195 protein-coding genes, 2 tRNA genes and 8 pseudogenes (2 of these 205 cut by a window edge) are annotated in these 230054 nt (G+C 72.7%); 104 read left to right on the top strand and 101 right to left on the bottom strand.

The features are described 5' to 3' along the window. The 10 genes from MOV08_RS08765 to MOV08_RS08720 form a co-directional block, all read left to right on the top strand. Positions 1–406, top strand: the 3' end of a protein-coding gene (locus tag MOV08_RS08765; RefSeq protein WP_275306929.1) for an ABC transporter permease. The gene continues 524 nt to the left of window position 1, outside the view; only the last 406 of its 930 coding nucleotides appear in the window; the start codon falls outside the window, past its left edge; its stop codon occupies positions 404–406. 4 nt (positions 407–410) lie between these two features. After that, entirely contained in the window at positions 411–1202 is a 792-nt protein-coding gene (locus tag MOV08_RS08760) for an ABC transporter ATP-binding protein (protein WP_052287383.1), read from the top strand. A gap of 484 nt (positions 1203–1686) precedes the next feature. Next, positions 1687–2553, top strand: coding sequence for a squalene synthase HpnC (hpnC, locus tag MOV08_RS08755; RefSeq protein ID WP_275311734.1), 867 nt, complete (start codon positions 1687–1689; stop codon positions 2551–2553). 26 nt (positions 2554–2579) lie between these two features. Beyond that, the gene (gene hpnD / locus MOV08_RS08750) at positions 2580–3506 is read left to right on the top strand and encodes a presqualene diphosphate synthase HpnD (protein WP_420834284.1); all 927 of its coding nucleotides are present in this window, start codon (positions 2580–2582) and stop codon (positions 3504–3506) included. Positions 3507–3606: 100 nt separating this feature from the next. After that, positions 3607–5076, top strand: coding sequence for a hydroxysqualene dehydroxylase HpnE (gene hpnE / locus MOV08_RS08745; protein ID WP_275306927.1), 1470 nt, complete (start codon positions 3607–3609; stop codon positions 5074–5076). Next, positions 5073–6188: a polyprenyl synthetase family protein gene (locus tag MOV08_RS08740; RefSeq protein ID WP_039630794.1), complete on the top strand. Its 1116-nt coding sequence runs from the start codon at positions 5073–5075 to the stop codon at positions 6186–6188. The genes hpnE and MOV08_RS08740 overlap by 4 nt, the downstream gene beginning before the upstream one ends. A 106-nt stretch (positions 6189–6294) precedes the next feature. Further along, positions 6295–8394, top strand: a complete 2100-nt coding sequence (gene shc, locus MOV08_RS08735; RefSeq protein WP_275306926.1) for a squalene--hopene cyclase — start codon at positions 6295–6297, stop codon at positions 8392–8394. Continuing rightward, positions 8394–9050, top strand: coding sequence for a phosphorylase family protein (locus MOV08_RS08730; RefSeq protein WP_039630790.1), 657 nt, complete (start codon positions 8394–8396; stop codon positions 9048–9050). The genes shc and MOV08_RS08730 overlap by 1 nt, the downstream gene beginning before the upstream one ends. A 5-nt stretch (positions 9051–9055) precedes the next feature. Then, complete coding sequence (hpnH, locus tag MOV08_RS08725) at positions 9056–10081, top strand: adenosyl-hopene transferase HpnH (RefSeq protein WP_275306925.1); 1026 nt, start codon at positions 9056–9058, stop codon at positions 10079–10081. Between the two features lie 93 nt (positions 10082–10174). Further along, positions 10175–11557, top strand: coding sequence for an aspartate aminotransferase family protein (locus tag MOV08_RS08720; RefSeq protein WP_275306924.1), 1383 nt, complete (start codon positions 10175–10177; stop codon positions 11555–11557). Positions 11558–11606: 49 nt separating this feature from the next. Here MOV08_RS08720 and MOV08_RS08715 read toward each other — a convergent pair whose 3' ends face one another. Further along, positions 11607–12416, bottom strand: coding sequence for a tyrosine-protein phosphatase (locus MOV08_RS08715; protein ID WP_275306923.1), 810 nt, complete (start codon positions 12414–12416; stop codon positions 11607–11609). Positions 12417–12691: 275 nt separating this feature from the next. Between MOV08_RS08715 and MOV08_RS08710 the strand changes: the two genes are divergently transcribed. Continuing rightward, positions 12692–13492, top strand: a complete 801-nt coding sequence (locus MOV08_RS08710) for an SGNH/GDSL hydrolase family protein (RefSeq protein ID WP_039630782.1) — start codon at positions 12692–12694, stop codon at positions 13490–13492. Positions 13493–13591: 99 nt separating this feature from the next. Here the strand turns inward: MOV08_RS08710 and MOV08_RS08705 are convergent, their stop codons facing one another. Then, entirely contained in the window at positions 13592–14053 is a 462-nt protein-coding gene (locus MOV08_RS08705) for an ATP-binding protein (protein WP_239009988.1), read from the bottom strand. Between the two features lie 136 nt (positions 14054–14189). Here MOV08_RS08705 and MOV08_RS08700 point away from each other — a divergent pair, with 136 nt between their 5' ends. From MOV08_RS08700 to MOV08_RS08690, 3 genes are read left to right on the top strand one after another with little or no spacing between them, the layout of a single operon-like run. Next, a complete protein-coding gene (locus MOV08_RS08700; RefSeq protein WP_067345080.1) occupies positions 14190–15056 on the top strand; it encodes a helix-turn-helix domain-containing protein in 867 nt (288 codons plus the stop codon). Positions 15057–15063: 7 nt separating this feature from the next. Further along, entirely contained in the window at positions 15064–15327 is a 264-nt protein-coding gene (locus tag MOV08_RS08695; RefSeq protein WP_039630776.1) for a DUF397 domain-containing protein, read from the top strand. 10 nt (positions 15328–15337) lie between these two features. Continuing rightward, a complete protein-coding gene (locus tag MOV08_RS08690) occupies positions 15338–16240 on the top strand; it encodes an SAM-dependent methyltransferase (protein ID WP_275306922.1) in 903 nt (300 codons plus the stop codon). A gap of 178 nt (positions 16241–16418) precedes the next feature. Here MOV08_RS08690 and MOV08_RS08685 read toward each other — a convergent pair whose 3' ends face one another. Continuing rightward, positions 16419–17399, bottom strand: a complete 981-nt coding sequence (locus tag MOV08_RS08685; RefSeq protein WP_275306921.1) for a carbohydrate kinase family protein — start codon at positions 17397–17399, stop codon at positions 16419–16421. Between the two features lie 494 nt (positions 17400–17893). Between MOV08_RS08685 and MOV08_RS08680 the strand changes: the two genes are divergently transcribed. The 7 genes from MOV08_RS08680 to MOV08_RS08650 all read left to right on the top strand — a co-directional run bounded on the left by MOV08_RS08680 (position 17894) and on the right by MOV08_RS08650 (position 25313). Continuing rightward, on the top strand, positions 17894–19300 hold the full coding sequence (locus MOV08_RS08680; RefSeq protein WP_275306920.1) for an NAD(P)/FAD-dependent oxidoreductase: 1407 nt from the start codon (positions 17894–17896) through the stop codon (positions 19298–19300). A gap of 331 nt (positions 19301–19631) precedes the next feature. Further along, positions 19632–20810, top strand: a complete 1179-nt coding sequence (locus MOV08_RS08675) for an MBL fold metallo-hydrolase (protein WP_052286608.1) — start codon at positions 19632–19634, stop codon at positions 20808–20810. 402 nt (positions 20811–21212) lie between these two features. Next, on the top strand, positions 21213–23210 hold the full coding sequence (locus MOV08_RS08670) for a sensor histidine kinase (protein ID WP_275306919.1): 1998 nt from the start codon (positions 21213–21215) through the stop codon (positions 23208–23210). Beyond that, on the top strand, positions 23200–23649 hold the full coding sequence (locus MOV08_RS08665) for a roadblock/LC7 domain-containing protein (protein ID WP_039630769.1): 450 nt from the start codon (positions 23200–23202) through the stop codon (positions 23647–23649). Before MOV08_RS08670 ends, MOV08_RS08665 begins: the two co-directional genes overlap by 11 nt. After that, the gene (locus MOV08_RS08660; protein WP_078875578.1) at positions 23646–24056 is read left to right on the top strand and encodes a DUF742 domain-containing protein; all 411 of its coding nucleotides are present in this window, start codon (positions 23646–23648) and stop codon (positions 24054–24056) included. The genes MOV08_RS08665 and MOV08_RS08660 overlap by 4 nt, the downstream gene beginning before the upstream one ends. Continuing rightward, a complete protein-coding gene (locus MOV08_RS08655) occupies positions 24034–24657 on the top strand; it encodes a GTP-binding protein (RefSeq protein WP_039630767.1) in 624 nt (207 codons plus the stop codon). The genes MOV08_RS08660 and MOV08_RS08655 overlap by 23 nt, the downstream gene beginning before the upstream one ends. Continuing rightward, the gene (locus MOV08_RS08650) at positions 24654–25313 is read left to right on the top strand and encodes a GAF domain-containing protein (RefSeq protein ID WP_239009986.1); all 660 of its coding nucleotides are present in this window, start codon (positions 24654–24656) and stop codon (positions 25311–25313) included. The genes MOV08_RS08655 and MOV08_RS08650 overlap by 4 nt, the downstream gene beginning before the upstream one ends. A gap of 106 nt (positions 25314–25419) precedes the next feature. Here the strand turns inward: MOV08_RS08650 and MOV08_RS08645 are convergent, their stop codons facing one another. Both MOV08_RS08645 and MOV08_RS08640 read right to left on the bottom strand, forming a co-directional pair. Next, positions 25420–26670 (bottom strand): acyl-CoA dehydrogenase family protein, encoded by a 1251-nt coding sequence (locus MOV08_RS08645; RefSeq protein WP_275306918.1) that lies wholly within the window; start codon positions 26668–26670, stop codon positions 25420–25422. 275 nt (positions 26671–26945) lie between these two features. Continuing rightward, the gene (locus MOV08_RS08640; RefSeq protein WP_275306917.1) at positions 26946–30170 is read right to left on the bottom strand and encodes an amidohydrolase family protein; all 3225 of its coding nucleotides are present in this window, start codon (positions 30168–30170) and stop codon (positions 26946–26948) included. Between the two features lie 168 nt (positions 30171–30338). Between MOV08_RS08640 and MOV08_RS08635 the strand changes: the two genes are divergently transcribed. Beyond that, a complete protein-coding gene (locus tag MOV08_RS08635) occupies positions 30339–31253 on the top strand; it encodes an alpha/beta fold hydrolase (RefSeq protein ID WP_275306916.1) in 915 nt (304 codons plus the stop codon). 20 nt (positions 31254–31273) lie between these two features. On the opposite strand, the gene MOV08_RS08630 is transcribed toward MOV08_RS08635, so the two are convergent. The 3 genes from MOV08_RS08630 to MOV08_RS08620 all read right to left on the bottom strand — a co-directional run bounded on the left by MOV08_RS08630 (position 31274) and on the right by MOV08_RS08620 (position 33357). Further along, positions 31274–32176 carry a transketolase family protein gene (locus MOV08_RS08630; protein WP_275306915.1) on the bottom strand — a complete coding sequence of 301 codons (903 nt, stop codon included), beginning with the start codon at positions 32174–32176 and terminating at the stop codon, positions 31274–31276. A 45-nt stretch (positions 32177–32221) separates the two neighbouring features. Continuing rightward, positions 32222–32980: a thiamine pyrophosphate-dependent enzyme gene (locus MOV08_RS08625; protein WP_039630757.1), complete on the bottom strand. Its 759-nt coding sequence runs from the start codon at positions 32978–32980 to the stop codon at positions 32222–32224. Positions 32981–33063: 83 nt separating this feature from the next. Continuing rightward, positions 33064–33357: a YiaA/YiaB family inner membrane protein gene (locus MOV08_RS08620; protein ID WP_203232530.1), complete on the bottom strand. Its 294-nt coding sequence runs from the start codon at positions 33355–33357 to the stop codon at positions 33064–33066. 174 nt (positions 33358–33531) lie between these two features. Between MOV08_RS08620 and MOV08_RS08615 the strand changes: the two genes are divergently transcribed. Next, positions 33532–33605: transfer RNA gene (locus MOV08_RS08615), tRNA-Pro, on the top strand. A gap of 187 nt (positions 33606–33792) precedes the next feature. On the opposite strand, the gene MOV08_RS08610 is transcribed toward MOV08_RS08615, so the two are convergent. Continuing rightward, complete coding sequence (locus MOV08_RS08610; protein ID WP_275306914.1) at positions 33793–33948, bottom strand: hypothetical protein; 156 nt, start codon at positions 33946–33948, stop codon at positions 33793–33795. Between the two features lie 301 nt (positions 33949–34249). On the opposite strand from MOV08_RS08610, the gene MOV08_RS08605 reads away from it, so the two are divergent. From MOV08_RS08605 to MOV08_RS08585, 5 genes are all read left to right on the top strand, one after another. Further along, positions 34250–34756: a helix-turn-helix domain-containing protein gene (locus MOV08_RS08605; RefSeq protein ID WP_039630751.1), complete on the top strand. Its 507-nt coding sequence runs from the start codon at positions 34250–34252 to the stop codon at positions 34754–34756. Between the two features lie 61 nt (positions 34757–34817). Next, positions 34818–35390 (top strand): hypothetical protein, encoded by a 573-nt coding sequence (locus tag MOV08_RS08600; protein ID WP_078876186.1) that lies wholly within the window; start codon positions 34818–34820, stop codon positions 35388–35390. Next, positions 35383–36603: an MAB_1171c family putative transporter gene (locus tag MOV08_RS08595; protein WP_275306913.1), complete on the top strand. Its 1221-nt coding sequence runs from the start codon at positions 35383–35385 to the stop codon at positions 36601–36603. Before MOV08_RS08600 ends, MOV08_RS08595 begins: the two co-directional genes overlap by 8 nt. A gap of 141 nt (positions 36604–36744) precedes the next feature. After that, on the top strand, positions 36745–37968 hold the full coding sequence (locus MOV08_RS08590) for a cytochrome P450 family protein (protein ID WP_275306912.1): 1224 nt from the start codon (positions 36745–36747) through the stop codon (positions 37966–37968). A gap of 291 nt (positions 37969–38259) precedes the next feature. Beyond that, complete coding sequence (locus MOV08_RS08585) at positions 38260–39228, top strand: D-alanyl-D-alanine carboxypeptidase family protein (RefSeq protein WP_239009985.1); 969 nt, start codon at positions 38260–38262, stop codon at positions 39226–39228. 66 nt (positions 39229–39294) lie between these two features. Here MOV08_RS08585 and MOV08_RS08580 read toward each other — a convergent pair whose 3' ends face one another. After that, complete coding sequence (locus MOV08_RS08580) at positions 39295–39846, bottom strand: DUF309 domain-containing protein (RefSeq protein WP_275306911.1); 552 nt, start codon at positions 39844–39846, stop codon at positions 39295–39297. Between the two features lie 157 nt (positions 39847–40003). Further along, positions 40004–40333 carry a DUF427 domain-containing protein gene (locus MOV08_RS08575; protein ID WP_039630743.1) on the bottom strand — a complete coding sequence of 110 codons (330 nt, stop codon included), beginning with the start codon at positions 40331–40333 and terminating at the stop codon, positions 40004–40006. 124 nt (positions 40334–40457) lie between these two features. Between MOV08_RS08575 and MOV08_RS08570 the strand changes: the two genes are divergently transcribed. Next, on the top strand, positions 40458–41738 hold the full coding sequence (locus MOV08_RS08570) for a serine hydrolase domain-containing protein (protein WP_275306910.1): 1281 nt from the start codon (positions 40458–40460) through the stop codon (positions 41736–41738). Between the two features lie 39 nt (positions 41739–41777). On the opposite strand, the gene MOV08_RS08565 is transcribed toward MOV08_RS08570, so the two are convergent. The 5 genes and pseudogenes from MOV08_RS08565 to MOV08_RS08545 all read right to left on the bottom strand — a co-directional run bounded on the left by MOV08_RS08565 (position 41778) and on the right by MOV08_RS08545 (position 46361). Continuing rightward, positions 41778–42581: a GNAT family N-acetyltransferase gene (locus MOV08_RS08565; protein ID WP_275311733.1), complete on the bottom strand. Its 804-nt coding sequence runs from the start codon at positions 42579–42581 to the stop codon at positions 41778–41780. Positions 42582–42712: 131 nt separating this feature from the next. Further along, positions 42713–43177: a thioesterase family protein gene (locus MOV08_RS08560; RefSeq protein WP_275311732.1), complete on the bottom strand. Its 465-nt coding sequence runs from the start codon at positions 43175–43177 to the stop codon at positions 42713–42715. Positions 43178–43261: 84 nt separating this feature from the next. Beyond that, positions 43262–44212, bottom strand: a pseudogene (locus MOV08_RS08555) (3-hydroxyacyl-CoA dehydrogenase NAD-binding domain-containing protein); the annotation flags it as partial. Between the two features lie 55 nt (positions 44213–44267). After that, on the bottom strand, positions 44268–45164 hold the full coding sequence (locus tag MOV08_RS08550; RefSeq protein WP_275306909.1) for a beta-keto acid cleavage family enzyme: 897 nt from the start codon (positions 45162–45164) through the stop codon (positions 44268–44270). Positions 45165–45464: 300 nt separating this feature from the next. After that, a complete protein-coding gene (locus tag MOV08_RS08545) occupies positions 45465–46361 on the bottom strand; it encodes a TetR/AcrR family transcriptional regulator (protein ID WP_275306908.1) in 897 nt (298 codons plus the stop codon). A 204-nt stretch (positions 46362–46565) separates the two neighbouring features. On the opposite strand from MOV08_RS08545, the gene MOV08_RS08540 reads away from it, so the two are divergent. From MOV08_RS08540 to MOV08_RS08520, 5 genes are all read left to right on the top strand, one after another. Then, complete coding sequence (locus MOV08_RS08540) at positions 46566–48629, top strand: SpoIIE family protein phosphatase (RefSeq protein WP_275306907.1); 2064 nt, start codon at positions 46566–46568, stop codon at positions 48627–48629. A 78-nt stretch (positions 48630–48707) separates the two neighbouring features. Then, a complete protein-coding gene (locus MOV08_RS08535) occupies positions 48708–50090 on the top strand; it encodes a type I glutamate--ammonia ligase (RefSeq protein WP_275306906.1) in 1383 nt (460 codons plus the stop codon). Beyond that, positions 50090–51280, top strand: coding sequence for an amidohydrolase family protein (locus MOV08_RS08530; protein ID WP_275311731.1), 1191 nt, complete (start codon positions 50090–50092; stop codon positions 51278–51280). The genes MOV08_RS08535 and MOV08_RS08530 overlap by 1 nt, the downstream gene beginning before the upstream one ends. Positions 51281–51338: 58 nt before the next feature. Next, positions 51339–52646, top strand: coding sequence for an MFS transporter (locus MOV08_RS08525; RefSeq protein ID WP_039630730.1), 1308 nt, complete (start codon positions 51339–51341; stop codon positions 52644–52646). A gap of 524 nt (positions 52647–53170) precedes the next feature. Then, positions 53171–54577 carry an NADP-dependent succinic semialdehyde dehydrogenase gene (locus MOV08_RS08520; RefSeq protein WP_275306905.1) on the top strand — a complete coding sequence of 469 codons (1407 nt, stop codon included), beginning with the start codon at positions 53171–53173 and terminating at the stop codon, positions 54575–54577. A 25-nt stretch (positions 54578–54602) separates the two neighbouring features. Here the strand turns inward: MOV08_RS08520 and MOV08_RS08515 are convergent, their stop codons facing one another. From MOV08_RS08515 to MOV08_RS08490, 6 genes are all read right to left on the bottom strand, one after another. Next, a complete protein-coding gene (locus MOV08_RS08515; protein WP_275306904.1) occupies positions 54603–56186 on the bottom strand; it encodes a caspase family protein in 1584 nt (527 codons plus the stop codon). Between the two features lie 125 nt (positions 56187–56311). Further along, on the bottom strand, positions 56312–58459 hold the full coding sequence (locus tag MOV08_RS08510) for a SpoIIE family protein phosphatase (protein WP_275306903.1): 2148 nt from the start codon (positions 58457–58459) through the stop codon (positions 56312–56314). A 154-nt stretch (positions 58460–58613) separates the two neighbouring features. Next, a complete protein-coding gene (locus tag MOV08_RS08505; RefSeq protein ID WP_239009984.1) occupies positions 58614–58865 on the bottom strand; it encodes a DUF1990 family protein in 252 nt (83 codons plus the stop codon). A 111-nt stretch (positions 58866–58976) separates the two neighbouring features. After that, positions 58977–59318, bottom strand: a complete 342-nt coding sequence (locus MOV08_RS08500) for a DUF1990 family protein (RefSeq protein ID WP_275306902.1) — start codon at positions 59316–59318, stop codon at positions 58977–58979. Continuing rightward, the gene (locus tag MOV08_RS08495; protein ID WP_275306901.1) at positions 59315–60109 is read right to left on the bottom strand and encodes a crotonase/enoyl-CoA hydratase family protein; all 795 of its coding nucleotides are present in this window, start codon (positions 60107–60109) and stop codon (positions 59315–59317) included. Before MOV08_RS08495 ends, MOV08_RS08500 begins: the two co-directional genes overlap by 4 nt. Beyond that, positions 60109–61758 (bottom strand): acyl-CoA dehydrogenase family protein, encoded by a 1650-nt coding sequence (locus MOV08_RS08490; RefSeq protein ID WP_275306900.1) that lies wholly within the window; start codon positions 61756–61758, stop codon positions 60109–60111. Before MOV08_RS08490 ends, MOV08_RS08495 begins: the two co-directional genes overlap by 1 nt. A gap of 153 nt (positions 61759–61911) precedes the next feature. Here MOV08_RS08490 and MOV08_RS08485 point away from each other — a divergent pair, with 153 nt between their 5' ends. Then, the gene (locus MOV08_RS08485; RefSeq protein ID WP_039630719.1) at positions 61912–62670 is read left to right on the top strand and encodes a PaaX family transcriptional regulator C-terminal domain-containing protein; all 759 of its coding nucleotides are present in this window, start codon (positions 61912–61914) and stop codon (positions 62668–62670) included. A 706-nt stretch (positions 62671–63376) separates the two neighbouring features. Beyond that, positions 63377–64114 (top strand): LysM peptidoglycan-binding domain-containing protein, encoded by a 738-nt coding sequence (locus tag MOV08_RS08480; RefSeq protein WP_275306899.1) that lies wholly within the window; start codon positions 63377–63379, stop codon positions 64112–64114. Between the two features lie 198 nt (positions 64115–64312). Here MOV08_RS08480 and MOV08_RS08475 read toward each other — a convergent pair whose 3' ends face one another. Both MOV08_RS08475 and MOV08_RS08470 read right to left on the bottom strand, forming a co-directional pair. Next, complete coding sequence (locus tag MOV08_RS08475) at positions 64313–65746, bottom strand: amino acid permease (protein ID WP_275306898.1); 1434 nt, start codon at positions 65744–65746, stop codon at positions 64313–64315. Between the two features lie 82 nt (positions 65747–65828). Beyond that, entirely contained in the window at positions 65829–67004 is a 1176-nt protein-coding gene (locus MOV08_RS08470; RefSeq protein ID WP_275306897.1) for a lactonase family protein, read from the bottom strand. A 256-nt stretch (positions 67005–67260) separates the two neighbouring features. Between MOV08_RS08470 and MOV08_RS08465 the strand changes: the two genes are divergently transcribed. Beyond that, entirely contained in the window at positions 67261–68349 is a 1089-nt protein-coding gene (locus MOV08_RS08465; RefSeq protein ID WP_275311730.1) for a tetratricopeptide repeat protein, read from the top strand. Here the strand turns inward: MOV08_RS08465 and MOV08_RS08460 are convergent. Next, positions 68243–69667 (bottom strand): lipase maturation factor family protein, encoded by a 1425-nt coding sequence (locus MOV08_RS08460; RefSeq protein WP_275306896.1) that lies wholly within the window; start codon positions 69665–69667, stop codon positions 68243–68245. The genes MOV08_RS08465 and MOV08_RS08460 overlap by 107 nt on opposite strands. Before the next feature lie 423 nt (positions 69668–70090). Here MOV08_RS08460 and MOV08_RS08455 point away from each other — a divergent pair, with 423 nt between their 5' ends. Next, positions 70091–70261 carry a hypothetical protein gene (locus MOV08_RS08455; RefSeq protein ID WP_159030818.1) on the top strand — a complete coding sequence of 57 codons (171 nt, stop codon included), beginning with the start codon at positions 70091–70093 and terminating at the stop codon, positions 70259–70261. Positions 70262–70536: 275 nt separating this feature from the next. On the opposite strand, the gene MOV08_RS08450 is transcribed toward MOV08_RS08455, so the two are convergent. After that, positions 70537–71112 (bottom strand): TIGR03086 family metal-binding protein, encoded by a 576-nt coding sequence (locus MOV08_RS08450; protein WP_039630712.1) that lies wholly within the window; start codon positions 71110–71112, stop codon positions 70537–70539. A 162-nt stretch (positions 71113–71274) separates the two neighbouring features. On the opposite strand from MOV08_RS08450, the gene MOV08_RS08445 reads away from it, so the two are divergent. Then, a complete protein-coding gene (locus tag MOV08_RS08445; RefSeq protein WP_275306895.1) occupies positions 71275–72837 on the top strand; it encodes an AMP-binding protein in 1563 nt (520 codons plus the stop codon). A 49-nt stretch (positions 72838–72886) separates the two neighbouring features. Continuing rightward, positions 72887–73858 carry a glycoside hydrolase family 88 protein gene (locus tag MOV08_RS08440; RefSeq protein WP_275306894.1) on the top strand — a complete coding sequence of 324 codons (972 nt, stop codon included), beginning with the start codon at positions 72887–72889 and terminating at the stop codon, positions 73856–73858. Here MOV08_RS08440 and MOV08_RS43815 read toward each other — a convergent pair. After that, positions 73840–73986 (bottom strand): annotated as a pseudogene (locus tag MOV08_RS43815) (triose-phosphate isomerase); the annotation flags it as partial. The gene MOV08_RS08440 and the pseudogene MOV08_RS43815 overlap by 19 nt on opposite strands. Positions 73987–74239: 253 nt before the next feature. Between MOV08_RS43815 and MOV08_RS08430 the strand changes: the two are divergent. Then, complete coding sequence (locus MOV08_RS08430) at positions 74240–76327, top strand: restriction endonuclease (protein WP_275306893.1); 2088 nt, start codon at positions 74240–74242, stop codon at positions 76325–76327. A gap of 37 nt (positions 76328–76364) precedes the next feature. Here MOV08_RS08430 and MOV08_RS08425 read toward each other — a convergent pair whose 3' ends face one another. Then, entirely contained in the window at positions 76365–77156 is a 792-nt protein-coding gene (locus tag MOV08_RS08425) for an alpha/beta fold hydrolase (protein WP_275306892.1), read from the bottom strand. A gap of 337 nt (positions 77157–77493) precedes the next feature. Here MOV08_RS08425 and MOV08_RS08420 point away from each other — a divergent pair, with 337 nt between their 5' ends. From MOV08_RS08420 to MOV08_RS08410, 3 genes are all read left to right on the top strand, one after another. After that, complete coding sequence (locus tag MOV08_RS08420; RefSeq protein WP_275306891.1) at positions 77494–78753, top strand: CapA family protein; 1260 nt, start codon at positions 77494–77496, stop codon at positions 78751–78753. Positions 78754–78760: 7 nt separating this feature from the next. Continuing rightward, positions 78761–78889 carry a hypothetical protein gene (locus MOV08_RS08415; RefSeq protein WP_275306890.1) on the top strand — a complete coding sequence of 43 codons (129 nt, stop codon included), beginning with the start codon at positions 78761–78763 and terminating at the stop codon, positions 78887–78889. Positions 78890–79040: 151 nt separating this feature from the next. Next, a tRNA-Asn gene (locus MOV08_RS08410) sits at positions 79041–79101 on the top strand. Positions 79102–79250: 149 nt separating this feature from the next. Here MOV08_RS08410 and MOV08_RS08405 read toward each other — a convergent pair. Both MOV08_RS08405 and MOV08_RS08400 read right to left on the bottom strand, forming a co-directional pair. Continuing rightward, a complete protein-coding gene (locus MOV08_RS08405; protein WP_073448766.1) occupies positions 79251–79451 on the bottom strand; it encodes a 7(1) septoil knot domain-containing protein in 201 nt (66 codons plus the stop codon). Between the two features lie 168 nt (positions 79452–79619). Then, a complete protein-coding gene (locus MOV08_RS08400) occupies positions 79620–79778 on the bottom strand; it encodes a hypothetical protein (RefSeq protein WP_275306889.1) in 159 nt (52 codons plus the stop codon). 681 nt (positions 79779–80459) lie between these two features. On the opposite strand from MOV08_RS08400, the gene MOV08_RS44390 reads away from it, so the two are divergent. Next, on the top strand, positions 80460–80768 hold the full coding sequence (locus tag MOV08_RS44390; RefSeq protein ID WP_476718401.1) for a hypothetical protein: 309 nt from the start codon (positions 80460–80462) through the stop codon (positions 80766–80768). Positions 80769–80806: 38 nt separating this feature from the next. Here MOV08_RS44390 and MOV08_RS08395 read toward each other — a convergent pair whose 3' ends face one another. After that, entirely contained in the window at positions 80807–80983 is a 177-nt protein-coding gene (locus tag MOV08_RS08395) for a hypothetical protein (protein ID WP_203232529.1), read from the bottom strand. A 273-nt stretch (positions 80984–81256) separates the two neighbouring features. Between MOV08_RS08395 and MOV08_RS08390 the strand changes: the two genes are divergently transcribed. The 7 genes from MOV08_RS08390 (at position 81257) to MOV08_RS08360 (ending at position 88940) form a co-directional block, all read left to right on the top strand. Next, entirely contained in the window at positions 81257–81595 is a 339-nt protein-coding gene (locus MOV08_RS08390) for a hypothetical protein (protein ID WP_275306888.1), read from the top strand. 935 nt (positions 81596–82530) lie between these two features. Continuing rightward, positions 82531–83151 carry a TetR/AcrR family transcriptional regulator gene (locus MOV08_RS08385; RefSeq protein ID WP_039630696.1) on the top strand — a complete coding sequence of 207 codons (621 nt, stop codon included), beginning with the start codon at positions 82531–82533 and terminating at the stop codon, positions 83149–83151. A 180-nt stretch (positions 83152–83331) separates the two neighbouring features. Then, a complete protein-coding gene (locus MOV08_RS08380) occupies positions 83332–84585 on the top strand; it encodes a cytochrome P450 (protein WP_275311729.1) in 1254 nt (417 codons plus the stop codon). A 53-nt stretch (positions 84586–84638) separates the two neighbouring features. Then, positions 84639–84833, top strand: coding sequence for a ferredoxin (locus MOV08_RS08375; RefSeq protein WP_039640322.1), 195 nt, complete (start codon positions 84639–84641; stop codon positions 84831–84833). Then, positions 84830–86107: an NAD(P)/FAD-dependent oxidoreductase gene (locus MOV08_RS08370; protein WP_275306887.1), complete on the top strand. Its 1278-nt coding sequence runs from the start codon at positions 84830–84832 to the stop codon at positions 86105–86107. The genes MOV08_RS08375 and MOV08_RS08370 overlap by 4 nt, the downstream gene beginning before the upstream one ends. Positions 86108–86168: 61 nt before the next feature. Then, positions 86169–88646, top strand: coding sequence for an excinuclease ABC subunit UvrA (uvrA, locus tag MOV08_RS08365; protein WP_275306886.1), 2478 nt, complete (start codon positions 86169–86171; stop codon positions 88644–88646). A gap of 81 nt (positions 88647–88727) precedes the next feature. Beyond that, positions 88728–88940 carry an EF-hand domain-containing protein gene (locus tag MOV08_RS08360; protein ID WP_039630690.1) on the top strand — a complete coding sequence of 71 codons (213 nt, stop codon included), beginning with the start codon at positions 88728–88730 and terminating at the stop codon, positions 88938–88940. A gap of 49 nt (positions 88941–88989) precedes the next feature. On the opposite strand, the gene MOV08_RS08355 is transcribed toward MOV08_RS08360, so the two are convergent. Further along, complete coding sequence (locus tag MOV08_RS08355) at positions 88990–91404, bottom strand: GH92 family glycosyl hydrolase (RefSeq protein WP_275306885.1); 2415 nt, start codon at positions 91402–91404, stop codon at positions 88990–88992. Positions 91405–91518: 114 nt separating this feature from the next. Here MOV08_RS08355 and MOV08_RS08350 point away from each other — a divergent pair, with 114 nt between their 5' ends. Next, complete coding sequence (locus tag MOV08_RS08350; protein ID WP_275306884.1) at positions 91519–92403, top strand: hypothetical protein; 885 nt, start codon at positions 91519–91521, stop codon at positions 92401–92403. A gap of 30 nt (positions 92404–92433) precedes the next feature. On the opposite strand, the gene MOV08_RS08345 is transcribed toward MOV08_RS08350, so the two are convergent. Next, positions 92434–93636, bottom strand: coding sequence for an MFS transporter (locus MOV08_RS08345; RefSeq protein WP_275306883.1), 1203 nt, complete (start codon positions 93634–93636; stop codon positions 92434–92436). A gap of 84 nt (positions 93637–93720) precedes the next feature. Between MOV08_RS08345 and MOV08_RS08340 the strand changes: the two genes are divergently transcribed. Then, positions 93721–94770 (top strand): ArsR/SmtB family transcription factor, encoded by a 1050-nt coding sequence (locus tag MOV08_RS08340; protein WP_275306882.1) that lies wholly within the window; start codon positions 93721–93723, stop codon positions 94768–94770. Here MOV08_RS08340 and MOV08_RS08335 read toward each other — a convergent pair. The 4 genes from MOV08_RS08335 to MOV08_RS08320 all read right to left on the bottom strand — a co-directional run bounded on the left by MOV08_RS08335 (position 94697) and on the right by MOV08_RS08320 (position 97810). Continuing rightward, positions 94697–96136, bottom strand: a complete 1440-nt coding sequence (locus MOV08_RS08335) for an amino acid permease (RefSeq protein ID WP_275306881.1) — start codon at positions 96134–96136, stop codon at positions 94697–94699. The two genes, MOV08_RS08340 and MOV08_RS08335, sit on opposite strands and share 74 nt — an antisense overlap. Before the next feature lie 120 nt (positions 96137–96256). Further along, positions 96257–96472 carry a dodecin gene (locus tag MOV08_RS08330; protein WP_039630682.1) on the bottom strand — a complete coding sequence of 72 codons (216 nt, stop codon included), beginning with the start codon at positions 96470–96472 and terminating at the stop codon, positions 96257–96259. 90 nt (positions 96473–96562) lie between these two features. Beyond that, positions 96563–97024 (bottom strand): universal stress protein, encoded by a 462-nt coding sequence (locus tag MOV08_RS08325; RefSeq protein ID WP_039630679.1) that lies wholly within the window; start codon positions 97022–97024, stop codon positions 96563–96565. Between the two features lie 36 nt (positions 97025–97060). Continuing rightward, positions 97061–97810 carry a PAS domain-containing protein gene (locus MOV08_RS08320; protein ID WP_052286600.1) on the bottom strand — a complete coding sequence of 250 codons (750 nt, stop codon included), beginning with the start codon at positions 97808–97810 and terminating at the stop codon, positions 97061–97063. 146 nt (positions 97811–97956) lie between these two features. Here MOV08_RS08320 and MOV08_RS08315 point away from each other — a divergent pair, with 146 nt between their 5' ends. Further along, the gene (locus MOV08_RS08315; RefSeq protein WP_275306880.1) at positions 97957–101145 is read left to right on the top strand and encodes a cytochrome P450; all 3189 of its coding nucleotides are present in this window, start codon (positions 97957–97959) and stop codon (positions 101143–101145) included. Positions 101146–101216: 71 nt separating this feature from the next. Here MOV08_RS08315 and MOV08_RS08310 read toward each other — a convergent pair whose 3' ends face one another. Beyond that, positions 101217–101777, bottom strand: coding sequence for a DUF2165 domain-containing protein (locus MOV08_RS08310; protein WP_275306879.1), 561 nt, complete (start codon positions 101775–101777; stop codon positions 101217–101219). Positions 101778–101905: 128 nt separating this feature from the next. On the opposite strand from MOV08_RS08310, the gene MOV08_RS08305 reads away from it, so the two are divergent. Beyond that, positions 101906–102967 (top strand): phosphatidylinositol-specific phospholipase C domain-containing protein, encoded by a 1062-nt coding sequence (locus tag MOV08_RS08305; RefSeq protein WP_275306878.1) that lies wholly within the window; start codon positions 101906–101908, stop codon positions 102965–102967. 5 nt (positions 102968–102972) lie between these two features. Here MOV08_RS08305 and MOV08_RS08300 read toward each other — a convergent pair whose 3' ends face one another. The 7 genes from MOV08_RS08300 to MOV08_RS08270 all read right to left on the bottom strand — a co-directional run bounded on the left by MOV08_RS08300 (position 102973) and on the right by MOV08_RS08270 (position 111027). Continuing rightward, positions 102973–104037, bottom strand: coding sequence for a trypsin-like serine peptidase (locus MOV08_RS08300; RefSeq protein WP_275306877.1), 1065 nt, complete (start codon positions 104035–104037; stop codon positions 102973–102975). Positions 104038–104169: 132 nt separating this feature from the next. Continuing rightward, complete coding sequence (locus tag MOV08_RS08295; protein ID WP_039630675.1) at positions 104170–105102, bottom strand: phosphatidylinositol-specific phospholipase C; 933 nt, start codon at positions 105100–105102, stop codon at positions 104170–104172. A 127-nt stretch (positions 105103–105229) separates the two neighbouring features. Beyond that, positions 105230–106192, bottom strand: coding sequence for an L-histidine N(alpha)-methyltransferase (gene egtD, locus MOV08_RS08290; RefSeq protein WP_039630673.1), 963 nt, complete (start codon positions 106190–106192; stop codon positions 105230–105232). Further along, positions 106189–106944, bottom strand: a complete 756-nt coding sequence (gene egtC / locus MOV08_RS08285; RefSeq protein WP_039630672.1) for an ergothioneine biosynthesis protein EgtC — start codon at positions 106942–106944, stop codon at positions 106189–106191. Before egtC ends, egtD begins: the two co-directional genes overlap by 4 nt. Continuing rightward, a complete protein-coding gene (egtB, locus tag MOV08_RS08280; RefSeq protein ID WP_275306876.1) occupies positions 106944–108269 on the bottom strand; it encodes an ergothioneine biosynthesis protein EgtB in 1326 nt (441 codons plus the stop codon). Before egtB ends, egtC begins: the two co-directional genes overlap by 1 nt. Further along, positions 108266–109594, bottom strand: coding sequence for an ergothioneine biosynthesis glutamate--cysteine ligase EgtA (gene egtA, locus MOV08_RS08275; protein ID WP_275306875.1), 1329 nt, complete (start codon positions 109592–109594; stop codon positions 108266–108268). Before egtA ends, egtB begins: the two co-directional genes overlap by 4 nt. Positions 109595–109815: 221 nt before the next feature. Then, positions 109816–111027, bottom strand: a complete 1212-nt coding sequence (locus MOV08_RS08270) for a pyridoxal phosphate-dependent aminotransferase (RefSeq protein WP_039630668.1) — start codon at positions 111025–111027, stop codon at positions 109816–109818. 116 nt (positions 111028–111143) lie between these two features. Between MOV08_RS08270 and MOV08_RS08265 the strand changes: the two genes are divergently transcribed. Next, entirely contained in the window at positions 111144–111788 is a 645-nt protein-coding gene (locus tag MOV08_RS08265) for a winged helix-turn-helix transcriptional regulator (protein ID WP_039630666.1), read from the top strand. Positions 111789–112156: 368 nt separating this feature from the next. Next, positions 112157–113230 (top strand): glycosyl hydrolase family 18 protein, encoded by a 1074-nt coding sequence (locus MOV08_RS08260; RefSeq protein WP_275306874.1) that lies wholly within the window; start codon positions 112157–112159, stop codon positions 113228–113230. Here the strand turns inward: MOV08_RS08260 and MOV08_RS08255 are convergent. After that, on the bottom strand, positions 113168–114064 hold the full coding sequence (locus tag MOV08_RS08255) for a helix-turn-helix transcriptional regulator (protein WP_039630664.1): 897 nt from the start codon (positions 114062–114064) through the stop codon (positions 113168–113170). The genes MOV08_RS08260 and MOV08_RS08255 overlap by 63 nt on opposite strands. Positions 114065–114276: 212 nt before the next feature. Here MOV08_RS08255 and MOV08_RS08250 point away from each other — a divergent pair, with 212 nt between their 5' ends. From MOV08_RS08250 to MOV08_RS08240, 3 genes are read left to right on the top strand one after another with little or no spacing between them, the layout of a single operon-like run. Beyond that, entirely contained in the window at positions 114277–115275 is a 999-nt protein-coding gene (locus MOV08_RS08250; protein ID WP_039630662.1) for an NADPH:quinone oxidoreductase family protein, read from the top strand. Continuing rightward, positions 115272–116537, top strand: coding sequence for an acyl-CoA dehydrogenase family protein (locus MOV08_RS08245; RefSeq protein WP_275306873.1), 1266 nt, complete (start codon positions 115272–115274; stop codon positions 116535–116537). Before MOV08_RS08250 ends, MOV08_RS08245 begins: the two co-directional genes overlap by 4 nt. Further along, positions 116534–117679: an acyl-CoA dehydrogenase family protein gene (locus tag MOV08_RS08240; protein ID WP_275306872.1), complete on the top strand. Its 1146-nt coding sequence runs from the start codon at positions 116534–116536 to the stop codon at positions 117677–117679. The genes MOV08_RS08245 and MOV08_RS08240 overlap by 4 nt, the downstream gene beginning before the upstream one ends. A 43-nt stretch (positions 117680–117722) precedes the next feature. Here MOV08_RS08240 and MOV08_RS08235 read toward each other — a convergent pair whose 3' ends face one another. Further along, positions 117723–118484, bottom strand: coding sequence for a hypothetical protein (locus MOV08_RS08235; protein WP_275306871.1), 762 nt, complete (start codon positions 118482–118484; stop codon positions 117723–117725). A gap of 280 nt (positions 118485–118764) precedes the next feature. Between MOV08_RS08235 and MOV08_RS08230 the strand changes: the two genes are divergently transcribed. After that, a complete protein-coding gene (locus MOV08_RS08230; protein ID WP_039630654.1) occupies positions 118765–120120 on the top strand; it encodes a hypothetical protein in 1356 nt (451 codons plus the stop codon). A gap of 37 nt (positions 120121–120157) precedes the next feature. Here the strand turns inward: MOV08_RS08230 and MOV08_RS08225 are convergent, their stop codons facing one another. After that, positions 120158–120688: a cell wall hydrolase gene (locus MOV08_RS08225; RefSeq protein WP_275306870.1), complete on the bottom strand. Its 531-nt coding sequence runs from the start codon at positions 120686–120688 to the stop codon at positions 120158–120160. Between the two features lie 187 nt (positions 120689–120875). Between MOV08_RS08225 and MOV08_RS08220 the strand changes: the two genes are divergently transcribed. Next, positions 120876–122105 (top strand): S1 family peptidase, encoded by a 1230-nt coding sequence (locus tag MOV08_RS08220; RefSeq protein ID WP_275306869.1) that lies wholly within the window; start codon positions 120876–120878, stop codon positions 122103–122105. Between the two features lie 454 nt (positions 122106–122559). Here the strand turns inward: MOV08_RS08220 and cspE are convergent, their stop codons facing one another. Continuing rightward, on the bottom strand, positions 122560–122769 hold the full coding sequence (gene cspE / locus MOV08_RS08215) for a transcription antiterminator/RNA stability regulator CspE (protein WP_039630650.1): 210 nt from the start codon (positions 122767–122769) through the stop codon (positions 122560–122562). Between the two features lie 446 nt (positions 122770–123215). Continuing rightward, the gene (locus MOV08_RS08210) at positions 123216–123437 is read right to left on the bottom strand and encodes a hypothetical protein (protein WP_039630648.1); all 222 of its coding nucleotides are present in this window, start codon (positions 123435–123437) and stop codon (positions 123216–123218) included. Positions 123438–123654: 217 nt separating this feature from the next. On the opposite strand from MOV08_RS08210, the gene MOV08_RS08205 reads away from it, so the two are divergent. Beyond that, positions 123655–124656: a DNA-directed RNA polymerase subunit alpha gene (locus tag MOV08_RS08205; protein ID WP_275306868.1), complete on the top strand. Its 1002-nt coding sequence runs from the start codon at positions 123655–123657 to the stop codon at positions 124654–124656. Positions 124657–124854: 198 nt separating this feature from the next. On the opposite strand, the gene MOV08_RS08200 is transcribed toward MOV08_RS08205, so the two are convergent. Together MOV08_RS08200 and MOV08_RS08195 are read right to left on the bottom strand one after the other, a co-directional pair. After that, the gene (locus tag MOV08_RS08200; protein ID WP_275306867.1) at positions 124855–125076 is read right to left on the bottom strand and encodes a hypothetical protein; all 222 of its coding nucleotides are present in this window, start codon (positions 125074–125076) and stop codon (positions 124855–124857) included. Positions 125077–125528: 452 nt separating this feature from the next. Further along, positions 125529–126358, bottom strand: a protein-coding gene (locus MOV08_RS08195; protein ID WP_275311728.1) for an IS5 family transposase whose coding sequence is annotated in 2 segments (ribosomal slippage) — positions 125529–126022 and positions 126022–126358 — 831 coding nt in all. Because the reading frame shifts where the segments join, the coding sequence is not laid out codon by codon here. A 119-nt stretch (positions 126359–126477) separates the two neighbouring features. On the opposite strand from MOV08_RS08195, the pseudogene MOV08_RS08190 reads away from it, so the two are divergent. Next, positions 126478–127468: pseudogene (locus tag MOV08_RS08190) on the top strand (IS5 family transposase). Positions 127469–127635: 167 nt separating this feature from the next. Here MOV08_RS08190 and MOV08_RS08185 read toward each other — a convergent pair. Next, the gene (locus tag MOV08_RS08185; protein ID WP_039630642.1) at positions 127636–128166 is read right to left on the bottom strand and encodes a hypothetical protein; all 531 of its coding nucleotides are present in this window, start codon (positions 128164–128166) and stop codon (positions 127636–127638) included. 108 nt (positions 128167–128274) lie between these two features. Continuing rightward, entirely contained in the window at positions 128275–128616 is a 342-nt protein-coding gene (locus MOV08_RS08180; protein ID WP_039630641.1) for a hypothetical protein, read from the bottom strand. Positions 128617–129084: 468 nt separating this feature from the next. Here MOV08_RS08180 and MOV08_RS08175 point away from each other — a divergent pair, with 468 nt between their 5' ends. The 7 genes from MOV08_RS08175 to MOV08_RS08145 all read left to right on the top strand — a co-directional run bounded on the left by MOV08_RS08175 (position 129085) and on the right by MOV08_RS08145 (position 135556). Continuing rightward, on the top strand, positions 129085–129540 hold the full coding sequence (locus tag MOV08_RS08175) for a hypothetical protein (protein ID WP_275306866.1): 456 nt from the start codon (positions 129085–129087) through the stop codon (positions 129538–129540). Positions 129541–129844: 304 nt separating this feature from the next. Further along, complete coding sequence (locus MOV08_RS08170; RefSeq protein WP_275306865.1) at positions 129845–131440, top strand: ABC transporter substrate-binding protein; 1596 nt, start codon at positions 129845–129847, stop codon at positions 131438–131440. A 38-nt stretch (positions 131441–131478) separates the two neighbouring features. Then, positions 131479–132435 (top strand): ABC transporter permease, encoded by a 957-nt coding sequence (locus MOV08_RS08165; protein WP_420834283.1) that lies wholly within the window; start codon positions 131479–131481, stop codon positions 132433–132435. Next, a complete protein-coding gene (locus MOV08_RS08160; RefSeq protein ID WP_275306864.1) occupies positions 132428–133297 on the top strand; it encodes an ABC transporter permease in 870 nt (289 codons plus the stop codon). Before MOV08_RS08165 ends, MOV08_RS08160 begins: the two co-directional genes overlap by 8 nt. Continuing rightward, complete coding sequence (locus MOV08_RS08155) at positions 133294–134376, top strand: ABC transporter ATP-binding protein (protein ID WP_275306863.1); 1083 nt, start codon at positions 133294–133296, stop codon at positions 134374–134376. Before MOV08_RS08160 ends, MOV08_RS08155 begins: the two co-directional genes overlap by 4 nt. Continuing rightward, a complete protein-coding gene (locus MOV08_RS08150; RefSeq protein ID WP_275306862.1) occupies positions 134360–135040 on the top strand; it encodes an ABC transporter ATP-binding protein in 681 nt (226 codons plus the stop codon). Before MOV08_RS08155 ends, MOV08_RS08150 begins: the two co-directional genes overlap by 17 nt. Positions 135041–135094: 54 nt before the next feature. Next, a complete protein-coding gene (locus MOV08_RS08145) occupies positions 135095–135556 on the top strand; it encodes an acyl-CoA thioesterase (RefSeq protein WP_275306861.1) in 462 nt (153 codons plus the stop codon). Positions 135557–135715: 159 nt separating this feature from the next. Here the strand turns inward: MOV08_RS08145 and MOV08_RS08140 are convergent, their stop codons facing one another. Then, positions 135716–136513, bottom strand: a complete 798-nt coding sequence (locus tag MOV08_RS08140; protein WP_039630630.1) for a DeoR/GlpR family DNA-binding transcription regulator — start codon at positions 136511–136513, stop codon at positions 135716–135718. 290 nt (positions 136514–136803) lie between these two features. Here MOV08_RS08140 and MOV08_RS08135 point away from each other — a divergent pair, with 290 nt between their 5' ends. From MOV08_RS08135 to MOV08_RS08115, 5 genes are read left to right on the top strand one after another with little or no spacing between them, the layout of a single operon-like run. Further along, a complete protein-coding gene (locus tag MOV08_RS08135; RefSeq protein WP_039630629.1) occupies positions 136804–138111 on the top strand; it encodes an MFS transporter in 1308 nt (435 codons plus the stop codon). A gap of 13 nt (positions 138112–138124) precedes the next feature. Continuing rightward, entirely contained in the window at positions 138125–139708 is a 1584-nt protein-coding gene (locus MOV08_RS08130; RefSeq protein WP_275306860.1) for an FGGY-family carbohydrate kinase, read from the top strand. Continuing rightward, positions 139701–141230 (top strand): FGGY-family carbohydrate kinase, encoded by a 1530-nt coding sequence (locus MOV08_RS08125; RefSeq protein ID WP_275306859.1) that lies wholly within the window; start codon positions 139701–139703, stop codon positions 141228–141230. Before MOV08_RS08130 ends, MOV08_RS08125 begins: the two co-directional genes overlap by 8 nt. Continuing rightward, on the top strand, positions 141227–141853 hold the full coding sequence (locus MOV08_RS08120; protein ID WP_039630625.1) for a histidine phosphatase family protein: 627 nt from the start codon (positions 141227–141229) through the stop codon (positions 141851–141853). The genes MOV08_RS08125 and MOV08_RS08120 overlap by 4 nt, the downstream gene beginning before the upstream one ends. Positions 141854–141905: 52 nt before the next feature. Then, positions 141906–142931, top strand: a complete 1026-nt coding sequence (locus MOV08_RS08115; RefSeq protein WP_275306858.1) for a 2-hydroxyacid dehydrogenase — start codon at positions 141906–141908, stop codon at positions 142929–142931. Positions 142932–143000: 69 nt separating this feature from the next. On the opposite strand, the gene lysX is transcribed toward MOV08_RS08115, so the two are convergent. Together lysX and MOV08_RS08105 are read right to left on the bottom strand one after the other, a co-directional pair. Next, entirely contained in the window at positions 143001–146315 is a 3315-nt protein-coding gene (lysX, locus tag MOV08_RS08110) for a bifunctional lysylphosphatidylglycerol synthetase/lysine--tRNA ligase LysX (protein WP_275306857.1), read from the bottom strand. 160 nt (positions 146316–146475) lie between these two features. Next, positions 146476–147234 (bottom strand): Ig-like domain-containing protein, encoded by a 759-nt coding sequence (locus tag MOV08_RS08105; protein ID WP_275306856.1) that lies wholly within the window; start codon positions 147232–147234, stop codon positions 146476–146478. 402 nt (positions 147235–147636) lie between these two features. Between MOV08_RS08105 and MOV08_RS08100 the strand changes: the two genes are divergently transcribed. Continuing rightward, positions 147637–147831 carry a hypothetical protein gene (locus tag MOV08_RS08100; RefSeq protein ID WP_039630619.1) on the top strand — a complete coding sequence of 65 codons (195 nt, stop codon included), beginning with the start codon at positions 147637–147639 and terminating at the stop codon, positions 147829–147831. 397 nt (positions 147832–148228) lie between these two features. Here the strand turns inward: MOV08_RS08100 and MOV08_RS08095 are convergent, their stop codons facing one another. The 6 genes from MOV08_RS08095 to MOV08_RS08070 all read right to left on the bottom strand — a co-directional run bounded on the left by MOV08_RS08095 (position 148229) and on the right by MOV08_RS08070 (position 156426). Continuing rightward, the gene (locus tag MOV08_RS08095) at positions 148229–149449 is read right to left on the bottom strand and encodes a phosphodiester glycosidase family protein (protein ID WP_275311727.1); all 1221 of its coding nucleotides are present in this window, start codon (positions 149447–149449) and stop codon (positions 148229–148231) included. A 240-nt stretch (positions 149450–149689) separates the two neighbouring features. Beyond that, entirely contained in the window at positions 149690–150415 is a 726-nt protein-coding gene (locus MOV08_RS08090) for an N-acetylmuramoyl-L-alanine amidase (protein WP_039630617.1), read from the bottom strand. Between the two features lie 276 nt (positions 150416–150691). Continuing rightward, positions 150692–152107 (bottom strand): family 2B encapsulin nanocompartment shell protein, encoded by a 1416-nt coding sequence (locus MOV08_RS08085; RefSeq protein WP_275306855.1) that lies wholly within the window; start codon positions 152105–152107, stop codon positions 150692–150694. A 143-nt stretch (positions 152108–152250) separates the two neighbouring features. Next, entirely contained in the window at positions 152251–153663 is a 1413-nt protein-coding gene (locus MOV08_RS08080) for a family 2B encapsulin nanocompartment shell protein (RefSeq protein WP_275306854.1), read from the bottom strand. A 210-nt stretch (positions 153664–153873) separates the two neighbouring features. Beyond that, positions 153874–155304, bottom strand: a complete 1431-nt coding sequence (gene xylB, locus MOV08_RS08075; protein WP_039630613.1) for a xylulokinase — start codon at positions 155302–155304, stop codon at positions 153874–153876. 153 nt (positions 155305–155457) lie between these two features. Continuing rightward, a complete protein-coding gene (locus tag MOV08_RS08070; protein ID WP_275306853.1) occupies positions 155458–156426 on the bottom strand; it encodes an acetylxylan esterase in 969 nt (322 codons plus the stop codon). Between the two features lie 189 nt (positions 156427–156615). On the opposite strand from MOV08_RS08070, the gene MOV08_RS08065 reads away from it, so the two are divergent. After that, positions 156616–157464, top strand: coding sequence for a hypothetical protein (locus MOV08_RS08065; protein WP_275306852.1), 849 nt, complete (start codon positions 156616–156618; stop codon positions 157462–157464). 40 nt (positions 157465–157504) lie between these two features. Here MOV08_RS08065 and MOV08_RS08060 read toward each other — a convergent pair whose 3' ends face one another. From MOV08_RS08060 to MOV08_RS08030, 7 genes are all read right to left on the bottom strand, one after another. Beyond that, the gene (locus MOV08_RS08060) at positions 157505–158341 is read right to left on the bottom strand and encodes an amino acid ABC transporter ATP-binding protein (RefSeq protein ID WP_275306851.1); all 837 of its coding nucleotides are present in this window, start codon (positions 158339–158341) and stop codon (positions 157505–157507) included. Positions 158342–158399: 58 nt separating this feature from the next. After that, the gene (locus tag MOV08_RS08055; protein ID WP_039630606.1) at positions 158400–159191 is read right to left on the bottom strand and encodes an amino acid ABC transporter permease; all 792 of its coding nucleotides are present in this window, start codon (positions 159189–159191) and stop codon (positions 158400–158402) included. After that, complete coding sequence (locus tag MOV08_RS08050) at positions 159191–159970, bottom strand: basic amino acid ABC transporter substrate-binding protein (protein ID WP_039630604.1); 780 nt, start codon at positions 159968–159970, stop codon at positions 159191–159193. Before MOV08_RS08050 ends, MOV08_RS08055 begins: the two co-directional genes overlap by 1 nt. 202 nt (positions 159971–160172) lie before the next feature. Continuing rightward, positions 160173–161099 (bottom strand): homocysteine S-methyltransferase, encoded by a 927-nt coding sequence (gene mmuM, locus MOV08_RS08045; RefSeq protein ID WP_275306850.1) that lies wholly within the window; start codon positions 161097–161099, stop codon positions 160173–160175. 24 nt (positions 161100–161123) lie between these two features. Next, complete coding sequence (locus MOV08_RS08040) at positions 161124–161996, bottom strand: YceI family protein (protein WP_039630602.1); 873 nt, start codon at positions 161994–161996, stop codon at positions 161124–161126. 175 nt (positions 161997–162171) lie between these two features. Then, positions 162172–163596: an SWF or SNF family helicase gene (locus tag MOV08_RS08035; protein WP_420834143.1), complete on the bottom strand. Its 1425-nt coding sequence runs from the start codon at positions 163594–163596 to the stop codon at positions 162172–162174. After that, on the bottom strand, positions 163596–166688 hold the full coding sequence (locus MOV08_RS08030; RefSeq protein ID WP_275306849.1) for a DEAD/DEAH box helicase: 3093 nt from the start codon (positions 166686–166688) through the stop codon (positions 163596–163598). The genes MOV08_RS08035 and MOV08_RS08030 overlap by 1 nt, the downstream gene beginning before the upstream one ends. A gap of 148 nt (positions 166689–166836) precedes the next feature. Here MOV08_RS08030 and MOV08_RS08025 point away from each other — a divergent pair, with 148 nt between their 5' ends. Next, positions 166837–167019 carry a hypothetical protein gene (locus tag MOV08_RS08025; RefSeq protein ID WP_039630600.1) on the top strand — a complete coding sequence of 61 codons (183 nt, stop codon included), beginning with the start codon at positions 166837–166839 and terminating at the stop codon, positions 167017–167019. A 53-nt stretch (positions 167020–167072) separates the two neighbouring features. On the opposite strand, the gene MOV08_RS08020 is transcribed toward MOV08_RS08025, so the two are convergent. Continuing rightward, positions 167073–167858 (bottom strand): hypothetical protein, encoded by a 786-nt coding sequence (locus MOV08_RS08020; protein ID WP_275306848.1) that lies wholly within the window; start codon positions 167856–167858, stop codon positions 167073–167075. A 136-nt stretch (positions 167859–167994) separates the two neighbouring features. Further along, positions 167995–168315: a hypothetical protein gene (locus MOV08_RS08015; RefSeq protein WP_275306847.1), complete on the bottom strand. Its 321-nt coding sequence runs from the start codon at positions 168313–168315 to the stop codon at positions 167995–167997. A 92-nt stretch (positions 168316–168407) separates the two neighbouring features. Here MOV08_RS08015 and MOV08_RS08010 point away from each other — a divergent pair, with 92 nt between their 5' ends. Then, positions 168408–169325: an oxygenase MpaB family protein gene (locus MOV08_RS08010; protein WP_275306846.1), complete on the top strand. Its 918-nt coding sequence runs from the start codon at positions 168408–168410 to the stop codon at positions 169323–169325. A gap of 58 nt (positions 169326–169383) precedes the next feature. On the opposite strand, the gene MOV08_RS08005 is transcribed toward MOV08_RS08010, so the two are convergent. After that, positions 169384–169995, bottom strand: a complete 612-nt coding sequence (locus MOV08_RS08005) for a class I SAM-dependent methyltransferase (protein WP_275306845.1) — start codon at positions 169993–169995, stop codon at positions 169384–169386. Next, positions 169992–171488, bottom strand: a complete 1497-nt coding sequence (locus MOV08_RS08000; protein ID WP_275306844.1) for a purine-cytosine permease family protein — start codon at positions 171486–171488, stop codon at positions 169992–169994. The genes MOV08_RS08005 and MOV08_RS08000 overlap by 4 nt, the downstream gene beginning before the upstream one ends. 259 nt (positions 171489–171747) lie before the next feature. Here MOV08_RS08000 and MOV08_RS07995 point away from each other — a divergent pair, with 259 nt between their 5' ends. After that, a complete protein-coding gene (locus tag MOV08_RS07995) occupies positions 171748–172362 on the top strand; it encodes a GTP-binding protein (RefSeq protein WP_039630592.1) in 615 nt (204 codons plus the stop codon). Positions 172363–172407: 45 nt separating this feature from the next. Here MOV08_RS07995 and MOV08_RS07990 read toward each other — a convergent pair whose 3' ends face one another. Further along, positions 172408–172836, bottom strand: a complete 429-nt coding sequence (locus MOV08_RS07990) for a PPOX class F420-dependent oxidoreductase (protein WP_039630590.1) — start codon at positions 172834–172836, stop codon at positions 172408–172410. A 166-nt stretch (positions 172837–173002) separates the two neighbouring features. On the opposite strand from MOV08_RS07990, the gene MOV08_RS07985 reads away from it, so the two are divergent. Both MOV08_RS07985 and MOV08_RS07980 read left to right on the top strand, forming a co-directional pair. Next, positions 173003–173410, top strand: coding sequence for a roadblock/LC7 domain-containing protein (locus MOV08_RS07985; protein WP_039630588.1), 408 nt, complete (start codon positions 173003–173005; stop codon positions 173408–173410). Positions 173411–173493: 83 nt separating this feature from the next. Next, entirely contained in the window at positions 173494–174396 is a 903-nt protein-coding gene (locus tag MOV08_RS07980; protein WP_239009980.1) for a DUF6397 family protein, read from the top strand. Between the two features lie 72 nt (positions 174397–174468). Here the strand turns inward: MOV08_RS07980 and MOV08_RS07975 are convergent, their stop codons facing one another. Genes MOV08_RS07975 through MOV08_RS07965 form a run of 3 tightly spaced genes read right to left on the bottom strand, consistent with a single transcriptional unit; the run spans position 174469 to position 178194 of the window. Then, on the bottom strand, positions 174469–174714 hold the full coding sequence (locus tag MOV08_RS07975) for a hypothetical protein (RefSeq protein ID WP_275306843.1): 246 nt from the start codon (positions 174712–174714) through the stop codon (positions 174469–174471). A 44-nt stretch (positions 174715–174758) separates the two neighbouring features. Next, positions 174759–175628 (bottom strand): acyl-CoA thioesterase, encoded by an 870-nt coding sequence (locus MOV08_RS07970; protein ID WP_275306842.1) that lies wholly within the window; start codon positions 175626–175628, stop codon positions 174759–174761. Positions 175629–175680: 52 nt separating this feature from the next. Then, positions 175681–178194: a DEAD/DEAH box helicase gene (locus tag MOV08_RS07965; protein WP_039630581.1), complete on the bottom strand. Its 2514-nt coding sequence runs from the start codon at positions 178192–178194 to the stop codon at positions 175681–175683. 271 nt (positions 178195–178465) lie between these two features. Here MOV08_RS07965 and MOV08_RS07960 point away from each other — a divergent pair, with 271 nt between their 5' ends. Continuing rightward, positions 178466–179257: a metal-dependent hydrolase gene (locus MOV08_RS07960; protein ID WP_039630579.1), complete on the top strand. Its 792-nt coding sequence runs from the start codon at positions 178466–178468 to the stop codon at positions 179255–179257. Positions 179258–179349: 92 nt separating this feature from the next. Here MOV08_RS07960 and MOV08_RS07955 read toward each other — a convergent pair whose 3' ends face one another. Both MOV08_RS07955 and MOV08_RS07950 read right to left on the bottom strand, forming a co-directional pair. Beyond that, positions 179350–181134: an ABC transporter ATP-binding protein gene (locus MOV08_RS07955; protein WP_039630577.1), complete on the bottom strand. Its 1785-nt coding sequence runs from the start codon at positions 181132–181134 to the stop codon at positions 179350–179352. Further along, on the bottom strand, positions 181131–182996 hold the full coding sequence (locus MOV08_RS07950; RefSeq protein WP_275306841.1) for an ABC transporter transmembrane domain-containing protein: 1866 nt from the start codon (positions 182994–182996) through the stop codon (positions 181131–181133). Before MOV08_RS07950 ends, MOV08_RS07955 begins: the two co-directional genes overlap by 4 nt. 314 nt (positions 182997–183310) lie before the next feature. On the opposite strand from MOV08_RS07950, the gene MOV08_RS07945 reads away from it, so the two are divergent. Both MOV08_RS07945 and MOV08_RS07940 read left to right on the top strand, forming a co-directional pair. Then, positions 183311–184081, top strand: a complete 771-nt coding sequence (locus MOV08_RS07945) for a hypothetical protein (RefSeq protein ID WP_275306840.1) — start codon at positions 183311–183313, stop codon at positions 184079–184081. Between the two features lie 216 nt (positions 184082–184297). Then, the gene (locus MOV08_RS07940) at positions 184298–185632 is read left to right on the top strand and encodes a cation:dicarboxylate symporter family transporter (RefSeq protein WP_420834282.1); all 1335 of its coding nucleotides are present in this window, start codon (positions 184298–184300) and stop codon (positions 185630–185632) included. Between the two features lie 135 nt (positions 185633–185767). Here MOV08_RS07940 and MOV08_RS07935 read toward each other — a convergent pair whose 3' ends face one another. Beyond that, positions 185768–187201, bottom strand: coding sequence for a Gfo/Idh/MocA family protein (locus MOV08_RS07935; RefSeq protein WP_275306838.1), 1434 nt, complete (start codon positions 187199–187201; stop codon positions 185768–185770). 394 nt (positions 187202–187595) lie between these two features. On the opposite strand from MOV08_RS07935, the gene MOV08_RS07930 reads away from it, so the two are divergent. Then, positions 187596–188951 (top strand): alpha-amylase, encoded by a 1356-nt coding sequence (locus MOV08_RS07930; RefSeq protein WP_275311725.1) that lies wholly within the window; start codon positions 187596–187598, stop codon positions 188949–188951. Between the two features lie 13 nt (positions 188952–188964). On the opposite strand, the gene MOV08_RS07925 is transcribed toward MOV08_RS07930, so the two are convergent. Next, on the bottom strand, positions 188965–191910 hold the full coding sequence (locus MOV08_RS07925) for an FAD-binding and (Fe-S)-binding domain-containing protein (RefSeq protein WP_275311724.1): 2946 nt from the start codon (positions 191908–191910) through the stop codon (positions 188965–188967). Positions 191911–191963: 53 nt separating this feature from the next. Beyond that, the gene (locus MOV08_RS07920) at positions 191964–192428 is read right to left on the bottom strand and encodes a MarR family winged helix-turn-helix transcriptional regulator (protein ID WP_039630575.1); all 465 of its coding nucleotides are present in this window, start codon (positions 192426–192428) and stop codon (positions 191964–191966) included. A gap of 132 nt (positions 192429–192560) precedes the next feature. Here MOV08_RS07920 and MOV08_RS07915 point away from each other — a divergent pair, with 132 nt between their 5' ends. After that, positions 192561–194411 (top strand): ABC transporter ATP-binding protein, encoded by a 1851-nt coding sequence (locus MOV08_RS07915; RefSeq protein ID WP_275306837.1) that lies wholly within the window; start codon positions 192561–192563, stop codon positions 194409–194411. Positions 194412–194483: 72 nt separating this feature from the next. Here MOV08_RS07915 and MOV08_RS07910 read toward each other — a convergent pair whose 3' ends face one another. The 4 genes from MOV08_RS07910 to MOV08_RS07895 form a co-directional block, all read right to left on the bottom strand. Continuing rightward, positions 194484–195662 (bottom strand): SGNH/GDSL hydrolase family protein, encoded by a 1179-nt coding sequence (locus MOV08_RS07910; protein ID WP_275306836.1) that lies wholly within the window; start codon positions 195660–195662, stop codon positions 194484–194486. Between the two features lie 147 nt (positions 195663–195809). After that, a complete protein-coding gene (locus tag MOV08_RS07905; RefSeq protein WP_275306835.1) occupies positions 195810–196460 on the bottom strand; it encodes a LutC/YkgG family protein in 651 nt (216 codons plus the stop codon). Further along, entirely contained in the window at positions 196457–197950 is a 1494-nt protein-coding gene (locus MOV08_RS07900; RefSeq protein WP_275306834.1) for a lactate utilization protein B, read from the bottom strand. Before MOV08_RS07900 ends, MOV08_RS07905 begins: the two co-directional genes overlap by 4 nt. Further along, on the bottom strand, positions 197947–198747 hold the full coding sequence (locus MOV08_RS07895) for a (Fe-S)-binding protein (protein WP_275306833.1): 801 nt from the start codon (positions 198745–198747) through the stop codon (positions 197947–197949). Before MOV08_RS07895 ends, MOV08_RS07900 begins: the two co-directional genes overlap by 4 nt. A gap of 230 nt (positions 198748–198977) precedes the next feature. Here MOV08_RS07895 and MOV08_RS07890 point away from each other — a divergent pair, with 230 nt between their 5' ends. The 3 genes from MOV08_RS07890 to MOV08_RS07880 all read left to right on the top strand — a co-directional run bounded on the left by MOV08_RS07890 (position 198978) and on the right by MOV08_RS07880 (position 202627). After that, positions 198978–200306, top strand: a complete 1329-nt coding sequence (locus MOV08_RS07890; RefSeq protein ID WP_039630565.1) for an MFS transporter — start codon at positions 198978–198980, stop codon at positions 200304–200306. A 299-nt stretch (positions 200307–200605) separates the two neighbouring features. Then, entirely contained in the window at positions 200606–201376 is a 771-nt protein-coding gene (locus MOV08_RS07885; RefSeq protein ID WP_275306832.1) for a GntR family transcriptional regulator, read from the top strand. A gap of 81 nt (positions 201377–201457) precedes the next feature. Next, complete coding sequence (locus tag MOV08_RS07880; RefSeq protein WP_275306831.1) at positions 201458–202627, top strand: adenosine deaminase; 1170 nt, start codon at positions 201458–201460, stop codon at positions 202625–202627. A 113-nt stretch (positions 202628–202740) separates the two neighbouring features. Here MOV08_RS07880 and MOV08_RS07875 read toward each other — a convergent pair. The 5 genes and pseudogenes from MOV08_RS07875 to MOV08_RS07855 form a co-directional block, all read right to left on the bottom strand. Beyond that, positions 202741–203229 (bottom strand): annotated as a pseudogene (locus tag MOV08_RS07875) (NAD(P)-binding protein); the annotation flags it as partial. 82 nt (positions 203230–203311) lie between these two features. Beyond that, entirely contained in the window at positions 203312–204517 is a 1206-nt protein-coding gene (locus MOV08_RS07870; protein WP_275306830.1) for an LLM class flavin-dependent oxidoreductase, read from the bottom strand. A 1-nt stretch (position 204518) separates the two neighbouring features. Next, entirely contained in the window at positions 204519–205595 is a 1077-nt protein-coding gene (locus MOV08_RS07865; RefSeq protein WP_275306829.1) for an ABC transporter substrate-binding protein, read from the bottom strand. A gap of 146 nt (positions 205596–205741) precedes the next feature. After that, positions 205742–206650, bottom strand: a complete 909-nt coding sequence (locus tag MOV08_RS07860) for an ABC transporter ATP-binding protein (protein WP_420834142.1) — start codon at positions 206648–206650, stop codon at positions 205742–205744. Continuing rightward, the gene (locus MOV08_RS07855; protein ID WP_275306828.1) at positions 206623–207495 is read right to left on the bottom strand and encodes an ABC transporter permease; all 873 of its coding nucleotides are present in this window, start codon (positions 207493–207495) and stop codon (positions 206623–206625) included. Before MOV08_RS07855 ends, MOV08_RS07860 begins: the two co-directional genes overlap by 28 nt. Positions 207496–207997: 502 nt before the next feature. Here MOV08_RS07855 and MOV08_RS07850 point away from each other — a divergent pair. Together MOV08_RS07850 and MOV08_RS07845 are read left to right on the top strand one after the other, a co-directional pair. Next, positions 207998–208420: a YjbQ family protein gene (locus MOV08_RS07850; protein ID WP_275306827.1), complete on the top strand. Its 423-nt coding sequence runs from the start codon at positions 207998–208000 to the stop codon at positions 208418–208420. A 382-nt stretch (positions 208421–208802) separates the two neighbouring features. Next, a pseudogene (locus tag MOV08_RS07845) lies at positions 208803–209372 on the top strand (IS256 family transposase); the annotation flags it as partial. On the opposite strand, the gene MOV08_RS07840 reads toward MOV08_RS07845, so the two are convergent. Continuing rightward, positions 209373–210190, bottom strand: a protein-coding gene (locus tag MOV08_RS07840) for an IS5 family transposase (protein ID WP_420834141.1) whose coding sequence is annotated in 2 segments (ribosomal slippage) — positions 209373–209839 and positions 209839–210190 — 819 coding nt in all. Because the reading frame shifts where the segments join, the coding sequence is not laid out codon by codon here. A 61-nt stretch (positions 210191–210251) separates the two neighbouring features. Here MOV08_RS07840 and MOV08_RS07835 point away from each other — a divergent pair. Next, positions 210252–210916: pseudogene (locus tag MOV08_RS07835) on the top strand (IS256 family transposase); the annotation flags it as partial. Between the two features lie 69 nt (positions 210917–210985). On the opposite strand, the gene MOV08_RS07830 reads toward MOV08_RS07835, so the two are convergent. Together MOV08_RS07830 and MOV08_RS07825 are read right to left on the bottom strand one after the other, a co-directional pair. Then, the gene (locus MOV08_RS07830) at positions 210986–212413 is read right to left on the bottom strand and encodes a lytic murein transglycosylase (RefSeq protein WP_275306826.1); all 1428 of its coding nucleotides are present in this window, start codon (positions 212411–212413) and stop codon (positions 210986–210988) included. 451 nt (positions 212414–212864) lie between these two features. Continuing rightward, positions 212865–215837, bottom strand: coding sequence for an FG-GAP-like repeat-containing protein (locus MOV08_RS07825; RefSeq protein WP_275306825.1), 2973 nt, complete (start codon positions 215835–215837; stop codon positions 212865–212867). 614 nt (positions 215838–216451) lie between these two features. Here MOV08_RS07825 and MOV08_RS07820 point away from each other — a divergent pair. The 3 genes and pseudogenes from MOV08_RS07820 (at position 216452) to MOV08_RS07810 (ending at position 220854) form a co-directional block, all read left to right on the top strand. Then, entirely contained in the window at positions 216452–217522 is a 1071-nt protein-coding gene (locus MOV08_RS07820; protein WP_275306824.1) for a hypothetical protein, read from the top strand. Positions 217523–217977: 455 nt separating this feature from the next. Continuing rightward, positions 217978–219370, top strand: a pseudogene (locus tag MOV08_RS07815) (IS1380 family transposase). A gap of 1070 nt (positions 219371–220440) precedes the next feature. Next, positions 220441–220854: a hypothetical protein gene (locus tag MOV08_RS07810; RefSeq protein WP_275306823.1), complete on the top strand. Its 414-nt coding sequence runs from the start codon at positions 220441–220443 to the stop codon at positions 220852–220854. A gap of 31 nt (positions 220855–220885) precedes the next feature. Here MOV08_RS07810 and MOV08_RS07805 read toward each other — a convergent pair whose 3' ends face one another. Beyond that, positions 220886–221824, bottom strand: a complete 939-nt coding sequence (locus tag MOV08_RS07805; protein ID WP_275306822.1) for a hypothetical protein — start codon at positions 221822–221824, stop codon at positions 220886–220888. Positions 221825–222227: 403 nt separating this feature from the next. On the opposite strand from MOV08_RS07805, the gene MOV08_RS07800 reads away from it, so the two are divergent. The 6 genes from MOV08_RS07800 (at position 222228) to MOV08_RS07775 (ending at position 227671) form a co-directional block, all read left to right on the top strand. Then, on the top strand, positions 222228–222986 hold the full coding sequence (locus MOV08_RS07800; protein ID WP_275306821.1) for an SGNH/GDSL hydrolase family protein: 759 nt from the start codon (positions 222228–222230) through the stop codon (positions 222984–222986). Between the two features lie 43 nt (positions 222987–223029). Next, positions 223030–224292, top strand: coding sequence for an acyltransferase family protein (locus MOV08_RS07795; RefSeq protein WP_420834140.1), 1263 nt, complete (start codon positions 223030–223032; stop codon positions 224290–224292). Positions 224293–224339: 47 nt separating this feature from the next. Then, positions 224340–224939, top strand: a complete 600-nt coding sequence (locus MOV08_RS07790; RefSeq protein WP_275306820.1) for a GerMN domain-containing protein — start codon at positions 224340–224342, stop codon at positions 224937–224939. A gap of 94 nt (positions 224940–225033) precedes the next feature. Further along, positions 225034–225726 carry a response regulator transcription factor gene (locus MOV08_RS07785; protein ID WP_275306819.1) on the top strand — a complete coding sequence of 231 codons (693 nt, stop codon included), beginning with the start codon at positions 225034–225036 and terminating at the stop codon, positions 225724–225726. Then, positions 225723–227159, top strand: a complete 1437-nt coding sequence (locus MOV08_RS07780; protein ID WP_275306818.1) for a sensor histidine kinase — start codon at positions 225723–225725, stop codon at positions 227157–227159. The genes MOV08_RS07785 and MOV08_RS07780 overlap by 4 nt, the downstream gene beginning before the upstream one ends. Next, entirely contained in the window at positions 227159–227671 is a 513-nt protein-coding gene (locus tag MOV08_RS07775; RefSeq protein WP_275311720.1) for a GerMN domain-containing protein, read from the top strand. Before MOV08_RS07780 ends, MOV08_RS07775 begins: the two co-directional genes overlap by 1 nt. Positions 227672–227709: 38 nt before the next feature. Here MOV08_RS07775 and MOV08_RS07770 read toward each other — a convergent pair whose 3' ends face one another. The 5 genes and pseudogenes from MOV08_RS07770 to MOV08_RS07750 all read right to left on the bottom strand — a co-directional run. Next, the gene (locus MOV08_RS07770; protein ID WP_275306817.1) at positions 227710–227964 is read right to left on the bottom strand and encodes a PLD nuclease N-terminal domain-containing protein; all 255 of its coding nucleotides are present in this window, start codon (positions 227962–227964) and stop codon (positions 227710–227712) included. A gap of 175 nt (positions 227965–228139) precedes the next feature. Further along, positions 228140–228496, bottom strand: coding sequence for a hypothetical protein (locus tag MOV08_RS07765; RefSeq protein ID WP_275306816.1), 357 nt, complete (start codon positions 228494–228496; stop codon positions 228140–228142). Between the two features lie 38 nt (positions 228497–228534). Then, positions 228535–228579, bottom strand: a pseudogene (locus MOV08_RS07760) (hypothetical protein); the annotation flags it as partial. Between the two features lie 307 nt (positions 228580–228886). Continuing rightward, positions 228887–229753, bottom strand: a complete 867-nt coding sequence (locus tag MOV08_RS07755) for a ketopantoate reductase family protein (RefSeq protein WP_275311719.1) — start codon at positions 229751–229753, stop codon at positions 228887–228889. 67 nt (positions 229754–229820) lie between these two features. Then, on the bottom strand, positions 229821–230054 hold the 3' end of the coding sequence (locus MOV08_RS07750) for a beta-ketoacyl-ACP synthase III (protein ID WP_275306815.1). It continues 711 nt past the right edge of the window; only the last 234 of its 945 coding nucleotides appear in the window; the start codon falls outside the window, past its right edge — the gene reads right to left on this strand; the stop codon is at positions 229821–229823.

Raw genomic sequence — 230054 nt, 5'->3', positions numbered from 1 at the left:
CCAGGTGCCCACCTGGTCCTGGCTGCTGGTGCTGCCCGCGCTGCTGCTGCAGTTCGTGTTCAACACCGGCCTGGCGATGGTCATGGCACGGCTCGGCAGCAAGACGCCGGACCTGGCGCAGCTGATGCCCTTCATCATGCGGACGTGGATGTACGCGTCCGGCGTGATGTTCAGCATCAGCGTGATCCTCAAGGGCAAGCACGTCCCGCACTGGGTCGAGGTGCTGCTCTACTCCAACCCCGCCGCGGTCTACATCGACCTGATCCGGTTCGCGCTGATCGACAGCTTCAAGGCGAGCCAGCTCCCGCCGCACGTGTGGGCGTTCGCGCTCGGCTGGGCGGTGCTGGCCGGCGTCGCGGGCTTTGTGTACTTCTGGAAGGCTGAGGAGCGGTACGGACGTGGCTGAGCAGATGGACGGCGTCCCGTCGACGACGGCGACGCAGGAGCGGATCCCGACCGTGATCGCGGACGAGCTGCACATCGTCTACCGGGTCTACGGCACCGGTGCGGGCAAGGGCAGCGCGACCGCGGCACTGAGCCGCATCATCCGGCGCCGGCCGTCGGTGGGCGTGCGCGAGGTGCACGCGGTCAAGGGCGTCTCCTTCACCGCCTACCGCGGCGAGTCGATCGGCCTGATCGGTTCGAACGGCTCCGGCAAGTCGACCCTCCTCAAGGCCGTCGCCGGACTGCTGCCCGCCGAGCGCGGCAAGGTCTACACCCACGGCCAGCCCTCGCTGCTGGGCGTGAACGCGGCGCTGATGAACGACCTCACCGGCGAGAGGAACGTCATCCTGGGCGGTCTGGCGATGGGCATGTCCCGCGAGCAGGTCCGCTCCCGCTACGACGACATCGTCGACTTCTCCGGCATCAACGAGAAGGGCGACTTCATCTCGCTGCCGATGCGCACCTATTCGTCCGGTATGGCGGCCCGACTGCGGTTCTCGATCGCGGCGGCCAAGGACCACGACGTGCTGCTGATCGACGAGGCGCTGGCCACCGGCGACCGGGCCTTCCAGAAGCGCTCCGAGGCCCGCATCCGCGAGCTGCGCAAGGAAGCGGGTACGGTCTTCCTGGTCAGCCACAACAACAACTCGATCCGGGACACCTGCGACCGTGTGCTGTGGCTGGAGCGGGGCGAGCTGCTGATGGACGGCCCGACGGACGAGGTCATCAAGGCGTACGAGAAGGAGACGGGCAAATAGCCCATCCTTCGCAGGAGGCCCTCGCGAGTCCGGTTCGCGGGGGCCTTCGATGGTGAAGGGATGGTCAACTCGGCGGGGCACGGGAACAGTTGGCCCGTGTGCGACGTTGACCAGAACGTTGCCCGAGGCTTCCGAGCCCGCCCGGATGTGCGTGCGATGTACGGCGTAAGCTGTACGCGTACTGAAACAGCACAAGTGGTGCAAGTCGGGCAATCTTCACCCGAGCGAGCGACGGAAGCTCGTTCGGAGTGCGCCTCCCTCTCTCGACTACGCTCGGGCGGGAGGTGCCCGCACGCTGCGGCGTGTCCGAAATGGGATGTTTTGTCCGGCGGTGTAGAACGGGAGACGTGACGGCAATGGCTACTGGTTCGCTCCGGCTCCACAACGCGCCGGGAAGCCCCCGGTGAGCCGACGAGACGAGCAGGCGCGTCGCGCCTTCCCCCGGAAGGTGGCGGTGGGTGGCGGGAAGGACCACACACGCACCGTGCTCGATCAGGCCGCGCACGAGAATTTCCCGGTCGCCCCGTTCTTCCTGCCCCGCGCCTGGCGCGCCGACCTGATGGCCCTCTACGGCTTCGCCCGCCTCGTCGACGACATCGGCGACGGCGACCTGGCGCCCGGTGGCGGCGACGCCGTCCTCCTCGGGCTGGACCGCGTCCAGTGCGACGACCGCCCGGCGCTGCTCGACGCCCTGGAGGCGGACCTGCACCGGGTCTTCAGCGACCGGGCGCCCGGCCCCAAGCACCCGCTGATGCGCCGGCTCGGCCCGACCGTCCGCCGCTGCGCGCTCACCCCCGAGCCCTTCCTCGGCCTCATCGAGGCCAACCGCCAGGACCAGCGGATCAGCCGCTACGGCACCTACGACGACCTCGCCGCCTACTGCGAGCTGTCCGCCAACCCCGTCGGCCGGCTCGTCCTCGGCGTCACCGGCACCTCCAGCCCCGAGCGCATCCGGCTCTCCGACGCCATCTGCACCGCGCTGCAGCTCGTCGAGCACATCCAGGACGTGGCCGAGGACCTCGGCCGGGACCGGATCTACCTGCCCGCCGAGGACATGAAGCGATTCGGCGTCACCGAGGCCGACCTGGCCGCGCCGACCGGGGGCGCCCCGGTGCGCGCACTGATCGCCTTCGAGGCGGAACGCGCAGGTGAGCTGCTGGACGAGGGCGCGCCCCTGGTGGGCAGCGTGCACGGCAGGCTCAAGCTGTTGCTGGCCGGCTTCGTCGCCGGTGGGCGCGCCGCGCTCCAGGCGGTCGCGGCCGCCGATCACGACGTACTCCCTGGACCGCCCAAACCGACCAAGCTCAGCCTGCTGCGCGAGGTCGGGGCGACACTGCGACGAGAGGGGTGAGTCGGACCGTGGAGGCAACCGCACAGATGTCCGCGCCGGTGCTCGCTGCGTACCGCTACTGCGAAACGGTCACCGGGCAGCAGGCGCGCAATTTCGCCTATGGGATCCGGCTGCTGCCGGCCGACAAGCGGCAGGCCATGTCGGCGCTGTACGCCTTCTCCCGCCGGGTGGACGACATCGGCGACGGCGCCCTGCCCCCCGACGCCAAGGGCCGGCGCCTGGAGGACACCCGCGCCCTGCTCGCCCGGATCAAGGACGGCCGGATCGCCGAGGACGACACCGACCCGGTGGCCGTGGCGCTCGCCGACACCGCCCGGCGCTTCCCCGTCCCGCTCGGCGCGCTCGACGAGCTGATCGACGGGGTGCTGGCGGACGTCCGCGGCGAGACCTACGAGACCTGGGACGAGCTCAAGGTCTACTGCCGCTGCGTCGCCGGGGCGATCGGCCGGCTCTCACTCGGTGTGTTCGGCACCGTACCCGGCGCATTCGACGCCGAACGCGCCCCGGAGTACGCCGATACGCTCGGGCTCGCACTGCAACTGACCAATATCCTCAGGGACGTTCGCGAGGACGCGGGCAACGGGCGGACGTACCTTCCGGCCGAGGATCTCGCCAAGTTCGGCTGCTCGGCGGGGTTTCACGGCCCGGTGCCGCCGCCCGGTGCGGACTTCGCGGGCCTGGTGCAGTTCGAGGTCCGGCGGGCCCGCGCGCTGTTCGCCGAGGGCTTCCGGCTGTTGCCCATGCTCGACCGGCGCAGCGGCGCGTGCGTGGCGGCGATGGCCGGTATCTACCACCGGCTGCTGTCCCGGATCGCCGACGACCCCGAGGCGGTGCTCCGCGGCCGGGTCTCGCTGCCCGGCCGGGAGAAGGCGTTCGTCGCGGTACGCGGGCTCTCCGGGCTCGACGCCCGGGCGATCGGCCGCCGGCAGGCCGTGAGCAGGAGGCGTGGATGAGCCGTCGGACCGCGTACACCGATCACGGTCCGGCGTCGGCGCGGCGGGCAACCCTTCGTCGGACGGAGGCGTCCATGACAGGCGTAAGGGGGGAGATCACATGACAGCAGGGACCACGCTGCCCGGGCACGACTCCGCCCGTCCCTCCGGCCGTCCCGAAGGGGCGGCCGCGGTGGTCATCGGGGGCGGACTCGCGGGCACCACCGCCGCGCTGGCCCTGGCCGACGCGGGACTGCGGGTCACGCTGGTCGAGGGCCGGCCGCGGCTCGGCGGCCTGGTCTTCTCCTTCCGCCGCGACTCCGCCGTCGGCCCGTTGACCGTCGACAACGGCCAGCACGTCTACCTCCGCTGCTGCACCGCCTACGGCGACCACCTCGAACGGCTCGGCGCGGAACGCCTGGCGCCCCTCCAGGACCGGATGGACGTACCGGTCCTCGACCCCGCCGGTGCCGGAGGCCGGATGCGGCTCGGCCGGCTGCGGCGCACCGCCCTGCCCGTCCCGCTCCACCTGGCGAAGAGCCTGGCGCTCTACCCGCACCTCTCACCCGTCGAGCGCGCCGGAGTGGTCCGCGCCACCCTCGCCCTCGGCCGCCTGGACCCGGCAGACCCCGCGCTGGACGCCGTCGACTTCGGCAGCTGGCTGCGCCGCCACGGGCAGTCCCCGCGCGCCGTCGAAGCGCTGTGGGACCTGGTCGGCATCGCCACCCTCAACGCCTCCGCCGGTGACGCCTCGCTGGGGCTGGCCGCCAAGGTCTTCAAGACCGGGCTGCTCTCCGCCCCCGGCGCCGCCGACATCGGCTGGGCCCGGGTGCCGCTCGGCGAAGTGCACGACACCCGCGCCGCCGACGCGCTGCGCAAGGCCGGCGTCCGGATCGCCCTGCGCACCCGGGCCGCCGCCGTCACCCGCGACGGCGGCGGCTGGCAGGTCGCGGTGGAGAACGGCCCGCACGGCCGGGAGACGCTCACCGCGGACACCGTCGTCCTGGCCGTACCGCAGCGCGAGGCGCACGCCCTGCTGCCCGGGGACGCGCTGCCCGCCAAGGACCGACTGCTGGACATCGGCACCGCGCCGATCCTCAACGTCCACGTCCTCTACGACCGCCGGGTGGTGCGCCGCCCGTTCTTCGCGGCGGTCGGCACCCCGGTCCAGTGGGTCTTCGACCGCACCGGCGCCTCCGGGCTGTCCCGTACGCCCGGCCACGCACGCAGCCAGTACCTGGCCCTCTCGCAGTCGGCCGCGCAGGAGGAGATCGACCAGCCGGTCGCCAAGCTCCGCGCCCGCTACCTCCCCGAGCTGGAACGGCTGCTGCCGGCCGCCCGGGGCGCCCGGATCCTCGATTTCTTCGTCACCCGCGAGCGCACCGCGACCTTCGCACCCGCACCGGGCGTCGGCCGGCTCCGCCCGGCCGCCCGCACCCAAGTCCCCGGCCTGTTCCTGGCCGGTGCGTGGACCGCCACCGGGTGGCCCGCGACCATGGAGAGCGCCGTCCGCAGCGGCACCGCCGCCGCCCGTGCAGCACTCACCGAACTCGGCGTCCCCCAGGGCCAGTTGCCTCAGGAGGCGGCATGACCGCGCATACGGGCGCTGGCACGAGCACAAGCATCGGAAACAGAGGAGAAACCGTGGCTTCCCCGGCTATCGACACCGCGAGCGTCACCGCGCTGCTGGAGCGCGGGCGGACACTCGCCACTCCCGTGCTGCGTGCCGCCGTGGCCAGGCTCGCCCCTCCCATGGACACCGTCGCCGCCTACCACTTCGGGTGGATCGACGCGGACGGCAAGCCCAGTGCCGGTGACGGCGGCAAGGCGGTGCGGCCCGCGCTCGCCCTGCTGTCCGCCGAGGTCGCCGGTGCCGCCCCCGCGGTCGGCGTGCCCGGTGCGGTCGCCGTCGAGCTGGTGCACAACTTCTCGCTGCTGCACGACGACCTGATGGACGGCGACGAACAGCGCCGGCACCGCGACACCGTGTGGAAGGTGCACGGCCCCGCCCAGGCCATCCTGGTCGGCGACGCGCTGTTCGCGCTGGCCAACGAAATACTGCTGGAGCTCGGCACGGTCGACGCCGGCCGCGCCACCCGCCGACTGACCCTGGCCACCCGCAAGCTGATCGACGGTCAGGCCCAGGACATCTCCTACGAGCACCGCGAGCGGGTCACCGTCGAGGAGTGCCTGGAGATGGAGGGCAACAAGACCGGCGCCCTGCTCGCCTGCGCGGTCTCCATCGGTGCGGTCCTCGGCGGCGCCGACGACCACACCGCCGACATCCTGGAGAAGTACGGCTACCACCTCGGCCTCGCCTTCCAGGCCGTGGACGACCTGCTGGGCATCTGGGGCGACCCGGAGGCCACCGGCAAGCAGACCTGGAGCGACCTGCGGCAGCGCAAGAAGTCGCTGCCGGTCGTGGCCGCGCTCGCCGCCGGCGGGCCCGCCTCCGAGCGGCTCGCCGAGATCCTGGCCGCGGACGCCAAGAAGAGCGAGACCGAGATCGCCGACTTCACCGAGGAAGAATTCGCCTCCCGCGCGGCGTTGATCGAGGAGGCCGGCGGCCGCGGGTGGACCTCCGAGGAGGCCCGCCGGCAGCACGCCACCGCGATCGCCGCCCTGGACGAGATCGACATGCCGGAACGGGTCCGCGCGCAGCTGGTTGCGCTCGCGGACTTCGTCGTCGTACGAGAGAGATGATGACCATCAACACGAACTAGATCGCAGTCGCCGGCCGGCGCCGTTTCGGCGCCGGCCGACGGAATCCCTGAGCACGCATTGACAGTTCACTGCAGAAGGGGAAGCCATGACAGCGACGACCGACGGCAGCACCGGGGCGCTCCCGCCCCGGAGCTCCTCGGCCACCGATGCCGCCGCCGAGACCGCACAGGCCGGCCCGGACGGCAGACCGGGCACCGCCGTGCTCCAGGACACGGCGGACGCCGCGCGGGAAGCGACCACCCGCGCCACCGACTACCTGCTCTCCCTCCAGGACCCCGCCGGCTGGTGGAAGGGCGACCTCGAGACCAACGTCACGATGGACGCCGAGGACCTGCTGCTCCGTCAGTTCCTGGGCATCCAGGACCCCGAGATCACCGAGGCCGCCGCTCGTCACATCCGCGGCGAGCAGTGCGAGGACGGCACCTGGGCCACCTTCCACGGCGGCCCCGGCGAGCTCTCCGCCACCATCGAGGCGTACGTGGCGCTGCGGCTGGCCGGCGACGAGCCGGACGCCCCGCACATGGCCGACGCCTCCGGCTGGATCCGCGAGCACGGCGGCATCGCCGCCTCCCGGGTCTTCACCCGGATCTGGCTGGCCCTCTTCGGCTGGTGGAAGTGGGACGACCTGCCCGAACTCCCCCCGGAGTTGATCTACTTCCCGAAGTGGTTCCCGCTCAGCATCTACGCCTTCGGCTGCTGGGCCCGGCAGACCATCGTCCCGCTGACCGTCGTCTCGGCCAAACGCCCGGTCCGCCCGGCGCCGTTCGCCCTCGACGAGCTGCACGCGGACCCCCGCAACCCCAACCCGCCGCGGCCGTTGGCCCCCGCCGTGAGCTGGGACGGCCTCTTCCAACGCCTGGACAAGGCGCTGCACCTCTACCACAAGGTCGCCCTGCGCCGGCCGCGTGCCGCCGCGATGCGGTCGGCCGCCCGCTGGATCGTCGAACGGCAGGAGAACGACGGCTGCTGGGGCGGCATCCAGCCCCCCGCCGTCTACTCCGTCATCGCCCTGCACCTGCTCGGCTACGACCTCGGCCACCCGGTGCTGCGGGCCGGCCTGGAGTCCCTGGACCGGTTCGCGGTGTGGCGCGAGGACGGTCCCCCTGGGCCCGACGGCCCGGGTGGGGGTCCCCCCGGCGAAGCCAGGGGGAGTGCCCCCACCCGGATGATCGAGGCGTGCCAGTCCCCGGTCTGGGACACCTGCCTGGCCACCATCGCGCTGGCCGACGCCGGGGTGCCCGCCGACCACCCGCAGCTGGTCCGGGCCGCCGACTGGATGCTCGGCGAGCAGATCGACCGGCCCGGCGACTGGTCCGTGCGACGCCCCGAACTCCCCTCCGGGGGCTGGGCGTTCGAGTTCCACAACGACAACTACCCGGACATCGACGACACCGCCGAGGTGGTCCTGGCACTGCGCCGGGTCCGGCATCCCGAACCGGAGCGGGTCGAGGCCGCCATCGACCGCGCGGTGCGGTGGAACGTCGGGATGCAGTCGAAGAACGGCGCCTGGGGCGCGTTCGACGCCGACAACACCAGCCCGTTCCCCAACCGGCTGCCGTTCTGCGACTTCGGCGAGGTCGTCGACCCGCCCTCGGCCGACGTCACCGCCCATGTCGTCGAGATGCTCGCCGAGGTCGGCCGGGCGCACGACCCGCGGACCCGCCGCGGCCTCGCCTGGCTGCTGGCCGAACAGGAGCCCGACGGCGCGTGGTTCGGGCGCTGGGGCACCAACTACGTCTACGGCACCGGGTCGGTGCTGCCGGCCCTGGCCGCCGCCGGGATCCCCGCCTCGCACCCCGCCGTCCGACGGGCCGTCAGCTGGCTGGAGCGGGTGCAGAACGACGACGGCGGCTGGGGCGAGGACCAGCGCTCGTACCACGACAAGGAGCACTGGGCCGGGCGCGGCGCCTCCACCGCCTCGCAGACCGCCTGGGCGCTGATGGCGCTGCTCGCGGCCGGCGAGCGGGACGGCGAGGCGGTGCGCCGCGGGGTGCGCTGGCTGGTGGAGACCCAACTGCCGGACGGCTCCTGGGACGAGCCGTACTTCACCGGCACCGGCTTCCCGTGGGACTTCTCCATCAACTACCACCTCTACCGCCAGGTCTTCCCCCTGACCGCCCTCGGCCGCTACGTCCACGGCGGACCGGCCGCCGGCGGAACCGCCGGGGCACCGGTGGGGGACTGATGCCGAGACGGCCCCCGCCGGACGCGGATCCGCCGCTGCTGGTCGCCTGTGCGCTCGGCATCGAACGGTTCGCGCTGCGGGGCGGTGACCGCGGGGCGACGGGTCACCCGGCGGTCACCCTCCGCACCGGCATGGGCCCCCAGGCAGCGGAGCGCGCCGTCGCCGTCGCGCTGGGTGCGGGCTCGGCCACCGCCGGCTCGGCCGTCGTGGCCAGCGGATTCTGCGCCGGGCTGGTCCCCGGGATGCGGCCCGGCGACGTGATCGTCGCCGAGGCGACCCGGGACCACCGGCCCGGCGTCCCCGACGTGCCCTGCCCGGACAACGGCCTCCTGGTGCGCGCCCTGCGGGAGCGCGGCCTGCGGGTGCACCGCGGACTGCTGCGCGGCTCCGACCACGTCGTACGGGGCGTAGAGCGGGCCGCACTGCACGCCGAGGGGGCGATCGCGGTGGACATGGAGTCCGCCGCGACGCTCCGGACGGCGGTGCGCTGCGGCAGCCGCGCGGTTGCGGCCGTCCGGGTGGTCGTGGACGCTCCGGAACATGAACTCGTGCGCATCGGGACGGTACGCGGTGGAATATCTGCCTTCCGGGTGCTGCGCTCGGTCTTTCCTGTTTTCTTTGAATGGCACCGTTCTTTGCTGCTCCCCAGGAGGTGAGCCAGATGGCCATGCCGCTCCGTCAATCCATCCGGGTCGGGACCTATCTGTTTGAACAGAAAGTGCTGCGCAGGCGGGAGAAGTTTCCGCTGATTGTCGAGCTGGAACCGCTCTTCGCCTGCAATCTCAAGTGCGAGGGATGCGGGAAGATCCAGCATCCGGCCGGGGTGCTCAAACAGCGGATGCCGGTGGCCCAGGCGGTGGGCGCGGTGCTGGAATCCGGCGCCCCGATGGTTTCCATCGCCGGCGGCGAACCTTTGATGCACCCTCAGATCGACGAGATCGTCCGACAGCTGGTGGCTCGCCGGAAGTACGTCTTCCTGTGCACCAACGCGATGCTGCTGCGCAAGAAGATGGACGAGTTCACGCCCTCGCCCTATTTCGCCTTCGCGGTACACATCGACGGAATGCGGGAACGACACGACGAATCCGTCGCGAAGGAGGGCGTATTCGACGAGGCGGTGGCGGCCATCAAGGAGGCCAAGCGGCGCGGCTTCCGGGTCACCACCAACTCCACCTTCTTCAACACCGACACCCCGCAGACCATCATCGAGGTCCTCAACTTCCTCAACGACGACCTGAAGGTCGACGAGATGATGCTCTCGCCCGCCTACGCCTACGAGAAGGCCCCCGACCAGGAGCACTTCCTGGGCGTGGAGCAGACCCGGGAGCTGTTCCGGAAGGCGTTCGCCGGCGGCAACCGCCAGCGGTGGCGGCTCAACCACAGCCCGCTCTTCCTGGACTTCCTGGAGGGCAGGGCCGACTTCCCGTGCACGGCCTGGGCGATCCCCAACTACTCGCTCTTCGGCTGGCAGCGCCCCTGCTACCTGATGAGCGACGGCTACGTCCCGACCTACCGCGAGCTGATCGAGAAGACCGACTGGGAGAAGTACGGCCGGGGCAAGGACCCGCGGTGCGCCAACTGCATGGCGCACTGCGGCTACGAGCCCACCGCCGTCCTGGCCACCATGGGCTCCCTGAAGGAGTCCCTCCGGGCGGCCAGGGAGACCGTCGGCGGGAACCGCGGCTGACGCGACGAGTGGAGAGCCGGCGGCACCGGGCGTCCCGGTGCCGCCGGCCCGGCTTTGGGCGGCCCGGCCCGCCGCCCGTAAGGAGAACACCTCGTGACCGGATTCGACCTGACCGAGCTGCTCGCCGAGCGCGGCGCCGAGCGCTACGAACTCCACAGCCGCCACCTTAACCACCAGCTCCCGCGGATGCTGCACACCATCGGCTTCGACAAGTTCTACGAACGGGCCGAGGGCGCCTACTTCTACGACGCCGACGGCCGGGACTACCTCGACATGCTCGCCGGCTTCGGTGTGATGGGCCTGGGCCGGCACCATCCGGTCGTCCGCCGGGCCCTGCACGACGTGCTCGACGCCCAGCTCGCCGACCTCACCCGCTTCGACTGCCCGCCGCTGCCCGGGCTGCTCGCCGAGAAGCTGCTGCGCCACACGCCCCATCTGGACCGGGTCTTCTTCGGCAACAGCGGCACCGAGGCCGTCGAGACCGCCCTGAAGTTCGCCCGCTGCGCCACCGGCCGCCCGCGCATCCTCTACTGCACCCACGCCTTCCACGGCCTGACCACCGGCTCGCTCTCGGTCAACGGCGAGGACGGCTTCCGCGACGGCTTCGCCCCGCTCCTGCCAGACACCGCCATCGAGCTGGGCGACCTGGCGGCGCTGGAGCGGGAGCTGGGCCGCGGCGACGTGGCGGGCTTCGTCGTCGAACCCGTCCAGGGCAAGGGCGTCACCGCCGCCCCGCCCGGATTCCTGCGCGCCGCCCAGGAGTTGCTGCACCGCCACAAGGCCCTGCTGATCGTCGACGAGGTGCAGACCGGCCTCGGCCGCACCGGCGACTTCTTCGCCTACCAGCACGAGGAGGGCGTGGAACCGGACCTGGTCTGCGTCGCCAAGGCGCTCTCCGGCGGTTACGTCCCGGTCGGCGCCACCCTGGGCAAGGAGTGGATCTTCAAGAAGGTCTACTCGTCCATGGACCGGGTGCTCGTGCACTCCGCCAGTTTCGGCGCCAACGCCCAGGCAATGGCGGCCGGTCTGGCGGTGCTCTCGGTGATGGAGGACGAGGGGATCGTCGCCAACGCCCGGCGGACCGGTGATCTGCTGCGCTCCCGACTGGCCGCGCTGACCGACCGGTACGAGCTGCTGCACGAGGTGCGCGGCCGGGGCCTGATGGTCGGCATCGAGTTCGGCCGCCCCAAGTCCCTGGGCCTGCGCAGCCGTTGGACGATGCTGCAGGCCGCCCGCAAGGGGCTGTTCGCGCAGATGGTCGTGGTGCCGCTGCTCCAGCGCCACCGCATCCTCACCCAGGTCTCCGGCGATCACCTGGAGGTCATCAAGCTGATTCCGCCGCTGATCATCGGGGAACGGGAAGTGGACCGGTTCGTCGAGGCGTTCACGGCCGTCATGGACGACGCCCACAGCGGCGGCGGCCTGATGTGGGACTTCGGGCGGACACTGGTCAAACAGGCGGTCGCCAACCGCTGACCCGGACCTGGCCGGGTGGGTCACCGAACCGTGACCCACCCCCGGGGCGTCAGTCCGCCAGCAACTGGTCGCGCAGCCGCTCGCGGGTGGCCGGCGAGAGCTTCAGCCCGTCGGCGAGGTAGGACTCGGTCGAGCCCCAGACCTCCTCGATCGCGTCGAACGCGGCGGTGAGGTAGTCGAGGTGCGCGCCGAACAGCGGCGAGAGCAGCTCCATGACCTCCGGCGACATCCCGGCCGCCGAGCTGTCCGAGCGGTGGACCTTGTAGCGCCCGGCCGGCTCGTTGGACTTGAGGTAGTCCGCCACGATGGCGTCCCGCTCCACGCCGACCGCGAGCAGGGTGACCGCGATGGACAGGCCCGCACGGTCCTTGCCGGCCGCGCAGTGCATCAGCGCCGGCACGCTGTCCTCGGCGAGCGCGTGCAGCACCCGGCTGTGGTCCTCGGTGCGGGTGGTGATGATCTCGCGGTAGGTGTTCGCCATGCGGCCCGCGGCCTTGCCGTCGCCGAGCACGACCCGCAGCTGCTCCAGCTCGCTGTCCCGCACCATCGTCCAGAACTCCGCGCCGTCGGCGGGATCGGTGAGCGGGATGTTGACGTTCTGCACGCCGGGGAGGGTGACGTCCGGGCCCTCCAGCTTGATGTCGGCCGCGTTGCGGAAGTCGAAGATGGTGTGTAGCCCGAGTCCGGCGAGGAACGCGGCATCCTCTGCGGTGGCGTGCGCCAGGTGGCCGCTGCGGAAGAGCCGCCCGTGCCGGATGCGACGCCCGTCCACGGTCGGCAGTCCGCCCACGTCACGGAAGTTGCGGACCTCCGCGAGCTCCGGCGGGGACTGGGGGACCTGCGGCGTCTGCTGCGTCACGGGCGCTCCTCGGGATCGGTCGCCGACGCTGCTCGTCGACGAGGCGGGGGCTTCTTCGACGATACGACATTGCTGCAATAGGCAATCAGGTGGCAGCGCCGTGCAACACCGGCGCAACGGCGCGCATCATCCCCCATGTGTGGCGCCCTGACAGCACTTCGTGATCGATCATTATTCCAACTTGAGAAGAATTTGACCTGGTGGCATTAATCACCTCGCGTCAACCCCTGGTTACGGTGGCGTAGGTCACTTCTCAAGGTGAAGTATGTCCTGACGTGGCAGACGATTCGAAGAACATCAGCAACAGCGCGAACAGCGCCATCGGGTCGTACGCAGCCGTCGGGGACAGCTTTACTGAGGGAGTCGGAGATCCCGGTCCGGACGGGGCGTACATCGGCTGGGCGGACCGGCTCGCGGTCCTCCTCGCCGACCAGCGGGACGAGGGGGACTTCCGCTATGCGAACCTTGCCGTGCGCGGACGGCTCTTGGACCGGATCATCGAGGAACAGGTGCCCCGGGCGCAGCAGCTCGCCCCCGAGCTGGTGACGTTCTGTGCCGGCGGCAACGACATCCTGCGGCCGGGCTCGGACCCGGACGCGGTGGCCGAGCGTTACGAGGCGGCCGTGGCGGCGCTGCGCGAGACGGTCCCGACGGTGCTGCTGTGCACCGGTTTCGACACCCGGGGCGTCCCGGTCCTCAAGCATCTGCGCGGCAAGATCGCCACGTACACCGCCCATGTGCGGGCCATCGCCGATCGGCATGACTGCCCGGTGCTCGACCTGTGGTCGCTGAAGTCCGTCCAGGACCGGCGGGCCTGGAGCGAGGACCGGCTGCACCTGTCCGCCGACGGCCACACCCGGGTGGCGCTGCGCGCCGCGCAGGTGCTGGGGCTCGCGGTGCCGGCCGACCCGGACCAGCCGTGGCCGCCGGAGACGGAGCGGACCGCGGCCGAGGCGCGGCGGGACAACGTCCACTGGGCGCGCGAGCACCTGGTGCCGTGGATCGGCCGCCGGCTGCGCGGCGTCTCCTCCGGGGACGACGTCGAGCCCAAGCGCCCCGATCTGCTGCCGCTGTAGGTTTTTCCCCATACAAGGCCCCGTGCCCGCCTCGCGGCGGCGCGGGGCCTTGGGGTCTGTCCGACGGGTCGGGGGCGGGCAGACCCTACGGGACAACCCTCAGTGCGCCGCCGTCCGGTACGGCAGGTCCGCCCAGACCACCTGGCCCCGGCCGCTGTCGTCGGGCCGGGTGCCCCAGCTCTCGGAGAGCGCACACACCAACAGCAGCCCGCGCCCGCCCTCTTGGTCGAGGGTGCCGGGCCGGGCGTGCGGAGCGGAGACGCAGGGGCCGCCCTCGTCGGCGATCTCTATGCGTATGTGTGCGCCGACGAGGGTGATCTCACAACCGACCTTCTCGCTGTCGGTGTGCCGCACCGCGTTGGTGAACAGCTCGGTGACCACCAACTCCACGTCGTCGCGGACCTGTTGAGCGGCGCCCCACTCGCGCAGCAGCGTGCTGACGCGCTTGCGCGCCTCGGGCACGGACGTGCGCCGCGCCGGCAAGTGGAACGCGTCCTGCGGGCTCTGGGCGAGGAAGCCGCCGCATCGCCCTAACGACGGAGCGTTTTTGTAGGAAGCCACGACATAACTATGTGCGATGTTGCTCACCGTTGGCAAGGATCAGTCTGTAATTTGCAGAATTGAAAGTGCAGTCTGTTCGAGCTGATGACGGCATGACACACTGCTGAACACTGAAGCTGGTTGGAGGGGATGGGACGTGGCGGACCCACGGTCTGCAGGTGCACCGACCGTCCTGCGGGTGGTGCTCGGCAAGCGACTGCAGGATCTGCGGGAGAAGGCGGGACTCTCCTTCGAGCGCGCCGCCGCCGCGCTGGACGTGACGCACGCCACGATACGGCGCATGGAGAAGGCCGAGGTCGGCCTCAAGATCCCCTACGTCGAGAAGCTGCTGGCGACCTACGGCGTCACCGACCGCAAAGAGATCGACGGCTTCGTCTCGCTGGCCCGCGAGGCCAACCGCCCCGGCTGGTGGCACCGCTTCCGCGACATCCTCCCCGAGTGGTTCAGCGCCTTCGTCAGCCTGGAGAGCGAAGCCAACCTCATCCGCTCCTACCAACCGCACTACGTCCCCGGCCTGTTGCAGACCGAGGACTACGCCGCCGCCGTGCTGCGCGCCGGCATGCCGCACGCCGCCCCCGCCGACATCGACCGCATCGTGGCCCTGCGCATGGAGCGCCAGGCACTGCTGACCCGTGAGAACGCCCCGATGCTGTGGTCGGTCATGGACGAGACCGTGCTGCGGCGGCCCATCGGCGGACCCAAGGTGATGCGCGACCAGATCACCCGGCTGATGGAGGCCACCTCGATGCCGAACGTCCGGCTCCAGGTGATGCCCTTCGCTGCGGGCCCGCACCCCGCCATGTACGGGCCGTTCCACATCTTCCGCTTCCCGATCCCGGAGCTCCCGGACATCGCGTACGCGGAAAGCCTCGTCGGAGCCGTGTACTTCGACCAGCGCAACGACGTCTCGCAGTTCCTGGAGGCCCTGGACCGGATGTGTGCGCAGGCCGCGCCGGCACACACCACCGAGGCCATTCTGGGTGGCTTTCGCAAGGAGATCTGAACCCCCCATGGATCGCATACGTATCTACAACGGCATGCCCGCCAATGAACTGGGCACCGACGGCTGGTCCAAGCCGTGGAGCGGCGGAAACGGCGGCGAGTGCGTCGAGGCCATGCGCCTGCGGGACGGCCGGGTCGCGCTGCGCCAGTCCACCGACCCGGACGGCCCCGCGCTGATCTACACCCACCGCGAGATGGTCAGTTTCATCGAGGGCGCGAAGGCCGGCCACGCCGACTTCCTGCTCTCCGCGGCGCCGTGTCCGGCGCACTGAGGGAGGAGCCATGAGCGACCAGCACAGCCCTCTCGAGGCGGACGCCGGCGTTCCGGAGATCGGTCCGTACCCCCCGGGGCCGGACCACCTCGGCTTCGCCGCCGACGAGATCGACACCAGCCGGCCGCACCCGGCCCGGATGTACGACTACTTCCTCGGTGGCTGGGACAACTACGAGGTCGACCGGGTCGCCGGCGACCGGGTCATCGAACTGCACCCGCAGGTGCGCGACAGCGTCCGCGCCAACGGGGCCTTCCGCCGGCGCGCGGTGCGCGCGGTGGTGGCGTCCGGCATCCGCCAGTTCCTCGTCCTCGGCATCGGCATCCCCACCTCGCCCAACGCCCACGAGGTGGCCCGGGAGACCGCCCCCGAGACCCGGGTGGTCTACGTGGACAGCGACCCGATCGTCGCCACCCACGCCCGGGCCCGGCTCGCCAACGCCCCGGGCACCGCCTTCGCGCTCGGCGACATCCGCGACCCCAAGGCCGTCCTGGACGACCCGGCGGTCCGTGAGCTGATCGACTTCGACCGGCCGGTGGGGCTGCTGGTCGGCGGCGTGATGGACTTCCTCGGGGACGACGACAACCCCGCCGCGCTGCTCGCCGCGTTCGGCGCGGCGATGCCGGCCGGCAGTCACCTGGTGCTTTCGCACAGCACGTACGAACCGTACGAGGGCTATGCCGAGGGCCGGGTCGACGAGGCGGCCCGGGCGCACGTGGAGGAGGTCTACAAGAGCGCCACCACCCCGCTCGCGCTGCGCACCAAGGACGAGATCGCCGCCCTCCTCGGGCCGTTCACCCCACTGGAGCCGGGCGTCGTGCGGGTGCCGCTGTGGCGACCGGACGGCGCCGTCCCCGGTCCGGTGGAACTCAACAACACCATCTTCTACGGGGTGGTGGGCCGCAAGGACTGAAGCGGCGCGGCCCCGGACGGCACGGAAGGGCGTCGGTTCGAGCCTCGGGCCCGCGGCCGGGAGCCAGGTCGTGTCCGCAAAGTCCCGCCTGCCGTTCGGCGCACGGCACGCCGAGAGCACGCACCGAACACCGCCCGCCCCGCCCTCCGGGCGAACGACGGGACCTTGCGGACACGCCCTAGGCGCCGGTCGCGGAGACCTCGGCCTCGGGTTCGGGTTCGACCTCAGGCTCGGGTTCGACCTCAGGCTCAGGCTCGGGTTCGGGCTCGACCTCGGCGGCGGGCACCGGGGCCTGCGGGGGCGGGGCGAGGGCGGCCCTGAGGTCGTCCGGCCCGGCGAGGGCGGTGTGGGTGCCCGCCGCCGTGCAGGCGTGCGCACCCGCCACCGCACCGAGCCTGGCGCACTCCTCCAGGTCCCGGCCGGACATCCTGCCGTAGAGGAAACCGCAGGTGAAGGCGTCGCCGGCGCCGTTACTGTCCACGACCGGGGCGGGCGGCACGGCGGCCGGCACCAGGCGTGGGGTGCGGTCCTCGGGCGTGAGCAGATAGGCGCCGCCCGCGCCGGCGGTGGCGATCACCGCCTGGGCCCGTCCCTCGCGGAGGATCTCCCGCATGATCGAGCTGATCCGCTCGCCGGCCCCGGCCGTGCTGAGGAAGACCAGGTCCGAGCGGAACGCGAAGTCGCGGTGGTGCTCGGTCAGGCCGTCCCAGTCGTGCAGGTCCGTGGAGACCGGGACGCCCAGCGCCTCGATGTCCTCGTAGAGGTGACGGGCGAAGTGGCTGATCGTGAGGTGGACGTGCCGGGTGCGGCGCAGGAGCGGAAGGTAGTGCTCGGGCGACATCCGGAGATCGAGCGGGTCGCGGGCGTCGTAGAAGGACATCCGGCGGCCGTCGGGCGAGACGAGGTTGACCGCCCGGCGGGTGCCGTGCGGGGAGATCAGCGGGTGGAAGTCGACGCCGCTGCCGGCCAACCGCTCGCGGACCAGGGCGCCCGGCGGATCGTCGCCGAGGAAGTCCACGAATCCGGTGGTGAGTCCCAGCGCCGCGCAGCCGAGCGCGACACCGGTACCGGTGTGCCCGGCCCATTCGCTGATGGGCGGCACCGCATGGCTGTCGGCGGACGGTACGGGCAGCGCGCCGACCCGCACGATGGTGTCCACGCCCGATCCGCCGACGACGAGTACGTCATATGGCTCAGATACCTGCTGGAAGGTCACAAGCGTCCCTGAATCCCTTGCTGGTGAGACGAGTCCCGTGCTGGTGGGAGCGGCCGCGGCCGCGGTGCGCCCGCCGTCGGGAGTCTAGACGCACACTCGCCTCATATCGGGATGTTAGGGACTGGTGTGACGCGCGGGGGAAGGGGCGCCCCCGAGGCCACCGCGCAGGTCCGCAGGGCGCTGGTGAGCGGGCGACGGCCCCGGTCGCGCGCCCCCGACGGCCCGTCAGCCCGACCCCCGTCGGACGTCGGATGCCCTCCCCTTCGACTCACCAGGAGAGTGAGGTGAAGGGGGAGTTGTACGGTCAGCTCATCGAATCGGTCGGGGTGGGCAACGGGCCGTTGACACCGACGCGGAGGGCGCTGAGGCTGAGGCGCAGCAGTGATCGGGTCCGGCACCGGGGGCGACGGCCGGCCGTCGGGGAGAATGGGGCACGCATGGCGGAGCACACCGGGCGCGGGCGGACCGCGATAGTGATCGGCGGCGGACTCGCCGGGATGCTCGCCGTCACCGCCCTCCGCGGCCACGTCGAGACGATCACGGTCGTCGAACGGGACCGCTACCCGGCCGACCGCACCTTCCGCAAGGGCGTCCCGCAAGCCCGCCACCTGCACCTTCTCCTCAGCGGCGGACAGCGCGCGGTGGACCGGCTGCTGCCCGGCACGGTCGCCGCGCTCACCGCGGCCGGGGCCCGCAGACTGTATCTGCCGCGCGATCTGCTCACCCGTACACCCACCGGGTGGCAGCGCCGCTTCGACGAGCGCCGGCATCCCACGCTGAGCGTCACCCGACCGGTCCTGGACGCCGTGGTCCGCGAGCGGGTGCTGCGCGGCGACGCCGGCCCGGCGACCCGCGTCGAGGTCCTGGAGGCGACCGAGGCCGTCGGCCTCGCCGGCGACGCCCGGCGGGTCACCGGCGTCACGGTTCGCAGCCGCGACGGCGACCGCTCCGCCGGGACGGCCCGGGTGCTCCCCGCCGACCTGGTCGTGGACGCCTCCGGGCGGGGCTCCCGCACGCCCCGGTGGTGTGCGGAACTGGGCGGCCGGGCGCCGCAGGAGGAGACCGTCGACTCCGGTCTCGCCTACGCCACCCGGATGTACCGCCCCCTCGACCAGGACGGCGCACCCGAGTTCGGCGTCAACGTCCCCGGATGGCCCGAGTGCCCGCGGGGCGCCGCCTACGTCCCCGTGGAGGGCGGCAACTGGCTGCTGACCCTGTCCGGAGTGCGCGGCCACCACCCGCCCACGGACGAGACGGAGTTCGCCGCCTTCAGCGCCACCATCGGCGACCCCTACGTCCACGAACTGCTGGCCCGCGCCGAACCGGTCTCGCCGGTGCACGGCTTCCGCGACACCTGCAACCGCCGCCGGCACTACGAGCGCCCCGGTGCCGCCCCGGACGGCCTCCTGGTCCTCGGGGACGCCACCTGCACCTTCAACCCGGTCTACGGCCAGGGCATGTCGGTGGCCGCGCTCGGCGCACTGGCCGTGCGGGACACCCTCGACGCCGCCGGCGGCCTCGGGCCCGGCGTCCTCGCCCGGGCACAGCGGGCGATCGGCCGGGCCGCGGAACCGGCCTGGATGACCGCGGTCGGCGCGGACCGCCCCTATGTCGGCGGGGCCGCCACCACGGCGGGCCTCGGCGAGCGACTGACGACGTGGTACCTCGGCCGGCTCGCCGCCCGCGCCGCCATCGACCGGGTCGTCGGCGCCGCCTTCCGGGACGTCTTCTGCCTCACCGCCCCGCCCTCCCGCCTGATGACCCCGCACGTCCTGCTGCGCACCGTCCTCCTGCCGCGCCGCCCGGGCCTGCCGCACCCACCGGACGCGGTGGAGGCGGCGTGACAACGGGTCAGCGGACCCGGTGGGCGGCCCCGCGCGGCGCCGCCCAGCGGGTCCGCTGACCCGCCTTCCCTTCACCCGAACGGGTGTCTTGGACTGGCGCTCCCGGCCATCCCGTCGTAGGCACGTCTGTGCATCCGTCGTGCCGGGCCGGGAATGCATCGGCCGGCCGGGCCGTTTGCCCGGGGGAGTGCCGGCGCCGGAGCCGGAGTGCCGGCGCCGGAGCCGGAGTGCCGGCGCCGGAGCCGGGGTCCCGCAGGGTGGCCCGGCGGTGCCGGAACCCGGCGTTCGCGCGGTCCGTTCACTTCGCGACTGCCCCGACCATGGAGGTGCCGTGACCGCATCCCGACCCCGCCCCACGCGCCTGACCGCGCTGCGCCCCGCGAGCTTCGGCGCCGAGCCGACGGGGGAGCGGTTGGCGAGGATGCGCAGATCGCCGCAGTTCGTGGACGGTCAGTTCCGCAACCCGGCCCCCACCCGACAGCTGCTGCGCGGTGCCGCGCTGCCGATGGCGCGCACACAGCTCCATCGCGAGGGGCGGCTGCGGCGGGCGCCGGTCGGACGGATCCCGGTGCACCGCCCGACCGCCGAGGACTGGGGCCGCCCGCCCGCCTCCGGGCTGCGGCTGACCTGGACGGGACACTCCAGCGTGCTCGCCGAGATCGACGGGCGGCGGGTGCTCTTCGACCCGGTCTGGGGCGAGCGCTGCTCACCGTTCGGCTGGGCCGGGCCCAAGCGGCTGCATCCGGTGCCGATGGAGCTGGCGGAGCTGCCGCCGGTCGACGTCGTGGTGATCTCGCACGATCACTACGACCACCTCGACATGCCCACCATCAAGGGGCTGGCCGACTCCGGCGCGGTCTTCGTCGTGCCGCTCGGGATCGGCGCCGACCTGGAGTTCTGGGGCGTACCCGCGGCGCGGATCACCGAGCTGGACTGGCACGAGTCGACCCGGGTCGGCGGGCTCACCCTCACCGCCACGCCGGCCCAGCACTTCTGCGGTCGCGGTCTGCGCGGCCCCCAGCACACCCTGTGGGCCTCTTGGGTGGTCGCCGGTCCCGAGCACCGCGTCTACCACAGCGGCGACACCGGATACTTCTCCGGTTTCGCCGAGATCGGCGCGGCGCACGGTCCGTTCGACGCGACGATGATCCAGATAGGCGCGTACTCGGACTTCTGGCCGGACATCCACATGACCCCGGAGGAGGGCATGCGGGCCCACCGCGACCTGCAACAGGGCGACCCGTCCGTCGGTGTGATGGTGCCGATCCACTGGGGGACGTTCAACCTCGCCCCGCATCCCTGGGCCGAGCCGGGGGAGCGGACCCTGTACGCCGGTCACAGGGCGGGTGCCGGTGTGGTGACTCCGGTGCCCGGCAAGCCGTTCGAGCCGGCCGACCCGCCGGCCCCGTATCCGTGGTGGCGGGCGGTCGCCGTGCCGCCCGCGCACGGCTGGCCGGCATGGCCGCCGGTGCCCTCGGCCGACCGGCAGGAGCTGGTGGCCGAGCGGTAGCCGTCGCCGCGGCACCGGCGTTGCGCGGACCTCGCGCCGGTGCCGCACCCGAGACCTCCGCAAGGTCGGTGTCGGCGTCAAGTGGGTACAGTGCTGCCCCCCTCGCGCGCAGTGCGTCAGGGTGGGCAGGGGTGGCCGGGGGCGGGCCGTCGTGGTGGGGCCGGTCCTTGGGGGAACTCCCGTGGTGAGGCGGGGGTCGTGGTGCGGTTGAGGCGAGTGTTCCCTTCCTCAACAGCCCTTTTCTGTACGGGAGTTCGGATCTTTTCGCACTTCCGTACGGAGGGTGCCTCCTCAGGGAGGTGGCGTGGGGTAGCGAAACCCCGAAGGGGGTCCGAACCCCACCCCCGCAACAACTAGCGTGCGTGCTCCGTGAACTGCCAACGGCCGATCCGGAGGGCGCCCATGCCTACCGCTACCCCGCAGAGGACCGAGACGTCCCCGGAGACTCCCAGGTCCCGTGGGGGACGGCACGGCCGGGCGGCCTTCCCGGAGCCGGTGTCCGACGCGGCCATACGGTCCCGCCTGATCCGGCTCGCCGCCGTCCCCGCCCTGCTCTCGGGCGTCGTCTGCGCGGGCGTCGCCGCGTTCGTGGTGCGCAGCGGCGGCGCCCGGCTCACCGGCCGCGAGTGGGCGGTGCTGGCCGGCGGCCTCGCCGTGGTCTGCGCCATCGTCCTGCTCGGCGGCCTGGCGGGCAGCGCCGAGGCGCGCGGTCTGGCGCGCCGCTGCGGGCAGCTGCGCCAGGTGTGCGCCCGCGCCCAGACCGACCTCACCGACCTCCTGGACCGGGTGCGCAACGACGAATGGCTGCGGCCCCCCGACGACCGGGAGCCGCTGGCGGAGCCCGGCGGCGACGCCCTGGGCCGGCTCGCCCACGAGGTCGCCGCCACCGGCCGGGCCGCCGAGGCCGCGCTCATCGAGGCGGTGGGCATCGTCCGCAGCGACGCCACCGGCAACCAGCAGAAGCTGGAGGTCTTCGTCAACCTCGCCCGGCGCCTGCAGTCCCTGGTCCACCGCCAGATCCTGACCCTGGACGAGATGGAGCACCAGGTCGAGGACCCGGACCTGCTCAAGGGCCTGTTCGTCATCGACCACCTGGCCACCCGGATCCGCCGGCACGCCGAGAACCTCGCCGTCCTCGGCGGCGCCATCACCCGCCGCCAGTGGACCCGCCCGATCACCCTGACCGAGGTCGTCCGCTCCTCCACCGCCGAGGTCGAGCAGTACACCCGGATCAAGCTGGTGTCGCCCTTCGAGGGCACCCTGCGCGGGCACGCCGTCGCCGACGTCGTGCACCTGCTCGCCGAACTCGTCGAGAACGCCACCGAGTTCTCCGATCCGGAGACGCCGGTCACGGTGCGGGCCCGGCACGTCACCGCGGGGCTCGCCGTCGAGGTCGAGGACCGCGGCCTGGGCATGTCGCCCGAGGAACAGGAGCAGATGAACCGGCTGCTGGCCGACCCCGAGCGGATCGACCTCACCGAGCTCCTGGACGACGGCCGGATCGGCCTCTACGTGGTCTCCTCGCTCGCCCAGCGGCACGGCCTCCTGGTGCGGCTCCAGAGCAGCATCTACGGCGGTGTGCAGGCCGTCGTGATCGTCCCGCCGGAGCTGCTGGGCGCCAACTCGGCCGAGACCCGCGAGGAGTTCCCGGACGGCATGGAGGACGAGGACGAGGAACCCGACCCGGGTCCCGGGCGCGGCCAACGGCCCTACGGCGACCGGTTCGACGACGTCCCCGACCGTCGGGAGGCCGCCGCCGGCCCGGCCCCGTCCGACGTCGGCGCCCCCGCTCCGGCGTCGCCCGCCGCCGACACCGACACCGACGCCCTCGCCGCCGCGGTCGGTGTCCTCCCCACCGGCACCGGCACCGGCACCGACGCCCGTCCCACCCGCCGGCGCATCGTCCGCACCCCGGCCTCGGCCACCGCCGCCAGCGTCGAGGCCGCCGCCAACGCCCCGCAGCACAGCTCCGGCGCACCCGACGGCCCGACCGGGGCCCCGCTCGGCGGCGGGCACCCCGCCGACCCGGGGCCGGTCGTCCTGCCGCCCCCGCCGCCGCCCGCCGACGACGTCGCCCGCCCCAGGCTGCCGCGCCGCATCAAACAGGCCCACATCGCCCCCCAGTTGCGCGACGCGCCGCCACCGCCGCCGCACCGCACCGGCCCCGACCGCCTCCACGACCCCAACCTGATGGCCGCCTACCAGCGCGGCTTCAGCCGCGGTGACCCCAGCTACGCGGCCGGCCTCGCCGCCGCCGGCCACCTCGCCCCCGCTCCTGCCACCACCCCGGGCCAGGACGGCACCCCCGGCAGCCCCGGAGACCCCGAACTGCTCCTTGCCCCTGATCACGACGCCCCGATGGCCCGCCCCCGAGGAGACGACCCCCACCATGGTGAGTGAAGTGCGCGCGCAGGCGCCCGCGGAGTTCCGCGGCAATCAGCACACCGACCTTTCCTGGCTGCTGACCGGACTCGTCCAACGGGTACCGCACACCCGCAGCGCCGTCCTGCTCTCCGCCGACGGCCTGGTCAAGGCATCCCACGGCTTCGAACCGGACGTCGCCGACCACATGGCGGCGCTCTCCTCCGGCCTGTACTCGCTCGCCCGCAGCGCCGGTTCCCGCTTCGGGGAGGGCAGCGACATCCTCCAGGTTGTCGTCGAGATGGAGCAGACCTTCCTCTTCGTCGCCGCCGCCGGGTCCGGCGCGTGCCTGGCCGTCCTCGCCTCCCGCGAGGCCGACGCCGGCGTGCTCGGCTACGAGATGGGGATGCTGGTCAAGAGCGTCCGGCCGTACCTGGCGACGCCCCCGCGCCACCAGGCCCCGGCGGGTGGCCGTTGACCGTTGCCCTGCCCCGCCGGCAGCGGTCGCCCGGCCCGGACGCACCGTGGGTCGACGACGTGGCGGGCCGGCTGGTCCGTCCGTACACCGTCAGCAGGGGCCGCACCCGCCCCACGGCGCACTTCGATCTGATGACCATGGTGCGGGCGACCGGACGGCGACCGGCCGGCCTCCAAGGGCCGGACTACGACCGGGTGTTGGGGCTGTGCTACCGCCCCGTCCCGGTCGCCGAGGTCGCCGCGCACGTCCGGCTGCCCGCCGTGGTCACCAAGGTGCTCCTCGCCGACCTCGTCGACTGCGGAGCGCTCACCGCGCGAACCCCCTCGGCCGTCTCGGCCGGGCCCGCCCCCCGTACCGACCGTGCCCTGCTGGAGGCGGTGCTGCATGGACTGCGTCAACGACTCTGATCCCCGGCTCCCCGGGGACCCCGAGGCCGACTCCTTCCCCACCGCGGTGAAGGTCCTGGTCGCGGGCGGGTTCGGCGTCGGCAAGACCACCTTCGTCGGCGCGGTCAGCGAGATCGCACCGCTCAGTACCGAGGAGCTCATCACCCAGATCAGCGTCGGCACCGACGACCTGTCAGGCGTCGCGGACAAGACGACCACGACCGTCGCCATGGACTTCGGCCGGATCACCCTCGGCCCGGAGCACGTCCTCTACCTCTTCGGCACGCCCGGGCAGCACCGCTTCTGGTTCCTGTGGGAGGAACTGTCCCACGGTGCGCTCGGCGCGGTGGTGCTCGCCGACACCCGGCGGCTGGACCAGTGCTTCGCCGCGGTCGACTTCTTCGAGGGGCGCGGCATCCAGTTCGTCGTCGCGGTCAACGAGTTCGACGGCGGCCACCACTACGGGCCCGAGGAGGTACGGGCCGCCCTGGATCTCGCCCCGGAGATCCCGGTCGTGCTCTGCGACGCCCGCCAGTGCGCCTCCGGCACCCAGGTGCTGCTGTCCCTCGTCGCCCACCTCCTCTCCTCACCTGTCCTCACCTCCACCCCGGAGCCGTCATGAACGTCCCCTCCGCACGCTTCCCGTTCCCCTCGCGCTATCCGTCCTGGCGCTATCCCTCGTCCGAACTACCCCACCTCACGGACGACTTGACGCGCCGGCTGCTGATCACCCCGGAGGACCACGAGGCGCCGGCCCGGGTGGCCCGGCTGCGCGAGCTGGGCATCGGCAAGAACCCGCTGCCCGCGTTCGACCAGTTCGCGCGCCGGCTCGCCCGGACCACCAACACCCCCTACGCCATGGTCAACTTCATCGACGAGAACGAGCAGTACTTCGCCGGTCTCTACGCCCCCGACCTCGACACCTCCGTCGAGCTGGGCCCGGCGCCGCCCAGCGGCCGCCCGGAGCGGATCATGGCCCGGGACCACGGCTACTGCCCGTACGTCGTGGTGCGGCGCAAGGCGCTCGTCCTGGAGGACGTCTGCGACTACCCGCGGTTCGCCGGCAATCCCGTCGTCGACGAGCTCGGCATCCGCACCTACCTCGGCGCTCCGCTGATCGACCGCACCGGGACGACCCTGGGTACCGTCTGCGTCATCGACCGCGAACCCCGGCCCTGGGGGCGCGAGGGACTGCACACCATCAAGGCGTTCGCCGCCGAACTCGTCGCGCTGATTCACGAGATGGAACAGCGGCAGCGGGAGGCCGACGCCTCCTGACCGGGCACGCCCGCGGCCCCGGAGGCCCGACGGCCGGCCGGGGCCCGCGCCCGGGCGGCGCCGCGGAGCGCCGCCCGGCACACCCGGTCCTCCGGGGGTCCGGCCCTCAGGACACCCGGGCCAGCGCCTCCCGCCCGCCGGGCAGCCCGTCCTCCTCCGACCACTCCGCCGACGCCGGCCGCAGCAGCTCCGCGAGCCGGCCCGACCACTCGCCCTTCCCCTGCCCCAGCGCCAACTCGCCCAGCCGCAACAGCTGGATGTCGGAGGTGCCGGCCGGCGCGAAGATGTGGTGCGCGTCGCGCAGGAAACGTTCCACCGGCCGGTCGGTGAACAGCCCGCAGGCGGCGTGGATGTCCATCGCGTCCCGCGCGGACTCCAGTGCCGACTCCACATTCACCAACTTGGCGTTCATCAGCTCCGCATCGCACGCCAGTCCCTGGTCCAGCAGGTGCACCGCGTGGTACGCGGACAGCCGGGCCAGCAGCATCCGGGACTGGATCCGGCCCAACTTCAGCTTGATGTTCGGCAGTTCCGCCAGCGGTTCGCCGTAGCGCCGCCGCTCGGTGCAGAACGCCGTGGTCTCGTCCAGGACGGCCTGGTGGATGCCGAGGGAGACCGCCGTCAGATTCGGCCGCCCGTACAGCATGCTGGAGGAGTACGCCACGGCCAGCCCGTCGCCCTCCCGGCCCAGCAGGTGCGTCGCCGGCACCCGGCAGTCGTCGAAGAACAACTCGCCGAAGCTGAAGCCGTGCAGGCCCATCGCGGGCCGCTGCGGGCCGACCCGGAAACCAGGGATGCCGGACTCCACGAGGAATGCCGACAGGCCCTTCGAGCCCTCGCCGGTGCGCACCACCACCCCGTGCAGATCTCCGACGTGGCTGTTGCCGACATAGCTCTTCCGGCCGTTGAGGACGTAGTCGTCGCCGTCGCGGACCGCGGTGGAGGACATGCCCAGGACGTGCCCACCGGACTGCGGTTCGGTGACCGCGATGGTCGGCAGGCAGTCGCCGGACGCGACCGCCGGCAGCCAGGTCTTCTTCTGCTCCTCGCTGCCGAAGTGGACGATCTTCGCCACGCCCAGCTGGGACGCCTGCACCATGGCGCCCATCGCGGCACTCACCCGCGACAGCTCCTCGATGATCAGCGTCTTGGCGACGTGCCCGGCACCCATCCCGCCGTACGCGCGGTCCACCGTCGCACCGATCCAGCCCTGACGGGCAATCAGCCGCGAGAGGTCGGGGCAGGCGACGCGACGCGCCTCCAGCTCGGCGATCCGGGGCCGGACCTCGCGCTCGGCGAAATCCCGCACCCGGCGCCGGAGCGCCTCATGCCGCTGATCGGTGAAGTAGCGATGCAAGACGAGCCCTCCTGCGCGAACTTCCGCGTGCTGGCCGCTCCCCTTCCGCGGGGTGGCGCGGGCGGTGCCGCCATGATCGTACCGGACAGTAATCCATTGCTCACTGCGTGCAATACCCGTTGGCATACCAGCTCCGGGGCGCGCAAAACATCGGACCGGCGCATCCATACGCGCATTTGGAGCGCGCGGATGCGCCGCACAACCCCCACCCCGGGGCGCGGTGCGGCGCGGCCCCGAACCCTCCCGGAGCCGCGCCACCCCTCGCCTCCCGGCCGTCAGTGGCCGATGTCGCAGCAGGACTCGCGGCGCTGCTGCCGCCCCACCGCCAGCCAGTCGGTGCCCGCCGCCGCGCGCGCCGCCGGCCCGCCGGGCGCCGGGAACGACTCCACCAACGCCCGCTGCTCGTACAGCCGACCGCCCTTGAGGGCCGCCGACGTCCGCACCAGCGCGCCGATGTCCCGGAACGGATCGCCGTCCACCAGCGTCATATCGGCGAGCTTGCCCACCTCCAGCGTCCCCAGGTCGCGCTCCGCGCCGAACACCCGGGCCGGCAGCACGGTCGCCGTCCGCAGCGCCTCGACGACGCTCAACCCGCCGCGGTGCAGCGCCCGCAGCGCAAGATGGAGCGACAGCCCCACCGGCACCAGCGGCTGGTCCGTTCCCAGCGCCACCAGACCGCCGCCGTCCAGGACGCGACGGTAGACGCCCACCTCGGTCCCGATGGCGGCCAGTTGCTCGGGCGTCGGCCGCCGTCCGGCGTTCTCCCGGACCACCGCACCGTCCCACGGCGGCATCAGCCGACTCACCCGCGCGTCCTCGGCCAGCGCCGGATCCTCGCCGATCAGCGGCGACGCCGAGAACGGCGTGGCCAGCATGTGCAGCCCGCCCGCCGTGTAGACGTTCTCGACGTCCTCGTACGCGTGCCCCGAGGCGGACACCGCGTGCCCGAACTCCAGCCGTTGGGTGGCCTGCAGATGTGTCGTCAGGTCCTGGCCCAGCTGCACCCCGGGGCTCAGCAGGTGGCTCCCCGAGCGGACCCCCAGCCGCTCGTGCGCGAAGCGCGCCGCCTCGGCCATCACCCAACCAGGCGCCCGGACATAGGTCTTGACGAAGTCCCAGTCCAACGCCGCACCCCGGGCCAGCGACCGCCGCAGCCCCGCCTCGGTGCGGTGCGCCCGCCCCATGCTGTACGCCACCCGCCCGCCGTCCAGCAGCTCGCCGCAGGTCAGCAGCCGCGGCCCGGCCAGCACTCCGGCGGCCAGCGCCTCCCGCAGCCGCGCCTGCTCGTACGAGAAGCCGCCGCAGGACACCGTGGTGGTGATGCCGTACGCCAGTTGCAGCGCGGTCTGCCGCCCGCCGTACGTGAGCTGCCAGGGATGGGTGTGTGCGTCCCACAGCCCGGGCAGCACCGTCCGGTCGGCCGCGTCCACCCGCCGGGCGGCCCCGGCCCGGGACGCCCGGTGCGGCTCCACCGCCGTGATCCGCCCGTCCCGCACCACCACATCGACGTCCTCGCGCACCGTCTCGCCGGTGCCGTCCCAGAACCGGCCCGCGTGCACCACGGTGTCCCGGGCCCGCGCCGGCCGCCGCTCCAGCGCGACCGGAACGGTCCGCGGCGCACCCCCGGACACCGGAACCAGCCGCAGCTTCCCGGCCGAGAGGTACAGCAGCGTCCCGGAGTCCCCGGACCACGACGGATGGTCCGCGGCCTCCTCGGTCAGCTGGCGCGGCGCACCGTCCGGCGTCCCGTCCGGCCGCACCGGCAGCACCCACAGCGCCGACTCGGCGATCACCGCCAGCCACTTTCCGTCCGGCGACCACACCGGACCGGAGTCGTAGCGATCGGCGATCGAGACGTGCTCGGCGACCTGGTACAGCCGGTCCTTCCCGGTCTCCGCGTCGACGATCCGGATGACGTTGTAGCCCTCGCGGAACCGACGGTTGAGCCGGTTGCGGTCGCACAGCGCCAGATGGCGGCCGTCCGGCGACCAACTGGGCCGCCCCGGCAGCCCGCCCGCCCCCATCGGCGCGGCCAGCACCTTCTCCGTGCCGTCCGCCAGCGTCCGCACGGCGAGATTGCCCATCATGTCCAGCGTCGCCAGCCGGCCGCCGTCCGGCGACAGCGCCGGCTGCACCCGCCCGCCGGACGCCAACACCGTCTCCGCGCCCGACGCCAACTCCCGGCGGCGCACCGCGAACAGACCGTCCCGGTCGTCCGCGTACACCAGCGCCCGACCGTCCCGGGACCAGCTCGGCGCGAGCACATACCGGGTGGCCGCGGCCGCGGTGATCCGGCGCGGCGCGCCACCGCCCGAAGTGGGCGCGACCCAAAGGGAGTTGAGGGCGGCGAAGGCGACCCGACGGCCGTCCGGGGAGAGCGCCGGCAGGTGGATACCGCGGACCGGTCCGGCCGTCGTGCGCTCGAAGCCGTAGTCCTTGACGCGGTACCGCGGACGGTCCAGCGGCAGCTGCGCGGCGAACGGAATGGTCTCGGCCCGCTGCGGCGCGTCGGGCCGGACGATCCGGAACTGCCCGCCGACCGTCACCAGCAGCGCGTCCCGCGCCACCCAGCGCGGCGGCACCGGCTCCACGTCACCGTCCACCGCCACCGCCGCACCGTCCACCACCAGCGTGCAGATCGAGCCCGGCGCGTCGGTGACCCGCAGGTACGCCAACCGCCCGGCCGGGGACAGCGCGGGCACCATCACCTGCGCCGCGGCCGTCTCGGTGTGCTCGATGCGCACCGCGCCCCGCCCGTCGGCGGGCACCGACGCCACCGTCCGGGACTCCAGCCCCGTATCGGCCAGCCGACCCCGGACGAAGACGATCCGCGCGCCGTCCGGCGACCAACAGGGGTCGAAGTCCTCCCAGGCGCCGCCCTGATGGGGCCCGTCCTGACCGGACAGCCCGGTCACCCGGGTCAGCCGCCCGGACGCCACCTGAAGCACCCAGATCCGGTACGGGCTGCCCTTCACCGGGTCGCCGCCGCGCTCCGAGGCGAACGCGATCCGGGTCCCGTCCGGCGACCAGGCCGGCCCCCGGTCGTCCCACGGCCCGTCGGTCAGCTGGGTCAGGCCCGAGCCGTCCGGCGCCAGCGCCCACAGGTGGAAGTTCCCGCCCCGGTAGGCGCAGACCGCGATCCGGCGGCCGTCGGGGGAGTACACCGGGCGGGTCGGCTCCAGGTCCGGCGGGGTGAGCGCCCGCGCCGCACCGCCCTCGCGGGGCAGCGACCACAGCACGTTCTGCACCTCGGCGACCAGGTGGTCACCGGACGGGGCGAGGGTGGCCGCGCCGTTGGTGGCGGCGGTGAAGGACAGTCCCGCTGCGGCGCCGGCGGCCGGGGCGCCGGCCGGCGCGGCGGGCAGCGCCGCGGCTTCGGGCGCCGCGACGCCCACCAGCCCCGCCGTGGCGGCGGCCGAGGCGGTGCCCTGGAGGAATCTGCGGCGGGAGAGCGGCGAGCGCGGGGCGGGAGTGTGCTCGGGGCGGTCTGTGGTGTCCAACGATCCTCCTGTACAAGGGGGTTGCGGCACAGTGCCGACACAGAACCGCCCGATCCTGTCATGCCGGGCGGGCCGTGGGCCATCTCCACCGCGCGCCCCGTGGCCAAGCGCGGCCCGGCGGGTCACAGTGGGCCCGAGCGACGACCCGCCAGCCCCAGGAGAGCCCCCATGCAACAGGACGTCCACCACGCCCCCGACGGCGCCCGCATCGCCACCTACACCTGGCTCCCGGACTCCGGCACCCCGCGCGCCCTGGTCCAGATCGCCCACGGAGCCGCCGAACACGCCCGCCGCTACGACCGCTTCGCAACGTTCCTGACCGGCCACGGCTACGCCGTCGTCGCCTCCGACCACCGTGGCCACGGCGCCACCGCCGCCTCCACCGGCGGCCGCGGGGTGACCGGCGAGGACGCCTGGCGGGCCGTCGTCGGCGACCTCAAGGGCATCGGCGACCACGCGGCCGCTGCCCACCCCGGCCTCCCCCTCGTTCTCCTCGGCCACAGCATGGGGGCGATGCTGGCCCGCGACTACGCCCAGGAGTACGGCGCCGACCTCGCCGGACTGATCCTCACCGGCACCTTCCGCACCCTGCCGGGCCTCGACATCGACGCCGCCGTGACCGACTTGGAGGCGGAGATCGCGGCACACGGCCGGGCCCACCCCTCGCCCTTCCTGCCGCGCACCTTCGGCTCCTTCAACGACGCCTTCGCCCACCGCACCGGCTACGAATGGCTCTCCCGCGACACCGCCGAGGTCGAGCGCTACGCCGCCGACGAGGACTGCGGCTTCCCCTTCTGCGCCGGCCTGGTCCTGGACTGGGTACGGGCCATCCGCAAGGTCAACGACCCCGCCCACCTCGCCCGCATCCCCCGCGGCCTGCCGATCCACGTCGCGGTCGGCGACCAGGACCCCTGCCACCAGCGGATGACCCTGGTCCACGAGCTGATGGAGGACTACCGCTACCTCGGCATCCGCGAGCTGACCTGGCGGGCCTACCCGGGCGCCCGCCACGAGATCCTCCACGAGACCAACCGCGACGAGGTCCAGGACGATCTGCTGTCCTGGCTCGACAAGCACATCTGACTGCCCGTCACAGTCCGGGCCTACGCGCCCAGGAAACCCGTGATCCGCGCCCGCAGCCCCTGCGGGTCGAGCCCGTGCGCCGCCAGGTGCTCGGCGAGCTGCCCGTAGCGACGCAGCTCCCGGCGGCCGACGCCGAGCCCGAGCACCCGGTGCGGCCGGTCCGCCAGCGCGTCGTTGGCGTGCCGGGTGGAGGTCCCGGCCAGGTACGGCTCGACCAGCACCACGTCCGAGGAGCCGGCCGTCCCGGTGGCGGCCCGCAGCGCCCGGCCGTCGAAGGGCCGCACGGTCGTCGCGTAGAGCACGGTCACGTCCAGCCCCTCGGTGGCGGCCAGCACGTTGTCCAGCATCGGCCCGACGGCGACCACCACCCCGCTGCGCCCCTCCCGCACGGTGTCGAACCCCGCCCCGCCCACCGGCCGCGGCACCTCGTTGACCTGCACGGACAGTCGCACGTACACCTTGTCGTCGCCGGCCGCAGCGGCCTCGCGCAGCAGCGTCTCGGCCTCGTCCGGGTGGCCGGGCACGTGCACCGTCCAGTCGTCGAGGGTGTCCAGCAGCGCCACGTCGCCCGGCGCCATGTGGGTGAAGCCGCCGCTCGGCCAGTCGTAGGAGGCGCCGGCGCTGACCAGCACCCCGCCGGTGCCCTGGTGGCCGAAGTCCAGCTTGAGCTGCTCGAAGGGGCGCTCCACCAGGAAGCTGGCGAAGGTGTGCAGCACCGGCCGCAGCCCGGCGAGCGCCAGCCCTCCGCCGACGCCGACCAACAACTGTTCGCGGATGCCGACGTTGACCACCCGCTCGGGGTGCCGCCGGGCCGCGTCCGCGAAGCCGTCGACGCCGATGTCGGCGAGCACCACGGCCAGCCGCGGGTCCTCGTCCAGCAGCCGCGAGGTGACCGCGGCGAACCGCTCCCGCATGGTGTCCATCACTGAATTCCTTCCGTACGACGGGGTGTTCGGGGGCGGGTGCGGTCAGGCTGCGCGCTCGGGGGCCGCCTGTCGGGCGGGGGCCTTGGGCTCGACCCGCGCGACCACCGCGTGCGGCCGGCCCGGGTGCGGGGCGCGGAACGCCTCGTACAGCGCGCGGTGGTCGCGGCCGTCCACGGTGGCGGCGGACCAGCCCGCGGCCTCGAAGCGGGAGGCGATCCCGCCGCGCCAGCCGTGGGTGGCCGAGGAGTTGTCGATGACGAGGGTGTGCAGCCGGTCCAGGCCGGCCGGGCCGGCGAAGGCGAGCGCCTCGTGGTTGCTGCCCTCGTCCAGTTCGGCGTCGCCGATCAGCACCCACACGGCCGGTCCGGTGCGGCCCTGGGCGCGCAGCCCCAGCGCGGTGCCGACGGCCAGCGGCAGCCCGTGCCCGAGCGATCCGCTGCCGATCTCGACGCCGGGGACCAGCATCCGGTCGGGGTGGTGGCCGAGCGGCGAGTCGTACGTGCCGAAGCCCGGCAGCCAGTCGGCGGGGACGAAGCCCTTGGCGGCCAGCACCGCGTAGTAGGCCATCGGGCCGTGGCCCTTGGAGAGCAGGAAGCGGTCCCGGTCGGGGTCGGCGGCGGTGGCGGGGGAGACCCGCAGCACCCGGTCGTAGAGCACCCACAGGGCGTCGAGGGTGGAGGTGGCCGCCGGGCCGTGCTTCTCGTCGCCGGTCATCAGCCCCATCAGCCGGGGCAGTTCGTCGAATCCGTGGGAGCCGGGCAGGGACCCGGCCGCGGTCGGTTCCGTCGCTGTCGTCGTCATGAGACGGATCATGCAACCTCAAGCAAACTTGAGGTCAAGGCGTGGTCCGCGGATCGGCGACCCGCGGCCCGCGGCGGCCGGGATCAGAGCTGACCCGGCTTGAAGACGTCCTGTTCGATGAGGAGCTTGTCGATCCGGGCCTTGTCCACCCGGTTGGTCACCTCCGTCGCCTCCTGGCGGTCGCGGATGCACTTGGCCAGGGTGAACGCCGACGAGACCACGAAGACCAGCCCCAGTGCGAGGAACGAGCGCTCCCAGGCGCCCACCGGCAGCTTGATGATCCCGATCGTCAGCGCCACCAGCGACAGCCCGAAGGAGAGCGCGGCCTGCACGAAGAAGGCCGTGGTCGTCGGCCGCTGAATCGATGGAGTAGTCATGCGCGTAGCGTGGCCGCGCGGTGACGCCGCCGCATGAGTACGGGTACTCATCCCGCCCGCCCCGCCACCTGCCCCGTCGCCCGCCCCGGCCGGGAAATGGCAGCACGCACCCTCTGACATGCGGTATTGTTCTCGTGCACGACCGCCCGGGGAACTCCCCGGCGGACCGGGCATCGGGACGTGGCGCAGCTTGGTAGCGCACTTGACTGGGGGTCAAGGGGTCGCAGGTTCAAATCCTGTCGTCCCGACTCGAAAGAGTCGCAGGTCAGGGACCGTTTCAGAGAGATCTGAAGCGGTCCCTTGATCATTCCTGGGACCCATGCGGGGGCCGGCGCACCTGACGGGTCTCAAGCGCACCGTCGTGACGGACATCGTGCTCCGCCGCCCCGAACGGCAGCGCGTGGTGCACGACGGCGATGCCGCTCCGCACGGGGTTCAGCGCGTGTCCCGGGAGGGCGCCCCACGTGGCGCGGTCGCCGTCAGGTGGCCGACACCCGTCCGCGTGTTCAACGCCACGGCGCCGTAGCGGAGTTCGGCGCCGCTGCCGATGACGAACGGGCGCTTGCCCGTGTAGTCCGGCCCCTGCTGCACCTCGCCCTCTCGCGGGTGCGGGCATGCCGTGCGGTGGCGGTCCGCCGTCCCTGCGCGGACGAGAACTCCGCGCCGGCCACCCGGTGTCCGTAACGGATGTGTTCGGCCCTCGTCCTCCCGATGTGAGATGAGTCCCGTCATGATCGACGGGTGGTTGTTGCCATGTCACTCAACTCGCGGTTAAGTTCGAGGCTCCTCACTGTCCGTACGTGGACTGGTGCGGCGCGTTCCCGGCATGTCAGGATGGGAACGTGGCAGCAGCAGCCTTAACTGCTCGTTGGGGCGAGGGAACGAACGGGGGATGACAGTGGGGGGCGACAGCCGGCCCAAGGGGGAGGGCAGCGTGCTCGCGGAACGGCTCAACCACCTGTTCGCGCACATGCACCCGCCGGGCGCGCCGTACACCAACGCCCACGTGGCCGACGAGATCAGCCAGGGGGCGGCGGAGTACGGCGGGGTCAAGGTCACCGAGCAGTACCTGTCGATGCTGCGCAACGGACGGCGGACCAACCCCGGTCCCGAACTCCTGCGGGCGCTGGCGAAGTTCTTCGCGGTTCCGGTCGGCTACCTGCTGGGGGACCTCTCGCAGCCGCAGGCCGCGCGGGTGGAGGAGGAGGTCCGGTTCCTCGCCGCCATGCGGGACCAACGGGTGCGCGCCATCGCACTGCGCTCGGTCGGGCTGCCCCCGGAGGTGCAGGACAGTCTGACGACGATCATCTCCCAGTTCCGCCAGCAGATGAACCTGCCGGACGGCCCGTCGGAGCAGGGTGGTGATCGGCGTGGCGCACGGCCCGATACAGACCGCTGAGCGCGACCGGATCTTCACTACCTGGCGGCGGGCCGGACACGAGGACGGGACGAGCATGCGAGTGGGGCAGATGCGCAGGCGGTGCAAGCAGCTCATCAAGGAGCTGCGGCTGCCCGCCTCGACCGATCTGCGGGGGATCTGCGACATCGTCGCGGCACGGGTGGAGCGGCCCGTCCACCTGGTGCCGATGAGCCTGGGCGGGGTCGTCTCCGGCATGACCGCCACCACGGACGACGGCTACTGGGTCTTCTACGAGCTCAAGACCTCCCCCTGGCACCAGACCCACATCGTGCTGCACGAACTCAGCCACCTCCTCCTCGGGCACGCCCAGGACCCGGCCGTCACGGAGGACGCGCTGCGGATATGGACCCCGTCCGTGGACGTCGCCACCGCCATGCGACGGATGGGCCTGACCATGGGCTTCGCCCGGCACCACGGCTACGACAACCTCGCCGAGCGGGAGACCGAAGTGCTCGGTACGCTCCTGATGGAGCACGTGGTGCCCTCCGCGGTGGAGCGGGAACTCCCGCTGGAGGGCCCGGCCGCAGAGGTCGCGGCGGCACTGGGGCCCGCCCTCCAGCACATCCGGCGCCAGCAGGAGGCCACCGGGCCGGAGGAGGAAGCCGGTGTTTGACGTCGTCTACCTCTGCTTCGGGGCCGCGGCCTGGGCGTTGGTGGCCTACAAGGCGGTCGCCTGGTTCCGCGACCGCTCCAACACCGACCTCGGACTCGCCTGCGTGATGACCGGCGGGGTGGCCACGGTCTTCCTCTTCTCCGCACCCAGCCTCTACCGGGAATTCGACCGGCTGCTCGGCGTCGCCAACCTCGCCATGGTCTTCCTCTACTCCTCCGTCGTGGTGTTCGCCGCCGGCGCCCTGGTGCTGCTGCTCCGCTGGACGGCGGGCGAGGGCGAGGCGGCCAGGGCCCGGGCGCGGACCAGGGCGCGGGCGACGGTCGGCGCGGTGGCGCTGCTGTGGGTGGTGGCCGTGACCGGCTTCGCCGTCGGCCGCCCCGACGCCGTCGAGCACCCCCGGGACTTCAGCACCGCCTACACCGACGCCCCCGGCGTGATGCTCTTCCTGGTGCTGTATCTGGCCATCTTCGGGGCGAGCCTGGCGGGCCTGGGGACGCTCTGCCCGCGCTACGCCGCCCGGCTCGGCGGCTCGTGGCTGGCCCGCGGACTGCGGGTGCTGGCCGCCGGCTGCTGGCTCGGCCTGGTCTACTGCGCCTGCAAGGTCATCGGGTTCGCGCTGTCATGGGCCGGGCAGCCGGCGCCCTGGCTCTCCAACGGCGTCGCCCCGCTCAGCGCCTCCGTCGCCGCGATCCTCGTCCTCGCCGGCTTCTCCCTGCCCGCGGCCGGCCCGCGGGTCGCCGCCTGGCGCCGGCTGCGCCGCCTGACACCCCTCTGGCGGACCGTCACCGCGCAGACCCCCGAGGTCACCATGGACGACTCCCGGTGGTCCGGACGCTGGCCCTTCGCCGACCTGGAATGGCGCGCCAACCGCCAGATGGCCGAGATCCGCGACGTGCAGCGCGGCATCCGCCGCCACGTCGAGTCCGACGCCATCGACATCGTCCGCGAACGCGCCCGCGCGGTCTCCCTGGACGACCGGCAACTGGCCGCGGTCGCCGAGGCGGCGGCCCTTCGACGCGGCCTGGAGAACCGCGCGGTCGGCCACGTCCCCGCCCACGGCGCCGACAGCGTGGTGGTCGGCGAGGGCCACGAAGCCATCCGACTCACCGCCGAATACGAGCACTTGGCACTGGTCGCGGACGTCTACCACTCACCGCTGATCGAAACCGTGCTCACCGAGTTGCGGCAGCGCAGCGCCACGGCGCGCAGCTGACCGCGACCCCACAAACGGGGTGGCCCGGTACGGGGGTCCGGGCCTCCCGCTCCGCGCACGGCGGCACCGGCCCACGCGGCCGGTGCCGCCCGGCGCTCCCTGCGGGCGGGACTCCACGGATACCGCCTACGCTCGGATCTCATGCAGAACACCGCCGAGACCGGCCCCGACGCCCGCATCGACACCACCCCGCTCCTGGACGACCCGTACGCCGCCTTGGCCGCCCTGCGCGAGGCCGGCCCGGTGCACCGGATCGCCGGCACCGACGGGCAGCCCGCCTGGCTGGTCACCCGTTACGACGACGTCCGCAGCGCCCTGGCCGACCCCCGGCTCTCGCTCGACAAACGGCATGCCACGCCCGGCAATTACCGTGGCTTCGCCCTGCCGCCCGCCCTCGACGCCAACCTGCTGAACATGGACCCGCCGGACCACACCCGGATCCGCCGCCTGGTCGTCAAGGCGTTCACCCCGCGCCGCGTCGAAGCGCTCCGTGCCCCCGTCCGGCGGATCGCCGACGACCTGCTGGACGCCATGGCGGCCAAGGGCCGCGCGGAACTCGTCGCGGACTACGCCGGACCGCTGCCGATCACCGTCATCTGCGACCTGCTCGGCATCCCCGCCGAGCACCGCCGCGACTTCCTGGCCTGGTCGGACGCGCTCATCACCCCCGACCCCAGCCGCCCGGAGGCGATGAAGCACGCGATCGGCGCGATGCTGGAGTTCTACACCGGACTGATCGCCGCCAAGCGCGCCGAACCCGGCGACGACCTGCTCTCGGACCTCATCGCGGTCCGCGACGACACCGCGGACGGCACCGACGCCGACCGGCTCAGCGAGGACGAACTGACCTCCCTCGCCTTCCTCATCCTCTTCGCCGGCTACGAGAACACCGTCCAGCTCATCGGCAACGCCGTCCTCGCTCTCCTCGAACACCCCGAACAACTCGCCGCGTTGCGCCGAAATCCAGCCGAACTGACCCGCGCCGTCGAGGAGTTCCTCCGCTACGACGGACCGTCCGCCCTGGCCATCCGCCGCTTCCCCGTCGAGGACGTGGAGATCGGCGGCGTCCGCATCCCCGCCGGCGAGAGCGTGCTGCTCTCGATCGCTTCCGCGAACCGTGACCCGAAGCGGTTCCCCGACCCGGACCGACTGGACCCGACCCGCGAGCTGTCGGGTCACCTCGCCCTCGGGCACGGTATCCACTACTGCCTCGGCGCACCGTTGGCCCGGATGGAGGCGGAGACCGCCATCGGCGCGCTCATCAGCCGCTTTCCCGACCTGCGCCTCGACGTCCCGCGGGACGAAGTGCGCCACCGACGGACAATTCGAGCACGTGGCCTGATTTCGCTGCCGGTGGCCTGGTAATCCGGGAACGCACAAGTTTTTGATGCGTAACCGTTCAGTCATGAGGTAGAAAAGTGCTGTGACCCGCCCGGTGTGCATCCCCCGTCGCACCGGGCGGGTCCCTCTTTGCGACTGCGCACATCCCTAGGGCCTGTCGTCAAATTCCCGTCGTTCGCCCGGTGCGGCGAGAGGGCGCACCGCGCGCCGTACGGCAGGCAGGGCCTCACGGACACGCCCCGGCGCATCACCGCCCCGTGGCCCGTCTGGCGCATCCGCGCTGCGCCCACCGCGCACCCTCCTTAGCGTGACCTCATGGCATTCGACGCGCTTGTGTCCAAGAAGGCCGGTGCGCTGGCAATGATCGCCGCCGCCGGTGTGTCCCTCAGCCCCATACCGGCCGACGCCCGACCCGCCGCCGCACCGACGGCCCGTCAGGCCGCGGCCCCCGCACGCCACCTGCCGGGCGGCCTCAGCGCCCTGGCCTGGCTGGTCGCCGACGTCAACACCGGCAAAGTGCTGGCCTCCAAGAACTCGCACCGCAAACTCGCCCCGGCCAGCACCCTCAAAACCCTCTTCGCCGTCACCGTCCTGCCCAAGTTCCCCGCCAAACGGGTCCGCCAGGTCAGCGCCGGCGACCTCGCCGGCCTCGGCTCGGGCAGCAGCCTCGTCGGCGTCCGTCAAGGACGGAGCTACACCGTCGCCGACCTGTGGAACGGCGTCTTCCTGCGCTCCGGCAACGACGCGGTGCACGTCCTCGCCGCCATGAACGGCGGCTGGTCGGCCACCGCCCGGGAGATGCAACAGACCGCCCGCCGACTCGGCGCCCGCGACACCACGGTCAAGTCCCCTGACGGCTACGACGCCCCCGGCCAGGTGTCCTCCGCCTACGACCTGACCGTCTTCGCCCGCGCCGGCCTCGCCAACGAGGACTTCGCCCGCTACTGCTCCACCCCCCGCGTCGCCTTCCCGGCCGCCGGCGGCGGATCCGTCCAGATCGAGAACACCAACCGGATACTGGTCGGTTCGCACGGCCTGTCCCGCTACCCCGGCATCATCGGCGTCAAGAACGGCTACACCAGCAAAGCCGGCAACACCCTCGTCGCCGCCGCCCGCCGCAACGGCCACACCCTGATCGCCACCGTGCTCAACCCCCAGTCGGGTGAGCTCAACGGCGTCTACAAGGAAGCCGGCGCACTGCTGGACTGGGGCTTCGACCATGTGGCGCGCTCCGAACCGGTCGGCCGGAGCGGCCCCGATGACGACGACGGAGAGGACTCCTGACCCGCCGACCACCAGGCGGGAACCCGACAGACCGGACGGCCCGCGGCACCGCGGGCCCTCAGGTACTCAACCGCGCAGCCGGGGAGCCGCCCCGGCTGCCGGGACCGGCCCCGCCGGTCCGCCCTCCGGGGCACCGGCCACACGGTCGATCAGACCACGCGCCCAGGCCGACAACCCGCCGACGTCGATGCCGTACGGAGCGGCCTCGGCATACGGAGTGATGGCCGCCACACCCCGCCCCAGCAGCGCCGCACCACCCGTGGCATTGCCGCGCGCCGCGTGGGTGAGCCCCACCGCCAGCTGGGCCAGCCCCCGCCACAGCTCCCGCTCGGCCTCCGGAGCCGCCTTCCAGGCGTCCTCCAGCACCTCATGGGCATGGAACGGCATCCCGGCGTCCAGCAGCCGCTGCGCCTCCGCCAGCGACTCGTCCGGCGTGCGGGACACCCCCTCCGGCTGCCGGGCGACGCCCGCAGAGCCGTAGGGGAGCGGTCGGCCCAGCCCGTCCCGCGGGCGGGCATTGCGGGCCCGCCCCTGCTCGTCGCGATCACGGGAGCGGGACGCCGGGGCGCCGCCCTCCTCGTACCGGGTGCGCTGTCGATGGTCCTCCGGGGCATTCACCCTTCGATTGTGCGCCCCGTGGGGACCGGCGTCGCCATGGGGTGCACGGGACGCACGGGGTGCAGGGGGCGCGCAGGGTGGTGGGCCGACCCGGACGACCGGGGCCGAGCCGGCCGTCCGGCACGGGCGGCACCGGCACCCCCGCGCGGCGCGCCCGCTACCCCAACTGCACCTCGTAGAAGCAGAGATGATCCTTGATCTCCGCGACCTCGGCATGCGGCTCGGGGTAGGCCCAGGCCAGATCCTCAGGGCCCTGTTCGAGCGACCAGTAGGAGGCGGTGCCCTTGAACGGGCACACCGTATGCGTCGTGGAAGGCGTCAGCAGATCCATCCGCACATCCTCCGGCGGCAGGTAGTACCGCACCGGGCAGCCGGTCTCGAAGAGCAGCAGCGGCTGCCGGCTCTCCGCGAGCAACTGCCCCTCCACCACCACCCGGACGTGCTCGGTGCCGTGCTTGATCTCGATGTGATGGCCTTGCGTGGACATAACCCTGATCTCCGTTCGTGAGTCGGACGGGTACACCCTCAGGGTCGCATCCGGGACGGGTTCAGGGAGATCCCTGAGGCCGGCGAGCCCCGCCATCGGCACAGTGTCAGACATGACTTCAGACATGGCTTCAGACACGACTCTCCCCGCGCGTTCCGCAGCGGCATCCGCCCACCCTGCCCCGGCCCTGTCCCCCTCCTCCCCGCCCTCCGGTCCGACGTGCCTCTCCCGGCGCGCGGTCGTCGGCGCGGCACTGGCCGGCGCGGCGGCACTCACCGCCACCGGCCCGGCACGCGCCGCCACCGCGGCAGCGCCCCGGCCACCCGCCCACCCGCCCGTCCCACCCACTCCGCTGCCGCCGCTGGACGTCACGGCCCTGCGCACCGCGATCTCCGATCTGGCCCACCCCGAGGCCACCGGCGCCCAGCTGCGCGTCACCGGATCCGCCGGCAGCTGGTACGGCACCGCCGGCGTCGCCGACCGGGCGAGCGGCCGGCCCGTCCGCGCGCACGACACCTTCCGCATCGGCAGCATCACCAAGGTGTTCGTCGCCACGGTGATCCTCCAACTGGCCGCCGAACACCGGCTCGTGCTCGACGCACCCGTGCAGCGCTACCTCCCCGGCCTCCTCCCGTCCGCCTTCCCCTCCCTCAGCACCACCCAGCTGCTGAACCACACCAGCGGCCTGCCCGACGAATCCGGTGCCGGCGTACCGGACCTCTCCACCCCCGAGGCCATCGCCCGCCACCGCTACGACAGATGGACCCCGGAGCAACTGGTGGCCCAGGTCGCGTCCGGCCCGATGAAGTTCGCGCCCGGCAGCAAACAGGAGTACCGCGGGATCAACTACGTGCTCCTCGCCCTGCTCATCGAGCGACTCACCGGCCGCCGCTACGGCGAAGTGATCACCAGCCGCATCCTGCGCCCGCTCGGCCTGCGGCAGACCTCCGTGCCAGGCAAGGACGTCCGCATCCACGGCCCGCACGTCCACGGCTATCTGCGGATGACCGACGGCAGCCTGCTCGACATCACCGACTACGACCAGACGGCGGCCTGGGGCGAGGGCGAGATGATATCGACCACCGGTGACCTGGACCGCTTCCTGACCGCACTGTTCTCCGGCACGCTGCTGCCGCGGCCGTTCCTGGAGCGGATGTGCACCCTGCCCGCCGGCGTGAGCATGATCGACGGCAGCCCGGCCCGCTACGGCGCCGGCCTGCAGACCGTCACGATGAACGGCATCACGTTCTGGGGCAAGACCGGCGAGCGGTACGGCTACGGCTCCTTCATGGTCGCCACCCGCGACCAGCAGCGCCGCGCGGTGTTCTCGTTCAACCCCACCCACCGGGACGCCACACAGGTCCAGATGACACTCCGCGTGGCCGCGGCACTCACGAAGGGATGAGCCGGGAACGGCTCACGGGCTTCGGCGGATACGGGCTGCTCAGCTCCCCGCTGCCCGGTGGGTGTTGTGCACGGGGGGCGTGGGGGCAAGGGCGTGTTCGGTGAACCGGCCGCACGGGTGGAAGCCCAGCCGGCGGTAGACGGGCTCGCCGTCCGCGGACGCCTGGAGGACGGCGACGTCGGCGCCCGCGGCGCGGGCCGCGTGCAGTGCGGCCAGGGTGAGGGCGGTGCCGTAACCCCGCCGGCGGTGCTCGGTCAGGGTGCAGATGTTGTAGATCCCGGCGACGCCGGCGTGGTGGAAGACCTCGGCCGAGGCGACCGGACGGCCCGCCGCGTAGCCGACGAGATAACGGGCCGGACAGTCGGCCGCCAGCGCCTGTGGGGCGGCCCGGTCGTAGAAGCGGAGGACGGTGTCGGCGGGCGGGTTCCAGTTCGCGGCGAGGACCGTGGCGTAGTGGGAGAGCTGATCGGGGGTGGTCACCGGCTGGATGTCGAGCAGATCGGCCGAGGGCGAAGGGAGGGTGTCGTCGAGCGCGGCCCACATGGCCGTTTCGTGGGCGGACGGGGGGAGGCCGGCGGCCGACAGCAGCGTGGTCAGGTCCGTCGGTGTCGAGGCCGGGCCCACCCACCAGGAGAAGGGGCGGCCGATCCCGGCCACCGCCCGCACGGTCGCGGAGATCCGTGCGGGGGCGGCGCCGGGGGCGAAGCGGGCCGCGGCGACGACGTTGAAGGTGTCGTCGCCGAGGCCGCTGTCGGCGACCAGGAGATCGGTGGTCTCGGTGACGGTCGCGCCGGCCAGGCTCCGGTGCAGATGGCAGGCGTGCTCGGCCAGGTTCCGTTCCATCCTGGCCGGTAGATCGGAGGTATCGGGGAGAGGCGTTCGCATGGGCTGCATGATCGGTGATCAGAGCACAACCGCGTCCGCGGAGCATGCCCTTTTCGGGGCGCCGGCCGGGCACGCCGCGCAGTGCCCGGTCAGGCGCCGACCGGGCGTATCCCGTGGCCGGCCCACTCCGGCGCCGGCGCGACGGCGGCGACGAGCAGGTCGCGGGTGGCGTCGGGGAACGGGACGGCGCGGCCCTGGCGCTGGTCGACGTGGAGGGTGAAGAGCTCCTCGGTCGCCACGGGATCGCCGCTGGGCTCGCCGGCGGAATCGCAGCGGTACATCTCGTGGAGGACGCGGAGCTTCTTGGCGGCCACGCCCAGCACCGTGGTGCGGACGGCCAGTTGACTGCCGCGGGGCACCTCGGCGAGATGGCGGACGTGCGCCTCGACGGTGTAGAGGGAGCGGCCGGTGCGCGTGCGGTAGTCGGCGCCGAGGCCGGACGCGTCCATCAGGGCGTCGGTCGCGAAGCCGAAGACCAGGACGTAGTACGCCTCGCTGAGGTGGCCGTTGTAGTCGATCCAGTCCTCCTGGACGACCTGGCGGAAGAGGGGGATCGGGGAGAGGGGGAGGGGGTGGGGGCGGGGGAGGCGCGCGGAGTCCCTGGGGCGGGCTGGCTGCGGGCGGTGCGGGGCGGGGTGGGGAAGGCGGCCGGTGGCGCGGAGGACGTTGATGACGCCTTGGTCGCGTTCGGCCACCAGGTCGGCGTAGCCGCGGTCGCCGGCCGCGGTCGCGCAGCCGTCGACCATGGCGTCGCGGAGCGCGCGGTCCAGTTCGGGGGCCTCCAGGCGGGTCCAGGGAGACTTCAGGGAGGGGCCGAAGTGGTCGAGCATATGGGCCATGCCGCCCTCGCCGCCGGCCAGTGCGAACGTCAGACAGGGGCCCATGAACGCCCAGCGCAGGCCCGGGCCTTCGGTGATCGAGGCGTCGATGTCCTCGACCGTGGCCTCGCCGTTCGCGACCATGTGCAGGGCCTCGCGCCACAGCGCCTCCTGGAGGCGGTTGGCGATGAAGCCGGGCAGCTCGCGGTCCATGGTGATGACCGACTTGCCGGCGAGGTCGTAGAAGCGGGACGCCCACGCCACGGCCGCCGGGTCGGTGTGCGTACCGCCGACGACCTCGACGAGCGGGATCAGGTACGGCGGGTTGAAGGGGTGGCCGACGACCAGGCGGGCCGGGTCGGTCGCCGTGGTCTGCATGTCGGTCATCGGGTAGCCGGAGGTGGAGGAGGCGATGACCACACCGGGCGGCGCGGCGGCGTCGAGCTCGGCGAGGAGCGAGCGCTTCAACTCCAGCTTCTCCGGGGCGCTTTCCTGGACGAAGTCGGCGCCGGCGACGGCCGCGGCGAGGGTCGGGGCGACCGTCAGCCGGTCCCGGGAGGCGCCGTCGGCGAGGCCCAGCTGTTCCAGGGCGGGCCAGGCGGCGGACACCAGGCGGTGGAGCTTCTCCTCGGCGTCCTCGGCGGGGTCCCAGGCGGTGACGTCGTAGCCGCGGGCGAGGAAGTGGGCGACCCAGCCGCCGCCTATGACGCCGGCGCCGATGCAGGCCACGCGGCGCGCGGACTCGGGGGTGGTGGAGGGGGTGAAGGGCATGGGGCACTGCCTCCTGGGGGTGGGAAGGGGGGACCGGGCGGGGACGGGCAGCGGCTCAGGCGCGCGGCTTCAGGCCCAGGCGGGCGCGGGCCTGGTCCGGAGTGGCCACGGTGGCGCCGAGGAGTTCGGTGATCTGGACGGCGCGTTCGACGAGTTGGGCGTTGGTGGCCTTGACGCCACGGCTGAGGTAGAGGTTGTCCTCCAGCCCGACGCGGACGTTGCCGCCGAGCAGGATCGACTGGGCGACCCACGGCATCTGCATCCGGCCGAGCGCGAAACTGGCCCACTGGGCGCCCTCCGGCAGCATGTTCACCATCGACTGGAGCACCCCCGGGTCGGCCGGGGCGCCCCACGGAATCCCCATGCAGAGCTGGAAGACGGCGGGGTCGTCCAGCAGCCCCTCGGCGAGCAGCTGCTTGGCGAACCACAGCTGGCCGGTGTCGAAGATCTCCAACTCCGGCCGGACGCCGAGCTCCTGGATCCGCTTGGCGCCCGCGCGCAGCATGTCGGGCGTGGAGACATAGAGCGTCGAGCCGTCGCCGAAGTTGAGGGAGCCGCAGTCCAGGGTGCAGATGTCGGGGAGCAGGTCCTCGACGTGCGGGAGCCGTTCCAGGCCGCCGACCAGGTCGGTGCCGGGCAGCGGGGTGAGCGGGCGTTCCGGGTCGATGACCAGGTCGCCGCCCATGCCGGCGGTGAGGTTGATGACGACGTCGGTGCCGGTCTGCTTGATGCGGTCGACGACCTCGGCGTAGAGGCGCGGGTCGCGGGACGGGTCGCCGGTCTCGGGGTCGCGTACGTGGATGTGCACCACCGCGGCGCCGGCGGCGGCCGCTTCGACGGCGGACGCCGCGATCTGCTCGGGCGTCACGGGGACGTGCGGGGAGCGGCGCACGGTGTCGCCGGCGCCGGTGAGGGCGCAGGTGATGACGACCTCGTTGGTGGGCGTGGTCATGGGATTCCTTCGGTCGGAGGGTGTGCGGGGGTGAGGGGGAGGGGCGCGCTCGGGCAGGGGCGGTGAGCTGGTCGGCCGTCGGCTGGTGCGTGGCTCTACTCTTCCGGGCACAGGGCACAGGGCACAGGGCACAGGGCGCCGGGCGCCGGGCGCAGGCCCCAGTGCGGCACACCGGCACGGGGTTCGTCACGCCCACTGGGTCCACGGGACCCACAGGGCCCACGGGACCCGCGGCCCCGGTCTCCACAGGCGCGCGGTGCCGCCGCGTGAGGGTGAGCTCCCGGTGTCCGGCGGCGGTCGTCAGGTGCGGGTCGGGTCGGTGGTCGGGGGCGTCGGTCGGTCGGTGTCCAGTTCGTTCTCCACGAACGTCAGCAGGGCGGCGTGCATGGTGTCGGGGCTGGTGCTGTCCGGGGCGGTGGCCAGGACCTGGGTGGCCAGGCCGTCGATGAGCGCGGTGAGCCGGAGGGCGGTGACGTCGGGGTCGACGGGGCGGAAGACGCCCTGGCCGGTGCCGCGTCGGAGGACGTCGGCGACGGTGGCGCGCCACTGCCGGTAGTAGTGCTCGTGGAGGCGTCCCACGGCGGTGTCGCGGGCGGCCTGGGCCCACAGGTCGAGCCAGACCAGCCACTGTCGGCGTTGCTGCGCGGTGCGCGGGGTCTGCAGGGCGATCAGGTGCAGGAGTTCGGCGCGGGCGTCGGGGGCGGCGGCGAGTCCGGCCGCGCGGCGTTCGGTGTCCTCGTCCATGCACCAGCGGACGGCGGCCTCCAGCAGTTCGTCGCGGCCGGGGAAGTGGTAGTGGACGGCGGCCGGGCTGGTGCCGCAGGCGGCGGCGATGTCGGCGACCCGCACGGCGTGGAAGCCGTGCTCGGCGATCAGGCGGACGGTCTCCCGGACGATCTGCAGCGGGCGACCGCCGTCGGGGACCGCGGCCGGGGCGCGTTCGGCCGGTGCCGCGGGGCGTTCCGGGGCGCCCAGGAGCCAGCCGGTGTCCACCCCGCCGGTGTCGGCGATCCGGACGATCTCGGCGAGCGTGAAGCGCCGGGTGCCGCCCAGTGACCGGGACAGCTTGGAGGGGTCCATCACGATCCGGCGGGCGAACTCGCGATGGCTGCAGCCGAGCCGCGCGATCACCTGTCGGACGCGGTCGGTGACGTGTCCGGTGTCGTCGGCGATCCGGCCCCCGGGGTCTTCGTCCATGGCCGGGGACGCTAACAGGGTGTTGAGAACATCGCAACGGTTTTCGCCGGGTGTAAGACAGGAAATGGCTGTTCCAGGCGTGAGTGTGGAGGGGTGTTGAGGGGATGCTGATGCTTGAGTCAGTGGTGTGGCGGGTGAGGTCGGGCCGCCTGGTCCGGGGGTGCGGACAAGCCGCAATAAGGGTGAATGTGGCAAAGTGACGGCATGGCTGACCGGGGAGCGAAGCGGCCCACCGTGTCGGTGCCGGACGACTGGCCCGCCCACCCGGACCTGACGCTGGCCCTCAACGGGATGGGCGGCTTCGACTGGGACCTCGACAGCGGGCTGATGCACATGGATCCGCCCGCACTGGAGGTTTTCGACCTCCTGCCGTCGGAGTACGACGACCGCCCCACGACGCTGGGCTGCCGGGTGCCGGGCTACGAGGCGTCCCGGCTCGACGCCCTGGTGGCCCGCGCCCTCAAGGACGGCAGCGACTCCTACGGCGCCTATTTCCGGGTCCGGCTGCGGGACGGCGCACTGCGCTGGACGCACGCCCAGGGCAGCATCCGCCGCGATCCCACCGGCCGGCCCCGCCGCATCATCGGCGTGGTCCGCGACGCCTCCGACGAGTACGCCCAGGCCGCCGAGCGGATCGCGGTCACCGAGGAGCGCCGCCGGCACACCAGCATCGTCGAGCGCACCACCGCCGCCCTGGCGCACGCCCGCACCGTCGGCGAGGTGATCGGCGTCCTCGCCGACGAGCAGGGACTGAGCCGGCTGGGCGCCGAGAACATCATCCTCGGCCTGGTCGAGGCCGGGCGGATCCGGCTGGTCTCCGAGGGCAAGGCCGGCAGCTTCGTCCCGGACCTGGAGTACACCAGGGTCGGCGACGAGTTCCCGATGAGCGAGGTGGTGCGGACCCTCACCCCGCGGTTCGTGCACAGCCGGGACGAGTTCCGCAACCACTACCCGCGGCTGTGGCCGGCCATCGAACCGCTCCACGTCAGCTCCGGCGCCTATCTGCCGCTGATCGCGCAGGGCCGCCTGATCGGGGTGATCGGGCTCTTCTTCGAGCGCGAGAGCGACTTCCGCGACCAGGAGCGCAACGTACTGGTCGCGCTGGGCAGCAGCATCGCGCAGAGCCTGGCCCGGGCGATGCTCTACGACCAGGAGCACGAGATCGCCGCCGGCCTGCAGCAGGCCATGCTGCCGCGCCGGATCCCCGGCGTCGCCGAGGCGCAGATCGCGGTCCGCTACCGCTCCGCCCGGATGGGCCGGGACATCGGCGGCGACTGGTACGACGTGATCCCGCTGCCGAACGGCCGGGTCGCCGCGGTCATCGGCGACGTCCAGGGCCATGACACCCAGGCCGCCGCGCTCATGGGGCAGCTGCGGATCGTGCTGCGCGCCTACGCGGCGGAGGGGCACGCGCCGGCCACCGTGGTGGCCCGCGCCTCGGCGTTCCTCAACGAGCTCGACACCGACCGCTTCGCCACCTGCACGTACGTCGACGCCGACCTGAGCACCGGGGCCGCCCGGTTCGTCCGGGCCGGCCACCTCGATCCGCTGGTGCGGCACGCCGAGGGCATCTGCCGCCGGCTCCCGGTGGCCGGCGGGCTGCCGCTGGGCATCTCCTCCGAGTTCCGGCTGCTGGACTACCCCGTCACCACCGTCCACCTGGCCCCCGGCGACACCCTGGTGCTGTGCACGGACGGGCTGGTCGAGGAGCCCGGCGCCGATCTGGACGCCGGAATGCACCATTTGGCCCGGGAGGTCCGGGACGGCCCGCAGGACGTCCAGCAACTCGCCGACCGGCTCTGCGAGTCGGCGGACGACCGGCGGGGCGAGGACGACATGGCGCTGCTCCTGCTGCGCCGCCTCGGCCCGCCCGAGCACGACACCGTGGGCCGCTTCCGGCAGCACATCCCGCCCGCCGATCCCGAGGCGCTGGCCGCCGCCCGCCACATGATCCGCGCCGCGGTCCGCGCCTGGGGCGCACGTGAGCGGTCCGAGGAGATCGAGCTGGTCGCCGACGAGTTGATCACCAACGCCCTGCTGCACACCGACGGCGAGGCGGTGGTCAACATCCGGATGCCGCACGGCGTCGAGCGGCGGCTGCGGCTGGAGGTCGAGGACGGGTCCAGCAGCCTGCCGCGCCGCCGCGAACCGGGCGAGGCCGGCGTCTCCGGCCGCGGCCTGCTGCTCGTGGACCGGCTGGCGGATGTCTGGGGAGTGGAACCGCGCGGCGGCGGAAAATGCGTATGGTGCGAGTTCAACTGCACCTGACCGGGGAGGCCCTGGCCGCCCCGGCACACTGCGGGCACGGGCGCCGAGGGATCGGCACGGCCAGATGAGGACTGCTCTATGGGATCGCGGGCGGAACAGGGCGACAACGCCCGCCAGTCGGCGGCGCGGCTCGACGCGGAGGGCGTCGGGAACGTCGCGCTGACCTGGGTGGACAACGCGGGCATCACGCGCGTCAAGACCATTCCGCCACGGCGACTGGCGGACGCCGTGGCGCGCGGCGTCGGGATGTCGCCCGTCTTCGACGTCTTCACCTCCGACGACGCCATCACCGCCTCCGACCACCTCGGCGGCCCGGACGGCGATCTGCGCCTCATCCCCGACCTGGACCGGCTCACCCTCCTGGCCGCGCAGCCCGGCTGGGCCTGGGCGCCGGTCGACCGCTACGACCTGCTGGGACAGCCGCACCCGGCCTGCCAGCGGCTGTTCGCCCGCCGGATGGCCGAGCGGGCCGCCGCCGCCGGACTCGACCTGCGGATGGGCTTCGAGACGGAGTGGGTGGTCACCCGCGCCCCGCAGGGGTCCGCCGACGCCGCCCCGCTCGACTACCCCTGCACCGGCCCCGCCTACGGCATGGCCCGGGTCGTGCAGCTCTCCGACTACCTCCGCGACGTGACCGAGGCCCTCACCGTCCAGGGCGTCGAGGTCCTCCAGCTCCATCCCGAGTACGCGCCCGGCCAGTTCGAGGTGAGCACCGCGCCCGCCGACCCGGTACGCGCCGCCGACGACGTGGTGCTGGTGCGCGAGACGATCCGCGCGGTCTCCGCCCGGCACGGGCTGCGCGCCACCTTCGCCCCGTCCGTCGTCGCCGGCGAGGTCGGCAACGGCTGCCACCTCCACCTCAGCCTCCACCGCGAGGGGACGAGCCTGCACCGGGCCGACGGCGCCGAGTGGTCCCTGGCGCCCGACGCGGTGGCGTTCCTGGCCGGCATCCTGGACGCGCTGCCCGCCCTGCTCGCCATCGGCTGCCCCTCGCCCGCCAGTTACCTGCGGCTGCTGCCCTCCCACTGGGCCGGGGTCTACCAGTGCTGGGGCGTGGAGAACCGCGAGGCGGCGCTCCGGCTGGTGGTTGGCGCGCCCGACGACCCCGACGGCGGCCACGCCGAGGTCAAGACCTTCGACGCCGCCGCCAACCCCTACCTCGCCGTCGGCACGGTGATCGCCGCCGGGCTGCACGGCATCGACACCGCGGCCCACCTGCCCGCCCCGCAGATCGGCGACCCGGGCGTCCTCGGCGTCCGCGAGCGCGCCCGGCGCGGCATCGTGCGGCTGCCCGCCACGCTCACCGAGGCCGCCGACCGGTTCGAGAAGTCGGTGCCGCTGCGCGAGGCGCTCGGCGAGGTGCTGCACGGTGCGGTGCTCGCGGTCCGCCGGGCCGAGGAGGCCCATTACGCGGAGTGCGAGCCGGAGGAGATCGTCACGGCCACCCGCTGGCGCTGGTGATGGCCGCGGACGCCCCGGGGCCCGCCGCCCCCGACTCCGCGGTGCTGGACGGGCTGCCGCCGCTGGTGGACCACCACTGCCACGGGGTGGTCCGCTACGCGCCGGACCCCGGGACGTTCGCGGGGTTCCTCACCGAGGCGGACCGGCCGCCCGCGGCGGGCACCAGCTACTTCGACACCCAGACCGGTTTCGCGGTCCGCCGCTGGTGCCCGCCGCTGCTCGACCTGCCCGCGCACTGCCCGCCCGAGCGCTATCTGGCCCGCCGCGGCGAACTGGGCCCGGACGCGACGGCGCGGCGGCTGCTGTCCGCGACCGGGATCGGCGTCTACCTCGTCGACACCGGCCTGCCCGGCGACCTCACCGGGCCGGCCGAGACGGCCGAGGCGGGCGGTGGCACCGGCCGCGAGGTGGTGCGGCTGGAGGCGCTGGCCGACCGGACCGCGGCCGGGTACCGCGGGGACGGCACGGCGGACGCCGCCGAGGAGTTCGCCGACGCCCTGGCCCGCGCCGTGCGGGCGGCGGCCGACACCGCCGTCGCCTTCAAGTCCGTGGCCGCCTACCGGCACGGCCTCGCCCTGGACCCCCGGCCGCCCGGCCCGGACGCGGTGCGCACCGCGGCCCGCGACTGGCTCGCCGCCGGCGCGCCCCGGCTGGCCGACCCCGTCCTGCTGCGCCACCTCATCTGGCTCGCCGTGGCCACCGGCCGCCCGCTCCAACTCCACACCGGCTTCGGCGATCCCGACCTGCGGCTGGACCACGCCGACCCGACGCTGCTGACCGACCTGGTCCGGGCCACCGCGGACACCGGCACCGATCTGGTGCTGCTGCACTGCTACCCGTATCACCGGCAGGCCGCCTATCTGGCCGGCGTCTTCCCGCACGTCCACGCCGACGTCGGGCTGACCCTCACCCACGTCGGCCCGCGGGCGCCCGCGGTGCTCGCCGAGTTCCTGGAACTGGCGCCGTTCGGCAAGCTGCTGTTCTCCACCGACGCCTACGGGCTGCCGGAGCTGTACGTGGTGGGCAGCGCCCTGTTCCGGACGGCGCTGGCCGAGGTGTTGGGCGCCTGGACGGCGTCCGGGGCCTGGTCGGCGGCGGACGCCCGGCGGGTCGCCGGGATGCTCGCGGCGGGCAACGCGCGGCGGGTGTACGGGCTGGACGGCGGCGACGGGGAGGAGGCCGGACGGTAAGGGGCACTCGGCCCCTGCGCCTATTCCATTGCGGTCGGGTGGCGTGGTTTACTGCCGCGTGCCCAGTACAACGACCTCTGACACGCCGGCCGATGGCCCGGCCGACGCGGGCGAAAAGCCCCGAATACCGCCGCGCGGACGGATATTCGCCGACCTGACCCCGCTGCGTACCTCGCCCGACTACCGCCGCCTGTGGTGCGGCAACACCGTCTCCTGGATGGGCCAGCAGATGACCGCGCTCGCGGTCTCCCTCCAGGTCTACGCCATCACCGGCTCCACCTTCTCCGTCGGCCTGGTGGGCCTGTGCTCCCTGGTTCCGCTGGTCGTCTTCGGGCTCTACGGCGGCGCCATCGCCGACACCGTCGACCGCCGCAAGCTGGGCCTGGCCAGCGCCGCCGGCGCCACCGTGATGTCCGTCGTGCTGGCCGCCGCCGCACTGGCCGGCTACCACCGCGTCTGGCTGCTCTACACCGTCGTCGCGCTCCAGGCCGTCTGCTTCGCGATGAACTCCCCGGCCCGCTCGTCGATGATCCCCCGCCTGCTGCCCACCGAGCAGCTGCCGGCCGCCAACGCCCTCCAGTCGCTCACCACCAACCTCGGCCTGATGGGCGGCCCGATGCTGGGCGGCGTGATCGTCGGCCTGTGGGGCTACCAGGCGGCCTACCTGATCGACGTGGTCGCCTTCGGCGCCTCGCTCTACGCGATGTGGCGCCTGCCCGCCATGCGGCCCGACCAGGGCGAAGGACCGCCCCGCCGGGCCTCCGTCCTGGACGGCCTGCGCTTCCTCGCCACCCGCCCCAACCTGCGGATGACGTTCTTCGCCGACCTCGCGGCGATGGTGCTGGCCCAGCCGCGCGCGCTGTACCCGGCGATCGCCGCACTGTGGTTCGGCGGCGACGCCAGGACCGTCGGCCTGCTGGTCGCCGCCCCCGCGGTCGGCGCCGTCCTGGGCGGGCTGTTCTCCGGCTGGCTCGGCGGCGTCCGCCGGCACGGCCTGGCCATCCTGCTCGGGGTGGCGGCCTGGGGCGCGGCGATCGCCGCCTTCGGCCTCTCCCGGCACCTGTGGCTGGGCCTGTTCTTCCTGGCCGTCGCGGGCTGCGCGGACACCGTGTCCATGGTGTTCCGCAGCACCATGCTGCAGGCCGCCACCCCGGACGAGATGCGCGGCCGGCTCCAGGGCGTCTTCATCGTGGTGGTCGCCGGCGGGCCGCGGCTCGGCGACTTCCTCGCCGGTTCCACGGCCGACCTGAGCTCGCCCGCCGTCGCCGTGGTCGGCGGCGGCCTGGCCTGCGTCCTGGTCGTGACCGCGCTCGGACTGGGCCGGCGCGCCTTCGCCCGCTACGACGCCCGCGACCCGCAGCCCTGACGCCCCGGGGCCGGGCCGGCCGGTGACGGAAGACCGACCCGCCCCGGCGCCGGAATCCGCCGTGCGGCCCGGCCACGGACGGGCCAGACTCGGGTACGGGGGCTCATGCGCCACCCGTCGTCTCATCCCGGAGGCCCGTCGTGCAGCGGCAACCGCTCGTCCGCCGTGACCGCACACCCGTCTGCGACCGGGAGCCCCCGCCGCTTCCGCCGGACCCCGGTGGCCCGCCGCCCGGCCCCGTCCCGGAACCCCCGCCCGGCCCGATCCCGGAGCCGCCGCCCGGGCCCGCCCCGCCCGAACCGCTGCCCGGGCCGCCCGAACCGCCGGAGCCGCCCGAGCCGATCCCCCCGGAACCCTCGCCGGTGCCGCGCCCGCCCGGACCCGACCCCGACCCGGTCCCGGAGCCGTCCCCGGCCCCCCGGCCGCTCACCTGGGAGCCGCGGGGCAGACAGGCATGTGAGGCCGGGCCCTGAGCCCGGCCGTCGCACCCCGCCACCGCACCACACCGCAAGGAGGTGCCGACCATGGCCAACACGGCCATCGCCACGGTCAACCCGGCCACCGGCGAGACCCTCAAGACCTTCGACGCGCTCAACGCGGGCGAGATCGAGGACCGCCTGGTCCGCGCCGACCAGGCGTTCCAGATCCACCGCGGCACGTCGTTCGCCCGCCGCGCCGAACTCCTGCACCGCGCCGCCGACCTGCTCGAAGCCGACCAGGAAGGCGTCGCCCGCACCCTCACCACCGAGATGGGCAAACCCCTGGTCCAGGCCCGCGCCGAGGCCGCCAAGTGCGTCAAGGCGATGCGCTGGTACGCCGACCACGCCGAGGCGCTGCTCGCCGACGAGCGGCCCGACCCCGCCGACGTCCGCGACTCCGGCGCGGTCCGCGCGGTGGTGCGCTACCGCCCGCTCGGCACCCTCCTCGCGGTGATGCCCTGGAACTTCCCCCTCTGGCAGGTCGTCCGGTTCGCCGCACCCGCCCTGATGGCCGGCAACACCGGGCTGCTCAAACACGCCTCCAACGTCCCGCAGACCGCGCTCTACCTGGAGGAGCTCTTCCGCCGCGCCGGCTACCCCGACGGCTGCTTCCAGACCCTGCTGATCGGCTCCGGCGCCGTCGAGGAGGTGCTGCGCGACCCGCGGATCGCCGCCGCCACCCTCACCGGCAGCGAACCCGCCGGCCGCTCGGTCGCCGCCGTCGCCGGCGACGAGATCAAGAAGACCGTCCTCGAACTGGGCGGCAGCGACCCCTACGTCGTGCTGCCCTCGGCCGACCTCGACAAGGCCGCCCGGGTCGGCGTCACCGCCCGGGTCCAGAACAACGGCCAGTCCTGCATCGCCGCCAAGCGGTTCATCGTCCACGAGGACGTCCACGACGCCTTCGCCGAGCGGTTCACCGCCGGCATGGCCGCGCTCACCGTCGGCGACCCGATGGACGAGGCCACCGACATCGGGCCGCTCGCCAGCGAACAGGGCCGCTCCGACCTGGAGGAACTCGTCGACGACGCGGTCCACCAGGGGGCCCGGGCACTGTGCGGCGGCCGGCGTCCGCCCGACCACCGCGCCGGCTGGTTCTACGAGCCGACCGTGCTCGCCGGCATCGCCCCGAGCATGCGCATCCACCACGAGGAGGCGTTCGGCCCGGTCGCCACGCTCTACCGCGTCGCCGACCTCGACGAGGCGATCGAGCTCGCCAACGACACGCCGTTCGGCCTCAGTTCCAACGCCTGGACCCGGGACGCCGTCGAACAGGAGCGGCTGGCCCGGGACCTCCAGGCCGGCGGGGTGTACTTCAACGGCATGACCGCCTCCCACCCCGGCATGCCCTTCGGCGGCGCCAAGCGCTCCGGCTACGGCCGGGAGCTCTCCGGCCACGGCATGCGCGAGTTCTGCAACATGACGACGCTGTGGTACGGGCCGGAGGAGTGACCGGCGCCGGTGGTCGGGCCGGCGGTCAGGACGTGGCGGGCGCGTCCCACAGGGTGGCGGTCAGCTCGAAGGTGGGGTTGTCCGCGTTCGCGCCGCTGCCGTCGTCCGCCGTGTCCACCTTGGTGAAGGTCACCTTGGCGACGCGGTGCCGGTTGGTCACCAGGCACCAGACCGTACCGGCGGTGATCTTCGAGGCGTCCGGGTGCGGCCCGACCGGGTTGCCCTGGGCCGCGGCCCGGCACGCCTCGGCGGTGTCCGTGCCGGCGTCGGCGCGGCCGACCTGCACACCGTCGTTGGGCGCGAGGATCGCCTGGGCGCCGTACAGATTCCCCTGGAGGCAGCCGGTGTAGAGCAGGTCGGCGTCGGCGGAGAAGCCGATCGCGGCCGGGCCCGAGGACGGTGCGTCGAGGTCGAGCGCCTGGATGGGCGAGCCGAGGCAGGCCGCCGCCCGTAAGGTCAGCCGGCGGTCGTGGTAGAGCACCTTCGCCGTGCTGGGCGAGGGCGCGTGGGACGGCGGCGGACTGCTGGCGGCGCTCGGCCCGGCGGCGTCACCGCCCGAGCCGGTGCCGGGGGTCCCGGACGGGCTCCCGCTGCTCGTGCCACCGCGGCCCGCGGGGTCGCCGGCGTGTCCGTCGTCGCCCACGATCAACCCTCTGATCAGCGACGACGTCAGGAGCACGGCGAGCGCGCCGCCCACCGCCGCGGCGATCAGCACCGGCCGGGCGGTGCGCCGCGTGGGCCGCGGCGGTGGCGGGACGGTCCAGCCGGGGCCGAACGAGGGGGGCGGGAACGCCCCGGGCGTCCCGGTCGCCCCGCTCGTGCCGCTCGCCCCGGGCATGCCGTCCGCGCGGTTCGTGCCGGCCACCCCCGACGGCCCCCGCATCAGCACCAGCGAGCCCCCGGCCCCCGCCGACCGGCGCTGCGGCCGGGGCAGGCCCCTGGCCAGCAGCGTGCGGTCCACCTGCGCGTGGATCTCGTCGAGGGTGAGCGGTACCGGCGCGGCCAGGGCGTCCAACAGGGCGCCGGTGAAGGCGGTGTAGGGCTCACCGGGCGGTGCGAGCGAGGGGCGGTGCCCCGTGGTGGACGTCAGGGTGTAGGTGCCGGCCAGGTCGAGCTGGCCCAGGGCCAGGTCCGTCGGCCCGGTCATCGCGGAGATCGCCCGGCCCGAGAAGCAGCAGTCCAGGACCAGCACCCGGGCCCTGGCCCGGGCCTCGCCCACGTGCCGTCGGACCAGGTCGATGGGGACGGCGGAGAAGCCGAGGTGGTCGCGGTCGGTGTGCATCAGGCCCAGGTGCAGCAGGCCGGTGGTGTCGTCCACGATGCCGTGGCCCGCGTAGTAGACCAGCAGCAGTTCCTCCGCCTCCCGCCCCGCCCAGGCCAGCGCCGCCCCCACGGCCGCCGGGTCGGCCGGGTCGGCCACCACCCGGCAGTGCTCCGGCGCCAGCAGACCCTGGGTCCGGTGGGTGAGCGCGGTCCACAGTGCCTGGAGGTTGCCCGCGACCGAGGGGAAGTTCTCCAGGTCGGGGCTGGTGAAGCGGCTGGTGCCGATCAGCACGACGCGGCTGGCGGCGCCGTTCGGGAACCATCTGCCGGTGTCCGAATCCTTCATCGATGTCCTCCCCCATGACGGATCGTCGCCGCCATCCTGGCACGATCATCCGGGCGGCAGGCCCGATTCCGACCGTCCGGCCCGGGCAATCCGCCCAGCCCATCTCCCGCCCCAGGTAAGGGAGTTCAGGCTCCGTTTTCGACCAGGTCGTCCGGCAGCACGAACTCGCACCACAGTGCCTTGCCCGACCCCCGCGGCTCGGCGCCCCACCGGTCCGACAGCGCCTCCACCAGCAGCAGCCCCCGCCCCGAGGTCGCCGTCTCGCCGGGGTGCCGGCGCCGCGGCCACTGACTGGACCGGTCCTCGACCTCCAGCCGGAGCCGGCGCGGGGCACCGGGCACCAGCTCCACCGAGACCAGGGCGCCGCTCTCGGTGTGGGTGAGCGCGTTGGCGATCAGCTCGGAGGCGGCCACCTCCACGTCGTGGGTGACCGCGCCCGCCCGCCACTGGTCCAGCGTGCGGCGCAGCGCCGAGCGGACCTCCGCGGTGCCCGCCGGGTCGGCCTGGTGGACGTGCAGCCGCAGCCGCGGCGTGGCGGCCTCGCCCGGGATCGTGCTGCGGTGCAGCAGCAGGAGCGCCATGTCGTCGTCCGAGCCGGGTTGGGCCCACAGGTGGTCGGAGAGCCGGTCGGCGAGCGCCTCCAGCGCGGTGGGACCGGCGCGGACCGCGGCGGACAGCGCGTCGATCCCGGCCGAGATGTCCTGGCCGGGCTGCTCGACCAGCCCGTCGGTGCACAGCAGCAGCGTCGAACCCGGCTCCAGGAACAGCTGGGTCTCGGGGAAGCGGTCCTCCCCGAAGCCGGTGGCCAGCCCCAGCGGCAGCCCGCCGCAGATCTCCGGCCAGTCGACGTGCCGGGAGGCGTTGCAGATCAGCGGGCCCAGGTGGCCGGCCCGGGCGACGTACAGCGCCCCGGACTCCAGGTCGGCCTGGACGTAGGTGCAGGTCGCGAACCGCTCGGTCTCCAGCTCCGCCAGGAAGCGGGAGGCCCGCACCAGCACCGTCTCCGGCGGGTGGCCCTCGCTGGCGTAGGCGCGCAGCGCGATCCGCAACTGGCCCATCACCGCCGCGGCGTGCGTGTCGTGCCCCTGGACGTCGCCGACCACCAGCCCGGTGCGGCCCTGCGGCAGCGCGATCACGTCGTACCAGTCGCCGCCGACGTCCCGCCCGACGCTCGCCGGGTGGTAGCGGACGGTGACCTCGGCGCCCGCGATGGGCGGCAGCCGGCGCGGCAGCATCGCCGCCTGCAACCCGGTCGCGAACTCCCGCTCCTGGTCGAAGAGGGTGGCCCGCTGGAGGGACTGCGCCACCACACCGGCCAGCGCCAGCGCCAGGTTCCGGGCCTCCGGCGACTGCACCGCCGGCTCGTGGTTGAACAGCCCCAGCGCCCCGAGCACGGTGTCCTGCGCGATCAGCGGCAGGAAGGCGGCGCTGCCGGTCGGCAGCACGTCCACGTACGGGCGCAGCCGCGGATAGCGGGCGATCAGCTCGCCCCGGGTGCTCAGGAAGCTGGGCCGCCGGGAGCGCACCGCGTCGGACAGCGGGAGGGTGTCGTCCAGGTGCGAGTGCGTCATGTCGGCGGGCACCTCGCCGTCCAGCCCGGCGGCGGCGATCACCTCGAACCGGTCGTTCTCGACCAGGCCCAGCACCAGCGCGTCCGCGCCGAACCGCCGGGCGCCGCCGCTGCCGGTCAGCACCCGCGTGACGTCCTTGACCGACAGGGCGCGGGCCAGCGCCGCGGTGGTCTGCTGCACCATCACCGTCTGCCGCTGCCGTTCCTGCTGGAGCGAGCGCAGCAGCGCGGAGTCGGCGAGTTCGCTGGTCGCCTCCCGGACGATGCCGATGACCCGGTACGCCACGCCCCGCGCGTCGTGCAGGATCCGGCCCTGGGAGTGGGTCCAGCGCCGGGTCCCGTCGCGGCACTGGATCCGGAAGTACGCGCCGTAGGAGGAGTTGCCGTCCTGGAGGGCCTGGGAGAGCGCGGCGTCCAGCCGCAGGCCCTCCTCCGGCGGCACCCGGGAGATCAGCGACATCGGCGCGCCGTCGTACTCCCCGGGGCGCAGGTCGAAGACCTCCATGGCACCGGGGTCCAGGTCCATGCGCCCGCGGTCCAGGTCCCAGTCGAAGGTGCCCATGCGGTTGAGCGAGAGTCGTTCGCGCAGGTCGATCGGCTCGTGGTGGGACACCCCGGATGCCGCCTCCTCGACCCGGGGCGTTTCCCGGTCGGCACGGGGGTCGTAGCCCTCCGCGGAGGGGTCGGGGGGCCGCTCGGCCATGCGAACACCTTAGGCGGGGCCCCGGGGACCCGCATTCCCGGCGGCCGTGACCCGCGGTGACGGTGCTACCGCACGTCACGGCCGGGAGGGTGCCCGGGGCACTCAGGCGTGCGCCGCGGCCCGCGCGGCCGGTGCCACCGGCCCGGTGCTGCGATCAGTGGTGGTCGTCCGCCCGGCGGACCAACCGGCGCAGCGTACGGCCGAGATGACGGACGTAGGCGCGCTGGAAGAGCGGGAGCAGTGGGCCGGCGAGGCGGGCGAGCGGGCGGGCCGGCCGGCTGAAGGCGGTGACGACGAGCCACACCGAGCCGTCCGGGCGGTGCACGACGACGAACGCCTCCTCGCCGCACACCGGATGGCCGGGCCGGGACCCGTACCCGAAGCCGGCCCGGTCCGCCGTGTCCACGGTCCACACCACCCGGCACGGGCCGGTGACCCGCAGCGGGCCGAGGGCCTGTCGTCAAACTCCCGTCGTTCGCCCGGAGGGCGGGCCTCGCGGCGTCTGGTGCGTGCGATCTCAAGGCGGAGGGTCATCCCGGTACCGGGCGTACCGGGATGAGCCCGACAACGCGGAGAGCGTGCGTGCCAGGCGTCGCGAGGCAGGCGGGAGTTTGACGACAGGCCCTTGGCCCACGGAGACGTCGACGGCCACGCCCGGGGCGGCCCGCGGCGCTTCGGCCCGGATGCGGGTGCCGGCCGCGCGGTGCATCCGGAAGCCGGCCACCGCGTCGCCGGCGGCGGCGAACACCGCCCGGCCGTGGCCGAGCCGGACCGCCTCGCGCAGCGGGCGATAGCCGGGCGGCAGCGGGGAGCGCCGGGTGCCGCCCCGCTCGGGGTAGGTCAGATCGCCGTCGGTCATCGGGCGTCGTCCGCCGCCCCGTGCCGCCCGGCGCCCGCCGCGAACCGCGCCGCGCCCACCAGCCCCTCCGCCAACACCACCTGCCCGTACCGCAGTTCGGTGGCCATCGCGGTCTCCTCGTCCCGGCCCTCCTGGTCCAGCAGGGACGCCCGGTCGCTGCGCAGGCACGCCTGCGGGAGGCGGGCCAGCTCCGCGGCCAGCCGCTCGGCCGCGGTGCGGGCGGTGCCGGTGGGGACCACGCGGTTGACCAGCCCGATGTCCAGGGCCTCCGTGGCCGGCACCGGGCGTCCCGTCAGGACCAGGTCCATGGCCCGGCCGGCGCCGATCAGCCGGGGCAGCCGCACCGTGCCGCCGTCGATCAGCGGGACGCCCCACCGCCGGCAGAACACCCCGAGGACCGCGTCCGCCTCGGCCACCCGCAGGTCGCACCAGAGCGCCAGCTCCAGGCCGCCGGCCACCGCGTGCCCGGCGATCGCCGCGATCACCGGTTTGCCCAGCCGCATCCGGGTCGGGCCCATCGGCCCGTCGCCGTCCGGTGCCACCCGGTTGCCGCGCGCGGTGCCGACCGCCTTGAGGTCGGCACCGGCGCAGAACGTGCCGCCCTCGCCCCACAGCACCGCCACCCGCGCCTCCTCGTCGGCGTCGAACGCGCGGAAGGCGGCGGCCAGTTGACGTGCGGTCGGCCCGTCCACCGCGTTCCGGGCGGCGGGCCGGGACAGCACCACCGTCGTCACCGGCCCGGCCCGCTCGACCCGGACCGAGGCGTGGCCCTCCTGGCTCTCCTCCGCCATCAGGCGGCGTCCTCGCCGGTCCGGGCGCGTCCGAGGATCGCGGTGAGGTCGGCGCCGGGCGGCAGGGTGCCGAAGGCGTGGCCCCACTCGCCGTCCAGCCGGGAGGCGCAGAACGCGTCGGCGACCGCCGGGGTGCTGTGCCGCACCAGCAGCGACCCCTGGAGCACCAGCGCCAGCCGCTCCGCCAGCGACCGCGCCACCAGCTGGGCCCGCTCCGGGTCGCCGAGCCCGCCGAGCATCCTGCGCAGCCCGGCGACCGCCGCGTCCAGCCGCCGGTCGGCGCCGGCCGCGGTCTCGACCTCGGCGAAGTAGGCTTCCAGCCCCGCCGGTTCGCGGCCCAGCGCGCGCAGCACGTCCAGCGCGGCGACGTTGCCCGAGCCCTCCCAGATCGACAGCAGCGGCGCCTCCCGGTACAGCCGCGGCATCCCCGAGTCCTCGACGTAGCCGTTGCCGCCCAGGCACTCCAGGGCCTCCGCGGCGTGGGTGCTGCCGCGCTTGCACACCCAGTACTTGCCGGCCGCCAGCGCCAGCCGGCGCAGCGCGGCCTCCCCGGCGTCGCCGGCCTGCGAGCGGTCCACCGCCGCCGCCAGCCGCATCCCCAGCACGGTGGCCGCCTCCGACTCGACGGCGAGGTCGGCCAGGACCGAGCGCATCAGCGGCTGCCGGTCCAACTCCCGCCCGAACGCCTGCCGGTGGGCGGTGTGGTGCAGCGCCTGCCGCAGCCCCGCCCGCATCCCGGCCGCCGAGCCCAGCACGCAGTCCAGCCGGGTCATGTTCACCATCTCGACGATGGTCCGCACCCCGCGGCCCGGTTCGCCCACCGGCCAGGCGACGGCGTCCTCGTACTCGATCTCCGACGAGGCGTTGGAGCGGTTGCCCAGCTTGTCCTTCAGGCGCATCAGCCGCATCCCGTTGCGGGTGCCGTCCGGCAGCACCCGCGGCACCAGGAAGCAGCTCAGCCCCTCGTCGGTCTGCGCCAGGGCCAGGAACACGTCGCTCATCGGGGCCGAGGTGAACCACTTGTGGCCGGTGAGGCGGTAGCTGCCGTCCGCGACCGGCACCGCCCGGGTGGTGTTGGCCCGGACGTCGGAACCGCCCTGCTTCTCCGTCATCGACATGCCCGCGATCAGGCCGCGCTTGGTGAGCGGGGCGCGCAGCCCGAAGTCGTAGGTGCGGGCGGCGAGCAACGGCTCGTACCGGGCGGCGAGTTCGGGTGCGGCGCGCAGCGCGGGCACCGCGGCGTAGGTCATCGAGATCGGGCAGCCGTGGCCGGGCTCGGCCTGCGACCAGACGTAGAACTTGGCGGCGCGCACCAGGTGCGCCCCCGGGCGGTCGTCGGTCCACGGCGCGGCGTGCAGACCGTGTTCCACGGCGGTGGTCATCAGCTCGTGCCAGGCCGGGTGGAACTCGACCTCGTCCACCCGGTGCCCGTACCGGTCGTGGGTGTGCAGCCGGGGCGGCTGCCCCTCTGCCCAGCGCGCCCGGTCCTGCACCGCCTCGGAACCGGCCAGCGCGCCGAGTTCCGCGACCTCGGACTCGCCCCAGGCGCCGCCCTCCCGGCGCAGCGCCTCCAGCAGCGCCGGCTCGTCCGCGGTGCTGAAACCGGTCAGCGGTGGGGCCTGATTGGTTACTTCATGGGTGACGGTCATACCGCGACGTTACAGATTCTCGACAGTCGAAGGAAGGGCGTAAGGAGCCGCGGTCGGGCGCGGCGCCGGACGGTCGCGGGCCCCGCCGCCCCGGCCCCGGGCGCTCCCCGCGCCCGGTCCCACCACCCGCACGACCTAGACTTCCGGGCACCTATGAACGACGCCCCGCTCGCCCTCCGGCCGCTGACCGCCCGCTCCGTCGTGCTGAGCACCCTCCTCGGCCACCACCCGCCCCGGCTGCCGGTGCGCGCGCTGGTGCGGGTCGGCGAACTGTTCGGCATCGCCGAGGGCACCGTCCGGGTCGCGCTCTCCCGGATGGTGGCGGCCGGTGACCTCCGGCAGCAGACCGGCGGCTATGCGCTCACTGCGCGACTGCTGGCGCGGCAGGCCCGGCAGGACGAGAGCCGGGCGCCGCGGACCCGCCCGTGGCACGGCGCATGGGAGATCGCCGTGGTCACCGCGGACGGCAGCCGCCCGCCCGCCGAACGCACCGCGCTGCGCCAGGCGATGGCCGGGCTGCGGCTGGCCGAGCTGCGCGAGGGCAGCTGGCTGCGCCCCGCCAACCTCGACCGGCCCCGCCCGGCGGTGGCCACCGCGCAGTGCACCTGGTTCGCCGGCGCGCCCGACGGCGACCCGGCCGCGCTGGCCCGGAACCTGTGGGACCTGGACGGCTGGGCGGCGGACGCCCGCGAACTGCTGGCCGCGCTGGACCGCGCGGACACCCCCGCGGACCGCTTCACCGTCGCGGCGGCGGTCCTCCGCCACCTCCTCACCGACCCGCTGCTGCCCGCGCCCCTCCTCCCGGACGGCTGGCCGGGCGCCGTGCTCCGTTCCCGCTACGACGCCTTCGAGGCCGAATTCCGGGACCTGCTCCGGCACTTCCTGGCCCCCGGCGAGGCGCCCCGAGCGTGAGCGTCGAGCCGGGCCAGTGCGCTTGCCCCGCGCACGTGCCACCCCGTTGGCGCGGTGCTCCCCGCCCCCCGCGGGCGGCGGGTCGGCGGGGCGGAGGGGCGCACGGGCGGCGCGGTGACGCGCGACGATGCGGGGCATGCGGGCGCGGGCGGGGGCGCACGGGGCGGGCCGCCCGGTGGGGTGTCGGTGCGCCGGGCCGGTGCGCGCCGCGCGGCGGGCCGGTGACCGCGGAACGACCTGCCAAGTTCCGGTAAAACCCGGCTGGTTGCACCGGCCCGCGGGCCGTGCGCGGTGTGTGCGGCCCCCCGCCGCGCGTATGCATCGACCCCGGCGGATGTACTGGGCGTAACCCCCGGAAGTCGAACGCCCAGGCGATTGGCGCTCGGTCGGGTACCCCGGGCACGAGGGGTGCGCCCCTACCCGTCGGGTCCGTGCGCCATGCGGAGGATTTCGTCCCCCTTCCGACGGCGAGGGGGCAGAGCGCCCGTCGAAGGCGCTACCGCGCGCTCTGCCGGTGCCGACGCGGCCCATGGTTGTCTCTTCCTCGTCGAATTCGATGGCCCGCAAAAAACCACCCGACGATCCAGAATCCGAAAACTCGCCGAAATCGCTGACATCTCTGCGCGCTCACCGAAATGCCGGCACCCAAGACATTCGGTGCAAGCGACACCTCAGTACGCACAGCACAAGCGACGGGAGCACGAAAATGGAAACTCAGCAGGTACCGGGAACGCAGGAATCGCCGGAACCGCAGGTATGCCGGGCAGCGGAAATCCGTGAACCGGCGGAGCGGGCCGTCCGCGGCGAGGCACTGCGCGGCCGGGGGGCCCGGGGGGTCACCGCGGCCGCCGTCCTGCTGGCCGCCGGGGCGCTGGGCGCGGTGTCCGAGGAGCCGGCCGAAGCCGTCGGCACCGGCACCTGGGACCGCCTGGCCCAGTGCGAGAGCGGCGGCAACTGGCGGACCGACACCGGCAACGGATTCTCCGGAGGGCTCCAGTTCGGCCACTCGACCTGGCGTTCCTTCGGCGGTGGGAGCTATGCGGCACGCGCCTCACGGGCGTCCAGGGAACAGCAGATCCGGGTCGCCGAACGGGTACTGGCCCGCCAGGGCTGGCGCGCCTGGCCGGCCTGCTCCGCCTCGCTGGGGCTGCACGGCGTCGCCCGCGGCGGCGTGCACACCCTGCCGGCCCGCGAGAAGATCACGCCCAAGCGCACCCACGGTCGTCACCACAGGCCCCAGGAAAAGCCTTACAAGAAGGCACCGCACCGGATTTCCGTGGGCCTGGTGCTGGTCAATGCGGGAGACACCCTGAGCGGTATCGCCGTGGTCCACGGAAAGCCCTGGCAGGAAATCTACCGGCAGAACCGCCAGGTTATCGGCGAGGACCCGAACCTCATCTATCCGGGCACCCGGCTTCGGGTCGAAGCCTCCAGCAAGGGGTGAGTTGCGGCGGCTGAGCGGCCGCCGCCGAAGATCCGCCGTACAGTGAATCTCCTGGAAATCCAAAACGGAATACACGGAGAAACTGGGGGGTATCTCCAAGGAATCTGGCGGGGTTTCCGAGGAATTCTGGAAGTGGGTGTGCGAGAGGGGGAGGGCAGGCCGTCCGAGGCGCCGCGGACGGCCTGCCCGCGACCTGATCTAGCTCCGCCGGACCCGCCGGCGGATTTCGTACGCGGCCAGGACGACACCCAGCGTGAGCAGACTCAGCCAGAATTGCGCCCGGCTGTCCGGCAGCACCGCCATCGCCCCGATCACCAGCGCCATCAGCGCGATGGTCAGCCGGCTGAGCCAGGGGAAGCCCCACATCCGCAGCGTCAGCCGGGCCGGTTCCTCGCGTTCCAGCCGGCGCCGCATCCGCAGTTGCGCGACCGCGATCGCCAGATAGACGAACAGGGCAATGGCGCCATAGGAATTGATCAGGAACGAGAAGACGACATCGGGCGAGATCCACGCCGCGATCACCGACAGATATCCGACCGAGGTACCGGCCAGCAGCGCCCGGCGGGGCACCCCGCTCGCGCTGACCTTGGTGAAACCGCGCGGCGCGTCCCCGTTGCGGGTGAGCGCGAAGAGCATCCGGGACGAGGTGTAGAGCGCGGAATTCAGGCAGGAGAGCACCGCGACCAGCACGACCGCATTCATCACCGTCCCGGCCGCGGGCACCGCCAGCCGGTCCAGCACCGCCGCATAGGGGCTGACCTCGATCGCCTTCGACGTCCACGGCACCACGGCGACCACCAGGAAGATCGACAGGACGTAGAACGCCACCACCCGCAGCACGATCGACCGGATGGCACGGGCCACCGCCCGCTCCGGCTCGACCGATTCCGCGGCGGCGATGGTGACGATCTCGGCGCCGGTGAAGAAGCCGACGCAGGGCACGACGGCGGCCAGCACCGCGCCGACCCCGGCCGGCGCGAAGCCGCCGTGCGCGGTGAGCTGCGCCAGCCCGCCGCCCGACCCCGGCCACAGCCCGAGCACGAAGAGCGCGCCGAGGAAGAGGAAGACCACGATCGCCACGACCTTGATCGACGAGAACCAGTACTCGAACTCGCCGTAGGAGCGGGCCGAGACCATGTTCGTCGCCGTCAGCAGCGCCATCAGCACCAGGCTGACCGCCCACAGCGGCGCGCCGGGCAGCCACAGCCGGACGATCCGGCCGCCCGCCACCGCCTCGACCGCGACCACGATCACGAAGAAGTACCAGTACAGCCAGCCCACCGCGAAGCCCGCCCGGTGCCCGAGGGTCTCCCGGACGTGCGCGTAGAACGAGCCCAGCGCCGGCCGCGCCACGGTCATCTCGGCGAGCATCCGCATGATCAGCACGGTCAGTCCGCCGGCCGCCAGGAACGACAGCACCGCGGCCGGCCCGGCGGAGTGGACCACCTCCCCGCTGCCGACGAACAGCCCCGCCCCGATCACCCCGCCCAGCGCGATCAGCTGCACATGGCGGCGCTTGAGCCCCTGCCGGAGGCCGGTGCCGGTGCCGGTGTCGGTGCCGGCGGCATCCGCGCCGGGGCTCGCGGTGTCCGGCGCGCCATCGGCGCCGGCTGCTGTGGTTCCCGTGCTCATGGGCGCGACGCTAACGCGCCCATCGTGCGGGCCTGTTGCCGCAGTGTTTCGACCCCGCCGACGGCCCGGCGCGCAGCGCCGGTCAGCGCGGCAGGACGCAGACCGCCATCGGCGCCGCGAACGGCTCGCCCACCCGCACCAGCGCCCCGCTCAGGGCATCCACCGCGAACACCGTCACCGACCCCGACTTCTGGTTCGCGGCGAACAGCCACCGCCGATCCGGCGAGAACGCGATCTGCCGCGGGAAATCGCCGCCCACCGGCACCGTGTCCAACAGCCGCAGCCGGGCCCCGCCCGCCTCCACGGCGTACCGGGTGAGGCTGTTGTCACCGCGGTTGGCCAGGAAGGCGAACCGGCCGTCGCCGGTGACCAGGATCTGCGCCGGATAACTGACCCCCGGACCGGTCCCGGTGGACTGCGGCGCCCCGGGCACCAGCCGCCCGCTGCGCGGGTGGTAGCCGCAGACCACCACCGTGTTGTCGACCTCGTTCGCCAGATAGGCGTGGCGGCCCGACGGGTGGAAGGTCAGATGGCGCGGCCCGGCGCCCGGCCGCAGCGCCGCGTGCGCCACCTGGGTCAGCGTCCCGGCCCGCGGGTCGAGCCGGTAGGTGTAGACGGTGTCGTTGCCGAGGTCCACGGCCAGCACATGGCGGCCGTCCGGCGCGGTGACGATCTGGTGCGCGTGCGGCCCGGTCTGCCCGGGGCCGGGCGGCGGGCTGCTGTGGACGACCAGGTCCGTGCGCGGCCCCAGCGCGCCACTGCGCCGGTCGATCGGGTGCACCGCCACGCTCCCGGAGAGGTAGTTGGCGCTCAGCAGCCACCGTCCGCCGGGGTGCACCGACAGGTGGCACGGCCCGGCCCCGCCGGTGGACCGGGCGCCGAGCACCACCGGCCCGCCGCCGCCCCGGCGCAGCGCGACCGCCGTCACCGCGCCGTCCTCCTGCTCGTCGACCGCGTAGAGCGTCCGGCCGTCCGGCGCCAGCGCCAGGTAGGAGGGATCGGCGATCCCCGGGAGCACGCCGCCGCCGGCGGCGAGCGCCCCGGTCGCCGGGTCGTAACCGGCCAGCCCGATGCCGGTGCCGCCCCCCGGCTTGGAGGTGTACGTCCCCAGGAAGAGCGGTCGCAGTCGCCGCTGCCCGGCCCACGCCGGAGCGCCGACCCCGGCCGCCCCTGCCGCCGCGGCTGCCCCGATCGCCCCGACGGCCCCGACGAACCGTCGCCGCCCGATCCCGCCGCGCGCCCCTGCCGCCTCGCCCATGCCACACCTCCGGTCCGGTGCCAGCCAGGGTGACCCGCCCCACACCGCCCCGCAAGGGCACCGCTTATGACGCCCCGTCAGCGCACCCCGGCCCCCCGAACCCCGAGCGCCCCGTACGTCGCGATGATGACCAGCACCCCCACGCGTAGCACTCCAGTCGTACGCCACAACCCATACGGGGACGGATTCGCCGCACCCTCCCTCTTTCGTACGTTCGTGAGCAAGGCAAACGAATGATCGAGAGGCCATGGATCTGATGTACGGCAAGGCATTCGCCCCGGAGTACCAGGGCGAACTGGGCTCGGCGCTGAGCGTGAACTCCTCCTACGAAGAGGTGCTGGCCACGGCGCACCGGACACTCGCCGACGCGGACACCGCGCTCGCCCGGTCCAGAGCCCAGCTGGCCGTCGCCGAGGCCAACCGGCGACTGGGCCGGGCGGACGCCGCGGGCGCCGCCTGGCGGGCCGCCTACCGCAGCGCCCGGACCGCCGGCGACCCGGCCGCCATGGCCTGGGCACTGTGGAGCGGCGGCACCCTGGCCCGCCAGTGCGGCACCCTGGCGCTGGCCCGGCGGCTGCTCGGCCACGCGGTGGCGCTGGCCGAGACCGGCGGCGACCGCCTGGCCCACGGCTACTCCCTCGCCGGCCTCGCCGAGACCGGCCGCATCCAGGGCGACTACGCCGCGGTCGCCGAGCTGCACCAGCAACTCCTGGACCAGGCCAGGGCGCACGGCGAGGCCCGGCACATGGTCTGGGCGATGTCCGGCATCGCCCAGATGCACCGCAACACCGGCGAACACCGCAAGGCCCTGGAGCTGTTCGAGGAGTCCGCGCGGATAGCCGCCGAGGCCGACGACTTCCGTGGCCGGGCCTGGTCGCTGCGCGGGGTGGCCGACGTGCTGTCCGTCCGCGGCGAGCCGGACCGGGCGCTGGCCCTGCTGTCCGAGGCGGAGGTCATCTGCCGCACCATGGACCTGGCCGGCGCGCTCGCCTACAACCACAAGATGCGCGGCAACGTCCTCTACCGCGCCGGCCGCTACGCCGAGGCCCGCGACACCTATACCGGCGCGCTGCACGAGTTCCGCGCGATGGGGGAGCCGCGCGGCGAGGCGCTCTCCCGGCTGGGCCTGGCCAAGTCCCGCGCCCGGCTGGGCCGGGACCGCGCCCGGACCCTGGCCGAACTCGACCTGCTGGAGCGGGACTTCGCCCGGATCGGGCTGCGGCACGCCCGCGAGATGGTCATCGCCTTCCGTACAGAGCTGACCGCGACACCGGCGGCAGGAACTCCCGCTCCGCGGTCCGGTGCCACCACTCTCCGCTCTCCCGCAGTTCCCGCCAGGTCGTGAAGCGGTAGCGGAAGACCCTGGCCCGCACCCGGGCCGGCGGCAGATCGGGGAACGGATTGCGGCGCAGCAGCCGCAGGGTGTCCCGGTCGTTCTCCAGCAGCCGCGCCACGAACGGCAGGAACCACGCCCGGGCGTACGCCGGCGAGAGCGCCGCGAACCACATCAGCCAGTCCAACCGAAGGTGAAAGGGAGCGAACTGGCGCGGCAGACGCCGCAGTTCACCCGGCTTGCCGTGGAACTCGTAGGCGTGCCAGGTCGTCCCGGGGCCGGAGACCTCGTCCTCGGTGCCCTCGACGACGATCTCCCGGCGGACCCGGGTGATGCTGCCGAACGCGCCGTAGGAGTTGACCAGGTGCAGCGGCTCGTAGGAGGTGTTCATCAGCTGGCCCCGGGAGACCAGGTTGCGCGCCGGACGGTAGCTGAGCGCGAGGACGCCGACCGCGGCGGCGCCCACCACCGCCTCGAACCACACCGGCGGGGCACCCGGCGCCGCCGGGGGACCGGCCCACAGCGGGGCGGCGGCCGACAGGGCCAGCGCGATGGTGATCCAGTTCAGCCAGGCGAAGTTGCCGGACAGCACCAGCCACAGCTGGGTGGCGACCATCCCGAGGGCCGCCCACCCGGCCACCGGCTGCGGGGTGAACAGCAGGATCGGCAGGAGGAGTTGGGCGACGTGGTTGGCGGCCGTCTCGACCCGATGCAACGGCTTCGGCAGGTGGTGGAAGAACCAGCTGAGCGGGCCCGGCATCGGCTGGGTCTCGTGGTGGTAGTAGAGGCAGGTCAGATCGCGCCAGCAGCGGTCCCCGCGCATCTTGATCAGTCCGGCGCCGAACTCCACCCGGAAGAGCAGCCACCGCAGCAGCCACATGATCAGCACCGGGGGAGCGGTGTCGGCGTTGCCGAGGAACACCGCCAGCACCCCCGCCTCCAGCAGCAGCGTCTCCCACCCGAACCCGTACCAGGTCTGCCCGACGTTGACGATGGACACGTACATCGCCCACAGCACGGCCCATATCGACATCGCCGCCCACAGCGGCACCGCGTCCGCCGCCCCGGCCGCGACCGCCGCCGCCAGCGCCGCCCCGCTCCAGGCCCAGCCCGCGAAGAAGCGGTCCGAGTAGCACAGCTGGAAGACCGACGGGGACAGCCGGAACGGCACCCGCGCCGTGAAGTCCGGGATCGGCAGCATCCCCCGGGACCCCAGCAGAGCCCGGAACTGTCGGGCCGCGGAGACGAACGCGACCAGGTAGAGCACCGCCAGCAGACGCTGGAAGACCAGCCGCCCCAGCCAGGAGCCGGGATCCGAGAACCATTCCACGCGCCCATGGGTAGCACCGCGGCCACCGGCGCCGGGACACGGCACGCGGGAGGGCGCCCTCGCGCATACGCCCTACCTTTCCACGCTACGCAGGCCCCCGACCCCGGCAACCGGGGCGCCGGGAACGCGGCGCGGAAGAGGGGCTGACGGCCGTCCGGGTGAATGACGCAGCGTGTCCGGGGCGCCCCGGGGCCGTGGTGGTGCCGGGCGGGATTCCCGCCGCGCCGAGACGTGCCGATTTCACCGGAAAAAGTCGAGCGGCCGACGAGCCGCGTCGATATTCTGGAGGGCGACGGACGACCCTCCTGGGAGACGCCAACACCATTGGCCCGTCGCGGGAACGCCACAAACCCTGGCCGACCTCCCGGTTTGTGAACAAGGCGCCACCGCGTCGGAACCAATACCTCGATGAAGGAGTGCGTGGTGGCATTGCACAAGGCTCAACACAAGCAGCCCCGTCTGAAGCAGGGCGAGCGCCCCGGGCGTATCAAGGAAGTCCGCAATCTCGAAGCCTGGGACCGCTGTGCTCCGGTCCGTCTGGCCGGCTGCGAAGAGGATCCCGTCGAACCCCATATCGTCCGCGGCATCGACTGACCCGACCGCGGGTGTCCGCCGGCCCCGACCCCCTCCGCGGGGACGGGGCCGGCCCCTGCTCCGCCCCTTAGGGCCTGTCGTCAAACTCCCGCCTGCCTCGCGACGCCTGGCACGCACTCCCCCACGCCTTAAGGGCGCGGGGGGACCCCCATGCTGCGTTGTCGGGCTCATCCCGGTACGCCCGGTACCGGGATGACCCTCCGCCTTGAGATCGTACGCACCAGACGCCGCGAGGCCCGCCCTCCGGGCGAACGACGGGAGTTTGACGACAGGCCCTAGGGCCGGCGACCGAGCAGGCACAGCAGCCGGGTCAGGTCGTCCGCGTCCGCCGGGGGCTCCACCGGCGCGGCGAACAGCCCCGACCCCTCCAACACGTCGGCGTACGGCTCCACCTCGCGCAGCGCCGCGGACACCAGGCGCTGCGGCAGCCGTTCGTCCGCGCCGATCGCCCGGGACAGGTCCCAGGTGTGCACCACGGCGTCGGCCGTCAGCTGCGTGCAGTACGCGTCGGCCGGCGTGGTGCCGTAGGAGAGGTGGACCGACCGGTGCAGGGCGCCCGGCTCGGCGAACGCCGCCATCGCCGCCGCCGACGCCCGGTCCCAGGCGCCGACCGGGTCCTCGCCGAGCTGGTCGCCGTCGAAGTCCCCGTCCACCGCGGCGATCGTGGACCCGTCCCGCACCAGGCGGGGCACCCACAGCTGCTCTGCGGTCAGGTGGTTGACCAGGTCGAAAACCGACCATTGCGCGCACGGGGTGGGCGCCTCCCACTGGTCCTCCCGGACGGCGTGGACCCGGTCGCCGAAGAGCTTCAGCGCCTCGCCGTGGGTGCCCAGGATGTCGTTGTTGCCCATGGTCCCGAGGATAGGAGCGGCCACCGGGGACGGCCCCCTGTACGGGGCGATCGGAGCACCCGACGGGGATGGCGCGGTGCGCTCTGGTGGTCGCCCGGCGGTTGGCGCTTCAATGAGCCGGACCGGTGTGCGCCGGTCCTGGCCGCTCCCTCTGGAGGCACCATGGAATCCGTCGCACCGCCCGCCGCCGGCGCCCCCGCCATCCGCTGCGCCGGACAGGCCCGCGGCTATCCGGAGTTCCTCGACCGCGCCGCACGGATCGCAACGGGCCTGGCCGCATGGGGAGTCACCCCCGGCGACCGGGTCGCCGTGGTGCTCCGCAACGAGCCCGCCCATCTGGAGATCACCACCGCCGCCGCCCAGCTCGGCGCCGCCGCAGTCCCCGTCAACTGGCACTTCCGCCAGGACGACCTGCGCCATGTGCTCACCGACAGCGGCAGCGCGGTGGTCTTCGCCCACACCGACCTGCTGGACGCGGTGACCGCCGTCCTCCCCGAGGGGGTGCGGGTCGTCGAGGTCGCCGTGCCGCCCGGCGTGGCGGCGGCCTGCGGCACCACCGCCCCACCGGTCACCGGCCGGTACCCCGTCCTCGACGACTGGCTGGCCGACCGGCCGCCGCTGGCCCGGCCCGCCGAGGCCCGTCCGCCCACCGTCATCTACAGCTCCGGAACGACCGGACGGCCCAAGGGGGTTCTGCGCGAACCGGTCGGCCCGGACCGGCTCGCCGAGGCCGTGACGAGCTTTCTGGAGTACTTCGCGGTCGCCCCGGGCGGCCGCACCCTGATCCCCGCCCCGCTCTACCACGCCTCGCCCAGCCAGCACGCGGTGCTGGCGCTGGCGGCCGGCCTGGACATCACGCTGATGCCGCGCTTCGACGCGGAGGAGTTCCTGCGGCTGGTCGAACGGCACCGCATCGAGCAGGCGCAGGTGGTCCCCACCATGTTCGTCCGGCTGCTGCGGCTGCCCAAGGACGTCCGCGAGCGCTACGACCTGTCCTCGCTCAGCTCGGTGGTGCATGCCGCCGCGCCCTGCCCGCCGCACATCAAACACGCCATGATCGACTGGCTGGGACCGGTGCTGCGCGAGTACTACGGCGGCAGCGAGACCGGCGCGGTGACCTGGTGCGACAGCGCGGAGTGGCTGTCCCACCCCGGCACCGTCGGGCGCGCCCAGGGCACCTGCGCGGTCACCGTCCTCGGGCCCGACGGCGCGCCGCTGCCGGCCGGCGCCACGGGCGAGATCTACGTCCGGCCCGCCGAGAACTGGCCGCGCTTCAGCTACCTCGGCGACCCCGGCAAACGCGCCGCCATGGAGGCGCCGGGCCGGCCGGGATACGTCACCCTCGGCGACATCGGCCACCTCGACGAGGACGGCTACCTCTACCTCAGCGACCGCCGGAACGACCTGGTGATCTCCGGCGGCGTCAACATCTACCCGGCGGAGATCGAGGGCTGCCTGCTCGCCCTGGACGGGGTGCACGACGCGGCGGTGTTCGGCATCCCCGACGAGGAGTTCGGCGAGGCCCTCGCCGCGCACCTGGAGACCGACCCCGGGGTGCGGCTCACCGCCGCCGCGGTCCGCGCCCATGTCGCCGAACGGCTCGCCAGGTACAAGGTGCCCCGGACCGTGGTGTTCGAGCGGCGGCTGCCCCGGGACGAGTCGGGGAAGCTGTTCAAGCGGCAGCTGCGGGACCCGTACTGGGAGGGGCACGGCCGCCGGATATGACTCCGGTCAACTCCCGCCTACCGGTGGCGATTTCACGCCGGTAGGCGTCATGCGCGAGGGAGACGCTCTGGCCCGGCGCCACCACCGGGACGGTGCGGCGGGTCCTCGCCCGGTAGGCGGCCCGGCCCGGGGCGGCCTCGGCGGCGCGGGCGAGGACCCGGTCGCGCTCGGCGGGCCGTCCCGGATCCGTGCGGTGGACCCCGCGCCCGACCCGGCGAAACCGGCCGCCATCGAGGAGTCCGTGCGGCGGATGACCGACGGGGCGGCGCAACGGCACGACGACTGGTGGTGGGACGACGCGCTGCACATGGCGATGCCGTCGTTCGCCCGGCTCGGCGCGCTGCGCGCCGACCGCTCCTACTGGGACGCGATGGACGCCTTCTACCGCCACACCCGGGACGCCGAGGGCGGACCCGGACTGCGCGACGCCGGCAGCGGACTCTGGTACCGCGACCAGCGCTTCCTGCCCGGCGGGATCACCTCCCCGGACGGCAGACCGGTGCTGTGGTCGCGCGGCAACGGCTGGGTGGCGGCGGCGCACGCCAAGGTGCTGGCGGTGCTGCCGGACACCTTCGGGCCGACGGCCGGCTACCGCCGGACCCTGGCCGCGCAACTGGCCGCGCTGCGCACCGCCCAGCGACCGGACGGCTTCTGGAACGTCAACCTCGCCGACCCCGGCCACCTGCCCGGCCCGGAGACCAGCGGCACCGCGTTCTTCACCTTCGCCATGGCCGCCGCGATCCGCTCCGGGGTCGTCCCGCGCGGCGACTACCTGCCGGTGGCCGCCCGCGCCTGGGCGGCGATGGCGGCCACCGCCGTGCACCCCGACGGCTTCCTCGGGTACGTCCAGAACGTCGGCGACCGGCCGGAGTCGAGCCAGCCGGTCACCTACGACAGCACCGCCGACTTCGGCGTCGGGGCGTTCCTGCTGGCCGGCACGGAACTGGCCGCGCTGGGCAACAGCCCGTCGACGGCACCGGCCGGCTCGCCGTGGGTGCCGGGGCCCGCGGTCCCGCCGTAGATCAGCCGGCCGCGCACGTCGTGGTCGTGCAGCGCGCCGCGGACCGCCGTGGCCACCGCGCGGACGTGCCCGGCGGGCGCCGGTGCGCGGGCGCCGATCGCCCGGACCGGCTCGTAGGCGACGATCACCTCGCTGCCCGGTGCGGCGCCCGCCAGCGCGGCCCGGACCTGGATCAGCGTCTCCTCTGTGATTTCTGTGGAGGTGGGGGCATCGGACGCCGGCCGGTCCCCGAGTCCGGACCATGGCCCGGTCACCCCCTGATCGCCGCCGGGCACCCCCCGCTAAAGTCGCCTCACCACTGCAGACCAGGGCAGACCGGCACAGACGCCACGCTGCCGCGGGTACCGGGGGCGCCGCCCCGGGGGGAGGACGAACCGTCAGATGAGCCGCCGTTCCCAGGGATTACTCGGCATCTGGGCCGAGGCACAGCGCCAGCAGCAGCGCCAGGCGGAGGCCGCACACCGCGCCCGGCTGCAACAGCAGCGGGAACAGGAGCGGCAGGCCCGCGCCGCCGAGCGCGCCATGGCCCGCATGCACCGCGAGCGGCAGACCGCCTACCGCCGGCAGCGCGAGGCCGACGCCCGCCGCCGCACCGAGGAACTCGACGCCCGCGTCGCCGCCCTGACCGGCCTGCTCGCCGACGGCTGCCGGGCCCCCGCCTTCACCCCCGCCGCCCTGCTCCGCCCCGAACGCGTCGAACCGTTCGCCCCCGGCGCGCTGGCCGCCCCGGTGGCCATGCCCGACCCGGCCCGCTACCAGGTGCCCACCGGCGGCCTGCGCTCCGGCGCCCGCCGCGACCGCGACCGGCAGGAGGCCCGCGCCCGCTTCGAGCAGGACTGGTACACGGCCCAGGCCGCCGAGGCCCGGCGACAGGCCCAACTGACCGCCTACCAACAGCAGTACGACCAATGGGCGGCCGGCGCCCTGGCGGAGATCCGCCGGCACAACGCCGGCGTCGAGGAACTCGTCGCGGGCCTGCGCGCCGGCGACGCGGACGCCGTCGTGGAGTACTTCTCCGCCGCCCTGTACTCCGGCACGTCCTGGCCCGAGGGCTTCCCGCGCCAGCTCAGCGCCGGCTACGACACCGCCGCCCGCCAGCTCGTCCTCGACTGGGAACTGCCGGGCTACGACGTCGTCCCCGAGGTCAAGGCGGTCCGCTACCTGCCCACCGCCGACGAGGAGCGGGAGACCGCCCGCCCGGCCGCCCAACGCCGGGCGCTCTACCGCGAGGTGCTCGCCCAGGGCGTCCTGCTGGTGCTGCGCGACCTCTTCGCCGCCGACACCCACGGCGCCCTGGACTCGGTGGCGCTCAACGGCTTCGTCGACGACGTGGACCCGGTCACCGGCCGCCCCGCCACGATCTTCCTGGCCACCGTCCTGGCCCCCCGCAGCGCCGTCGAGTCCTACCGCCTGGACCAGGTCAGCGCCCTCGACTGCCTCACCGACGGACTCCGCGGCCAGCTCTCCGCCCGCCCCGACCAGCGCACCCCGGTCCGCCCCGGGCGGCGGCCGGACGACATCGCCGGCGGCGCGGTGGTCTCCCACGGCACCGACGGCGTCCCCGACCTCCTGGAGATGGACCCGCTCGCCTTCGAGCAGCTGATCGCCGAGCTGTTCCGCGCGATGGGGATGCGGGCGGTCACCACCCAGCGGTCCGGCGACGGCGGGATCGACGTGGACGCCCTGGACCCCGACCCGATCCGCGGCGGCAAGATCGTCGTGCAGGTCAAGCGCTACCGCAACACCGTCCCGCCGTCCGCCGTCCGCGACCTCTACGGCACCGTCCAGTCCGAGGGCGCCAACAAGGGCGTGCTGGTGACGACCTCCCACTTCGGGCCCGGCGCGCACGGCTTCGCCCAGGGCAAACCGCTCACCCTCATCGCCGGACCCGAACTCGTCGACCTGCTCGGCCGGCACGGGCTGCGCGGCCGCCTCGGCCCCGGCGACGCCGGCCCCGACACCCCGGAGCCCGCCGAGCCGGCCCCGGACCACACCACCCTCGCCATGAACTGGTCCGGCCCGGCCGCCCTCGACGTCTGCGCCCTGGTCTGCGAGGGCACCACCGTGCTCGACGACGACCACTTCGTCTTCTTCAACAACCCGGCCACGCCGGACGGTTCGGTGCGGATGCTGGCCGGCGTGATCGAGGACCGCGCCGCCCTGCGGGTGCGCTTCGAGGACCTGCCGCCGGACGCCGACCGGCTGGTCCTGGTCGCCGCCGTGGACCCGGAGACCGACCCGGACGGCGACCTCACCGGCTTCACCGACGCCCGGATCCGCCTACTGGACGCCGCCGGCACCGAACTCGACCGGCTGCCGGTCTCCGACGGCCGGCCCGGCGAGCGGGCGCTGGTGCTCGGCGCGTTCCGCCGCCGCGCCGGCGGCGACTGGGACTTCGTCCTCGGCGGCAAGGGCTACCCCGGCGGGCTGGCCGCGCTGGTGGGCGACTTCGGGATCGAGGTGGCGTGAGTCCGGGCCGACGCCGCGCCGGGGAGCGCCGGCCCGGTCAGCTCTGCCACAGCCGGGCGAGGACGTCGTTGACCACCTCGGGCCGGTCCTGGTGCGGCGCGTGATCGGTGCCCGGCACCCGCACGTGCCGGGCACCGATCATGTCGGCGAGGTACTCCCCGCACGCGGCCAGCGCGTCGCCCACGAACGCCCGGTAGTCGGGGTGCGCGGTCTCCCACGTCCCGTTGACGACGGTCTTGGGGATCTGCGCCCGGGCCAGTGGCGCCAGGGGGATCTGCGCGTCCCAGACCGGCCGCTCCCGCATCGCCGACCGGACCGCCCGCAGCAGGTGCGGCGTGCTCTCCGGCAGCCGCATCCCGTACGCCTCGGTGGACTGCCGCAGATACTCCTCCGCGCTCATCTCCCCGGCCCCCTCGGCGCTCGCGAACGCCGTCCGGATCCGCTCCACCGCCGCCCGCACGACCGGGTGCGCGGCCGCGGTGCGCAGCGGCGACGGCTCGATCAGGGTGAGCGACCGGACGGCCTCCGGACGCGCCGCGGCGGCCAGCATCGCGCCCGCCGCGCCGTAGGAGTACCCCACCAGGTGGGCCCCGTCGCCGAGCAGCCAGCCGATGTCCTCGGCGTCCACCGCGTAGTCGCTGCGCTCGATGTCGGGGCTGTCGCCGAAGCCGCGCCGGTCCATCAGCTCCAGGCGGAACATCCCGGCCAGCGGTCGTTGCCCGGCGAAGCACTCGGTGCCCCAGGTCATCGTGCCGTGCACCAGCAGCGCCCGCGGCGCACCGGTCGGCCCCTCGTCCCACACCGTCACATGAAGCGGCTCCTCGTCCATACCGGCCCACCCTAGGGCCTGTCCGATGGGTCATGGTCGGACGGACCCCGGGCGTGTCCGGGCGGATCACCCGTCAACAGGTCGGCGAAGGGCCTGTGTTGCTGTCGACGTGCGGACAACGGATGCGGGGGACCGGGGAATTGTGGCGGTCGTGGCGGTCGGAAGCCGTCCGGGCGGGCGCGCGGTCGGCGGCCGACGGTGCGGCGGCGCGACGGGGAGCATCCGGTGGTCGGCCGGGCGGCCGGCCGCGGGCGCCGGGTCGGCCGTCCGAGGGACACCGCCGGACATCACCGCACGCGGTCATTTTCCCGCGCGGGGGGCCTGGTATCTGTCGGATATGAGCGCGTTAACTCGGTATGCGGCGGTCGTTCTGCTGATCACGCTGGCCGTCGGCTGCGGCGCCCGGCCGGACGACCCGTCCGCAACCCCATCGGCCCCTTCGCATCCCGCACACCGCGCCCTCGCGCCGCACCGCCGCGCCGGCGCTCGTTCCCCTGCCGCCGACCCGGCCCGACCGTTCACCCTGGTCGCCACCGGCGACGTCATCCCCGCCCACCCCGAGGCGCTCGGCACGGCACAGGACGACGCGCCGGTGGACGGCGGCTACGACTTCCGGCCGATGCTCCGGGGCGTCGCCCCCGTCGTCGGCGCCGCCGATGTGGCGCTGTGTCACCTGGAGGCGCCGCTCGGCCCGCTGGACGGCCCGTTCACCGGCTACCCGGAACTCCAGGCTCCGCCGCAGGTGGCCACCGCGCTCAAGGCCACCGGCTTCGACTCCTGCGCCACCGCCTCCGACCATGCCCTCGACCGGGGCGGCGAAGGGGTGCGCCGGACCCTTGAGGTACTGGACACGGTCGGCCTGCGGCACACCGGTACGGCCCGGGACGCCGCCGAGGCCGCCCGCCCGGCCCTGCTGCGCACCCCCGGCGGTGCCCTGGTGGCACACCTCGCCTACACCTACGGCACCGACGACGCCCGGCCCCCGCGGCTCGCGCCGTGGGCGGTCAACCGCATCGCCCCCCGGCGGATCCTCGCCGACGCCCGGGCGGCCCGCCGGGCCGGCGCCGACGTGGTGGCCGTCAGCCTCTACTGGGGCACCGAGTACCGCACCGCCCCCGACGCCCGCCAGCGCCGGCTCGCCCGCGTCCTGACCGCCGCCCGCACCGCCGGCCGCCCTGACATCGACCTGATCGTCGGCAGCCACGCACACACCCCACAGCCGTTCGAGAGGCTGCCCGGCGCCCGGGTCGCCCGGACACCGGACGGCCGACAACCACAGGCTGACACGCGCGGCAGCGGCACATGGGTCGCCTACGGGCTGGGCGACCTCATCGGAGGCACCCATCACGACGAGAACGGAAGGATGAGCGCTGCCGCCCGGTTCACGTTCACCCCGCCGCCCACTCCGGGCGATCGCTGGAAGATCACCAAGGCCGAGTTCGTCCCGCTGTGGTGGGACGCCGAGGCGGGCCGCGTGCTCAACGTGAACAAGGCGATCAAGACCGGACGCTCGGACCTCAAGCCCATCCGCCACACCATCCGGCACACGGTGCTGAGCAGGGGCGCGCGCAAGGCCGGATTGCTCATGGGCAGATAACGGCAAAGTGGACAACACGGCAATACCCAACGATCGCCCGCTCCGGGACATCCTCGCCCGCAAGCCCAAGGTGCGGGGAGAGGGCGACGCCCGTCGCGACCTCTCCACCAACAACGCACAGACAAGCGGCGTGTGATCTTCGACGGTGACGGTCTCGACTCGCGGAGGGGCCGGCGCTGGAACACCAACTGCGTGGAGGACGCCCACGAGTACAGCGGGCGCCTCAGCCCCTCCCACGCCCCGGCGTCTTCCGGTATGCCGCGCGGGAGTTGAGCACCTGACTCCGTAGCTCAATGGGCGAGTGCCCGATCGTTGATCGGGTGGCCGCTGGTTCGATTCCGGCAGCGGGCTTCACCTGTGGGTGACTTGCGTCCTCTGCGGAGGTGGATCAGGCGCGTCTTCATCCCGCTCCAGCCGAGCCGGCGCCCGTCCCGTGTGCTCGACGATCAGGCATCTGGGACTGAGGCCGGATAGGGGGATATGCGCGGCTAGGGCGATCAGCTCGCTTCCCAAGCGTTTTGGACTATGTAGACCTTCTTGTCTGCCTCCCAGGCCCGGTTGACGATATAAACCTTCTTGTCCGCTTCCCAGGCCCGGTTGACGATGTAGACCTTCTCCTTCGCATCCCAGGCGCGGTTGACGATGTAGACCTTCTCGTCCGCTTCCCAGGCTCGGTTGACGATATAAACCTTTGGCATGCCGAAGTCCCTTACTGGTTCCTGATGAACGCCGCCTAAGACCATACGTCCGATCAACTGGCAGGGCAGAGCGACTTGTTGGCATGCCGAGGGGGGCAAGTGGGTCGCCGAACCTGCTGAACTACCGATTCGGCTGAGCCGTAGCGGGCCGGCTGTCGGTGCCCTACCTCAACGGCTCGTCCACCAGGCGGCGCCACTGCCAATGGTCACTGTCGCGAGCGTGATGAGCCATGCGGGGATGCGCTGAATGGTCACATGGAGGCCACCGCATCGAAGTTCGAAAGCAGGTGCCTGGGGATTGGCCGTCTGTTCGTGCTTCTGTGCCATGCCTGACATCGCACTACACGTGCCCCTGCGGACAACAGGTAGTTCTTGGGGAGGTTGAGTGCGTGACCCCGGAGATTTTGACCGCCCGTTTACCAAGGGGGCATCAGTGGCCTGGCACAGCAGTGACCGCCGTTCCCGCCTGCCGGCGGACTCGAACCTTCAAGCGTTGTGCGGTTGGCACCACGTGCGGAAGCCCAGCGCGGAGGGTGCGGCGGCTCGGCGGAGGCCGGTGTCCGGACGGAGGCCGGTGGAAAGGCATCCGAAAGAACTGCGGCAGGGCAGCGCTCACTTCGCTTGCCGGTGAGGTGTCCTGGCCGCGCGGTGGTGCTCCGGCCGAGCGCCCGCCTGCGGTGCAGCTGTCGTCGTCGAGTGGCGGTCGGCGGGTGACGGCCGGTCGAACGCTGGCGACAGAATGGCGCCGATACCGCCAGCGGCTGGAGCAGGCCGACGCGGACGAGGCCCGGGCCGGGCGGTTGGACGACGGCTGGACGGCGGCGGGTTTCTCCAGGAGCTGGAGGAGGCGGTGGAAAACCGCCGGCCCGGCCTCCGCCGGAGCGGCCGACCGCGAGACTCTGCGGGCCGGCCGGGACCTGATCGACCAGGCGTCGCGTCAGGATCGGCGGGTCGTGGGCTGGGCGAGGATCGAGGATCACCGACGGCAACCCGGGTGCGTTCTGCTCCATGCTCGCCAGTCGGGGTGCGATCCACACGTCCCAGGCCACGGCGGCCGGAGGCGGCCCGCGCACGCCAGAGGGCTCCCCGGACGGCCGGGTCCGCGCGAACCGGCGGCCTCCGGTCGCCCGGGAGGACCTGACCCGCTATCACAACGGGTGTCACTGCCAGACGGTCCTCGTCTACTTACGCAATGACTTCATGACCCCTCAGGCCCGCGACTACGACCGCCAATGGCAGGCACTCACCCGCGGAATGACCGGAGTTGAGGCCCGGAGGGCATGGCGTCGCCACGTTGAGGCGTCTGGTGGGCACTAGCCAGGCACATGAGCCGGCCGTTCGCCCCTCATACGTGCTCAGTCTTCATCGCTCTGGCCGATCTCGTCGTCATCGTCGTCGTCATCCGAAGAGGAGACGACCTGCTTGGAATGGGTCGAGGGAGCCTTGTGCGCGACGGCGGCGGCCGCACCTGCGCCATGGAGTACGGCTGTCGCGACCAGGGCTGCGGCAGCAATTGCAGTGCGAATGCGCATGGAAATCTCCAAGGGTCGAAGCGGAACTACGTGCTGGGAACGTCCCCTGGTAGCTGTCCTTCGATCCGTTTACGCAAGGCAGTTAACCCAATCAGGCCCCGTTGCTTCACCTAACTGTCCGGCCCGGGCACCTGGGGCCGGACTGCACACCGAATCCTGACGACACCGAGGAGAGGTTCCTGCACGGAGACCTCCCATCACCCTCCGGGCCGGCCGAATCCCGCCGACAGCGCATCGAGCTCGGCCGACACGACGAACGGCCCCGAGGGGCCGGTGCAGCCGGAGGAGCGCGGCGACGGCCAGGAGCGGGGCGCCGACGCGCTCCGAGCGGAGCTGAAGGCCGTACGGGCAGAGGCGGCGAAGCGCCGCACCGAGGCACGGGAGACGGCAGAGGCGCTGAAGGCGGCCCGGATCCCGGAGCAGTTCCAGGCCGTGGCCGACCGGGCCACGGAGCTGGAGACGGAACTGCACCGGGAGCGCCTGGCCCGCCGCTACCACCTGCCGGACGCCCCGGCCGTCCGGCAGCATCCCGCGCGCCCGCCCGTAGACGGCTTGGGGGGCCTCGTCGTCACCTGCTGGCTTCGAGGGCCGCGTGTGCCGCGCTGTCCGTGAGGCTTGTCGGAGCGACGGCGCCCCACAGATGGCCGACGAGGGCGAGAGCGTGATCGGCGATGGGGCCAGTCGATGCTTGGGCCGGGGTGACGAGGACCCCGAAGAGTGCCATGGTCCCGACGATGACGCAGGCGATGCGGCGCATTAACTACTCCTCGTTGTAAGGCTGTTGGCTAATCTGGCGACAACTTTCCCCAGCCATGTGCCGATAGGCCCAAGGTCCTCTTTGTGGGTGGCGCTGAATCGATCTCTCGCTTCCTTGCTCGATGCTTGCGGTTCTGACGCTGGTACCGCACGCCCCCAACTCCCCCAGGAACACCACCTCATGTTCTTGGGGCCTTCACGCAACACCAAAACCAAGGGTTCATGCCCAAAGCCCTTGGCTGCGCTGGGTGATGGCCCGGGGCCCCTGCCCTGAGGGGGCATGGCTAACAGCTTTCTGAAGTCCGAGAAGATCGCAGCGGCTGTGCCAGGTCTTCTTGAGTGCGAACTGGTCCTGTCGCGCCTGGTGTGGACCAACGGCGGGTTCGATTTCACCGGCGCCAAGGGCGACGCCGTCACCGTCCGTAACCCGGTGACCACGACCGTCCGCGAGTGTCGCCGGGGTCGAGTGTGTCCCGCTGCTCACCGAGACCGGTCCGCGGGTGCGGTCTCGCGCCCGGACCCGGGCCCGCAGGTGCCGGGATGTGCGGGCGGAGACCGACCGGGCGGAGATCGGCCGGGGAGATCGACCGGGCGGTGTCGAGCCGGGGCGCCGGCGTGGACGGGCTGGTGCGGGGGCGGTGACGGGCGGGGCGGGGGCGGGCCGGCGCGCGGTCGGGCGGATCGGACTGTGCGCCTCCGGTACGGTCCGCCGCCGGGGTGTGAAACCCTGGTGAAGTGTGCCGACCCCGCCGACGACCGGATCGGCCAGGCCAGGAAAGGACCGGAGGGCAGTGAGCGAGAGTGCGGCCGTCCGGCCCCGTAACCCGCGCGGACAGGGCGAGCGCCTGCGGGAGGAACTGCTGCGGGCGACCGAGCGCCTCCTGGAGGAGGTCGGCAGCGAGGACGCGCTGTCGCTGCGCGCGGTGGCCCGGGAGGCCGGGGTCGCCGCGCCGAGCATCTACCGGCACTTCGCCGACAAGACCGAACTGGTCTGGGCGACCCTGGAGATCAGCTACGAGCGGCTGGCGCACGCGATGGCCGACGCCGCAGCGGAGGCCGACGACGCCGACCCGGTGGACCGGCTGCGCGCCCAGCTGCGGGCCTACTGCCGCTATGCCATAGAGCACCCGGCGAACTACCGCCTGCTCTACGAGACCCGGCAGACCCCGGTCGGCCCCGAGCGGCTTGCCGGGCACCCGGCCGGGCTGCTGGTGCGCAGCTGGCACCACGCGCTGACCGCCTGCGAGGAGGCCGGCTGGCGGGTGCGCGGCTCGCGCGCCGAGGCGCCGTATCTGCTGTGGTCGGCGGTGCACGGCCGGGTCATGATCTGGCAGGTCATGCCGAGCCGCAAGGACACCAGCCGGCTGGACGGGTTCGTGGAGGAGCTCCTCCAACTGCTGCTGGAGCACTGAACCCGGCTCCCTTCGCACACCCGCCGCCGGACGGCCGCGGGTGTTCCGTCGCTCACGTTTCGCCGATACCCCCCTGACGTTTACCCGATCATTACGGATGTAAGTTTACGCTTGTTAGGCGAAGGATCGACTCATGGCGCACACCCGATCGGTGTGCGCACGAGGAGCGAGATGACCGAGATGACCGACACGACAGCCCCCGCCGCCCCGGTGCCGCCCGTCCAACCCCCGAGCGGCTGCCCCTTCGAAGCGCCGCCGCACGCCGACCTGCTGGAGCGGGGGGACCCGCACCGCGCGTTCGGCACCCTGCGCGCCGAGGAGCCGATCTCCAAGATCTCGCTCCCCGACGGCAGTTGGTCCTGGCTGGCCACCCGCTATGCCGACATCCGCGCGATCCTCGGCGACACCCGCTTCAGCTCCGACACCACCCTCCACGGCTACCCGCTCAGCGGCATGACAGGCGGCGGCAACACCAAGAACCGCGGCTTCATCCGCATGGATCCGCCCGAGCACACCCGGCTCCGCCGGATGGTCACCCGCGAGTTCATGGTCAAGCGCGTCGAGGCGCTGCGCCCGGAGGTCCAGCGCCTGACCGACGAGCTGTGCGACGCGATGGAGCGCCGGGCCGGCGAGCCGGTGGACCTGGTCGAGGCGCTCGCCCTGCCCGTCCCCTCGCTCGTCATCAGCCTGCTGCTCGGCGTCCCCTACGACGACCACGAGGTCTTCCAGCGGCTCACCGGCAAGCTGCTCTCCCGCACCATCGCGGACGAGGAGCGCGAGGCCGCCCGGAGCGAACTCCGCGACTACCTCGACGCGTTGGTCACCGCCAAGGAGCAGGAGCCGGGCGACGACATCCTCGGCCGGCTGATCGTCGAGCAGCAGCGCACCGGCGAGATCGACCACGACGACGTCGCCGCCTTCGCCGCCCTGCTGCTGATCGCCGGGCACGAGACCACCGCCAACATGATCGGCCTCAGCGCCCTGACGCTGATGCAGGACCCCGACTCCGCCGAGCGGCTCCGCCAGGACCCGACGCTGATCCGCGGCGCCGTCGAGGAACTGCTGCGCTTCCACAGCATCATCCGCAACGGCCCGCGCCGGGTCGCCACCACCGACATCGAGATCGGCGGAGCGCTCATCCGCGCCGGCGAGGGCGTCGTGGTGGCCGTCCCGTCCGCCAACCACGACGACAGCGTCTTCGCCGACCCCGACCGCCTCGACGTCGGCCGGCCCAACGCCCAGCACCACGTCGCCTTCGGCTACGGCATCCACCAGTGCCTCGGCCAGGCCCTGGCCCGGGTCGAGCTCCAGGTCGTCATAGCCACCCTGCTCCGCCGCTTCCCCACCCTGCGGCCCGCCGTGCCCGTCGAGGAGATCCCCTTCCGCACGGACATGGCCATCTACGGCTGCCACGCCCTGCCCGTCACATGGTGACCGGCCGCACCGACCGTCCCACCGTCCCCACCAACGCCCACGGAGCCACCACCATGAAGATCACCCTTGATGCCGACAAGTGCTGCGCCGCCGGCCAGTGCGTGCTGGTCGCCCCCGAGGTCTTCGACCAGCGTGACGAGGACGGCGTGGTCGTCCTCCTCGACGCCGAGCCGCCCGCCGCGCAGCACGCCGCGGTCCGCGAGGCGGCCGCCATCTGCCCCGCCGCCGTGATCGAGGTGCAGGAATGACGACCCGTCCGATCGCCGTCGTCGGCGCCTCGGCCGCCGGGATCACCGCCGCCGAGGCCCTGCGCCGGGCCGGCTGGGACGGCCCGCTGACCCTGATCGGCGACGAGCCCCACCTCCCGTACGACCGGCCGCCGCTGTCCAAGCAGCTGCTGCACGGCGCCTGGGAGCCGGCGAAGCTGCTGCTGCGCACCGAGGAGCAACTCGCCCCGCTCGGCCTCGACTTGCGGCTCGGCACCCGCGCCACCGGCCTCGACATCGCCACCCGCACCCTCACCCTCGACGGGGGTGAGCGCCTGGCCTGCGCCGGCGTGATCATCGCCACCGGCGTCGCGGCCCGCACACTGCCCGGCGCCGACGGCCTGGCAGGCGTCTTCACCCTGCGCACCCTGGACGACGCGCTGGCGCTGCGCGACCGGCTGTCCGAGGGCGCCCGCCGCCTGGTCGTGGTCGGCAACGGCGTCCTGGGCTGCGAGGCCGCCGCGGTGGCCCGGGAGCTGGGGCACGAGGTCATCCTCGTCGGCCGGGAGCCGGTGCCGATGGCCGCCGCCGTCGGCGCGGGCATCGGGGAACTCCTCGCCGAGGAGCACCGGGCCCGCGGCGTCCGCCTGGTGACCGGGGAGGTGGCCGAGTTCGAGACCGTCGCGGACGGGAGCGCCACCCGGGTCGCCGGCGTCCGACTGGCCGACGGCAGCCGGCACCCCGGGGACCTGGTGTTGCTCGCCATCGGCTCCGAGCCCGCCGTGGGCTGGCTGGCCGACCCGGCCCTGGACACCTCCGACGGGCTCGGCTGCGACGCCTACTGCGCCGCCGCCCCCGGCATCTACGCCGCGGGCGACGTGGCCCGCTGGGAGCACCCCGGGCACGGTCGCCCGCTCCGCTTCGAGCACCGGATGAACGCCACCGAACAGGCCATGGCCGCCGCCCGCAACCTCGTCGCCGAACTGACCACCGAGGGTGCCGTGGCCACGGCGGAGGGCGCGGAGCCGCAGGAGCGCCGACCGTTCGCCCCCGTGCCCTACTTCTGGTCCGACCAGTACGGCCTCAAGCTCCAGGCATACGGCCTGACCAGCGGCGCCGACGAGGTGGAGACCACCGTCCTGGACGGGGAAGCCCGCCGCGCCGTCGCGCTCTACGGCCGCGACGGCCTGGCCGTCGGCGTGCTGGCCTGCGCCCTGCCACCGCGTCAGATACGCGCGCTGCGCGCGGTGATCGCCACCCCCGTCCCCTGGGAGGAGGCACGCGAGCGGGTCCGGGCCGCCACCGCCACCGGCTGAGCGTGGCGCCCATCGCGCAGGGGTGCCGCCGCCCCGGCGGACGGTGTCCGATCATGGAGACATGACCGACTCGTACGTCCGGGTGCGCGGCGCCCGTGAGCACAACCTCCGCGGTATCGATGTGGACATCCCGAGGGACGCGCTGGTCGCGTTCACCGGGGTGTCCGGATCGGGCAAGTCCTCGCTGGCCTTCGGCACCCTCTACGCCGAGGCGCAGCGCCGCTACTTCGAGTCGGTCGCCCCCTATGCCCGGCGGCTGATCCACCAGGTCGGCGCGCCCAAGGTCGAGGAGATCAGCGGGCTGCCGCCGGCCGTCGCCCTGGAGCAGCGCCGCTCCGCGCCCACCTCCCGTTCCTCGGTCGGCACCGTCACCACCCTCTCCAACACCCTGCGGATGCTCTTCTCCCGCGCCGGCGACTATCCGGCCGGCAGCACCGGCCGGCTCGACTCCGACGCCTTCTCGCCCAACACCGCCGCCGGCGCCTGCCCGGAGTGCCACGGGCTGGGCACCGTCCACCGCGTCACCGAGGACTCCCTCGTCCCCGACGCGTCCCGCTCCATCCGCGACGGTGCCGTCGCCGCCTGGCCCGGTGCCTGGCAGGGCAAGAACCTCCGCGACATCCTCGCCACGCTCGGCCACGACATCGACCGCCCGTGGCGCGACCTCCCGCCCGCCGACCGCGAGTGGATCCTGTTCACCGACGAACAGCCGGTCGTCACCGTCCACCCGGTCCGCGAGGCCGGCCGCATCCAACGGCCCTACAAGGGCCAGTACATGAGCGCCCGGCGTTACGTCCTGCACACCTTCGCCGACTCCAAGAGCGAGACGCTGCGCAAGCGCGTCCGCCAGTACATGACCGCCGAGCCCTGCCCGGTGTGCGGCGGACGCCGACTGCGCCCCGAGGCGCTGGCGGTCACCTTCGAGGGCCGGGACATCGCCACCCTCGCCGGCCTGCCGCTGGCCACCCTCGCGGAACTCCTCCGCCCCACCGCCGCCCGCCCCGGCGACGCACCCGCGCCGGCCCTCGCCCGCGACCTGGTCGCCCGCATCGAGGTCCTCACCGAACTCGGCCTGGGCTACCTCAGCATGGACCGACCCGCGCCCACCCTCTCCGCCGGCGAACTCCAGCGCCTCCGCCTCGCCACCCAGCTGCGCTCCGGCCTCTTCGGCGTGGTCTACGTCCTGGACGAACCCTCCGCCGGCCTCCACCCCGCCGACACCGAGGCCCTGCTCACCGTGCTCGGCCGCCTCAAGGAGGCCGGGAACACCCTCTTCGTCGTCGAGCACGACATGGACGTGGTCCGGCACGCCGACTGGATCGTGGACATCGGCCCGCGCGCCGGGGAGCACGGCGGCCGGGTCCTGCACAGCGGCCCGGTCGCCGCCCTCGCGGACGCCGAGCACTCCGCCACCCGCCGCTTCCTGTTCGCCGCCGCACCGCCCCCCGCCCGTACCCCGCGCACGCCCACCGGCACCCTGGCTCTGCACGGCGTCACCCTGCACAACCTCCGCGACCTGGACGCCGCCTTCCCGCTCGGCGTCTTCACCGCCGTCACCGGCGTCTCCGGGTCCGGCAAATCGACCCTGGTCACCCGGGTCCTCGCGGAGGCCGTCCAGGACCACCTGGGCACCACCGACCCCCGCCCGGACGCCGACGACACCACCACCACCGAGGACCAGGACACCGGACCGGCGCCCCGCGCCCGGCTCACCGCCGCCACCGGCCTGGAGACCGTCGACCGGCTGGTCCGCGTCGACCAGAAGCCCATCGGCCGCACCCCGCGCTCCAACCTCGCCACCTACACCGGCCTGTTCGACGCCGTCCGCAAGGTCTTCGCCGCCACCGACGAGGCCCGCGCCCGCGGCTACACCGCCGGCCGGTTCTCCTTCAACGTCGCAGCCGGCCGCTGCGAGACCTGCCAGGGCGAGGGCTTCACCGCCGTCGAACTCCTCTTCCTGCCCGGCACCTACGCCCCCTGCGCCGACTGCCACGGTGCCCGCTACAACCCCGAGACCCTCCAGATCACCTACCGCGGCCGGACCGTCGCCGACGTCCTGGGCCTGACCGTCGACGACGCGGCCGGGTTCCTGGCCGACGTGCCCGCCGCCGCCCGCAGCCTGCGCACCCTGAAGGACGTCGGGCTCGGCTATCTGCGGCTCGGCCAACCCGCCACCGAACTCTCCGGCGGCGAGGCCCAGCGCATCAAGCTCGCCGCCGAACTCCAGCGGGCCCGCCGCGGCCACACCCTCTACCTCCTCGACGAACCCACCACCGGTCTGCACCCCGCCGACACCGAGGTGCTGCTGCGGCAGTTGCACGGCCTGGTGGACGCCGGCAACACCGTCGTGGTCGTCGAACACGACATGGGCGTGGTGGCGGGCGCCGACCACGTCATCGACCTGGGCCCCGGCGGCGGCGCGGAGGGCGGCCGGATCGTCGCCGCGGGCACCCCCGCCGAGGTCGCCGCCGCCCCCGGCAGCCGCACCTCCCCCTACCTCACCCGAGCCCGCAGTAGGGCATACCCGGAGCGTTCTTGACGGTCCGCTAATGTACGCGGGTCAGTTCACCTCGCGGTTCGGCACAGAGACCGGCTGCGGCACGACGAAGGGGCACCACCCGTGGCAGACATAGAGCAGGCCAAGGCCACGTTCGCGAAGTTCGACGCGGACGGCGACGGCCGGGTCACGCCGGACGAGTTCAAGAGCGCGATGGCCGCGATGGGCGACCACCTGGTCACCGGCCCGATGGCCGAAGCGGTCATCAAGGCCAAGGACAGCGACGGTGACGGCCTGATGTCCTTCGACGAGTTCTGGAAGTCGGTCCAGGGCTGAGTCGCGGGACCGGGCCGGAGCCCGGTCCCGCCGCTTGACCGCGGTGCGTTCAGCGCCCGCCCCCGGCCGGCCGCCGCGGGGCCGCGGTGAGCGCGCCCGGCGTCCCCACCGGCGGCGGGGCCGCCCCCTCGCCGGTGCCCCAGCGGGACGGCTCCGGGCCCACGGAGAACGCCAGCGCACGACCGGCGCGCAACTCGGCGGTGGTCAGATAGGTGCGGTCCCGGGGCGTGCCGTCGAGCCGCACCGACTGGACGTAGCGGTGGGCGGACGAGGTGCCCGGGGCCAGGACGGTGAAGCGGCCGGCGGGGTAGTACCGGCGGTCCAGGGTCAGGTCCACCCGATCGAAGACCGGGGTGCTCAGGCCCCAGGTGTCGGTGCCCGGCTGGACCGGGAAGACGCCGATCGAGGAGAGCACCATCCACGCCGACATGGTGCCCAGGTCGTCGTTGCCGGTCATCCCGGTGGGGGTGTCGGTGAAGAGGGTCAGCGCGGCGTGCACCACGTCGGTGGTCTTCCAGGGCTGCCCGGTGGAGAGATAGGTGTACGGGGCGATCAGGTCGGGTTCGTTCTGCGGGTTGTACTTGTCGGCGTTGTAGTAGTCGTAGGGGCCGTTCACCCACACCTCGCGGGCCGTCCTCGCCGGGTCGGCGAGCAACTGCCGGTAGGCGAAGAAGGAGTCGAGCCGGGCCGTGGCCTTCTCCTTGCCGCCGATCAGCGCCACCATCCCCGGCAGGTCCTGCGGCACCAGCCACTGGTACTGCCAGGCCGTGCCCTCGTGGAAGCCCTCGCTCTTGGCCGGGTCGGCGGGGCCGGCGAAGGCACCCGAGGCGTCCCGGGCCCGGAAGAAGCCGGTGGAACGGTCGAAGAGCGTGCGGTAGTTGAGCGCCCGGGCGGCGTACCGTGCGGCGTCCGCGCGGTGGCCCAGGTCGCGCGCCATCTGCGCCAGCATCGCGTCCGACAGGGCGTACTCCAGCGTCGCCGAGGCGCCGTGGTCGAAGTCGGAGTCACCGGGCTTGGTGTGCGGGCGGCCCTTGAGGTACGGCGCGTAGCCGTTCTTGAGGTAGGCGGCGTTCGCCTCCCGGCCGACGGCGGGGGAGGCGGCCGGCGGCACCCCGTCGGCGTTCTTCCGCAGCGCGGCGTACGCCTCCTCCTCGTGGCCCTTGAGCAGTCCCTGACGGTAGGCGTTGGTGAGGAACGGGGTCACCGGGTCGCCGGTCATGATGTTGGTCTCGACGGTGCCGTAGCCCCACTTGGGCAGCCAGCCGCCCTCCTTGTCGATGCGCAGCACCGACAGCGCCATGTCGCGCGCCTCCTGCGGCGCGAGCAGCGACAGCAGCTGGGTCTGGGTGCGGTAGGTGTCCCACAGCGACCAGTTCTGGTAATAGGTGAACTCCCGTGCCCGGTGCGGGCGTTGGTCCCAGCCGGTGTAGCGGCCGTCCACGTCGGAGCCGAGGTTCGGGGCGAGGAAGGAGCGGTAGAGGGAGGAGTAGAAGGTCCGGCGCAGGGTGCGGTCGCCGCCGCGCACCCGCACCAGGCCCAGCCGCCGCTCCCAGGCCGCGTCCGCCGCCGCCCTCGCCCGGTCGAAGGAACTCCCGCCCTCCGCCGCGAGGTTGCGCGCCGCGCCGGCCGCGTCCACGTAGCTCAGGGCGGTGGTCGCCTCGACGACGCGGTCCTTGCGGGTGTCGAACCGGACGTAGGCGCCGTTCCGGCCGGGCCCGGTGGAGTCCCCGGACCCGGGCGTCACGGTGCCGCCGCGCCACGTCCCGTACGCGGTGAACGGCCGGTTGAAGCGGGTCACGGTGTAGACGGTGTACGGCCGGGTGTCCTGGCAGAAGCCGCGGCCGGTGATCGCGGTGCGGACGGTGCGGGAGTCCAGCACCTCGACGCGGGTGGAGACCGTCCGGTGCAGCGACTGGCCGGCGTTGAGCAGCACATTGGCCCGGTCGGTGGCCGGGAAGGTGTAGCGCTGGCGGCCGGTGCGGGCGGTCGCGGTCAGCTCGGCGGTGATCCCGCCGTACGAGGTCAGCCGGACGCGGTAGGAGCCGGGGCGGGCGGACTCGCCGTCATGGGTGAAGGCCGCGGCGTACTTCGCGTCGTCGGTCTCGGTGACGGCGCCGGTGGTCGGCAGGACCGGCAGGTCGCCACCGAGCCCGCAGCCGACCCCGGAGATGTGCACCGAGCCGAATCCGCGGATGTGGTCGTCGTCGTAGTCGTAGCCGGTGGTGTGCCCGGTGTCGGGGGAGAGCTGCACCATGCCGAACGGCACCGCGGCCCCGGGGTAGGTGTTGCCGTCGTTCCGGCTGCCGATGAAGGGGTTGACCAGGTCGGTGAGGCGGCCACCGGGCGGTTCGGCCGGCGCGGCGGGGGCGGCGTGCGCGGCCGGGGCGGTGAGCACGCTCCCGAGGAGCACGGCCGCCACCGCCGCGCCCGCGGTGCGCGGCCGGGTGCGTCGGGTCCAGGGCATGGGCAGACCTCCAGGAGGGCCGACAACGTTGTCAGGGCGGGCTCATTCTTGGGCCCGGGGCAGGGCGCGTCAAGGGGCCGCGATGCGCCAACGCCCCTCGCCTACCCTTGCCTTGTGCAACTCTCGGAACCACCCCCGGCAGACCGGGACACGCGACCGGAACAGCCGGACCCGGCCGTTCCCGCCGCCCTGCCCGCCGCGTTCGTCCGGTACGCCGTCGCCCTGGACGCGGTCGAACTCGCCTGGGGGTACCTGCACGCCAGGCTGACCGCCGAGGACACCGTCGAGCTGGCGTTCCTCCGGCGCTGCGACCTCGGGACGGAGGGGATCGCGTTCGAGCGGATCCACCGGGCGGGCGCTTCGGTGGCGACGGGTCGGACCGCCGAACTCCACGCCGTCTGCCGGGAGATCGCGCCCGCCGACGAGGACGGGGACGGGCGTGATGCGGGGCGGATCTGGGACCACCTCGCCGGCTGCCGCCGGGCCGACCGCGGCGACCGGACCGTGGCCGAGTCCCGACTCGCGGCCGGCCGCGCCGAGTTCCTGCTCGCCCGGGCGGTCCCCGGCCGGGGCATGAACTGGCAGGAGGACTCCGCGCTGCTCGGCACCGACCGCCCCGAGGAGGTGGACGCCGCCTTCGCCCGCGGCGAGGAACGCGTCGGCGTCGCGGTCATCGGCCTGGCGCTCACCCACCCGAGCCCCCAGGCGATCCTGCCCCGCGTCGCACGGACCCTGGAGCGGGCCCTGGCGGCGGACGACGCCGGCCTGCGCCACCAGGGCATCGTCGCGCTGGCCCACACCGCCCGGCTGCACCGCACGGTGGACGCCCGCTGTCTGGCGCTGCTGCGCCGCTGCCCGCGCGACACCGAGGCCGACATGGACCTCTGGGCGTACGTTCCGCGCCGCCGCCTGCCGTGGTGGCTGTGGTGGCACCGGAGCGTCGGGCAGCGCTGGCGAGCGGCGCGGCGGCGGTTGCGGCGGTTGCGGCGGCGCGACTGAACCCGCCCGGCGGGCCGCCCCGCCCGGGCGTCATGCGTCGCGTGCGGCGCCCGTCCCGTGCGGCGCGCGGGGCGCCGGCTCCGCCCGCAGCCCGGGCGCCAGCACCACCGTCACCCCCATCGACGCCACCGCGAGCGCCGCCATCGCCCGCCCCGGCGGGAGCCCTTCGGCCAGCGCCCCGGCCAGGGCGGCGCCCACCCCCTGGCAGGTGAGCATGCCGGAGGAGTGCAGCCCGAGGGCGTGGCCGCCCAGCTCGTCCGGGGTCAGGGCCATCAGCCGGTCCTGGAGCAGCAGGCCCGAGGCGTAGCCGAGGGTGGCCAGCAGCACCGCCGCCACCGCCACGGCCGTCGGCGGCCGCACCGCGAAGACCAGGTACGGCCCGGCCAGCAGCAGACACAGCGGGACCGCCAGACGGCCCGCCCGGTGACGGGGGACCCACCGGCCGACGAAGGTGTCCCCGATCAGCATGCCGAGCGCACCGCAGGCGAACAGCAGCCCCGCCTGCCGGGGCGCGTACGGCACATAGAGCGACTCGCAGCCGACGATCAGGCCGTTGGGCAGCCACAGCGCGAGGTAGACGGACCGCCGCGGCCGGTCCGTCCACAGCAGGGCGTTGACGCGCCGGGTCCGGGCGAGGGAGGGGCGTCCGGTGGCGCGCGGCGGCCGGGCGGCGAGGCCCCGGTGGGCGACGGCCGCCCCGGCGGCGTACAGCGCGGCCGCGACCAGCAGGGTGCCGCGCGGCGAGAGCGTCGCCACCAGCGCCCCGCCCACCGCGAAGCCGCCGATCTGCAGCACCCCCGACGCCATGCCGAACACCGAGCGGCCCAGGAGGTAACCCTCCCGCGCCAGCAGCTCGTTGAGCAGTCCGTACCGCACCCCGCCGCCCAGGGAGGCCAGCACCCCCAGCACCGTCAGCACCGCGAAGGACGCCCACAGCGGCAGCCCCGGCAGGGCCTGGACGGCGGTGCCGAGGGCCGGCAGCAGGCCCAGGCCGGTCAGCGCGGCGCGCGGCGGCAGCCGGTCGGCCGCCGACAGCAGCGTGGCCGCGCCGACCACCTGGGCCAGGGCCGGGCCGAACATGGCCAGGGACGACAGCAGCGGCGAGCCGGTCGTCCCGTACACCAGGGTGCCCAGGGCCAGACCACCGACCGTCTGCCCGGCCACCTGGCAGGCGGACGCGACGAGGAGCGGGGAGAACTCCGGCGTGCGGAAGAGCTCGCGATAGGTGCGCATGCCGGGAGTCTCCGGGCCGTCCGGCGCCCCGACGTACAGTTTCGCGGGCGCGCGAAACGAGCGCGCAACGAGGGGGCGGCGGGCATGGGTTGGTGGCAGGTCGACGCGGACACCCTCGCCGCGGGCCGGTTCGTCGTCTCACCGCTGGCCGAGACCACCGCCGCCCTGAAGACGCTGCACCGCGGCAGCGCCGGCGACCCGGGCGAACGCGCCTGGCTCGACGCCCGACTGCCCGCCTACCGCGCCCGCCTGGCCGACGACCCGCCGACCGCCCTGCTCGTGCGCTGCGCCCTCGGCCCCGCCTGGAACGCGACCTTCCTGACCCCGGCCCCGAGCGGCGACCGCGACCAGGACTTCCCCGCCGAACTGGCCCGGGTCCGCGACACCCCGCCGGCCACCGCCCGCACCGACCTCGTCGAGGCCCGCGGCGGTGCCCCGCTGCCCGCCGCCCTCCGCGACCGCGACGACCTGCCGGAACGCGCCGCCGCCCTGCTCGACTGGGTCTGGCGGCACACCGTGCTCCCGGACTGGCCGCGCCGCCGCCGCGTCCTGGAGGCCGACGTGCTGGCGCGCACCGCCCGGCTCGGCGACGGCGGTTGGGCCGCGGCCCTGGACGGGATGCGCCCCGGCCTGCGCTGGCTCGGCGAGAACCGCCTGCGGATCGGCGTGCACGGCCAGCCGCCGCGCCAACTGGACGGGGTCAGGCTGCTGTTCGTGCCCGTCACCCCGCGGCAGTCCTGGCTGTGCTGGGACACCGGCGGACGCCGGCCGCACCGCTCCGCGGTGGTCTACCCCTGCTCCGGTGCGCTGGCCGAGCCGGACCGGCCGCCGGCGCCCGGGGCGTTGGCCGCGCTGCTCGGCCCCGGCCGGGCGGCCGTCCTGGTGCTGCTCGGCACGCCGAAGAGCACCACCCAGCTCGTCGCGCTCACCGGCCAGGGCCTGGGCTCGGTCGGCCGGCACCTCCAGGTCCTGCGCGACGCCCGCCTGATCGCCCGCCGCCGGGCCGGGCGCAGCGTGCTCTACCGCTGGACGGAGGCCGGCGAGGGGGTCGTACGGGCCGTCACCGCCGCCCCGCGGCCGTCCCGTCCGCCCTCGCCAGCTCCGACTTCCGGTAGGAGTACGAGAAGTAGATGACCAGGCCGACCAGGAACCACACCACGAACCGCACCCAGGTCTGCCACTCCAGGAAGGTGATCAGCCACAGCGAGAAGCACACCCCGATCGCCGGGACCACCGGCATGCCCGGCGTGCGGAAGGTCCGCGGCAGTTCGGGGCGCCGGTAGCGGAGCACGATCACCGCGACGCACACCACCACGAACGCCAGCAGGATGCCGATGTTGGTCAGTTCGGCGGCCTCCCCGATCGGCAGGAAACCGGCGATCAGCGCGGACGCCGCCCCGACGATCCAGGTGACCCGGACCGGCACGTGGTGGGTGGCGCTGGTCTTGGCGAACCACTTGGGCAGCAGCCCGTCGCGGCTCATCGAGAACCACACCCGGGTCACCCCCAGCATGAAGGTGAACATCACGGTCAGGATGCCGATGATCGCGCCGACCGCGATCACGTCCGCCAGCCCGGTCAGCCCGACCGACTTGAAGGCCGAGGAGAAACCGCTCTCCGGGTCGATCTGCCGGTAGTTCTGCATGCCCGTCAGCACCAGGCAGGCCAGCACGTACAGCACCATCGACACGGCCAGCGAATACATGATCGCCCTGGGCATGTGGCGCTGGGCGTCCCGGGACTCCTCGGCGGCGGTGCTCATCGCGTCGTAGCCGAAGACCGCGAAGAAGACGGTGGCCGCGCCGGTGAACGCGCCGCTCACCCCGAACGGGAAGAACGGCCGGTAGTTGCCGGTGTCGAGGTGGAAGAAGCCGACCCCGATGACGACCAGCACCACCAGCACCTTCAGCCCGACCACGATCGTCTCGAACCGTGCGGCGTTCTTGATGCCCAGGGTCAGCAGATACGCGATCAGCAGGCACAGCACCGCCGCGAAGAGGTCCACCCGGTGCCCGGGGCCGGTGCCGGGCGCGCCGAGCAGCCACGCCGGCAGCTTCAGGCCCAGCTCGCCGAGCAGGAAGGAGAAGTAACCGGAAATGCCGATCGCGACCACCGCCACGATCGCGGTGTACTCCAACAGCAGGTCCCAGCCGATGAACCAGCCGGCCAGTTCGCCCAGCACCGCATAGCCGTAGGTGTACGCAGAGCCCGCCTTCGGGATCAGCCCGGCGAACTCGGCGTAGGAGAAGGCCGCCGCGGCGCTGGCCACGCCCGCGATGAGGAAGGAGACCAGCACCGCCGGGCCGGCCTTCTCGTGCGCGACGGTGCCGGCGAGCGTGAAGATGCCGGCGCCGATGATGCCGCCGACGCCGATCGCGGTCAGTTGCCACAGCCCGAGTTCGCGGGTGAGCTGCTGGGACGCGGTGCCCTCGGGCTCCTCGATGTGCTCGATGGGTTTACGGCGCCATACGCCCTCTCCCGCGCGCAGCAGGCGTGCCATGGGTGATCCCTCCGTACGCTCGGTACGTGCCCGTCGTGGTCCGACGGCGGATCATCATGGACCGCCGGCCACGCCGGACGAAGGCGACGCGGCGGCGGGGAGCCATTCGGCCCCGGTGCTTCAGCCCGTGTCCTCCAGTCGGAAACCGACCTTCAGACCGACCTGGTAGTGGTCGATCCGGCCCTCGACGATATGGCCGCGGACCTGCGTGATCTCGAACCAGTCGAGATTGCGTAGGGTGTTGGAGGCGCGCTTGATGCCGTTCTGGATCGCGGCGTCCACGCTCTGTTGGGACGTCCCCACGATCTCGGTGACGCGATAGGTGCGGTCGGTCACGGTGGTCTCCCTCGTCGGGGCGGCACTCCGCCCGTCCACCCTCCACCGTGCCTCAGCCGCGCCCGGCCCACCAGCGGAGCCGGACACGACCTAAGGGACGACCGTGACCGGCCACCGGCCGGCCTTCACCAGGCGCACCGCGACCGAGCCCATGATCCGGTGCCCGGCGGACTCCGAGGCGCCCACCACCACCGCGTCCGCCCTGAGCTCGTCGGCCATCTGCACCATGCCGTTGTACGGGTCCCCGCGCAGGGTGTGGAACTCCCACCGCAGCTGGTATATCCCGTCGAGCCGCTCGGTGGCCCGGCGGATCTCGGCCATCAGCTCCTCGGCCACCTCGTTGGTGGCGTCCATGACCGGCGCGCCCAGCGCGGCCCCGGTCGCCAGCACCGGCTGGACGTAGACCATCACCAGCTTCGAGCCCTGGCGCCTGGCCAGTCCGGCCGCGTACGCCGCGGCGCGCCAGGACGAGTCGGAGCCGTCGACGCCGACGACGATGACCTTCGGGCCGTCCGTTCCGCGCTCGAACCGCGCGGCTGCATTGTCCTCCACACCAGCGAGGTTATCCGCACACACGTGCAGAAGCCCCTAGGGGGCGGTGGGGTGCGCGCCGCCGTCCTCGGATGCCGCGGGCGCCGGCGGCCAGCGGTCCGGGGCGAGCACCCCCAGCACATACGCCTTCGCCACCAGCGCGGTGCGGCCCTGCACGCGCCAGCGGCGGGCCAGCCGGGTGAGGTGGTAGTTCACCCCGTCGACGGTCAGGCCCAGGGCGCTGCCGATCGCGGCGGTGGTCGCCCCGCCGGCCGCCAGCGCCAGGATCCGGGCCTCGACGGGGCTGGCCGCGGCGCGCGGCACGGCCGGCGGGGCGGCGGCGGTGGCCCCGCCGTCCTCCCGCAACAGGGCCAGCAGCGCCGGCGGCGCCGCGGACGGGTCGCCGACCGGATCGATCGTCAGCTCCCCCTGCCGCTCCGGCTCGCCGGGCCCGGTCCGCCACCGCACCTCGACCGGATAGCGGGACCGCCGGCCCAGCCGCAGCGCCTCCATGATCCGGGCGATCTGCGCAGGGTCCCGCGGCCGGAACCGGTCGAGCAGATTGCGGCCGCGCAACTGCCCGGGGGCCGCGCCCCACTGCGCCGCCATCGCCGGATTGGCGATCAGCACCAGACCGTCCACCCGGCACACCGCGATCGGCGTGGGGATGCGGTACAGCAGCATCACGAAGTAGTCGCGGTAGGCGTTGGCCGGCGGTGGCGGGTCGGGCAGGGCCTGCGGCTCCCGGCGTGGACAGTCCCCGCCCGTGTCGTCCTCCGGCGCACCACCGTGCGTCGCTCCGCCCATCGCCCGGTTTCCGCCCTTTCTCCCGTGCCGCCGGCCGCCCCTGCCCCATCCTCGCCCCGCGCGCAAGAGTGCGCGACGACGAACCACTGCACAATCATGCAGTTCCCCGGGGCGAGGGCGGTCACCGGGCCGGTCACGCTGGAGGCATGACCGACACCATCGCGCCCCGGACGGGCGACCTCACGGACGCCACGGGCGCCCCGGTCGCGGACCTCACGGCGACCGGCATCAGCAACACACCCCTACAGCAGGCCATGGACCTCGCCCGGATCCACGGCCCGGCCTTCACGCGCAAGTTCGGTGCGCGCGAGACCCTGTTCCTCTCCTCCCTCGACCTGGTCACCGAGGTCTCCGACGAGACCCGCTTCGCCAAGGGCGTCTCGGTGATCCTGGAGGACGTGCGGGAGTTCGCCGGTGACGGTCTGTTCACCGCCTACAACGACGAGCCCAACTGGGCCAAGGCCCACGAACTGCTGATGCCGGCCTTCGCGCTGGGCTCGATGCGGACGTACCACCCGGCGATGCTGAAGGTCGCCCGCCGGGTCATGGCGGCCTGGGACGGGCGGATGGCCGAGGGCCGCCCCATCGAGGTCGCCGACGACATGACCCGGATGACGCTGGACACCATCGGACTGGCCGGCTTCGGCTTCGACTTCGAGTCGTTCGCCCGGGACACCCCGCACCCCTTCGTCGAGGCGATGGTGCGCTGCCTGGAATGGAGCATGACCAGGTTCGCCCGCCAGCCGGGCACCGACCACTCCGCCACCGACGCGGCGTTCCGCGCGGACGCCGACTACCTCGCGTCCGTCGTCGACGAGGTGATCGCCGCCCGCCGGGCCGGCGGGGAGCAGCGCGACGACGACCTGCTGGGCCTGATGCTCGCCGCCGGGGACGGCGACGGTGCGCACCAGGGCCCGGTCCTGGACCTCGCCAACATCCGCAACCAGGTCATCACCTTCCTGATCGCCGGCCACGAGACCACCTCCGGCGCGCTCTCCTTCGCCCTGTACCACCTGCTCAAGGATCCGGTCGCGCTGCGGCTGGCGCAGCGCGAGGCGGACGAGCTGTGGGGCGACGCCCCCGAGCCGGACCCCTCCTTCGAGGACATCGGCAAGCTGGCGTTCACCCGCCAGGTCCTCAACGAGGCGCTGCGCCTGTGGCCGACCGCCGCCGCCTTCACCCGCCAGGCCCGCACCGACACCGTGCTCGGCGGCCGCTACCCGGTCGCGGCCGGCGAACTGGTCACCGTCCTCACCCCGATGCTCCACCGCGACCCGGCCTGGGGCGACAACCCCGAGGCGTTCGACCCGTTCCGCTTCACCCCGGAGGCCGAGGCGGCCCGCTCCCCGCACGCCTACAAGCCCTTCGGGACCGGCGAACGCGCCTGCATCGGGCGGCAGTTCGCGCTGCACGAGGCGACCATGCTGCTGGCGCTGCTGGTGCACCGCTACCGGCTGATCGACCACACCGGCTACCGGCTCCGCGTCAAGGAGACCCTCACCCTCAAGCCCGACGGCTTCACCCTCGCGCTCGCCCCCCGCACCCCCGCCGACCGGGCCGCGGTCCGCGCCGCGCTGGCCGTGCTGCCCGGCGGGTCCGCCGAAGGCGCCGCCGCCGGCGCCGCCCCCGACGACGGCCTGCCCACCCGCGTCCCACAGGACACCGGCCTGCTCCTGCTGCACGGCACCAACTACGGCACCTGCCGGGAGTTCGCCGAGCGGCTCGCCGACGAGGCCGCCGCCCTGGGCTTCGCCACCGACGTCGCCCCGCTCAACGCCTACGCCGGCGGACTCCCCGCCGACCGCCCCGTCGTCATCGTCGCCGCCTCCTACAACGGTCAGCCGACCGACGACGCCACCGACTTCACCGCCTGGCTCGCCACCGCGCCCGAGGGCGCCGCGGCCGGCGTCAGCTACGCCGTGCTGGGCGTCGGCGACCGCAACTGGGCCGCCACCTACCAGCAGGTCCCCACCCTCATCGACGACCGGCTGACCGCGCTCGGCGGGGCGCAACTGCTGCCGCGCGCCGAGGCCGACGCCTCCGGTGAACTCATGGGCACCGTCAAGGAGTTCGCCGTCGCACTCCGCGTCGAGCTGCTGATCCGCCACGGCGACCCGGCGACCATCGGCGACGCTACCTCCGACGCCGTCGACGACTCCGGCTACACCGTCGCCGCGCTCACCGGTGGCCCGCTCGACGCGCTCGCCGCCCGGCACGAACTCGTCCCGATGACGGTGACCGAGGCGTACGACCTGACCGCCGAGGGCTGGCCGCGCCCCAAGCGCTTCCTGCGGCTGGCGCTGCCCGACGGCGTCAGCTACCGCACCGCCGACCACCTCGCCGTGCTGCCGGTCAACACCCCGGAGGCGGTGGCCCGCACCGCGCGGGCGCTCGGCGTCGACCTGGACACCGTCCTGGCGCTGCGCCCGCCCGCCGGCCGCCCGGCCCGCGCCACGCTGCCCGTCGACCGTCCGCTGACGGTCCGCCAACTCCTGGCGCATCACCTGGAGTTGAACGCCCGCCCGACCGGCGAGCAGCGTGCCCTGCTCGCCGCCCACAACCCCTGCCCGCCCGAGCGGCACGCCCTGGAGAACCTCTCCGAGGACGATCCGCGCACCCTCGTCGAGCTGATCGAGGCGCACCCCGCGCTGCGCGGCGCACTGCCCTGGCCGGTGGTGCTGGAGCTGCTGTCACCGCTCCGCATCCGCCACTACTCGCTGTCGTCGTCGCCCGCCGCCGACCCCCGGCATGCCGACCTGATGGTCTCGCTGCTGCCCGGCGGCACCGGCTCGACGTATCTGCACACCCTGCGGCCCGGTGACACCCTGCTGGCCCGGGTCCAGCCGTGCCGGGAGGCGTTCCGCCTCGACCCGGCCGACGACACCCCGGTCATCATGGTCGCCGCCGGCACCGGACTGGCGCCCTTCCGCGGCGCCGTCGCCGACCGCGTCGCCACCGGCCGGACCACCCCGGCCCGGCTCTACTTCGGCTGCGACGACCCCGACGGCGACTTCCTGCACGCCGCGGAGTTCGCCGCCGCCGAGCGGGCCGGCGCGCTCGCCGTCCGCCCCGTCTTCAGCGCCCGCCCCGAGCGCGGCCACCGCTTCGTCCAGCACCGGATCGAGGCCGAGGCTGCCGAGGTGTGGGAGCTGCTGCGGGCCGGGGCCCGGGTCTACGTCTGCGGGGACGGCAGCCGGATGGCCCCCGGCGTCCGGGCCGCCTTCCGCGCCGTGCACCGGGCCGGCACCGGCGCCTCGGAACAGGAGTCGGAGGCATGGCTGCGTGAACTGACCGCCTCCGGCCGCTACATCGAGGACGTCTACGCGGCCGGCTGACCCCCCGGCCGAACCACCGGCGGCGGGTGCGGGATCCTCCCGCACCCGCCGCCGATCGTCGATTGCAGAACCTAGTCCTCGGCGCCGTCGTCCGCGCCGGCCGGCCGCGCGGTCATCCCCGACACCATCCCCGACAGCTGCACCAGGAGCAGCACCACGCCGGTCATGAGGAAGTTCCGCACCGCGGCCTCGACCCCGTTCCACTGCTTCGACTGCCACATCGAGAACCACTCGCCGCCGATCGCCCAGAACCCGGCGCCGAAGAGCACCATCATCATCAGCAGCCCGACGGTGGCCAGTCGCCGGGCCCGCGGGGCACCGCCGGACCGCCCCCGCAGCGCCCACAGCGCGGTGGCCGCCAGCAGCACCAGCGCCGCCGCCGACTCCCAGACGATCACCGCCACATACGCGGCGTCCTGCACCGTCCGCGAGGTGATGGCCCGCCACATCAGGTCCGGGTCCTGGAAGGTGGTGTCCATCGCCAGCACATGGCGGACGTACGCCTGGTTGGTGCCGAAGTCGGTGATGTTCCCGAAGGCCACCAGCGTGATGTAGAGCGCCACCATCCCCGTCAACACCGCGGCCGCCCAGGACAGCCCGCTGGAGGTGGTCGCGTTCCCCCGGTTTTGCATTCGTACGCCCTTTCGTTCAGTCGTTCGCGTCGCTGACCGTATCGTGCCTGCTCCCGTTCCGCTTACCGACCGCCAACTCCCGTACGCTGCTGACCGACCAGGCAGGACACCAGGGGAAAGCGGGGAACATGAACAGGAAGCGGTGTGCGGGAACGGTCGCCGTCGCGGCGGCGGCGATGATCGCGGCGACCGGCCCGGCGGGCGCGGAGCCGGCCACGGCGACGGCCGCCACGACGACCTCCTCCACCTACGACACCACCACCGCGGTCGGGGTCCACAACGCCTACGAGAAGGCCAAGTACCCGTACTTCGCCGATGCGTTGGACTCCGGAGCCGCCCTCGTCGAGGTGGACGTCTGGACCAACGGCCTGGGCGTGTCGTGGCGGGTCGCGCACAGCAACCCGCTGGGGAACAACAGCAACTGCGTCGGCGCGACCACCGCCGCCGAACTGCGCACCAAGGACCGCAACCAGGGCTTCGCCGGCTGCCTCGCCGACATGCGCGCCTGGCACGACGCCCACCCCGGCCACCGCCCGATCCTCGTCAAGGTCGAGATGAAGGACGGTTTCAACGCCAAGGGCGGGCGCGGACCGGCCGAGTTCGACGCCCTGATCCGGCAGAAACTCGGCGACGCGGTGTACGGCCCGGGCGAGCTGGCGGCCGGCCACACCACGCTGGACGAGGCGGTGCGGGCCGGCGGCTGGCCCTCGCGCGCCGACCTGGCCGGCAAGTTCCTCTTCGAGCTCATACCGGGCACCGTCGAGGAGAACAACCCGCTCGACAAGCTGTGGACCGACGTCGAATACGCCGGCCACCTCAAGGACCTAGCCGCCCGGGGCCAGTTGGGCCGGGCCACCGCCTTCCCCGCCGTCCACGGCGCCGCGCCCGGCGACCCCCGGGAGCGCTACGCCGACCCCGCCCTGCGCCCCTGGTTCGTGGTGTTCGACGGCGACGCGGCCACGTACCTCGACGGCACCATCGACACCTCCTGGTGCGACGCCCGGCACTACCTGCTCATCATGACCGACGCCCACAAGGTGCCCCCGGCCCTCGACCCCACCCACCCCACCGAGGTCGAGGCGCTGGCCCGGGTCGGGAAACTCGCCGCCGCGCACGCCAGCTTCGCCACCGCCGACTGGTACCCGCTGCCGTCGGTCCTCGCCACGGTCGTCCCGCGCGGCGGCGCCTGACGGCCCTAGCCCCGGACGGCCCGCCGGTACAGCTCCGCCACGTCCGACCCGAAGCGGCTGCTGTACGACGTGGTGTCGTCGCCGCCCTCGTCCTGGCCGCCGATCACCCCGATGAGCGAGCCGGTGCCGGTCACCGGGTCGACGTCGGTGAGCATCGGGCCGCCGCTGGTCCCGTTGGGGAAACCCGCGCAGGGGAAGCGGAGCTGGCTCGGCCCCTCCGCGTCCGCGGTGTGCCGACAGCTCACCGGGGTGTCGCGGTCGGACGGGTAGCCGGTCAACTGCGCCGGTCGGCCGGGCGGGGCGTCGAACCGGATCTGCTCGGCGCCGGTGACGTCCTCGATGCGCTGGTCCGTGCCGCCGTGCCGGCGGACCCGGAGGAACGCCACGTCGTGATCCGGGTCCCGGTCGCTGATCCAGCGCGGATCCACGTCGATCCGGGTCGGCACCCACAGCCCGTACGGCGCGACCCCGTCGTGCAGGCCGGGCGCGAAGACCAGCCGGGTGCGGAACCCGCCGTCGTGGACGCAGTGCGCGGCGGTGGCGACGAGGTTCCCGGCAGGGGAGTGCACCACGCTGGCGGTGCAGTAGTGACCGGCGTCGCCGTCGTCGCCGGGGGAGAAGAGCGCGCCGACCGGCGGCGCGGGGGTCGCCGCACTGGCCACCAGCGGGCGGGAGACGGGCAGCGGGGCCGGCGCGCCGTCGGCCCCGCGCGCGGTGGTCGCCGCCGGTCCCGGCACCTCGCGGTACGGACCGGCCAGCACCGCGGCGGCGGCCCGGTCACCGGCGGACCGCGAGGCGAGGTACGTGCCGGTTGCCGGGTTCCCGGGCGCCACGTACGGGTCCTGCCGCGCGGCCTTCAGGGCCAGCGCCGTCCCGCCCACGACGACCGTCAGTATCCCGAGCGTCAGGGTCACCCGCAGCGGCACCCCCGCGCGGGCCCGCCCGGTGCGGACCGGCCCGCCGGGCTCCGGCGGTTCCGGCGCCGGCCCGGACCGGGCCGCCCCGGTCGTGCCGGGCGCGCACCGCGCGTCCTGTTCCGCCGCCCCGGGCTCGCGTTCGCTCGTCTCCACCAGGTGCCGCCTTGCGCTTCAGCCGGCGCCGCCGCACCGCGCGCCGTCGTGCGGGGCGGGGGCAGCGCCGGAACCAGACATTTCAACCAGTCTGATGCACGGCGGCGCGTAGTGGTTCGGTTCGACGGCCGATCACGTGTGCGGCTGGGCCGGCAGGGTGACGCCGAGCCCGGCCAGGTTGTGCCGGATCAGGGTCTCGGCCATCCCGAACTCGTTGGGGAAGTCCATCGGGACGATGCCCAGGCCCCGCCAGGCGCTGCCCTCGGCGCCCTCCAGCAGGCTCTTGACCCGCGGATTGAGCCGGTCGGCGTTGGACCGCGGCGGCAGCAGGGCGGCGGTCGAGACGTAGTTGACGAAGAGCTTGCCGGGCTGGGCGACGGCCTTGCGGAACTGCGCCTCGACCTTGGGGTACTTCCCGATCGGCTCGGTCATGTAGTCGTCCTGGATGTCGAACAGCGCCGGGTCGGCGTACCGCACCCCGCCCAGCCCGTCGGAGTCCGCCAGCAGCACGACCCGCCCCCGGGCCGCGCCCAGCGTCGGCAGGCCCTGCTCCAGCCGGAACAGCGAGCGGTAGCCCTTGCCGTCCAGGTAGATCCCGAAGATCCGGCGGAACTCCGCCGCGGAGACCTCCGAGTACTCCTGCTTGACCCGCATCAGCACGGTCTCGGACGGGTGCGCCCGCAGGAAGTCCCGGCAGGCGTTGAGCACGTCGCCGAACATCAGCTCCTGGAAGAACGCGCCGTGGTGGATCGCGAAGACGTCGTCGATGGCCCGGCAACGGACGTCCAGGAACCGGATGCCGGAGGCGAGTTGGTCGGCGACCGAGGTGTTCTGGCACTCCACCCAGGGCCCGCCGATCCGGGCGCCGGAGTCATGGGTCCCGGGGATGCTCAGCCGCTGCACGGGCGTGGCGTCGCCGAGGGCGGACATCCAGTCCCGCACCGACACCGCGGCCGGGGCGGCGGCCGCCGCGGACCCGCCACCGCCGATGCCCGCGAGCAGCCCGGCGGCGGACAGCCCCGCCGCGCCCCTGAGGAAACTCCGCCGATCCAGCGCCGTGCCCATGCCCTGCCCCTCCGTCGAGCCCGTGCGGGTCCGCACGCGGCGGGCGAGCCCGGCGACGCGTACGGATGTGCGATCGGGGCATCGAACCACATCGGCGGGGGACAGGGCACCCGGTGGCCGGAACGGGTCAGACCCGCAGCGCCAGCGACAGCGCGAACCGGCCGGCGCGGTCGGTCCACCACTCGGTCAGCCGCAGCCCGGCGGCGGCGAGTTCGGTGCGCACCCCCTCCTCCCGGAACTTCGCAGAGATCTCCGTGCGCAGCTCCTCACCGGCCGCGAACGGCACGATGAGGTCCACGTCGGGGATCTTGACGGTCAGTTCCGTGCGGGCCCGCAGCCGCATCTCGATCCACTCCTGTGCGGCGTTCCACCGCGCGACGTGGTCGAACGCCTCCGGGTCGAAGTCGCCGCCCAGCTCGCGGTTGATGACCGCCAGGACGTTCTTGTTGAAGGCGGCCGTCACCCCGCGGGCGTCGTCGTACGCGGCGACCAGGGTGGCCTCGTCCTTGACCAGGTCGGTGCCGAGCAGCAGGGCGTCGCCGGGCGCGAGCAGGTCGTGCACGGCGCGCAGGAACGCGGCCCGCTCGTCCGGCAGGAGGTTGCCGATGGTGCCGCCGAGGAAGGCCAGCAGCCGCGGCCCGGGCGCGGGCGGCAGGGTGAGGCCCTGCTGGAAGTCGGCGACCAGGGCGTGCACGGTCAGCCCGGGGTGCTCGGCCAGCAGCCCCTCGCCGGCCGCCCGCAGCGCGGACTCGCTGACGTCGACCGGCAGGTAGGTGTGCAGGTCGGTGAGCGCGCGCAGCAGGTGGCGGGTCTTGTCGGACGAGCCGGAGCCCAGCTCGATGAGGGTACGGGCACCGGTGGCGGCGGCGATCCGGTCCGCGGTGGCCAGCAGGATCTCGCGTTCGGCGCGGGTGGGGTAGTACTCGGACAGGGTGGTGATCTCGTCGAACAGCTCGCTGCCGCGGGCGTCGTAGAACCACTTCGGCGGCAGCTGCTTGGGCGTGCGGGACAGTCCCGCGACGACGTCGGCGCGCAGTGCGGCCGCGGTGGCGTCGGCGGGCAGGGTGCGGGTGATGCTGAGCGGGCTCACGTTGCGGGCTCCTTGAGCGGGGTGAGATGGACCTCAGTGCGGGTGGCGCACAGCAGCGTGCTCTCGGGGACCTCGGTCCAGTGGGGGGAGTCGTCATAGGGCTCGGAGGCGACGACCCGGCCGCCGCCGGGGACGGCGCGGTGGAACAGGGTGTCGCCCCAGGTGGTGGCGGCGATGCCGGTGCCGTCGGTGAGCAGCAGGTTGAGCCGGGAGCCGGGGGCCGCCGCGGCGACCTCCTCCACCGTGCCGGCCAGCGCCCGCCCCAGGTCGTCGCCGGCGGCCAGCCGGTGGTGCACCAGGGCCCACAGGAACGCGGTGTCGCTGCGGGCCGCCAGCCGCAGCAGCTCCGCCGCGGGCAGCCCGGCGGCCAGCGGCGCCAGGGCGTCCGGCCAGCCGGCCACCGCGCCGTTGTGGCTGAAGAGGTACCGCCCGGAGGCGAACGGCGCGGCGGCGGCCTCGGCGTCGGCGCCGGCCACGGTGGCGTCCCGGACCGCGGCCAGCAGCGCCCCGGTGCGGATCACCCGGGCCAGGTCGGGCAGTTGCTCGTCGGCCCAGATCGGCCCGGCCCGGCGGTAGCGGGCCGGCACCGGGTCGCCCGGCGCGTACCAGCCGACGCCGAAGCCGTCCGCGTTGACCGTGCCGTGCCGCTGGTGGCGCGGCGCCCAGGACTGCCGGTACAGCCCGTGCGGCGGCGCCAGCACCACCTGACCGAGCGGTGTCTCCGGCCCCAGATAGGCGAGATGACGGCACATCAGATGACGTCCTCGGCCGCCGGCCCGGCGTCCCTGGCGGTGCGGAATCCGGCGAAGATCTGCCGCCGCACCGGGAGGTCCCAGTTGCGGAAGGTGCCGCGGCAGGCGACTGGGTCGACGGCGAACGAGCCGCCGCGCAGCACCTTGTGCGCGCTGCCGAAGAACACCTCGGAGTACTCCCGGTAGGGGAACGCGGCGAAGCCGGGGTAGGGCAGGAAGTCGCTCGCCGTCCACTCCCAGACGTCGCCGATCAGCTGGTGGACGCCGAGCGGCGAGGCACCGTCCGGGTAGCTGCCGACCGGGGCCGGCCGCAGGTGCCGCTGACCGAGGTTGGCGTGCTCCGGGGACGGGTCCGCGTCGCCCCACGGGTAGCGCCGGTCCCGCCCGGACGCCGGGTCGTGGCGGGCCGCCTTCTCCCACTCGGCCTCCGTGGGCAGCCGCCGCCCGGCCCACCGCGCGTACGCGTCCGCCTCGTACCAACTGACGTGCAGCACCGGCTCGTCCGGCGGCACCGGCTCGGTCACCCCGAACCGGCGGCGCAGCCACTGCCGGCCCTCCAGCCGCCAGAACAACGGCGCCCGCAGCCGGTGTTCGCCGACCTGCGCCCAGCCCTCCGGGGCCCACCAGCGCGGGTCGTCGTAGCCGCCGTCCTCGATGAAGCGCTGGTAGGCGCCGTTGCTCACCGGGGTGGTGTCGAGGAAGAACGACGACACCGTCCGCCGGTGCGCCGGGCGTTCGTTGTCCAGCGCCCAGGGCTCGGTGGACGTCCCCATCAGGAACGGCCCGCCGGGGACCAGCACTTCGGACGGCAGGGGGCCGGTGGGCGCGGGCGGTGGCTCGGGCGCGGTGAGCACCGGCGGGCCCTTCCGCAGCTGATGGGTGATCAGCATCGTCTCGTCGTGCTGCTGTTCGTGCTGGGCGATCATCCCGAAGGCGAAGCCGGCCGACAGCAGCGGGCCGCCGTGCAGCTCGGCGCGCTCCAGGACGTCCAGCACCCGGCCGCGGACCTCGGCCACGTAGTCGCGGGCCTCGGTCGGCGGCAGCAGCGGCAGCGCGGGCCGCTCGGCCCGCGGGTGCTCGAAGGCGTCGTAGACGGAGTCGATGTCCGGGCGCAGCGCGTCACGACCGCCGACGGTGCGCAGCAGCCACTGCTCCTCCTGGTTGCCGATGTGCGTCAGGTCCCACACCAGCGGGGACATCAGCGGCGAGTGCTGGGCGACCAGGTCGGGGTCCTCGACGCAGCCGGTCAGCAGGCGGGTGCGGTCGCGGGCGGCGAGCAGCGCCGCGGCGGCCCGCTCCCGGAACGGCTCGGGGTCGATGGTCACAGGCTGTCCTTCCCACGGATGAGGCGGCCCTCGGCCGCGGTGCCGGGCCCGCCGCCCGCCGGGTCCGGGCCGCCGGCGGCGTCCGCCGCGGGCAGCGCGTCCAGCTGGTCGTCGGCGGGGCACCGGCCGCGTGCCACATAGCGCTCGGTGAACTCCGCGACCGCCGCGCGGATCCCGGGGGCGGCGCCCAGCCGCGGCAGCGCCTCCTGCGCGGCGGCGAAGCAGGCGACCGCGGCGGCGCCCAGCTCGGGGTCGGTGAGCCCGTCCCGGGCCGCGGTCCGCCACAGCGGGTTCTCCGGCGCCGGGCGCAGGCCGGCGGTCTCCGCAAGGGGTTTGACGGTCCGGTAGGCGAACTCGGCCGCCTCCGGATCGTCGAACAGGGCGGCGGTGACGGCCAGCGGCACGATCCACCCGTCCGGGCCCGGCTGCGCGTCGATCATCCGCAGCTCCAGATGACCGCGCGGCCGCACCGGCGGGAAGAGCGTGGTGACGTGGTAGTCCAGGTCCTCCCGCGTCACCGGCCGGGGCAGTCCGGTGCGGATCCACTCGCGGAAGGTGAGGCCCTCCGGGGCGTCCCAGGGGCCGTCCTGGCTCCGGACGCACATCACCGGGGCGTCCAGGGCGTAGCGGGCCCACGCGGTGCGCGGCTCCGCGTCCTGGGGCGGGGCGAGGGTGCGGCCCGGGTCGATCTGCGTCCAGATGGCCTGGCGGGTGGTGCGGTAGCCCGTCGGGCGCCCCTCGGCGAGCGGGGAGTTGGCGAACGCGGCGGCCAGCACGGCGCCCAGCAGGTGCGCCAGCAGCCACCGTCTGCCGAGCCCCAGCGGTCCCGGCTCCTCGTGACCGGCGTCCACGCAGACCTGCACGGAGGCGGTGCCGCACATCATGGACCGGCCGGCCGGTCCGTGCCGGTCGAAGTACGCCTCCATGGCGTTGTAGCGCGGTGCGGTGAGCACCCGTCGGGGCGGGTGCCAGGGATTGTGGCCGTGGCCCGCGAGACCGAGGCCCAGTTCCCGCAGGACGGGCCGGACCCGGGCGAGATCGGCGGCCACCGCCTCGACGCAGGCGGTGAGGGAGTCGGCGGGCAGCGAGCTGAGCTCCAGCTGGCCGCCGGGTTCGAAGGTGAGGCAGGAGTGCAGCGGCTGGGCGCGCAGTGCGCGGGCCGCCTGGCGCATCCGATCCGGTGGGACCGGACATCGAGGGTTGTGCGCGTCGTGGACCAGCAGTTCTATCTCGACGCCTATGCGGCGCGGCGGGCCCGTCTTGAAACAGATCCCACTCAGGTGGGCTTCGAGTTCCGCTTCCGATATCGACGGTGGTACGGGCATCGCTTCCCTCTCCCCTCCGGGCGGCGGCAGGATTGCCGCCCTCCACCTAAGCCGCTGCGGGCGGCCCGCTCAAGAGCGCCTGCCCGCGGTGGGCGGCCCGGCAGGGAGGACCGGGCAGGTGGGACGGGGGAGCACCGAGGGAAAACCCGTACGTCCGTTCGGGTGGTGCGCGACCGTGACCGCGGCCGGGGCGGTGGGTGCCCCGGCCGCGCCGCCCCGGTCTACTGCCGGTACCCGGCGAGGAAGCGTCCGATCCGGCCGATCGCCGCGTCGAGGTCGTCGGCGTGCGGGAGGGTGAGGATCCGGAAGTGGTCCGGGCGCGGCCAGTTGAAGCCGGTGCCCTGGACGACCTGGATCTTCTCCCGCAGCAGCAGGTCGAGCACGAACTTCTCGTCGTCGTGGATCTTGTGGACCGCCGGGTCGAGGCGGGGGAACGCGTACAGCGCGCCCTTGGGCTTGACGCAGGAGACGCCCGGGATCTCGTTGAGCCGCTCCCAGGCCCGGTCGCGCTGTTCGCGCAGCCGGCCGCCGGGGAGGACCAGGTCCTTGATGGTCTGCCGGCCGCCGAGCGCCGCCTGGATCGCGTACTGCGCCGGGGCGTTGGGGCACAGTCGCATGGAGGCGAGGGTGCCCAGCCCCTCCAGGTAGTCCGCGGCGTGCTCCTTGGGGCCGGAGACCACCAGCCAGCCGGAGCGGAACCCGGCCACCCGGTAGGACTTGGACAGGCCGCTGAAGGTCAGGCACACCAGGTCCGGGGCGAGCACGGCGGCGTGGTGGTGGACGGAGTCGTCGTACAGGATCCGGTCGTAGATCTCGTCGGCGAAGACCATCAGCTGGTGGCGGCGGGCCAGGTCGAGCATGCCCTCCAGGAGCTCGCGCGGATAGACCGCGCCGGTGGGGTTGTTGGGGTTGATGATGACCAGCGCCCGGGTCCGGTCGGTGATCTTCGAGGCGAGGTCGTCGAGGTCCGGCAGCCAGTCGGCGGACTCGTCGCACAGGTAGTGCACCGGCTTGCCGCCGGCCAGGCTGGTGACGGCCGTCCACAGCGGGAAGTCGGGTGCCGGGATGAGGACTTCGTCCCCGTCGTCCAGCAGTGCCTGGACCGCCATCGAGACCAGCTCGGAGACGCCGTTGCCCAGATAGACGTCGTCGACGTCGACGTCCGTCAGCCCGGCCTCCTGGTAGCGCTGGGCCACCGCGCGGCGGGCGGCGAGGATGCCCCGGGACTCGGTGTAGCCGTGCGCGCGGGAGAGGTTGCGCATCACGTCCTGGAGGATCTCCTCCGGGCACTCGAAGCCGAACAGTGCCGGATTGCCGGTGTTCAGCCGCAGCACGCTGTGGCCGGCCTCCTCCAACGCGTCCGCGTGCTCGATCACCGGGCCGCGGATCTCGTAGCAGACGTCGGCCATCTTGCTGGACTGCTTGAACTGCATGCGGCGGCCTCCCTGGTCCTTTCGCCCGCCGCGGGGCGCGGCAGCACGCGTGACACCGTACTTGGTTTTCCCAACTTCTAGCTTGGAAAATCCAATCACATGTCTATGCTGGTGTCATGCCGCGCCGAAGTTATGACCAGTACTGCGCCGTCGCCCGGGCCCTGGACGCCGTCGGCGACCGTTGGACGCTGCTGATCGTCCGGGAACTGCTGGGCGGCTCCCGCCGCTACACCGACCTGCACGCCGACCTGCCGGGCGTCAGCACGGACATGCTCGCCTCCCGCCTGAAGGACATGGAGCGCGACGAACTGCTCACCCGCCGCCGCCTCCCCCCGCCGGGCGCCGCCTTCGTCTACGAACTCACCCCGCGCGGCCGCGCCCTGCTCCCGGCCCTGACCGCGCTCGCCGACTGGGGCGCCCCGGCCCTCGACGAGCAGCGCCCCACCGACGCGGTCCGCGCCCACTGGTCCGCGGTCCCGCTGATGGCCCGGCTCGCCCGGCACTACCCGGGCGACGCGGTCCGCGTCATCGACGTCGCCCTGGACGAGGGCGCCTTCCACGTCGTCCTCGACCCGGACGGCCCGGCCGCCGCCCGCTACGCCGACGGCCCCGCCACCCACCCCGACACCGTCCTGCGCATGGACACCGCCACCTGCGTCGCCCTCGCCCAGGACCGCCTCACCCTCGCCGAGGCCCTCGCGGCCGGCCGGATCGAGGAGACCCTTCCCGGCGAACGCACCCCGGACCCGACCACGGCCTGAACGACGACCGACCGACCGCCCTCCCGACCGACCGCCCCCGCGGCCGGCGACCGCCCCGTGTCGCCGGCCGCCGTCCATGCCGCGGCCCCCCGCCCGTGTCACCGTCCGTCCGGTGAACACCCACCGGACACCGCCGCCCGCGCCCTCCGGAACGGGCCGCTGGCACACCCACGACCTCACCCTCCACCCGGACCGGGTCGTCAAACGCTTCCGTGCCGCCGAGGGGCCCGGCCCCCATGAGCGCGAACGGCGCGCGCTGACCCTGCTCGGCAGACACGCCCCGGGCGTCGCCCCGGCCGGCGTCCCGCCATCCCGCCGTTCGGCCGCGTCGAGGAGTGCCGGGGGCCGGGCCGGGCGAGGCTCGGGACATGACGCGGACGTGGCGGATGCGGAAGCGGGTCGGCGGAGTGCTGTTGCTGGCCCTGGTGTTGGTGGTGGGGGCGGTGCTGCCGTCCGGGGCGGCTCCCGTGCCCCGGACACGGGAGCGCGGGATGTCGGCGTGGCTGCCGTTCTGGGGCGACGTCGAGGGGGCCTACCGGGACGCGCTGGCGCACGCCGGGCAGCTGCACACGGTCAGCCCCTTCTGGTACGAGGCGACGTCCGAGCGCGCGGTCACCGGCCGGCCCGGCGCGGTCCGCCCGGACATGGTGGCGGGGCTGCACCGGGCCGGCATCGCGGTGGTGCCCACGGTGACCGAGACGCCGGACGCCACGGCGATGGCGGCGCTGCTGCACGACCCGGCGCGGCGCCGGGCCCATGTCGACGCGCTGGTGGCGACGGTGGCGCGCCAGGGGTACGACGGCCTCGACCTGGACTACGAGACGATGGCGGTGACCGGCGACGCGGCGGCCCGGGCGCGGGTGCGCAGCGGCTACGTCACCCTCGTCGGCGAGCTCTGCGCCCGGCTGCACGGCAGCGGCAAGGCGTGCGTGGTGACGGTGATGCCGCGGACCCGCGGCGCCGGCGCGGCCTTCGACTACCGGAAGCTGGGCGCGCTCGCCGACACCGTGCGGTACATGGGCTACGACCTGCACTGGTCCATGGGGGAGCCGGGGCCACTGTCCTCGAAGGAGTGGTACGCGGAGATCCTGCGCCAGGCCACCGCCGAGGTGCCCCGGGACCGGATCGAGCTGGCGTTCCCCGGATACGGCTGGGACTGGGTGCCGGGCAGCGGCCGGCGCGCCACGCACGTGACCTGGCACGAGGCCGAGGCGCTGCGGAGGCGGGTGGGCGCCCCGTACACCTTCGACGAGGTCTCCGGCACCCCGCACTTCCGCTACGCGCGCGGCGGCGAGCGGCACGAGGTCTGGTACCAGGACGCGCGGGGCGTCCGGGCGCAGCTGCCGCTGCTGGCGGAGTACGGGGTGCGGGGCCGGGGCCTATGGGCGCTGGGGTTCGAGGACCCGGACGTCTGGGCCGCGTTCCGCGGCGAGCAGCCGTAGCGCGGCCTCGGAGGGCGAGCCGGCGGGGGCGGAGAACATCAGGACGCCCTGGCCGGAGCCGTCGGGGGTCTGCATCATCTCGAAGTCCAGGGCCAGTTCGCCCACCAGCGGATGGTGGAAGTGCTTGGTGCCGAAGGTGCAGTTGTTGACCACGTGGCGCGACCACAGACCGCTGAACTCGGTGCTCTTCATGGACAACTCGCCGATCAGCTCGGCCAGTTGCTGGTCGTCGGGGCGCTGCCCGGCGGCCACCCGCAGCGAGGCGACCGCGCGCCGGGTCTCCTCCTCGCGTTGGGGGTAGAGCTCGCGGGTGTGCGGATCGAGGAAGAGCAGCCGCTGGGTGTTGGGCCGGTCCGGCGGACGGGAGGGGCTGTCGAAGTCCAGATGGCCGGCGATCAGGGCGTGCCCGAGGCGGTTCCACGCCAGCACCTCGAAGCGCGGCCCGAGGGCGAGGGCCGGCACGCCCTCCACGGCGGCGAGCAGCTGCCGCACGCCGGGGCGGGCGGTGTCGGGGCGGACCGCCGGGCGGCGCCGGTTCGGCGTCGGGCGGGCGAGCTGCCGCAGATGGGCGCGCTCGTCGGGGGTCAGCCGCAGGGCCCGGGCGAGGGCGTCCAGCACGCCCTCCGAGGCGTTGTGGCTCTGGCCCTGTTCGAGGCGGGTGTAGTAGGCGACGCTGACGCCGGCGAGCTGGGCGAGCTCCTCGCGCCGCAGTCCGGGGACCCGGCGGCGCGCCCCGTAGGAGACCAGGCCGACGTCCTCCGGCTGCAGCCGGGCGCGGCGGGTGCGCAGGAAGTCCCCCAGCGCGGAGGGGCCGGTGGCGGCGGATGCGTCCATGCCCGCCAGTGTGCGTCACGCGGTGGCCGGGCCGCCTGTCCCTGTCAGGGGCAGGCTGCCGGGCGGGGCCCGCCCCGGGCCCGGCGGATCACCCGCGACGGGGCCGGCCGGAACTGTTCCCTGGACGTTACCGACTGCTTAGTATGCCCGTGGCGGGGGCCGGATCCGGCCCCCGTGTCGGCCGTACGACTTCAGGTCTGTGGAGGCATCACGTGAAGGCATGGCGCGTGCACGCGAACGGGGAGCCGCGAGCGGTGATGCGGCTGGAGGAGGTACCGGACCCGCAGCCCGGCCCCGGCCAGCTGCTGCTGCGGGTGCGGGCCGCCAACGTCAACTTCCCCGACGCGCTGCTGTGTCGGGGCCAGTACCAGGTCCGGCCGCCGCTCCCGTTCACCCCCGGCGTGGAGATCTGCGGCGACGTGCTGGCGGTGGGCGAGGGCGCGACCGGCGAGGTCGGCGCGCGGGTGCTGGCCCAGCCGGCACTGCCCGGCGGCGGCTTCGCGGAGCTCGCCGTCGCCGACGCCGCGGCGGTCCGGCCGGCCCCCGAGGCACTGGACGACGCCGAGGCCGCCGCACTGCACATCGGCTACCAGACCGGCTGGTTCGGACTGCACCGCCGGGCCCGGCTCCAGGCGGGCGAGACGCTGCTGGTGCACGCCGCGGCCGGCGGCGTCGGCAGCGCCGCGGTCCAGCTCGGCCGGGCCGCCGGCGCCCGGGTCATCGGCGTCGTGGGCGGCCCCGAAAAGGCCCGTACCGCCCGCGAGTTGGGCTGCGACCTGGTCCTCGACCGGCGGTCCGACGACCTCGTCGCGGCGGTGAAGGAGGCCACCGGCGGACGGGGCGCGGACGTGGTCTACGACCCGGTGGGCGGCGACGCGTACGCCAAGTCCACCAAGTGCATCGCCTTCGAGGGCCGGATCCTCGTCGTCGGCTTCGCCGGCGGCGCCATCCCCACCCCGGCCCTCAACCACGCCCTGGTCAAGAACTACGCGATCCTGGGCCTGCACTGGGGCCTGTACAACACCAAGGACCCGGCCGCCGTCGACGCCTGCCACGAGGAGCTGACCAAGCTCGCCGCACAGGGGGCGATCAAGCCCCTGATCGGCGACCGGGTCCCCTTGGCGGGGGCCGCCGACGCCGTCCAACGGGTCGCCGACGGGGACTCCGTCGGCCGCCTCGTGGTGGTTCCCGGAACGGAGGAGAACCGATGACCGACGCCGCCGACCTGCGCCGGCGCACCGCCGAACTGCTCGCCACCCAACCGCCCACCCGTCGCCCACCACCACCCTTGGCCGAGGGCCCGCACCCTTGGTCCGACACCGACCGGCTGGACTTCCTGCGCGCCCGCTTCGACGCAGGGCTCGCCTGGGTGCACTTCCCCGAGGGCCTCGGCGGCCTGGACGCCCCGCGCTCCCTCCAGGCCGTCGTGGACGCCGAACTCGCCGCCGCCGGCGCCCCGGACAACGACCCCGGCCGGATCGGCATCGGCCTGGGCATGGCCGCCCCGACGATCCTCCGCTACGGCACCGAGGAGCAGAAGCAGCGCTTCCTGCGGCCCCTGTGGACCGGCGAGGAGGTGTGGTGCCAACTGTTCAGCGAGCCCGGCGCCGGCTCCGACCTGGCCGCGCTGGCCACCCGCGCCGTCCGGGACGAGAACGGCAACTGGGTGGTGGACGGGCAGAAGGTCTGGACCTCCAGCGCCCATCTGGCGCGCTGGGCGATCCTGGTCGCCCGCACCGACCCGGCCGTGCCCAAGCACCAGGGGCTGACGTACTTCGTCTGCGACATGACCGACCCCGGCGTCGAGGTGCGCCCGCTGCGTCAGATCACCGGCGAGGCGGAGTTCAACGAGGTCTTCCTCAGCGGCGTGCGGATCCCCGACGCCCACCGCCTCGGCGACGTCGGCGACGGCTGGCGGGTCGCCCGCACCACCCTGATGAACGAACGGGTCGCCATCGGCGGCGTCCGCACCCCGCGCGAGGGCGGGATGATCGGCGTCGCCGCGGCCGCCTGGCGCGACCGCCCCGAACTGCGCACCCACGACCTGCACCGGCGGCTGCTGACCCTCTGGGTGGAGGCCGAGGTCGCCCGCCTCACCGGCGAACGGCTGCGCCAGCAACTCTCCTCCACTCTCAACTCCGTTCGAGCGGGAGGTGCCCCCACGGGCCAGCCCGGTCCCGAGGGCAGCGGCATGAAACTGGCCTTCGCCCGGCTCGCCCAGCAGATCAGCGGCTGGGAGGTGGAGTTCCTCGGCGAGGACGGACTCACCTACGACGACTGGACGTTGCGCCGCCCCGAGGGCGTCGACTTCACCGGCCGTGAGGCCGGCTACCGCTATCTGCGCGCCAAGGGGAACTCCATCGAGGGAGGCACCTCCGAAGTGCTGCTCAACATCGTCGCCGAGCGCGTCCTGGGCCTGCCGCCCGAGCCGCGCACCGACAAGGACGTCGCGTGGAAGGACCTCCCCCGATGACTCCCACGACCCCCGCCGCCGAACCCGACCTCCTCTACTCCGAGGACGAGGACGCCCTGCGCGCCGCCGTACGGGCCCTGCTCGCCGACCGCTGCGATCCGGCCACCGTGCTCGCCGCCCTGGAGACCGGCCGGCCCTACGACCCGGAGCTGTGGCGGGCCCTGACCGCCGAGATCGGCGTCGCCGGTCTGCTGGTCCCCGAGAAGTTCGGCGGACAGGGCGCGGGCCCCCGGGAGGCCGCCGTCGTCCTGGAGGAACTGGGCCGCGCGGTGGCACCGGTGCCCTATCTGACCAGCGCGGTGCTCGCGGTCACCGCGCTGCTGGGCTGCGACACCGACCGGACCGAGGTCGCCGGCCCGCTGGCCGACCTCGCCGAGGGCCGCACCGTCGGGGCGCTCGCCGTCCCGCTGCCGACCGCGCCCGGCGGGACCGGCCCGGCCACCGTACGGGCGGACGCCGACGGCGCGCTCACCGGGCGGGTCACCTCGGTCGCGGACGCCGCCGGCGCCGGACTGCTGCTCGTCCCGGCCGAGGGCCCGGACGGCCCGGCGCTCTACGCGGTGGACGCCGCGGCGGACGGCGTGCGCACCGAGCCGGTCACCCCGCTCGACCTGACCCGGCCGCTGGCCCACGTGGTCTTCGAGGGCGCTCCCGGCCGCCCGCTGGCCCGCGGGGAGCGGGCCCGTACCGCCGTGCAGCGCGCGCTGCGCACCGGCGCCGGACTGCTCGCCTCGGAGCAGCTCGGTCTCGCCGAGTGGTGCCTGACCGAAACCGTGCGGTACACCGGCGAGCGCACCCAGTTCGGCCGCCCGGTCGGTTCGTTCCAGGCGCTCAAGCACCGGATGGCCGCGCTGTGGTTGGACGTCGCCTCGGCCCGGGCCGCGGCCCGCAACGCCGCCGACGCGCTGGCCGGCGACGGCCCGGACGCGCCGGTGGCGGTCGCGGTGGCCCAGGCGTACTGCGCGCCGGTGGCGGTGCGCGCCGCCGAGGAGTGCATCCAGCTGCACGCCGGCATCGGGATGACCTGGGAGCACCCCGCGCACCTCTACCTCAAGCGCGCCAAGACCGACGAACTCGCCCTCGGCACGCCCGGGCGCCACCGGGACGCGCTGGCCACCCTGGTGGACCTGGCCGCGCCCTAGGGTCCGCGCTAGGGTCCGCGAAGTCCCGCCTGCTGTCGCCCCGTCAGTTCGTGACGGTGAACGGTCGGCTGAAGGCGTGCGCCGTGCCGTTGCCGGCGGTCACCTCCAGGGCGTAGGCCGGGCCGGGCGGAACCTCGGGCAGGGTCACCAGGACCTCGCCGGCCCGGCCGGCACCGGCCCGTGGGGAGACCAGCGCCAGCCGCTGTATCCGGCCGGGGCCGGCCGCCGCGTTCAACCAGACGTCCACCTCGGTGCCGGTGGTGTTGGTCCAGGCGACCGGGAAGCTGCCGTTGACCCGCAGGCTCGTCTGGTCGGCGGGCGCGGTGACCTGGATCCGCCCGGCCGGGGGCCGCCCGGTGCCGGGCGGCGCCGCGTCCGGCGGGGAGTCGGCGGGGCGGGCCCGCGCCGGGCCCGGCACGGCGGCCGCGGCGTCGGCGTCCGGGGCCTGCTGGTCATCCGGAGCCTGCCGGTCCTCCGGAACCCTCGGGTCCGCTGGATCCTCCGGGCCCGCCGGATCGTCCGGGCCGGCGCGATCCACCGGCCCGTCGCGAGCCACCGGCCCCTCCCGGTCCTCCCGGTCCTCCGAGACGGCGGGGTCCTCGGGGACGTCCGGCCCGCCGTGGGTGACGGCGGCGCGGCCGGTGGTCGCGGTGCGCGCGGCGACCGCGGGGGAGACGGTGGGGGCGGCGGAGCGGGCGAAGCCCACGTGGTGCGCGGGGGCCAGTTCGAGGACCAGCGTGCAGCCGACCGCGGTGGCGGCGACCGCGATGGCGAGGGAGTTGGCCGCCTCGGCGACCTTGCCCATCGCGTCCTCCTTTCCTCGGGGAGGGACGAGTCGTCCCTCGGGTCCTCGCGCCGGCGCTGCCGCGGGGCGCGCCCGGGCTTCGTCGGGGAGGGACGAGCCGGAACATCCCCGGCGACCTTGATCATCAAAGGCCCCCGCCCGGCGACCACCTGCTTGGACAGCTCCGGCGCGACAGCTCGGCGGCGAGGCGGGATACTGCCCGCCGCACCCCGACGGTGAGTAAAAAATCCGTAAACTGGCGAGGGTGTCTTGAAAGTGCCGTTCAGGTAGCGTCGGAGCCATGAAGACCGCAACCCGCCGTGTGCTGATCGGACCGGTGCTCCTGCTGCTGGCGGCCCTCCTCGCGATGGTCACCGTGGCCGCGCCCGGCGCACATGCCGCGGGTGGGCTGGACGAGGCGGCCGCCGCCCTGCGGAAGGGCCCGGTCTACGTCGACCCCCGCGCCTCAGGTCAGTTTTCGGCCACTGAGGCGGACGCCCTCGCCAAGAAGATCAAGGACTCCGGCAGGCCGGTCTTCGTCGCCGTCCTGCCCCGGACCTCCGACTACCAACCGTCCACCCTGCTCCGGGACCTGCGGACCAAGGTCGGCATCAGCGGGGTCTACGCCGTCGAGTTCGGCGACGGCTTCAACGCCGGCGCCGACCCCCGGGTGATGTCGCGCACCGCGGTCCAGAACCTCGTCGGCGCCGTCAAGCGCTCGCAGTACCCGACCGTCTCCGCGCGCCTCAACAGCTTCGTCGACACCGCGGCCACCGAGGCCCACGGCCACGCCCCGGCCTCCTGGGGCGGCACCGGCAGCGGCGGCGGGATCGACACCGGCACCGTGGTCGGCCTCGGCGCGCTGATCGTCATCGGGGGCGGCGGCGCGTACGCCATCGCCCGCCGCAACCGCCGCAAGCGGGCCGAGGAGGAGCGCGCCGCCCTCGAAGACCTGCGGATCGTGGTCGACGAGGACATCACCGCCTTCGGCGAGGAACTGGACCGACTGGACTTCAACCCGGCCGAGCCCGGCGCCGACGACGCGATGCGCGCCGACTACTCCCGCGCCCTGGACGCCTACGAGGACGCCAAGTCGGCGATGGCCGCGGCCGAGCACCCCGGCGACGTCCAGGCGGTGACCAAGGAACTGGAGGAGGGCCGCTTCGCGCTCGCCGCGCTCGCCGCGCGCCGCGAGGGCCGGCCGCTGCCCGAGCGCCGGCTGCCCTGCTTCTTCGACCCCCGGCACGGTCCCTCGGTCACCGACGCGACCTGGGCCCCGCCCGGCGGCGCCGAGCGCACCGTCCCGGTCTGCGCCGCCGACAAGAGCCGCCTGGACGACGGCCGGGAGCCGCTGGCCCGCACGGTCCGCACCCCACAGGGCGACCGCCCGTACTGGGACGCGGGTCCCTCCTACGCCCCCTGGGCCGGCGGCTACTTCGGCGGCGGGCTGCTCCCCGGCCTGCTCATCGGCACCACCCTCGGCCACCTCATGATGACCGGCCCCGCCTACGGCGCCGACCTCGGCGGCCACCAGGGGGCGGAGGGCGGCGAGGTCACCGGCGCCGACTTCGACCCCGGCGACTTCGGCGGAGGCTTCGGCGGCGGCGGGGACTTCGGGGGCGGCGGCGACGGCGGCTTCGGCGGCGGCGACTTCTGACCGGCCCGGTTCCGACCGGCCCGGCCGGTCCGGTGCGCTACCCCTCCCGGAAGCCGTCCGGCACCACCCGCTTCGCGCCCAGGAAGCGGGCGTACCGCGCCCGGGCCGCGAAGTCGGCGTAGCCCCACACCGCCGGTCGGCCCACCTCCCGGCACAGGTGCAGCACCCGATCCGGTCCCAGGTGGACGCCGACGTGCGCGCCGTATCCCTCCGGCCCCCCGGCGAGCGGACCGGCGTCGAAGAGCACCAGGTCCAGCGGCTCCGGCGGAGCGGCCCGCCGGGTCGCCGCGCGGTCCGCCCACAGCTCGGCCGAGCGCAGCGGCGGCACCCGCAGCCCGAAGTGGGCCAGCACGGCATAGGCGTAGCGCTGGCAGTTGGCGCCGCCGGCGAGGTCCGGGGGCGCCGCCGTACCCGCCGCAGGTCCGGCCGGGTGTGACGGGCATTCAGGTGGCCCGGCTCCCGGATGGCGGGCGGCCGAGTAGGCGACGTTGCGCAGCGCCCCGGGCAGCGCGTCGAACGCAACGGGGCCGCGGACGTTGGGGACTTGGGGACCTGCGGCGGAGCTCATCGGTCCATGATGCCGTCGCTCTCCCCGTGCCGGCCGGCACGGCGTCGAGGAGGCTCGTTGCGGCACTGTCGTCACCCTCCCGCCCGCCCTCGCGGCGGACGACGGGGCGTGGCGGCAGGGCCCGGGGCTGATCCCAGCACCCGCCCAAGTCCGGCCGACGTGTACTCGACACCACGAGGAGACCCCGATGCAACGGCGCATTCCCAAGGCCGCCCTGTGGGGCGCGGCCGCGACCGCCCTGGTGGCGGCCGTCACCCCGAACGGCCCGGCGCGGGCCCTGCCGCAGTCCGACCCCAGCCCGCAGCCCGCGCAACGCAGCATGCTCGACGCGATGCGCCGGGACCTCGGGCTGTCCCCGTCCCAGGCCCGGACCCGGCTCGCGCAGGAGGCCGAGGCGCAGCACACCGCCCTCGCGGTGCGCCGGGCGCTGGCCGCGCCGCCCGCCGGGATGTGGTTCGACAAGGCACTCGGCCGGCTCGTCGTCGCCGTGACCGGACCCGCCGACGCCCAACGGGTGCGGTCCCTGGGGGCGGTGCCCAAGAGCGTCCGGCACAGCCGGGCGACGCTCCAGGGCGTGGTGCGGCAGATCGCCGATCGGGCCGGCCGCGGCATCCCGGGCGTCACCGGCTGGGGCATCGACGAGCGCGCCAACGGGGTGGTGGTGCGGGTCGACCGCGCGACGCGCACCACCCGCACCGCCGGCTTCGAGAGCACCGCGCGGCAGATCGCCGTCCGCTCGCGGGTCCCGGTCACCGTCGAGCGCAGCGACCAGGCGCCGCGCCAGCAGGGCGGCGGCACGATCATCGGCGGCGACCGCTGGATGCCGGGCACCGACGGCATCTGCTCCATCGGTTTCTCGGTGACCGGACCCCACCACTTCCAGGGCTTCGTGACCGCCGGTCACTGCACGCTGAAGGCCAACCAGCCCGCGTACGGCAGGGACGGCAGCCGCATCGGCACCTCCAACAAGGGCGGGAAGCTCAGCGTCAACGGCTACGCGGGCGACTTCGGCCTGGTGGCGGTGGACCAGCCGGGCTGGCAGGTGAGCCCCGAGGTGCGGGGGCAGGGCGGCAGCCCGGTCACCGTCACCGGCTCCCAGGAGGGCATCGTCGGGACGTCGATCTGCCACTCCGGCCAGACCAGCGGCTGGCACTGCGGCGAGATCACCCGCACCGACCAGACCGTGGACTACGGCAGCACCGTCATCTCCGGGCTGTCCTTCACCAACGCCTGCTCGGCGGCCGGGGATTCGGGCGGTTCCTACGTCAGCCAGCCCGGCGCCCCGAGGGCGGTGGGCGTGCACTCCGGCGGCGGCGCCGCGACCTGCGACGTCGGCGGGGACACCGTCACCATCTTCCAGCCGATCGACGGGCCGCTGCGCAAGTGGGACCTGAAGCTGGTGACCGGCACCCCGTGACCTCCGGCCCGTGTGCTTTTAGCGCACCAGGGCCACCTCGGACCGGTTCATGACCACACCTTTACGTACTGTATAGGTGTACTCGCCCACCCGAGTGGGCCCCGGCCGGCGAAAACGCTGGTCAGGTGCCCATCTCGGCAGGAAAGAGGGGGCCGCCGGGCCCCGTTCCACACCGGTTCAAACCTGACCGCACGGCTACGTAGGTAGCCATGGAAGTAGCCATGGGAGACCGACCGGAGTCGCCCCGGCCTCGCAGAGATCAGACGACTGCAGCCGCGTGTTCGCGGGTTGAACCACGGGATGGACCAGGGCTTATGGGGCTTCCTGCTGCACCCCGATGTCCAGGGTCATGGTTGTGCTCTGGCCGTCCACCTGCGCGTCCGGCGGGTTGAGGCAGCGTCGCAGTTTCACCTCAACCCGCGCCGGAAGCAGGGCCGGCTCGCGCCCGACGTTCCTAGATCGCGGTGACGTTGACTGCGGACGGGCCCTTCTGACCGTCCTGGATCTCGAACTCGACGTTCTGCCCTTCGGCGAGGGTCTTGAAGCCGTTGCCCTGGATCGCGGAGAAGTGCACGAAGACATCCTTGCTGCCGTCAGCGGGCGTGATGAAGCCGAATCCCTTCGACTCGTTGAACCACTTCACCTGGCCCTTGAGCTTTGCCATGGGTACTCCTTCAGTCGTGCTGACAGCGTGTGGGTCTGGCTGAACATCCTTTCCGGAAGTCCGCCCAGACGGGAAGGATCTTCGTGCATCCTGGCCGGATAGAGCAGTTGACCACCGAGTGTGACGCATCAGAACAGGCCCACGACCTGCCGGACACGCCCTACAACTAGCCGCCGAAACCACCGCTCTCGTGGGAGCTACGCTGCCTGGGATTGCGCGGTACGCGTGCCCGAGGTGGTCCGCTGCACATCCTCAAGCAGGAAGGTCTCGTCTTCCCCGAAGTCCGGGGCCTGGAAGGGGTTTGTCGTCGGAGGCGGCGATGCCGTAACGGTGCGGCGGGGTTGCCCCTCCGGGGCGGAGAACAGCGACGTCAGATCGATGAGACGTATCCCTTGTGTGTAGGTCCCTGAGAGGGGCCTGGCGTGCCGTGACGGGGCGCAGCGGTCCTACAGCTTGGTCATCGTGGTGTACGGGCTCAAGATCCGCATTTGCGCCGAGCCGAAATCCACGAGCGCCGCGATTCCGTCCTCGATGCCGGTTACCCGGCCGAGGCCGTACATGTCGTGTGTGACCTGGTCGCCCACGGCGAAGTGCTTGGGAGTCGGGGTGGCCGGTGCTTTGAAGGGGCTGGTGGGCAAATGACGCTTCGGTGCAGCAGGCTTTGTCATTGCCCTCAGTATGCACCTACGGACTGCGCTGGTGGGTGGCCTTCAGGGGCAGGGGTAGCTGATCGTCGGAGTCCACTCCGGGAGGAGCTGAGCCTGCCGGCTGGCAGCAGACGGGCGGGTACGGGCGGTTCGGCCCCATTGGAGGCCGAACCGCCCGTACTGTTCGTGGTGTCTACGGCGTCACATAGCGGGCGCCAAACACTGGAGGCAATACCTCGTGCTGATTGCTCAGCGTCCGTCACTGACCGAAGAGGTCGTCGACGAGTTCCGCTCCCGGTTCGTGATCGAGCCGCTGGAGCCGGGGTTCGGCTACACCCTCGGCAACTCCCTCCGCCGCACTCTCCTGTCGTCGATCCCCGGCGCTGCCGTCACCAGTATCCGCATCGACGGCGTCCTGCACGAGTTCACCACCGTTCCGGGCGTCAAGGAGGACGTCACCGACCTGGTCCTCAACATCAAGCAACTGGTCGTCTCCTCGGAGCACGACGAGCCGGTCGTGATGTACCTGCGCAAGCAGGGCCCGGGTCTGGTCACCGCCGCCGACATCGTGTCCCCGGCCGGTGTCGAGGTGCACAACCCCGACCTCGTCCTCGCCACGCTCAACGGCAAGGGCAAGCTGGAGATGGAGCTGACGGTCGAGCGCGGTCGCGGCTACGTCTCCGCCGTGCAGAACAAGCAGGCCGGCCAGGAGATCGGCCGGATCCCGGTCGACTCCGTCTACTCGCCGGTCCTCAAGGTCACCTACAAGGTCGAGGCCACGCGTGTCGAGCAGCGCACCGACTTCGACAAGCTGATCGTCGACGTCGAGACCAAGCAGGCGATGCGTCCGCACGACGCCGTGGCCTCGGCCGGCAAGACGCTGGTCGAACTCTTCGGTCTCGCCCGCGAGTTGAACACCGAAGCCGAAGGCATCGACATGGGCTCGTCCCCGACGGACGTCGCTCTGGCTGCCGACCTGGCGCTGCCGATCGAGGGGCTGGAGCTCACCGTTCGGTCGTACAACTGCCTCAAGCGTGAGGGCGTCCACTCCGTGGGTGAGCTCGTGGCGCGCTCCGAGGCGGACCTGATGGACATCCGCAACTTCGGTGCAAAGTCGATCGACGAGGTCAAGGCGAAGCTGGCCGGCATGGACCTGGCTCTCAGGGACAGTCCGCCCGGGTTCGACCCGACCGCCGCTGCCTTCGGTGCGGATGCAGGTTTCGTGGAGACCGAGCAGTAGTGAACAGAGTGCCGGGTACGACCGCACCTGGCTCCTTTGGTGCCAACGGGTGTTGGGGGGCTGAGTGATGAGCAGGTCGGTGAGCGTCGTCAGGGCGATGCCGGACATGGCCACGGTCGGGGCTGGATAGCCGTCGAAGTGTCCCGGGCACAGCTGCGGGTCATGGCCATGTCGCAGGACACAGAGGAGCCGTGGAAGCTACTGCGGTTTTCGGCGTGAAGTCGTTGGTGACGACTTCACGCCGAAAACCGCAGTAACGCTGCTGCCGAGGACCACCAAGAGGATGGCGGCCGCCTGGATGAGGGAACCGCTGAGGTGGAAGGCGCGCTGGTTGATGTTTTCGGACCAGTTCATCAGGCCGACGCCGAGATAGATCGGGCAGGTAGCCCCGACCCAGCAACCGGCCGACATCAGCCTCATGCACTGGCGAAGCAGAAAGTGGTCCGTGCGGCGGGCGGCCGTCCGACACAAGACCGCGGACATCACCAAAGCGACGGCCAGGGGGCAGGAGGTAAACGACCATGTAGAGCGTGCCCACGAGATTGCTGTGCTGGGCTCCGGTGAAGTCGGTGGAACCGTCTGGCGCGACGATGGATGGCGAGGTGCCAGGGAACAGACAGATCGCGGCGTCGCCGGTGAAGGCCCCGAGGATCATGCGAGCTTTGAGCCGGAACCACCGGCGCCAGGCAGGCTCCGACGCTTGCGGCGGAACGATGGAGTCCACCCAGCCGATCAACAGGAGGCAGCACAGCATCACCATCAGATGCTTGGGCAGCATGGCGGCGTCGCAGACACCGGTGATCTTGGCCAGCCATGCGTCGACGACGTGGAGGCGAAGGGTCGCGCCGACCGCTAGGAGTTGTCTTCAAATGTCACGCCCACATCAGGAGCGATGCGAGGGTGACGGCTGCTTGATAGGACTCGACGGTTTTGTCGTAGCGGGTGGCGATGCCACGCCATTGCTTCAACCGGTTGAAGCAGCGTTCGACCACGTTGCGCTGCTTGTAGAGCTGCCTGTCGAAGGCCGGCGGGCGTCCGCCCCGGCTGCCGCGCCTGAGCCGGTTACGGATCTGGTCGGCCCGTTCGGGGATGGTGTGGCCGATGCCGCGCCGCCGGAGCCAGGCGCGGATGGCCTTCGAGCTGTAGCCCTTGTCGCCCAGGACGTGGGCGGGCCGGACCCGTGGCCGTCCGAGACCGACCCGGGGAACCCGAATCGCCTCCATCACGGCGGTGAACTGGGTGCAGTCGTTGGTGTTGCCACTGGTGACAGTGAAGGCGAGCGGGCGGCCCAGGGCGTCGCACGCCAGATGGATCTTGCTGGTCAGACCGCCCCTGGACCGTCCGAGTGCGGGCTCGCGCAGCCCCCTTTTCGGGCCCCGGCAGCGTGCTGGTGGGCGCGGACCACGGTGGAGTCCACCGACACGAGCCAGTCGATGTCCCCGGCCGCGTCCGCCCTCGCCTGGGCCTCCCGCAGCATTCGCTCGAACGTGCCGTCCAGGGCCCACCTGCGAAAACGGGTGTGCAGCGTGGCCCACGGTCCATACCGCTCCGGGACATCACGCCAAGCCGTGCCGGTACGGAACTTCCACACGATCCCGTTGAGCACGGTCCGATCGTCCAGCCGCTTCCTGCCCCGCAACGACTCAGGCAACAAGGGCCGGACAAACTCCCACTCGGCATCGGACAGTTCATGACGACGTATCACCCAACCATGATCCACCACTCAAGATCATTTGAAGACGCGCCCTAGGACCTGTCTTCGGTTGTGATCAAAATTGGGTTTGGTCCCCGGGTAGGGTGCCGGTCCGGTAGGAGTGTGGTGTGACGTGTGCGCAACTGGCCGATGAGGAGTGGGAGTTCATCGGGCCGTTCTTGCCGATCGGCGGGTTCGGTCCGTATCCCGCGCGGCTGCGTGAGCAGTTCGAGGGGGTGATGTGGCGGTTTAGGACCGGCAGCCGGTGGCGGGAGATGCCTGGGCGGTTCGGTGCTTGGCAGACGGTCTACAACCGCTTCATGTGATGGCGGGACGCGGGCGTCTTCCAGGCCCTGCTCGAAGGGGCGATTGCGGAGGCCGCCCGCAGGGACGAGATCGATATCTCCCTGGTCGGCGTGGACTCCACCACGGCGCGGGCTCATCACGATGCGGCCGGCATGCGGGTCAGCGAGGAGACCCTGGCCGCACTTGAGGAGGCAGCCTCACACAAGGGGGAGCGTGCGAGGAACAAGGCGGGCGGGACGGCGAGAGCGACCCTGCCCGCGCCGAGCGGCGACGCATCCGGCGCCGACGGCGGGCCCGGCTGACAGCCGCCCTGCTCGGCCGGTCCCGCGGCGGGCTGACCAGCAAAATCCACCTGGCCGCCGACCGACGTTGCCGGCCGATGCACTTCTCCTGACCGTCGGGCAGGCCGCAGACAGCCCCCAGTTCATCCCCGTCCTGAAGAAGGTGCGCATCCGCCTGCCGGTCGGTGGTCCCCGCACCCGGCCCGCTGCCGTGGCCGGCGACAAGGCATACTCCTCCCGGGCCAACCGAGCTCACCTGCGCAAACGCCACATCAGGGCAGTCATCCCGGAGAAGAAAGATCAGGCCGCGCACCGCAAGAAGAAAGGCAACCGGGGCAGCAGACCTGTCACCCATGACACCAATCTCTACCGCGAACGCAACACGGTTGAGCGGGCGATCAACAGGATGAAGGACTGGCGAGGCATCGCCACCCGCTACGACAAGACGCCCGAGAGCTACCTCGCCGCACTCCATCTCCGCGCAGCAACCATCTGGATCAGCAGCCTGACGCGGGCCGTTGATCGCAACTGAAGACAGCCCCTAGGGCGATGAAGGTCCCCAGAAGAGCACGCTGGCCGGGAGTTCGGGGCCGGGCGCGTATTCGGAGGACGACGACCCATGGGGCGATGGTCGACAGGACATCGACGATGTTTTCGGGCACTTGAGGATGTTCCAGGATCAGGGGCGGGCGAGAACGGTCAAAGGCTGTGGTGCAGCCGGTCCAGGAGAGGATCACTCTGGAAGCGGCGTGCGTGAGCCTGATCGGCCGCGGTACGCCGGAGTGCGAAGGCGAACTGCTCGGCTTCGTCCTCGATTCGTGCCTCATCTGGGGCTAGCCCGCCGTCCTGTGACCGTGGCCGGCCGATGAGAGAGCCGGAGAGGAACTCCGGACTGAGGTATTCGTACGGCTCTGGCTCGGGTTGCGTCGACAGCTCGAAGGGGACGTGCCCGAGGGCGATGTGGCCTGCTTCGTGAGCCAGGGTGTGGACCGCTGCGGCGCCGTGGAGTTCGGGCGCTACCCAGATGGCGTCGAGATCTCGGTCAGGCAGTGTCAACCACAAGCCGTTGGCCCGAAGTCCAGTCAGCGGCGGGGCGCCGCGCCACAGTTCCAGGCGACCTGGTCCCGGGTAGCGGGACCGGACCACCTCGAACAGGCTCGTAATGGTGAGGGGGTCGGGAATAGGGAAGTCATCAAGCGCGCTGCGGATGTGTTTGTCGGCGTGTGTCACCGGAGGCAGTCACCTTGCTGTTCGGTCAGATGTCAGGCGACGAGTGCACGTCAGCAGTGCCGGCAGCGTGTTCCATGTCTTCGACCTGACGCAGCGAGCGTACGTAGTTCACGGCGCGGGTTTGGCCCTGGGGGAGAGGCCGCGGGCGGAGCGGGCTAGCACCCGAAGTGTCTCGTTTTCTTCATTTTCATCTGACTTGCGTCGTTCCACGAGGAATCGGTTGAGTTCCTTGAGTACGGACTGGACGACCGCGGAGGACTCGGCAGCGTCTGAGGGCAGACGGAAGTAGTCGAGTGGAACCTTGAAGAAGTCTGCTAGGTAGCTGGCCTTCTCGATGGAGGGGGTGGGCCCGTCCTCTCTGCGTAGGCGCCGGATGTACTCGGCGGTGATGCTGCCTTCTTCGTTGCGGCGATTGATCTCGTCGGCAACCTGCTGGTTCTTGTACTCCACGTACCGGCCAGGGTTGTTGGAGTCTTCAGGGGCGCACGCCTCGAATAGGAGGTTCAGTCGCGCGGCGAAGGAACTCTGCCGCTGGGCATGAGGTGAGGTCACGGTGGTGTCGGTCTTCCTTGGCAGGTTTTGGAGCCATTATCCGTGCCTTATCCCGTGATCCAACGATCGTTGGATGTACGTGGCGGCCTGCCACAGATGGTTTGACGAATCATGATCGAACCCGTTTGATGGGCCTCGGGTCAGTACGTTTAGCCGTGGGTGGTTACTGGCTGCTTTGCCTGTTCTACCTCCTGTGCTGCCATGACGAGGGGCGTCGATCATTCAGGCAACCGCCCACCTCGGCGGTTCCGCCTATCTCCGTCGTCGCACGAGCGGGCGTTGCCGCGCTTCCCTCTTTGCGCTCCGCGCCCTCTCGCGTATCGAACCAATATTCGACCACGTGTCATCCGACGGGACGGACAAGCCATGGCGATCTCCGACGCCATGCCGATGCTCATGGCTTCCAGCCTGCGGTCGACCACGTCTGTGCATCTGGAAAGCCCCGCCCCGCAGCAGATCCTGGGGCAGGAGAACTCCCTTGAGTTCAGGATTGGCCCCGAGCATGGTCCGGCCGAGGCGCTGCGACGTGCCCGTGGATTCGCGGCGATGGTCCTGCCGGCGTTGCTCGGCTCGACGCCGAAGGTGGTGCCTCTAGGTGAGGCTGTGCTCGCCGTCCTTACGGAACTCGTTGACGTTACCGCGCGTCATCGTGTCAGCGTCGACCTCGCCGGACGCATCTCGTACGACGGCTCACATGTCCTGATCTCCATTGGCGAAATAGACCAGACCCTGCCGGAGCCGGACGATGAGCCGGCATGTACCTGGTGCACCGAGTCGCCGAGGATGTCGGCCAGCATGAGGGCTTCGATGGGGGCTACGTGACCTGGGCCGCCATCCGCGCTTAGGGCCTGTCCGGCGGGTCTTCGCGGAGCCCCCGCCGGCCGCCTACGCTGAGGTGGCCACGGCCAGGGCCCCGCTGACGGACGGCGCCGGGTGGTGAAGTCACGGCTATGCAGCTATGAAGCAAGGCCAGGAACGAACGTAGCCCTCAAAGTAGCCGCACAGACGGTCATCCTGAATGTTCGTGCAGGTCGCTGCATTGCGAAGATTTTCCGTACTGTTTAATGGCAACCGCACAAATGCGAGCGGTTCGCAACAACAGTCGATCTTCAAGAGGGGTGTGGGCATGACGTCCCGGTCCATACGGCGAGTGGCCGCCACGGCGCTGGCGGCCACGATGGCGCTCACCGCGGCGGCCTGCGCCGCCCCGAACGAGGGCCGGGGCAGCACCAAGCCCACCGACACCGCCGTCGTCGGCATCGCCTACGAACCCGAGACGCTCAGCCCGCTCCTCGGCTACGGCAAGGACGGCAACTCCAAGATCTTCGACGGGCTGCTCACCCACGACGCCGAGATGCGCCTCAAGCCCGCACTGGCCGCCGCGCTCCCCGACGTCACCGACGGCGGCAGGACCTACACCTTCACCCTCCGCCCGGGCGTGAAGTTCAGCGACGGCACGCCCTTCACCGCCGACGACGTGGTCTTCACCTACGCCACCATCCTCGACGAGAAGACCAACAACGCCTCCAAGGCCGAGCTGGACGCCCTCGACACCGTGGAGAAGAAGGACGACCGGACCGTCGTCTTCCATCTGAAGTACCCCTACGCGCCGTTCGCCGAGCGCACCGTCCTGCCCATCGCCCCCCGACACCTCGCCGGCAAGCAGGACGTCAACACCGGCCCCTTCACCACCCACCCGGTCGGCACCGGCCCCTACGTCCTCACCACGTGGTCCAAGGGCGAGAAGCTCACCTTCACCGCCAACCCCCACTACTGGGGTGGCGCGCCGAAGGTCAAACGCCTCACCATGGCGATCATCAAGGACGACGACATCCGCGCCACCCGGCTGCGCTCCGGCGACCTCGACGGCGCCATCCTGCCGCCCGAACTCGCCGCCACCTTCACGTCCGACACCGGCCGCCGCACCCTCGCCGCCAAGACCTTCGACTACCGCAACGTCACCCTGCCCAGCGCCAACCCGGTCACCGGCGACCGCGCCGTACGCCGGGCACTGGACCTCGCCGTCGACCGCCAGGCCATGGTCAAGGGCATCCTCAGCGGCGCCGGCAAGCCCGCCTACGGACCGGTGCCCACCGACAGCCCCTGGTTCGCCAAGGGCACCGAGCGCCCGCACGACCTGGGCAAGGCCCAGCAGATCCTCGACGAGGCCGGCTGGAAGACGGGCCCCGACGGCGTCCGCGCCAAGGACGGACAACGCGCCTCCTTCACCCTCTGGTACCTCTCCGGCGACAAGCTCCGCCAGGAGCACGCACTCGCCTTCGCCTCCGACGCCAAGAAGGCCGGCATCGAGGCCAAGGTCGAGTCCGGCACCTGGGAGGCCATCGAGCCCAACATGAAGCAGGACGCCGTCCTCGCCGGCGGCGGCAGCCCCGCCGACCCCGACTTCGACCAGTACCTGCTGCTGCACTCCTCGCTCGCCGGCGACGGCTTCAACAACATGTCCCGGTACGCCAACAAGACCGTAGACGACCAACTCGTCGCCGCCCGCCGCACCGACGACCACCGGACCCGCAAGACCGCCTACGACACCGTCCAGCGCGAACTGGCCGAGGACCCCGCCTACATCTTCCTCACCCACGTCGACCACCTCTACGTCGTCGACGACCGCTGGAAGGACCTCACCACCCAGGTCGAACCGCACGACCACGGACTGGCCTCCGGCCCCTGGTGGAACGCAGAGGACTGGCAGCCCGCGAAGTGACCGCCCCCTCCACGCTGCCCTGGGGGCCGATGGCGCGGATGACGGCACGGCGGGCCCTGACCGCCGTGCCGGTCCTGCTCGCCGTCACCCTCGGGGTGTTCGCGATCGCCGCTGCCTCGCCCTTCGACCCGGTGCGCGCCTACGCCGGCACCGCCGGACTCACCGCCTCCCAGGAGAACCTCGACCAGCTCCGCCACAACCTCGGCGTCGACCGGCCCCTGCTGACCCGCTGGTGGGACTGGCTCACCAGCGCCCTCACCGGCGACCTCGGCGACTCCGCGAGCCTGCGCGCCCCGGTCTCCCAGGTCATCGGCGAACGCCTCGGCTGGTCGGTACTGCTGTGCGCCCTGGCCTTCGCCCTCGCCGTGACCCTCGGCACCCTCCTCGGCGTGCTGGCCGCCAGGCGCCGCGGCGGCGCCCTCGACCGCGCCGTCACCGCCACCGCCTACGTCCTGGAAGCCGCCCCGCCGTACTGGCTCGGACTCCTCGCCGTCTGGTTCGGCGCCCTCAAACTCGGGATGCTGCCGGCCGGCGGCCTCACCGACACCGGCACCGACCTCGTCACCGCCGGCCAGATCGCCCGCCACCTCGCCCTGCCGGCACTGGTGCTCGCCGCCTCCCAACTACCATGGTTCGTCCTCTACGTCCGCCAGGGCGTCGGCGACGCGCTGACGGAGGACCCCGTGCGCGGCGCCCGGGCCCGCGGCCTGCGGGAACGCACCGTACTGCGCCACCACGCGCTGCGCTGTGGCCTGCTGCCCGTCCTGACCCTGATCGGCTCCCGGGTACCCGAACTCATCACCGGCGCCCTGCTGGTGGAGACCGTCTTCAGCTGGCCGGGCATCGCCGCCGCCACCGTCCAGGCCGCCACCAGCGTGGACTTCCCGCTGCTGGCCGCGCTCACGGTCCTGGCCACCGCCGCCGTCCTCGCCGGCAACCTGCTGTCCGACCTGCTCTACGGGCTGGCCGACCCGAGGGTGGGATTCGATGGCTAGCACCACCACCGGCGCCCGCGGCCGGCGCGGCGGCGCTCCGCGACACGCCCTCCGACTCCGCGCCGGCGCCGGGATCCTCGCCGTCGTCGTCCTCGCCGTCGTCCTCGTCCCGCTGCTGTTCCCCCTGGACCGGCAGGCCGTCGACCTGGCCGCCAAACTCCAACCACCGTCCGCCGCCCACCCGTTCGGCACCGACGAGGTCGGCCGCGACCTGCTGCTCCGCTGCGTCTACGGACTGCGCGTCTCGCTGCTGGTCGGAGTGGTCGCAGCCCTGGTCGCCACGGTCCTCGGCACCGCCGTCGGCGCCCTCGCCGGGGCACTCGGCGGCTGGGCCGACCGCACCATGATGCGCCTGGTCGACCTCTTCTCCTCCGTGCCGCACCTGCTGCTCGGCATCTTCATCGTCGCCATGTTCCGGCCCGGCGTCTGGCCGGTGATCATCTCGGTGGCGCTGACACACTGGCTGTCCACCGCCCGGATCGTCCGCGCCGAAGTGCTCTCGCTGCGCTCCCGGCCCTACCTCGACGCCGCGCTCACCGGCGGCGCCTCCCGCCGGCGGGTGACCGTCCGCCACCTCCTGCCGGGCGTCCTGCCGCAGGCCGGACTCGCCGCCGTCCTGATGGTCCCGCACGCCGTCTGGCACGAGTCCGCACTGTCCTTCCTCGGCCTGGGGCTGCCCGCCCACGAGGCGAGCCTCGGCATCATGGCCAACGCCGCCCGCAGCTCCCTGCTGGCCGGCGACTGGTGGCCCACCCTCTTCCCCGGCCTGTTCATCATCGTCCCCACCCTCGCCGTCGCGGGCCTGGCCGGCGCCTGGCGGGAGCGGCTCAACCCGCGCCGCCGATCGGAGCTGACGCTGTGACCGCCCACCGGACCCCCGACCCGAGCCCGGCCCCGAACCCCGCCCCGACCACCGGCACGCACCCCGCGGGGACCGACGAGGAGCCCGGAGCCGCCACCGCCCCGCCCCGCCTCGCCGTGCGCGGACTGACCGTCCGCTTCCGGATGCCCGGCGGCCGGTCCGTCGCCGCGGTCACCGACGCCGACTTCGACCTGGCGCCCGGCGAGTGCCTGGTCCTCGTCGGCGAGAGCGGCTGCGGCAAGTCCGTCCTGGCCTCCGCACTGCTCGGCCTGCTGCCCGGCAACGCCGAGGCCACCGGCACCGCACTGCTGACCGACGCCCACGGCGCCACCGAACTGCTCGCCGCCCCCGAGACCGAACTGGCCCGGTCGGTACGCGGCCGACGGATCGGACTGATCCCGCAGAGCCCCGCCGCCCACCTCACCCCCGTCCGCACCGTGCGCTCCCAACTAGAGGAAACGGTAAGGGAGTTGACGGGGGTCCGGCGCGGAGCGGGGCTGCGGGCGGCCGCGGAGCGCGCCGCCGCACGCGCCGCCTTCCCGACCGGCCATCTCGACCGCCACCCGCACCAGCTCTCCGGCGGCCTCGCCCAGCGCGCCGCCACCGCCCTCGCCCTGGCCGGCGACGCCCCCCTGCTCCTCGCCGACGAACCCACCACCGGCCTCGACCGCGACCTGGTCGACCGCACCGTCGACGAACTCCGCCGACACACCGAGGCCGGCCGCGCACTGCTGATGATCACCCACGACCTGGCGGCGGCCGAACGGATCGCGGACCGGGTCGCCGTGATGTACGCCGGAAGGATCGTCGAACTCGCCGAAGCCCGGCGGTTCTTCGGCACCCCGGGACCCCGCCACCCCTACACACGCGGCCTGCTGGACGCGCTGCCCGGCCGGGCCTTCACCCCCATCCCCGGCATGCCGCCCGAACTCGGCGACCTGCCGGCCGGCTGCGCCTTCGCCGCCCGCTGCGACCGCGCCACCACGACCTGCGCGACGCTCCCCGCGCCGCGCGACGGCGTCGCCTGCCACCACCCGGTGCCGCCGGAGAGGGAGCCCGACCGTGCTCGAACTGCGTGACATCACCGCCGGATACGACCGCGGAGCCCCCGTCGTCCGCGGCGCGTCGCTGACCCTCGCCCCCGGCGAAGCGGTCGGCCTGCTCGGCCCCAGCGGCTGCGGCAAATCCACCCTGGCCCGGGTCGCCGCCCTGCTCCACCGGCCGGACGCCGGCACCGTCGTCCTGGACGGCACCCCCGCCCGGGGCTGGCGCCACCGCGCCCCGCGCGAGCAGCGCACCGCCTTCGGCGTCCTCTTCCAACAGCCCCGGCTCTCCGCCGACCCCCGCCTGCGGCTCGCCGACGCGATCGCCGAGCCGCTGCGCGCCACCGGCCGCAAGGACCAGATCCCCACCCGCCTCCGGGAGTTGGCGCCCCTCGTCGGCCTCGGCGACGACCTGCTCGCCCGCCGCCCGCACGAGGTCAGCGACGGCCAGCTGCAACGCGCCTGCCTGGCCCGCGCCCTGGTGCTCCGCCCCCGCTGGCTGATCTGCGACGAGATGACCGCGATGCTGGACGCCTCCACCACCGCCGCGCTCGTCGCCGTCGTCGAGTCCTACCGCCGGGAGAGCGGCGCCGGCGTCCTCGCCGTCGGCCACGACCGCACGCTGCTGGAGCGCTGGTGCGACCGCACCGTCGGCTGGGCGGAGCTGGGCGCCGCCACCGGAATGCCGGGCGTGGCCTGAACGTTCCCCCTACGATGGTCCGGCGCGTGACGGACGGGAAAGACAGGAGCGATCGTGACCGAAGTGGCACATGTGGCGACAGAGGGCGGCGCGGACGAGCCCTTCACCGTGCCGATCGCCGTCCGCGGCTACGAGACCGACACCCAGGGCCACCTCAACCAGAGCGTCTACCTCCAGTACGCCGAGCACGCCCGCTGGTCCGTCCTCCAGGCCGGCGGCATCCCGCAGACCGCGCTGCTGGCCCGCGGCATCGGCCCGGTCACCCTCGAAACCACCATCCGCTACCTGCGGGAACTCCGCGCCGGCGACGAGGTCGCGGTCAGCTGCCGGTTCGTCTGGGGCGAGCGGAAGACCTTCGTGATCGAGCAGACCGTGCGCAAGGCCGACGGCACGGTCGCCGCCGAGATCACCGCGACCTGCGGCATCCTCGACCTCACCGAACGCCGACTCCTCAAGGACCCCCGAGCCGCCCTGCGGGAACTGGCCACCGACCCCGGGGCGCTGGGGCTGGGGTAGCCCCTGGGGGACGGGCGAACAGATCCCGTAGGGGGAGCGAACGCCCCCTGTGGGGCCACAACGGGCGGGCGGGGGCGGGGTATTCCGGGACCGCTCCGGCACCGGCCGCCCCGACCCACTGCGCGCCCCGGGGCGGCCGGTGCCGCGCACCGCCGCGGCTCAGCCCTCGCCCGCCGTCCCGCGCGTCGGCACCACCGTCACCTCCGTGCCGGCCGCCCGCACCGCCCGCACCTCCTCCGCCGACAACCCGTCGTCGGTGATCAGCAGGTCGAAGTCGGCCAGCGGCGCCAGCGCGTACAACCCGTCCTTGCGGAACTTGGTGTGGTCGGCGACCAGCACCCGGCGCGCCGCGCTCTCCATCATCGCCCGCTTGACCAGCACCGTCTCCGGCGAGGTGTGGTAGCAGCGGCCCTTGGCGACCGCCGTCGTCGACAGGAACAGCACATCGGCCCGATACGCCCGCACTGCGTCCGCGGTGTGCAGCCCCATGAAGGCGTCGTACGCCGGGAAGTACGCCCCGCCCAGCGTGATCAGCGAGATGCCCGGCTCCTGCGCCAGCGTGGTGATCGCCGGCAGCGAATTGGTGAGCACCGTCAGCGGGGCGTGCTCGGGCGTCTGGTGCGCCAGCATCAGACACGTGGTGCTGTCGTCCAGCAGCACCGTCTGCCCGGGCACCAACAGCGCCGCCGCGGCCCGCGCCAGCGACCGCTTGGTCGCCGCCATCGTCGCCATCCGCTCCGCGACCGTGCCGTGGAACTGCGCCGACGGCAGCCCCGTCGCCCCGCCCCGCACCTTCCGCAACCAGCCCTGCGCCTGCAGCGCGTCCAGGTCCCGATGCGCGGTCATCAGACTGATCCCGAACTCCGCGGCCAGCTCCGAGGTCCGCACGAAACCCCGCGCGACCACCGACTCCCGGATCCGGCGCCGCCGTTCCTCCTGGGCCTCGACCCGGTCCATCGCCCCGTTCCCTCCGCTTCGTGCCACCGTCACCCGCGTGAACGCGTCGCGTGATGTTCACACGAAGGTAACGCGGCGCGCCAGGAGCACCTGCCCGCCGCATGCGGCTCCGCCCCGACGCACCACGGCCGCTCCCCACCGCGATGGGAAGATTCCAGCCACCCTTGACGCCCCTTTTGCGCGAGCGATTGCATCACCGCGTCGTCCACCGGCCCCGCGGATCCCGCCACCCCCGTCCGCCGGCCCGGACCCGCCCGCATCCGTCCCGCCGCAGAAGAAGGGGAGCTTCGATGACGAACCCTCCGCTGCCCGCGCACCGCGCGCTCCTGACCCGCCTGGGCATACCGCCCACCCTCGCCTGGGGGTACCTCGGGCTCCTCCTCTTCATGATCGGCGACGGCGTCGAGTCCGGATACCTCTCGCCGTACCTCATCGACCGCGGCATCCCGGAGTCCCGGGTCGCCCTGCTCTTCACCGTCTACGGCATCGCCGCGGGCATCGCCGCCTGGCTCTCCGGCGTCCTCTCCGACCTGTGGGGCCCCCGCCGCGTGATGGGAACCGGCCTCGCAGCCTGGGCCGCCTTCCAAGTCCTCTTCCTCGCCGCCGCCCTCCCGCTCACCAGCTACCCCCTGATGCTCCTCGGCTACGGCCTGCGCGGCCTGGGCTACCCGCTCTTCGCCTACGGCTTCCTCGTCTGGATCGCCGGAGTGGCCCCCCGCGCCCGACTCGGCACCGCCATGGGCTGGTTCTGGTTCGCCTTCACCGGCGGACTGCCCACGCTCGGCTCCCTGGTCGCCAGCGGCCTGATCCCGCGCATCGGTGCCTACGCCACGCTGTGGGCCGCGCTGGCCCTCGTCGCCGCCGGCGGACTGATCGCACTGCTCCTCGTCCGCGACGAGCACGGCGCCCGCCGCCCACGGACCGCGGGGGAGGGGCCGCTGGCGACCCTCGCCGGCAGCGTCACCATCCTCTGGCGCAACCCCAGGGTCGGCGCCGGCTCCCTCGTCCGGGTCGTCAACACCGCCTCGCAGTTCGGCTTCTTCGTCATCCTGCCGGTCCACTTCACCAGGACGGTGGGCTTCACCCTCACCCAATGGCTGCACCTGCTCAGCGCCATGTTCGCCACCAACATCTTCGCCAACCTGCTGTTCGGCGTCGTCGGCGACCGCATCGGCTGGCGCCGCACCATCGCCTGGTGCGGCGGCGCCGGCTGCACCCTGAGCACCCTGCTGCTGTTCTACGTCCCCACGACCGCCGGACCGAACTTCCCGCTCGCCCTCCTGGTCGCCGCGTTCTACGGCGCTACTCTGGCGGGATACGTACCGATATCAGCGTTGATGCCCTCGCTGGAACCGCGACACAAGGGACAGGCACTGGCGGCCCTCAACCTCGGCGCCGGCGCCAGCACCTTCGTCGGACCCGCCGTCGTCGCGGCCTTCGTCGGGCCGCTCGGCGTCGAAGGGGTGGTCTGGATCTTCGCGGGGATGTACGCGGTGAGCTGCGCCCTCACCCTCCTCCTGAAACTGCCGGACGGACCGGAAGCGGCAGCCACCGGCCCGGACACCGCCGCGCCGCACCCCACCCCGGCCTCGGCGTGAAAGGACCCCGCTGATGTCCGTACTGACCATCGACGCCGGCACCACCGTCATCAAGTCCGTCGTCTTCGACGACCAGGGCAACGAGATCGCCGTCTCCCGCGTCGCCACCGAAGTCCTCCGCCCCCACCCCGGCTGGGCCGAACAGGACATGGACGCCGTCTGGCAGGCCGTCGTCCGCACCGTCCGTGACGTGCTCACCGACCTCACCGACCCCGTCCGGCTGGTCTCCTTCACCGCCCAGGGCGACGGCGCCTGGCTGATCGACGACCACGGCCGCCCCACCGGCCCCGCCCTCCTGTGGTCCGACGGCCGCGCCGGCGACCTGCTCACCACCTGGCAACGCGACGGCCTCCTCGAAGCCGCCTTCCGCCGCAACGGCTCACTGACCTGCGCCGGCATGCCCAACGCGCTCTTCGCCTGGCTCGCCGCCCACGACCCCGACCGGCTCGCCCGCTCCGCCACCTCGCTCACCGCCGCCGGCTGGCTCTTCCTCCGCCTCACCGGCGTCCGCGCCACCGACGAATCCGACGCCTCCGCACCCTTCCTCGACCACACCACCGGCGACTACGACCCCGCCATCGTCGAACTCTTCGGCCTCACCGACCACGCCCGACTGCTCCCCACCGTCCTCGGCGAGGACCAGCGGATCGCCGAACTCACCACCGGCGCCGCCGCCCAACTCGGTCTGCCCGCCGGCCTGCCCGTCGTCATGGCCCCCTACGACATCGCCGCCACCGCCCGCGGCGTCGGCGTGGTCAACCCCGGCCAGGCATGCAGCATCCTCGGCACCACCCTGTGCACCGAAATCGTCCGCACCGGCATCGACACCACCGGCGAACCCTCCGGCGTCAACATCGCCTACCGCGGCCGGGAACGCGTCCTGCGCGCCTTCCCCACCCTCAACGGCGCCGAAGTCCTCAGCTGGGCCGCCCGCCTGCTGCATCTGCCCGGGCCACCCGAACTCTCCCGCCTCGCCTTCGAATCCGAACCCGGCGCCCGCGGCCTGATGTTCCTGCCCTACCTCTCACCGGCCGGCGAACGCGCCCCGTTCCTCGACCCCGCCGCCCGCGGCTCCTTCTGGGGCCTGTCCCTCGACCACACCCCCGCCGACCTCGCCCGCGCCGTCTTCGACGGCCTCTCCCTCGTCCTGCGCGACTGCCTGACCGCCGCCCGCACCGACATCACCGAACTGCGCCTGTGCGGCGGCGGCGCCAACAGCGACGCCTGGTGCGCACTGATCGCCGACGCCACCGGCGTGCCCACCGCCCGCTCCGGCGACACCGAAATCGGCGCCAAGGGCGCCTTCCTCACCGGCCTGGTCCGCACCGGAGCCGAAAGCAGCATGCACCGCGCCGCCGACACCTACGTCCACATGCAGCGCAGCTGGCACCCCGACCCCGAGCGCGCCGCCTTCTACGCCGCGCTCCACGACGACTTCCTCACCTGGCGCGGCCTCGCCCGCACCGCCGGCTGGCGCACCACCACCACCTGGCGCCCCACCCCCGCCGCACCCCGCGCCACCACCCCCACCCCCCGTCGCACCGACCCCACGCACCACCCCGCCGAGACCCCCGCCCCAGGAGGCATCCGTGTCTGACCCGCACGCCCCCGGACCCACCGGCCCAGGACCCGCCCCCCACGGCGACCCCGACGCCATCTGGCTCGGCCTCGACCTCGGCACCCAGAGCGCCCGCTGCCTCGCCGTCGACGGCACCGGCACCCTCCTCGCCACCGCCGCCCGCCCGCTCACCAGCAAGCGCACCGGCACCCGCCACGAACAAGACCCCCACCAGTGGTGGACCGCGCTCGCCGACGCCTGCCGCGAGGCCCTCGCCGGCCTCGACACCCACCGGATCCGCGGACTGGCCATCGACGGCACCTCCGGCACCCTCCTCCTCACCGACACCCACGGCACCCCCCGCACCCCCGCCCTCATGTACGACGACGGCCGCGCCACCGACCAGGCCGAAGCCGTCAACACCGCCGGCGCACCGACCTGGCAGGAACTCGGCTACCGCAGCATGCCGCCCTCCTGGGCCCTGCCCAAACTCCGCTGGCTCCTCGACCACGACCCCGCCCTCGCCACCGGCACCCGCCTCCTCCACCAGGTCGACCTCATCACCTGGAAACTCGCCGGCCGCCAACTCCCCAGCGACACCAGCCACGCCCTCAAAACCGGCTACCACCTCATCGACGAACGCTGGCCCCACGACGTCATGGACACCCTCGGCATCCCCACCGACCTCCTGCCCGACGTCGTCCGCCCCGGCACCGTCCTCGGCACCGTCGGCCCCGAAGCCGCCGACGCCACCGGCATCCCCACCGGAACCGCCATCGTCGCCGGCATGACCGACGGCTGCGCCGCCCAGATCGGCGCCGGCGCCCTCACCCCCGGCGCCTGGAACGCCGTCCTCGGCACCACCCTCGTCCTCAAAGGCAGCAGCGACCACCTCATCCGCGACCCCGCCGGCGTCGTCTACTGCCACCGCGGCCCCGGCGACACCTGGCTGCCCGGCGGCGCCTCCAGCAGCGGCGCCGGCGTCATCTCCCAGTACTTCCACGGCGAGAACCTCGACGTGCTCACCGACCAGGCCGCCGCCCTCGACCCCGACGCCGTCGCCTACCCCCTCGTCTCCACCGGCGGCGAACGCTTCCCCTTCCGCGCCCCCGAAGCCGAACCCTTCATCCTCGGCGACGTCCCCACCCGCGCCACCGAATTCCACGCCTACCTCCTCGGCGTCGCCTGCCTCGAACGCCTCTGCTTCGACTACCTCGACCACCTCGGCGCCCCCACCGACGGCCCCCTCACCTTCACCGGCGGCGGCGCCCGCAACACCTACTGGTGCCGCCTGCGCGCCGAAGTCCTCGGCCGCACCGTCCACCTCCCCGAACACGCCGAAGGCGCCCTCGGCATGGCCGTCCTCGCCGCCACCGCCACCGGCGCCACCCTCACCGAGACCGCCGCCGCCATGGTCCGCCCCGGCACCGAGATCCGCCCCGCCCCCGACCGCACCACCCGCCACCTCCCCACCTACCACCGCTTCGTCACCGAACTCACCCACCGCGGCTGGCTCGACCCCGCCGTGGCCGACCACGCCCTCAGGAGGGCCGCCCCGTGACCGACTTCCTCCTCGTCCGCCACGGCGAGACCGTCTGGCACGCGGAGAACCGCTACGCCGGCCGCTCCGACGTCCCGCTCACCGACCGCGGCCGCGAACAGGCCCAGACCCTCGCCCACTGGGCCGCCACCGCCGACCTCACCGCCATCTGGACCTCCCCCCTCTCCCGCGCCCGCCTCACCGCCGCCCCCGCCGCCGACGCCTGCGGCCTCACCCCCCACATCGACGAACGGCTCTACGAACTCGACTTCGGCCAAGGCGAGGGCCTGACCCGCGACGACATGCGGCACCGCTTCCCCCGGAGCCTGGCCGCCTTCCTCGCCGACCCCGCCGAGCACCACCTCCCCGGCGGCGAACACCCCCGCCACGCCGCGGAACGCGCCGCCGCCTGCCTCGCCGAACTCGCCCACGACCAGCCGCACGGCCGCATCCTGATCGTCGCCCACTCCACCCTCATCCGCGTCCTGCTCTGCCACCTCCTCGGCATCCCCCTCGCCGAATACCGCCGCACCTTCCCCCAACTCCACAACGGCGCACTCACCGAAATCCGCATCACCGGCGGCCACACCGCCCTCCTCCGCCTCAACGCCCCCGCCCTCACCGCCGCCCCCGCCTTGCCCTGACCAGCCACCACCACCCACCCCACCCCACCGCACCCCAGGAGAAACACCCCCCATGACCACCACCGTCCTCGCCGCCGGCAACCACTTCATCCGCCCCGGCCTCTTCAGCGCAGCCGTACGCAAGGCGGCCGGGGACACCCCACTGGAGATACGCGAGATCCAGTTCGGCTGGCCGCACACCCCCTTCGGCCCCGTCGCCGAGGTCCACGAAGCATCCGGCACCGAGGACGACATGATCGAAGCCCTCCGCGGCATCGAGATCTGCGTCACCGAACACGGCCCGCTCACCGAACGCATCCTCGCCAACTGCCCCGACCTCAAGCTCTTCTGCACCAGCCGCGGCGGCCCGGTCAACGCCAACCTCGAAGCCGCCACCCGCCACGGCGTCGCCGTCTGCAACGCCCCCGGCCGCAACGCCACCGCCACCGCCGAACACACCCTCACCCTGCTGCTGGCCGCCGCCCGCGGCGTCGGCGACACCCACACCGACCTGCGCCACGGCATCTGGCGCGGCGACTACTACGAATACGACAACTGCGGCATCGAGATCGACGGCACCACCATCGGCCTGATCGGCTTCGGCGCCATCGGCAGCCGCGTCGCCAAGGTCCTGCACGCCATGGGCGCCCACGTCCTCGTCCACGACCCCTACGTCCGCCCCGAGGCACTCGCCGGCCTCGCCGAACAGGTCACCCTCGACGCACTCCTCACCCGCTCCCGCATCGTCTCCCTGCACGCCCGGGTCACCCCCGAGACCACCGGCATGATCGGCCGCGCACAGATCGCCGCGATGCCCCGCGGCTCGGTCCTCGTCAACTGCGCCCGCGGCGCGCTCCTCGACTACGACGCGGTCTGCGACGCCCTGGAGACCGGACACCTCGCCGGCGCCGGCTTCGACGTCTTCCCCGAAGAACCCGTCCCGGCCGGCTCCCGCCTGCTCACCGCCCCCGGCGTCGTCCTCACCCCGCACATCGCCGGCGGCAGCCAGCAGGTCGCCCACAAGGCCGCCGACATCGTCGCCGCCGAGGTCGGCCGCTACCTCCGCGGCGAACCGCTCCACCACCAGGCCAACGCCTAGCACCATACGAAAGCGCCGGCCGGGCTGGAAGAAGATCCAGCCCGGCCGGCGCTCGGGAACCCCGCGCGATCAGCGCTTCCGCACCAGCGGGAACGGCAGCGTCTCGCGGATCGACAGACCGGTCAGGAACATCACCAGCCGGTCCACACCGATACCCAGACCACCGGTCGGCGGCATCGCGTACTCCAGAGCCTGGAGGAAGTCCTCGTCCAGCTCCATCGCCTCCGGGTCACCACCGGCCGCCAACAGCGACTGCGCGGTCAACCGCCGCCGCTGCTCGACCGGGTCGGTCAGCTCCGAGTAGGCGGTGCCCAGCTCGGTGCCGAACGCCACCAGGTCCCAGCGCTCCGCGACCCGCGGATCGACCCGGTGCTGACGGGTCAACGGCGAGACATCGGTCGGGAAGTCCTTGTAGAAGGTCGGCAGTGTGGTCTTCTCCTCGACCAGCCGCTCGTACATCTCCAACACGACGTCGCCCCGGCCCATCTCCGGCTTGACCGGCACCGACGCCGCCTGGCACAGCCGCCGCAGCACATCCGGATCGGTGTCCGCGTCGACCTCCTCGCCCAGCGCCTCGGAAATCGCCCCGTACACCGTCTTCACCGGCCAGATGCCCGAGATGTCGTGCTCGACCAGCCGCCCGTTCTTGTCCGCCTTCCGCGCGGTCGCGGTGCCGAACGCGGCGATCGCCGCACCCTGGATCAACTCCCGGGTCAGGTTCAGCATCACGTCGTAGTCGGCGAACGCCTGGTACGCCTCCAACATCGTGAACTCGGGGTTGTGCTTGTACGAGATGCCCTCGTTGCGGAACGTCCGCCCCATCTCGAAGACCTTCTCCATACCGCCCACGCAGAGCCGCTTGAGATACAGCTCCGGCGCGATCCGCAGGTACAGGTCCAGGTCGTAGGCGTTGATGTGGGTGTGGAACGGACGCGCGTTCGCACCACCGTGGATCTGCTGCAGCATCGGCGTCTCGACCTCCAGGTAACCCCGGTCGATCAGCCCCTGCCGCAGCGCCTGCACCGCCGTGCTGCGCGCCCGCACCGTCTCCCGCGCACCCGGCGACACCACCAGGTCCACGTACCGCTGACGGACCCGGGCCTCCGGGTCGGACAGCCCACGCCGCTTGTCCGGCAGCGGACGCAGACACTTGGCGGTCAACCGCCACTGTGTCACGAACACCGTCAGCTCACCGCGGTCACTGGTACCGACCTCGCCCTCGGCCTCCACATGGTCACCGAGGTCCACATCCGCACCGAAGCGCTCCAGCAGGTCCTCGCCCGAGTCCCGGGTCACCGCGATCTGCAGATCGCCCGACCAGTCCCGCAGCACCGCGAACAGCACACCACCGTGGTCACGGGTCAGCAGCACCCGACCGGCCACCGTCACGGTCTTGCCGGTACGCGCCCCGGCCGCCAGCTCCCGGTGCTCCTCACGGACCTGGCCCAGCGTGTGCGTCCGCTGCACGCCCACCGGATACGGGTCGGTACCCGCCTCCCGCAGCCGCTCCAGCTTCTGGTGCCGCACCCGCACCTGCTCCGGCAGCGCGGCCAGCTCCCGCTCCCGCTGCTCCTCCGCGGTGGCCGGCTCGGCCTGCACCAGGCCCAGCTCGTCCAGCGACGGCAGACCCGCGGTGCTCGCCGGGGCCAGCACCCGCGTCTTGTGCCCCTTGCCCCACAGCTTGCCCAGGCTCGGCACCGCCACGAAGCCCTCGGCGATACCCGACGCCATACCGATCCGCGCCAGCGCACCGGCGTCCGCGTAGCACAGGAACCGCGGGTACCACTCCGGCAGGTACTTCGAGTTCGAGCGGTACAGCGCCTCCAGCTGCCACCAGCGGGAGAAGAACAGCAGCAACCGGCGCCAGAACTTCAGCACCGGACCGGCACCGATCCGGGCACCCTCCTCGAAGGCGGACCGGAACACCGCGAAGTTCAGCGAGATCCGCCGCACCCCGATCGACCCGGCCTGCGCGCACAGCTGCGCGACCATGAACTCCATCACGCCGTTCGGCGCACTGCGGTCCCGTCGCATCACGTCCAGCGAGATGCCGTCCTTGCCCCACGGCACGAACGACAGCAGCGCGATCATGTTGCCGTCCGCGTCGAACGCCTCGGCCAGCAGGCAGTCGCCGTCCTGCTCGTCACCGAGCCGGTCCAGCGCCATCGAGAAGCCACGCTCGGTCTCGGTGTCCCGCCACGCGTCCGCGCGGTGGATGACCTCCTGCATCTCGGCGTCCGTCAACTCCGCGTGGCGCCGGACCCGGAACGTCGCCCCGGCCCGCTCCACACGGTTGACGGCCTGACGCGTGACCCGCATGTCCCGGCCGTCCAGATCGAACTGCGCCACATGCAGGATCGCCTCGTCACCGAGCTGCAACGCACCCAGCCCGGCCCGCGCGAACGCCTTCGCGCCGTCCTCGCTCGCGCCCATCACGGCCGGCTGCCAGCCGTAACGACCGGCGACGTCCAGCCACGCGTCGATCGCCGGACCCCACGCCTCCCGGTCACCGACCGGGTCACCACTGGCCAGACAGACGCCGGTCTCGACACGGTAGGTGACCGCCGCCTTGCCGCTCGGCGAGAAGACCACGGCCTTGTCGCGACGGGTCGCGAAGTAGCCGAGCGAGTCCTGACTGCCGTACTTCGAGAGCAGCGCCCGGATCCGGTCCTCCTCGTCGCCGTGCAGCGCGGCTTCCATCCGCTGCGATCGGAACAGCGCGGCGGCGGCGTTGAGCAGCGCCAGCGCGCCCAGCAGCCCGAGCAGGGTGCCGATCCAGTGCGGCGGGTACCCCTCGACGATCCGGCCGCCGACCAGCCCACCGCACACCCGGTTGGCCGCCCACAGCAGCCGGTTGCCACCGCCGCTCTCCAGCGAACCGGGCGCCAACGACACCAGGCCCCAGCCGATCAGCACCGCGACCACGAGCCCGCCGGCGAGCACCAGCGCGGCCCGCAGGAACGCGCCGCGCCGGGTGATCGCGTAGAACTCACGGTGCGAGACGAGCAGCAGCACCAGCGCCCCGGCGCACAGCACCAGGGAGAAGCTGAACTCCCAGTAGCCGGCCGCCAGGAACAGCGCGTCGGCGAGGACGTTCAGCACCATGTACGCGACGACGAACCACAGGGCCACCCGTTTCCGCGCGGTCATCGCCGCGGCCAGGAGGAAGAGGAACGCGGCGTAGGCGAAGTTCGGCGTCACCGGGATGGTGAGCGTGTCCAGCCAGTAGATCGTCGAATGGAGGGTGCGCCGAAGGGGCCCGATCAGCGCCGTCAGGGCACAGAAAAGCCCCAGCAAGCTGAAGAGGATGGCGAAGCCATTGGGGACGCGGCGCCGGAAGCGCCGCCACCCCGTGAGTTGATCCTGGTCCTGCACGGTGCTCATTCCGTCACATTAGGCTCTGAAAAGGGGTCGACAGCCCGACACGAGGCGCTCGCTCCGCCTCCGGTCCACTGCCGCTGCGACCGGCCGACCATCCAGTCTCCGGTCCCGCCCCTCGGTTGTCTGTCCCTCGCAGGGAGGGTTCGGTGACCACCACAAGGGGTCACCCACCTGGACCTTGCCATAAAGCCGGCGTAGGTCCGAGTCCGGGTGTGATGTACGCGTCAGAATCGAGGTCCGACCGGACGGGCGCACTGCGCCCCACGGTGAACCGCAACCCATAGTCCTTGGTGAAGAAGCGCCCGTCACCGGAGTCCACACCGTTCAGCTCGGCCCGTACGGTGACCTTGGTGCCCGGCTTCCACTCGTGCGTCGGCCGCCAGACGATCCGGTCCTTGCCACCGTGCGCGGGCTCCCATGACCAGGCCCCCTCAATTCGATTGTCGGTGATCACCGACAGTCGCCGCTCCACCACCCCCCGGTCCCGTATGGGGAAGGCGAACGTCAGCCGGATCGGATCGTCCACGCCGACCACCCCGCCGCGCGGCCGGGGGCTGAACGACACCCGGTTCCGCTTGGCCACCTTCCCGGTGGTCAGCGACTCCTTGGCCTCGGTGGTGGCGCCACCGGCGCTCTTGGTCCGGGCGAGCACCGAGTACTTGGTTTCCGGCGCGGCCTTGGCCCGCGACGTCCACACCGTCCCGCCCTGGCTGAACCCGCCGACCAGTTGCCGGCCCCGGGGATCGGTCACCGTCACCTCGGTCAGCACCCCGCCGTCCGCGCTGACCCGCAGCTGGTCACCGGCCTGCACCGTGGGGTTCCCGCTCGCCGACCCCAACCCCACCTTCACCGGCCGCTCCTGCGACGCCGACGCCCGGGCCGCGTCGCACGCCGCGAGCGTCCCGACACCTAGCACCGGCATGAGCGCCAAGGCGATACACAAGGACCGAGACGGCCGGAACGGCCGGGCGGGGCTCAGGCTCATGGGCGGACTTTCCGTCGGTGGTGTGAGGGCGGCGGCGATGTCGGCCGCTAAGACGGTCAATCGCAACACTCCGTTGCGGGGGGTGAAGTGATCCATGCCACTTCTTTACCGGTGCCGGAAACTCCCCCCGAACGTGTCGCTCGCGTGGAGAAGTCGAGGCCCCGCGCGGCGACCCGGCCGGCGCGCTCCCACCCCGCCTCCGCCCCTCGCGCTCCCCTCGTGACCCGTAGTGATCACCTGTTTGGAGCACCCTGCCGCGAACCGGACATACCCCGAAATGCGCCAAACTGGCCACCGCTTGCCGCCCGTTCGGGCGGTGGTCGAGGAGGTGTTGTGTCCATGGCTGTCTCCATCTCGGTGATCCTCTTGCTGGTCATCCTGGTCGTGATCTTTCTGCGCAGCGGAAAGCTGAAGATCTCGCACGCCCTCGTGTGCGGACTGCTCGGCTTCTACCTGGCGGGCAGCAGCCTCGCCCCCGACATCCACCACGGTCTCGCCAGCGCCGCCGAGGTCGTCAGCAGCGTCCGCCCGTGACTCCGCGACCCTGCCGCACCCCTCACCTCACCCTGGGTGGGCAATCCCAAACCCTGGGTAGACAACACAGGAATGAATAACTCTCCGTAATCGTTGCCGAACAAGGAAGCGGCACAGGCACCCGGCCCGGCCCCCGGACCCCACCCACACGCCCCAAGAAGGACCCACACGCCCCAAGACGGACGCGGCCCAAGATCGACGCCGCCCAAGGCCGATGCGCCCCAAGGGCCACGCCCCAGAGTCCCCGACCCGGGGCCCACACCCCACCCGGCGCCCCGCGCCACCGCCCCAGCCCCGCGCCACCGCTCCAACGCCCCGGAACCGTCGCCCGTCGGTCACCCCGAGGTCGCCCGGTCGCTCACCGGTCGCCCGTCGGACCCCCGAAGTCGCTCGCGGGTCACTCGTCGACGAAGACCCCCACGGCGTTGGCCACCGGGCGTTCCCGCTCGACCGTCGGGTGGTTGCGCACCTGCGCCTCGCCGTCCGCGTCCTGGGTGACGAACGTCGAGGAACCGCCGCCGTCCAGGTCCACCGCGTCCCGCGCGCCCAGCCCCGCCATCAGCCCGGCCAGCTCCCGTACGGTGAGGCCCGTCTGGTGCCGGCCCTTCGCCCCGTCCAGCGCCATCAGAAGCAGGGTGCGGCCGCGGTCGGCGATGCCGGCGGAGGTGCGCATCGTGACCGCCACGGTGTCCAGACCGGGCGCCGGGCGTCCGGCCCGCAGCACCGCGAAGCCGCCCACCGCGCAGTGCAGCCGGCCCGGCAGCCGCCCGACGAGCCGGTGGCTGATCCGGACCCGCTCGCCGATGTGCAGCGCGCGCAGGTGCCGCGCGCCCTGCTCGCGGCCGACCAGCACCACCGACCCCGGTTCGATCGCCCCGGCGCCCGGCCGGTCGGCGGACTCCACGACGCGCCCGCCGCGGATCGTGACCTCGGCGGCGTCGGTGTCGCAGCCCGCCGCGCGGTCCGTGTCGGTGCCGCAGACCGCGCGCTCCCGGGACACCTCGCCCCAGCGGGCGGTGTACGCGCCGATGCCGCCCTCCGGCAGGGCGTACTGGTTCAGTCCGCGCAGCGGCCAGGAGCCCGTGCGGCTGCGGACGGTGCCGCGCAGCGTCAGGCGGTCCAGTCGGGCCCGGTGGTTGTAGCCGACGCCGAGCACGTCCTTGGTGGTGGCGCCCGGTGGCAGCGTCGGGCCGAACCGCTGGCCGTCCGGCACCGCGCCCTTCAGCTGTCGTCCGGACGACACCGCGGGTCCCACCGAGGAGCCGGTGACCTCCACCCCGGGGTGCTGGGCCTCGCTGATGTTGAAGAAGTCGCCGTTGACCGCGGCGAGCGCGTCCCGGTCGTCGGCGAGCTGGGACACCGGGGCCCGTGCGGCGACCGCCGACGGGTGGAGCAGGTCCACCGAGACCGCGGGGTCGGAGAGGTCGACGGTCAGCAGGTGGCCGTGGACGATACCGCGCGGCAGGGTCTTCCGGAACTCGGTGTAGGTCACCCCGCGGGCCAGTCGCACCGGGGCCGTCCGTGTGAACCCGTCGGCGGCGGCTGCCCGGGTCGCGCCCGCCGCCCCGCCACCGGCCAGGACACCCCAGGCGACCGCGATGGTCGCCACCGTCCGGATCCTGCCCAACCGCCGTTTCACAACAGCCCCCTGACGCCATGTCAACTGTCCCAGGTGGTGTCAGCGCTCACTATGGCCCGCGGATGGCGGGATTCCGAACATCCGCGGAACGGTGCCGTGTCGCCCGGTGCGGGCGGCGGCGCGGTTGCCGGGAGGCCGTCGGGGCCCGGTCCGGCGCGGCGGCGTGTGTGACGGGACGCCGAATTTCGAGGGCGGGGCGTCACATGTCGAGACGGGGCGTCACATGTCGAGCAGGTCCTCCCAGTAGGTGTCGCTCTTGTGGCCCCAGTCCCCCTTGTGTCCGCCCCAGTCCCCCTTGTGCCCCCAGTCCCCCGTGCGGTCCCAGAAGGACACCTCTTTGACCAGGTCCATGTAGTGCGCCCAGTCCCAGTACTGGCCCGGGTCGGTGTGGTCGGTGCCCGGGACCTCGACGTGCCCGATGATGTGCCTGCGGTCCTTGGGGATGCCGTAGCGGTCGCAGATGGCGGCGGTGAGCAGCGCGGAGTGGGTGTAGAGGGTTTCCGTGAACCACTTCGGGTCGTCGATCCAGCCCTCGTGCTCGATGCCGATGCTGCGGGTGTTGTAGTCCCAGTTGCCGGCGTGCCAGGCCACGTTCCGTTCGCGGACGCACTGGGCGGTGTAGCCGTCCGAGGAGCGGACGACGTAGTGCGCGGCGGCCTTGTGCGTGGGGTCCTGGAAGAGCCGGAGGGTGTCCGGGAAGGACTCCTGCGTCACATGGATCACGACGGTGTCGATCGGGTACTGCGTCGGGCGGTTCGCGGCGGTGTAGTTGGCCGGGTTGGCCGGCGTCCAGTGGACGGGCGGGTAGTCGGCGGTCCGTGTGCGCCGTTTGCGCGGCGATGCGGCGCCGGCCCGGGTGAGGGGGGTGAGGGCGGCGGCCGCGGCGAACGCGGCGGCGCCGGTGAGCAGTCGGCGACGGGCCGGGAAGTGCTGGTCGGGTTCCATGCGAACTCCTGACAAGGACCGAGGGGTGGTCGCGTACATGTCACGCACGGCCGGTGCGTTCATCATGCGCAACAGCACGCGCCCTGCCAAGGGAATGGCCGTTGTGTCAATGGCTTGACCAAAGAAGGCCCGCCGTGGATCAAAAGCGCGCAACGCCCCCTGATCGGACCGCATGCATGTCACCCGGGTGCCGTGCCGCGGCCGAATTCTGACGGAGAGTCAGGCCGTGGTGGGCACCCGGGTGACGGGGTGTCCGATCCGATCGCTTCCGGTCGCTCAGTGTCCGATCTCGACGTCCTCCAGGATGCCCAGTGCGTCCGGCACCAGCACCGCCGCCGAGTAGTAGGCGCTGACCAGGTAATTGACGACGGCCTGGTCGTTGATGCCCATGAAGCGCACCGACAGGCCCGGCCGGTACTCGTCCGGGATGCCGGTCTGGTGGAGTCCGACCACGCCCTGGTTCTCCTCGCCGACCCGCATGGCGAGGATCGAGCTGGTCTGGTCCGGGTTGATCGGGATCTTGTTGCAGGGCAGCAGCGGGATGCCGCGCCAGGCGCGCACCGGCGTCCCGTCGATCTCCGCGGTCGCCGGGTAGATCCCGCGGGCGTTCCACTCCCGGCCGATGGCCGCGATGGTCCGCGGGTGCGCCAGCAGGAACTGCGTCTTGCGGCGCCGGGAGATCAGCTCGTCCAGGTCGTCGGGGGTGGGCGGGCCGCTGCGGGTGGGGATGCGCTGCTTGAGGTCGACGTTGTGCAGCAGCCCGAACTCGCGGTTGTTGACCATCTCGTGTTCCTGGCGCTCGCGCAGCGCCTCGACCGTCAGTCGCAGCTGCTGGTCCAGCTGGTTCATCGGGTCGTTGTAGAGGTCGGCGACCCGTGAGTGGATCTTCAACACGGTCTGCGCGACGCTGAGTTCGTACTCGCGGGGCGACCGCTCGTAGTCCACGAAGGTGCCCGGCAGCGCCGGCTCGCCGACGTGCCCCGCGGCCAGTTCGATGGCGGCCTCGCCGTGCTTGTTCTGTGCCGGGACGAGCGCCGTGCGGAAGCTCTCGATGTGCTCGCGCAGCGCCGCCGAACGGCCCAGCACCTCCTCGTAGTCGGCACGGGAGAGGGTGAGGACGGTGCCTCGGGTGGCCGCGCGGAGGGTGAACTCCCAGGCGGCGTCGGGGGCCAGCAGCGCCGCGTCGCCGGCCGCGTCACCGCCGGCGAGCACCGCGGTCACCGTCTCGTCGCCGTACTTGCCGGCGCCGATCCGTTCGAACTTGCCGTGGGCGATCAGGATGACCTGGTCGGTCGGCGTGCCGCGCTCGACGAGGACGTCACCGGGGGCGACCTCCCGCTGGGCGAACCGTCCGGCCAACTCCTGGAGCGTCGGGTCGTCGGTGAAGCCGCGCAGCGGCGCCAGCTCACGCAACTCCTGGGGAATGACCCGGACTTCGGCGCCCTCGGTGATGAACTCCACCTCGCCGTCGCCGAGGGTGTGGGTCAGGCGCCGGTTGACGCGGTACGTGCCGCCGGAGACCTGCACCCAGGGCAGCAGCCGCAGCAGCCAGCGCGAGGAGATGCCCTGCATCTGCGGCGCGGTCTTGGTCGTGGTCGCCAGATTGCGGGCGGCCGCGGTGTCCAGGCTGGACCGCAGCTGCTCGGCGCCGTCGGTCTGCGGGCCGGACGTGGGATCCACGGATGTGGTCATGGTGGGAGGTCACCTGTTCCGATCGGTGCGTAGGAATTCGGTGCTCAGAATTCCGGGAAATGCGCGGGAAAGAAGGGAGAAGGGTGCGGCGGGATGCGCTACCGGTCCGCGCGGTGCGGTAGTCGCCGCCGCGGGAATTCCGCTCAGTGCCCGATTTCCACGTCTTCCAGGACGCCCAGCGCATCGGGTACGAGAATTGCCGCCGAATAGTAGACGCTGACCAGGTAGTTCACGACAGCCTTGTCGTCGATTCCCATGAAACGCACCGAAAGGCTCGGCTCGTATTCGTCGGGAATTCCGCTGCGGTGCAGTCCGACCACGCCCTGCTGGTCCTCGCCGGTGCGCATCAGCAGCACCGAGCTGGTGCCCTCCTTCGTCACCGGGATCTTGTTGCAGGGGAAGATCGGCACCCCGCGCCAGGACGGCAACGAGTGGCCCATGAAGTCCACCGCGTCCGGGTAGAGACCGCGGGTGCTGCACTCCCGGCCGATCGCGGCGATCGCCTTGGGGTGGGCCAGCAGGAAGCCCGGGTCCTTCCAGACCGTGGCGAGGAGTTCGTCCAGGTCGTCGGGGGTGGGCGGGCCGCTGCGGGTGGGGATGCGCTGCTTGAGGTCGACGTTGTGCAGCAGCCCGAACTCGGGGTTGTTGATCATCTCGTGCTCCTGGCGCTCGCGCAGCGCGTGCACCGTGAGCTTGAGCTGTTCCTCGACCTGGTTCATCGGGTCGCTGTAGAGGTCGCCGACCCGGGTGTGGGTGCGCAGGACGGTCTGCGCGACGCTGAGTTCGTACTCCCGCGGCGATCGGTCGTAGTCGACGAAGGTGCTGGACAGGGCGGGTTCGCCATGGTGGCCGGAGGTGAGGGTGACGGCGGATTCGCCGCTGGCGTTGGTCGGCCGCGCGGCGCCGTCGGGGCCCGCCGCGAGGTGGTCGCGCAGGGCCGGGGAGCGGCCGATGACCTCCTGGGCGTCCTGGCGCGCCAGGGCCATCACCGTCACCCGGGTCACCGCCCGGTAGCTGAACTCCCATTGCCCGTCGGCGCTGTTCAGCGGGGCGTCGCCGAGGTGGTCGCCGCCGGCCAGCGCTTCCAGGACGGTCTCGTCGCCGTATTTGCCGGTGCCGATCCGGTCGACCCGGCCGTGCGCGATCAGCACCACCCGGTCGTGCGGGGCGCCGGACCGGGCGATCATCTCGCCGGGGGCGTACTCGTGCTGAGTAAACCTTTGGGCGAGCTCGGAGAGCACCGTGGGGTCGGTGAACTCCCACAGTGTGGGCAGTTCGCGCAGTTCCTCGGGGATGATCGCGACCGAGCCGCCGTCGATGTCGAAGTCGATCCGCCCGTCGCCGACGGTGTGGGTCAGGCGCCGGTTGACGCGGTACGTGCCGCCGGAGACCTGCACCCAGGGCAGCAGCCGCAGCAGCCAGCGGGAGGTGATGCCCTGCATCTGCGGCGCGGTCTTGGTGGTCGTCGCCAGATTCCGCGCGGCGGAGGTACTCAGGCTGGAATTCTGGCTCTCTTCGGCGCTTCCGGACAGCGTCTCGCCGGCAATCGTCACCATGTCACCTATCTCGTCGAGGCTGCGGCGCGGAACACCGGGGAGAACGTGAGAAATGTCCCGGCAGCTCGCCGCCGCCTCGAAGATAGTGGCGCTGTTTTTATCCGCACAATCGCTCGATGGGGTGGCATGGAAAATAGTTTCCGTGGAAAGGGTTTAGATCTTTCGGTGTTGGGCAAAGTGTGCCGGGGCGATTCTCGACGGCAGGTGCGGTCAGCCGCCGAGCAGCGCCGCGCCGTCGGTCAGCGTGTCCGTCAGCCGCTCCCAGGCGGCGTCGTCCCGCTCCCGCGCCGGGTACTCCGCGCCCCGGGCCGTGCCCCAACGGCGCGCCACCGCCGCCGGATCCTCGCCCAGCAGCAGCCCGGCAGCCTGGGCCGCCGCTCCGAGCGCGGCCAGTTCGCCCGCCTCGGGCACCACCACCGGGCGGCCCGACAGCCGCCGCACGGTCTCCCGCCAGGCGCGGCCCCGGGCCCCGCCGCCGATCAGCAGCAGCGGGGTACCGGGCGCGGTCTCCGGCCCCGACACCTGGTCCAGCGCGCGCAGCAGCGCGAACACCGCGCCGTCGTAGGCGGATTGGAGCAGCTGGCCGGCCGTGGTGTCGTGGCGCAGGCCGTGCAGCAGGCCGGTGGCGCGCGGGAGGTTCGGCGTCCGCTCGCCGTCCAGGAAGGGCAGCAGCACGGCGTCGCCGCCCGGCTCGACGGCCTCCCGGTCGCGGCCGAGCAGTGCCGCCACCCGGTCAACGGCGAGCGTGCAGTTGAGCGTGCAGGCCAGCGGCAGCCAGTCGCCGCGGGCGTCGGCGAAGCCGGCGACGGTGCCGGTGGGGTCGGCGGGCCGGCGGGTGGTCACCGCGTAGACCGTGCCGGAGGTGCCCAGGCTCAGCACCGGCTGACCGGGACGCAGACCCAGGCCGAGGGCCGCCGCCATGTTGTCGCCCGTCCCGGCGGCCACCAACGCGCCGTGCGGCAGGGGGAGTTCGTCGGTCCGCACGGTGCCCGCCGCCTCGCCGGGGAGCGCGACCCGCGGCAGCATCGAAGGGGTCAGTCCGACCCGGTCCAGGACCTCCGGGTCGTACGCCTCCGTGGACCCCGCCCACCAGCCGGTGCCCGAGGCGTCGCCGCGGTCGGTGACCGCCTGGCCCGTCAGCCGCTGGACGAGGTAGTCGTGCGGCAGCCGGACGGCGGCGGTGGCGGCCGCTGCGGCCGGCTCGTGGGCGCACAGCCAGGCCCACTTGGCGACCGTGAACGCCGGGCCGGGCACGCTTCCGGTCCGCTCGGCCCACGCCTCGGGGCCGCCGCCCTCCGCGATCAGCCGCGCGCTCTCCCGGGCGGGCCGGACGTCGTTCCACAGCAGCGCCGGGCGGACCGGCTCCCCGGCCGCGTCCAGGGTGACCAGCCCGTGCTGCTGACCGGCGACGGAGATCGCGGACGCCTGTCGCGCGGCGGGTCCGCACTGGGCCAGCGCCTCGCCCAGCGCCCGCCACCACTGCCGGGGGTCGCTCTCCTTGCCGGGGCCGCCGCCGACCGTGTGCGGTGCCTGGCCCCGGGCCAGCACCTCGCCGGTCTCCGCGTCCACGACCAGCGTCTTGGTGGACTGCGTGGAGCTGTCCACCCCGACGACCAGCGGTCCGGCCGACTGTGCGCCCATCGAGCACTCTCCCTCGGCGGCCGGTGGTCCAGGCCCTGCCCCGGGGCTCCCGGCCGCTCTGGACCCCGGTGCGCAGCCGCATCGTAATCCGCGTGCCGCGGGTCGCGGGTGGCCTGTGGACGACACGCGCGGGCCGTCGCCGGCCGGTGCGGATCAGCCGCCGAACAGCTCGCGCAGGAAGCGGATCTCCGCGGTCCGCTGGGCGCCCCCGCCACTCTCGTGCGCGTTGAACCGCCACACCTCCAGGCGCTTGTCGCCCGCGTAGTGGTGGTGGGCGGCGAACCCGGTGGACGGCGGGACGATCTCGTCGCGCAGCGCGGTGCCGAAGAGCGCCGGGGCGGTGGCGCGGGCCGCGAAGTTCAGGCCGTCGAAGTGGTCGAGGGTGTGCAGCGCGGTGTCGATGTCGTCGCGCCGGCCGGCGAAGTGGCGGGCCAGTTCGCCGTACGGCCCCTGGTCGGTGACGTCCAGGGCGCGCCGGATGTGGGTCAGGAACGGCGCGTCGATCAGTGCGCCCGCCAGCCCCGGGACGAGCCCGGTCATGGCCAGCGCGAGGGCGCCGCCCTGGCTGTGGCCGGCGACCACGATCCGCTCGGCGTCCACCGCGGGGTGCCCGCGGGCCGTGTCCACCGCCCGTACGGCGTCGGTGAACAGCCGCCGGTAGTAGTAGGTGTCGGGGTCGAGCAGGCCCTGGGTCAGCTTGCCCGGTACGCCCGGGTGCGTGGCGCCCACCGGGTCGGGGGTGTCGCCGGGCCGGTTGGGGCCGCTCTGGCCGCGGGAGTCCATGACCAGCGTGGCGTAGCCGGCGGCCGGCCACAGCAGCCAGTCGTGCGGCAGCAGCCGGCCGCCGCCGTAGCCGAGGTACTGCACCACGCACGGCAGCGGTCCGGTGGCCGTCCGCGGGCGCAGGAACCAGCCGCGGATCCGGTGCCCGCCGAAACCGGCGAACTCCACGTCGTCGGTGTGCAACTGGGTCAGGCCGGTGTCGGCCGCGGTGAACCGGGGGGCGAGGTCATGGGCCCGGGCCTCGTCCACCGTGCGTCGCCAGAACGCGTCGAAGCCGGGCGGCTCGGGCAGGGGAGGGCGGTAGCGGCGCAGTTCGTCCAGGGGAAGGTCGGTGAACATGGAGCACCTCCGGGCAGTGAGGCGTACACGTCGGGCACGTTAGGGTCTGTCCGGGCGATCAGGATCGGGAGTGTCCGTCCCGGGCCGTGGTTCGTCAACGGCGCCCACGGGGTGGATGTTTCACCCCGGAACGGTCCAGATCGGTCACCGCGTCCTTGTCTCCACACCAAAGAAGCGATCACTTCCGCCATGAGCTTTCCCCCGCCCCCGCCGTCCAACCAGCCGCCGCACCAGCCGCCCCAGGGTGACCCGGGTGGTTTCGGTCCGCCCGGAGGCGGCTACGGGGCGGGCGGGCAGCAGCCGGGGCCGGGCGGCTACGGTCCGGGCGGCTACGGGCCGGGCGGCTACGGGCCGTCGGCCCCGCCGGCCGGCCCGTACGGCGCGCCCGCCGGTGGCTACGGGCCGCCCGGCCCCGGTGGCTGGCAGCAGCCGCCCGCGCCGCCCTCGGGCGGCGGCAACGGCACCACCATCGCGCTGATCATCGGCGCCGGCGTGCTCGTCGTGGCGCTCGTCATCGGCGGCGTCATATGGGCCAACAGCGATGGCGGCGGCGGCAATCAGGCCAGGCCGGGCCCCAGCACCCCGGCGAGCGCCGGCCCGTCGGCCTCCGACTCCGCCTCCCCGACCCCGTCCGACTCGGCGACCCCCAGCGGCCCGGAGACCTCCGCGTCCGCGCCCACCGGCCGTACCGCCCCCTTCTACACCCTCAAGACCGGCGACTGCTTCGACATCCCGCCGGGCGGGAACGGCGGCAACAACCTGTCGGCCCCCTGCACCGGGCCGCACGACGCCGAGGTCGTCTTCGTGTACACCCTCCCCGCCGGTCTGACCTCCGAGAGCGAGATCAAGGACAAGGCGTCCTCGTTGTGCTCGATCCAGCTCCCGGACAAGGCGTCCAAGCAGCCCGCCGGGACGGCCGAGGGCACCTATGTGCAGTTCCCCAACACCAAGGGCTACAAGCTGGGCATCAAGTCCGTGGTGTGCAGCCTGACCGGCAACCGCAGCAACACCAAGAAGCTCACCAAGCCGTTGGTCTGAGCCGGTCCGGAGCACCGGGCGGCGGGGACGGGCGGCGGCGTCAGGTCCGGCGCTCGGTGGTCGGCCCCGTGCCCTCCGTCCAGTCTGCCGCGTCCGTGCCGTCCACCTCGGCCGCCGCCGGGTCCAGGACGCCCGAGAGGAACGCCCGGGTCCGCTCGTGCCGGGGAGCGCCCACCACCTGCCCCGGGGTGCCCTCCTCGACGACCAGCCCGCCGTCCATGAAGACCACCCGGTCGGCGACCTCCCGGGCGAATCCCATCTCGTGCGTGACGACCAGCATCGTCATCCCGTCCCGGGCCAGCGCCCGCATCACCGCCAGCACATCGCCGACGAGCTCCGGGTCGAGGGCCGAGGTCGGCTCGTCGAAGAGCATCAGCTCCGGGTCCATCGCCAGCGCCCGGGCGATGGCCACCCGCTGCTGCTGGCCGCCCGACAACTGCGCCGGGTAGGCGGCCTCCTTGTCGCCCAGGCCGACCCGCGCCAGCTGGTCGCGGGCGATCCGCGCGGCCGTCGGCCGGTCGCGGCGCAGCACCCGGCGCTGGGCGATGGTCAGATTCTCCAGCGCGGTCAGGTGCGGGAAGAGGTTGAAGGACTGGAACACCATTCCGATCCGGCGCCGCACCCGGTCGATGTCCACCTCCGGGTCGGTGACCTCGGTGCCGGCGACGGTGATCCGGCCGGCGGTCGGCTCCTCCAGCAGGTTCACACAGCGCAGCAGCGTCGACTTCCCGGAACCGGACGGTCCGATGACGCACACCACCTCGCCCCGCGCGACCGAGAAGTCGATCCCGCGCAGCACCTCCAGTGCGCCGAACGCCTTGCGCAGCCCGCGCACCTCGATGGCGTTCTCGCCGTTGCCGTCCCCGCCGCCGGTCATCCCGCCCCCTGCCCGCCGTGGCGCCGCTTCTTCCGTTCCCGCCCGTACACTCGCGCCGTCACCGGGCCTTCGCCGTGCGGGCCTCCAACCGCCGGACCAACTGGCCCAGCGGCAGGGTGATCACCAGGTACAGCAGCCCCGCGACCAGCACCGGGGTGAGGCTCTTGTGCTCGTTCAGCGCATCCCGCCCGAAGTTGGCCAGCTCGAACTGGGAGAGCGACAGGCCCAGCAGGTACACCAGCGAGGAGTCCTTCGTCAGCAGGATCAGCTCGTTGGTCAGCGGTGGCAGCACGATCCGGAACGCCTGCGGCACGACGATCGAGACCATCGCCCGGCCCTGCGACATGCCCAGCGAACGCGCCGCCTCCGCCTGCCCCTTGGGCACGGCCCGGATACCGGCCCGGATCGTCTCCGCCATATAGGCCGCGCCCACCAGCCCCAGTGACAGCATCACCGTGACGCCCTGGTCGAGGGCGACCTGGAAGGCCAGCGGCACCCCGAAGCCGAGCGCGATGAACACCAGCAGGGCGGGGATCCCGCGGAAGAACTCGATGTAGGTCACCGCCAGCCAGCGGTACGGCGGCACCGAGGAGAGCCGCATCAGGGCGAGGACCAGCCCGAGCGCGAGCCCGAAGCCGAAACCGAGCAGGGTGTAGCGCACGGTGTTGACCAGCGCGGTGGTGACGATGTCGGGGAACAGCGCCTTGGCGACGGAGACGTCGAAGAACGCCGATCCCAGCCGGCGCCAGTCGGCGGCCAGGGCGAGGGCCGCCACCGCGGCGACCAGCACGCCGTACTGCGCGCCGCGGACCAGCCGCGCCCGGCGGCGCCTGGACGGGGGCCGGGGCATCAGCCGAACCACTTCCGGTGGATCCGGTCGTAGCTCCCGTCCTTCTTCGCCCGCGCGAGGACCTCGTTGATGCGTTTCCGCAGCGCGTCGTTGCCCTTCCGCACGCCGAAGCCGTAGTGCTCGCCGGTGTCGAACTCCGCCGCCACGTGGGTGTCCGGGTTGTGCTTCGCGTAGTCGAGGAGCACGCCGTTGTCGTTGATCCCGGCATCGACCTGCCCGGATCCGACCGCGGTCAGCAGCAGGCCGACGTCCTCGAACTCGACCAGTTCGACGCCTTTTCCGTGTGCCTTGGCGTAGAGCGCGCCGGTGGTGGCCTTCTGGTAGCCGAGCTTCCTGCCCTTCAGATCCTCGATCTTCTTCACCGAGGTTCCGCGCTTCACCAGGAGCGCCTGGGTGGCGTTGAAATACGGGTCGGAGAAGTCCATGACCTTCGCGCGGGCGGGGGTGATGGTCATGCCCGCGGCGGCGAGGTCGCAGGTGCGGATGGCGAAGTCCTGGCCGGTCTCGATGCCTTCGAAGGGGGTGTTGACGATCTGCTGGGTGACGTGCAGGTTCTTGGCCACCAGGTCCACCAGGTCCACGTCGAACCCGACGACCTTGCCGTCGCGCTTGACCTGGAAGGGGGCGTAGGGGAGGTGGGTGCAGGTCAGGAGCGCTCCGGGGCGGACCAGTTCCGGGCCCCGGCCCTGCTGTCCGACGGGCGCGGTGCTGGTGCATCCCGCCAGGAGGGCGGTGGCCGCGGCGGCGGCCAGAACGGGCAACGCGGAGCGAGCGGTCACAGGTCCTCCAAGAGTGCCGTGACGGTCAACCGGGCCGGAGGTGCGGCGAGTTGGCCTGCATCCTGCCATCGGCCGGGACTTCTGTCGCCGGTGCGTCCGTTGCGGCTGGGTAACGCCCCTGGCCTGTCAGGACGGCGATCGCTCAGCGCAGCGCCCTAGCCGGGGGCGCTGACGGCCCGCCGCCCGTTTTCCCGCGGCCCGGTCAGCGGCCCAGTGCCGCCGCCAGTTCGGCGATGGCATCCGGGCCCACCCGGCAGCAACCGCCGATCAGCCGGGCGCCGTCCCCGACCCACCCGGTCACCCGGTCCGCGTGGAAGGTCGGGCTGCCGCGCCAGCCCCGGGCCGTGGCGTCCCAGCTCTCCCCGCTGTTGGGATAGACCACCACCGGCTTGCCGGTGACCCGGGCCGCGAGCGCCACCGCCCGGTCGGCGTCGTCCGGCGCGCAGCAGTTCACCCCGACCGCGATCACCTCGTCCGCGTCCGCCGCGCAGGCGAACGCCTCGGCCAGCGGCTGCCCGGCGCGGGTGCGGTCGCCGGCGATGCTGTACGACAGGTAGGCCGGGACGCCGAGGCCGCGGACCGCGCGCAGCAGCGCCCGCGCCTCGTCCGCGTCCGGCACCGTCTCCAGGGCGAGCACGTCGGGCCGGGCAGCGGCCAGGACCTCCAGGCGCGGCCGGTGGAAGCGCACCAGGTCGTCCACGGACAGCCCGTACCGGCCGCGGTATTCGGAGCCGTCCGCGAGCATCGCGCCGTACGGGCCCGCCGACGCGGCGACGTAGAGCGGCCCGGCGACCCCGGCGGCGTGCGCCCGCGCCGCCGCCTCGCGGGCCAGTTCGACGCTGCGGCGCAGCAGCCCGGCGGCTTCCTCCGGGCCGGTGCCGCGCCGGGCGAACCCCTCGAACGTGGCCTGGTAGCTGGAGGTGATGGCCACCTGGGCGCCCGCCTCGTAGTAGGCCAGGTGGGCCCGCACCACGGCTTCCGGTTCCTCGGCGAGCAGCCGGGCCGACCACAGGGCGTCGCTCAGGTCGTGGCCGTCCGCTTCCAGTTGGTTGGACAGCCCGCCATCGAGGACGACCGGTCCGGCGGCGAGCGCCTCGGTGAACGGCGACTGGGGCGACGGGCCGGCCATGGGGAACCCTCTTCCGTGCGGCTGTTACTCGGGCCGGACCGCCTGGATGTCCAGCTCGATCCGGATCGTAGCGCCGATCGCGGCGATGCCCCTGGCCAGCATCTTGCGCCAGTCCAGGGTGAAGTCCTCGCGGTGCAGCTCGGTGACGGCCTGGCACGCGGTGCGGGTCTCGCCCATGATGCCGGTGCCGATGCCGAGGTAGCGGGTGTCCAACTGGACGGTGCGGCTGACGCCGTGCAGATGGAGCACGCCCTGCACCGCCCACCGGCTGCCGCCCTTGTGGACGAACCGGTCGCCGGTGAACTGGAGGTGGGGGAAGCGGGCCACGTCCAGGAACTCCGCCGACCGCAGGTGGTCGTCGCGCATCCGCACGCCGGTGTCGATGCTCGCCGCGTCGATGGTCACCTCGACCCGGGAGTCCTGCATCCGCTCGCCGATCCACAGCCCGCCCTCGAAGCGGTTGAACCGGCCGTGGATCTCGGCGAGTCCGATGTGCCGGGCGGTGAACCGGATGGCGCTGTGGTCGGGGTCGAGCCGCCACTGGCCGGCTTCGGGCAGCGGCAGTGCCGGCGCCAGTTCCAGCGTGATCGGGCGGGGCGCGGTCCGCTCGCCCGCCGTCACCTGGGCCTCGCAGCGGACCGGTCGGAAGCCGTCGGAGGTCACCAGGAGCCGGTAGCCGCCGGGCGGCAGGGTGACGGTCAGCCGGCCGTTGGGATCCGTCCGGCCGGCCATCGCTTCCCGGCCGCTCGCGTCCCGCACCGAGATCTCCGCCCCGGCCATCGGCAGTCCGACGGGATCGTCGACGCACAGGTCCAGCGCGCCCGCCCCGCGGGGGAGGGCGGGCTGGGGGCTGTGCGGCGTACGGTCGCGCAGGCGGCGGAGGAAGGCGAGCGGCATGGCAGGACGGGCCTAACGGTCGGATCGGTCGACGGGTGGACATACGCGAGCGCAGGCTGCCGAATGCCGGCGTACGGGGATGCAAGCGGGCAGAGTCGCGGAATGAATCGCACGAAATGGGTGCGGATTCGGTTCCATCCTGTCATTGGTGTCGACTCGAATTGACCATCAGGTGTCAAGGGCTGACCAAAGGTGATGTTTCTCGCACCGTGGTGCGATTCCCCTCCGTGTGCCCGTCCGGTAGGTCGGCCGCGAGGGCGGCCAGCGCCGCCGCCGGATCGTCCGCGGCCGGACCGGCCGGCGCCCACCGACCGCCCTCCTTGCGGAACGGCCACCAGTGGCCGTCGCGCCCGTAGCGGAGCTGGGTGCCGCCGCCCACGACGGTCCAGCGATTCCCGGTGGCCCGTAGCCGCGGCCGGGACGCCTCGTCCTCCCAGGCGGCCGCCAGCCGGTCCCGCAACCGGGACAGCGCCTCGGGCGCCGGCGTCCACTCCTCTTCCAGGACCGCCAGCCCGGCCGGACCGCCCAACCGCCAGGCCCGTACGGCCAGATCCAGGCCCCGCGCGTCGCGCCCCGAACCGTCCGCCAGGCGTGCCGTGACGGCCGCGCCGGGCCCGGTCGCCGCCAGCCGCACCGCGTCCTGGGCGGGCGTCAAAGCGGGCGCCGGCGGGTGGTCGGCGTGCCCGGGCGACAGCGCCTCCGACAGCAGCAGCCGGGCGCGCGCCGCCGCGTCCCCGATCAGGAACTCCAGCGCGTCCGGCGCCACTCCGGGGGCCGGCGCGGCGCCACCGCCGAGCGCCGGCGCCGGACCGGGGACCGTGACCGGGGAGGGGAGCGGCGGCAGCGGCGGGAGGACGTCCCGCGCCGCGTACGCCTCGACGGCGGGGACGCCGACCGCCTCCCCGCCAGCGGGACCGGCCGGTCCGGTCGCCGCCCCGCCCCGGGAGGCGCTGCGCCGCTGGAGCTCGTCCAGGAGCTCCTCCTCGCCCCGCCCGCGCAACAGCAGCAGCACGCACGGATCCTGGTCCAGCAGCCGCGCCACCTGGTAGCACAGCGCCGCCGAATGCGCGCAGTGGTCCCACGCCTCGCAGCCGCACTCCGGCTCCAGGTCGCCGATTCCCGGCAGGAGTTCGACCCCGGCCGCCGCCGCGTCCTCCACCAGGGCCGGCGGCATGTCGCGGTCCAGTAGTGCCGCGAGGTGTCCGGACCGGTCCGCGACGACGTCCAGCAGCCGGTCCCAGTCCGCCGGGGACAGCTGCTGGAGCAGCACGTCGGAGCGGTACCGGGTGTGGTCGCGGTCCTCGATGACGGCGGTGATCCGGCCCGGCCGCACGGAGACCGCGCCGACCGCCCCGGCGCGCGCGTGCCGTCGGCCCAGCTTCAGCTGCGCGCCGTCCAACGCGGTGTCCTCCAGGGCCTTGAGCCATGCCTGTCCCCACCAGGTCCGCGCGAAGCCCTGGCCGCGCGCCACCGGCAGCGCCGCGAACGTCCGCTCCGGCCCCGCCCCGTCGGCCCCGCTCCCGTACGCCCCGTCCTCACCCTTCATGTCCTCGTACACCGGCCCGTCCTTCCCCCTGTGTTCCTCGTATGCGTCCGTCATCACTCGCTCCCGCGCAGGGCGACCAGGTCCGCCAGCTCGGCATCGGTGAGTTCGGTCAGCGCCGCCTCGCCGGAACCCAGGACCGCGTCCGCCAACTGCTGTTTACGGGAGAGCAGCGCGGCGATCCGGTCCTCGACCGTGCCCTCGGCGACCATCCGGTGGACCTGCACCGGCTGGGTCTGCCCGATCCGATACGCCCGGTCGGTGGCCTGCGCCTCGACCGCCGGGTTCCACCAGCGGTCGAAGTGCACGACGTGCGACGCCCGGGTGAGGTTCAGGCCCGTCCCCGCCGCCTTCAAGGACAGCAGGAACACCGGCACCGCCCCGTCCTGGAAGCGCCGCACCAGCTCCTCCCGTCGGGCCACCGGTGTTCCGCCGTGCAGTAGTTGGGCCGGCACCCCGCGCGCCGCCAGGTGTTCCGCCAGCAGCCGCGCCATCTGGACGTACTGCGTGAACACCAGGACGCTCGCGCCCTCGGCGAGCAGGGTGTCCAGCAGTTCGTCGAGCAGCTCGGCCTTCCCCGACCGCCCGGCGAACCGCGCGGTTCCGGCGTCCGGTCCGCCCGGCGGCTCCTTGAGGTAGTGCCCGGGGTGGTTGCAGATCTGCTTGAGCGCGGTCAGCAACTTCACCACCAGGCCGCGGCGCGCGAGGCCGGCCGACCCGGCGATCTCGCCGAGCCCCTCGCGCACCACCGCCTCGTACAGCCCGACCTGTTCCGCGGTGAGCGCCACCGCCCGGTCGGTCTCCGTCTTGGGCGGCAGCTCCGGCGCGATCCCCGGGTCGGACTTGCGCCGGCGCAGCAGGAAGGGCCGCACCAGCCGGGCCAGCCGCTCGGCCGCCGCGGCGGCCTCCGGGGAACCGGCCGCGCCGCCCTCGATGGCCTGCGCGTGCCGCCTGCGGAACCGGGCCAGCGGCCCCAGCAACCCCGGCGTCGTCCAGTCCAGGATCGCCCACAGCTCCGACAGGTTGTTCTCCACCGGCGTGCCGGTCAGCGCCACCCGGGCCGTGGCGGGGAGGGCGCGCAGCGCCCGGGCGGTGGCCGAGAAGGGATTCTTGACGTGCTGCGCCTCGTCGGCGACGACCAGCCCCCAGGCGACCTCCGCCAGTCTGGCGGTGTCCCGTCGCATCGTCCCGTAGGTGGTGAGGACGAACTCCCCGTCGGCCAGGTCCGCCAGGCTGCGCCGCCCGGCATGGAAACGGCGCACCGGCGTCCCCGGCGCGAACTTCTCGATCTCCCGCTGCCAGTTGCCCATGAGGGAGGTGGGGCAGACGACGAGCGTGGGTCCGGCCGACTCCGGATCGGCCTGCCGGTGCAGGTGCAGGGCGATCAACGTGATGGTCTTGCCCAGGCCCATGTCGTCGGCCAGGCAGCCGCCGAGGCCGAGCGAGGCCATGCGGTGCAGCCAACCCAGGCCGCGCACCTGGTAGTCGCGCAGGGTCGCGGCGAGCCCAGGGGGCTGGCCGATCGCCGGGTCCTCGGCGCGTTCCGGGTCGGCCAGCCGGTCGCGCAACCGGGCGAGCCAGCCGGACGCCTGGACCTCCACCCGGCGCCCGTCCTCGTCCTCCGTGCTGCCGGTGAGCGCGGCACCCAGGGCGTCCAACGGGGTGACCGTGTGGTCCTTGCGGTCCCGGGCGGCGCGCACCGCCTCCGGGTCCACCAGGACCCACCGGCCGCGCAGCCGTACCAGGGGGCGGCGCGCCTCGGCGAGCCGGTCCAGCTCCGTCCGGTCGATCTCCTGGTCACCGATGGCGAACCGCCAGCTGAAGGAGAGCAGTGCGTCGGCGGAGACCAGTGACGGCACCCCGCCGGCCCCGGGCCCGTGCGCGGCGGCGTCCGGCCCGTCGGGCGGCCCCACCACGGCCCGCGTGGTCAGCGTCCGGGCGAACTTCTCCGGCCAGTGGACCCGGACCCCGGCGGCGGCCAGCGCACCGGACGCCGGGCCCAGCAACTCGGCGACCTCCTCGTCCGCCAGCTCCAGCGCGTCCGGCACCGCAGCGGACAGCAGTGGGGTCAACGCCGCCCAGGCGGCGGCCGCCCGGCGCAGCGTCAGCAGGGTCTCCGCCCGCGCCTGCGGGCCGAACGCCCGCCCCGCCGGTGCCGTGCCGGTCCACACCTCGGCGGCGTCGGCGACGACCGTGGGATCGTCCGCGCTGTGGACCTGCACGACGGCGGCGAACGTGACGTCAGGATCGGCGCCGGGTGCCCGGTCCGCGTCGGGTCCGGCCGGATGCTGCGGGCCCGTTGGGCGCCCGCGATCCGGCTCCGCCGCATCCGGGCGCCGCGGTTCCGTGTCCGGCGCCTCCGTGAGGGCCGGGCCCGCCCCGTGCACCTCCACGCGCAGCGAGATCCGCACCCCCGCGTCGTGCCCGGCGGCGACCTCCGCGGCCCACGCGCGCTGTTCCGGGATGTGCTGCGGGGCGGGCGCGGCGAAGGCCGGTCCGCCGGCGGCCAGTTCGGCCGCGGGGGTACGGGGCAGCCCGTCGGCGACCGCGTCCAGGAAGGCGCGCACCTGGCGCTCGGGTTCCGGCAGCCGCACCGGGGCGGTCCCCGGGAGCGGGGCGGCGTGGGCGTACGGGGGCATGGCGGCGGCCAGGTCGCGCAGCTGCGCCACGTCCTCCGGGTCGAGCGGGCCGGCCCGCCAGGCGTCGTGGTCGGTGGGGCTGAGACCGGGCAGCAGCCGGCCGCGGGCCGCGAGCCGGAGCGCCAGCAGGGCGGCGGTGCCCCAGAAGGCCGCCGCCGGGTGGGTGTGCCGGCCGCCGCGTATCCGGGTGAGGACGGGGAGCGCCGCGGCCACCGGCAGCACCAGGGCCGGCACGGCGCACATGGTGATGCCGCCGTCTCCACCGCTGCCGTTCTCCGCGCCGCCGTCCTCCGGCCCGTTGGGCAGGGCGACGGTCAGCTGCTCCCGTGCCGGCCGGTCCGCGCCGGCCCCACCGGGCGCGGTGTCGGCGGAGGCGTCCAGGACGGGTTCGCCGTCCGGGCGCCAGAAGGCGATGCGTCCCAGCCGGGGCGGATCGGACGGCAGAAAGACTGCCGCGCAGGGGGAGAGAGCGGGGAGCAGGGCGGGTGTGACCGAGGGGAGGGAAGCCACCGGGGCGGTACTCCTCAAATTTGACTACTGGAGCGTGGAGCGCCCGAGGGTACAGCACGATCCGCCCGTCGAGGGAACCTCCGGCGGCGAATCGGCGTTCAATGGAATACGACAGAGCGCGGCACCCGCCGCGGAAAGGGCGTGAAGGATGTCCACACAGGCGAAGGTCGCGATCGGCGGCGTCGCGGTGGGAGTGATCCTGCTGTGGCTGCTGCCGTTCTGGGCGGCCGTCTTGGTCATGGTCGGGATCCCGGCCGTCGCGTATCTGACGCTCGACCCCTCCCAGCGGCGCCGGCTGCGCCGAGTCGGCCACAAGCAGCTCGGCCGCTGAGCCGGCGGTTCCGGCCGGCGCGCCCCCGAGGGCGGCCCGGCCGGCCGCGGCCGTCAGAGGGGGCGGGCCGCCAGGCCGTCCAACGAGGCCAGCAGCCCGGGCAGTTCCGGTCCCCGCCCCACCGGGTGCACCTGCCCCGGCTCGTCGTCCAGCAGGACGAAGGCGATGTCGTCGGTGCGCGCCACCATGCTCCACCCGGGCCCGTCGACCCGCAGCGTACGGGCCTCGCCGGCGGCGAACGACGACCGCACCCGACCCGGCGGCGGGGGATCGACGAGATAGCCGCGGGCCTCCGCCAGCACCCGTCGCACGCCCCGGTGCCGCTCCTCGCCGGGCTCCGCGAAGGAGACCTCCTCGTCCTCCACCTGCGCCCGCCAGGACGCCCACTGCAGCGCTATCTCGTCCGCGCCCAGCCGCCGCTGGGCGGGCCCCCAGTCGCCGGCGTCCGGCGGCGCCAGCGGCGCGCGGTCGCCCTCCTGCGGCTCGGGGTCGTGCGGCTGCGGTATCCCGGGGGTGGCGACCGCCAGGGCCAGCGGCCACCCCGGAAGCGCCACGACGATGCTCTCCTCGCCCGGCGACAGGTCGTACTCCATGCCGCAATCCCACGCCGCGATCGCGCAGGCCACCAACGACACGTCCTCGGTGGCCACGGTCCAGCGCGCCCCCGTGCCGTCCTGGCCGAGGACCAGGCCGTAGCCCTCCGCGTACGGTTCGAGGCCGAGTCCCGCGCACACCTCGGGGTAGTCGTCGCCGAGCACGCTGGGGAACTGCGCGGGCGTCAGCAGCACCGCCGTCAGCACGAACAACTGGTCGTCCTCGGCGCTCTCGGTCGTCGGCACGCCGCGCCTCCCTTCCATAGCCGGTCCGCACTTCGCCGCGCACCCTAATTGGCCGGGCCCGGCCTTGTCACCAGCCGTACGCTGCGACGATGCGATCCTGTGACGTGGGCCGCGGGATCGCCGGGGCCACGGCCCGTCAGGGCAGCGGCAGCCCGAGGAGCTCATAGGCGACCTCCTGCGGCGACCGCCCGCGCTCCCGGGCCAGCGCCAGCACGGCCCGGCAGGCGAGTTCGTTGATGCCGAAGGCCAGCGCCTCGGGCGACACCCACTCCGCCGCCTGGGCACCCCGTTCCTCGTCGCCCTCGGCGCCCGCCGCCACATAGCAGGCCGCCGCCTCGAAGATGTTGTGCGGACGCCCCGCCGGCCGGCCGCCGCGGTGGAACACCGCCGGACGTCTGCCGCCGGCCCGTCTGCCGAGGTGGAGCACCCCGGCCATGTCGCGTATGAATCCGGTCATCCCGACCCCCGGCCCCTCGCCCTACACCGTCGTAGAAGTGTGCCCGCAGCCCATACTGTGGGAACTTCGGCCGAGGAAGGGATGGACAATAGGTGCGGCGCTACGACTGGTTGAGGGAGATCCGACGGCTCGATCCGGAGCGCGACTTCCTGCGGATCCACCGCATCACCTACGCCCATGAGTTCCCCTGGGACATCACCAGGGCGCTGGAACTGGCGCTCTACCGCACCTACGCGGTGCCGAGCATCGGGCGGCTGCTCGCCGAGACCGCCGAGCTGACGGAGCGCGCGCAGAAGCGCTACGACGACACGGCCCTCCTCCTGGACACCGTTCTGGAACACGGCTTCGACAGCGGCGACGGCCGGACCGCGATCCGCCGGATCAACCAGATGCACCACAGCTACGACATCTCCGACGAGGACATGCGTTACGTCCTGTGCACCTTCGTGGTGGTGCCGATCCGTTGGATCGACCAGTACGGCTGGCGGCGGCTGAGCGAACACGAGAAGCGCGCGATGGCCGCGTACTACGGCACCCTCGGCCGCCACATGGGGATCCGTGACATCCCGCAGACCTACCAGGAGTTCGAGGTCTTCCTGGACGCCTACGAGGAGGCGCACTTCGGCTGGGACCCCGGTGCCCGTCGGGTGGCCGACGCGTCCTTGGACCTGATGGCGGGCTGGTACGGCCCGCTCGCCCCGGTGGTGCGCAGCGCGAGCATGGCCCTCCTGGACGACACGCTGCTGGACGCCTTCCGCTTCGACCGGCCCCGGCCCGCGGTGCGGACGGCGGTGCGCACCGCCCTGAAGCTGCGGGCCAGGGCCGTGCGAGTGCTGCCGCCGCGCCGCGCCCCGCACTACGGCCGTCAGAACCCGGAGATCAAGGGCTACCCCGACGGCTACCGGGTCGCCGAGCTGGGGACCTTCCCGTCGTCCTGGCGGCTGGGCAGCTGCCCCGTCCACCCGGTGGGCGACGACGCACGCGTCCAGGAGGACCCGGCGGCGTCGTAGCTCGTGTCCGCCCCCGGTCCGTCGGACCGGCCCGCGGTGTGCGGTCCGTCAGGGTGCCTCACCCGTGGCGGACCGCCAGCGCCAGATAGCGGGCGTCCTCGTCGACGTACCGGACGAGGTCCCAGCCGCTGCCGGCCAGGAGGGGACGCAGGTTGGGTTCGGCCCTGAGGTCGCCGGGGGTGAGCGGGTGTCCCTTGCGCGCCGCGAGGGCCGCCCGCCCGACGGGGTGGAAGAGTGCGAGCCGGCCACCGGGGCGCACCACCCTGGCCAGTTCGGTCAGCCCGGCCGCGGAGTCGGACAGATGGGAGACCAACCCGGCGGCGAACACGGCGTCCAGCGCGGCCGACGGGAGCGGAAGCCGGGTCACGTCGGCGAGCAGCAGGCCCGCGCAGGCGCCGCGTCCGGCCCGCACGGCGGCCGTCAGCATCTCCGGGGTGAGGTCGGCGCCCAGCACCGCCCCGCGCGCTCCCACGGCCGCTCTGAGGGCCGGCAGGGCGCGTCCGGTGCCGCAGCCGGCGTCCAGCACCCGTTGACCCTCCCGCAGGCCCAGTGCGGCGACGCCGGCGGCGTAGGCGGGGCCGTCGTCGGGGAACTTGGCGTCCCAACCGGCGGCGCGGGCACCGAAGAACGCGCGGACGTCGTGCGGGCGCGTGGTGGGCAGGCTGGTCATCGGTCTCCTTCGGGAGCGGTGGGGCGGTGGGCCAGTGGCGCGGTGACGGCATAGAGGATGCCCGCGACGAACAGGGCGGCCACCACCCCGAGGTTCATCGCGCCCAGTGTGCCGTGCGCGGCGCGGTCGGTGAGCAGGAACCCCACGGCCCGGGCGATGTGGGGATCGGCGGAGGTGATCAGGCCGAGCCCGACGACGGTGGCGACGGCCAGCGAGAGGACCGCCGGCCACCCTATGGCCGGCGCCGCGGACGGCCCGGAACTGCAGCGGCGGTCGCGCCACCGCTGGACCAGGAAGACGGACGTCCACGCCGCCATCGCCACCCCGACCACGGACAGGAACGCCTGGAACGTGGCGAAGAAACTGGGCGAGACGAACAGCACGTACCAGCCGCCGACGGTCATCAACGCCCCGTCCACCAGCACCGCGAGATGCCGCCTGACGGGCACTCCGAGGGCCAGCAGCGACATCCCCGAGCTGTAGATGTCCATGATCGCCCCGGACGCGAACCCCCCGATGGCGGTCAGCAGATACGGCACCAGGAACCAGGTCGGCAGCGCGGCCGCGAGCGCGCCCACGGGATCGGCGGCGGCCGCCGCGGCGAGCTTCGGATCGCCGGCGTTCAGCAGCACCCCGAAGACCAGCAGCGCCACCGGGGCCAGCACCCCGCCCAGCGTCGTCCAGCCGGTGATCGCCCGGGCGCTGCTGCCACGGGGCAGGTAACGGCCGTAATCCGCCCCGCAGTTGACCCACCCCAGCCCCAGGAGGGTCATCGCGAAGACCACGCCCCCGATGGCCGTGCCGAGCCCGCCCGGACGCCCCGCAAGGAGGGCCGAGGGGTGGATCCGGTCGGCCATCAGCACCAGGTAGGCCGCGGTCATCACGGTGATGGCGGCGGTCAGGTACTTCTGCACCTTCATGATCAGCGCGTGTCCGTAGATGCCCACGACCACCACCGAGACGGCGGTCACGGCGAAGCACAGCGCCTGGGCCCCGGTGGTCGGCGTGCGCCCGTCAGCCCGGGCGAAGACCGCCGGCGAGACGCGCGCCAGGATGGCGGCGCCGCCCAGGGAGGAGAGCGCTACCAGGACGGTCTCCCAGCCGACGTTGGAGACGTAACTGAACACGGTGGGGAGCTTGTTGCCCTGCCGGCCGAAAGCGGCCCGTCCGATGGCCATGGTGGGCGCGCCGGTCCGCGCCCCGGCCACCGACACCAGGCCCACCAGGAGGAACGACAGCACGTAGCCCAGCGTCCCGGTGACCACCGCCTGCCAGGCATTGAGGCCGAGCCCCGTCACGTAGATCCCGTAGGCGATGGAGAGCAGGGACAGCCCGGAGGCGGCCCACGGCCAGAACAGGGAGCGGGGCGTGCCGTGCCGTTCGGCGTCCGGCACCGGGTTGATGCCGTTGCGTTCCACGGCCGCTGCCGAGGTGTTGGCCCCGGCGGACACGGTGCGTCGTCCGGGTGACTGCGGTGCCCGCTGCTGCGTCATGCGCACATGATCCCCCAAGGCCGGTGCTCCCGGGGAACGCGTGTGCGGCGACGGGAACGACGGCACGGCATGGCCGGAAACCACATCATGACCCGATGTCCGGGCGGCTTTCCCGAATTCGAGAAAATCCCGATCAGCGGGCGGTACGGTCCTCGCCATGGATTTCCGGACGGCACCCGGTGTCGCCCCGGTCCCATCGCTGTGCCCTGGATCCGCACACCCGCGCCTGGCGGGACCCGCACCTTGAAGGAGACGGCCGATGAACGCCGTACAAGGGACCCCGGAGGACGTAGTTCCTCGTCCTGCCCCCGGATTGGCCCTGAAGATCTTAGTCGCGGGCGGTTTCGGGGCGGGCAAGACGACCCTGGTGGGCGCGGTCAGCGAGATCCGTCCGCTGCGCACCGAGGAGCGCCTCAGCGAGGTGGGCCAGGCGTTCGACGACACCGGGGGAGTGGCGGCCAAGACCACCACCACGGTGGCGATGGACTTCGGCCGCATCACCATCAGGTCGGGGCTCGCCCTGTACCTCTTCGGCACGCCGGGACAGGACCGCTTCTGGTTCCTGTGGGACGACCTGTCGGAGGGCGCGCTGGGAGCCGTGGTGCTGGCCGACACCCGGCGGCTGCCGGACTGCTTCCCGGCCGTCGACTACTTCGAGCGCCGCGGCCTGCCGTTCGTGGTGGCCGTCAACTGCTTCCCCGGTGCCGGGTCCTACGGGGCCGACGAGGTCTCCCGCGCCCTGGACCTGAACCGCGGCACACCCGTCGTGCTCTGCGACGCCCGGGATCGCGACTCGGGCAAGGAGGTGCTGGTCCGGCTGGTCGAGCACGCCGGACGGATGCACTCCGCCCGGCAGTTGGACTCGGTGGGCTGACCGGCCCGGGGCGCGGAAGGGCGAACCGTCCGCGCCCCCTGCCCCTCAGTCCGCGACCTCGGTGAGCGCGACCACCTTGTCGATCCGGACCCGCACCAGCAGTTCACCCGGGACGCCATTGCGGGCGCCGTACGCCTCCGCCCGCTCCTCGCCCATGTAGCGGGCCGCGATCCGGGTCGCCCAGTGCCGGACGTCCGACAGCTCCTCGCTGAGCTCCGCCGTCCCCTGCACCACCACGAACGCGAACGGCGGCCGATCGTCGTCGACGCACAGCGCCACCCTGCCGTCACGGGCGAGGTTGCGACCCTTGACCGTCTCCTTGCCGGTGTTGAACACCAGCTCCTCGCCGTCCACGAGGAACCACACCGGTGCGATGTGCGGAGCGCCGTCGGCCCGCACGGTCGACAATTTTCCGGTCCGGGTGCCCTCGGAAAGGAACGCCCGCCACTCATCCTTCGTCATTGTGTGTGCCATGCCGCCATCCTCGCCGCCGACAGAACGCGGAAGGCACGGGGCACGCCGGGTGCGGAGCCGCTTGCCGACAGGGCGGAGGTGGGACAGGCTGGCACGGCGGCCCGCCGACGGGCCGCGAACTGCCGTCCGGCCACACCTGCGGACGGGGATACGGGGAGGAACGGGCATGGCACTGAGCAGCGGACTCGATTGGCTGCTGGACGACCTGACCAAACGGGTGGAGCAGGTACGGCACGCGCTGGTGCTGTCCAACGACGGGTTGGTGACCGGCGCGAGCCAGGGGCTGGAGCAGGAGGACGCCGAGCACCTGGCGGCGGTCGCCTCCGGACTGCACAGCCTGGCGAAGGGATCGGCGCTCCACTTCGGGGTCGGGCGGGTGCGCCAGACCATGGTCGAGTTCGACGACGGGGTGTTGTTCGTGACGGCCGCGGGGGACGGCAGCTGCCTGTGCGTGCTGGCCGGCGCCGACTCCGACATGGGTCAGATCGCCTACGAGATGACGCTGTTGGTCAACCGCGTCGGGGAGCACCTGGGCGTTGCGGTGCGCCGACCGGAGAGTTATCCACAGGTCTGAATCGAGCGTTGACGCGCTGTCACCGCCCGCGGCTATGGTCGTAACCGTCAGTGATCGACGATCGAGTCGCAGGGGGAAGCACCATGACGGTGACAGTGATGTGCGACGGGCGGCAGACGCTCTCGATGGCGCGGGCCGCCCAGGAACTGGAGCTGCGGACCGGCGAGTTCGAACTCGCCACGCAGCTCGGAGAGGTACGGACGGTACCGGCCGTGCCCGACCGCCGGCCGGGAAGCGCCGGGCCGCCCGCCCGGCACCGGGTGCCGGCGGCGGAGGTCGCCCGGCTCCGGGCCGAGCCGGGATTCCCCGAGACGCTCCGCGCACGCCTGCGCGCGGTCACCACCAATGAGGCCGCGGCGCTGATGGGCATCGGCCCCGGCCGGGCCCTGCGGCTCACCCGGGCCGGATGTGTGGGCCCTGTCCGCTTCTATGTGAACCGCTTCGGCGCGGTGGTCTGGCTCTATCTCGCCTCGGAGATCACCGAGTTCGCCGACCGCGAGCCGGAGTTGCTGCAGGGCAACACCCCGGTCGCGATGCGCGTGATGCTCACCAGCGGACAGGACTGGCGGGCCCGCCAGTGGCGCAGTCGCCGGGTCGCCCAGCTGATGGGGCGGACCGACGATCCGTGGCAGTCGGCCGCGGTGATCGCCGCGGTGCTGCCGCCGGAAGAGCTCGCCTCGGTGGCCGAGGATCCGCTGGAGCGCGCCCTGCTGCGTCGGCTGCGGCCCGTCCTCGCCTCCATGATCACGGCGACCCCGGCGGCCCGGGAATCCTTCGAACGGGTCCTGACGGCCGAGGAGTTCGACGAGGTCCTGTGGTACCGGGTCAATCTCTCCCGGGCTCTGGAGACAGCCCGCCGCGAGGATCCCGGCCGGGTCCGTCCATCGGCCACCGTCCGAGCCGGCCGGCCGCCGACCCGGGGGACGGGCCCGGGGAACGGCCCGACCTGGGGGCCGGACCCCAGAAGCCTCTCCGTGCGGGCGTAGCACCGCGGCGCGGTGGGGCCACGACGGCAGGCACGGGCGAGGCGGGTGGCGGAACGGCGGGGCCGCCCGGCGTCAGCCCTGCGGCTCCCCGGCATCCCCGCGGTCGGCCACCACGGCCCGCGCGATGGTGGACAGGGCCAGCGTCCGCCCCTCGCCGACGACGAGCCAGCCCTTGTCCAACAGGGATTGCAGCAACGGGCGGGCCTCGTCGCCGAGCTCGTCCGCCACGTCGTCGTCGGAGGGCGGCACGCCGGCCCGGAGGCGGAGGGCGACATGGCGGACGACGGTCTCCTCCGCCGCGGTGAGGGTGAAGTCCATGAGGCGAGCGTAAGGCGGTGCCGCCGCTGCCGCCCACGCGCCCCTCAGTCACCGAGCTGGCGGAACAGCCCCTCCTGCACCACGGAGACCAACAGGCGGCCGGCGCGGTCGTAGATGCGACCGCGGGCCAGGCCCCGGCCGCCGGTGGCGATCGGGGACTCCTGGTCGTAGAGGAACCACTCGTCCGCGCGGAAGGGACGGTGGAACCACATCGCGTGATCGAGGGAGGCCATATCGAAGCCACGGGGGCCCCACAGGGGCTCGATCGGGATGCGGACCGCGTCCAGCAGCGTCATATCGCTGGCGTAGGTCAGCGCGCAGGTGTGCACCAGCGGGTCGTCGCCCAGCGGGCCGACGGCGCGCATCCAGACGGCGCTGCGCGGTTCGGCGCCCTCGATCTCGTCCGGCGTCCAGCGCAGCCGGTCGACATAGCGGATGTCGAACGGCTGGCGGCGGGCCATCCGCTCCAGCGCCTCGGGCAGACCGCCCAGGTGCGTGCGGACCTCTTCCGCGACGTTCGGCAGTTCTTCCGGGTCGGGTACGGCCCGGCGCATCGGCAGTTGGTGTTCGAAGCCGGGTTCCGGCTTGTGGAAGGAGGCGGTCAGATTGAAGATCGTACGTCCCTGCTGGACGGCGACGACCCGACGGGTGGTGAAGGACCGCCCGTCGCGGACCCGCTCGACCTGGTACACGATCGGCACCCCCGGCCGGCCCGGCCGGAGGAAGTACGCGTGCAGCGAGTGGACCGGGCGGTCCCCTTCCGTGGTCCGCCCGGCGGCCACCAGCGCCTGGCCGGCGACCTGCCCGCCGAAGACCCGCTGGAGGCTCTCCTGCGGGCTGCGGCCACGGAAGATGTTCACCTCGATCTGCTCCAGGTCCAGCAGATCGACCAGCTTCTCGGCCGGATTCGTCATGACCGGTGGCCCTCCGTCATCTCCTTCGGCGGCCTCGGTCGAAGCCGTCGGCTCACAACTGCCCCACGTCGGTGACCCGGACCACCGCGCGTCCCTCCTCGTCGGAGGCGGCCAGGTCCACCTCGGCCGAGACGCCCCAGTCGTGATCGCCGTTCGGGTCGGCGAAAGTCTGCCGCACCTTCCACAGCCCGTGCGCGGTGTCCTCGTCGATCCGCAGGAGTTTCGGGCCGCGGGCGTCCGGCCCGGTGCCCAGTTCGTCGTACTCGTCCCAGTAGGCGTCCATCGCCTCGCCCCAGGCGTCGGCGTCCCAGCCGGACTCGGCGTCCATCTCGCCGAGTTCCTCGACCTTGTCCAGTGCCGCCAGCTCCACCCGCCGGAACATCGCGTTGCGGACCAGCACGCGGAACGCCCGCGCGTTGGCGGTGACCGGCCGGACCTGATCCGCCCGCTCGGCCGCCTGCTCCGCCGTCTCCTCCTCCGGGTTGGCCAGCTGCTCCCACTCGTCCAGCAGGCTGGAGTCGACCTGCCGGACCATCTCGCCCAGCCAGGCGACGATGTCCTGGAAGTCCTCCGACTTCAGGTCGTCCGGCACGGTGTGGTCCAGCGCCTTGTACGCGCTGGCCAGGTAGCGCAGCACGATGCCCTCGGTGCGCGCCAGCTCGTAGAAGGAGGTGAACTCCGTGAAGGTCATGGCGCGTTCGTACATGTCGCGGATGACCGACTTCGGCGACAGCGGGTGGTCGCCGACCCAGGGGTGGCTCTTGCGGTAGAGGCCGTAGGCGTGCGACAGCAGCTCGTCCAGCGGCTTGGGGTACTCGACGTCCATGAGGCGCTCCATGCGGTCCTCGTACTCGACGCCGTCGGCCTTCATCTGCGCGACCGCCTCGCCCCGCGCCTTGTTCTGCTGGGCGGCCAGGATCTGCCGGGGGTCGTCCAGCGTCGACTCCACCACCGACACCATGTCCAGCGCGTACGACGGCGACTCGGGGTCGAGCAGGTCGAACGCCGCCAGTGCGAACGTCGACAGCGGCTGGTTGAGCGCGAAGTCCTGCTGGAGGTCCACGGTGAGGCGGACGATCCGGCCCTCCGCGTCCGGCTCCGGGAGCCGCTCGACGATCCCGCCGTCCACGAGGGAGCGGTAGATCGCGATCGCGCGGCGGATGTGCCGCAGCTGGTTCCGGCGCGGCTCGTGGTTGTCCTCCAGCAGGCGTCGCATCGCCTCGAAGGCGTTGCCCGGCCGGGCGATCACCGACAGCAGCATCGTGTGCGTCACCCGGAAACGCGAGGTCAGCGGCTCGGGGTCGGAGCCGATGAGCTTCTCGAAGGTGTTCTGGCCCCAGTTGACGAAGCCCTCCGGCGCCTTCTTGCGGACCACCTTGCGGCGCTTCTTCGGATCGTCGCCCGCCTTCGCCAGCGCCTTCTCGTTCTCCACGACGTGTTCCGGGGCCTGCGCGACCACGAAGCCGGCGGTGTCGAAGCCGGCCCGGCCGGCGCGGCCCGCGATCTGGTGGAACTCCCGCGCCCGCAGCGTCCGCACCCGCGTCCCGTCGTACTTCGTCAGCGCGGTGAACAGCACCGTACGGATGGGGACGTTGACGCCTACGCCGAGCGTGTCGGTGCCGCAGATCACCTTCAGCAGACCCGCCTGCGCCAGCTTCTCCACGAGCCGCCGGTACTTCGGCAGCATGCCCGCGTGGTGCACGCCGATGCCGTGCCGGACGTACCGCGAGAGGTTCCGCCCGAACTTGGTGGTGAAGCGGAAGTTCCCGATCAGCTTGGCGATCTCGTCCTTCTCGGCCCGGGTGCACATGTTGATGCTCATCAGCGCCTGCGCCCGCTCCACGGCGGCGGCCTGCGTGAAGTGCACGATGTAGACCGGCGACTGGCGGGTCTCCAGCAGCTCGGTCAGCGTCTCGGTCAGCGCCGTGCTGCGGTACTCGTACGACAGCGGCACGGGCCGGGTCGCGGAGCGGACCACCGCCGTCGACCGGCCGGTGCGCCGGGTCAGGTCCTCCTCGAAGCGCGACATGTCGCCGAGCGTCGCCGACATCAGGACGAACTGTGCCTGCGGCAGCTCCAGCAGCGGGATCTGCCAGGCCCAGCCCCGGTCCGGCTCGGCGTAGAAGTGGAACTCGTCCATCACGACCTGGCCGATGTCGGCGTACTTGCCGTCACGCAGCGCGATCGAGGCGAGCACCTCGGCGGTGCAGCAGATCACCGGGGCATCGGAGTTGACCGACGCGTCGCCGGTGAGCATCCCGACGTTCTCGGTGCCGAACAGCTTGCACAGGTCGAAGAACTTCTCCGAGACCAGCGCCTTGATGGGCGCGGTGTAGAAGGTGACCTGGTCGTTGGCGAGCGCGGTGAAGTGCGCGCCCGCCGCCACCAGGCTCTTCCCGGAGCCGGTGGGGGTGGACAGGACGACGTTCGCCCCCGAGACCACTTCGATCAGCGCCTCCTCCTGGGCAGGGTAGAGCGAGATGCCCTGCTGTTCGGCCCAGCCCGAAAAGGCTTCGAAGAGGGCGTCGGGGTCGGCGGTGTTCGGGAGATGATCGATGAGGGTCACGCCCCCCATACTGCCTGCCTTCGGCCCGGATCCGGGAACCGGTGCTCCGGATGGAGATCAACTGGAGGCCGACGGCGGCCGGGGAGGGCGGCTGCGCGCCTCCGTCGGCAGGGGTGCGCACACCCCGCGCACGGCCGGGTGCGGATCGTGTTCGCCCCGTCGCCCGCCCGTGTTCCGGCCCGCCACCCGCTCCCCGACCGGAGATCATCTGACGCTACGCTGTGTCGCCGACCAGGCGTCAGAAGCGCAGAACAAGGGGTGGGGAACGACCATGATGGGACCGGCGCACTCGCTGTCCGGAGCCGCGGCCTGGCTGGGGGTGGGGGCGGCGGCCTACGGCGCCGGGTATCCGATGCCCTGGCCGGTGCTGGTCAGCGGCACACTGATCTGTGCCGGGGCGGCACTGGCGCCGGACCTCGACCACAAGGCCGCGACGATCTCGCGTGCCTTCGGGCCGCTGTCGCGCTGGCTGTGCGACGTGGTCGACACCCTCTCGCACGCCGCCTACAAGGCGACCAAGATGCGCGGCGACTCGCACCGCTCGGGCGGGCACCGGACGCTGACCCACACCTGGCTGTGGGCGGTGCTGATCGGCGCCGGTATGTCCCTGCTCGCCATGGAGGGCGGGCGGTGGGCGGTGCTCGGCATCCTCTTCGTCCACATGGTGCTGGCCATCGAGGGGCTGCTGTGGCGGGCGGCGCGGGTCTCCAGCGATGTGCTGGTGTGGCTGCTCGGCGCCGCGGCGGCGTGGATCCTGGCCCAGGAGATGGACCTGCCGGGCAACGGCGCGAGTTGGCTGTTCACCGAGCCGGGGCAGGAGTACCTCTGGCTCGGCCTGCCGATCATGCTGGGCGCGCTGGTGCACGACATCGGCGACGCGCTGACCGTCTCGGGCTGCCCGATCCTGTGGCCCATCCCGATAGGCCGCAAGCGCTGGTACCCGCTGGGCACGCCCAAGCCGATGCGCTTCCGGGCCGGCAGCCGGGTGGAGCTGAAGGTGCTGATGCCGGCGTTCATGCTGCTGGGCGGCCTCGGCGCGCTGGGGGCACTGGGCTACATCTGACCCGTGCGACCCGTGCGACCCGTGCGGCTCGTCCGGTCCCGTTCCCCGGTGGCGCCCCACGGATCCGTGGGGCGCCACCGTGCGTCCGCGGCTCAGCCGTGCCAGGACCGCCACAGCGCCGCGTACGCACCGTCGGCCGCGACCAGCTCCCGGTGGCTGCCCAGTTCGCTGATCCGGCCGTCCTCGACGACCGCGATGACATCGGCGTCGTGGGCGGTGTGCAGCCGATGGGCGATGGCCACGACCGTGCGCCCGTCCAGGACCTTGCCCAGCGACCGCTCCAGATGACGGGCGGCGCGCGGGTCCAGGAGCGACGTCGCCTCGTCGAGCACCAAGGTGTGCGGGTCGGCCAGCACCAGGCGGGCCAGCGCGACCTGCTGGGCCCGGGCCGGTGTCAGGGCCGTGCCGCCGGAGCCGACCTCGGTGTCCAGACCGCCGGGCAGGGCGCGGGCCCAGTCGTCCGCGTCCACCGCGCCCAGGGCCGCCCAGAGTTCGGCGTCGGCCGCGTCCGTGCGGGCCAGCAGCAGGTTGTCGCGCAGCGTTCCGACGAAGACGTGGTGCTCCTGATTGACCAGGGCGACGTGCTCCCGCACGCGTTCGGCGGGCATCGCGGAGAGCTCGGCGCCGCCCAACGACACCGAGCCGGCCCGCGGTCCGTAGATGCCGGCCAGCAGCCGGCCCAGCGTGGACTTCCCGGCACCGGACGGGCCGACCAGCGCCACCCGGCTGCCCGGGCGCACGCTCAGCGAGACCTGGCGCAGCACGTCGACGCCGGCGCGGTAGCCGAAGCTGACGTCCTCGGCGCGCATCTCCCGGCCGCCGGGAACCACCGAGGCGTCGGCGGCCTCCGGCTCGATCTCGCGGACACCGACGAGCCGGGCGATCGACACCTGGGCCACCTGGAGCTCGTCGTACCAGCGCAGGACCAGGTTGACCGGTTCGGTGAGCATCTGCGCCAGCAGCGCGCCGGTGGTCAGCTGCCCCGGGGTGAGCCAGCCGTGCAGCACGAACACCCCGCCGAGCACCACGACCGCGCCGAGGATCACCACATGGGTGACGTTGATGACCGGGAAGAGGACCGAGCGGAGGGAGAGGGTGTAGCGCTCCCACTGGGTCCAGGCGCGGATCCGGTGCTCCGACAGCGCGATCCGGCGGGTGTTCAAGCGGTGCGCCTCGATGGTGCGGCCGGCGTCCACGGACTCGGTGAGGACGGCGGAGACCGCGGCGTAGCCGGCGGCCTCGGAGCGGTAGGCGGCGGGTGCGCGCTTGAAGTACCAGCGGCAGCCGACGATCAGCACCGGCAGCGCGATCAGCACGGACAGCGCGAGCGGCGGTGCGGTCACGGTGAGCCCGCCGAGCAGCAGACCGGCCCAGACGACACCGATGGACAGCTGCGGTACGGCCTCCCGCATCGCCTCGGCGAGTCGGTCGATGTCGGTGGTGATCCGGGACAGCAGGTCGCCGGTGCCGGCTCGTTCCAGGACGCCCGGCGGCAGGGCCACCGACCGGACGAGGAAGTCCTCGCGCAGGTCCGCCAGCATCCGTTCGCCGAGCATGGCCCCGCGCAGCCGCACCATGCGGACGAACGCCGTCTGGACGACCAGGGCGAGGGCGAACAGGCCGATGGTGCGGCCGAGTTGGATCTGTCCGCCGCGGCCCGCGGACAGGTCCTCGACCAGGCCGCCGAGGAGATAGGGACCGACCATCGAGGCGATGACCGCGACGGCGTTGACGGTGACCAGGACGGTGAAGTCCCGGCGGTGGCGGCGGATCAGCTCGGCCACATAGGCGCGCACCGTCGCCGGCGAGCCGACCGGCAGGGTGTCGACGGTCGTGGGCGCGTTGGGATCGTGCTCCGGCGGGGCCAGGCCGATCATGCGGTCTCCTCGATGACGGTGCGGTCGGTGGTGTGCGGCGTCGCGGGGGCGGGGTCCGGTTCGCGGGTGACGACGGCGCGGTACTCCGGGTGGGTGTGCAGCAGTTCGCGGTGCGGTGCCTCGCCGGCGACCTTGCCCTCCTGGAGGAAGACGACGTGGTCGGCGCGGTCCAGGAGGAGCGGGCTGGAGGTGAGGAGCACGGTCGTGCGGCCCGCCCGGATCTCCCGCAGTCCGTCGGCGACCCGGGCCTCGGTGTGCGCGTCGACGGCGCTGGTCGGTTCGTCCAGCACCAGCACCTCGGGGTCGGCGACCAGCGACCTGGCCAGGGCCAGCCGCTGGCGCTGGCCGCCGGAGAGCGACCTGCCGCGTTCGGTGATGTGGGTGTGCATCGGGTCGCCGGAGTCGTCGGCGGACGCCTGGGCCAATGCGGCCAGCACATCGCCGCATTGGGCCGCGTCGAGCGCCGCCTCGTTGGTGACCCGGCCGGACGCCGGGACGTCGAGGAGTTCCCCGAGCGTCCCGGAGAGCAGTACGGGGTCCTTGTCCTGGACCAGGACGGCGGTCCGGGCGGTGCCGCGGGGGACGTCGTCCAGCGGGGTGCCGCCGAGGACGACGGAGAGCGGACGGGGCGACTCCGCCCCGCCGGCGTCCGGGCCGGTGGTCGCCGGGGCCGCCGGGGCCGCTCCCGGGACCGGCAACGGGTCCTGGTACGGGGGATGGCCGCCGAGGCGTTCGGCGAGACGGCCCGCGGCGTCCGGGTCGCCGCACACCACGGCGGTCAACCGGCCGGCCCGCGCGGTCAGCCCGCTGTCCGGGTCGTGGAGGTCGCCGGACGGCGGTTCCGGGTCGGTCAGCCGCCCGCCCGCCGGCCGGCTCAGTGCCAGGACGCGTGCCGTGCGCTCCGCCGACGGCCGGGAGAAGGACCAGGACATCGTCATCTCCTCGAAGTGGCGCAGCGGGTAGAGCAGGAAGGAGACCGCGCCGTAGATGGTGACGAGTTCGCCGACCGTGATCCGGCCGTCGAGCGCGAGGCCGACGCCGTGCCAGACGACGGCGATCAGCAGCAGGCCGGGCAGGGCGACCTGTACGGCCGAGATCAGCGACCACATGCGGGCGCTGCGGACGGCGGCCCGACGGACCTCCTGGGAGGCGCTGCGGTAGCGGCCGAGGAAGAGGTCCTCACCGCCGATCCCGCGCAGGACCCGGAGCCCGGCGACGGTGTCGGAGGCGAGTTCGGTGGCCCGCCCGGCCTTCTCGCGCTGGGCGTCGGCCCGGCGGGTGGCCGGTGGCAGCAGCGGCAGGACGGCCAGCGCCAGGAGGGGAGTGCCCAGGGCCACCACGAGGCCGAGCTGCGGCTGGTAGACGACGAGCGCGAGGCAGACGCCGACCGAGGCCACCAGGGCCGCGCCGAAGCGGGACAGCGTCTCGACGAACCATCCGATGCGCTCCAGGTCGCCGGTGCTGACCGCGACGATCTCGCCGGCCGCCACCCGGCGGGTCATCGCCCCGCCCAGTTCGGAGGTCTTGCGGGCGAGCAGCTGCTGCATCCGGGCCACCGTGACGATCCAGTTGGTCACGGCCGCGCGGTGCAACATGACATCGCCGACCGCCACCAGTCCGCCGAGCACCGCCAGCAGGCCGCCCGCCAGCACCAGTCGGGCGCCGTGGCCGTCCACCGCGGCCTGCACGGCGAGGCCCACCGGCAGCGGGAACGACGCCATCGCGGCCATGTGCACCAGCCCCCAGAAGAGGGCCTTGGCCTGCCCGCCGCGCTGTTTCCGGCACAGCCACACGAGGAATCTGCCGCCCGTACGGACGTCGGGGACGCCGGGGTCGGGGTGGGGAAGATCGCGAATGCGCATGATGTCCAAGGAGTTGTCGCGGCGAGTGGGGGTGGGCCGAGCCCGCCCGGCGGGCCGGCAGCGGCGGTGGTGGTCGGGGGAGTGGTGACACGCCGTCCGGGCAGGCCGGCGCGGCCCTCGCGCCTTGGTGACAGGCCCCGGCGCGAGCGGGGGCACAGGGAAGGTTCGCGTGCCGGGCGGCCCGGTTTCAAACCGTTTTTCCACCGAAAGCCGGTAAAGCCGACGGTTCTTCCGGGCCATGGACGCCGGCGGGCCCGCGGACACGGCGGCCGGCGGGCGAAGGGTCGTCAGGGCGAGGTGGGAGCATGGGCGTCATGCGGACAGCGGGCGGTGCGGTGCGGATGGCGGCGGTGGCCGCGGCGACGGCGTTCCTCGTGGCGGGCTGCGGAGCCGGTGGCGAGGACGGCCGGGACGGTAAGGGCGGCAGGGGGGCCGCGGGGGACGGCGCCGGGGCGCGGCCGCATCCCGGAGGGTCGGCCGGCGGCGGGCCGGACACCGCGCACTCCGCGAGCGTCCCCGGCGTCGGCGCGGCGCTGCGGGCGCGGATCCCGGCCGCCACCCGCCAGGTCGTCGCGGTCTACGGCGCGGGCCCGAACTCCCCGGACGCGACGGTGGTGCTGTACGAGAAGGGCACCAACGGTTGGGACCGCAAGGGGAGTTGGCCGGCGCACAACGGGCGGCGCGGTTGGACGCCGGACCATCACGAGGACGACCAGCGCAGCCCGGTCGGGGTCTTCTCCCTGACCGACGCCGGTGGCGTGCTGCCCGATCCGGGGACCCGGCTGCCCTACACGCACGCGGCGGCATTCACCCCGCCGACGTACTGGTCGAAGAACACCCGTCACGATTTCGACTACGTGGTGGCGATCAACTACAACCGGGTCGTCGGGGCGTCCCCGCTGGATCCCACGCGCCCCCAGGGGCAGTCCAAGGGCGGCGGGGTCTGGCTCCATCTGGACCACGGGAGCGGGACCTCGGCCTGCGTGAGTGTGGCGAAGTCCGCGATGGCAGCGCTGCTGCGGGCGCTCGATCCGGCGCGGCACCCGGTCGTGGTGATGGGGGACAGAGCCCACCTGTCCGGCTGAGTCCGCCGCTCCCGCCCTAGGGACGGAAGCCGGGAGACGCCGCTCCTTTGGATCAAGCTCCAAGATTTCACGGGAAGTTACCCGCCCTCTTTCGGGAGAAACGACAACCGGCCATAGTGACGGACCGCGGAAATATGTTTCCGCATTTCAAAATCCGTCCATGGAGGAGTGCCCGTGCCGCACGCCACCGGAAGCATCGCCCGCCGTGCCGGGCGGATGTTGCGCACCAGCCTGTTCGCCCAGGTGCTGCTCGCCCTGCTGCTCGGTGTCCTGGTCGGACGCCTCTGGCCGCAGGCGGGCTCCTCGCTACAGCCGCTCGGGGACGGCTTCGTCCGCCTCATCAAGGCGGTCATCTCCCCGCTCGTCTTCTGCGTCGTCGTCGCCGGCATCACCAAGGCGGGCGACCTCAAGTCCTTCGGGCGGATCGGGGTCAAGGCCCTGATCTGGTTCGAGGCGGCGACCAGCATCGCCCTGGTCGTGGGCCTGTTGGCGGCCAACGTCTTCAGCCCCGGCGCCGGGATGCACGTCGATCCGGCCTCCCTCGACCAGGGCGCGGTGGACGCCAGGACCGGTGGCGGAAAACTGCCCTCCGCGAGCCAGTTCGCCCTGGAGGCGCTGCCGGACAGCGCGGTCGGCGCGTTCGCCGAGAACTCGCTGCTCCAAGTCCTGGTACTGGCCTGCCTGGTGGGGGCGGCGCTGCTGCACCTCGGGCAGCGGCGCGTGCCCCAGTTGCTGCCGCTGATCGAGCAGACCCAGGACGTGGTCTTCACCATCGTCGGCTACATCATGAAGCTCGCCCCGCTCGCGGTCTTCGGAGCCACCGCCCACCTCGTCGGCCAGTACGGGCTGGGTGCGATGTCGACGTACGGCAAGCTGATCGCGGTCTGCTACGGCGTCGCGCTGGTCTTCCTCGTCCTGCTGGGGCTCGCCCTCAAGGCCGTCACCGGGCTCAGCCTGTGGAAGTTCGTCCGCTACACCCGCGAGGAACTGCTGCTGGCGCTGGGCACCGGCTCCAGCGAGACCGTGATGCCGCGGATGATGCAGAAGCTGCGGGCCGCCGGCTGCCGGGACGACGCGGTCGGCCTGGTGCTGCCCACCGGGTACTCCTTCAACCTCGACGGCGCCTCCATCTACCTCTCCGTCGGCACGCTCTTCATCGCCCAGGCCATCGGCGTCCACCTCTCGCTCGGCCAGCAGATCACCGTCGTCCTGGTGCTGATGCTGACCAGCAAGGGCATGGCGGGCGTGCCCGGTTCGGCGTTCCTGGCGTTGTCCGCGACCGCCACCGCGCTGGGCGTCATCCCGGCCGCAGCGGTCGCCCTGCTGCTCGGCGTCGACCGGATCATGGACTCCATGCGGGTGGCGACCAACCTGCTCGGCAACTGCGTCGCGGTCTTCGCGGTGTCCCGCTGGGAGGGGGCGCTGGACCGGGTGACGGCCAAGCAGGTCCTGGCCGGCGCGGCCCCGGCCGGCAGGGCGCCGCAGCCGGCTCCCGCCCCCGCCGGCCAGGAGGAGCCCGACGACGCCCCCGTCGCCCCCGGAGAGAAGTGACGGCCGGCGGGCGGCAGTCGGAGGGCGGTGAGCGCGGCGTGTGGTGACGCCCGGGACCCGGTGGCGGACGGCCTGCCACCGGGTCCCGGACGTCTGCCGGAGGTCAGGAGGGGCGCGGGAGCCCCGCGCGCCCCGTCACTCGGCGGGCTTCTGGGAGTCCATCCCCGGCCGCGCCTTCCGCCACAGCCCCCGGGTGAAGTCCGGGATCTCCTGCGGGGCGCCCTGTGCCTTGATCGAGCGGTCGCTCAGCGCCACCGGCGCGGACCAGGTCGCCGCGTCATAGACGTCGAAGTCCGGTACCAGGCCGAGACGCAGGCACTGGGTCAGCCGGAGGACCAGCATGTAGTCCATCCCGCCGTGGCCGCCGGGCGGGTTGGCGTGCTCCTTCCACAGCCAGTGGTCCCACTCCGCGTACCGGCCGAAGTCGCCCCACTCGTCGTTGTTCTGGTCGGGCTCCAGGTAGATCCGCTCGGGGTAGTCCTCGAAGAGACCCTTCGTGCCGCCGAGGCTGTTGATCCGGCTGTAGGGGTGGGGGGTGGAGACGTCGTGCTCCAGCCGGATCACCCGGCCCTTGGCGGTCTGCACCAGGCTGATCGTCCGGTCGCTCTCGATGTAGGACTCCTTCCAGCTGGGGTCGCCGGGCGGCATGTGCTCCTTGCGGTACGCGGCCAGGCCCCGCGCCTGCGAGCCGAAGCTGGCGATCCGCACCGCCCGGTCGCCGCGGTTGACGACCATGTAGTTGGCGACCGGCCCGAAGCCGTGGTTGGGGTAGAGGTCGCCGCGCATCCGGGTGTGCCACAGCCGGCGCCAGGGCCCCTCGTAGTACGTCGGATCGAACATCAGGCCCCGCAGGTCGTGGATGTACGCCCCGGCGCCGTGCAGCAGTTCGCCGAAGAGGCCGGCGTGCGCCATCCGCAGCACCCGCATCTCGTTTCTGCCGTAACAGCAGTTCTCCAGTTGGAGGCAGTGTCTGCGGGTGCGCTCGGAGAGGTCCACCAGTTCCCACAGCTGGTCCAGGCGCAGCGCCAGCGGGCATTCGGTGCCGACGTGCTTGCCGTTGAGCAGGGCGGTCCTCGCCATCTCGAAGTGCAGGTCCCAGGGCGTCGCCGCGTAGACGAAGTCGATGTCGGTGCGCCGGCAGAGGTTTTCGAAGTCGTTCTCGCCGTTGGTGTAGACGGCGGGCGCGGGCTGCCCGGCCTTGGTGACCTTCGCCGCGGCCTTGACGACCTTGTCCTTCACCGGGTCGCAGAGCGCCACGACCCGGACGTCTGGCATCGCAAGGAACAGGTCGATCATGCTGCCGCCCCGGTTGCCGAGGCCGATGATGCCGATGCGGACCGTGCTGCGCGGCTCGAACGGCACCCCGATCATGGTCCTGCCCTGGGGCCTGGGAGGTGCGGCGGCGGCCTCGGCCGAGCCGGCCGCCCCGGGTGCGGCCGCGGCCGCCGGCCCGCTGCCCAGCCCGGCGAACCCCAGTCCGGCGCCCGCCGCGCCGGCGGTCCACAGGACCGAACGGCGGCTGGGTCCGGCCTCGTTGGGCTCCTGGTTCTGCGGTTGTGCCTCGTGCATCGGTCCTCCAAAGGAGCGGATCGTACGCGGGACAGTCGTGAACCTCGGTGAGGACCCTGTCGGTTGGGTGGCCTGGGGCACAAGAGGGCCCATTGGACTCTTGGTACGCGTACGTGGACTCTTCGCACCCGTCCGCGGAGGCCGCACAGCGGTGCCCCGTCCGCTTCCTTCAGTGTCTTTCGCAAGAGCCTGAAAAGCCTTGCCGAAAGCCTTGACGTGTCCACGCGCGAAAAGGCAGGCTCCGAAGCGGAATCCCCCCATGGCGGCCTGGCGCGTGGCTGCTCTCGTGGGCGCGGTCCCCGTGCCCCATGACGAAGGAGCCTTCACCATGCAGCGACGCAGGAGCCGCAACCGCGCCGTGCCGAAGGAGCCGCGCGGCGGGCACCGCTCACGGATGCCGGGCAGAGCGCTGACCGGCGCACTGGCAGCGGCGGGCCTGGCCGCCCTCGCCCCCTGGCCCTCGCAGGCCACCCCACCCGGCGACCGGACCGTCACCGCCACCCTCTTCGAGTGGAAGTACGCCGACGTCGCCCGGGCCTGCACCGACCAACTCGGCCCGGCCGGCTACGGCTACGTCGAGGTCTCGCCCGCCTCCGAGCACATCCAGGGCGACCAGTGGTGGACCTCGTACCAACCGGTCAGCTACAAGATCGCCGGCCGGCTGGGCGACCGCGCCGCGCTCGCCTCGATGGTCGGCACCTGCCACGCCGCCGGCGTCAAGGTCATCGCCGACGCCGTCATCAACCACATGGCGGCCGGATCCGGTACCGGCACCGGCGGAACCCAGTACACCAAGTACAACTACCCCGGTTCCTACCAGGACTGGGACTTCCACGGCTGCCGCCGGAACATCTCCGACTACACCAACCGCGACGACGTCCAGAACTGCGAACTGGTCGGCCTCGCGGACCTCGACACCGGCAGCGACTACGTCCGCACCACCCTCGCCAAGTACCTCGACGACCTGCGGTCACTGGGTGTGGACGGCTTCCGGATCGATGCCGCCAAGCACATCGCCGCCGCCGACCTCGCCGCCGTCAAGGGCAAGATGAAGGACCCGGGGTACTGGGTCCAGGAGGTCGTCTACGGCGCCGGCGAGGCCGTCCAGCCCGACGAGTACACCGCAACCGGCGACGTCGACGAGTTCCGCTACGGCACCCACCTCAAGAGCGCCTTCCAGAGCGGCAACCTCGCCCAGCTGAAGTCCGTCGCCGACGGCAAGCTCGGCAGCGACCGGGCCCGCACGTTCGTCGACAACTGGGACACCGAGCGCAACGGTTCGACCCTGACGTACAAGGACGGCGCCACGTACACCCTCGCCAACGTCTTCATGCTCGCCTCGCCGTACGGCTCGCCGAACGTCTACTCCGGCTACCAGTGGTCCGACAAGGACGCCGGCCCGCCCGCCTCCGGAAGCTCCGGCTGGACCGACGAGCACGCCAAACGGGAGATCACCGGCATGGTGGGCTTCCGCAACGCGGTGGGCTCGGCGGGGCTGACCGACTGGTGGGACAACGGGGGCAACGCGATCGCCTTCGGACGGGGCTCGGCGGGGTTCGTCGCCCTCAACGCCGGGGACGGGGCGGTGAACCGGACGTTCGCGACGTCGTTGCCGGCCGGGACGTACTGCGACGTCGTCGCGGCGAACCCGTCGGCGTGCGACGGGCACACGGTGACCGTGGGCGGCGACGGGCAGGCGCAGTTCACCGTGCCCGCGCACGGCGCCGTGGCCCTGCACGTGGCCCGCTGACGCCCGCGCGTCCTCACCCGCCGGCCGGGTCGGAGGTGCCCGGCCGCGTGGCCCACTCCAGGGCGAGGAGGGCCGAGCGGTACCCCCGGCCGTCTGTGGCGTGGTCCATGCCGATCTCGCACATGCGGTTGGCCGAGAGGTGCGCGTCGAAGTGGCGGGCGGTGACCTCGGCCGCCTCCTTCGCGGTGGCGGACTCGGTCAACTCCCGGTGCAGCAGGCCGCGATCGCCGGCGAAGGCACAGCAGCCCGCGTCGTCGGGGACCACCACCTCGCGGGCGCACGCCTCGGCGACCCGCCGCAACTCCTCCTCGTCGCCCAGGTGCTGCATGGCGCAGGTGGGGTGGAGGACGGCGGAGCCGAGGGTGCGGTGGACCGGCAGGTCGGGGAGGAGGTCCGCGGCCCAGACGACCGAGTCCACGACGGTCAGTTCGGCGTGCAGCGAGCGGTTGAACGGGGTGAGGTGCGGCTCGACCTCGTGGGCCAGGCCCAGGGCGCAGGAGGACGCGTCCACCAGCAGCGGCAGCTGTCCGCCGGCCGTCCAGCCCCAGGCCGCCTCGACGACGCGGTTGGCCATCAGGCGGTTGCCCCGCTCGTAGCCCTTGGAGTGCCAGATCGTGGCGCAGCAGGTGCCGGTGACGTCCGGCGGGATCCACACCGGGCGGCCGGCCCGCCGGGCGAGCGCCACCACCGCCTCGGGGAGGGACGGCCCGCGGTGGTCGGCGGGTCCGCCGAAGATCCGGTTGACGCAGGCCGGGTAGTACACCGCGGTCGCGTCGGTCCGGCGCGTCCGGGGCAGCCGGCGGGCCGCGGCGCCGGGGAGCTGCGGCAGCCACTCCGGCACCAGGTCGGGGCGGACGGCCTTGCGGGCGGCGCCGGTCACCGTCGTCAGCCACCGGTCGTCCAGCCGCTCGGCGGCGGCCACCGCCAGCCGGGCCGCCCGCTCGACCGTCGCGAAGTGCCGGGCGGTCCGCTCGGCGATCCGCTCCTCGCGCGGGGAGTGCCGCCGGTGCCGGAAGTCCCTCATCAGCGCGCCGGTGTCGATGCCGACCGGGCAGGCCAGCTTGCAGGTGGAGTCGCCGGCGCAGGTGTCCACCGCGTCGTAGCCGTAGGCGTCCAGCAGCGCGTCGTTGACCGCGGAGCGGGGCGGTTGGCGGTGCATCTCGCGGCGCAGCACGATCCGCTGGCGGGGGGTGGTGGTCAGGTCCTCGCTGGGGCAGGTCGGTTCGCAGAAGCCGCACTCGATGCACGGGTCGGCGACCGCCTCGACCCGGGGGATCGTCTTCAGCCCGCGCAGATGCGCCCGCGGGTCGCGGTCGAGGAGGATCCGCGGGGCGAGGATGCCCCCGGGGTCCACCGTCTCCTTGATCCGCCACATCAACTCCGTGGCCCGCGGCCCCCATTCCAGCTCCAGGAACGGCGCGATGTTCCGGCCGGTGGCGTGCTCGGCCTTGAGCGAGCCGTCGAACCGGGCGACGGTCAGCCGGCAGAAGTCGTCCATGAAGGCGGCGTAGCGGGCCACGTCGTCGGGGTCGGCGGCGTCGAAGGCGAGCAGGAAGTGGAGGTTGCCGTGGGCGGCGTGGCCGGCGACCGCGGCGTCGAAGCCGTGCCGGTCCTGGAGTTCCAGCAGCGCGGTGCAGGCGTCGGCGAGCCGGGCCGGCGGGACCGCGAAGTCCTCGGTGATCAGGGTCGTACCGGACGGGCGGGAGCCGCCGACCGCGGTGACGAACGCCTTGCGGGCCTTCCAGTAGCCGCCGATCACGGCCGCGTCCCGGGTGAAGGCGTTGGCGACCGACGGAACCGGGGCGACCAGCTCCAGCCCGTCCAACGCCCGCGCCGCCGCCTCCTCGTACGCCCGCTGAGCCGCCTCGTCCGGCGCCCGGAACTCCACCAGCAGCGCGGCGGTCTCCTTGGGCAGCTCCGCCCAGTCGGCGGGCACCCCGGACACCCGCACCGACGCGCGCAGGGTGTTGCCGTCCATCAGCTCCACGGCCCGGGCGCCCGCCTCGGTGAAGCGCGGGACGGCGGCGGCCGCGGCGGCGAGGGTGGGGAAGAAGAGCAGCGCGCTGGAGGTGTGCCGGTCCAGCGGCAGGGTCGTGAAGACCGTCTCGGCGATGAAGCCGAGGGTCCCCTCGGAGCCGACCAGCAGCCCGCGCAGGATGCCCACCGGCGTCCGCCCGTCGAGGAAGGCGTCCAGGCGGTAGCCGTTGGTGTTCTTGATCGTGTACTTGGCGCGGATCCGGGCGACCAGCTCCGGGTCCGCCTCGATCTCCGCCTTGAGGGCAAGCAGTTCGGTGCAGAGCACCGGTTCGGCACGCGCCAACCGGGCGTCGGCGTCCGGGCGCGCGGTGTCGACGACGGTGCCGGACGGCAGCACGAAGGTCAGCGAGTCCAGCGTCCGGTAGGAGTTGCGGGTGGTGCCGGCGGTCATCCCGGAGGCGTTGTTGGCGACCACCCCGCCCACGGTGCAGGCGATGGCGCTGGCCGGGTCGGGTCCCAGCAGCCGGCCGTACCGGGCGAGCGTGACGTTGGCCCGCAGGACGGTGGTGCCGGGCCGGATCCGGGCCCGGGCGCCGTCGTCCAGCACCTCGATCCCGGCCCAGTGGCGGCGCACGTCGACGAGGATGTCCTCGCCCTGCGCCTGGCCGTTGAGGGACGTCCCGGCGGCCCGGAAGACCACATGGCGGCCGTGGGCGCGGGCGTAGGCGAACACCGCGGCGACGTCCTCGGTGGTCTCGGCGACCACCACGACCTGCGGGAGGAAGCGGTACGGGCTGGCGTCGGAGGCGTAGCGCACCAGGTCGGAGACCGTGTGCCGCACCTTGTCCGGGCCGAGCAGCGCGATCAGGTCGCCGCGCAGCGGCTCGGGGGTGCCGGCCGCCAGCCGCTCGGGCACCCGGTCCGGTGCGGGCCGGGTGGTACGGGGCCGCAGGGCCTCGGGCGTGGGCTCCAGCAGGGGCACGGTCACCTCCGGTTGACTGCGCGTCAGGTGGCGCGGCAGGCCAGTGCGTCAGGTCAGTGCGGTTCACCCGGTCCGTCGACGAGGGTGGCGAGCAGACCGCCGAGCACCTCGCGCTGTGCGACGGTCAGCGGAGCCAGGATCTCCTCCGCGGCGGCCCGGCGCGCGCCGCGCAACGCCCGGAGCGCGGACCGGCCGGTGTCGGTCAGCTCGATCCGCACCACCCGGCGGTTGGTCGGATCGGGCACCCGGCGCACCGTGCCGTTCGCCTCCAGCGCGTCCACCAGCGTCGTCACCGCCCGGGGGACCACCTCCAGCCGCTCGGCCAGGTCGGCCATCCGGGGCGGGGTGTCGCGGCAGTGGCCGACGATCCGCAGCACGCGGGACTGCGCGGGGGTGAAGGGGACGTCCAGGTGGGCCATGTGGCGCTTCTGGGCGCGCTGCATCCGGCGGGTCAGCCGCACCAGCTGCTCGGCCACGTTGGCCTCGTTGACGCCGACCGACGGCTCGGGGGAGGACATGGCCCCAGGGTACAGGACAAGATTCATTGTGAGTATAGGTAACAATGAGCTAGGCTCGGCAAAGTTTCCTCCTCCCTGCCTCCTGGTTCCCGCCCTCGTGCGTTCCCGTCCTCCCGCTCTCGTGAGGAGCCCATGCGTCCCGAAGAACCGAACTGGACCCCGCCCCCCAAGGACCCGGACGCCCCGGTCCAGCTGCGGCGGATCCTCGCGCTGTTCCGCCCCTACCGCGGCCGGCTGACCCTGGTCGGCCTGCTCGTCGCCGCCTCCTCCCTGGTCTCGGTGGCCTCCCCGTTCCTCCTCCGCGAGATCCTCGACGTCGCCATACCCGGCCGGCGCACCGGCCTGCTGACCCTGCTCGCCCTCGGCATGATCGCCACCGCGGTCACCACCAGCGTCTTCGGCGTCCTGCAGACCCTGATCTCCACCACCGTCGGCCAGCGCGTCATGCACGACCTGCGCACCGCCGTCTACGCCAAGCTCCAGCGGATGCCGCTGGCCTTCTTCACCCGCACCCGCACCGGCGAGGTCCAGTCCCGGATCGCCAACGACATCGGCGGGATGCAGGCCACCGTCACCTCCACCGCGACGTCCCTGGTCTCCAACCTGACCTCGGTCACCGCCACCGTCGTCGCCATGATCGCCCTCGACTGGCGGCTGACCGTCGTCTCGCTGCTGCTGCTCCCGCTCTTCGTCTGGATCAGCCGCCGGGTCGGCAACGAACGCAAGAAGATCACCGCCAAGCGGCAGAAGCAGATGGCGACCATGTCCGCGATGGTCACCGAGTCCCTCTCGGTCAGCGGCGTGCTGCTCGGCCGCACCATGGGCCGCGCCGACTCGCTCACCAAGAGCTTCGCCGGCGAGTCCGAGCGCCTGGTCGATCTGGAGGTGCGCGCCAACATGGCCGGCCGCTGGCGGATGGCCACCATCGGCATCGTCATGGCCGCCATGCCCGCGCTCATCTACTGGGCGGCCGGCCTGGTCCTGCAACTCGGCGGCCCGGCCTTCTCCCTCGGCACCCTGGTCGCCTTCGTCACCCTCCAGCAGAGCCTGCTGCGCCCCACCGTCTCCCTGCTGGCCACCGGCGTCCAGATGCAGACCTCGCTCGCGCTCTTCCAGCGCATCTTCGAGTACCTCGACCTGCCGGTCACCATCGCCGAGCCCGCCGAACCCGTCCACCTCCCCGCCCCGCGCGGCGAGATCCGCTTCGAGAACGCCTCCTTCGGCTACGACCCGGACGCCGCCCCCACCCTCGACGGCATCGACCTGACCGTCCCGGCCGGCAGCAGCCTCGCCGTCGTCGGCCCGACCGGCAGCGGCAAGACCACCCTGAGCTACCTCGTCCCGCGCCTGTACGACGTCACCGGCGGCCGGGTCACCCTCGACGGCACCGACGTCCGCGACCTCGGCTTCGACACCCTCGCCCGCGCGGTCGGCGTGGTCTCCCAGGAGACCTACCTCTTCCACGCCTCGGTCGTCGAGAACCTCCGCTTCGCCAAGCCCGAAGCCACCGACGAGGAGATCGAGCGCGCCGCCCGGATCGCCCAGATCCACGACCACGTCGCGGCCCTCCCCGACGGCTACGACACCGTCGTCGGCGAGCGCGGCTACCGCTTCTCCGGCGGCGAGAAGCAGCGCCTGGCCATCGCGCGGACCATCCTGCGCGACCCGCCGGTGCTCGTCCTCGACGAGGCCACCAGCGCCCTGGACACCCGCACCGAACACGCCGTCCAACGGGCCGTCGACGCGCTGTCCGCGGGCCGCACCACCCTCACCATCGCGCACCGCCTCTCCACGGTCCGGGACGCCGACCAGATCGTCGTCCTGGACGGCGGCCGGATCGCCGAACGCGGCACCCACGACGAACTGCTGGCCGCCGACGGCCGCTACGCCGCCCTGGTCCGCCGCGACACCGACCGGGAGGCCGCGGACGGCGACGCGGCCGACCCCGCGGACGACGGCCGCGCCCCCGGGATCCTGGTGTGACCGCCCCCGGGGCGTCCCGCGGCGCGGCCGGGGCGACCCGGGGGAGAGCGACGGCGGGGAGCCGGCCGGTGGTCAGAGCGCGGCCGGATCGAGCGCCCGCGCCATCGCCCGGTACCCCTCGTCGCCCGGGTGCTTGAAGTCCCCGCAGTCGTAGGCGGGCAGCAGCGCGTCCGGGTGGGCCGGATCCGCCATCACCGCCGCGAAGTCGACCACCGCGTCGAACGCGCCGCCCGTCCGGATCCACTCGTTGACCGCCCGACGCTTCGCCTCCGCGGCCGGGGTGTGGTACTCCGACCCCTTGAACGGCAGGATCGTCGCCCCGATGACCCGCACCCCCGCCGCATGCGCCCGCTCGATCAACTCCCGGTATCCCGCGATGAGTTGCTCCGGGGCGTTGTCCGGGGCGGGCTTGTACGTCGGCAGGTCGACCTCGCTGAACCCGATGTCGTTCAGGCCGACCAGCACGACCACCGAGCGCACGCCCGGCTGCGCCAGCACATCGCGGTCGAACCGCGCCCCGGCCCGCTCACCGAACCACTCCGAGTCGTTCAGCAGCAGATTGCCGCCGATGCCCAGGTTGAGGACCCGCAGCGGACGGCCCTCGGCGGCCAGACGCTCGGCCAGCGCGTCCGAGTAGCGCCGGTCGGCGTCGACGGTCGACCCGAAGCCGTCGGTGATCGAGTCGCCGAACAGCACCACGGTGTCCCGCCGTGCCGGACCGCCGTCCGCCAGTTCCACCGCGGCCAGGTAGTACCACGACACCGTGGTCTCCCCGAAGACCGCCGGATCCACCTCCCCCAACTGCGCGCCCGCGGCCCGGTACGTGGTGGCCCACGCCTGCGCGTGGAACGTCGCCGGCCCGCTCGGCCCGGCGACGTACAGCGACACGGTGAGCGATTCCAGCGCCGCCACGGTCACCTCCGCCGGGTCGCTGTAGACCTCCGCGCCCGCCGGGATCCGCACCGACTCCGACCCGTCGAAGGTCAGCCGCCGGACCGAACCGGCCGCCACCGCCGCCCCGTCGCCGGACCGGGCGATGCTCGCGCCGGACACCTCCAGCGGCGCGGTGCCGTACCGGTTGGAGAGCTTGATCCGGGCCCGGGTCCCCGCGCCGGTGACCCGCACGGTCTGCCGCAGGGTCTGGTCCGCGAAGCCCTCCTCGGCCCAGTTCTTGTGGAACCCCACGCTCGGCCGCTGCACCGCGGTGGCCCAACCAGCCTGCCAGGTAGGGGAGTTGTCGTTGTCGCTCATGGGTTGCCGTCTGCCTCTCGGTCCGCTGCTCGATCGCGATGACCAGGAGTCTTCCGCCCGGCGCGCGGGGTACCCAGACACCTGTCGGTGGTACGCATCGGGTGCGTACCACCGACAGGGTCACCCTCCGCGCGGCCCGGCGGCGCCCTAGCCGTCCGCCGCCATCAGCACCACCTCCAGCGTCCGTGGGCCGTGCACCCCCTCCACCCGGTCGAGCTCGATGTCGCTGGTGGCCGACGGCCCGGAGATCCACGTCAACGGGCGCTCCGGGGCCAGCCGCGGCAGCGCCTCGGGGACCGACCCGACGACCTGATCCGGGACCCGCACCACACAGATGTGGTGGTCCGGGACGAGGGTGATCCGGCGCCGCCCCTGATCCGGTCCGGCGTCCAGCACCAGCGTGCCGGTCTCCGCGACGGCCAGCGCGCACCCCGTCACCACGCTGTCCACCGCGGCCAGGTCCCGCGCGGTGTCCGTGGCCCGATCGGGGCGCGCGGCGACCTCCGCCGCGGACAGCCACCGCGGGTCCAGCCCGGCCGGCACCACCACCGTCCGCGCCCCGCGCGCCGCCAGCAGCCGGGCGATCAGCGCCGGCAGCCCGGCGGGCGCGCAGCGGTGCACCACCGCCCGGTAGTCCGCGAGGTTCTCCGCCAGCAGCTCCACGGTCTCCTCGACCGTCCGGGAGCCGTGCACCCGGCGGTAGTCCCGGGGGACCGGCGGATCGTGCGGCCCCTCGCCGCGCGGTACGTCGGCCAACGCCCGGCGCACCCGCGCCAACACCACGTCCCTGCCGCTCACTTGACGCCTCCCGTCTCGCTGCCCCCGGCATCGCCCCGGGTGCGCTGCCACCAGTCGCGGAACGACTCGGCCGGCACCGTCGGCAGCGCGCGGGTGTCGGACCAGGCGCGGCCCGGACCCGGCAGCCGCCGTGGATGCAGCCGCCGGGTCCGGGCGGCCAGCCGCATCCCGCCGCGCAGCACCCCGGGATGGTCGAACGCCCAGGCCGCGGCGCGCATCGCGGCCCGCTCCGCGGCATGTCCCTTGGCCGGTTTGAGGACGACCCGGGCCCCGCGCCGGGTCACCGGGCCGCCCTCGACCACCCGCTCCCGCAGATGCACCAGCACCTCCGGGATGTCGATCGCCACCGGGCACACCTCGTAGCACGCCCCGCACAGCGACGACGCATACGGCAACGACTCCTCCAACGGGCTGGCCATGCCGCGCAGTTGCGGGGTGAGGATGGCACCGATGGGGCCGGGGTAGGGGGACCCGTAGGCGTGCCCGCCGGCCCGCTCGTAGACGGGGCAGACGTTCAGACACGCCGAGCAGCGGATACAGCGCAGTGCCTGCCGGCCCACCGCGTCGGCCAGGGTGTCGGTCCGCCCGTTGTCGAGCAGCACGAGATGGAAGGTCCGCGGCCCGTCGCCGTCCGTGGTCCCGGTCCAGGTGGTGGTGTACGGGTTCATCCGCTCGGCGGTGGACGAGCGGGGCAGCAACTGCAGGAAGACCTCCAGGTCCTGCCAGGTCGGCACGGTCTTCTCGATGCCGACGACGGAGATCAGGGTCTCCGGCAGGGTCAGGCACATCCGGCCGTTGCCCTCGGACTCCACGACGACCAGGGTGCCGGTCTCGGCGACCATGAAGTTGGCGCCGGAGATCCCCACCTTGGCGGTGAGGAACTTCTCCCGCAGGTGCAGCCGGGCGGCCTCCGCCAGCTCGGCGGGGGAGTCGGAGAGCCCCTCCGGCGCCGGACGCCCCCACTTCCCCATCTCCCGACGGAAGATGTCGCGGATCTCGCCGCGGTTGCGGTGGATCGCCGGCACCAGGATGTGCGACGGGAGGTCGTCGCCGAGCTGCACGATCAGCTCCGCCAGGTCCGTCTCGTACGCCCGGATGCCCGCCTCGGCCAGCGCCTCGTTGAGGCCGATCTCCTGGGTGGCCATCGACTTGACCTTGACGACCTCGCGCTCGCCGGTCTCCCGGACCAGCCGGGTGACGATCCGGTTGGCCTCGTCGGCGTCCGCCGCCCAGTGCACATGGCCGCCCGCGGCGGCCACCGACTCCTCCAACTGCTCCAGATAGTGGTCGAGATGACGCAGCGTCCGGTCCTTCACCGCGGCGCCGGCGGCCCGCAGCTGCGCCCAGTCGTCCAGCTCGGCCACCGCCCGGGCCCGCTTGTCGCGGATGGTGTGGGTGGCGTGGGCGAGGTTGGCCCGCAGCCGGGGGTCGCGGGTGGAGACGGCCGCGGCCCGGGGGAACGCCGGCATCCCGAGGAAGCTGCGGCTCATCGCGCGCCTCCTTCCGCCCCGGCGGCCCGGCCGGCCGCGTCGCCCGCCGCGGTGTCCGCCTCCGTGCTCGCCAGGATCTCCGCGAGGTGCACCGGCCGGACCGGCGACCCCTGCCGGGCGAGCATGCCCCCGATGTGCAGCAGGCAGGAGTTGTCCACCGTGCAGACCGCCTCCGCGCCGGTCCCGGTCACCGCCCGGACCTTGTCGGCGCCCATCGCGGTCGACACCGCCGGATTCTTCACCGCGAACGTCCCGCCGAACCCGCAGCACTCCTCGGCGCCCGGCAACTCCTTCAGCGTCAACCCCCGGACCTGCGCCAGCAGCCGCCGCGGCCGGTCCCCGAGCCCCAGCGCCCGCAGGCCGTGGCAGGTGGGGTGGTAGGTGACGGTGTGCGGGTAGTACGCGCCGACGTCGGTCACCTTCAACACGTCCACCAGGAACTCCGTCAGCTCGTATGTCTTGGGCACGGCCCGCGCCGCGGCCCCGATCAGCTCCCGGCCGCGCCCCTCCGCCGCGGCCCTGGCCGCGATCCGCGGATAGTTGTCCCGCACCATCGCCGCACAGGAGCCGGACGGGGTCACCACGTAGTCGTAGTCCTTGAACGCCCGGTCGAAGCGGTGCACCAGCGGCTCGGTGGCGTGCCGGTAGCCGGTGTTGAACTGCGGCTGGCCGCAGCAGCTCTGCTCGGCCGGGAAGGCGACGTCGACGCCCAGCCGCTCCAACAGGGTCACCACCGCCCGCCCGGTCCGTGGTTGGAGCGTGTCGTTGATGCAGGTGACGAACAGTGCTACCCGCACGGTGCCTCCTCCTCGCGCTCGCCTCCCGGCGGTCCGCCGGCCGGGGCGGCGGACCACCGGGCATCGCCCGGACGTTGCCGCAACATTGCCACCGCCTTTCCGCGGTCTTGCGGCTGCGGCCCGACCGGCCATTTCCCCTGGCGGCGACCCGCCTCATCGGTACATGATCACCTGTCGGGTCATCCTGCCCCAGCGGCAGGCCAAGGAGAAGGACCGGGAGCTTAAGGACCATGTCGAGCGCACAGCCCATAGCCGAGGACCGGGCACCCGGCGGCGACCGTCCGCCGTCGAGGCTGCGGCAACTGGCCGCCGCCTCCATCGGCAACGCCGTCGAGTGGTACGACTGGTACGCCTACTCCTTCCTGGCCGTCTACTTCGCCGACCAGGTCTTCCCCAAGGGCGCCGGCAACTCCCTGGTGCCGCTGCTCTCCACCTTCGCGGTGTTCGCGGTCGGCTTCTTCATGCGACCGATCGGCGGGCTGCTGATGGGCGCGGTCGCCGACCGGCGCGGCCGGCGCGCCGCGCTGACCCTGACCATTCTCCTGATGGGCGGCGGCAGCCTGCTGGTCGCGCTCACCCCCACCTACGCGGCCACCGGCGTCCTCGCCCCGATCGTGCTGGTCGTCGCCCGGCTGGTGCAGGGCCTGTCGGTGGGCGGCGAGTTCGCGGCGTCCACCACGTTCCTGGTGGAGTCCGCCGGGCCGGGCCGGCGCGGCCTGTTCGCCAGCTTCCAGTACGTCTCCACCACCGCCGGCCAGTTGCTCGCCGCCGGCACCGGGGCGCTGCTCGCCGGGCTGCTCACCGAGGACCAGATGGGCCGGTGGGGCTGGCGGATCGCGTTCCTCCTCGGCGCCCTGCTGAGTCTGCTCGGGCTGTGGATCCGGCGTGGCGCCCGGGAGACCCTGACCCAGGAGCCCGATGCCGCGGGAGCCGGTACCGCGCAATCGGCCGGCCGTCCCGGCCTCTTCGAGGGCCTGCGCCGCTACCCCCGCCAGTCGCTCCTGATCTGCGGCATCACCGCCGGCGGCACCATCGCGTACTACACCTGGACCACCTACCTCCCCACCTACGCGCAGGTCAACGCCGGCTTCGACAAGGGCGACGCGCTCACCGTCGGCACCCTGTCGCTGGCCTTCTTCGCGCTGCTCCAGCCGCTCGGCGGTCTGCTCTCGGACCGCATCGGCCGCAAGCCGATGCTGCTCGTCTTCGCGCTGGGCTTCGCCGTGTCGGCGGTGCCGCTGCTCCACCTGGTCACCGACGCGTTCGTCTCCCTGCTGCTGGTGCAGTGCGCCGGCATGGTGCTGCTCACCGGCTACACCTCGATCGCCGCCGCGGTGAACGCCGAGCTCTTCCCGGCCCGGGTGCGCGCCGCCGGCATCGGCTTCCCGTACTCCTTGACCGTCGCGCTCTTCGGCGGCACCGCCCCGTACGTCGGCACGTGGTTCAAGCAGGCCGGCCATCCGGACCTCTTCCCCTGGTATGTCGCGGTGATCTGCCTGGTGTCCTTCTTCGTCTATCTGGCGCTGCCGGAGACCGCGCACCGGCCGCTGGAGAAGTAGCCGGCCGCTGGCCAAGCGCCCGGCCCACCACGGCAGTTGACCCGCCGACGCACGGAAGGCGCCGCTCCCCGCCCGGGACGAGGGGGAGCGGCGCCTGTCTGTTGGGAAGCGTGTTGTCCGATGTGTTGTCTGATGTGTTGTCTGACAAGGGGGAGTGAGGGGGCGGTCTCCGTGGCCCCGGCTCTCGGGTGGCGAGTCGGGCTGGACGGTCACCGGCGCCTCCTCGGTGGGAAACTGGCCGTGCGCGCCTGCCCGGGGCGCGGTGCGGGCGGTCGGACCACGGACGCGGGGAGGCGCAGATGGTTGGCAGACAACGGGAGCGGGGGAACGGTGCGGGCCGGCCCCAGCGGCGGCCGGTCGTCGCGCTGTACGAGCGGATGGTCGAGGCCATCCGCGCCGGCACCTATCCGCCGGGCTCGACCCTGCCCACCGAGCCCCGGCTCGCCGCCGAACTGGGCGTGAGCCGTCCGGCGCTGCGCGAGGCGCTGATCCTGCTCCAGGAGGACGGCGTGATCACCGTGCGGCGCGGGGTGGGCCGCACGGTCAGCCACCATCTGCCGCCGCGCGGCTTCGAGTTCCTCAAGCCGGTGGAGTCGCTGCTCGGGGCGGGCCGGCAGGTCGTGACGGTGCCGTTGGCCCGCACTCGCGAGGAGCCCACCGACTTCTCCACCCAGCACCTGGTCCTGCCGGCCCACGGCGAGGTGCGCTTCTGGGAGAGCGTGATCGAGGTCGGCGGCCTCCCGGCCTGCCTGACCCAGGAGTGGGCCTCGGACGAGACGTTGGCGGAGCTGCTGCCGGACGCCGTCGCGGCGTTCGAGGGGCCCGGCGGCGGGGCGTCGTCGATGCTCGGCCTGCTGCTGGACGCCGGGCGCGGGCTGCCGCTGACCGGCAGCAGCACCATCGTGGCCACCACCCTCGGCCGGCAGCGCGGCGCGCAGCTGGGCCGCCCCGCCGACACCCCCGGCGTGCTGGTCACCCAGGTCGTACGGCTGGAGCGCACACCGCTGCTGGCGGCCAAGCACATGTTGCCGCCGGGCGCCCCCGCGCTCCCGGTGTGGCAGGCGCGCTGACCGGCCCGGACGCCGCCGGGCCCGACCGCCCGCCGGGACCCGGTCGCCCGGTGGCGGTGGGACGTGTCATACTCCCGCCCCATGACCTTGTCTGACAAGCTTCCGCCGCAGTCCGCCCACGCCCTCGACCGGGAGCGCATCCGCCGCGCCCCCAAGGTGCTCCTCCACGACCACCTCGACGGCGGTCTGCGCCCGGAGACGATCATCGAGCTGGCCGCGGCCATCGGCTACCGGAACCTGCCCACCACCGACCCCGCCGCCCTGGCCGTGTGGTTCCGCGACGCCGCCGACTCCGGCTCCCTGGAGCGCTACCTGGAGACCTTCGCGCACACCTGCGCCGTGATGCAGACCCGCGCGGCGCTGTCCCGGATCGCCGCCGAGTGCGCCGAGGACCTGGCCGCCGACGGCGTGGTCTACGCCGAGGTCCGCTACGCCCCCGAGCAGCACCTGGCCGACGGCCTCACCCTCGACGAGGTCGTCGACGCGGTCAACGAGGGCTTCCGGGACGGCGAGCGCCGCGCCGCCGCGGCCGGCCACCGGATCCGCATCGGCACGCTGCTGTGTGCCATGCGGCACGCCGACCGGTCCCCGGAGATCGCCCGGCTCGCCGTCGCCCACCGCGACCGCGGCGTGGTCGGCTTCGACATCGCCGGCGGCGAGATCGGCAACCCGGCGAGCCGGCACGCCGAAGCCTTCGACTACCTGCGCGCCGAGGGCGCCCGGGTCACCATCCACGCCGGCGAGGCGGTCGGCATGGACTCCATCCACGAGGCGGTGCTGCGCTGCGGCGCCCACCGCATCGGCCACGGCGTCCGCATCACCGACGACATCACGATCGGCGCGGACGGCCAGGTCACCCTCGGCCGGCTCGCCTCCTACGTCCGCGACATGCGGATCGCCCTGGAGGTCTGCCCGACCTCCAACCTCCAGACCGGCGCCGCCGCCAGCTACCCCGAGCACCCCATCGACCTGCTCCGCCGGCTCGGCTTCCGGGTCTGCCTCAACACCGACAACCGCCTGGTCAGCGGTACCACCATGACGCAGGAGTTCCAGCACCTGCGGGACACCTTCGGCTACGGCACCGCCGAACTGGAGGAGTTCACGGTCAACGCCGCCAAGGCCGCCTTCCTGCCCTTCGACGAGCGGACCGCCCTGATCAACGAGGTGATCCGGCCCGGCTACGCCCGGCTGCGGGCCCGGGAACTCAGCCGCGTCCCGGTGGACGGGACGGCCGCCGCGCCGGCCGCGTAACCGGGCGCCCGCCCCACGAGGTCGTCGGCCGGGCGGGGACCGGGTACGGCCGTGCCCCGGATCCCGGCCCCGGCCCGCCGCGATCCGTCCGGTGCCGGCGGTCCGTCCGCCGTCCCGGCCAGCAGCCGCCGGATCTCGTGGACCGCGGACCGGCCCGCCCGATTGGCGCCGACGGTGCTGGCGGACGGCCCGTAGCCGACGAGGTGCACCCGGGGGTCGCGCACCGCCCGGGTCCCGGCCATCCGGATGCCGCCGCCCGCCTCGCGCAGCCGCAGCGGCGCGAGATGGTCGATGGCGGCCCGGAAGCCGGTCGCGTACAGCAGCACATCGGCCTCGACGGCCCGGTGCGGAACACCGGCGGCCGGCGGGTCACCCAGGTCGTCGCCGCGGCCACCGGCGCGATCTCGATCAGCTGCTGGACGGCCGAGGTGCGGGCCACCGACGACCAGCTGGGGGAGGAACTGCCAGGCGCCGCCGGGGTGCGGGGAGTGGTCGAGGACCACGAAGTCCGCGTCCGGCCGGTAGCCGGTGCGTCCCAGATGGAAGGCGGCGGCCAGGCCCGCCTGCCCGGCGCCGATCACCACGACCTCGACCTCGCGCACCCCGGTGTAGTTCACGTTTCTACTAACTCGCGGTGGGGCCGGGATCTTCCCGCCCGACCCCACCGCGCGTGCCGCGTCCGGCTCAGCGCCCGCCGGCCACCAGCAGCGGTGCGCCACCCGGAGCCGAGGCCGGCCGCCCGTTCGCCGCCGGGACGCCGGCCAGCGGCGACGGGCCGGCGGGCAGCAACCCCCGCGCGGCGAGCTCCGGCCGGACCCCCTCGCCGAACCAGTACGCCTCCTCCAGGTGCGGATATCCCGACAGCACGAAGTGCTCGACGCCCAGCGCGTGGTACTCCTCGATCCGGTCGGCCACCTCGGCATGGCTGCCGACCAGTGCGGTGCCCGCGCCGCCCCGCACCAGGCCGACCCCCGCCCACAGATTGGGCGAGATCTCCAACGCGTCGCGCGAACCGCCGTGCAGCGCCAACATCCGCTGCTGGCCCACCGACTCGCTCCTGCCCAGGGCCTGCTGGGCGGCGGCCACGGTGTCCGGGTCGAGATCGTCCAGCAGCCGGTTCGCGGTCGCCCACGCCTCCTTCGAGGAGTCCCGCGAGAGGGTGTGCAGCCGGATCCCGAACCGCACCGTCCGCCCCTCCCGCTCCGCCAGCCCTCGGATCCAGTCGATCTTCTGCCGCACCTGCTCCGGCGGCTCGCCCCAGGTCAGATAGACATCGACGTTCCGCGCCGCCACCGGCCCGGCCGCCGCCGAGGACCCACCGAAGAAGATCTCCGGCAGCGGATCCGGCGGCAGCGCGGTCAGCCCGCCCTCGACCTGGTAGTGCTCCCCCTGGAAGTCGAACGGCCGGCCGCCCCACACCCCCCGCACGATCCGCAGGAACTCGTCGGTGCGCGCATACCGCTGATCATGGTCCAGATGGTCACCGAACCGCTTCTGCTCGGTCGAGTCCCCGCCCGTCACCACGTTCAGCAGCAGCCGCCCCCGCGAGACCCGCTGGAAGGTGGCCGCCATCTGCGCGGCCAGCACCGGTGAGATCACCCCCGGCCGGAACGCCACCAGGAACTTCAGCCGCTCGGTGACCTGCGACAGCGCCATCGTCGTCAGCCAGGCGTCCTCGCACCACGTACCGGTCGGGGTGAGCACCGCCTCGAACCCCAACTGCTCGGCGGCTCCTGCGATCTGCGTCAGATACCCGACGTCCGGTGCGCGCACCCCGCTCACCGGGGTGATCCGGTCCCGTCGGATGCCCCCGTCGGTGTAGGCGTGCCGGTCCACGAGGGTCCGACCGTCACCGCCGGTCGGCAGGAACCAATGCAGATGTACGGACATGTCACTGGGCCTTTCCGTAGGTACGCGGCGCCGTGCCCGAAGGCGGCAGACCGCCGTTGAAGCGGGGATCGACCAACTCCCCGAAGTCGAAGGACCGCGGGATCAGCTTCAGCGCGGCGAAGGCGTCCACGATGCGCTGCTCGGAGCCGATGGCGGCCCGGTCCACCGCGACCGGCACCGCCGTCCCCCGGGTGCGCCGGACCGCGTCCCGCGCCACCCCCTCCGGCAGCCCGGTCGCCTTCGCCCAGGTCTTCGCCCAGGCCGCCGGATGCCGGAACACCCAGTCCTGGGCCCGCCGCAGCCGCGCCGTGTAGTCCTTCAGCGCCGCCGACTTCGCCCCGTCGTCCAGCGCGGCGGGCGCGGCGACCTGGAAACTCAGCCCGTTCACGAGTCCCTGACCCATCGTCAGGATCCGGGCGCCGGCCTGGTCGAGCGCCTGCGAGGTGTACGGGTCCCACACCGCCCAGGCGTCGACCTTCCCGCGGGTGAACGCGGCCAGCGCGTCCGCCGGCTGGAGGTAGTTGAGCGTGACGTCCTTCGGCGAGAGCCCCGCGGCCTGCAAGGACGCGATCAACTGGTAGTGCGCCGAACTGCCCTGCGCCACCGCGATCGACCTGCCCTTGAGCTCCGCCGGGGACCTGAGCGGCGAGTCCTTCTTCACCAGGATCGCCTCGCCGTCCGACCGGCTGTGGGACCCCGCGATCACCTTGATCTTCGAGCGCGCGGCACCCGCGAACACCGGCGGGGTGTTGCCGACCGCCCCGACGTCCACCGCCCCGGCGTTGACCGCCTCCAGCAGCGGCGGTCCCGAGGTGAACGTCGACCACTTGATCGTGTATGGCAGGTCGTCCAGCTCGCCGGCCGCCCGCAGCATCGACTCCGAACCCCCCTTCTGGTCCCCGACGTTCAGCGTCGGCGACCCCTTGCCGTCGGTGCGACCGCCGAGCCCGCCCCCGGTCCCGTCCGCCCGCGAGGCACCGCCGCAGGACGCCAGCACCAGGACGAGGGGCAGTGCGGCCAGGGCGAGGGACGGCCGGCGGCGGCCCGCCGCCCGGCCGGTGATCGATGCACGTCTCATAAGGGGTCCGTCACTTCCGTTCTGCCGTTCCCCACCGGGAGGGGGCGGGGCTGGTCGGGAGGGTGGCGCCGGTCGGGATGTGGAGCCGGCCGGGATGGCGCCGGGGCCGGGTGGCCCGTCGGGTGTCAGCTGCCGGACGCCGGACGTCATCTGTCGGCACCCCGTCCGTCAGGAGTCCGCCGCGCGCCCGCGCCGCCGTCCCTGCCGCTGTCCATGCCGCTTTCCGCGCCGCCGTCCGCTTCGGCCACGCCCAGGCGGCCGAGCAGTTGGGCGCGCAGCGCCGTCCACCGCGGGTCCCCGACGTCCCGCGGCCGGGGCAGCTCCACCGCCGTCTCGTGCGCGATCCGGCCGTCCGCCATCACCAGCACGCGATCGGCCAGCAGCAGCGCCTCCTCGACGTCATGGGTGACCAGCAGCACCGCGCAGCCCCGCTCCCGCCACACCTCGGCCACCAGCCGCTGCGCGGTGATCCGGGTCAGCGCGTCCAGCGCGCCGAACGGCTCGTCGAGCAGCAGCAGATCCGGATCGCGCACCAGCGCCCGCGCCAGCGACGCCCGTTGCGCCTCGCCCCCGGAGAGAGTCTTGGGCCAGGCATCCGCCCGGTGATCGAGCCCGACCTCCGTCAACGCCCGCTCCGCCACGGCCCGTTCGGGGCGACCCGGCAGTCCCAACACGACATTCCGCCACACCCGTTTCCACGGCATCAGCCGTGGTGCCTGGAACGCCACCGCCCTGCGCCGCGGCACCAGCACCTCGCCCTCGATCTCCCGATCGAGCCCCGCCAGCACCCGCAGCAACGTCGACTTCCCGCACCCGCTGCGCCCGAGCAGCGCCACGAACTCGCCCGCCCGGATGTCGAGTCGAACCCCGTCGAGGACCCGCCGCCGGTCGAACTCCCGCACCAGCCCGTCGACCCGCACCGCGAACCCGCCGCCCTCCTGCGCGTCCGCCGCCCCGGCGACCGTAGCCGCCGCGACCGGCTCCGACGGCCGAGACGACTCGGGCGGCCGGGTCGAGGTGCCGGGGGTCACTGCCCCGTGAACGTCGGTCGCCACTGCAACAACAGCCTTTCGAGGGTACGGACGAGGAAATCGGCGAGGAGCCCGAGCATCGCGTAGACCACCAGACACACCACGATCACGTCGGTGCGGAAGAACTCCCGGGCCTGGTTCATCAGGAAGCCCAGCCCGTCGTCGGCATTGACCTGCTCCCCGAAGACCAGCGCCAGCCAGGCCGTCGCCAGCGCGTACCGCAGCCCCGTCATGGCGCCGGGCAGCGCCCCGGGCAGCACCACGTGCCGGACCAGCCCCCACCGGCCCAGCCCGAGCGACGTCCCGGCCTCCACCAACTGCGCGTCCACGCCCCGGATCCCGGCGTACACGTTGAGATACAGATGGAACGCCACCCCGACCGCGATCAGCGCGATCTTCGGCGCCTCGCCGATCCCCAACCAGATGATGAAGAGCGGAATGACCCCCACCCAGGGAATGGACCGCAACATCTGCACGGTCGCGTCGACCAGGTCCTCACCGAGCCGCGAGAGCCCCGACACCAGCGCCAGCGCGATCCCGACGGCCGCGCCCGACACCAACCCCACCGCGACCCGCTGCAGCGACACCCCCATTGCGGACGGCAGCGTCCCGTCCGCTACCAGGCCGCCGGCCGTACGGGCGATGTCCACCGGAGACGCCAGCAGGTCCGCCGGCAACACCCCGCCGGCGCTCAACACCTGCCACACCACGACCAGTCCGACCGGCCCCACGGCCCGCCGCACCCACCGCGGCACCGTCCACCGCCGTCCCGACACCGGCACCACCCGGGACAACGCGACGGCCCCGCCCGGCCCCACCGGCACACCGGCCGGAACCCGTCCGGCCGCGGCAGCCTGCTCACCGCTCATCAACAACCCCAGACACAGAAGAACCCGAACGCACGCACCGGACCAGGTCGCGCCGCTGCACACCACGGTCAGCGCCGCGGCACCGCGCGCCGCACCACGATCGGCACCGAAACGCCCGGCCCGGACGACAGAAAACCCAGCAGATTCAGCGAGCGGATCCGCGGATCACGAACGGAAAGAACGTCAACAACCGCGGCCGCGGCGACAACACGCGGCAGAGGCCACCCGCAGCAGGTCGATGTGACCGCGCGTGGTGAGCAGGGCTGACGTAGACATGCCGACGAACGTAGCGCCGCCCCCAGGACCGGTCAAACCCCCGTCTCGGCCCCCGGACCTTTGTTGCCACAACATTGACCGACCATTGCGCCCACCTCTCACCCCCTCCCCGCGCGCATGCCGGTCTCCTTCACCCCCTCCCCTCCTTCCCCTCCTTCCCCTCCTTCGCCTTCTTCCCCTTCTTCCCCTCCTTCGCCTTCTTTGTCTTCTTTGAGAACATCACCGCATGGCTGCAACCTTCACGACACGAGAGATTGACGTACGCACCGGCTCCACGGAGACGGTCCACGACCTGACCCACGAGTGCGTCGACTTCCTACGGGACACGGCACAGGGCCGCGACGGACTGCTGAACGTCTTCACGCCGCACGCCACGATGGGCGTCGCGCTCCTGGAGACCGGCGCCGGCAGCGACGACGATCTGCTCGCCGCCCTCCACGACCTCCTGCCCGCCGACGACCGCTGGCGCCATCGCCACGGCACCCCCGGCCACGGCCGCGACCACGTCCTCCCCGCCCTCGTCCCCCCACACGCCACCCTCCCGGTCCTCGCCGGCGAACTCGCCCTCGGCACCTGGCAGTCGGTGTGCCTGGTCGACACCAACATCTCTAATGTCAACCGTAAGGTTCGACTGAGCTTCCTAGGCTGACCAAGATCGTCCTGGGAGTGGCCGCGAAATCTCCGTACTCTGCGTGCTCGAAACGGAGAAGCTTTGCGCGGTACGGACCTGAACATGATCGAACGCCTCTATGACGGATGCGGAAAGTGCCTGCTCGGCGTGCGGCGCCTGTCTCGCATGAAGCTGGCCACATCGTCCCCGGAGCGCCAACGGGAGGACGTTCTGACAGCCGCCGCATCTGTCGGCGGCCACATCATCGGCTGGGCCGACGACTGGGAGGTGTCCGGAGCCACGGACCGGGACTGTAAAAAGAACGGTGTAACTCCGATCATGGAGGATTGCACCTGTGACCAGCGAGAACGCAGCCGAGGCAGAGCCCGGGACCGTGCCCGTTGAGGCGGCGCGGGCAGCGGTGGACGAGAGGTTCATCGAGGAGCTTGTCTGTCGGGCCCAGGTCGACGGGCTGCAGCTGACCGGAGAGGGCGGACTTTTGCAGCAGCTGACGACGCGGCTGCTGGAGTCTGCGCTCGACGGCGAGATGACCGATCATCTCGGCTATGACAAGCACGACCCTGCCGGGAAGAACGGCGGGAACTCCCGGAACGGCAAGCGGTCCAAGACCGTCCTGACGGACGTCGGGCCGGTGGAGATCGAGGTGCCCCGGGATCGGGAGGGCTCGTTCGAGCCGCAGATCATCAAGAAGCGGCAGCGCCGGCTGACCGGCGTCGACGAGATGGTGCTGTCGCTGTCCGCCAAGGGCCTCACGCACGGTGAGATATCGGCCCATCTCGCCGAGGTATACGGAGCCGAGGTCTCCAAGGCCACCATCTCCACGATCACGGACTCCGTCATGGAGGGGATGGCCGAGTGGCAGAACCGGCCTCTGGATCCTGTCTATCCAGTCGTGTTCATCGACTGCGTCAACGTCAAGATCAGGGACGGGCAGGTCGCCAACCGTCCGATCTACATGGCCTTAGAGGTCCTAACAAAGGCGTTGGACGTGTCTGTAGGTGATGAGACATGTAGCGAGTCCGAGGAAGGCTTCATGGATGTCGTCCCGTCGCTCCCATCGGATGCGCAGGCGACGGAAGCCGTGCAGCCAGGCGATGGTTCGTTCGACGACATATCGGAAGACGCCCAGGCCGGAGCCGTGTGGCTCGCCTCGCCGCGCGATCACGGGACGGATGCCGCGCTGCCACAGCAGACGCCGGTACTTGTCGTGGTCGTAGCCACGGTCGGCGAGCAGTGCGTCGGGCCGGTGGCGGGGCCGGCCGACAACCCCGGCGACAGGGGGGATCTTGTCGAGCAGGGGCAGGAGTTGGGTGACGTCGTTGCGGTTGCCGCCGGTCAGCGACACCGCGAGCGGGATGCCTTGGGCGTCGGTGACGACGTGGTGCTTGCTGCCCGGCCGTGCGTGATCGACCGGACTGGGACCGCTTTTGGGCCCCTACGGGCCGCCCGCACATGGGAAGAGTCGATCACCGCCCGGGACCAGTCCAGCTTCTTCGCCGACCGCAGCTTCTTCAACAGCAGCACATGCAGCTGGTCCCACACCCCGGCGGCATTCCAGGCGGCCAGCCGCCGCCAGCAGGTCATACCCGAACCAAAGCCCAGCTCCTGCGGCAGGTACTCCCACTGGATGCCGGTGTGCAGCACGAACAGGATCCCGCACAACGCCTGCCGGTCCGGCACCCTCGGCCGCCCCTCAACCAGCTTCGGCCCCGGCTTGGGCAGCAACGGCTCGACCAACGCCCACAGTTCATCCGACACGATCCACGGCCGCGACTGACGTTTCCCCACGACCAGACCAACGAGCAAATAGGCCAGCAGTCACATGATCAACCACTTCTGTTAGGACCTCTTAGCCGTCACGGCCGAGGGGCACCGCGACATCCTCGGCCTGTGGGCCGGCGACGGGGGCGAGGGAGCCAAGCACTGGCTGCGGGTGCTGACGGAACTGAAGAACCGCGGCCTGGAGGACGTGCTGATGCTCGTCTGCGACGGGCTGAGGGTCTGCCCGACGCGGTCAGCGAGGTCTGGCCCCGAACTATCGTGCAAACGTGCGTGGTTCATCTTCTGAGGGCGTCGTTCCGATACGCGGCCCGGCAGGACTGGGACAAGATTGCCAAGGCTCTCAAGCCGGTCTACACGGCGCTGACCGAGGATGCGGCCACCACCCGCTTCCTGGAATTCACCGAGATCTGGGGCGAAAAGTATCCGGCGATCGTGCGGCTCTGGGAGAACGCCTGGGCCGAATTCGTGCCCTTCCTGCAGTTCGACGCCGAGATACGCCGCATCGTCTGCACCACCAATGCGATCGAGAGCGTCAACGCACGCATCCGCCGGGCCGTTCGGGCCCGCGGACACTTCCCCTCGGAGGCCGCCGCGTTGAAGTGCGTCTACCTCGCGGTGATGAGCCTGGACCCGACCGGCACCGGCCGCAAGCGGTGGACCAGCCGCTGGAAGCGGGCTCTTCAGGCGTTCGACATCACCTTCGACGGCCGCCTCTCAGCAGCCCGCATCTGACAGACAAACCAACCCAGTTACACCAAAAGACTCTACAGGCCCTTGGCGGACGGTCGGGGCATCGTGAGGTCAGTGCTTTGGGTTCGTCGCAGTGACGGTGACGGGGATGTCCAGGGTGGTGCCTTCGCCAGTGGTGACGCGGAGGGTGTAGGTGCCGGTTCGCAGGCCGGCGTGGAGGCGCGGGAGGGTGGCGATGCCATTGGGACCGGTGGCGGGGAGGGTAAGGGCCTGGACGGGTTCACCGTTCTCGCCCTGTTTGTTCTGCCCGTCGTGCTCGTCTTGCTTGGTCGTGAAGTAGGGGCCCTGGTGGTTCTCGATGGGGCCGGTGTGGTCGCCAGGCTGTTCCGTACCGGTGAGGAGAGTGGCGGTGAGCCGGGTACCGGCGACCGGCTTGCCCTGGGCGGTGGCGCGGATCCGGACCGGGCCAGCGAAGGGGCGTCCGGCCGCTGTCTCGGGCAGGGGGCCGGCGAGGAGGGTCAGGGCATCCGCAGGGACGGGGCGGATGGTGATGGTGAAGGCCACGGCGCGGATGGTGGCGCTGCCGTGCAGGATGGCGCGGACGGTGACCAGGCCGGGGATGTCACCGACGCGGAGGCGCGGTGCGGCGGCGATGCCTTCTCGGTTGGCGGTGACGGCGACACGGCGTGCATTGTGTGGGAACTGTGCTGTGGCGGCGCCTTCGGCCCCGCCGATCTCGTACGTCACCTTCGCACCGGGTACCGGGGCGCCGTGGGTATCGGTGGCGCGTACCTGGAGCTGTCGGTCCGGATCCGTGCCCGCGGCGGTCTCCAGAGTCGCAGCCCCGAGGCGGTGCAGGGCGGTGGCACTATGAGGCTGGGGAGTGGGCCTCGGCGTGGGCTTGGTGCCAGGGGCTGTTTCGGTGCCGGGGGTTGGCTTGGTCTCGGGCTGCGGTGTGGTCTCCGGCCGGGGTTTGGCCGGAGACGTGGGTGTGGGGGTGGGCCGGCTAGAGGTGCCCGGCCGGTCGGCTAGCGGAAGGGGCCCTGCTTTCAAGGCAACCCTGCGCGAGGGTAGGGACGTTGACGGCGCAGCTGGATCCGGCCGGTGTGGTGTGGCCGGGGAGTCGTCGGGGATCCCGGTGACGGTGCCGCCTTGATAGGTGCGCATCCACTCCAGCACGACATTCACGTATGCGCGGGAGTTGTTGTAGCTCAGGATGGCACGGTCCAGGTCGGCACTGTGGCGCAGGTCGCGGTCGCCGGCGCACAGGTAGTGGGCGGTCCCCAGGGCGGCGTCGTAGATGTTGTTGGGGTCCTTGTTTCCGTCGCCGTTGCCGTCGGCGCCCCACGTCTGCCAGGTGGAGGGGATGAACTGGGTGGGACCGACGGCCCGGTCGAACTCGGTGTCGCCGTCCCAGCGGCCGCCGTCGGTGTCGCGGATCAGTGCGAAGCCGTGCCCGTCCAGTCGCGGCCCGCGGATCGGCTTCTCCGTGGAGCCGTCGGTGCGCAGCCCGTAGCCGGAGGCGTGTACGGACTCCACTCGCCCGATCCCGGCGACCAGTTCCCATGGGAGATGGCAGCCAGGCCGACTGCCTGTCACTGCCTGCGCAGCCTTCTTGTATGCGTCCAGTGCGGTCGCCGGTATCCCGGTGCCCTTCGCCCGGGTCAGATCTTCTTCCTCTGTACCCGACGCGGATTTCCCTTTGCTGCTGTCCTGGTCGCCCCTCGTCGCGCTGGGCGGGTCCAGATCAGGCACACCACGGGGCTGGGCCTGGGGGTTTCCCGGGGCGGGGGTAGCTTCACTTGCATCGGCCGTCAGGGGGCCGGCGGTTGCAGCCGTCGTGAGTGTGGCAGCGAGGGCGACAACGCACAGGCTCCGGCGGGCGAGAGGGACCATTCGAATCTTCACGTGCGGTATTTCCTTGATGGGGAATAGGCGTGGGGCCGGCGCTCATGGGCCGGCCCCACGTGTAGCGCGAGTGGGGTTCGGATCAGCTGATGGCTCGGTAGTCCTTCCAGCCCTCACCGACGCGGAAGCGCAGTACCTCGTTGCCCGGGTAACACCACAGGGTTCCGTCGGTGGTGACGAGCCAGACGTCGAACTTGCCGTCGTGGTCAGCGTCCCCAGGCGAGGTCATCAGTGGTGTTTTGTCGAGGGTGAATCCTTGACCGACGAGAACGGGGTTGCCGGGTGCGGTGCCGTACAGCGCCGCACCGCGGTAGACGCCCACGGCGCCGTTGTCGAGGCTGCGGACGCCGAGATCGGCGTGCCCGTCATGGTCGAAGTCACCGGGAGCGAAAAGGTCGATGCCTTCGGTGTTATGGGCGTTGAGGAGCAGCGGTGGCTGGTCGGGGTTCTCGTCCAGGTAGCCGGACGCAGACCCGAAGTAGAGCCACACCAGCTTGCCTTCGCGGACGAGGAGGTCCGGATAGGAAGGAAGGTCGTAGTCGCCGATGACGCCGTCGCCGTCCAGGTCGGTCGGCCCGTCGAGGTCGCCCACGGCCAGGATCTGGTCGGCTTTCTGCCAGTGGTTGTTGGCCTGGTCGTACAGGCGCAGTTCCATCGGTGCGGTGTTGCCGGACAGGTGGCCGTGGCCCTCGTTGGGGTGGACGTAGAGCTTCTTGGTCTTGTCGACGGGGTCGTAGCGGTGCTCGATGAGGTCCTCGTAGCCGTCACCGGTCCAGTCGCCGCGGTGTGTGATCAGCGAGTCCTTGAAACTGCGGTCGCTGGCCTTGGCCTTCGGGCCCAGGCGGCCGTCGCCAAGGCCGTTGAAGAGCTGGAGTTCGCCGTCCTTGGTGACGGCGTACATGTCGGGGTGGCCGTCGCCGTTGAGGTCGCCGGGGGCGTCCTTTTGGCCTGAGCTGTTGACGTAGAACAGGTAGGCAGCCAGGTCGGAGCGGTTGTTCGCCTTGTCCAGGCTGCGGGCGTAGAGCATGTGGGGCCCGGCGGCCATGGGGGTGAGCTTGACGGATGCGGAGCCTCCGGCGGAGGCAGGAGTTGCGGTCCGTACGGTGGCGTCCCATTCGGTGAAGTACTCGTACTTCTGGACGTCCTTCACACCGCCTGAGGAGAGGGTGAAGGTGCCCGGTGTGCGGGCGATGCCGGTCTTGGTGGGCCAGCCGTTGCTGCCGTCGGGGTATTGGTCTGAGGCGATGCTCGGGGGCGTACTGGGGCGTGTGGTGTCCACGCGGAAGCGGCACGGTGGATTCGGGGTCCAGGCCGACGTAGTCCTGCCGTCCTGGGCCTGGACCTGCCAGGAGAAGGTGACGCCGTCTTTGTTCTGGAAGGTGGTTTTCGGGATGGCGACCCGCGCGATGGTGCCGCTGGTCACGGAGATGGTCTTGTCCAGGACGAACCCCGAACCGCCGGTGGGCCACACGATGAACCGGGCCTTGAGCGTGCCGCCGTCCGGGTCACTGATCTTGGCGGTGAGGGCGACATCGGTATTGCCCAGCGTCACGTATCCGCCGTTCGAGGGGCTGCAACTGCCGTTCACCCGGGTACTGGGCGAGGTGTCGAGGTTGGATGGCGCATTGGGCGGGGTGTTGTACTCGGTGGACAGTACGGCGGATTTGGCGTCGAACTTCTTCCACCCGTAGACGTCTGATTCGTTGGCGGCGCGCAGGCCCAGAGTCCACTGGGCCCACTTGTTCTTCACGGCGTCCTTGGCCGCCGAGGTCACGTCGAAGGCCAGGTTGCCGGCGGGGCAGTTGCCACCCCAGCCCCGGCTCTCCGTAGTGTGGGCCACCTTCCGCTGCCAGGAAGGCTGGTTGTTCCAACTGGTGCTGGAACTGATGGACCCGGTATCCCAGAGTTGGGTCTCGCGCTTCTCGCACGACCAGGACCAGGTGTTCTTGATTCGGAAGGTGGACTTGATGACCTCCTTGCCCCACAGGTTGCGGGTGCTCATGCTGAAGAAGGACCGCCCGAGTCCGTTGGTCTCGTTCTCGTAGCCGACCCGGGCCGTGGAGGTGCCTTTCTTCCCGTCCCGCTCGATCCAGCCGGCCCCGTTGTAGAAGGTGCTGTTGGGGTACTTCTTGTAGGCAATCGTCCAGGCCAGGCGTGACCCGCTGATGTACGGGTCGATGTAGACCGGGTACTGCGTACCCTTGCCTGCCAGCACGTCAGTGTCTGGCTTGAGTGCCAGGTTGTTGCCCGACACCGCCACACCCAGGGCTGATTCCTTGGCGCCTGGCCGAGGTAGGAACTCGTCCTGCGGAACCTGGTTTTGTGGCTCTTCGGAGGCATTGGTGGCTGAGCGCGGCACTGCCGCAAACGTCTGCGTCTTCTCCTTCGTGCTGGAGCTGTCCCACATCCGGGGTGTCGGCCCTGCGAACACCTGTTGCCCGGCAGGGTTGACAGCCGAAATGTTGCCGTGCGTGTCAGTGGAGACGTCCACTCCGTCGGTCGTCATGCCGTACTGGATGGACTTCAAATCCGGGTTGGCGGCGGCCTTGGGTGTTTTCACCACCAGAAGCTGACCGAATCCGTCGTTGCCCGCGCGTAGCTTCAGATCCACGTCGGGCAGCACATTCGGGTACGTCGCGGTGTCCCCGGCCACTGTTGGCTTTGGCAGCTCACCCGGCCAGGACAGGGACAGGCTTCGGCCGTCCCGGGTGACCGTTACCAGGGGGCCCTTGCCGCCACCGGAGAACTCGATCCCCACGGCAGTGGCCTTGGCTGAAAGCGTTCCATTTTCAGCACTCTGCAAGGTGGGGTCGATATCCAGCAACCTGCCTTGCTTCCGGACGCGTTGGGGAACGCTGTGTCGTTCCTCAGTGAACGTCCCGGAGGGGTTGGCGAAAACCGAGGATGACTCGGTCCTGTGCGATGTCAACTCAACCGGTGTTCCGGTTTCAGCGGCGCGTTCCACTGCACGCTGCACCTCTGAGGCAGGGGCGACAGATTCCTTACCGTCAACTGCTGGAACTGCGAGGGATATTGATGGCATGGCGGTCACCACGAGCCCTCCTCCTATAGCACAGGCCAGCAGAGAACGCCAATGCCTGAGTCGTCTTCGCGAGGGGGGTGCGGGCACGTCCAGTCCTTCCGGGGTGATGCGGCAAGAAGAGATGCAAGTACACCAAGCTGTCGAAGCAGCTCAGGTAAGTGCGCGTCAAAAGAGCGTAATGCAAGGGGCCATGGTCGCTGGAGTAACGAAAGTCTGGATGGGATCGAGATCCCAGCGTTACCTCGAAGGTTTCCGGGACTTTCGCCCTGTCCGTTTCGGGACCTTGGCCCCCTATGGTCAATGTAAAGGGAAGCTAATGTTCCTGGGTTACTTCATCGATCATGGAGGGCAGTGTGCTGCGTTCCTTCAACTGTGGTTCAGCCACAGGAAAACCACGTCTGACGAGACTGAGACCCCAGTCGTGGCGGGGGGTGATAGCGAGCGCAATCACGCTGGCGCTGGCCTCGGGAATGCTGTCGACGGCACCAGCAACTGCCGTTTCGACAAGACAATCGCGGATACCGGTCCCCGAGCAGACCAAGCCTGTGCCGGTTTCGGAGGTGAGGTCCCGTCAAGCGGCAGGAGGAGACCACGCCGCAGCCAATGCCTGGAAGCAAGCGCCGTCAGTGACCTGGCCCAAACCCGGCAAGGCAACAGCGGACCTGGTCAAGACCGAAGCAAGTTCCGGGCGCCGCCCCGTAAGGCAACTGAGGGCTGGCACGCTTCCTGTGACGCTGGCAAGCGCACAAGGAGCGTCAGAGAAGAAGGAACCGACGCCTGACAAGGTAGTCGTTGAAACCCTGGATCGCTCGGCGGCAGACAAGGCGAACGTCGAGGGCGTCCTCCTCAAGATCAGCCCACAAGGGCGAGCGACCTCCGGAGGTGACATCGAATTCGAACTCGACTACTCCGGCTTCCGGTACGCCTACGGCGGTGATTGGGCCTCTCGCCTCACGCTCGTTCAGCTTCCTGGATGCGCGATAACCGATCCAGGCAACGACAAGTGCAGGGCACGCGTACCGCTCAAAGAGGTCAACAACGACGTCGACGCCGGCAAGCTCAAAGCCAAAGTGACGCTTCCCTCCTCCAGCGACGGGAAAGAAGCGCACGCGGGTGGAGCGGCACTCCGATCGGCAATGGCTGCCCCTATGTTGCTAGCTGCAACTGCTGCCGTGTCAGGCTCCTCGGGCGACTACAAAGCTACCTCTATGTCCCCGTCGGGTTCCTGGGAGGCCGGCGGCGCCGCAGGCGGCTTCACTTGGTCTTACCCCATGACGCCGCCCAAGGTGCCAGGAGGGCTTGAACCCAAGCTGGACCTCAGCTATTCGTCACAGGCAGTCGACGGCCGTACTGCGGCGACCAACAATCAGGCTAACTGGGTCGGTGATGGTTGGTCATTGTCTGAGAACTTCATCGAGCGTCGTTACAAGTCGTGTATCGACGACATGAAGGACGGCAACAACAAAGCCAAGAACGGTGACCAATGCTGGGGCACCGACAACGCCACCATCTCGCTCAACGGTGTGACCAATGAACTGGTCAAGGACGACAAGACCGGAGCCTGGAAGCTCAAGCATGATGATGGCACCAGGGTAGAGAGGCTGACCGACCTCGACCGTGGCAACGGTGACAACGACGGCGAATACTGGCGGGTTACAGCGCCCGATGGTACTCAGTATCACTTCGGATACCATTGACACCGGGTCAGTGGCGATGTTGCGGGTGTAGCGGGTTGGCCAGCATCTTTGCAGCTCAGAGGTAGTGTGGGGCGGATTGGTACATGTGCATGTGTCGCCACCTGTCACCACCTTTGGCAGGACGCATGCTGACTCGATGCTGACATTCATGACTACCCGTCAGCTAAAACTGACGGATAGTCATGTCGTCGCCTCGTGTGTCGCAGATCGGGCGGCGAATGGCTTCGGATGTCGAGCTGTTGCGTAGGCTCGATTTCGGAGTCGATCTCTGTCGATATCCGCCTTGAGGAGCATCTGGTGCCCCGTGCATGCAGCCGGGAGCAGGGCGGCTAAGCCTCGATTCACCGATCAATGGCCGGTCCAGAGCCCGGACATGAGAACGCGGATGCTCTCTGACCTGGGATGATGGTTCTTCCTACAGTCCCAAGTCCACAGATCGAGAGAACATCCGCGAGATGCAATCTTCCCATGCCGCTTCGGCGGTCTGTGCCGTGTTCGACGATCGGAATCTGGTCGCGGACGCTGGTCTGGTCCCGGTGATGCGTCTTGCCGAGCGGGGACGGCTTTCACAGCTGGTCCGCGCCACGGTACGGATCGACGGCGCGGACAACAGCGGTGGGGCGAACCCGGTTGCGAAGGTGACCTCGCTGGTGGCGGCGATGTGCGCGGGAGCGGACAGCATCGAGGACGCGGACCGGCTGCGGCACGGCGCCATACCGGCGGCGTTCTCGGGGATCCGTGCTCCTTCGACACTGGGCACGTTCCTGCGCTCCTTCACCCACGGCCATGCTCTGCAACTCCACGCGGTGCACCGGAAGTTCCTGCGGAACCTGGCCTTGCACACCCCGCTGCTGCCCGGCGCCGACCAAGTCGCCTTCATCGACGTCGACTCCACCCATAAGCGCGTATTCGGCCCCGCCAAGCAGGGCGCCCAGGTCGGCCGGTTCAAGGGATACGTACCCTGCACCCGTTGCTGGCCACGATCTGCACCCCGACAGCGCGGCCGGTGATCGCCGCGGTCCGACTGCGGCAGGGCAAGGCGGCCGACTCCCGCGGCGCCGAGCGGCTGGTCACCGAGGCCCTGGCCACCGCTGGCGAGGCCGGCTGCACCGGCATCCGCATCCTGCGGGCCGATTCGCAGTTCTACAACGCCGATGTGGTCGCTGCCTGCCGCCGGGCCGGCGCCCACTTCTCCCTGGCCTGCGGCATGAACCCGTCCATCAAACGGGCCGTCGCCACCATCCCCGACGATGCCTGGCAGCCGATCCGCTATCCCAGGGCCGTCGTCGATCCCGACACCGGCGAGCTGATCTCGGACGCGGAAGTCGCCGAGATCGGCGCCTACACCGCCTTCACCGGCCGGAAGAAAGCCGAGCACGTCACCGCCCGACTGATCGTGCGGCGCGTGCGTGACCTGGCCAAACCTGCCACCGTCGGCGAGCAGGGCGAGCTGTTCCCCACCTGGCGCTACCACCCGTTCTTCACCGACAGCCCCTTCGAAACCCTCCAGGCCGAACAGCAGCACCGCCACCACGCGGTCATCGAGCAGGTCATCGCCGACGGCAAGGCCGGCCCCTCGCGCACCTGCCCTCCGGACACTTCAACGCCAACGCCGCCTGGCTGACCCTGTGGGCCCTCACCCACAACCTGCTACGAAGCGCCGGAGCACTGGCCTCCGTCTTCCACAGCAAGGCCACCACCGCCACCCTCCGCGCACACCTGATTCACGTTCCCGCCCGCCTGGCACGGTCAGCCCGACGCCTGACGCTGCACCTGCCCGAACAGTGGCGCTGGCGCGACGCGTTCACCGAACTTTTCACTGCCGCCCATGCGCCCCCAACAGCGTGACCGACCCTGTTCATCCGCCCGCGAAGGCCCGACCGAAACCCATGTGGAAAAGCTGGGCAGACCAGCGGGTACCGCATGCCCTCCGACCAGCCACCTCCCCGAGAACACAGAAATGATCACGTCAGAACCGGGCCGGTGAATCGAGGCTAAGGGGGCATGCTTGGGTTGTGCCGTAATGAGGGATGGCCGCTTGCTCAGTGCGATCGAGGTCCGGGGCTGCTAAGCAGTGATCTCTTTGTTTTGGGCGGTGGGGGAGTGGGGAGCGCCTTATGGCGGTCCGAGTGGAGCGATATGTCCCTGCGCCTCAGCTTCGGTGACGAGCGCCTGGATGATGCGCAGGTCCTCGGATGGGCTTGGTAAATCCCTTGGGATCCGTTTTTGAGGTGCTGCGGCGTGGGGTCGGGTGAGTTTGGCCGGAACCGGGGAGGGGCGAGCTTGGTCAGGCGCCAGGCTGGAAGGGGCCTCCACGGGGGTGGAGTGATTGTTGGAGCGGGCCGAGATCCGGACGCCCGTGGCGCTGCGGAAGGTCGTCGAGTTCTTGACGTTGCACGGGGCGTCGCTGGTCGGCATCTCTCGAATGGTCCCCGACTGCCAGTTGTGGGTCAGCAAGGCTGCGCAACGGGAGGCCGCAGAATTGAGATTCCCTCGTGATCAAGCACGATGTACTGCTCCATGGTTGCAGTGGTGGTTGCATTGACCGGCGCGACTGCCGGTTTGGCAACCCGGGCGGACAGGGCGTCGATAGGGTCCGCTCCATCCGCGGCGAGATCAAGATTCTGGTCGCGGGGCAGACCGCCGAGGTCGCACCGCGAAAGCGTGGGTGGTCTCCGTATCGGCTGAGGTCGTCTGTCGTAGAGCCCTGGGGCGCCGTAGAGTCGGCCAAGTGCGCTACGGACAGAAGGCGTTGCTGCCAGCACCCGAAACGTTCCCTGACGAGAAGGCTCGCCGCGTTCGTCCTCGGCCAACTGGATGAGTGGTTCCACATTGAGGAGCAGGTGCCAGGGCGCTACAGTCTCTGGCGGGACATATCCCGGTCGCCCGGACGGATTCGGCATGAGAGCCTCACCCCCGTGGCTACTGAAACCGAGGTGGGAGAGCTGTTGCACCAGCGCGGCTGGCGGACAGCGTTCACGGTCGCTGAAAGGGTGAACGCGTGGGCCGACCTGGTGGGCGCCATCGAGCGCGGCTACGGCGACGACATCTACGAGTACACCAACGACCTCTACTGCCGAAACTGGCTGCACGAGGCTTGGCTATTGCTGGACGAACACATCGTCCAGCTCTGGACCCCGCAGATCAAAGCTCTGGATGACCGGTGCAAGGCCGCGACCATCGACGACGACGGCCAAGCACTCGACCAGTTTCACAGGCTGCCCGGCCCCGACCTGTGGTGGTGGCGGCGACACCCCCGCATCCTCACAGGAGACCTCGGGCGTTCACTTCGCTCGGCCGGTGCCATCGGCACCGACCCGGACACAGCATGACCTTCAGCCTCGTGGGATTACGGGACAACTCTTAGGACTGGCGCTTTACCCACGTAATGGGAGAGGAGTCCTGCGGCGCCTGGATGAGCACGCGTGCGGGAATCGCGACGATCTTCTCCGCCTTGCCGTCGGTGTCGTCAATCTTTTGGAGGATGTATCCGGTGTACCACCCGCCGTTTGCGCGCGCTTCGAGCCATCCCGTTGTCTTGTCCGGGATGTCGACTTCCCTGCGCTCCTCGGCCATGGTCGCCCACTTGTTCGTGGTGCTGGTCGACTGGTTGTACGTGAAGCTTCCCTCGGCGCTGCCCCCTTGGTTCTCCGGCGTGGCGGTGAGGGTGATCTTGCCGCCCGCCGACCAGCCACTGGTCGTGTTGTCTTCCCTGGATACGCTGGCCTGGGTCGTGTAGGTGAGTTTCGCCTTACCGGTGGTCTTCGACGTGGACTGCATCGTCGGGTATTCCGTGTCGAGCTTTCCCACAAAGCCACACGTCAGTTTGCGATTTTGCCGCGCGAGCTCGTCGCTGGGCTTGCCGCACATGGTCTTCGCATCATTGTTGCCCAGCCATTGATCCTTGTCCTCCGTGCTGCTCGTGCGTTCCTCCGTGCCGAAATTTTCGAAACCAGAGGTGGCGTCGAAGCCCGTCAGCCACTTCTGGGCATCCGTGACCGCCTGGTCAGGTGTATAGACCTTCTTCGCCTCTTCGAGCGTGATCCCCTTGGTGTCCTGACCGGTGACCGGGTAGCCCTGGATGGCTTCATGGGCATAGAGGGGCGAGCTGTTACGGAGGAGGTCGATGACCTCCTGCTCACTCGTGTAGAAGGTGTTGCCGTCCTCGGCCATGGCAGGCGTAGCTGTGCTGGCCAGCATCGGCGCGGCGATGAGGGCGACGGATGCCGCAAGTACGGCGGCACGCCTCCCCGTTCGGCGCGGTGCCTTGTGTGCGGGGGTGGTGGTGACGGGTGTGGTCATGTCCGTCTTCGCTTTCTCTCATCGGGAGTTGCGTGGGGAAGGCCGCGCCCCTTCCCCCTTTCCGATGGGCAGGAGCCCGGCCACTGCGGACGCGGGGAGCCGAAGGAGGGAGGCGGAATCGCGCCCCGCTTCGTTCCCCCGGATGTGTGCCGGCTGTGTGGAACGCCTCAGCAGTGGGTGCGGCCGTGGTGGAAAACTAGCCGCCGGGCGCCGTCGCCGTGTGACGGCCCGTGGCTCATCGTGTGACCGATAGATGACCGCCCCGTCGATCGGCTCGGTGCGCTGTTTGCCTGAGGGCATGGACAAGAACTTCACCTCACGTCACGAGCATCAGCCCCCTTACCGGCATCGTCACCGGCGCGGTCGATGGGCCCCGCTTGCCGCCGCCCTCGTTGTCACGGCTGTGACCGGCGCCGTGCTGACCGGCTGCGGGACGGCGGACGGCGGGGACGGCGCCGCGAAGACGGACCCCGGTGAGTCGGCGCAGCAGGGGCCACAGGGCAAGGGCAAGAGAGTCCTGTGGATGGGCGACTCCATAGCCGGTGCTGAGGCGCCGCCCCTGGAGGCGGCACTGAAGGCGAGCGGTGTGGGGTTCAAGAACGCGGCGTCCGACGGCGGCGGCACGGTCGTCGAGGGCGGCGACAGGATGGCCGGGCAGATCGCGGAGTCGACATGGAAGGACCTCGCGAAGAACATCACGTCCTTCCGCCCGGACGTGGTCGCCTACCAGGTCACCACCTACGACTGGGGCAGCGTCGACCAGCAGCGGGCTTCGTACGAGAAGCTTGCGAGGACCGCGCAGCGGGCGGGCGCCGAGCTGGTGATCGTCTCGGCCCCGCCGTTCAAGATCGACGACTTTTACAAGAAGTACGAGAGCGCGATCGCGAGCGCGCCGAAGGCAGCCGAGCAGGCTGCCGACCACAGTGGCGGCAAGGTCCGGTTCGTCGACGCCTCGGCGCTGTGGGGCACCGACCCCAAGGCCGGGAAGGCCCAGCGCTCGTCCGACGGCATCCACTCCTGCCAGCAGGGTTCGGCCGCCTTCGCCAAGTGGTTCACGCAACAGCTCGGCACAACCTACGGCTTCACCCCGGCTGCCCCGAAGAAGTGGGCGACCGGCTCGTGGACCGGAGACGAGCGGTACGGCAAGCTCGGCTGCCGCTGAGCCGCTCTGCGTAGAAAGGCTCGCTGTGTCTTCGCCTCTGCCCGTGCCCGGATTGCACGGATCTCGTTCCCGCAGCCGGCTGCGGCGCGGGCCTGTTCCCGGCCGTCCTCCCGGCACCCATATCGCCTCGCCCGGCTCCCACATCGCCCCGCTCGACGGGCTGCGCGGACTGGCTGTCCTGGCCGTCCTGCTGTTCCACGCCGGGCATCTGAGCGGCGGCTTTCTCGGCGTCGACCTCTTCTTCGTGCTGTCCGGCTTCTTGATCACCGGCCTGCTCCTGCGGGAGGTCGCGAGCCACGGCCGGATCAGCCTGACCGCATTCTGGGGCCGGCGGGCGCGCCGCCTGCTGCCGGCGCTGACCGTTGTGGGCGTCGGCACCCTCCTGCTCACCTGGGCGTTCGGGGCGGCGTCCGTGCTGCTCTTCGCGCTGGAGGACGCGCCGTGGGTCGCGGCGCAGGCGGTGAACTGGCACTTCGTCGCCGAGCAGATCGGGTACTGGAACGCCTCCAGCTCCCGCGTCTTCGCACATCTGTGGAGCATCGCCGTCGAGTGGCAGTTCTACCTGGCCTGGCCACTGGTGGTGGCGCTCGCCGGGCGCGGCCGGGGCGGGCAGTGGCGGATCGCCGCTCTGGCCGGCGCGGGGGCGCTCGTCTCGCTCGTGCTGATGCTCCACTACGGCGACGCCGTGGACACGACGCGCGCTTACGAGGGCACCGATACCCGGGCGTTCGCCCTGCTGCTCGGTGCGCTGGCGGCTACGGCGCCGGTCCGGCGTATGGTCGCCCGCGTACCGGGGCGCGCTGTGGATGTGGTGTGCGCTGTGCTGGCGTGCGGTATCGGCGCCGCATGGGTTCTGACGGATGGCCAGAACACGCCCGGTCTCTTCCGAGGCGGGCTGTTCGCGCACTCCCTGGCAGCCGCCGCCCTGATCGCCTTGCTCGCCCATGCACCGGACGGACGCGCCGGCCGGCTCGCCGGCAGCGCCGTCCCTCGCCGGCTCGGGGAGCTGTCGTACAGCCTGTACCTGTGGCACTGGCCGGTGTACCTGTTGCTGCCGCAGACGGTGTTCGGGCTCGGCGGGTGGTGGCGTACCGCCGTGGCCATCGGGGTGTCGCTGCTGGCCGCCTGGTTGACGAAGGTCGGGGTGGAGGACCCGGCCCGCTTCCGGGCGAGGTGGGCGACCGGGCGCCGGGGCCTGCTGGCGCTCGCCGCCGCCCTCGCCGTGGCGGCGGGCGTGTGGGCGGCCGTACCGCAACCGCAGCCCGGCGCGGGAACGGTGGACATCGAGCGGCTGACGGCGCCGTAAGACCCGGGGTGCGCGGAGCCCGGGCGGCGTGCGGGGAAACTGGGCGCATGCCGATGAAGGGTGCACACGGGCCCGGTGGGCCGGGCAGGGTGCCGTGGGGCGTGGCGCGCAAGGCGCCGGCCGTGGCCGTGTTGCTCACCTCCTGGGCGCTCGCCGGCTGCGGTGTCTCAGACACCCGGCCGGAGGCGGCCGGTGCGCCGGCCGGCGGAGGCCGCGCGGTCGGCGCCGCCGGCTGGGTGCGGGCGTACTTCGTCGCCCCGAACGGGACCTGGCCCGTCAGCCGTGCGGCGTCCGCCGGAGCCGGGCCGCAGACAGCGCTGGACGAGCTGCTGGCCGGACCGACCCGCAACGAGCGGGACCGCGGGCTCGTCACCGCGCTGCCGGCCGGGACACACCGGGTCCGGGCCACGGCGGCGGGGCCCGGAGTGGTGGACCTGTACCTGCCGTGGCTCGTGGTGGAACTGGACGGAATGGCGGTGAACCAGCTGGTGTGCACGGCCGCCGCGGCCCCGGGGATCCCGGGCGGGAGACGGCCTGTCGATGTCCTCGTGCGCGTGTACGAGTCGGGAGAGTCAGAGGCATGGAGGGTCAGGTGCGACGAGACCGGCACGACCATCCCGGTGGAGGCGCCTCAGAAAGCTCGCTGACACGCCGCCCGCATGCGCATCTTCAGCCGGTATTCACCATTTTGAGGTGCCATACGAGGTGAGTTTGCCGACGAGTGAGAGGAGAGGCCGGCGCATGACACGCGTTCTGTTGATCGAGGACGATCCCGGCGTGCGCCGCGGCGTCACACTGGGACTGCACCACTACGGCCACGAGACAGAGGCGGTCGCCACGGGCGAGGACGGCCTGGCATCGCTCGCACCCTTCGCGCCGGACATCGTGCTGCTCGACCTGATGCTCCCCGGCATGAGCGGCCTGGAGGTGTGCCGGCGCATCCGCGAGAGCAGCCAGGTACCCATCGTGATCCTCTCCGCCCGCGGTGACGACATCGACGTCGTGGTGGGCCTGGAAGCGGGCGCCGACGACTACATCGTCAAACCCGCGAGCAGCGAGGTCATCGAAGCGCGGATGCGCGCGGTGCTGCGCCGCCTGGCCCCCTCGCAGCCGCGCCCCGGCCACGGTGACCAGCCCCTGGCCCATGGTGATCTGGAGATCGACGGGATCGGGGTGCGCGTGTGCAAGCGCGGCCGGCAACTCACCCTCGCCCCCTCCGAGTTGAAGCTCCTGCTCTTCCTGTCGGCCTCCCCGGGGCACACCTACAGCCGTCAGCAGCTCCTCGAACAGGTCTGGGAACACAGCTACTACGGCGACGCGCGACTCGTCGACGCGTGCGTGAAACGGCTGCGCGCCAAGATCGAGGACGACCAACGCAACCCGCGCTACATCCAGACCGTGCGCGGCTTCGGCTACCGCTTCGGGCCGCTGTGAGGCGCCTCCTCCCGCGGGGCCTGCGCACCCGCCTCGTCGTCGCCTTCCTCCTGGTGTCAGCCCTCAGCGCGCTCACCGCCGCCGCCCTCACCTTCCACCAGGCACGGGCCGCCATCCTGGACCGCGCCCGGGACAGCGCCGTGCACCAACTCCGCGCCCAGGTCAACTCCCTGGCCCCCGACCTGCCGTACGCGCCCGCCGAGACGGACCTGCGCACCCTCGCGCTCCAGCTCGACCGGGCCGGCGGTTCCCGGGAGGGCTGGCGCACCGCGGCCACCTACCGCGACGGTGCACCCGTCTCCGCCGCGGGCCCCGCACCCGCCCTTCCCGCCTCCTTGCGCCACGCCGCCTCCTCGGCGCACACCGCCGTCGTCCAGCGTTTCCACCATGCCGGGAAACCCTGGCTGGCACTCGCCCTGCCGGTCACCCGCGAGGGCCACCCCTCTGAGCCCTCCGGACTGATCGTCTATGCGTCCTTCTCGCTCACCGAAGAGCAGGGAGACGTCGCCACCCTTCTCTCCGCCGCGCGTGCCGGCGCCCTGCCCGTCGTACTGCTGTCCGTTGTCCCGGCGCTGCTTGCGGCCCGCCGCGTCCTGCGCCCGGTACGGCAGTTGCGCTCGGCCGCCGAGAACATGACCGCCGGCGCCCTCGACACCCGGATCCGCGTCACCGGCGACGACGAACTCGCCGACCTCGGCCGTACGTTCAACACCATGGCCGCCACACTCCAGGCCGATGCGGCCACCCTGCGCGCCATGGAGAGCAGAGCGCGTCGCTTCGCCGCGGACGTCTCCCACGAACTGCGCACCCCCCTCGCCGCGATGACCGCCGTCACCGGCGTCCTGAACGAGGACGCCGGCTCGGGGCGGCTGGCCCCGGAGACCGCCGAGGCCTTGGAACTGGTCGCCGACGAGACGAACAAGCTCGGCCGCATGGTCGAGGACCTCATGGAGATCTCCCGGTTCGACGCGGGTGCCGCCGCCTTGGACCTCGACGAGATCGACATCGGCGAACTCGTCGGCAAAACGCTCGGCCTGCGGCACTGGCAGGACCGGGTCGGCGTCAACGTGCCGCAGGGGCTGCGCGCCCGTCTCGACCCCCGGCGCATCGATGTCGTCCTCGCCAACCTCATCGGCAACGCCCTGCGCCACGGCGGCCCGTCCGTACCGGTGGACGTCCAGGCCCGGACCGAGGACGACCGGCTCGTCCTGACCGTCACCGACGGCGGCCCCGGCATCCCGCAGGACACCCTGCCCCACGTCTTCGACCGCTTCACCAAGGGCGACGCGGCCCGCACCCGCAGCGAGGGCAGCGGCCTGGGCCTCGCCATCGCCGCCGAGAACGCGCGCCTGCACGGTGGCACTCTCACTGCCGCCAACGCGCCCGGAGGCGGAGCGGTCTTCACCCTCACACTGCCCCAGGAACCGGCGTGATGAGGTCCCGCGCGGCGTGCGCGCCGCTACTCGCCCTGTGCCTGGTGTCCTTGACCGCCTGCGGCATCGACGACACGGGCCCCGCCCGAGCAGGAGTTCCCGCCTCCGGACTGCGCCGGACGCAAGGCCGCCCGCCCGCCACTGTGCACGTCTACTTCTCCTCGCCCCTCGGCCTCGAACGCGTCTCCCGCCTCGACAATCGCCCCAACACCCTCCAGGCGGCCATGAACCAGCTCGTGGCCGGCCCCGACCGCGCCGAGCGCACCCGCGGCCTGGTCAGCCTCATCCCACCCGGCGCCCCCGCGCCCACCGCCGTCACACCACAACCGAGCACGGCCGATGTGCACCTACCGCGCGGCTGGACAGCCAACCGCACCGCCCTCCACCAGCTCGTCTGCACCGCCGCCGACGCCTCCGCCACCACACACGGCACCAAGCCGCAGGACACACGAGTCAGGCTTTACCGCCCAGAAGGCGGAGAACCCGCCATGGAAGTGTGCCCGAGCCCCTGACCTACGGCCCAGGCACCGTCGATGGCACGCTCTTGGAATCAGGCGATGCCCGCCCGGCGCTGGGCATCGCGGCGACCGACGAGGAACCAGAGCAGGCACCCGAAGAAAGGGGCCATCAAGGCGAAGGCAAGCCAGACCAGCTTCATCCCGCTGGTCAGGTCGGACCTGACGATGCCGAGCAGGGCGCCGAAGTACAACGCGAGAAGTCCGAGGGCCGCGGCACCCATTGCGCAGGCGATCATGATGTTGCCCGTAGGGGCAATGGCCATCTGGTGTGCGAGCTGTGCCTGCATCGTTCTCTCCTCATGTCGGTGGGGGATGTTCAGAGTTCGTCGGTCGGGCCGGACGTGCGGTGACCAGCCGCAGCCACCGGCGCCGCCCTCTGCGGATCAGCCGGCTCGGGCGCGTCCGGGCCGGTGCGCGCTCGCGTGTGTGGTAGGGCGCCGATCGGCAGCAGCTGGATTCCCGTCACGCCGGGCGGCTGGCCGCCCGCAGCAGATAGCCGCCGGCGACGGCCGGGAGCAGCGGGATGGCCAGGAGGACCGGGAGGAATGCTCCGAGACCGAAGGTGAGCGTGCCCGTAGGGACCACCCACTGCGACATCAGGAACAGCAGCGGAACCAGGGCGGCCGCCGTTGCGATCGCCTTGTCGCGGTTGCGCCACTGCCGCGCGGTCCACAGCCACCAGATCGCGGTGATCAGGGCCGGGACGCCCAGCAGCGGCGCGAAGACGGTCAGGGGGCCGGTCACCGCCAGCAGTCCCAGCAGGGCGAGGGTGCGTGCCCGTTCTCGTATTCGCCGGCTACGTACGATCCTCGCCTCCACTGGGTGACTACGAGCCCGCGAATTCGCAGGACCCGTATCGCTCGGCGGGCGGTTTCCCGTGACACGTTGAACCGGTCGCACAGCTCAGACTCAGAAGGGACGCGCTCATCGGGCTTGTACCGTTCCTCGTGGAGCCTCGTAGCGCACTCTCGGCATCACTCGCGCGAGCCAGGCCAGGGCAGTCCTTCCTCTGGCCCTCACCGATGACGCGGTAGGCAGAGGGAAGAGTGACTGTGTCACCTGGCTTCTGGTGGGGTGATCTGAGGTAGGTCGGCACCCGCCCTGGTTCGTCGTAGCGGTCCGGATCCGTCTACGCGGCCGGGGCGGCTTGCCGCCGGTTATGGGGCGTCACCGGCCTGTCGGTGTCGCCTGGGCAGTGTGGTTCTGGGGTTACCGGTCTGCGAGTTCGGTCACCAGGCGGGTGGCGAGGGGTACGTCTACGGTGTGCTGTTTGGCGGCTCGTAGCAGTGCGCCGCCGATGGCGTCGATTTCCAGGGGGCGTCCGGCTTCGGCGTCTCGCTGCATGGACGACTTGGCGTCGGGAGGGGAGGCGTCGTAGAGCTGGAGGGCTGCTGCGGTGTCGGCGGGTGCCCCGCAGGCGTGGCTGACGGCGGCGGTTTCCTCAAGCAGTGCCAGCAGTTCCGGGCGTCGAGTGGTGCGGATCTCGCCCACGGTGAGTCCGTACCGTGTGGTGAGCAGGGCGAATGGGGCAAGGAAGGCCAGCTTCGCCCAGAGCGCGGCGGTCTCGTCGTCGCGGACGCGGGTGCGGATACCGGCAGTGGTGAGTGTTGCCGCGAGCGCGTCGAGGCGTTCACGCGGCGCCGAGTCGCTGGCCAGGTCGATATCGGTGAAGGGGCTGCCGTGCTCGATGAGTCCCGGCGCGCTGCGTGTGGCTTCGACGCGGATCACTCCCGGGGCCACCTGCTGGGGGTGGTAGTGGCGGCGCAGGAGGGCTGGGTGCTCGATGCCGTTGAGCAGCGGCACGATGAGGCCGTCGCCCAGCACTGGGGACGGCACACGCTGCAGGGCCGGTTCGAGGGCGGTCTGCTTGACGGTGATCAGGCACAGGTCGGCCGGTTCACCCAGCTGCGTGTCGGCCTCGACCTGTGTGGTGAAGTCTCCGAACTGCTTGCTGCGCACGTGGATTCCGTCGCGGCGCAGTGTCTGTGCCGTCTGCTCGCCGGCGAGGCAGATCACCCGGTGTCCGGCGCGGGCCATGAGGGCGGCCAGCAGGCCGCCTACGCCGCCGGGGCTCATGGGGCGTGTGTTGTCGAAGTGCAACGTGGTTCCTTTGGCAGGAGGGCCGGTGGTGGGTTGTGTGTGGCTAGGGACAGGTGACGACCTGGCCCGCCCAGGACAGGCCGCCGCCGAAGGCGAGCAGCAGGACGGGGGAGTCGGAGGGGATGTCGCCGCGCTCGGTGAGCTTGGACAGGGCCAGGGGGACGGATGCGGCCGAGGTGTTGCCGGAGTCGACGACGTCCTTGGCGACGATCACGTCCTTAGGCAGGTCGAGTTGGCGTATGACGGCTTCGATGATGCGGAGGTTGGCCTGGTGGGT

Source organism: Streptomyces yunnanensis (genome assembly GCF_029011865.1).
Lineage (GTDB): Bacteria > Actinomycetota > Actinomycetes > Streptomycetales > Streptomycetaceae > Streptomyces > Streptomyces yunnanensis.
Note: the sequence above shows the minus strand (reverse complement) of the source record. Positions and strands in the feature narration are given on the sequence as shown.

Coding starts and splice junctions, on each gene's coding strand:
- MOV08_RS08315 (WP_275306880.1), top strand. CDS start 97,957: ATGACCGACACCATCGCGCCCCGGACGGGCGACCTCACGGACGCCACG.
- MOV08_RS08265 (WP_039630666.1), top strand. CDS start 111,144: ATGCCGCGCCGAAGTTATGACCAGTACTGCGCCGTCGCCCGGGCCCTG.
- MOV08_RS08005 (WP_275306845.1), bottom strand. CDS start 169,995: ATGACCAGCCTGCCCACCACGCGCCCGCACGACGTCCGCGCGTTCTTC.
- hpnD (WP_420834284.1), top strand. CDS start 2,580: ATGTCCGCGCCGGTGCTCGCTGCGTACCGCTACTGCGAAACGGTCACC.
- MOV08_RS08320 (WP_052286600.1), bottom strand. CDS start 97,810: ATGGGCGGAGCGACGCACGGTGGTGCGCCGGAGGACGACACGGGCGGG.
- lysX (WP_275306857.1), bottom strand. CDS start 146,315: ATGAGCACCGTGCAGGACCAGGATCAACTCACGGGGTGGCGGCGCTTC.
- MOV08_RS08105 (WP_275306856.1), bottom strand. CDS start 147,234: ATGCCGGTGCTAGGTGTCGGGACGCTCGCGGCGTGCGACGCGGCCCGG.
- MOV08_RS08240 (WP_275306872.1), top strand. CDS start 116,534: ATGACTCCCACGACCCCCGCCGCCGAACCCGACCTCCTCTACTCCGAG.
- MOV08_RS07900 (WP_275306834.1), bottom strand. CDS start 197,950: ATGAGCCGCAGCTTCCTCGGGATGCCGGCGTTCCCCCGGGCCGCGGCC.
- MOV08_RS08355 (WP_275306885.1), bottom strand. CDS start 91,404: ATGCCCTGGACCCGACGCACCCGGCCGCGCACCGCGGGCGCGGCGGTG.
- MOV08_RS08055 (WP_039630606.1), bottom strand. CDS start 159,191: ATGCCCCGGCCCCCGTCCAGGCGCCGCCGGGCGCGGCTGGTCCGCGGC.
- MOV08_RS08440 (WP_275306894.1), top strand. CDS start 72,887: ATGCGCGAGGGAGACGCTCTGGCCCGGCGCCACCACCGGGACGGTGCG.
- MOV08_RS08450 (WP_039630712.1), bottom strand. CDS start 71,112: ATGGGCAACAACGACATCCTGGGCACCCACGGCGAGGCGCTGAAGCTC.
- MOV08_RS07970 (WP_275306842.1), bottom strand. CDS start 175,628: ATGACGAATCCGGCCGAGAAGCTGGTCGATCTGCTGGACCTGGAGCAG.
- MOV08_RS08080 (WP_275306854.1), bottom strand. CDS start 153,663: ATGGTGACGATTGCCGGCGAGACGCTGTCCGGAAGCGCCGAAGAGAGC.
- MOV08_RS08305 (WP_275306878.1), top strand. CDS start 101,906: ATGAACAGGAAGCGGTGTGCGGGAACGGTCGCCGTCGCGGCGGCGGCG.
- MOV08_RS08420 (WP_275306891.1), top strand. CDS start 77,494: ATGAGCGCGTTAACTCGGTATGCGGCGGTCGTTCTGCTGATCACGCTG.
- MOV08_RS08475 (WP_275306898.1), bottom strand. CDS start 65,746: ATGAGCACGGGAACCACAGCAGCCGGCGCCGATGGCGCGCCGGACACC.
- MOV08_RS07805 (WP_275306822.1), bottom strand. CDS start 221,824: ATGACCACACCCGTCACCACCACCCCCGCACACAAGGCACCGCGCCGA.
- MOV08_RS08140 (WP_039630630.1), bottom strand. CDS start 136,513: ATGGACCGGGTCGAGGCCCAGGAGGAACGGCGGCGCCGGATCCGGGAG.
- MOV08_RS08335 (WP_275306881.1), bottom strand. CDS start 96,136: ATGGCACGCCTGCTGCGCGCGGGAGAGGGCGTATGGCGCCGTAAACCC.
- MOV08_RS08310 (WP_275306879.1), bottom strand. CDS start 101,777: ATGCAAAACCGGGGGAACGCGACCACCTCCAGCGGGCTGTCCTGGGCG.
- MOV08_RS08425 (WP_275306892.1), bottom strand. CDS start 77,156: ATGGACGAGGAGCCGCTTCATGTGACGGTGTGGGACGAGGGGCCGACC.
- xylB (WP_039630613.1), bottom strand. CDS start 155,304: ATGGGCGCACAGTCGGCCGGACCGCTGGTCGTCGGGGTGGACAGCTCC.
- MOV08_RS08540 (WP_275306907.1), top strand. CDS start 46,566: ATGGCTGACCGGGGAGCGAAGCGGCCCACCGTGTCGGTGCCGGACGAC.
- MOV08_RS07995 (WP_039630592.1), top strand. CDS start 171,748: ATGAACGCCGTACAAGGGACCCCGGAGGACGTAGTTCCTCGTCCTGCC.
- MOV08_RS07915 (WP_275306837.1), top strand. CDS start 192,561: ATGCGTCCCGAAGAACCGAACTGGACCCCGCCCCCCAAGGACCCGGAC.
- MOV08_RS07985 (WP_039630588.1), top strand. CDS start 173,003: ATGGCACTGAGCAGCGGACTCGATTGGCTGCTGGACGACCTGACCAAA.
- MOV08_RS07980 (WP_239009980.1), top strand. CDS start 173,494: ATGACGGTGACAGTGATGTGCGACGGGCGGCAGACGCTCTCGATGGCG.
- MOV08_RS08295 (WP_039630675.1), bottom strand. CDS start 105,102: ATGGGCACGGCGCTGGATCGGCGGAGTTTCCTCAGGGGCGCGGCGGGG.
- MOV08_RS08730 (WP_039630790.1), top strand. CDS start 8,394: ATGCCGAGACGGCCCCCGCCGGACGCGGATCCGCCGCTGCTGGTCGCC.
- MOV08_RS07910 (WP_275306836.1), bottom strand. CDS start 195,662: ATGAGCGACAACGACAACTCCCCTACCTGGCAGGCTGGTTGGGCCACC.
- MOV08_RS08345 (WP_275306883.1), bottom strand. CDS start 93,636: ATGCGCACCTATCGCGAGCTCTTCCGCACGCCGGAGTTCTCCCCGCTC.
- MOV08_RS08260 (WP_275306874.1), top strand. CDS start 112,157: ATGACGCGGACGTGGCGGATGCGGAAGCGGGTCGGCGGAGTGCTGTTG.
- MOV08_RS08405 (WP_073448766.1), bottom strand. CDS start 79,451: ATGCCAAAGGTTTATATCGTCAACCGAGCCTGGGAAGCGGACGAGAAG.
- MOV08_RS08620 (WP_203232530.1), bottom strand. CDS start 33,357: ATGACTACTCCATCGATTCAGCGGCCGACGACCACGGCCTTCTTCGTG.
- MOV08_RS08695 (WP_039630776.1), top strand. CDS start 15,064: ATGGATCGCATACGTATCTACAACGGCATGCCCGCCAATGAACTGGGC.
- MOV08_RS08565 (WP_275311733.1), bottom strand. CDS start 42,581: ATGGAACGGAACCTGGCCGAGCACGCCTGCCATCTGCACCGGAGCCTG.
- MOV08_RS08575 (WP_039630743.1), bottom strand. CDS start 40,333: ATGTCCACGCAAGGCCATCACATCGAGATCAAGCACGGCACCGAGCAC.
- MOV08_RS08400 (WP_275306889.1), bottom strand. CDS start 79,778: ATGGCACAGAAGCACGAACAGACGGCCAATCCCCAGGCACCTGCTTTC.
- MOV08_RS08630 (WP_275306915.1), bottom strand. CDS start 32,176: ATGGACACCATGCGGGAGCGGTTCGCCGCGGTCACCTCGCGGCTGCTG.
- MOV08_RS08585 (WP_239009985.1), top strand. CDS start 38,260: ATGGCATTCGACGCGCTTGTGTCCAAGAAGGCCGGTGCGCTGGCAATG.
- mmuM (WP_275306850.1), bottom strand. CDS start 161,099: ATGGCCGGCCCGTCGCCCCAGTCGCCGTTCACCGAGGCGCTCGCCGCC.
- MOV08_RS08740 (WP_039630794.1), top strand. CDS start 5,073: ATGACCGCGCATACGGGCGCTGGCACGAGCACAAGCATCGGAAACAGA.
- MOV08_RS08060 (WP_275306851.1), bottom strand. CDS start 158,341: ATGACCGGCGGCGGGGACGGCAACGGCGAGAACGCCATCGAGGTGCGC.
- MOV08_RS08235 (WP_275306871.1), bottom strand. CDS start 118,484: ATGGGCAAGGTCGCCGAGGCGGCCAACTCCCTCGCCATCGCGGTCGCC.
- MOV08_RS08530 (WP_275311731.1), top strand. CDS start 50,090: ATGGCCGCGGACGCCCCGGGGCCCGCCGCCCCCGACTCCGCGGTGCTG.
- MOV08_RS07850 (WP_275306827.1), top strand. CDS start 207,998: ATGGCTGCAACCTTCACGACACGAGAGATTGACGTACGCACCGGCTCC.
- MOV08_RS08165 (WP_420834283.1), top strand. CDS start 131,479: ATGACGGCACGGCGGGCCCTGACCGCCGTGCCGGTCCTGCTCGCCGTC.
- MOV08_RS08065 (WP_275306852.1), top strand. CDS start 156,616: ATGAGCTTTCCCCCGCCCCCGCCGTCCAACCAGCCGCCGCACCAGCCG.
- shc (WP_275306926.1), top strand. CDS start 6,295: ATGACAGCGACGACCGACGGCAGCACCGGGGCGCTCCCGCCCCGGAGC.
- MOV08_RS08590 (WP_275306912.1), top strand. CDS start 36,745: ATGCAGAACACCGCCGAGACCGGCCCCGACGCCCGCATCGACACCACC.
- MOV08_RS08395 (WP_203232529.1), bottom strand. CDS start 80,983: ATGCGCATTCGCACTGCAATTGCTGCCGCAGCCCTGGTCGCGACAGCC.
- MOV08_RS08340 (WP_275306882.1), top strand. CDS start 93,721: ATGGGTTGGTGGCAGGTCGACGCGGACACCCTCGCCGCGGGCCGGTTC.
- MOV08_RS08255 (WP_039630664.1), bottom strand. CDS start 114,064: ATGGACGCATCCGCCGCCACCGGCCCCTCCGCGCTGGGGGACTTCCTG.
- MOV08_RS08515 (WP_275306904.1), bottom strand. CDS start 56,186: ATGAAGGATTCGGACACCGGCAGATGGTTCCCGAACGGCGCCGCCAGC.
- MOV08_RS08550 (WP_275306909.1), bottom strand. CDS start 45,164: ATGACCACGCCCACCAACGAGGTCGTCATCACCTGCGCCCTCACCGGC.
- MOV08_RS07935 (WP_275306838.1), bottom strand. CDS start 187,201: ATGCACGAGGCACAACCGCAGAACCAGGAGCCCAACGAGGCCGGACCC.
- MOV08_RS08380 (WP_275311729.1), top strand. CDS start 83,332: ATGACCGACACGACAGCCCCCGCCGCCCCGGTGCCGCCCGTCCAACCC.
- MOV08_RS08480 (WP_275306899.1), top strand. CDS start 63,377: ATGGAAACTCAGCAGGTACCGGGAACGCAGGAATCGCCGGAACCGCAG.
- MOV08_RS08635 (WP_275306916.1), top strand. CDS start 30,339: ATGCAACAGGACGTCCACCACGCCCCCGACGGCGCCCGCATCGCCACC.
- MOV08_RS08040 (WP_039630602.1), bottom strand. CDS start 161,996: ATGCCGCTCGCCTTCCTCCGCCGCCTGCGCGACCGTACGCCGCACAGC.
- MOV08_RS07775 (WP_275311720.1), top strand. CDS start 227,159: ATGAGGTCCCGCGCGGCGTGCGCGCCGCTACTCGCCCTGTGCCTGGTG.
- MOV08_RS08570 (WP_275306910.1), top strand. CDS start 40,458: ATGGCTTCAGACACGACTCTCCCCGCGCGTTCCGCAGCGGCATCCGCC.
- hpnH (WP_275306925.1), top strand. CDS start 9,056: ATGGCCATGCCGCTCCGTCAATCCATCCGGGTCGGGACCTATCTGTTT.
- MOV08_RS08655 (WP_039630767.1), top strand. CDS start 24,034: ATGGACTGCGTCAACGACTCTGATCCCCGGCTCCCCGGGGACCCCGAG.
- MOV08_RS08470 (WP_275306897.1), bottom strand. CDS start 67,004: ATGGGCGAGGCGGCAGGGGCGCGCGGCGGGATCGGGCGGCGACGGTTC.
- MOV08_RS08170 (WP_275306865.1), top strand. CDS start 129,845: ATGACGTCCCGGTCCATACGGCGAGTGGCCGCCACGGCGCTGGCGGCC.
- MOV08_RS07755 (WP_275311719.1), bottom strand. CDS start 229,753: ATGAGCCCCGGCGGCGTAGGCGGCCTGCTGGCCGCCCTCATGGCCCGC.
- MOV08_RS07855 (WP_275306828.1), bottom strand. CDS start 207,495: ATGAGCGGTGAGCAGGCTGCCGCGGCCGGACGGGTTCCGGCCGGTGTG.
- MOV08_RS08665 (WP_039630769.1), top strand. CDS start 23,200: ATGGTGAGTGAAGTGCGCGCGCAGGCGCCCGCGGAGTTCCGCGGCAAT.
- MOV08_RS08245 (WP_275306873.1), top strand. CDS start 115,272: ATGACCGACGCCGCCGACCTGCGCCGGCGCACCGCCGAACTGCTCGCC.
- MOV08_RS08520 (WP_275306905.1), top strand. CDS start 53,171: ATGGCCAACACGGCCATCGCCACGGTCAACCCGGCCACCGGCGAGACC.
- MOV08_RS08495 (WP_275306901.1), bottom strand. CDS start 60,109: ATGGCGGAGGAGAGCCAGGAGGGCCACGCCTCGGTCCGGGTCGAGCGG.
- MOV08_RS08270 (WP_039630668.1), bottom strand. CDS start 111,027: ATGCAGTTCAAGCAGTCCAGCAAGATGGCCGACGTCTGCTACGAGATC.
- MOV08_RS08625 (WP_039630757.1), bottom strand. CDS start 32,980: ATGACGACGACAGCGACGGAACCGACCGCGGCCGGGTCCCTGCCCGGC.
- MOV08_RS08490 (WP_275306900.1), bottom strand. CDS start 61,758: ATGACCGTCACCCATGAAGTAACCAATCAGGCCCCACCGCTGACCGGT.
- MOV08_RS07975 (WP_275306843.1), bottom strand. CDS start 174,714: ATGGACTTCACCCTCACCGCGGCGGAGGAGACCGTCGTCCGCCATGTC.
- MOV08_RS08230 (WP_039630654.1), top strand. CDS start 118,765: ATGAAGACCGCAACCCGCCGTGTGCTGATCGGACCGGTGCTCCTGCTG.
- MOV08_RS08430 (WP_275306893.1), top strand. CDS start 74,240: ATGAGCCGCCGTTCCCAGGGATTACTCGGCATCTGGGCCGAGGCACAG.
- MOV08_RS08100 (WP_039630619.1), top strand. CDS start 147,637: ATGGCTGTCTCCATCTCGGTGATCCTCTTGCTGGTCATCCTGGTCGTG.
- MOV08_RS07880 (WP_275306831.1), top strand. CDS start 201,458: ATGACCTTGTCTGACAAGCTTCCGCCGCAGTCCGCCCACGCCCTCGAC.
- MOV08_RS07865 (WP_275306829.1), bottom strand. CDS start 205,595: ATGAGACGTGCATCGATCACCGGCCGGGCGGCGGGCCGCCGCCGGCCG.
- MOV08_RS08375 (WP_039640322.1), top strand. CDS start 84,639: ATGAAGATCACCCTTGATGCCGACAAGTGCTGCGCCGCCGGCCAGTGC.
- MOV08_RS08545 (WP_275306908.1), bottom strand. CDS start 46,361: ATGGACGAAGACCCCGGGGGCCGGATCGCCGACGACACCGGACACGTC.
- MOV08_RS08690 (WP_275306922.1), top strand. CDS start 15,338: ATGAGCGACCAGCACAGCCCTCTCGAGGCGGACGCCGGCGTTCCGGAG.
- MOV08_RS08115 (WP_275306858.1), top strand. CDS start 141,906: ATGACCACCACCGTCCTCGCCGCCGGCAACCACTTCATCCGCCCCGGC.
- MOV08_RS07885 (WP_275306832.1), top strand. CDS start 200,606: ATGGTTGGCAGACAACGGGAGCGGGGGAACGGTGCGGGCCGGCCCCAG.
- MOV08_RS08220 (WP_275306869.1), top strand. CDS start 120,876: ATGCAACGGCGCATTCCCAAGGCCGCCCTGTGGGGCGCGGCCGCGACC.
- MOV08_RS08210 (WP_039630648.1), bottom strand. CDS start 123,437: ATGACAAAGCCTGCTGCACCGAAGCGTCATTTGCCCACCAGCCCCTTC.
- egtA (WP_275306875.1), bottom strand. CDS start 109,594: ATGCCCGTACCACCGTCGATATCGGAAGCGGAACTCGAAGCCCACCTG.
- MOV08_RS08370 (WP_275306887.1), top strand. CDS start 84,830: ATGACGACCCGTCCGATCGCCGTCGTCGGCGCCTCGGCCGCCGGGATC.
- MOV08_RS07920 (WP_039630575.1), bottom strand. CDS start 192,428: ATGTCCTCCCCCGAGCCGTCGGTCGGCGTCAACGAGGCCAACGTGGCC.
- MOV08_RS07950 (WP_275306841.1), bottom strand. CDS start 182,996: ATGCGCATTCGCGATCTTCCCCACCCCGACCCCGGCGTCCCCGACGTC.
- MOV08_RS08670 (WP_275306919.1), top strand. CDS start 21,213: ATGCCTACCGCTACCCCGCAGAGGACCGAGACGTCCCCGGAGACTCCC.
- egtC (WP_039630672.1), bottom strand. CDS start 106,944: ATGTGCCGTCATCTCGCCTATCTGGGGCCGGAGACACCGCTCGGTCAG.
- MOV08_RS08650 (WP_239009986.1), top strand. CDS start 24,654: ATGAACGTCCCCTCCGCACGCTTCCCGTTCCCCTCGCGCTATCCGTCC.
- MOV08_RS07870 (WP_275306830.1), bottom strand. CDS start 204,517: ATGTCCGTACATCTGCATTGGTTCCTGCCGACCGGCGGTGACGGTCGG.
- MOV08_RS08025 (WP_039630600.1), top strand. CDS start 166,837: ATGTCCACACAGGCGAAGGTCGCGATCGGCGGCGTCGCGGTGGGAGTG.
- MOV08_RS07990 (WP_039630590.1), bottom strand. CDS start 172,836: ATGGCACACACAATGACGAAGGATGAGTGGCGGGCGTTCCTTTCCGAG.
- MOV08_RS08175 (WP_275306866.1), top strand. CDS start 129,085: ATGGCGATCTCCGACGCCATGCCGATGCTCATGGCTTCCAGCCTGCGG.
- MOV08_RS08035 (WP_420834143.1), bottom strand. CDS start 163,596: ATGACGGACGCATACGAGGAACACAGGGGGAAGGACGGGCCGGTGTAC.
- MOV08_RS07940 (WP_420834282.1), top strand. CDS start 184,298: ATGTTGCGCACCAGCCTGTTCGCCCAGGTGCTGCTCGCCCTGCTGCTC.
- MOV08_RS08015 (WP_275306847.1), bottom strand. CDS start 168,315: ATGACCGGATTCATACGCGACATGGCCGGGGTGCTCCACCTCGGCAGA.
- MOV08_RS08135 (WP_039630629.1), top strand. CDS start 136,804: ATGACGAACCCTCCGCTGCCCGCGCACCGCGCGCTCCTGACCCGCCTG.
- MOV08_RS08085 (WP_275306855.1), bottom strand. CDS start 152,107: ATGACCACATCCGTGGATCCCACGTCCGGCCCGCAGACCGACGGCGCC.
- hpnE (WP_275306927.1), top strand. CDS start 3,607: ATGACAGCAGGGACCACGCTGCCCGGGCACGACTCCGCCCGTCCCTCC.
- MOV08_RS08760 (WP_052287383.1), top strand. CDS start 411: ATGGACGGCGTCCCGTCGACGACGGCGACGCAGGAGCGGATCCCGACC.
- MOV08_RS07890 (WP_039630565.1), top strand. CDS start 198,978: ATGTCGAGCGCACAGCCCATAGCCGAGGACCGGGCACCCGGCGGCGAC.
- MOV08_RS07770 (WP_275306817.1), bottom strand. CDS start 227,964: ATGCAGGCACAGCTCGCACACCAGATGGCCATTGCCCCTACGGGCAAC.
- MOV08_RS08000 (WP_275306844.1), bottom strand. CDS start 171,488: ATGACGCAGCAGCGGGCACCGCAGTCACCCGGACGACGCACCGTGTCC.
- cspE (WP_039630650.1), bottom strand. CDS start 122,769: ATGGCAAAGCTCAAGGGCCAGGTGAAGTGGTTCAACGAGTCGAAGGGA.
- MOV08_RS07790 (WP_275306820.1), top strand. CDS start 224,340: ATGCCGATGAAGGGTGCACACGGGCCCGGTGGGCCGGGCAGGGTGCCG.
- MOV08_RS08090 (WP_039630617.1), bottom strand. CDS start 150,415: ATGGAACCCGACCAGCACTTCCCGGCCCGTCGCCGACTGCTCACCGGC.
- MOV08_RS07785 (WP_275306819.1), top strand. CDS start 225,034: ATGACACGCGTTCTGTTGATCGAGGACGATCCCGGCGTGCGCCGCGGC.
- MOV08_RS08445 (WP_275306895.1), top strand. CDS start 71,275: ATGGAATCCGTCGCACCGCCCGCCGCCGGCGCCCCCGCCATCCGCTGC.
- MOV08_RS08680 (WP_275306920.1), top strand. CDS start 17,894: ATGGCGGAGCACACCGGGCGCGGGCGGACCGCGATAGTGATCGGCGGC.
- MOV08_RS08605 (WP_039630751.1), top strand. CDS start 34,250: ATGACAGTGGGGGGCGACAGCCGGCCCAAGGGGGAGGGCAGCGTGCTC.
- MOV08_RS08160 (WP_275306864.1), top strand. CDS start 132,428: ATGGCTAGCACCACCACCGGCGCCCGCGGCCGGCGCGGCGGCGCTCCG.
- MOV08_RS08070 (WP_275306853.1), bottom strand. CDS start 156,426: ATGTTCACCGACCTTCCCCTGGACGAACTGCGCCGCTACCGCCCTCCC.
- MOV08_RS44390 (WP_476718401.1), top strand. CDS start 80,460: ATGCTCGCCAGTCGGGGTGCGATCCACACGTCCCAGGCCACGGCGGCC.
- MOV08_RS08500 (WP_275306902.1), bottom strand. CDS start 59,318: ATGACCGACGGCGATCTGACCTACCCCGAGCGGGGCGGCACCCGGCGC.
- MOV08_RS08465 (WP_275311730.1), top strand. CDS start 67,261: ATGTACGGCAAGGCATTCGCCCCGGAGTACCAGGGCGAACTGGGCTCG.
- MOV08_RS08200 (WP_275306867.1), bottom strand. CDS start 125,076: ATGAGGCTGATGTCGGCCGGTTGCTGGGTCGGGGCTACCTGCCCGATC.
- MOV08_RS08510 (WP_275306903.1), bottom strand. CDS start 58,459: ATGGCCGAGCGGCCCCCCGACCCCTCCGCGGAGGGCTACGACCCCCGT.
- MOV08_RS07955 (WP_039630577.1), bottom strand. CDS start 181,134: ATGATCGGCCTGGCCCCGCCGGAGCACGATCCCAACGCGCCCACGACC.
- MOV08_RS08130 (WP_275306860.1), top strand. CDS start 138,125: ATGTCCGTACTGACCATCGACGCCGGCACCACCGTCATCAAGTCCGTC.
- MOV08_RS07945 (WP_275306840.1), top strand. CDS start 183,311: ATGCGGACAGCGGGCGGTGCGGTGCGGATGGCGGCGGTGGCCGCGGCG.
- MOV08_RS07960 (WP_039630579.1), top strand. CDS start 178,466: ATGATGGGACCGGCGCACTCGCTGTCCGGAGCCGCGGCCTGGCTGGGG.
- uvrA (WP_275306886.1), top strand. CDS start 86,169: ATGACCGACTCGTACGTCCGGGTGCGCGGCGCCCGTGAGCACAACCTC.
- MOV08_RS08485 (WP_039630719.1), top strand. CDS start 61,912: ATGAACGACGCCCCGCTCGCCCTCCGGCCGCTGACCGCCCGCTCCGTC.
- MOV08_RS08535 (WP_275306906.1), top strand. CDS start 48,708: ATGGGATCGCGGGCGGAACAGGGCGACAACGCCCGCCAGTCGGCGGCG.
- MOV08_RS08225 (WP_275306870.1), bottom strand. CDS start 120,688: ATGAGCTCCGCCGCAGGTCCCCAAGTCCCCAACGTCCGCGGCCCCGTT.
- MOV08_RS07930 (WP_275311725.1), top strand. CDS start 187,596: ATGCCGGGCAGAGCGCTGACCGGCGCACTGGCAGCGGCGGGCCTGGCC.